We start from the raw sequence: 226157 nt of genomic DNA, 5'->3' as shown, positions 1-226157 counted from the left end.
TGGGGGCCGGTAAGGGACCCCTAAAGGATGCCTGTGAGAGGCCTTGCCGTCACAGCCCCGGAATCCGTCCGTTGCGGAACAGGTCCACGAAGGTCTGGTGGTCGGCACGCGCGCGTGCGCCGTAGGTGTGCGCGAAGTCGACCAGCAGGGGGGCGAAGCCCTCCTCGTCGGCCGCGAGCGCCGCGTCGATGGCCCGCTCCGTGGAGAACGGCACCAGGGACTCACCGGACTGGTCGTCCGCCGCCGAGTGCATCGTAGCCGTCGCCCGGCCGAGGTCGGCCACCACCTGGGCGATCTCCTCCGGGTCGTCGATGTCTCCCCAGTCGAGGTCCACCGCGTACGGCGAGACCTCGGCGACCAGCTGTCCCGCGCCGTCCAGCTCCGTCCAGCCCAGCCATGGGTCGGCGTGCGCCTGCAGGGCACGCTGGGAGATGACCGTGCGGTGCCCCTCGTGCTGGAAGTAGCCGCGGATCTCCGGGTCCGTGATGTGCCGGGAGACGGCCGGGGTCTGGGCCTGCTTGATGTAGATCACGACATCGTTCTCCAGGGCGTCGCTGTGCCCCTCCAGCAGGATGTTGTACGACGGCAGCCCCGCCGAGCCGATGCCGATGCCGCGCCGGCCGACCACGTCCTTCACGCGGTAGGAGTCCGGGCGGGCCAGCGAGCTGTCCGGGAGCGTCTCCAGGTAGCCGTCGAAGGCGGCGAGGACCTTGTAGCGGGTGGCCGCGTCCAGCTCGACGGAGCCGCCTCCGGAGGCGAAGCGGCGCTCGAAGTCGCGGATCTCCGTCATCGAGTCCAGCAGGCCGAAGCGGGTCAGCGAGCGGGCGTCACGCAGCGCGTCCAGCAGCGGGCCCTGCGCGGTGTCCAGCGTGAACGGCGGCACCTCGTCGCTCTTCGCGCCCGTCGCCAGGGCGTGGATCCGCTCGCGGTAGGCGACCGCGTAGATCGTCACCAGCTCGGAGATCTGCTCGTCGCTGAGCGCCTTCGCGTAGCCGATCAGCGCGATGGAGGCGGCGAGGCGCTTGAGGTCCCAGGTGAAGGGGCCGACGTAGGCCTCGTCGAAGTCGTTGACGTTGAAGATCAGGCGGCCGTTGGCGTCCATGTACGTGCCGAAGTTCTCCGCGTGCAGGTCGCCGTGGATCCACACGCGCGAGGTGCGCTCGTCCAGGTACGGGCCGCCCTGCTTCGACCCGAACTGATCAGACACGGTCAGGTCGTGGTAGAAGAGGCCCGCCGTCCCCCGGTAGAAGGCGAAGGCCGAGGCCGCCATCTTGCGGAACTTCACGCGGAACGCGGCCGGGTCGGCGGCCAGGAGCTCGCCGAAGGCGGTGTCGAAGACGGCGAGGATCTCCTCACCGCGGTGCTCGCCGTCGAGCTGCGGGAACGACATCGCTGGGTGCCTCCTGGTGCATGCGTGTCAGGGCGGCAGGTCCGCCCTGGATCCTAACGTGCGGCGGCCCGCGGGAGTGCCCGCGAACCCTCGCATGAAGGTACGCGGGTCGGCCCTCCAGGTGTCAGTGCCGAGGCATAGACTTCGACGCTGCCCCCAGACTGTCCGCAGCCTGCCGGGCCCCATGTGTCGTATGTTTCCTCTGGAGGCCGCAGCCGTGTCAAAGCCGCCGTTCACGCACCTGCACGTCCACACCCAGTACTCGCTGCTGGACGGTGCCGCGCGGCTCAAGGACATGTTCAACGCGTGCAACGAGATGGGCATGACGCACATCGCCATGTCCGACCACGGCAACCTCCACGGCGCCTACGACTTCTTCCACACCGCCCAGAAGTCCGGTGTGACCCCGATCATCGGGATCGAGGCCTATGTCGCGCCCGAGTCCCGGCGCAACAAGCGCAAGATCCAGTGGGGCCAGCCGCACCAGAAGCGGGACGACGTCTCCGGTTCCGGTGGTTACACCCACAAGACGATGTGGGCCGTGAACAGCACCGGCCTGCACAACATCTTCCGGCTGTCCTCCGACGCGTATGCCGAAGGCTGGCTGCAGAAGTGGCCCCGGATGGACAAGGAGACCATCGCCCAGTGGTCCGAGGGGATCGTCGCCTCCACCGGCTGCCCCTCCGGCGAGGTCCAGACCCGGCTGCGCCTCGGCCACTTCGACGAGGCGCTCAAGGCCGCCGCCGACTACCAGGACATCTTCGGCAAGGACCGCTACTTCCTGGAGCTGATGGACCACGGCATCGAGATCGAGCACCGGGTCCGCGACGGCCTCCTGGAGATCGGCAAGAAGCTCGGCATCCCCCCGCTGGTCACCAACGACTCGCACTACACGTACGCGCACGAGGCGAGCGCCCACGACGCCCTGCTGTGCATCCAGACCGGCAAGAACCTCTCCGACCCCGACCGCTTCCGGTTCGACGGCACCGGCTACTACCTGAAGTCCACGGACGAGATGTACGCCATCGACTCCTCGGACGCCTGGCAGGAGGGCTGCGCCAACACCCGCCTGATCGCCGAGATGGTCGACACCACGGGCATGTTCGAGAAGCGCGACCTCATGCCCAAGTTCGACATCCCGGAGGGGTACACGGAGGTCAGCTGGTTCCGCGAGGAGACCCTGCGCGGCATGCACCGCCGCTTCCCGGACGGCATCCCGGACGACCGCATGAAGCAGGTCGAGTACGAGATGGACACCATCATCTCGATGGGCTTCCCGGGCTACTTCCTCGTGGTCGCCGACTTCATCATGTGGGCCAAGAAGCAGGGCATCGCGGTCGGCCCCGGCCGAGGCTCCGCGGCCGGCTCGATCGTCGCCTACGCCCTCGGCATCACCGACCTCGACCCCATCCCGCACGGCCTGATCTTCGAGCGGTTCCTCAACCCCGAGCGCATCTCCATGCCCGATGTCGACATCGACTTCGACGAGCGCCGGCGCGTCGAGGTGATCCGCTACGTGACGGAGAAGTACGGCGCCGACAAGGTCGCCATGATCGGCACGTACGGCACCATCAAGGCCAAGAACGCGATCAAGGACTCCGCGCGCGTGCTGGGCTACCCGTACGCGATGGGCGACCGCCTCACCAAGGCCATGCCCGCCGACGTCCTCGGCAAGGGCATCAACCTCGACGGCATCACCAACCCCGAGCACCCCCGCTACTCGGAGGCGGGCGAGATCCGGGCGATGTACGAGAACGAGCCGGACGTGAAGAAGGTCATCGACACCGCCAAGGGCGTCGAGGGCCTGGTCCGGCAGATGGGCGTGCACGCCGCCGGCGTGATCATGTCCAGCGAGACCATCACCGACCACGTCCCCGTCTGGGTCAGGCACACGGACAAGGTCACCATCACCCAGTGGGACTACCCGAGCTGCGAGTCGCTCGGCCTGCTGAAGATGGACTTCCTCGGCCTGCGCAACCTGACGATCATGGACGACGCCGTCAAGATGGTGAAGTCCAACAAGGGGATCGACATCGATCTCCTGAGCCTCCCGCTCGACGACCCCACGACCTTCGAACTGCTCCAGCGCGGCGACACCCTCGGCGTCTTCCAGTTCGACGGCGGCCCCATGCGCTCCCTGCTCCGGCTGATGAAGCCGGACAACTTCGAAGACATCTCCGCCGTGTCGGCCCTGTACCGCCCGGGCCCCATGGGCATGAACTCCCACACGAACTACGCGCTGCGCAAGAACGGCCAGCAGGACATCACGCCCATCCACCCCGAGCTGGAGGAGCCGCTCAAGGAGGTCCTGGACGTCACCTACGGCCTGATCGTCTACCAGGAGCAGGTGCAGAAGGCCGCCCAGATCATCGCCGGCTACTCGCTCGGCGAGGCCGACATCCTCCGCCGCGTGATGGGCAAGAAGAAGCCCGAGGAGCTGGCGAAGAACTTCGTCCTCTTCCAGGAGGGCGCCCGCAAGAAGGGCTTCAGCGACGAGGCCATCCAGGGCCTCTGGGACGTGCTGGTCCCCTTCGCCGGCTACGCGTTCAACAAGGCGCACTCCGCCGCGTACGGACTCGTCTCGTACTGGACGGCCTACCTCAAGGCGAACCACCCCGCCGAGTACATGGCCGCGCTGCTCACGTCCGTGAAGGACGACAAGGACAAGTCGGCCGTCTACCTCAACGAGTGCCGCCGCATGGGCATCAAGGTGCTCCCGCCGGACGTCAACGAGTCGATGTCCAACTTCGCGGCCCAGGGCGACGACGTGATCCTCTTCGGCCTCTCCGCCGTCCGCAACGTCGGCACGAACGTGGTCGAGTCGATCATCAGGTGCCGCAAGGCCAAGGGGAAGTACGTCTCCTTCCCGGACTACCTCGACAAGGTGGAGGCGGTGGTCTGCAACAAGCGCACCACCGAATCGCTGATCAAGGCCGGCGCCTTCGACGCGATGGGCCACACCCGCAAGGGTCTGACCGCGCACTACGAGCCGATGATCGACAACGTGGTCGCGGTCAAGCGCAAGGAGGCCGAGGGGCAGTTCGACCTCTTCGGCGGCATGGGCGAGGCCGAGACCAGCGAGCCGGGCTTCGGACTCGACGTGGAGTTCTCCCCCGACGAGTGGGACAAGACCTATCTGCTCGCCCAGGAGCGGGAGATGCTCGGTCTGTACGTCTCCGACCACCCGCTGTTCGGCCTGGAGCACATCCTGTCCGACAAGGCCGACGCGGGCATCTCCCAGCTGACCGGAGGTGAGCACTCCGACGGCGCGGTCGTCACCATCGGCGGCATCATCTCCGGCTTGCAGCGCAAGATGACCAAGCAGGGCAACGCCTGGGCCATCGCCACCGTCGAGGACCTCGCCGGCTCCATCGAGTGCATGTTCTTCCCCGCGACCTACCAGCTGGTCTCGACCCAACTCGTCGAGGACGCCGTGGTGTTCGTCAAGGGCCGTCTCGACAAGCGCGAGGACATCCCGCGGCTCGTCGCGATGGAGCTGATGGTGCCGGACCTGTCGAACGCGGGCACCAACGCGCCCGTGGTCCTCACCATCCCGGCCACCCGGGTCACCCCGCCGCTGGTCAGCCGCCTCGGCGAGGTGCTCAGCCACCACAAGGGCGACAGCGAGGTCCGGATCAAGCTCCAGGGACCGACCAAGACGACCGTGCTGCGGCTGGACCGGCACCGGGTGAAGCCGGACCCGGCGCTCTTCGGAGACCTGAAGGTGCTGCTCGGGCCGTCCTGCCTGGCCGGGTGAAGCACGGATCTCGATGCGCTTGAGGGGCGTACCCGCAATCGGGTACGCCCCTCGTGCGTGTGCGTGTGTGTGGGCTCAACAGCCCGTCACGCAGACGTCAGTTGTGGCCGAAGCTGCGCTTTCGCTTGCCGGACGGCGCCATCTCGCCGGGGGTCGCCTCGACCTCGGCCTGGGGCTCCGTCTGCGATGCGGGGCTGCGGTCGGCCCGCTGACCACGCTCGGTCGGACGCTGCTGCTTACGGTCACGGTTCTTGTTCTTGGCCATGGTGATGCCTCCTGTGGGGGACTAGGGGCCAGGGCCGGGACCAGATTCACACAGGCCGACAACGATCGCATGTCGGACAATTACCGTGTGTGACAGGGGTGGTCGGAGCCGCACCTCCCGAAACGCCACGCCGAAGATCGAGTTCCGGCCGTTAACCTCCGCGCCGTCGGGCAGACTCGAAGCAAGCCCGAAGCAAACCTCCTGGGAAGAGGGTGAGTCGCGTGGACCGCTGCATCGTCCTGGTGGACGCTGGGTATCTGCTGGGAGCCGCGGCGAGTCTCCTCGCCGGAGAGCCCTCGCGGTCCCGGATCACCGTCGACCACACCGCCCTCATCCAGGGGCTGCGCGAACGCGCCGAATCCGACACACAGCAGCCGCTGCTACGCATCTACTGGTTCGACGGCGCCCCGGACCGCGTCCCGCAACCCGAGCACCGCAGGCTGCGCGTGATGCCCCGGGTCACCGTCCGGCTCGGCGCACTGACCCGCAGCGACGGCCGCTGGGCCCAGAAGGGCGTGGACGCCGCGATGCACGCCGAGCTGACCGAACTGGCCCGCAACCGAGCCTGTTCCGACGTCGTCCTCGTCACCGGCGACGGCGATCTGCTGCCCGGCATGATGGCCGCCAAGGAGCACGGCGTCGCCGTCCACCTGTGGGCCGTCCAGGCCGCCGACGGCGACTACAACCAGTCCGAGGACCTGGTCGCCGAGGCCGACGAGCGGCGCGTCCTGGACCGCACATGGATCACCAAGGCCGTCCGCGCGAAGGACTACACCGGGGCGTGCGCGCCGCAGCCCGCGCCCCGGCCCGAGATCGCCGCGATCCTCTCCGCGCCGCTGCCCGAGTCCGCGCTCGGTGCCACGTCCGACCGGCCCGCCCCGCAGCCCCGCCACCCGGCGGAGACCGGTCCCGGGCAGAACGGCACCGAGGAGCGGGTGCCCGCCGCCAAAGGGGTCCCCACGCCCAAGGACCTGGCCGCCCTGCGGGCCCCCGGCACCCAGCCCGCCCAGCAGCCCGCCTCCGCCACCCTCCGGTGGTCCTCCGACAAAGGCTGGGTCGACCGGCCCACGGCCGAGCCCCCCGAGGCCGCTTCGATGCCGACGCTCGCCCAGCTGACCACGGCGGAGCAGCGGTGGGCCGACCGCGAGGAGGACATCACCACCGTCGGCGGTGACCCCTTCGAAGTGGGGCAGGTCTTCGCGAGGCGCTGGGTGGAGCGCCTCGGCGACCAGAACCACCTGCAGAAACTGTCCGGGATGTACCCGCGCATCCCGCACCGCGTCGACGGGGAGCTGCTGCGCTACGCCGCCCGGTTCGGCCTGCTCGCCCACAAGGACGACCAGATCGACGAGCGGGACCGCTACGCCATCCGGGCCGGCTTCTGGCGGGAGATCAGCGTGCGCACGGGCGTGGAGCACCCACCCCTCGACGACTGAGGGGCCCCTGAGTCCTTTGCCGACGGATTTCCCGGTATGGACCGACCCGAGAACGGACCAGGGTCGCCGACCCCGTAGTCTCGTCCCTTGTGAGTAAGCGCGCGGCACAGGCATTTCGGCACGATGGTGACGTCGTGTGCGCGGTGCGCGGGCTGACCAAGACCTATCCGGCGGTCCGGGGCCGGCGCGGCACACCCGGAACACCCGAGGTCCGGGCCACGGACGACGTGACGCTGGACATCCGCCGCGGCGAGATCTTCGGCCTGCTCGGTCCCAACGGGGCCGGCAAGTCCACCCTCGTGCGCCAGCTGACCGGGCTGATGCGGCCCGACCGTGGCAGCGTGGAGATCCTCGGGCACGACATCGTCCGCCACCCCGAGCGGGCCGCGCGGATCCTCGCCTACCTCGGGCAGGAGTCGACCGCCCTCGACGAGCTGACCGTCTCGCTCGCCGCCGAGACCACCGGGCGGCTGCGCGGCCTGGACGTACGGCAGGCGCGGGCCGAGCGGGACGCCGTCCTCGACGAGCTGGGGCTCGCGCCGCTCGCCGGGCGGCCGCTGAAGAAGCTCTCCGGGGGCCAGCGGCGCCTGGCGTGCTTCGCGGCGGCCCTGGTGGGGGAGCGGCCGCTGCTCGTGCTCGACGAGCCGACCACCGGCATGGACCCGGTGGCGCGGCGGGCCGTGTGGTCCGCTGTCGACCGGCGCCGGGCCGAGCACGGGACGACCGTGCTGCTCGTCACCCACAACGTCATCGAGGCCGAGACGGTGCTGGACCGGGTGGCCGTCCTCGACCGGGGGCGGGTGATCGCCTGCGACACCCCCGCCGGGCTCAAGGAGCAGGTCGCCGGTGAGGTGCGCGTCGACCTGGTGTGGCGGGACGCGGCTCCGCTGCACGTGCCCGAGGTGGCCGCGCTGAAGGACCGCGTCGTGGAGTCGGGCCGCCGCTGGACGCTGCGGCTCGGGCCCGAGGAGGCCCGGGCGGTCGTCGCGACCGTCACCGGCGGGGCCGCCTTCGCCGCCCTGGACGACTTCACCCTGGCCACGCCGAGCCTGGAGGACGTGTACCTCGCCCTCGGCGGTGCCGTCCAGCAGGGGCTGGTGAAGGTGTGAGCGCGAGGACACCGGGCGCGCGGGCCGTGAGCAGACCGGCCGCCGCATACGTACCGAACAGGCGACTGCCGCAGTGGACCCGAGCGAAGGGAAGCAGCGCGACGTGAGTGTCGTACCCGCCGATGTCCTGCCGGGCAGTGCCCTGGCCGTGGAGGAGCCCGCCGCGTGCGCGGCCGAGCTCGGACCTCGGGCGCGGCTGTGGCCGTCGCTGGCGGCCGTGTACCGGGCCCAGCTGTCCCGGGCGCGGGTGGCGCGGATCCCGCTGCTGTTCGTGGCGACCTTCCAGTCGGTCGGGATCATGATCCTGATGCGCGGGGTCGTGGACGACGGGGCGGAGGCGCAGGCCGTCGTCGCCGGGTCGTCGGTCCTGGTGGTGGCCTTCGTCGCGCTGAACCTGCTCGCGCAGTACTTCGGGCAGCTGCGGGCCAGTGGCGGGCTCGACCACTACGCGACGCTGCCGGTGCCGCCGGCGGCCGTGGTGCTGGGCGCGGCGGGCGCGTACGCCTCGTTCACCGTGCCCGGGACCGTCGTGACCGCGGTGTTCGGCTGTGTGCTGTTCGGGCTGCCGATGGCCCATCTGTGGGTCCTCATGGCGGTGATCCCGCTCGCGGGCGCCGCGCTGGCCGGGCTCGGTGCGGCGCTGGGACTGCTCGCGCCCCGGCCTGAACTGGCCACGCTGCTCGGACAGCTGGGCATGTCGGCGGCGCTGCTGCTGGGCGTGCTGCCCGCGGACCGGATGCCGGAGGTCGTGCGCTTCACGCGGGACCTGCTGCCGTCGACGTACGGCGTGGAGGCCTTCGCGCGGACCTTCGGACCGCATCCCGACTGGGCCTTCGTGCTCGGTGACCTCGCCGTGTGCGGGGTGGTGGGCGTCGTCTCGCTGGCCGTGGCGACCTGGGCCTACCGCCGGGCGGCCGTCCGGTGAGCGAGGAGGGATCCTCCGGTGACGCGGCACACAAGCGGACCTGGCACGATGGCAGGGTGACCGCACCACTGACTCCGCCACCGCCGCCGCACGAACACTCCGCACAGGGGCCGTGGCAGCCGCCGGCCGCCGGGCCGCAGGCTCCCGGGTCGCAGCACGCCGAGTACGCCGGGCACGGCTGGTACGGACAGGACGGCCCCGGCATGAAGACGGAACTGCGGGAGGCCGCCGTGATCGCGGTGGCCGTGGCGCTCGGCGGGGTGCTGCTCGGAGTGCTGTGGTGGTGGCTCGCGCCGCACGTGCCGCTCGTCGGCGACGTGGTGGAGAAGAGCTGGGTCGTCTACCTCAAGGACACCGAGGGGGAGCAGGCCATCGGGGTCGACGGCACGTTCACGCTCCTCGGGCTGGGCTTCGGCGCCGTCAGCGCCCTGGTCGTCTTCCTGCTGCGACGGCGCGGAGGCGTGCCGCTGGTGATGGGGCTGGCCCTCGGAGGGCTGCTCGGCTCGCTGCTCGCCTGGCGCGTCGGGGTGTGGCTCGGGCCCGCCCAGGACGTGATCGCGCAGGCTCAGGCCGTCGGGCGGGGCGTGACGTTCGACGCGCCCCTGAAACTGGGCGCGAAGGGGGCGCTGCTGGCCTGGCCGCTCGCCGCACTGGTGCTGCACCTCGGGCTCATGGCGCTGTTCGGACCCCGGGATCCGGAGCCGGAGTTCGCGGCCGGGCCGTACCAGGAGCCCTCCACCCGCGGTTAGGGCCCTTCTGGTGGGTCTCCGCGGCGTCGCGATGCCCGGCACGCCGAGAGCACGCACCGAACACCGCTCCTTCCTCCACGGAGATCCATCAGAAGGGCCCTAACGGCCGACAGGCGCGAGGACCGCCTCCGTCAGCTTCTGGAGGTCCTCCGGAGCGAGCTCGACCTCCAGGCCCCTCCTGCCCGCCGACACGCAGATCGTCGCGTGCGCCGCGGCCGAGGCGTCGAGGACCGTCGGCAGCGTCTTGCGCTGGCCCAGGGGCGAGATGCCGCCCCGGACATAGCCCGTCGTGCGCTCCGCCAGGGCCGGGTCGGCCATCGCCGCGCGCTTGCCGCCCACGGCCGCCGCCAGGGCCTTCAGGTCGAGTTGGCCGGCCACCGGGACCACCGCGACCGTCAGCGTGCCGTCGACGTCCGCGACGAGGGTCTTGAAGACGCGGTCGGGCGAGACGCCCATCGCCTCGGCGGCCTCCTCGCCGTAGGAGGGGTGCGCGGGGTCGTGGTCGTAGGCGTGGACGGTGTAGCTGACGCCCGCCGCCGTCAGGGCCACGGTCGCGGGTGTGCCGCCGGACTGCTGCTTCTTCGACTTCTTCGCCATGGAGCGGCATCCTTCCAGACGGTGGAACGCGGACCGCCCCGCCCGGAGAGGTCCCGGACGGGGCGGCACACGAGGTTCTGCTGAGCCTGGGTCAGCAGGTCGCCCACGGGGTCTCGAAGGTTCCCTGGCCCTCGACCTTGATCAGGCCCTTCCAGTCAATGTCACAGCGGTAGCTCATGGTCCAGGTCTGGACTTCCCGGTCGCCCGTCGAGATGGTCTCCGTCGGGCCGAACGTGCTGCCGCCATTGGTGGTGCGGTAGCCCAGCTTCGCCCGGATCTGCCCGCCGGACTTCTTCGTGTAGAAGACCTCGACGCGGCTGGGGCTCGTGTTCAGCGATATGCACAGCTGCCCGTTGGTCATTCGGGTGCACTCGACGCGGTCCTGGGCCCCGGCGGGCGCCGAGGGCGCCGCGTGCGCGGGCGCGACCAGGAGCGTGGAACCGATTGCGACACCGGCGGCGACGCTGAGAATGCGCGCACGACTCATGTGTGTATCCCCCTTGATGCGGTCATGGCCATGATCATGGCCGGTCGGCTTGATCATAGGCAGGTCGATCACGGGGGCCCCACAGGTTTTCAGTCGTCCCGGTGGCCGGATCCGTCCCTTGCGTTCCGGCGGGAAACCGTCCTCCTCGTTTCCGTCGAGACGTGTCTTTCCCTCAGTTGAGGCTCATCGGTCCGCGCGTCAGCTCCGACGCCGGCAACGACGGCAGGCTACGGATGATCGCCGTCTCGGAGCGGAGCAGTCTCAGCTCGTCGCGCAGGCGGGACGCCGTGTCGGGGGCCTGGAGCAGACGCTGCTTCGCCGGGGTGTCCAGCATCATCGCGGCCGCCACGAGGTACGACACCACGCCCGGCTCGTCCGGCAGTTCGGCACCCGTCGCCAGGGACCGCTCCCGCGCCCCGGCCAGCCGCTTCTGGTACTGGCGGAAGGACCGCAGCACGCCCTCGGCCAACGGCGCGGCCTCGTCGCCCGGTTCCTCCTCCAGCGGCTCCAGTTCGGCCGTCAGGAAGGGCCCGGACGCCTCGACCGACAGCAGCTTCACCCGGGTGGTGCCGGTCGCCAGCACCTCGAAGGAGCCGTCGGTGCGCTCCCGGATCGTCGCCGCGTCCGCGATGCAGCCCACCTTGTGGAACGCCTTGACCGGGTCCGGGCCGAAGCCGGCCGCCGGGCCCCGCTCGGGCAGGGCCGTCGGGTCGGGCATGCCGGGCGCGGTCGAGGCCACCTCGTGGCCGTCGCGGATCGCCACGACGGCGAACCGGCGCGGCTCGTCCTCGGGCGTCTTCAGCAGCTCGCGCATCATGGCGCGATACCGCTCCTCGAAGACGTTGAGCGGGAGCACGAGCCCCGGGAACAGCACCGAGTTCAGGGGGAAGAGGGGGAGCCGGACGGTGGTCACGACGTAAAAGCCTAATGGTCGCCGGGACGGACTCGCCCGCCCCGTTCATTCCGTGGATGCCCGGACGGGTTCCCGGCCGCCCCGACCCGGATGTCCTCGCGCACCCGCAGGAAGTGCCCGAGGGGGTCGTCCGACATCCGGTCCCAGGGGAAGGAGGTGGCGTACGGGCCGTTCAGGCGCAGTTGCTCGACGGCGTCGGGCCAGCGCTCCAGGCGCACCAGGACGAAGATCAGCAGGTTGCGCATCCGGGCCGGCCAGGGGTCGGCCGCCGGCAGCCGCGGGGACAGCGCGATCGCCCGGTCGGCCGCGGTGTCCAGCCGCTCACGCGGGATCTCGGGCCCGCAGTCGTCCGTGAGGTAGCCGAAGGCCGCCCGCAGCGGCAGGGCCTGGACGAGCGCGCCGGCGGGAGCGTCCTGGGCGGCCCGGTCGGCGAAGTCGAAGCACTCGTGGTGCGATCCGTGCCAGTAGGTGGCCAGGTAGCGCAGGGCCGCCACATGGCACCCGTAGTGGTGCGGGGCACGGCGGACGGCCGCCGCCCACAGTTCCTCGAAGTAGGTGTGCCCGGCCTGTGCGCCCCGGGCGTGGTCGAGCGCGATCCGCCACGGCACGGGGTCCCGCTGGTCGCCCCGGGCCGCTGCCGTGATCAGCGGGCTCACCTCGCGCAGCAGCTCGGCCCGGGCCGGTGACTGCCAGGCGCGGTCCACCGCCAGCTGGGCCCCGACCAGGAGCGCGTCGGGGTCCTGCGGGGCGGTGGCGAGCCAGGCGTCCAGCCACTCGGGCCGCGAGCGCGCGAAGGCGGCCAGCCGGGTCACGTACCGGTCGCGCCGCTCCCACTCCGAGGCCACGCGGGTGGCCAGGAGCAGCGAGGCGGCCGGGACGTGGTCACCCCGGGCGGCGGCGACCAGCGCCGGGCTCAGCCGGGCGTCGGGCGCGTCGAGCAGCACCTCGTCGTCGGCGCACGGCTCGCCGACGAGGTGGGGGGAGGTCCTTGCCATCCGGCTCGCACGGATGAACGGGAGCTGCATTGCCATGGTGCCGACCATTGAAAGTCCGCTGCTCATGACGGCGCCAGACTGTTCATGGAACCTACGGAAAGTTGTACATCCAATGGTCAAGAGAACGTAAAACCGTGACAGTTCGATAACTGTGGTCACACCAGCACCATCAGTTGCGGCGCAACAGCCGTGTCGCGCCCGCCGCCACCGTCGTCGCCAGGATCCAGCCCAGCAGGATCATCGCCGTCGCCAGCCACTGCCAGCCCCCGCGCAGCTGCCAGAAGCCCACCTGGCCCAGGTCGATGACCGGCAGCAGCAGATCGAGGGTGAAGAGCGTGGGGTTCCACTCCGGGTGCTCGCCCCGCTTCATCGGCGGATGCCCGGCCCGCGCGAAGGCGAAGGAGCCCGCCGCCCACAGCAGAGCCATCCACACCGCGGCCCGGCCCGGACGGTATCCGTAGGCCACCGTCCAGTCCTGCGCGTACCCCCACAGCTTGGCCGCCATCGGCAGGCTCTCGCGATGCCGGCGCTGCTTGGCGAGCAGCACCTCCCGGGCGTCCTCGTCCTCCCCGCCGGCCCGCAGTACGGCCGCGAGCCGCTCGTACGGCTCCGGGTTGTATTCGGCGGTCGCCGCGGCCACCCAGTCCAGCCGCTCGACCAGCGGGAACGGTCCGCGCGGCACGAGGTTCTCGTAGGCGAAGCCGCCCATGTGCAGCCGCCCGGGGCCCGGCCAGGCGTCCGCCCGGTCCATCAGGTTGATGACCTTCGCCCCGGACAGCACCACCCGGCCGCGCGCCGGCTGCTCCCCGAGGAACCGCAGCTCCGGCGTCTGCACCCGGCGCAGCGACAGCTCCTGGTCGTCCGTGAGGGTGAACCTGGCCCGCTCGAAGTCGACGGCGTCACCGAACCGGCCGTCGTCCAGCCGGATCCCGCCCTCGCACGCGAAGCGCTGGATCCGCGTCCCCTGCGCCGGGGTCATCCCGCTCATCGCCTGGGCGCCGACCCCCGCCGGCGTCAGATACAGACTGCGCTCCACGGTCAGCTGCGGGGCGTTCAGCGCGAGCCGCTCGTACGGGTTGGACAGACGCGCACCGCGCAGGCTCAGGGAGACGCCGACGGTGGCGGCGCGCAGGCTCAGCTCACCGTGCGACTCCAGCAGCTCGGCCTGTAAGTCCTGGCCGACGGTCAGGCCGTCCGCGGCGATCGACCGGCCGCTGTGATCCCGGTGCGCGATCGCCTGGTTGAGCATCAGGTCCGTGCCGATCTGCGCGTCCGTGAGCCGGATGCCGTGGTGGAAGCGGCAGCGCGGCAGATGGAGATCGCCCTCCGTGTGCACCCGGGCCGCCTCCAGCCGGGGCACCGAGCAGTCCACCATCCGCAGGGTGGTGAAGCGGGCCTCCGGCAGCAGCACGTCCTGCTCGAACCGGCACCGGCGCATCTCGACGTACGGCACCACCGTGCCGCCCGCGAGGTCCAGGGACCCGCTGACCTGCACCCCGGTCAGCTTCAGCGACGACACACGGCCGGCCAGGGCGGGCGGGCCGTCGAGGAGCAGCCAGCACACGATCCGGGCCCGGACGGTCCGCTCCTCGCCCCACGGGTGCCCGCCGTGCGGATCGTCGGCCACGGCATCGCCGCAGCTCAGGTCGTACACGGTGCCGTTGCGGAAGGCCTGCCACATGCCGGCCTCGGTCGCGGTCAGGTCGTCGGGCACATCCCCGGCACGGACGCCGGCCCCCTCGGTCACAGCTCTTCCATCCTCCCCAGGTACTCGCGGGTCACTTCCCTCGTACACCTGTTTTGCCCGCTGTGTGACCCACCGAACACACCACGTGAAGGTGATCTCCCGGCGTCCTGCGGCGTTCTGTATCAGCCATTGATACGCGCGAACGACGCCTCACCCGGGTCTGAGAGAATTGAGCACGTGATCTCCCGAATCGATCTGCGCGGCGACGCCCTCGTCGAAGGCCCCGCCCTGCGCGACCTGCTGCCCCGAGCCGACTTCGATGTTGCGGCCGCCCTGGAGAAGGTGCGTCCGATCTGCGAGGACGTGCATCATCGGGGCGACGCGGCGCTGATCGACGCAGCCGAGCGGTTCGACGGGGTCAGGCTCGACCAGGTACGGGTGCCGGCCGCCGCGCTCACGCGCGCGCTGGAGGAGCTCGACCCGGCCGTGCGCGCGGCCCTGGAGGAGTCCATCCGCCGCGCCAGGATCGTCCACCGCGAGCAGCGCCGCGAGACGCGCACCACCCAGGTCGTGCCCGGTGGCAGCGTCACCGAGAAGTGGGTGCCGGTCGATCGCGTCGGGCTCTACGCGCCCGGCGGCCGGTCCGTGTACCCGTCCTCCGTGATCATGAACGTGGTGCCCGCGCAGGAGGCCGGCGTCGAGTCCGTCGCGCTCGCCTCTCCCGCCCAGGCCGACTTCGGCGGCCTGCCGCACCCGACGATCCTCGCCGCCTGCGCGCTGCTCGGCGTCGACGAGGTGTACGCCGCCGGCGGCGCCACGGCCGTCGCGATGTTCGCCTACGGCACCGAGTCCTGCGCGCCCGCGAACATGGTCACCGGCCCCGGCAACATCTGGGTCGCCGCCGCCAAGCGCTACTTCACCGGCCGGATCGGCATCGACGCCGAGGCCGGCCCGACCGAGATCGCCGTCCTCGCCGACGACACGGCCGACCCGGTGCACGTCGCCTCCGACCTGATCAGCCAGGCCGAGCACGACCCGCTGGCCGCCGCCGTCCTGGTCACCGACTCCGTCGAACTCGCCGACGCGGTCGAGAAGGAACTGGAACCGCAGGTCGCGGCCACCAAGCACGTCGACGACCGGATCGTCCCGGCCCTGTCCGGCAGGCAGTCCGCGATCGTGCTGGTCGACGGCGTCGAGGAGGGCCTCAAGGTGGTCGACGCGTACGGCGCCGAGCACCTGGAGATCCAGACGGCCGACGCCACCGCCGTCGCCGACCGGGTCCGCAACGCCGGCGCGATCTTCATCGGCCCCTGGGCGCCCGTGTCGCTGGGCGACTACGCGGCCGGCTCCAACCACGTCCTGCCCACCGGCGGCTGCGCCTGCCACTCCTCGGGCCTGTCCGTCCAGTCCTTCCTGCGCGGCATCCACATCGTCGACTACACGCGGGACGCGCTGGCCGAGGTGGCCCCCCACGTGGTGACGCTGGCGGAGGCGGAGGACCTGCCGGCCCACGGCGCGGCGATCAAGGCGAGGTTCGACTGGAAGGTTCCCCCGGGCAAGTGAACGACGTACGCATCGACGATCTCCCCGTGCGGGACGAGCTGCGCGGCAAGTCCCCCTATGGCGCGCCCCAGCTGGACGTCCCCGTACGGCTGAACACCAACGAGAACCCCTACCCGCTGCCCGAGCCGCTGGTCGAACGGATCGCCGAGCGGGTCCGCGAGGCGGCCCGGAACCTCAACCGCTACCCGGACCGGGACGCGGTCGAGCTGCGCACCCGCCTGGCGGAGTACCTGACGGACACGTCCGGCCATGAAGTCGGCGTCGCCAACGTCTGGGCGGCCAACGGCTCCAACGAGGTCATCCAGCAGCTGTTGCAGACCTTCGGCGGACCGGGCCGCACCGCCATCGGCTTCGAGCCGTCGTACTCGATGCACGGCCTCATCTCGCGCGGCACGGGCACCGGCTGGATCTCCGGCCCGCGCAACGAGGACTTCACGATCGACCTCGCCGCCGCCGAGAAGGCCATCGCCGAGAACCAGCCGGACGTCGTCTTCGTCACCACCCCCAACAACCCCACGGGCACCGCCGTCCCGCCCGAGACGGTCCTCGCGCTGTACGAGGCCGCACAGGCGGCCAAGCCGTCGATGGTGGTGGTCGACGAGGCGTACATCGAGTTCAGCCACGGCGACTCGCTGCTGCCGCTGATCGAGGGCCGCCCGAACCTCGTCGTCTCCCGCACCATGTCGAAGGCGTTCGGCGCGGCGGGCCTGCGCCTCGGCTACCTCGCGGCACACCCGGCCGTCGTCGACGCCGTCCAGCTGGTCCGGCTGCCCTACCACCTGTCGGCCGTCACCCAGGCGACCGCCCTGGCCGCCCTGGAGCACACCGGCACCCTGCTGGGCTACGTCGAGCAGCTCAAGGCCGAACGGGACCGCCTGGTCACCGAACTGCGCGCGATCGGCTACGAGGTGACCGCGTCGGACGCGAACTTCGTACAGTTCGGCCGGTTCGAGGACTCCCACGAGACCTGGCAGAAGATCCTCGACCGGGGCGTCCTGGTCCGGGACAACGGCGTGCCCGGCCGGCTCCGGGTCACCGCCGGAACCCCCGAAGAGAACGACGCGTTCCTCGACGCGGTACGTGCACTGAAGAAGGAGCAGAGTTCATGAGCCGCACCGGACGCGTGGAGCGGACGACCAAGGAGACCTCGGTCCTCGTCGAGATCGACCTCGACGGCACCGGCAAGACGGAGATCTCCACCGGCGTCGGCTTCTACGACCACATGCTCGACCAGCTCGGCCGCCACGGTCTGTTCGACCTCACCGTGAAGACCGAGGGTGACCTGCACATCGACTCGCACCACACCATCGAGGACACCGCCCTCGCCCTCGGCGCCGCCTTCAAGCAGGCCCTCGGCGACAAGGTCGGCATCTACCGCTTCGGCAACTGCACGGTCCCGCTGGACGAGTCCCTCGCCCAGGTCACCGTCGACCTGTCCGGCCGCCCCTACCTCGTGCACACCGAGCCCGAGAAGATGGCGCCGATGATCGGCGAGTACGACACCACCATGACCCGGCACATCCTGGAGTCCTTCGTGGCCCAGGCGCAGATCGCGCTGCACGTGCACGTGCCCTACGGGCGCAACGCGCACCACATCGTGGAGTGCCAGTTCAAGGCGCTCGCCCGGGCCCTGCGCTACGCCTCCGAGCGCGACCCGCGCGCGGCCGGCATCCTCCCGTCCACGAAGGGCGCCCTGTGAACGGCATCTCCACCCTGCTGATCGTCGTAGGGCTGTTCCTCGTCGGCGGCATCTACTCCTTCATCAAGCAGAAGATGCCCAAGGGCCTGATCGTGCTGCTGTCGATCGGCGCCGCGATGTGCCTGGTGGCCGGCGTCGTGAGGCTGGAGGTGTGGAATTGAGCAGCCCCCAGAAGCAGAAGAAGGTCGTCGTCTTCGACTACGGCTTCGGCAACGTCCGTTCCGCCGAGCGCGCCCTCGCCCGCGCGGGAGCCGACGTGGAGATCACCCGGGACTACGACAAGGCCCTGAACGCCGACGGCCTGCTCGTCCCCGGCGTCGGTGCCTTCGCCTCCTGCATGACCGGCCTGCGCGAGGCCCGCGGCGACTGGATCGTCGACCGCCGGCTGTCCGGCGGCCGCCCGGTCATGGGCATCTGCGTCGGCATGCAGATCCTCTTCGCACGCGGCATCGAGCACGGCGTGGAGAGCGAGGGCCTCGACGAGTGGCCCGGCTCCGTGGAGCCGCTCCAGGCCGACATCGTGCCCCACATGGGATGGAACACCGTCGAGGCGGCCCCCGGCTCGCAGCTGTTCGCCGGCCTCGACCCGGACGCCCGCTTCTACTTCGTGCACTCCTACGCCGTGCACGACTGGTCGCTGGAGACGCTCAACCCGGCGATCGCGGCCCCCAAGGTCACCTGGTCCACCCACGGCAAGCCGTTCGTCGCCGCCGTCGAGAACGGCGCCCTGTGGGCCACGCAGTTCCACCCCGAGAAGTCCGGCGACGCCGGAGCCCAGCTCCTCACCAACTGGATCGGAACCCTGTGAGCAAGCTCGAACTCCTCCCCGCCGTCGACGTCCGCGACGGCCAGGCCGTCCGCCTGGTGCACGGCGAGTCCGGCTCGGAGACCTCCTACGGCTCCCCGCTGGAGGCCGCCCTCGCCTGGCAGCGCTCCGGAGCCGAATGGCTGCACCTGGTCGACCTCGACGCCGCCTTCGGCACCGGGAACAACCGCGAGCTGATCGCCGAGGTCGCCGGCGCCATGGACATCAAGGTGGAGCTGTCCGGCGGCATCCGCGACGACGACACCCTCGCCGCCGCCCTCGCCACCGGCTGCAAGCGCGTCAACCTGGGCACGGCCGCCCTGGAGACCCCGGAGTGGGTCGCCAAGGTCATCGCCGAGCACGGCGACCAGATCGCCGTCGGTCTCGACGTCCGCGGCACCACCCTGCGCGGGCGGGGCTGGACCCGCGACGGCGGCGACCTCTACGAGACACTGGCGCGCCTCGACAAGGAGGGCTGCGCCCGGTACGTCGTCACCGACATCGCCAAGGACGGCACGCTCCAGGGCCCCAACCTGGAACTGCTGCGCAACGTGTGCGCCGCCACCGACCGCCCGGTCGTGGCCTCCGGCGGGGTTTCCTCGCTCGACGACCTGCGCGCCATCGCCGACCTCGTCCCGCTCGGTGTCGAGGGCGCCATCGTAGGGAAAGCGCTGTACGCGAAGGCGTTCACCCTGGAAGAGGCCTTGGAGGCTGTGTCGTCATGACCGTACGGCGTGTGCAGAGCGGAAGTCCCTGGGAAGAGTCCTTCGGTTTTGCACGCGCCGTCGCGGCGGGCGACCGCGTGCTGGTAGCGGGCACGACCGCCTTCAAGGGCGACGTGCTCTACGGCGAGGGCGACCCCTACGAGCAGACCAAGGTGGCCTTCACCACCGCCCTGGAGGCGATCGCCGAGTTCGGGCTCACCCCCGAGTCCGTGATCCGCACCCGGGTGTGCCTGGCACACGCCCGGGACGTCGACGCGGTGGGCAGGGCCCACAAGGAGCTGTTCGACGCCGTACGCCCGGTCACGACCCTGCTGGTCGTGCAGGGCTTCATCGACTCCCGGGTCCTGGTGTCGGTGGAAGTGGAAGCATTCAGAGGGACACCCTCAGAGGAACACTAGAGGAGCACGATTCATGACCCTGGCGGTCCGAGTCATCCCCTGCCTGGACGTGGACAACGGCCGGGTCGTCAAGGGCGTCAACTTCCAGAACCTGCGCGACGCGGGCGACCCCGTCGAGATGGCCAAGGTGTACGACGCCGAGGGCGCCGACGAGCTGACGTTCCTGGACATCACCGCCTCGTCGGGCAACCGCGAGACCACCTACGACGTCGTGCGCCGCACGGCCGAGCAGGTGTTCATCCCGCTCACGGTCGGCGGCGGCGTGCGCACCCCCGAGGACGTGGACAAGCTGCTGCGCGCCGGTGCGGACAAGGTCGGCGTCAACACCGCCGCCATCGCCCGCCCCGACCTGATCCGCGAGATCGCCGAGCGCTTCGGCCGCCAGGTCCTGGTCCTGTCGGTCGACGCCCGCCGCACCGAGTCGGGCTCCTTCGAGGTCACCACCCACGGCGGCCGCAAGGGCACCGGCATCGACGCCGTCGAATGGGCGCACCGGGCCGCCGAACTGGGCGCCGGCGAGATCCTGCTCAACTCGATGGACGCCGACGGCACCAAGGACGGCTACGACCTGGAGATGATCCGGGCCGTCCGCAAGCACGTCACGGTCCCGGTCATCGCCTCCGGCGGCGCCGGCCGGCTCACCGACTTCCCCCCGGCCGTCGAGGCCGGCGCGGACGCGGTGCTGGCCGCGTCGGTGTTCCACTTCGGGGACCTGCGGATCGGCCAGGTCAAGGAGACGCTGCGGGGAGCGGGCCACCCGGTGCGGTGACGCCCCCGTCTGCCGGGAGCCCCGGCCGCGTGGTGCGGCCGGGGCTTTCTCAGATCCCGAGCTGCTTGGACTCGTGGAGCTTCGCGATCGCGTTCTCGTCGCCGTCCAGGTCGACCTTGGCCGCGCTCTGACGGCCGTAGGAGAACAGGACCAGCTCGGACGGCTCGCCGGTCACGGTGACCACCGGGGTGCCGCGGTGCGCGACCGCCGTCTGGCCGTCCGGGCGGCGCAGGACCAGGCCCGTCGGGACCCCGCGGCCCATCAGACGGGCGGTGCGCTCCAGACGGGACCACAGGGCGTCCTGGAACACCGGGTCGAGATCGCGCGGCGACCAGTCGGGCTGGGCGCGGCGCACGTCCTCGGTGTGGACGTAGAACTCGATGATGTTCGACGCCTCGTCGACCGGCTTCAGGGAGAAGGGCGAGAAACGCGGCGGGCCCGTACGGATCAGCTGGATCAGCTCCTCGTACGGCTTGTCGGTGTACTCCGCCATCACCTTGTCCAGACGCGGCGCGAGCTGCTTGATCAGCATCCCGCCGGCGGCGTCCGGACGGCGCTCGCGCACCACCACGTGCGCGGCGAGGTCCCGGGTGGTCCACCCCTCGCACAGGGTGGGCGCGTCCGGGCCCGCGGTCTCCAACAGATCGGCGAGGAGAAGTCGTTCACGCTTGGCATGGGTCGACATGCGGCCCAGCCTACGACCGCCCGTCTGGTCCGCACAGCGGACACTCCACCCGGCCTGTCAGTGGCGCGCGGCACAATGGTCGGCATGACCAGCACGCCCGCCCGTCGCCCGGCCACCGCCCCTCAAGGAGGCGCTGCGCGCCACGGTGATCCGTCCAGTCGCCTCGACCCGGAGATCGCCGCGCGCCTCAAGCGCAGCCCCGACGGCCTCCTGCCCGCCATCGCCCAGCAGTACGACACCGGAGAGGTGCTCATGCTCGGCTGGATGGACGACGAGGCGCTGCACCGCACCCTGACCACCGGCCGCTGCACCTACTGGTCGCGCAGCCGCCGGGAGTACTGGGTCAAGGGCGACACCTCCGGCCACTTCCAGTGGGTGAAGTCCGTCGCCCTGGACTGCGACGCCGACACCGTGCTCGTCAAGGTCGACCAGGTCGGCGCCGCCTGCCACACCGGCGCGCGCACCTGCTTCGACACCGACGTGCTGCTCAAGGACGGCGGTCCCGACGGCTCCGCCACGGATCAGTAAGGTCAGCCGCCATGGACCTCGAGACCTTCCGCAAGCTCGCCACCGACCGGCGGGTCATCCCCGTCACCCGCAAGCTCCTCGCCGACGGCGACACCCCGGTCGCGCTCTACCGCAAGCTCGCCGCCGAGCGCCCCGGCACCTTCCTGCTGGAATCCGCGGAGAACGGCCGCTCCTGGTCCCGGTACTCCTTCGTGGGTGTGCGGTCCGCCGCGACGCTGACCGCACGCGACGGGCAGGCCCACTGGCTCGGCGCCCCGCCCGTCGGCGTCCCCACCGACGGCGACCCCCTCGCCGCCCTGCGCGCCACCATCGAGGCCCTGCACACACCCCACCAGGAGGGCATGCCGCCCTTCACCGGCGGCATGGTCGGCTACCTCGGCTACGACATCGTCCGCCGCCTGGAGAAGATCGGCCCCGGCGAGCGCGACGACCTGAAGCTGCCCGAGCTGACCATGCTCCTCACCAGCGACCTGGCCGTCATGGACCACTGGGAGGGCTCGGTCCTGCTGATCGCCAACGCGATCAACCACAACGACCTGGACACCGGCGTCGACGAGGCCCACGCCGACGCCGTCGCCCGCCTCGACGCCATGGAGGCCGACCTCTCCCGCCCGGTCGCCCAGCCCCCGGCCGTCCTGCCGCCCTCCGAGCTCCCCGAGTACACCGCGCTGTGGGGCGGCCCCGACTTCCAGGTGGCCGTCGAGGACATCAAGGAGCGCATCCGGGCCGGCGAGGCCTTCCAGGTGGTCCCCTCCCAGCGCTTCGAGACGCCGTGCACGGCGAGCGCGCTGGACGTCTACCGGGTCCTGAGGGCCACCAACCCGTCCCCGTACATGTACCTCTTCCGCTTCGACGGCTTCGACGTCGTCGGCTCCTCCCCGGAGGCCCTGGTCAAGGTCGAGGACGGCCGGGCCATGGTCCACCCCATCGCCGGCACCCGCTGGCGCGGCGCCACGCCCCAGGAGGACCAGGCCCTCGCGGAGGAGCTGCTCGCCGACCCCAAGGAGCGAGCCGAGCACCTCATGCTCGTCGACCTCGGCCGCAACGACCTGGGGCGGGTCTGCGAGCCCGGCTCGGTCGAGGTGGTGGACTTCATGTCCGTCGAGCGGTACTCGCACGTGATGCACATCGTCTCGACGGTGACGGGCCGCGTGGCCCCCGGGCGCACCGCCTTCGACGTCCTCACCGCCTGCTTCCCGGCCGGCACCCTCTCCGGCGCCCCCAAGCCCCGCGCCATGCAGATCATCGACGCACTCGAACCGTCCCGGCGCGGGCTGTACGGGGGCTGCGTCGGCTACCTCGACTTCGCCGGCGACTCCGACACCGCCATCGCCATCCGCACCGCCCTCCTGCGGGACGGCACCGCCTACGTCCAGGCCGGGGCGGGCATCGTCGCCGACTCCGACCCCGTCGCCGAGGACACCGAGTGCCGCAACAAGGCGGCCGCGGTGCTGCGGGCCGTCCACACGGCGAACCGGCTCGGAAAGGCCTGAGATGAACCCCGGGTGACGGTTCGCCCGGGGTTCAGGCGATAGTGGGGTACGTGACTGCTGTACCTCACCCCCGTTCCGAAGCCCCCGGATCCGCCCGGGCCGGCCGCCTGAGCCTCGCCGTCGCCCTGCTGAGCGGCGCGCTCGGCGCCGCCGTGGCGCTGCTCGCCACCCGGCAGCAGTGGTCGCAGGGCACGGCGACGGTGGCCGGTGGCGCCTTCCCCCTGACCGCCACGGGCAGCGACGTCACGGGCGTGCCCGCGGCGCTCGCCATCGTGGGCCTCGCCGCGCTCGTCGCCGTCTTCGCCGTGCGCCGCGCCGGCCGCTTCGCCGTCGCCGCGCTGCTGGCCCTCTCCGGCGCCGGCATCATCACCGCGGCCCTGCTCGGCGCCTCCGACAGCTCCGCGCTCGACGAGCAGGCCGCCCAGGCCTCCGGCGACACCTCGGCCTCCGTCGACACCCTCAGCCACACCGCCTGGCCGTACGTCGCGGTCGTCGGCGGTGTCCTGATCCTCCTGGCCGGGCTGCTCGCCCTGCGCTACGGCCGGCTGTGGCCCGCCATGTCCGGCCGCTACGAGCGGGGCGGCACGCCCCAGCCGCGCCGCAAGGCCCCCGCCGTCGACCCCGACCGGCCCGAGGACCTGTGGAAGGCGCTCGACCGCGGCGAGGACCCGACCGGGGCCTGAGCCCGCACGGGGGACCGGGCCGGCCGGGGGAGTACCCCCGCTCACCGCGCGGGCGTGGGTGCGGGACAATGGGCCCGAGCGTCCTGCTCAGACACGCACACAGCAACGAGGAGCAAGCAATGGCGGGCAGCAGCCACGGTCACACCCCGGCCGCCTGGACCGGTGTCACGATCGCCTTCATCGGTTTCTGCGTCTCGGGCGCGTTCATGGTGCTGGACCAGCCGGTGGGCTTCTGGGCGGGCATGGTGGTCGTGCTGCTCGGCGGTGTCGTCGGCGGCATCATGCGGATGATGGGCCTCGGCCAGCCGAAGGAGGCGCACCAGCCGCACCGGATGACCGGCGACCGCGAGCCGGCCGGCGCCGGGAGCTGACCCCGCGCCACAGCACGTCCTCGCGTGAGGGGCGGCCGGCACGGTGGTGCCGGAACCGCCCCTCACGCGTGTGCGGGGCACAATGCATACCGTGAACGCCGAGAGCCGAAGGGTGACACCGAGCGTGCCGAGCCGCCTGGCGGTCCCCGCCGGGGTGCTCGCGGCCGTCGCCGCCGCCTTCGCCTACGTGGGCACCGTGGACCCCAACGAACCCGGCCACTACCCCGCCTGCCCGCTGCTGCGCTACACCGGCCTCTACTGCCCCGGCTGCGGCGGCCTGCGCAGCGCCCACGCCTTCGTCCACGGGGACCTCCTGGCGGCGCTGCACGCCAACGCGCTCGCGACCCTCGGCTATCTGGGCTTCGCCGTGCTGTGGACCGTCTGGGTGGTGCACGCGGTCCGCGGGCAGCCGCTGCGGATCGCCCCCCCTCCGGGACTGATGTGGAGCCTCGGAGCGTTGCTGCTGGTCTTCACGGTTGTCCGGAACCTGCCCTTCGGTGGCTGGCTCCATCCTTGATCAACGGGCTGATGTCCAGGTAGTGGGACCGGCGTCAACCGGATGTGAGGCCTACGCCCCGCTGCGGATACCATCGCAGTGACCATCGGTTTCCGATCGGTCGCTGGAACTGTCAAGAGTCTGGAAGGGGGCCGCTCGCGTGAGTGTGCTCGACGAGATCATCGACGGAGTCCGTGCCGACCTCGCGGAGCGGCAGGCGCGCGTCAGCCTCGACGAGCTCAAGGAGCGCGCGGCGAAGGCACCCGCGGCCAAGGACGGCGCGGCCGCTCTGCGCGGCGACGGCGTCAAGGTCATCTGCGAGGTCAAGCGCTCCAGCCCCTCCAAGGGCGCGCTGGCCGCGATCGCCGACCCGGCCGGACTCGCCGCGGACTACGAGGCGGGCGGCGCGGCCGTCATCTCCGTCCTCACCGAGGAGCGCCGCTTCGGCGGCTCGCTCGCCGACCTGGAGGCGGTCCGCGCCCGGGTGGACATCCCGGTCCTGCGCAAGGACTTCATCGTCACGTCGTACCAGCTGTGGGAGGCCCGCGCCTACGGTGCCGACGTGGTGCTGCTGATCGTCGCCGCCCTCGACCAGCCCGCCCTGGAGTCCCTCATCGAGCGCGCCGAGTCCATCGGGCTCACGCCGCTCGTCGAGGTGCACGACGAGGACGAGGTCGAGCGCGCGGTGGACGCCGGCGCCCGCGTGATCGGTGTCAACGCGCGCAACCTCAAGACCCTGGAGGTCGACCGCGGCACCTTCGAGCGGGTGGCGCCGGAGATCCCCGACCACATCATCAAGATCGCCGAGTCCGGCGTCCGCGGCCCGCACGACCTCATCGCGTACGCCAACGCCGGCGCCGACGCGGTGCTGGTCGGCGAGTCCCTCGTCACCGGCAAGGACCCGAGGACGGCGGTCTCGGACCTGGTGGCGGCCGGTGAGCACCCCGCACTCCGGCACGGCCGGAGCTGATCACCCGCTAGGCTTGCCCCGATGACTCCCACCCTGACGACCGTGGACCGGTACGCCCGCCTCGCGCGCGGCTGCCGCCCCCGCGGCTGCCGCGCCCCGGCCCGCCGGGTCCACGGCCGCCGCGTCCGGTACGTCATCGGTGACGAGCCCGGCCAGGTGAACGGCATGCGATGGCAGCGCCCCTCCAGGGGCGCGGGGCTCTGTTTGATGTGCGGCTACCGCCGCGCGGGCGCGACAAGCCACTGACGGCCCGCGGCCGACAACAGGTCCCCGCTCCCACGGCGATTAGTGCATTCCACACACACTCACCGTGAGGTATTCGCATGCCCAGTCAGTTCTTCATCCCCGACCCCGAGGGTCAAACGCCCAACCCCGAAGGCTACTTCGGGGCCTTCGGCGGCAAGTTCATCCCCGAGGCCCTCGTCGCCGCGGTCGACGAGGTCGCCGTCGAGTACGACAAGGCCAAGCACGACCCCGAGTTCGCCAAGGAACTCGACGACCTCCTGGTCAACTACACCGGCCGCCCCTCGGCGCTGACGGAAGTACCCCGTTTCGCCGAACACGCCGGAGGCGCCCGCGTCTTCCTCAAGCGCGAGGACCTCAACCACACCGGCTCCCACAAGATCAACAACGTCCTCGGCCAGGCCCTGCTCACCCAGCGCATGGGCAAGACCCGGGTCATCGCCGAGACGGGCGCCGGCCAGCACGGCGTGGCCACCGCCACCGCCTGTGCGCTGTTCGGCCTCGACTGCACGATCTACATGGGCGAGATCGACACGCAGCGCCAGGCCCTCAACGTGGCCCGCATGCGCATGCTCGGCGCCGAGGTCATCGCCGTGAAGTCCGGCAGCCGCACGCTGAAGGACGCCATCAACGAGGCCTTCCGCGACTGGGTCGCCAACGTCGACCACACCCACTACCTCTTCGGCACCGTCGCCGGGCCGCACCCGTTCCCGGCGATGGTCCGCGACTTCCACCGGGTCATCGGCGTCGAGGCCCGCCGCCAGCTCCTGGAGCGCGCCGGACGCCTGCCGGACGCGGCCGTCGCCTGTGTCGGCGGCGGCTCCAACGCCATCGGTCTCTTCCACGCCTTCATCCCCGACCCGGACGTCCGCCTCATCGGCTGCGAACCGGCCGGGCACGGCGTCGAGACCGGCGAGCACGCCGCGACCCTCACCGCCGGCGAGCCCGGCATCCTGCACGGCTCCCGCTCGTACGTCCTCCAGGACGAGGAGGGCCAGATCACCGAGCCGTACTCGATCTCGGCCGGTCTGGACTACCCGGGCATCGGCCCGGAGCACTCCTACCTGAAGGACTCCGGCCGCGGCGAGTACCGCGCGGTCACCGACGACGCCGCGATGCAGGCCCTTCGCCTGCTGTCGCGCACCGAGGGCATCATCCCGGCCATCGAGAGCGCCCACGCGCTGGCCGGGGCCCTGGAGGTCGGCAAGGAGCTGGGCAAGGACGGGCTGATCGTGGTCAACCTGTCCGGCCGCGGCGACAAGGACATGGACACCGCCGCGCGCTACTTCGGCCTGTACGACACCGACGCCGAGGTCGCCGAGGACGCCTCCGGCACCGCCGAGATCGAGGGGGACGCCAAGTGAGCGGCGCTGCTTTGAACAGTCAGAGGGGCCGGCTGTTGGGTGACACCCTCGCCGCGGCCAAGTCCGAAGGGCGCTCCGCCCTCATCGCCTACCTCCCGGCTGGGTTCCCGACCGTGGACGGCGGCATCGAGGCGATCAAGGCCGTCATCGACGGCGGCGCCGACGTCGTCGAGGTGGGCCTGCCGCACAGCGACCCCGTCCTCGACGGCCCGGTCATCCAGACCGCCGACGACATCGCCCTGCGCGGCGGCGTCAAGATCGCCGACGTGATGCGTACGGTCCGTGAGGCGCACGCCGCCACCGGCAAGCCCATCCTCGTCATGACGTACTGGAACCCCATCGACCGCTACGGCGTCGAGCGGTTCACCGCCGAACTCGCCGAGGCGGGCGGCGCCGGGTGCATCCTGCCCGACCTGCCCGTGCAGGAGTCGGCCCTGTGGAGGGAGCACGCGGAGAAGCACGGTCTGGCCACCGTGTTCGTCGTCGCGCCCAGCAGCAAGGACCAGCGGCTCGCGCAGATCACCGCGGCGGGCAGCGGCTTCGTCTACGCCGCCTCCCTCATGGGCGTCACCGGCACCCGCACCAGCGTCAGCAATCAGGCCCAGGACCTGGTAGAACGCACCCGGGCCACGGGGACGGACCTGCCGGTCTGCGTCGGGCTCGGCGTCTCCAACCCCGCCCAGGCCGCCGAGGTCGCGCGCTTCGCCGACGGCGTGATCGTCGGCTCGGCCTTCGTCAAGGCGATGCTGGACGCACCGGACGAAGCGGCCGGTGTGGAGGCCGTGCGGGTCCTCGCCGGCGACCTCGCCAAGGGCGTGCGCGGACAGGCGTAAGAAGCCGGGACGTCATACAGGTCCCCCGTACGGGTGGACCTGGGGCCGGGGAGGCGCGCTGCGCCTCCCCGGTTCGTTTCCGGGATGTGAGCGAGAAGAACCGTGAGGGAAAGCGCACCGCCCGGGAGAAGCTGGCGGTCGAGCGCGAGAAGCAGAGGTCCGCGGACAAGCGCCGCCGCGCGCTGATCGTGGGCGGCGCCGTCGTGGCCGTCCTGGGACTCGCGGCGGTGATCGGCGTCGTCGCGGCCAACGCCGGCAAGGACGACGACAGCGAGGCCTCGGGCCCGGTCGTGGCCCCCTCGGGAGCGCAGGGCAAGGACGGCCTCGCGATCCCGGTCGGCAAGGACAGCGCCAAGTCCACGCTCACGGTGTGGGAGGACTTCCGCTGCCCCGCGTGCAAGTCCTTCGAGACGGCGTACCGGCCGGTGATCCACGAGCTGACGAACGCCGGTCAGCTGAAGGTCGAGTACCACCTGGTCACCCTCATCGACGGCAACATGGGCGGCACCGGCTCCCGCAACGCCGCCAACGCCGCGGCCTGCGCCCAGGACGCCGGGAAGTTCCCCGCGTACCACGACGTGCTGTTCGACAACCAGCCCCCGGAGGTCGACGACGCCTACGCGGACGACGGCAAGCTGATCGAGCTGGCCGGCAAGGTCGACGGCCTGGACACCCCGGCCTTCCGCGCGTGCGTCGAGGACGGCAAGCACAACGGCTGGGTCGCCAAGTCCCACCAGGCCTTCGACAAGGCCGACTTCTCGGGCACGCCCACCGTGCTGTTCGACGGCAAGAACATCTACCAGGACCGGACGATGACCCCGGCCAAGCTGAAGCAGATGGTGCAGGAGGCCAACCAGGGGTGAGGGACCTTCTCTCGCCCCCGTTATGTACCCGTAGCCGGGCCGCCCGCCCCCGGCCCGGTGCGGCACGGTAGCGTCGACCTTGCCATGGAACTTGCCTTCATTCCCAGCCCGTCGCGCGGGGTGCTGTACCTCGGCCCCATTCCGCTGCGCGGCTACGCGTTCTGCATCATCATCGGCGTCTTCGTCGCGGTCTGGCTCGGCAACAAGCGCTGGATCGCCCGGGGCGGGCGGGCCGGCACGGTGGCCGACATCGCTGTCTGGGCCGTGCCCTTCGGCCTCGTCGGCGGCCGCCTCTACCACGTGATCACGGACTACGAGCTGTACTTCAGCGAGGGCCGCGACTGGGTGGACGCCTTCAAGATCTGGGAGGGCGGCCTCGGCATCTGGGGTGCGATCGCACTCGGCGCGGTGGGCGCGTGGATCGGCTGCCGCCGCCGTGGCATCCCGCTGCCCGCGTACGCCGACGCCATCGCCCCCGGCATCGCCTTCGCCCAGGCGATCGGCCGCTGGGGCAACTGGTTCAACCAGGAGCTGTACGGCAAGCCCACCGATCTGCCCTGGGCCCTGGAGATCACCTCCTCGGCGGACGGGCGGGTGCCGGGCACCTACCACCCGACGTTCCTGTACGAGTCGCTGTGGTGCATCGGCGTGGCGTTCCTGGTCATCTGGGCGGACCGCCGCTTCCGGCTCGGACACGGCCGGGCGTTCGCGCTGTACGTCGCCGCGTACTGCACGGGCCGGGCGTGGATCGAGTACATGCGGGTCGACGACGCCCACCACATCCTGGGCCTCCGGCTGAACGTGTGGACCGCGATCCTGGTGTTCCTGCTCGCGGTGACGTACCTGGTGCTGTCGTCGAAGAAGCGGCCCGGGCGGGAGGACGTCGTGGAGCCGGGCGCCGCGGCCTCCGGTGAGGACGCCGACAGCGATGAGAAGTCCGGGGACGCCGGCAAGGACGACGAGATCGCGGACGAGTCCGGGACGGACCCGGCGAGGAACGAGGCCGGGTCCGGGAAGAAGACCTGACGGCCCGCGCCCCCTAAGACATGCCGAGAGCGCCCGGGAGTCGTCCCGGGCGCTCTCGGCATGTCAGCGGCGGCGGGCCAGGGACAAGGTGCGCCGGGCGGCCGTCACCACCGCCGCGTCGACGAAGCGGCCGTCCGGGAGGGCCTGGGCGCCCTGCTCCGCGGCGGCCGCCTTGAGGACCGTCTCCGCCCGCTCGATGTCCGCCTCGGTGGGCAGGAAGGCGCGTTCGATCACCGGGAGCTGGCGGGGGTGGATCGCGGCGCGGCCGAGGAAGCCCAGGGCACGGCCGTGGGCACAGGAGGCGGCCAGCCCGTCCAGATCGCGGGTGTCCGGGTGGACGGACTGGGGCGGCGGGGGCAGACCGGCGGCCCGGGCCGCCACGACCACCCGGGAGCGGGGCCAGTCGAGGCCCGTGTCGTCGCGCATGCCGAGGTCGGCCCGCAGGTCGGCCTCGCCGAGGGCGACACCGCGCAGGTTCGGATGGGCGGACGCGATGGCGTACGCCCGCTCCACGGCGAGGGCCGTCTCCAGGAGGACGTACAGGTCGGCCGAGGCGGCCCGGCGTGCGACGTGGGTGACCTCGGAAGGTGCGGTGATCTTGGGGAGGCGGAGGCCGCAGAGCCCGGGAGCCGAGGCCAGGGCCGCGATGTCCTGCTCGCCCCAGGGGCCGTCCAGGGCGTTGACGCGCACGTGGACCGGAACGGCCGGCGGGCCGGCGAGCAGCTCGGCGGTGGCCGCGCGGGCGTAGGCCTTGCGGTCGGGGGCGACCGCGTCCTCCAGGTCGATCACGACGACGTCGGCGCCGGAGGTGAGGGCCTTCGCCACCACGTGGGGGCGGTCGCCCGGGGCGTAGAGCCAGGTGAGCGGGAACGCCGTCACAGGGCGCCCTCCGCGCGCAGCGCCGTGACGTCGTCCGGGGTGAGGCCCAGTTCGGTCAGGATCGCGTCGGTGTCGGCGCCGTGCGGGCGGCCGGCCCAGCGGATCGCGCCGGGCGTGGCGGAGAGCCGGAAGAGGACGTTCTGCATGCGCAGCGGGCCGAGCTCGGGGTCGTCGACGGTGGTGATGGTGTCCAGGGCCTGGTACTGCGGGTCCGCCATCACGTCCCGGACGTCCTGGACCGGGGCCACCGCCGCCTCGGCCTTCTCGAAGGCGGCCAGGACGTCGGTGCGGGTGCGCGCGGCGATCCAGCCGCCGACCGCATCGTCCAGGACGTCGGCGTGCCGGGCGCGGTCGGCGCCGGAGGCGAACCAGGGCTCGTCGATCAGTTCCGGGCGGCCGACCAGGTGCATCACGCGTTCCGCGACCGACTGGGCCGAGGTGGAGACGGCGACCCAGGTGCCGTCCGCGGTGCGGTAGACGCCGCGCGGGGCGTTGTTGGGGGAGCGGTTGCCGGTGCGGGGCTGGACGTGCCCGAGTTGGTCGAACCAGAGGGGCTGGGGGCCGAGGGCGGCCAGGATCGGCTCGATCAGGGCCATGTCGACGACCTGGCCTTCGCCGGTGTGCCCGCGGGCGGCGAGGGCCGTCATCACCGCGTACGCCGTGGTCAGGCCCGCGATGGAGTCGGCCAGGCCGAACGGCGGGAGGGTCGGGGGTGCGTCCGGTTCGCCGGTGATCGCGGCGAAGCCGCTCATCGCCTCGGCGAGGGTGCCGAAGCCGGGGCGATGAGCGTAGGGGCCGAACTGGCCGAAGCCGGTGACGCGGGCCAGGACCAGGCGCGGGTTGACGGCCGACAGCTCCGGCCAGCCCAGGTCCCACTTCTCCAGGGTGCCGGGGCGGAAGTTCTCGATGATCACGTCGGCGGTCTCGGCCAGGCGCAGGAGGGTGGCGCGGCCGCCGGGCTTCGACAGGTCGAGGGTCATGGTGCGCTTGTTGCGGCCGAGCATCTTCCACCACAGGCCCACCCCGTCCTTCGAGGGGCCGTGGCCGCGGGAGGGGTCCGGCTTCGTCGGGTGCTCGATCTTGACGACCTCGGCGCCGAAGTCGCCGAGCAGGGTGGCGGCCATCGGGCCGGCGAAGAGGGTGGCGAGGTCGAGGACGCGCAGGCCGGTGAGGGGCGCTGTCGTGGGCGCGGTCATGGGCGGAGCATCTCCCGGTGCGTGAGGTGGGCGAGGGTGTCGAAGCCGATGCCGTTGAAGTCGCCGACGGACGTCGACAGCCGGTTCTTCAGGGGTGCCGTCCAGCGGCCCGGGAGCGCCGCGGGGTGTCCGGCCAGCAGCCCGGCGACCGAGCCGGCCGTCGCACCGTTGGAGTCGGTGTCCCAGCCGCCGCTGACGGCACGGCAGACGGAGCCGGCGAAGTCGCCGTCCGCGTGGGTGAGGGCGGCGGCGATGAGGGCGGTGTTGGGGACGGCGTGGACCCAGTGGTGGGTGCCGGCGTACATGGCGTGGAGTGCGTCGACGACCGTGTCGAAGTCCCTGTGCTCGTGGGCGAGTTGAACGGCCTGGCGGACGGCGCGGGCCAGGCGGGAGCGTGGGGGGACGACGGTGAGGCCGGTGCGCAGGCAGGTGTGGACGTCGTGGTCGCCGGTCGCCGCCGTGGCGATGACGGCCGCCGTGAACATCGCCGCGTAGACGCCGTTGGCGGTGTGCGTGAGGGTCGCGTCCCGGTGGGCCTGCCCGGCTGCCGCGGCCGGCCGGCCGGGGTTGGTCCAGCCGTGGACGTCGGCGCGGATCAGGGCGCCGATCCACTCGCGGAACGGGTTGCGGTGGCGGGCTGTGTGCGGGGGTTCCAGGCCCTTGAGCAGGTTGCGGTAGGCGAGGCGTTCCGCGGTGAAGGTGCGGCCGGCGGGGAGTTCGTCGAGCCAGGTGCGGGCCACGTCCGTGGTGGTGAAGCTCCTGCCGTGGCGCCGGAGGAGGACGAGGTTGAGGAGGGGGTAGTCGAGGTCGTCGTCCTCGGGCATGCCGTCGATGTTCTCGGCGAGGGAGGTGGATGCCGAGCGGCGGTTCCAGGGGTGCTCTTCGAGGAGGTCCGCCGGGACGCCCCGGGCGGTGAAGTAGGCGGTGAGGGGCCAGTTGCCGGTGGCCCGGGCGAGTCGGCGGATGGCGTCGAGGGGGAGCTTCTCGACCGGTTTGCCCAGGAGGCAGCCGGTGGCGCGGCCGAGCCAGGCGGCTTCGAGGCGGTGCGGGGTGGTGCCGGCCGGGGTGTCCACGGGCTCCGGCCAGTCGGGGCAGGCGGCTCTGATCCGGTCCAGGTCCGTCGGTTCGTCGTCCGCCAGCGTGCTCGGCAGGTCGGCCAGTTCGTCCAGGAGGTCTTCCGCCAGCCGGCGCAGGTAGCGGGAGGCCGGGGTGGGGGACGTGCCCGCGGTGGCCGGGGCCTCGGGGCCGCCCGCCGCTCGCCAGCGGGCCGCGACGGCCTTCGGTTCGCGGCCGTCCTGGGCCGCCTGGCGGAGTTCGTGGCCGATCAGGTCCTCCGGCTGGACCCAGGTCAGTCGGAGCATTCCTGGCCTCCGAGGGACGCGAAGGCCTGCTCGTGGGTGCGCCGGCGGGCCACGTCCTGGGCGAAGATCTCGCGGGCCACGGCGGTGAGGGCGGTCGCCGGTTCCCAGAGGTCCAGGCGGCTGGCCTCCGCGACCGTCTTGGCCCAGTCCTCCGGGACCGGTGAGCCCAGGGCGCCCGCCAGGGCGCCGGCCATGGTGGCGATGGAGTCGCAGTCGCGGCCGTAGTTCACCGCGCCGAGGACCGCGTGCCGGTAGTCGCCCCGCGCCACCAGCACCATGCCCAGCGCGACCGGGAGTTCTTCGATCGCGTGCAGGCGGGAGGGGCGGCGGGCGCCGAGCGAAGGGGTGCGGTAGTCGGGACCCACCGTGTCGTAGGGGGCGACCGCCTCGCGCAACGGGCGCAGGGCCGACTCGAAGTCGGTGTGGCGGGACGCCTCCTCGCAGACCCGCTCGATCGCGGCCCGGGTGCCGTCCTTCGCGAGGGAGAGGCACGCCGAGACGACCGAGTCGGGGGTCGCGCCCGGCGTGCACGCCGCCGCCACCGCCGCCGCCAGGACGCCCGCCGCCTCACGGCCGTACGACGACTGGTGCGCGCCCGCGATGTCGAGGGCCTCGGCGTACGCCGCCCGCGGGTCCGCCGCGTTGACCAGGCCGACCGGGGCCATGTACATCGCCGCCCCGCAGTTGACGATGTTGCCGGTGCCTGCCTCGCGCGGGTCGGCATGGCCGTAGTGGATCCTCGTCACCAGCCACTTCTCCGCCAGGAAGATCCGCTGGAGGGGGAGGGCCTCACCCTCCAGGTCCGGGATCCAGCGCGGCTCGGTCATCAGGTCCGGGACCAGGTGGTCGGCGATGGCGTAGGCGTCGAGGTGGTCGCGGACCCGGGTGTAGACGCGGACCAGGGCGTGTGTCATCAACGTGTCGTCGGTGACGTGGCCGTCGCCCTTGTGGTACGGGGCGAGAGGGCGGGCCGTGCGCCAGTCGTCGCCGTGCCAGGGGCCGACGATGCCGTGGACGCGGCCGCCGTGACGTTCGAGGATCTGCTCGGGCGAGTAGCCCTCGACCGGGCCGCCGAGCGCGTCACCGACGGCGGCCCCGACCAGCGCGCCGCTGATCCGCTCGTCCAGGAGGATGTTTTGGTGTGGTTTGGGCTGCATGGCCGCATCATCCACCCGGACGGGCCGGTTGTACGGCTTCCAGGAGTCCGGCGAGTTCCACGAGGTCCGTGCCGGTGAGGCGGGGCAGGACACAGCCGGAGAGGGTGCGGCAGGTCTCCCGCCAGGCGGCGGGGATCGACGCGGCGCCGCCCAGGGCGCCGGTGAGGGCGCCCGCCAGGGCCGGGGCGGAGTCGGCGACGCGGGACAGGCAGGCCGCCGCGGGGATCGCCTCCGCGATGCGGCCGCGGGCCGCGGTGGCCAGGGCGAGGGCGACCGGGACGGTTTCGGCGGCGGCGATGCCGTAGCTGTAGACGTGGTCGACGATCTGGTGCTCCAGGGGCGGGACGAGGGCGAAGGCGCTGTCCGCGTCGGCGGCGAGCCGCAGGGCGTGCCGGGCGTTGCGGCCGATCTCCGTCTCCTGGGGGAGTTCGGCGAGCGCGGCGGTGACACAGGCGTCGATGTGCGCGCCGGCCAGGGCGAGGGCGAGGGCCGCCGCCATGGCGCGGGCGCCGTGCACGCCGTCGCCGTCCTGGGTGTAGCGGGCGTCGAACTCGGCGAGGCCGGCGGCGCTGCGGGGGTCTCCGGGGTGGGCCACGGCCAGGACGCAGGCGCGTACGCAGGCGGCGTCGTCGAAGTAGTGCGGGTTGTCGTGGCCGGTGGCGGGCGGGCGCAGGCCGGTGGCGAGGTTGCCGAGGCCGGCACGGACGGAGATGCGGGCGCGCAGGGGAAGGACGGCGGACTCGATCTCGGGGGCGCGGTCCGCCGCGGCGGCGACCTCGGCGGCCAGGGCGTTCCAGGTGAGGTCGATCGCGGCGCGGGTGCGGCGTTCGCGGCTGAGGTCGTTCAGGACGGTGTCGTCGCCCGCGCGCAGGAGGGCTTCCGCTGCGAAGGCCGCCCACTCGGCGTCGTCGGAGGGGCCGAGGCGGAGGGGCTCGGGGGGCTGGTTCAGGGCGATGGGGACGGGGAGCGTGGTCGTGGCGTTGTGCTCGGCGAAGGTGTCGAGTTCGCGGGTGAGGCGGCGGGTCCAGTCGGGCATGCGGGCGGCTCTGTGGCGGGCGGCGGGCCAGCCGGCGGCGTCGCCGGCGGCGAGTCCCAGCAGGAGTCCTTCGGGCCGTCTCGGGGCCTCGGCTTCGCCTTCGGCCCGTTTGTCTCCCGCCCGCGCACCGCCCGTGACCGTCACCCGTAGGGCCCTGGTCTCCCGTGGGGCGGCTTCGCCGTCGGCGGCTTCCGCTTCGTACGTCGTCATGAGGGAACCTCCGCCGATGTCAGCAGGTCCGCCACGTCCAGGACGTGGTAGCCCGCCATCGCCGGGAGGCATCTGCCGTGGACCGGGCCGATGGGGGTCGTCCAGGCCTGCGGGATCGCCGACACTCCCCGGGTCGCGCCCGCGAGCGCCCCCGCCACCGCCGCCGTCGTGTCCGCGTCGCGGCCCATGTTCACCGCCGTCAGCACGGACTGCTCGAAGTCGCCGTCGGCCGCCGCGTACGCGCCGAAGGCGAGGGCGACCGCCTCGGGGGCCAGGTCGGTCCAGGGGTAGCCGCCGATGACGACCGCGGAGCGCACCGCGCGTTCCCCGTGGTGCGCCACGACCACCGCGCGGCGCAGGCTGCGGGCCGTCCAGGAGTCGTCGGGTACGACCGCGAGGGCCGCGGCGACGACGGCGGTCGGCGGGGCTCCCGCCATCGCCGCCGCGACACCCGCCGCCACCGCCTGGCCGCCGTAGATGCCCTCGCCGTCGTGGCTCACCGAGCCGTCGATCGCGACCAGCCGGGCCGCCTCCGCCGGGCGGCCCGCCGCGAACACCCCGAAGGGGGCCGCGCGCATGGCCAGACCGTCGCTCCAGGCGTGCCGGTGCTGGGCGGAGATCGGGGCGGCCAGGCCGCGGCGCAGGTTCTCCAGGGTGCCGCGTTCGCTGAAACCGGCACCCCGGAAGGGCCCCTCGTCGCGGTCGGCGATCCACTCGTGCCAGGCCGCTTCCACATGGGCCGGGGTCAGCGCGGAGCCGTGCCGGGCCAGCAGGAGGCCGGAGAAGATCGCGTACTCGGTGTCGTCCGTGCCGGCCGGCTTCTCGGCGACGTAACCGGTGATCCGGCCCCACCGCGCGCGGATCTCGGAGGGCTTCATGTTCTCGGCCGGCGCGCCGAGGGCGTCACCGACGGCCAGGCCCAGCAGTGCGCCGCGGGCCCGTTCGCGAAGTGCGGCGGCGTCACCGGGCGCCGGCACGGAGGGGATGCAGGCGATCGATGCCATACGGCATGTGTCCCACTCCGGTGACTCCGCCGAGCCTCAGGAGCCCCAGCATCACCCGGTCGACATCTGCGCACGGTAATGATCAAGTGAGCGCGAAACGGCAAAACCGCAGGTTAGCGCAGCCTTTCCTTGCTGGCGACGATGGAATTCGAGGCGTAGTTTTGGCGCTGTAAAACTCTGGAACGTGTCCAAAGAACGGGGAGTGGGGATCTTCCATGGCCATCATCGAGACCGAGGCGACGCTGCACGAGGCGCACCGGGACAATCACACGCACCGGGACGTGAACGGCGGCTGGCTGCGTCCCGCGGTGTTCGGTGCGATGGACGGCCTCGTCTCCAACCTCGCCCTGATGACCGGTGTGGCCGGCGGGGCGGCCGGACAGCACACCGTCGTCCTCAGCGGACTCGCGGGTCTGGCCGCCGGCGCCTTCTCCATGGCCGCCGGCGAGTACACCTCCGTCGCCTCGCAGCGCGAGCTCGTCCAGGCGGAGCTGGACGTGGAGCGGCGCCAGCTGCGCAAGCACCCCAAGGACGAGGAGGCCGAACTCGCCGCCCTCTACGAATCGCGGGGCGTCGAGCCGCGACTGGCCCGCGAGGTTGCCCGGCAGCTGTCGAAGGACCCCGAGCAGGCGCTGGAGATCCATGCCCGCGAGGAGCTGGGCATCGACCCCGGCGATCTGCCCTCGCCGACCGTGGCCGCGGTGTCGAGTTTCGGGTCCTTCGCGCTGGGCGCGCTGATCCCCGTCCTGCCCTATCTGCTGGGAGCGAGCAGCATGTGGCCCGCGGTGATGCTGGCGCTGCTGGGGCTCTTCCTGTGCGGTGCGGTGGTGGCCAGGGTGACGGCACGCACCTGGTGGTACAGCGGGCTGCGGCAGCTGTTCCTGGGAGGCGCGGCGGCCGGTGTGACGTACGCCCTGGGCACCTTGTTCGGAACGGCCGTAGGATAGCGCGGCTCGGACTTATGCATGGGACCGCATAGGTAGCCGTTACTCACTGGTTTCGAGTGTGCAATCACCGGGCATGAGCCGTAAGCGCTGCGGGCAATGACGCTCGCCGCGCACCTCAGCGGGTCGGGCGAAGACGCCTGTCCCGCTCCCCGGGCCGATGGAAACCGATCTGACCGATCGCTTCGTGCGGCCCCTCCATAGCTTCCACCGCTGGCGCGGTACCCCCGCCGCGCACCCGCGGTGTCCGCATGCTGGAACGGATTATCCCGGTTCCCGAGAACCGCTCCATCATGTAACCTGCACGAAATTTTGCGATCACGCGAGGGCCAACGTCGTCCCTCGGCACTTGCACATGCCACATGACGACGACGGGAGAGCCGATGCGTACGCCGCGCCAGCCGTCCCAGCATTCCGCGAATGGCCAGAACTGGTCGTTCATGGATGCTCGCCCTGCTGCGCAGGGTATGTACGACCCCCGCAACGAGCACGACGCCTGTGGCGTCGGCTTCGTCGCCACCCTCACCGGCGAGGCGTCCCACACCCTGGTGGAACAGGCTCTGACCGTCCTGCGCAACCTCGAACACCGCGGCGCCACCGGTTCCGAGCCCGACTCCGGTGACGGCGCCGGCATCCTGTCGCAGGTCCCGGACGCCTTCTTCCGCGACGTGGCCGGATTCGAACTGCCCGCCGCCGGTTCCTACGCCGTCGGCATCGCCTTCCTGCCGGAGGACGCCACCGCCGACGCCGTCTCGCAGATCGAGACGATCGCCGCCGACGAGGGCCTCACCGTCCTCGGCTGGCGCGAGGTGCCGGTCGCCCCCCAGCTGCTGGGTGCCACCGCCCGGTCGACCATGCCGGTCTTCCGCCAGATCTTCGTCAGCGACGGCGCCGCGGTGCCCGTCACGGGTATCGCCCTCGACCGCAAGGCCTTCGTGCTGCGCAAGCGCGCCGAGCGCGAGGCCGGCGTCTACTTCCCGTCGCTGTCCGCGCGGACGATCGTCTACAAGGGCATGCTGACCACCGGCCAGCTGGAGCCCTTCTTCCCGGACCTGTCCGACCGCCGCTTCGCCTCCGCGATCGCGCTCGTGCACTCCCGGTTCTCGACGAACACGTTCCCGTCGTGGCCGCTGGCCCACCCCTACCGCTTCGTCGCGCACAACGGTGAGATCAACACCGTCAAGGGCAACCGCAACTGGATGGTCGCCCGCGAGTCGCAGCTCGTCTCGGACCTCTTCGGATCCGACGACAAGGCCATCGACCGGATCTTCCCGGTCTGCACGCCGGACGCCTCCGACTCCGCCTCCTTCGACGAGGTCCTCGAACTCCTGCACCTGGGCGGCCGTTCCCTGCCGCACTCCGTGCTGATGATGATCCCGGAGGCGTGGGAGAACCACGACTCCATGGACCCGGCCCGGCGCGCCTTCTACCAGTTCCACTCCACGATGATGGAGCCCTGGGACGGCCCGGCCTGTGTCACCTTCACCGACGGCACCCAGGTCGGCGCGGTCCTCGACCGCAACGGCCTGCGCCCCGGCCGCTACTGGGTCACCGACGACGGCCTCGTCGTCCTCGGCTCCGAGGTCGGCGTCCTGGACATCGACCCGGCCAAGGTCGTCCGCAAGGGCCGCCTCCAGCCCGGCCGCATGTTCCTCGTCGACACCGCCGAGCACCGCATCATCGAGGACGACGAGATCAAGGCCGAGCTCGCCGCCGAGAACCCCTACGCGGAGTGGCTGGAGGCCGGCGAGATCGAGCTGGAGGACCTGCCCGAGCGTGAGCACATCGTGCACACGCACGCCTCGGTCACCCGCCGCCAGCAGACCTTCGGCTACACCGAGGAGGAGCTGCGCGTCCTGCTCGCGCCGATGGCCAAGGCCGGCGCCGAGCCGATCGGCTCGATGGGCACCGACTCGCCGATCGCCGCGCTGTCGGACCGCCCGCGCCTGCTCTTCGACTACTTCACCCAGCTGTTCGCGCAGGTCACCAACCCGCCGCTGGACGCCATCCGTGAGGAACTGGTCACCTCCCTGCGCTCCTCGCTGGGCCCGCAGGGCAACCTGCTCGACCCGAGCGCGGCCTCCTGCCGCAGCGTCCTGCTGCCCTTCCCGGTGATCGACAACGACGAGCTGGCCAAGCTCATCCACATCAACGCCGACGGCGACATGCCCGGCTTCAAGGCCGCGACGCTGTCCGGCCTGTACCGGGTGCACGGCGGCGGTGACGCGCTGGCCGCACGGATCGACGAGATCTGCACCGAGGCCGACGCCGCCATCGAGAACGGCGCCCGCCTGATCGTCCTGTCGGACCGGCACTCGGACGCCGAGCACGCGCCGATCCCGTCGCTGCTGCTCACCGCGGCCGTCCACCACCACCTCATCCGCACCAAGCAGCGCACCCAGGTGGGCCTGCTGGTCGAGGCCGGTGACGTCCGCGAGGTCCACCACGTCGCCCTGCTCATCGGCTACGGCGCCGCCGCGGTCAACCCGTACCTGGCGATGGAGTCCGTCGAGGACCTGGTCCGCGCAGGGACGTTCCTGCCCGGCATCGAGCCCGAGAAGGCCATCCGTAACCTGATCTACGCCCTCGGCAAGGGCGTGCTGAAGGTCATGTCGAAGATGGGCATCTCGACCGTCGCCTCCTACCGCGGCGCCCAGGTCTTCGAGGCCGTCGGTCTCGACGAGACCTTCGTCGAGAAGTACTTCAACGGCACGGCCACCAAGATCGGCGGTGTCGGCATCGACGTCGTCGCCAAGGAGGTCGCCGCCCGGCACGCCAAGGCCTACCCGGCCTCCGGCATCGCCCCGGCGCACCGCGCCCTGGAGATAGGCGGCGAGTACCAGTGGCGCCGCGAGGGCGAGCCGCACCTGTTCGACCCGGAGACGGTCTTCCGCCTCCAGCACTCCACGCGCTCCGGCAAGTACGACATCTTCAAGAAGTACACCGAGCGCGTGAACGAGCAGTCCGAGCGGCTCATGACCCTGCGGGGCCTGTTCGGCTTCAAGTCGGACCGGCAGCCGATCTCCATCGACGAGGTCGAGCCGGTCTCCGAGATCGTCAAGCGCTTCTCCACGGGCGCCATGTCGTACGGCTCCATCTCCCAGGAGGCGCACGAGACCCTCGCCATCGCCATGAACCAGCTGGGCGGCAAGTCCAACACCGGTGAGGGCGGCGAGGACCCGGAGCGCCTGTACGACCCGGCCCGTCGGTCGTCCATCAAGCAGGTCGCCTCCGGCCGCTTCGGTGTGACCTCCGAGTACCTGGTCAACTCCGACGACATCCAGATCAAGATGGCCCAGGGCGCCAAGCCCGGCGAGGGCGGCCAGCTGCCCGGCCACAAGGTCTACCCGTGGGTCGCCAAGACCCGGCACTCGACGCCGGGCGTGGGGCTCATCTCCCCGCCGCCGCACCACGACATCTACTCCATCGAGGACCTGGCCCAGCTGATCCACGACCTGAAGAACGCGAACCCGCAGGCGCGGATTCACGTGAAGCTGGTCTCCGAGGTCGGCGTCGGCACGGTCGCCGCGGGTGTCTCCAAGGCACACGCGGACGTCGTCCTGATCTCCGGCCACGACGGCGGCACGGGCGCCTCGCCGCTCACCTCGCTGAAGCACGCCGGCGGCCCCTGGGAGCTCGGCCTGGCCGAGACCCAGCAGACGCTGCTGCTCAACGGCCTGCGTGACCGCATCGTCGTGCAGACCGACGGCCAGCTGAAGACCGGCCGTGACGTCGTCATCGCCGCGCTGCTCGGCGCCGAGGAGTTCGGTTTCGCGACCGCGCCGCTCGTCGTCTCCGGCTGCGTCATGATGCGCGTCTGCCACCTCGACACCTGCCCGGTCGGTATCGCCACGCAGAACCCGGTCCTGCGCGAGCGCTACTCCGGCAAGGCCGAGTACGTCGTGAACTTCTTCCAGTTCATCGCCGAAGAGGTCCGCGAGATCCTCGCCGAGCTCGGCTTCCGCTCCATCGAGGAGGCCGTCGGCCACGCCGAGACCCTCGACGTCACGCGGGCCGTCGACCACTGGAAGGCACAGGGCCTGAACCTGGAGCCGCTGTTCCACGTGCCCGAGCTGCCCGAGGGCTCGGTGCGCCACCAGGTCATCGCGCAGGACCACGGCCTGGAGAAGGCGCTCGACAACGAGCTGATCAAGCTGGCCGCCGACGCGCTCGCCGCGTCCGGAGCCACCGATGCCCAGCCGGTGCGCGCCCAGGTGCAGATCCGCAACATCAACCGCACGGTCGGCACCATGCTCGGCCACGAGGTGACGAAGAAGTTCGGTGGCGCGGGACTGCCCGACGACACCATCGACATCACCTTCACCGGCTCCGCCGGCCAGTCCTTCGGCGCCTTCGTCCCGCGCGGTGTCACGCTGCGCCTGGAGGGCGACGCCAACGACTACGTCGGCAAGGGCCTCTCGGGCGGCCGGATCGTCGTCCGCCCGGACCGCGCGGCCGACCACCTCGCCGAGTACAGCGTCATCGCCGGCAACACCATCGGCTACGGCGCCACCGGCGGCGAGATGTTCCTGCGCGGCAAGACCGGTGAGCGGTTCTGCGTCCGCAACTCCGGCGCGACGGTCGTCTCCGAGGGCGTGGGCGACCACGGCTGCGAGTACATGACCGGCGGTCACGCGGTGGTGCTCGGCGAGACGGGCCGCAACTTCGCGGCCGGCATGTCCGGCGGTATCGCGTACGTGATCGACCTGGACCGCGACAACGTCAACGTCGGCAACCTGGACGCCGTCGAGCCGCTCGACGACACCGACAAGCAGTGGCTGCACGACGTGGTCCGCCGCCACCAGGAGGAGACGGGCTCGACCGTCGCCGAGAAGCTCCTGGCCGAGTGGGACACCGCCGTCGAGCGCTTCAGCAGGATCATCCCCAGCACCTACAAGGCAGTGCTCGCCGCCAAGGACGCCGCCGAGCGAGCCGGTCTCTCCGAGACCGAGACCCACGAGAAGATGATGGAGGCGGCGATCAATGGCTGACCCGAAGGGCTTCCTGAACCACGGGCGCGAACTCGCCAGGTCCCGCCCCGTCGAGGAGCGCGTCCGGGACTGGAACGAGGTCTACGTCCCCGGCTCCCTGCTGCCGATCATCAGCAAGCAGGCCAGCCGCTGCATGGACTGCGGCATCCCGTTCTGCCACAACGGCTGCCCGCTCGGGAACCTGATCCCCGAGTGGAACGACTACGCCTACCGCGAGGACTGGGCGGCGGCTTCCGAGCGTCTGCACGCGACGAACAACTTCCCGGAGTTCACGGGCCGCCTGTGCCCCGCCCCCTGCGAGTCGGCGTGTGTGCTCGGCATCAACCAGCCGCCGGTCACCATCAAGAACGTCGAGGTCTCGATCATCGACAAGGCGTGGGAGACCGGGGACGTCGCCCCGCAGATCCCCGAGCGCCTGTCTGGCAAGACCGTCGCCGTCATCGGCTCCGGCCCGGCGGGTCTCGCCGCCGCCCAGCAGCTGACCCGCGCCGGCCACACCGTCGCCGTCTACGAGCGCGCGGACCGCATCGGAGGCCTCCTCCGCTACGGCATCCCCGAGTTCAAGATGGAGAAGCGGCACATCAACCGCCGCATCGAGCAGATGCGCGCGGAGGGCACCCGCTTCCGCACCGGCATCGAGATCGGCCGCGACCTCAAGGCCACGGACCTGAAGAAGCGCTACGACGCGGTCGTCCTGGCCGTCGGCGCCACCACGGCCCGCGACCTGCCGGTGCCCGGCCGCGAGCTCAAGGGCATCTACCAGGCCATGGAGTACCTGCCGCTGGCCAACAAGGTCCAGGAGGGCGACTACGTCACCACTCCGATCTCGGCCGAGGGCAAGCACGTCGTGGTCATCGGCGGCGGCGACACCGGCGCGGACTGCGTCGGCACCGCCCACCGCCAGGGCGCGGCCTCCGTCACGCAGCTGGAGATCATGCCCCGCCCGGGCGAGGAGCGGAACGAGGCTTCCCAGCCGTGGCCGACCTTCCCCATGCTGTACAAGGTCACCTCCGCGCACGAGGAGGGCGGCGAGCGGGTCTACTCGGTCTCGACGACCCACTTCGAGGGCGACGAGGACGGCAACGTCCAGTGGCTGCACCTCACCGAGGTGGAGTTCATCGACGGCAAGCTGACCCCGAAGCCCGGCTCCGAGCGCAAGATCCCCGCGCAGCTGGTCACCCTCGCCATGGGCTTCACCGGCACCGACCGGGAGAACGGCCTGGTCGAGCAGTTCGGCCTGGAGCTCGACGAGCGCGGCAACATCGCCCGCGACGCCGACTTCCGGACCAACGTGCCGGGTGTGTTCGTCGCCGGTGACGCCGGCCGCGGCCAGTCGCTCATCGTCTGGGCCATCGCGGAGGGCCGCTCGGCGGCGCGCGGGGTGGACCGTGCCCTCACGGGTGCGAGCGAGCTGCCGGCGCCGATCCGTCCGACGGACCGCGCGCTGATGGTCTGACAGCACCTCACCAGACGTCCCGTACAACGGCGTGCGGAACACAGACGGCGCCTGCCCAACAGTCCCCGACCGGACGACCGGGCAGGCGCCGTCGCTTTCCCCGGGCGGGCACGACGCCCCTTACGGGCCCTGGTCACGGCACCTTGTACGTGTCCCCGTAGACGGCCCACTCCAGCGGCGTCTCGAGACGCAGGTTGCCCTCGTTCAGGAAACGGCGCTGGGCGGTGTCGAGGCGGCTCGTGTCCATGCGCTCGGTGGCCATGGCGGTACGGCGGATGTCGAGGAAGGCGTCCAGGTACGCCTTCTCACTGCCGCCCTCGGCCGGCGTGTCCGCCACGCGCAGCGCGCGTTCGCGCAGGCCGTAGAAGCCCTCGGGGCCGGCGTCGGGGCCGTGGAAGATCAGGGCGTCGTAGTAGACGAACTGGCCGAGCGTGCCCAGGCCGTCCAGCTTGGCGAGGCGGACCGCCGGGTCGAAGGAGACACGGTCACGGTGCTCGTCCTGGGCCCTGCGGAAGGCCGGGAGCTTCGCCTCCCTCTTCCAGGCCGCGGTGAAGCCGGGGTCCAGGCCCGCGTGGGAATCCGTGCCGTCGACCTCGCGCAGGGCCGGCAGGTAGCGGGCCAGGCCGTTGTCCGGGTGGGTTTCGGTGTAGCGCTCGACAAGGGCGAGCAGATCGTGGGTGCCGGTGCAGAAGCCGACGATCCCGGCGGTGTATCCCCGCCCGTCCTCCAGGTCCTCGATGGAGCCGTAGAGGGCGCGCCAGTTCAGCGTCGACTGGTGGGCGCTCGCCACGATCCGCAGAGCCAGTTCCTTCTTCTCCGGGGCGGCCAGGCCCGCGGGCAGCCCGGCGATCACCTTGTCGTCCTCCGCCCGCTCCTCCTCGGCCCGGTCCTTGGCCTCTTCCCGGGCCGCCTGGGCGGCGGACACGGAGGGTTTCACCACGGGCTCGGCGGAGTCCGCGGGTACGAGGAAGTAGGCCGCCGTGGCGACCAGGGGAACGGCGACGAAGAACGCCACACCGGTACGCTTCACTGGGGTCACCCTGCCTGTCAGCTCCGTCACGTTCCCCGCCGTCCCGGCCGCCTGGAGCACCAGCGGCCCGACCCACGCCCCCACCCGCACCGGCGCGGCGCCAGGTCCAGGGGCGCGTAAGCGTACGCCGGCGTCCGCGCGCGTCCACCGGCAGGTCGTAGGCGCCAGAGGCCGCTCCCGCGCTGGCCGACCTCTGCAAGCGCGCCGGGGCGTCCCCTCGCGCAGCACGGCCTGGACAGGCTGCGAGCCGCGGTCCACCTCGTGGCCGACTACTCCGGCTCGATGAGGCCGTACCGCAAGGACGGCAGTGTGCAGGCGCTGTCCGTCCACCAGGGGCGGACCGACCGGCCCGTGGCGGGGCTCGGGCACATGGGAAGACCGGCTACCACCGGGCGACGGACGCCCGGTCGGATGTCCTCAGCCGTTCCCGCCCCGGCTTCCGTTCCTGTCCGGCCACACCTGGATGTGGTCCTCCTCCAGTTCCAGCAGCACCCGGTCCGCCATGCCCAGGGCCGCCGTGTACTCGGCCGGCAGCTGGAGGCGGCCCGCCCGGTCGAGCATCGCGTACTCCCGGGCCACCAGGGACTCCCGGCCCGTCTCGTCGACCTCCGTACGGCGCAGCACCTCCGTCGAGGTGCGGCCGTCACGGATCGCGACCGTGCGGCGGACCTCACCGGCGACCGCCTGGTCGTGCGTGACGATCACGATCGTCGTGCCCAGCTCCTCGTTGGCCCGGCGGAACGCCGCGAAGACCTGCTGCCCGGTCGCCGAGTCCAGCTCGCCGGTCGGCTCGTCGGCGAGCAGGACGGCGGGGGAGTTGGCGAGGGCGACGGCGATCGCGACGCGCTGCTGCTGACCACCGGACATCGCCTGCGGCCGCCGGTCCCGGCAGTCCGCGACGCCGAGCAGGGACAGCAGCTCGTCCGCCCGCCCGGCCCGCTTCCGCCGGGAGACGCCCGCCAGCTGCATGGGCAGGTCGACGTTCTGAGCGGCCGTCAGATACGGCAGCAGGTTGCGTGCCGTCTGCTGCCAGACGAAGCCCACCACCTCACGCCGGTACCGCAAGCGCGCCTTCGCGTCCATCGCCAGCAGATCGCGGCCCGCGACCTTCGCGGCCCCCGCGGTCGGGACGTCCAGACCCGCGAGGATGTTCATCAACGTCGACTTGCCGCTGCCGGACGCTCCCACCAGGGCCATCAACTCGCCCTCCCGCACCAGGAGATCGAGTCCCTGGAGGGCCTGCACCTCCACCGCGTCCCCGCCGCCGCGCCGGGCGAAGATCCGCACCAGCCGGTCGCAGGCGATCAGGGCGTCGTGCCCGTACGCCGGCCCTTCGCGGCGCCGCGCCACCCGCCGCTCCAGTTCCTCCAGCGACTCCGTCGTACCGCTCATCGCATGTCTCCCGCCCTGAGGTGGCTGATCGGTGTCCGGCGCCCCGCCCACCAGGCCTGCGCGACGGCCACCGCCCCCGCCAGCAGCATCGCGCCCGCGGCCGGCAGGGCCAGCGACCACAGGTCGGTCCGCAGCACGGCATCCGGCGGCGTGACGCCGGACGTGTCCGCCAGGGCGAGCCGGTCCAGGTCGATGCCCGGGGCGAGGAGCCCCACCGTCGCCCAGCCGACGGCCATGCCCCCGCCGGCGGCGAGCAGCGTCTGGGGCAGCGCCTCCAGGCCGAGCAGGTGACGCCCCTGGCGGGTCGTCATACCGAGGGTGCGCAGCCGGGCCAGCAGCGCGGCCCGTTCCGGCGCGGACCGCACCAGGCCGAGCACCAGGGCGAGCACGGCATAACCCGCGCCCGCGGCGACGGCCCAGAGGTAGATCCGTTCGGCACCGGCCTGCAACGGCGCGTCGGACAGCGCCGCCCGTGCCTCGCTCCGCAGGGTCACCGAGAGGCCGGAACCGGCGCCGCGCACGGCCGCCCGGAGCGCCTTCGTGTCGAGCCCGGCACCGGCCGCGAGCAGCGTCGACGGGCCGGCCGAGTCCTTCAGTCCCGCCGCGTCGACCAGGAGGAACTCGCCGTCGGGGACGGCCGGGGTGCGGGGACGCACCGCGGTGATCCGCACCGTGAGAGGCCCGGCGTCGGTGACGATCCGGTGCGGTGCCCGCCCGAGCCGCTCGGCGACCTCCGGGGAGGCGACCGCGTCCAGCACCCCGTCCCGTATCCGCAGCCGGCCGGCCTCGAAGCCGCCGAGCCCCATCCGCCCGGCCAGCTCCCCGTACGCGTCCGGCTCGACCCCGGCCACGGTCAGCGACCGCGCCTCGTCGGACGCGCTCTCCGAGGCGAACACGGTGCCCACGGCGGTCACCTGCCGCACGCCCGCCACCTCCCTGACCGCCGGCGCCAGTCCCGCAGGGAGCGGGGAGCCGTCGGCGGTGGTGACCAGGGCGTCCGCGCCCGTCTCCAGCAGCGCGGCCCGGTCCCGGGCGTCCGCCACGCCGGCCAGCACGGACCCCCCGAACGCGGCCGTCGTCAGGGCCGTCAGCAGGGCGAGCAGCGGCAGCGTGGCGACCGCCGCCGGTGAGCGGCCCGCACGGGCCAGCGACAGGAACCCCACCACCCCGCGCAGCCGCCCGGCCGGGCCCGCGGCCCACCGCAGGGGCAGCGGATACAGCCGGACGAGGACCAGCGCCGCCACCAGGGCGACGAGCACCGGGGCGGCGCTCACCAGCAGATCACCGTCCCCGGCCGGGCCGCGGCGGCGCAGCGTCAGCACCGAGCCGGCGGCCAGTACCAGCAGGGTCAGTTCGGCGACCGTACGGCGCCCGCCGGGCCGGGCCCGGGCCAGGTCGTCGCGCCCCTGATGCGCCCGGGGCCTGCGATGCGCCACCGCCGCACGCACCGGCAGCGCGGCACAGGCGAGCACCGCCACGGCACCCGCCCCGAGCACGGCGGGCAGCAGCCGGGCCTCGTCCACGACGAGTACGGCGAGCAGCAGACCGCACGCCGCCGCGGGCACCGCCGGCACCGCGTTCTCGGCCAGCAGCCGCCCGGCGATGCCGCGCAGGGAGCCGCCCCTGGCCCGCAGCAGGGCGAGTTCCCCCTCGCGGCGGGCGGCGGCCAGGCCACCGCTCATCACCAGGACGACGAAGGCGACCGCGGCGATCCCGAAGGCCGCCACGGCGACCACCGGCGCGACGGCGTCACGCGTCTCGGCGTAGGCGCCCACGACCTGCTCCAAGCCGGTGGACAGCTGCGCTGTCGGACCGGCGACGCCGCGCATCCGCACCAGGGCGGGCCCGTCCTCCAAGGACGCGATCCCGTCGGCCAGGGCCGCGGTGTCCGCCCCGGTCAGCCGCCCGGTCGCGGGCGCGAACCGCCAGTACCGCTCCGGCTCTCCCTGACCGCCCAGCAGGGCCGGGGCGGCACCCGGCGCCAGCAGGACGCCCGCCTCCCAGTAGAACTGCGGCGGACGGCCGCCGTCGCTCGCCATGGCCGGTGTCCGCAGGACCGGCTCCGCGGACCAGTAGCTCCGCTCCGGATGCCGGGGCTGGAGGACGCCGGTGACGCGGACGGTCAGGGGTCCGTCCGTGAAGCCGTCCAGCGTGAGGGTGGAACCGGTCCGCAGCCGCAGCGTGCGGGCCGTCTCGGCGGTCACGGCCCCTTCCACCGACCGGGTGTCCACGCTCACCGAACCGTCGGCGGTGGGCAGCCGGCCCTCCCGCACGGTGGCGTGAGCGGCGGCTCCCGACTGCGCGAGCAGGGTGAAGCGGGGCAGCAGCCCGTCGGGCCGGGGCAGCCACGCGTCCAGCGCCTGAAGGCTCTTGCCGGTGCGCACCCCGTACGCCGACTCGGCCGGGTCCACCCGCAGCGGCTCGGGCAGCAGCGCCCGCGCCCGGCCGTAGACCGCCGCGAGCGCATCCGGCCGGACCTCGTCGGCCCGGGCCTCCTCCGGACGGTTGAGTCCGGGCTGCTCCGTCTTCAGCTCCAGCACGGTCGACTCGGGGGCGGCGGTCGCGACGGCCTCGCGCAGCCCGTCCGTCTCGTACGCCTCCACGGCCCGGGGCAGGACGGCCGCGAGGAACGCCGTGACCAGCACCAGCACACCGAAGACGACGGCGGGCCAGGGCGCGGCCCGAAGCCGGGTCCGTACCCAGGAGGCTCCCTGTGCGTTCGGCGGCATCTCAGTCCTCCCCCTGGTGGCGCAGCGCGACGGCCGGCTCGGCACGGCGCAGCGCCGACGCGACGGTGATCAGCAGCAGCGGGGCGGCCACCCCCGCGAGGAGCAGCGCCACCTGAAGCACCGGGAGTTCGACGAGGACCGGCGGGAGAGGCCGGGCGGCACCGGAGGTCAGCACGATCAGCGGGACGACGGCCCGGGTCAGGACCGTGCCGAGGCCGAGTCCGGCGAGCAGACCGGCACCGATGAGCAGGCTCTGCTCCGTCGCGACCAGCCGGGCGAGATCCCGGCGGGGCGCGCCCAGGGCGCGCAGCACCGCGAACTCCGCGGACCGCTCCCGCCGCGCCCCGGCGGCACTCACCGCGAACCCCCCGGCGGCGAGGGCCGCGGCCGCCACCGCCACCGCCGTCAGCGCCGAACGCGGCCCGGCGCCGAGCGGATCCCGCAGCAGCTCGGCCGCGGCCTCGTCCCGCACCAGCACCTGCCCGGGTTCGAGGTCGGGGCGCTCCCTGAGCGCCGCTGCGACCTCGGCCTCCTTGCCCGGGGCGGTGCTCACCCACCACTCGGTGGGGGTGAGCGGCGTGCTGGCCCGCTGCGCCAGCACGGCGTCGACGACCCGCAGATCGAGCAGCAGCGCCCCACCGGACAGGGTCTCCCCGGCCAGGTCGGTGGCGGTGGTCGGCAGCTCCTGGACCGACCGCACGATCCGCACGCGCAGCTGTTCCCCGGACAGCGGTACGTCGATGGTGTCGCCGGGCCGGGCTCCCGCCGCCCGCAGGAAGTCCCGGCTCGCGACGGCGGAGAGGCTGCGCGGCACCTCGGCGCCGGCGGTGTCGACGCGGACGGTGAAGACCGGCTGGGCGCCCCAGCCGTCGCCGCGGTCGGCGCCGGTGCCGTACGACACGGCCAGCGGCGCGCTTCCCGCCGCGGCGGGCCTGGTGGCCGCACGGGAGACGACCTCGCCGTTCTGCGTCACGACCCGGCTGCCCTGCCACCGCGTCCCGGCAGCGAGGGCGACGGTCCGCGCGGCGCCGTCGCCGCCGGTGGCGAGCAGCCGCTCGACGGTGAACCGGTGCCGCTCGGCGCGGCCGACGGGAGAGGTGTCGTCGAGCTGCAACCCGGTCAGCCGCAGCGGCCCGGCCGGGGCCGCGCGGCGGCCCGCCGCGGTTCCGTCCAGGTCGAGCGCCACCCGGTGGACCCGGCCGTCTACCGGGACGGTGCCGCCGCCCAGCCGGTACGCGATGCCGTACCGGTCCTCCACGACCACCGTGAGCAGCGGTGCGCGATCGGAGGGGGAGCGCTTCGTCCGGGCCCGCTCGTCGGTGATCCGCACGTCGAGGGCGATCCGCCGGGTGCCGTCGGGAAGCCGCACGGCCCGGTCCCCCTCCGGGGCGGGCGGGGCCAGGGCCCGCAGCAGCCGAGCCGGGGGCTGTCCGGCGAGGTCGCCGCGCATGAGCATCCCGTCCCGGGCGCGGGACGTGTCCAGGGCGAGGACCGTCGCCCGGCGGTCCCCGGAGAGGCTCAGGGTGGCGCGGTGCGCGGGAGCGGCGTCCACCGCGCCGGGCAGCGAGGCGTACAGACCCGTCTGCCCGGGGCTGCCCGGCCGGTAGTCGAGCACCCGTACGGAGGCCCCCGTCCGGAAGTCGGCCTGGTCCTCCTGCGACCGGTCCCAGGACGCACCGTGCCCGATCGCCAGCATGCCCGTCGCCACCGCGATGACCAGCAGCAGCACCGGTCCCGCCCCGCGCAGCGGACGCCGGCTGAACTGCCAGCCCGCCAACGCCGCCGGCAGTCCACGCCCGCTCGCCGACCGCCGCTCCGCGAGCCGGGCCACGAACGGCAGCAGACGCAGCGTCAGGACCGTGCCCGCCAGCAGCGCCAGCGCGGGCGCCGCGACCAGCAGCGGATCGATGCCCAGCTCCCCGGCCCGGTCCCGGCTGAGCACGCCGCCGCCGGTCGCGTCGGTCTGCCGGTCGAGCTGCCAGTACGCCACACCCGCGATCAGCAGCAGCCCCACATCGGCTCCGGCCCGCACGGGCGCGGCCGACGTCGCGGCCCGGACCCGCCGCAGCCGTACCGGAGTTCCCGTCGTCGCCGCCAGCGCGGGCGCCACCACCGCCACCGCGCAGGCCGCCGCCACCCCGCCCGCGACCAGCCACACCCCGCCCGCCGGGGTGGCGCTGAGCCGCAGCCCGATCCCGTCGAGCGAGGACCACCGCGCGAGCAGCCGGGCCAGCGGGCCCGACAGCAGCGCGGCACAGACGGCGGCCGGGACCGCCAGCAGCAGCGCCTCCAGCGCGGCGAGCCCGGCGATCCGGCCGCGCGATCCGCCCCTGGCCCGCAGCAGCTCGGTCTCACCCGCCCGTTCGCTGCCCAGCAGCCTCGCCACCAGCAGCAGCCCGTACCCGGCGAGCAGCACCAGCTGCACCGAGACGATCATCAGCGTCGACCGGGACACCAGCAGGCCCCGTTCGGTCCGGTCGAGCACCTCGGGCAGCCCCGTGCGCACGTCCGCGTCGCCCCCGAGCGCCGGGTCGTCGCGCAGCGCCCCGGCCGCGCGGACCGCCGCCGAGCGCAGCGCGCCGATGCCGTCGGTCGTCAGGGTGCCGAAGCCGGCCGTCGCCACCCAGCCGGTGGCGTCCTCGGAGGCGCGGCCGGAGGCGAGCACCGACCCGTGCGTCAGCAGCGGCCCGTACGTGGTGAAGGCGACCGTGCGGATGCCCCGGCCGCCCAGGGTGTCGGCCTGCCAGTAGGGATCGGAACCGTCGGCCGCCCGGTACACGCCGGTCACCCGGACCCGGAGCGGATCGCCGCCCAGCCGGTCGGTGAGCGTGACCCGCGCTCCGGGCCGCAGCTCCAGCCGGTCGGCGGCCGCCTCGGGCAGGGCCACGGGCACCGCGGCCGCGCGGGACGCCGGGGCCGGGCCCGGCAGGGTGCCCGAGAGCAGTCTGATCCGTGACACGTCGAGGGCGGCGAGGTGCGTGAGGTCGGGCTCCCCGGCGCGGGCCTCGGCGCTCTGCAGGGACCGGGGCAGCGCGTACGGCCCGGACCGCTCCAGCCTGCGCACGGTCACCGGCAGCCCGCCGAAGGCGTCCCGCGCCCCGCGCACCACCGCCCGCTGCGCCGCGTCCCGCCGCTCCCGGGGCACGTCCGCCTCGACGACGAGGGAGGCGGAGGCCGCGGCCCGGCCGCCCAGGGCGCCGCGCAGCGCCGCATTCCCCACGGAGCCGGAGTAGGCCGTCAGGGCGGCGAGCACCGAGGTGGTCAGCAGGACGGCGAGCAGGGCGGCCGTGAGCAGCAGCCGGTGCGCGCGCAGGCGCAGCAGCAGTAAGCCCGTCACTCTTCCCCCACCCGATGCGCGAGCCTCAGATCCCCCAACCCGGCATGCATATCACGGAGTTCGCTGCACGGCACATGAGTTCGAACGCGGGTCGTCCGGCTCTTGACCATGCGGACCGCTTCCGTATGGGATGCGGTGATGACCGAGAACACCAGTCCGGGAACCGGCGCCGCCCTCGCCGACGACGCGTCCGGTGGGCCGATGCTGCGGGTGGAGGACCTGCACCACTCCTACGGCACGGGGGCCGCCGCCGTACACGCGCTGCGCGGCGCCTCCTTCACCGTCCGCAGCGGGGAACTGGTCGCGCTCAAGGGCCGTTCGGGCTCCGGCAAGTCGACGCTGCTCCATCTGATCGGCGGCCTCGACACCCCGCAGAGCGGCCGGGTCGTCGTGGGCGGCACCGACCTGTCGGCGCTCGGCGAGAGCGAGCTGCTGGCACTGCGCCGCGACCGGATCGGTTTCGTCTTCCAGTCCTTCGGGCTCATCCCCATCCTCACCGCCGCCGAGAACGTGGGCGTGCCGCTGCGGCTGCGCCGGGCCGAGCCGCGCGAACGCGAGGAACGGGTGGCGCTGCTGCTGGCCCTGGTGGGACTGGCCGGCCATGAGACGCAGCGGCCCGCCGAGCTGTCCGGCGGACAGCAGCAGCGGGTCGCCATCGCCCGGGCCCTCGCCAACCGGCCGGCCCTGCTGCTCGCCGACGAGCCGACCGGCCAGCTCGACGCCGCCACCGGCCTGGCGGTGATGGAGCTGCTGCGGGCCGTGGTCCGCAGCGAGCGCGTCACGGCCCTCGTCGCCACCCACGACCCCCAACTCCTCGGCCTGGCCGACCGGGTGCTGGAGCTGAGCGACGGGGTGGTCGTCGAAGAGTGAGAGGATGCGGGCCATGGTCGCGATCAGTCTGAGCAAGGTCCAGGAGACCGCTCCCGCGCTGGTGAACCTCTACAAGAGCGCCGGGGTGTCCCTCACCCAGCACGGCCTCGACGGACTGCGGGCCGCGGTCTACCTCGTCGTCGACTACTCCGGCTCCATGAAGCCCTACTACAAGGACGGCAGCGTCCAGGCGCTGGCCGACCGGGTGCTCGGCCTGTCCGCGCACCTGGACGACGACGGCACCGTGCCCGTGGTGTTCTTCTCCACGGACGTCGACGCCGTCACCGACATCGCGCTCGCCGGCCACCAGGGCAGGATCGAGCGGATCGTGTCCGGGCTCGGCCACATGGGCAAGACCGCCTACCACCTGGCCATGGACGCCGTGATCGACCACTACCTCGACAGCGGGACGGCCGAGCCCGCCCTGGTCGTGTTCCAGACCGACGGCGGGCCGATCAACAAGCTCGCCGCGGAGCGGTACCTGTGCAAGGCCGCGAGACTGCCGCTGTTCTGGCAGTTCATCGGGTTCGGCGACCCGGGCAGCAAGCAGTTCGACTTCCTGCGCAAGCTCGACGAGCTGGCCGTACCGGGCAAGCGGACCGTCGACAACGCCGGGTTCTTCCACGCGGGGGAGGACCCGCGGAAGGTGTCGGACGCCGAGCTGTACGACCGGCTGGTCGGCGAGTTCCCGAAGTGGCTCGTGGCCGCACGGGCACAGGGGATCGTGCGGGAGCCCACCGCTCGCTGAGCCGGCCGCTGGTCCCCTTGGCCGAACCCTCCCCTCGCCCCGTTTGCACGACCACGACGCCGTGCCACGCTGGGAAGGATCCGACGGGGAGGCGACGACGCATGGGCGACGACGGCGCACGACGGGTGTACGGGACGGACTCCGCCCACCGGAGGCCGCCCGCGGGCAAGGGCGAGCAGCTCGCCGACTGGGCGGACGGGCGGCTCGGGCTCTACGCCCTGGCCAAGGCCAACATGCGCAAGGTCTTCCCGGACCACTGGTCCTTCATGCTGGGCGAGGTCACCCTCTACAGCTTCGTCGTGCTGATCCTCACCGGCGTCTACCTCACCCTGTTCTTCGAGCCCAGCATGCAGGAGGTCGTCTACAACGGCTCCTACACGGAACTCAACGGCGTCCTGATGAGCAGGGCGTTCGAGTCCACGCTGGACATCAGCTTCGACGTGCGCGGCGGGCTGCTCATCCGGCAGATCCACCACTGGGCGGCGCTGGTCTTCATCACCGGCATGCTGGTGCACATGATGCGGGTGTTCTTCACGGGCGCCTTCCGCAAGCCGCGCGAGCTGAACTGGCTCTTCGGCTGGACCCTGCTGATGCTCGGCATCATCACCGGCCTGACCGGCTACTCCCTCCCCGACGACCTGCTGTCCGGCACCGGCATCCGCTTCGCGCAGGGCGCCATCCTGTCGATCCCGATCGTCGGGACGTACCTGTCGTTCTTCCTGTTCGGCGGGGAGTTCCCGGGCGAGGACATCATCTCGCGGCTGTACCCCGTCCACATCCTGCTGCTGCCGGGGATCATGCTGGGCCTGGTCACCGCCCACCTGATCCTGGTCTTCTACCACAAGCACACCCAGTTCCCGGGCCCCGGACGCAAGGAGCGGTCGGTCGTGGGGATGCCCTTCCTGCCGGTCTACATGGCCAAGGCCGGCGGCTTCTTCTTCCTCGTCTTCGGCGTCCTGACGGTGATGGGCGCGATCGCCCAGATCAACCCCGTGTGGGCCTTCGGCCCCTACCGCCCCGACCTGGTCACCACCGGCGCCCAGCCCGACTGGTACCTCGGCTTCTCCGAAGGCCTGATCCGGGTGATGCCGGGATGGGAGATCAACCTCTGGGGCCACACCCTCGCCCTCGGCGTGTTCATTCCCTTCTCCCTCTTCCCCCTGATCCTGCTCGCGCTCGGCCTCTACCCCTTCATCGAGGCTTGGATCACCGGCGACAAACGCGAGCACCACATCCTCGACCGGCCGCGCAACGCACCCGTGCGCACCGGCCTCGGCGTGGCCTGGCTGACCCTGTACGGGGTGCTGCTGATCGGCGGCGGCAACGACATCGTCGCCACCCATCTGCATCTGTCCATCAACGTGATCACCTGGTTCGTGCGGATCGGCGTGTTCGTGCTGCCGGTCGCCGCGTTCATCGTCACGAAGAAGATCTGTATGGGCCTGCAGCGCCGCGACCGCGCCAAAGTCCTGCACGGCCGGGAGACCGGCACCATCAAACGGCTGCCGACCGGCGAGTACATCGAGGTCCACGAGCCCCTCGCGCAGGCCGAGCTGCACACGCTCACCCAGCACGAGCAGAACCCGCCGTACGAGGTCGGGCGCGAGGTCGACGCGGGAGGCGTCCGCCGCAAGGTCAAGCGCTCCGAGCGACTGCGAGCCCGCCTCGCCAAGGCCATGTTCGGGCCCGACGCGCGGATCGAGAAGCCGACGGTGGAGGAGTACCGGCAGATCACCAGCGGCGATCACCGGCACTGACGACCGGGACCGGGCGCGTGAACTCCCACCCGGCCCGCCCTACGTGTCGCACTCCAGCACGCTGCGGCACAGCGCGCACCGGGCCCGGACCCGGCCCCGTACCGGCACCCTGATCCGCTGGTGGCACGTGGGGCAGGGGAACGACACCCGCAACCGCCCGCCCCCGTCAGGGGAGAACGCGTACCGCACGCCCGGCTGCGGCGGACCCGACGACCCGTGCCGCCGGTCCCGGGCGTACCGCCGGCGCCCCGCCCAACCCGCCGCCGTCAGCGGCGGCTGCCGCTCGTCGAGGCGGGCCAGCTCCATCCCCTTCACGTACGCCGTGTACGCCTGCGCACTGGTGAACCACACCGACGGGTCCTCACCGAAGGCCAGCGCCCGCTTGGCCAGCACGTACCCGAACTCCTCCGGCGTGAGATACCCCAGCTTCTGCGACGACGCCCCGTCCTCCCGGTACGCGTCCAGCAGCAGCCACCCCGCGCCCAGATACGTCGTCGCCGTGTCCGTGAGGATCTCGTTGTCCCGGACGCCCGGGAAGGACAGGTCCAGACGATGCAGGTACACGTGCATCACCTCGTGCGCGAGGGCCGCCCCGATGTCCCGCCGATGCGTACGGAACCGGTCGTTCAGCTCCACGAAGTACTCCGGCCCCGCCGCCAGCTCCACGTTCGCCGCGTGCCGCATCTCCCGGAAACTCACGATCAGCCGGGCATCCGGCAGCCGGTAGTGCCGCACCAGCTCGTGCGCCACCCGCTGCGCCCCCAGATACAGGTCGTCGGTGTCGCAGAACGCCACGTCGACGGGGAGCACGCTGGTCTCGAACGTCCGGACGGTGTCGTACGACAGCCGCTTGTACAGCGCCGTGATGGCGGCCCGCACCGTCTCCAGATGCGGGTAACCGTGCTCGACCGGCCCGTCGCTCGCCACGCCTCACCCCCAAGGACGCCCCGGAACCCGGTTCCACTGTACGAGGACGAGCCCCCTCGCGGACCGGCGCGCAGACGGCGAAAGCCGGTCGCCGCCCCCTCGCGGCGGACGGGCGCACGGACGGCGAAAACCAGTCGTCACCCCCCGGCACCTCCGGCAGAATCCGCGCCGTGACCAGCGAACAGCACACCGTCGCCGCCTCGCTCCGGGTGGGCGGCCAGGACGACGACCTCGAAAAACGGCTCGACGAGGAGCTGACCGCCCTCAACACCGCCGCAGCCGGCGGCGCCGTCACCGAACCCCTCTCCGTCCGCGTCACCGACGACACCGGCGACCTCGTCGGCGGGCTCACCGCCTGGACCTGGGGCACCCTGTGCTCCGTGGACATGCTCTGGATCCGGGAGGGCCGGCGCCACTCCGGCTGGGGAAGCCGGCTGATGCGCGCGGCGGAGGCCGAGGCGGCCCGGCGCGGCTGCACCGACATGATCGTCTCCACGTACAGCTTCCAGGCACCCGCCTTCTACCCGACGCTCGGCTTCAAGGAACGGGCCCGCATCCGGGGCGTCCCCGGCGGCCACGAGGACATCTACTTCCACAAACGACTCTCACCGCCGAAGGATGAGACGGCCGGCGGCCACCCCGCGTGATCCCCGTAGGCTGACGCCCCATGACCACCAGCAACACCGGTTCCCCCGACGCCGACCCCGCCGTCCGCGAAGAGCTCGCCCGGCTGCGCGACAGCATCGACAACATCGACGCGGCCGTCGTCCACATGCTCGCCGAGCGCTTCAAGGCCACCCAGCAGGTCGGCCACCTCAAGGCCCGGCACCAGCTGCCGCCCGCCGACCCGGCCCGCGAGGCCCGCCAGATCGCCCGGCTGCGCTCCCTGGCCGAAAACGCCAAGCTCGACCCGGCCTTCGCCGAGAAGTTCCTCAACTTCATCGTCGCCGAGGTCATCCGCCACCACGAGCGCATCGCGGACGAGACGCTCAACGGCTCCGCCACCGGCGCCAACTGACCTCACGCACGCCCCGGGGGGAGTGACACGGCGGCCCGCACGCGGCATGCTGCGCTGTGCACAGCATGTCAGCTGACGAGCACACCCCGTCAGCGTCCCGGACTTACTCTGGTCCTCCACGAGGGAGGGGCGTCGGGCCATGCCGTCGGATACCAGGATCCTCATCGTCGACGACCACGAGGACACGCTGTACGCGCTGGAGAGCGCCCTGGCCCCGCTGGGCTATCAGCTCGGCCGGGCCACCAGCGGCGACGAGGCACTCAAACAGGTGCTGCGCGGCCAGGTCGGCCTGCTCCTGCTCGACGTCCGCATGCCCGGCGTCAGCGGACTGGAGGTCGTGCGCTACATGCGGCGCGTGGAACAGACCCAGCACATCCCCGTCATCCTGCTCACCGGCTTCGGCGCCGACCACGAACTGACCACCACCGCCTTCGGCCTCGGCGTCGCCGACCTCGTCCTGAAACCCGTCGACCCCTGGGCCCTGCGCACCAAGGTCCGCTACCTCTACGACGCCCACCGGCGCCACCTCGCCCTCGAACGGGAAGTGCGCCGCCTGCGCGCCCTCACCGGGGAGCACACCGAGACCGCCGCACACCCCCGCCCCGGCCTGCCGCACCCCGACGCGCGCGTACCGACACAGCGACCCATGGGGGCGCACGCCGGGGAACTCGAAAAGGACCGCACGTAGACCGGACATTGGGCACGTACCGATCCGCCTCTGTGCGTCGCCGACGCCATCAGGCAGCATGTCTCGCATGTCCGTACTGACGCGCGACGAAGCGCAGACCCGAGCAGAGCTCCTCGACGTCCACCGCTACACCATCGAACTCGACCTGACCGGCGGAGACGAGACCTTCGACTCCCGCACCCTGATCAGGTTCGCTGCCCGTGCGGACGGCACCACCTTCGTCGAGCTCAAGCCCGCCGAGCTGCGCTCCGTCACCCTCGACGGACACCCCCTGGACCCGGAAACCCTGGACGGCAACCGGCTCGCCCTGCCCCGCCTCACCGCAGGCGAGCACGAACTGCGCGTGGACGCCCGGATGCGCTACTCCCGTACCGGCGAGGGCATGCACCGCTTCACCGACCCCACCGACGGCGAGACCTACGTCTACACCCAGCTGTTCATGGACGACGTCCAGCGGGTCTTCGCCGCCTTCGACCAGCCCGACCTGAAAGCCGTCTTCGAACTGTCGGTGAAAGCCCCGCAGGACTGGACCGTCCTCGCCAACGGCATCACCGAACAGGCCGACGGCGTATGGAAAGCGGCCCCCACACCGCTCATCTCCACCTACCTCGTCGCCGTCGCCGCCGGCCCCTGGCACTCCGTGCGTACCGAACACCGCGGCCTGCCCTTCGGCCTGCACTGCCGCCGCTCCCTCGCCCCCTACCTGGACGCCGACGCCGACGAACTCCTCGACGTCACCCGCGCGTGCTACGACCGCTACCACGAGAAGTTCGACGAGCCCTACCCGTTCGACTCCTACGACCAGGCATTCGTCCCCGAGTTCAACGCCGGCGCCATGGAGAACCCCGGCCTCGTCACCTTCCGCGACGAGTTCGTCTACCGCTCCGCCGTCACCGACACCGAACGCCAGACCCGCGCCATGGTCATCGCCCACGAGATGGCCCACATGTGGTTCGGCGACCTCGTCACCCTCAAGTGGTGGGACGACATCTGGCTGAACGAGTCCTTCGCCGAGTACATGGGCTACCAGACCCTCACCGAAGCCACCCGCTTCACCGACACCTGGACCGACTTCGGCGTCACCCGCAAGTCCTGGGGCTACGACGCCGACCAGCGCCCCTCCACCCACCCCGTCGCCCCCGAGGCCGTCGACGACACCGCCTCCGCCCTGCTCAACTTCGACGGCATCTCCTACGCCAAGGGCGCCAGCGCACTGCGGCAACTGGTCACCTGGCTCGGCGAGAAGGACTTCCTCGCCGGCATCAACACCCACTTCGCCCGGCACAAGTTCGCCAACGCCACCCTCGCCGACTTCATCGACAACCTCGCGAGCGCCACCGACCGCGACGTCCACGCCTGGGCCGACGCCTGGCTGCGCACCACCGGCGTCGACACCCTCACCCCGCGGATCACCCCCGGCGAGCACGGCACCTGCGCCCTCACCGTCGACCGGGCCGGCAGCCGCCCGCACCGCATCGCCGCCGGCCTCTACGACCGGGACCTCGGCGACGACGGCGGGCAGCTCGTCCTGCGCGAAAGCCTCCACCTGGACCTCCCGCAGACCGACGCCCACCCCATCGGGAAGCGCCCCGCCCTGCTCCTCCTCAACGACGGCGACCTCACCTACGCCAAGGTCCGCTTCGACCCCGAATCCTTCGAGACCGTCCGCAAGGACCTGTCCGGCCTGCCCCGCCCGCTCACCCGCGCGGTCGTCTGGAACGCCCTGCGGGACGCCGTCCGCGACGGCGAACTCGCCCCCGGCGCCTACCTGGAGACCGCCCGCGCCCACCTCCCGCTGGAGACGGACCTCGCCATCGTCCAAGGCGTCCTCGCCTTCGCCTCCACCTACATCGCCGACCGCTACCTCGCCCCCGACGAGCGGCCCGCCGCCCTCGCCACCCTCTCCGAACTGTGCCGCGACCTCATCCGCCGCACCGAGGACGGCGACAACCCCGGCCTGCGCCTGATCGCCGTACGCCACCGCATCGACGTGGCCGCCCACCCCGACACCATCGCCGCCTGGCTCGCCGACGGCACCGTCCCCGGCGGCCCGGAACTCGACCCCGAGCTGCGCTGGCGCGTACTCGCCCGGCTCGCCGTCCTCGGCGCGACCGACGAGGCCGCCATCGCCGCCGAACTGGAACGCGACCCCAGCGCAACCGGCCAGGAGGGCGCCGCCCGCTGCCGCGCCGCCCTGCCCGACCCGGAGGCCAAGGCTCGCGCCTGGGAGGCCATGTTCGGCTCCGACGACCTGTCCAACTACCTCTTCACCGCCACCGCCCGCGGCTTCTGGCAGCCCGAACAGGCCGACCTGGTACGCGAGTACGTCGCGCGCTACTACCCGGACGCGGTCGCCGTCGCCGACCGCCGTGGCCCCGCCATGGCGGAGGCGGCGGGCCGCTGGGCCTTCCCCGCACACGCCGTCGACACGGACAACCTCCACCTCGGCGAGACCTGCCTGCACGACGGCACCCCGACCCCCGCACTGCGCCGCAAACTCGTCGACCAGCTGGACGACTTGAAGCGGGCGCTCCGCGTCCAGGGAGCCCGGCAGGCCTGACGACGGGCACGGGGGCGGCCACCGTTCCCGCCCCGGGCCAGGGACCGCGACCGACCCTGGCTCGGGAGCCCATACGGCTGCCGGTTCGAGAACCGACCCTCGCGCCGCGCACCTGGGCGACTTGAGGGGGGTGCTCCGGGTCCAAGGGGCCCGGGATGCCCGACGACGTGCACGGGACGGGCAGCGCCCCGCCCCCGCTCGGCCGGCCGCCCTTCCGCCGTCGAGGCGTCCCAGCCGTCCTTCCCGCCCCGGGCCATGGGGCCGCGACCGGCCCGGGTCCGGGGGACACATCGCCGGCTTCGAGTACTGATCCTCGCGCTGCGCCGCAACTCGTCGACCAACGGGACGACTGAAGGGGGGCGTTGCGGGTCCCGGGAGCCCGGGCGGCCTGACGGCGCGCTCGGCGCGGGGAGTGGCCTTCGCCGGACTGCGGGCGGACGCCCTTCCGCTGTCGCAGTGTTCCGGTCGTCCTTCCCGTCCCGGGGCTGCGCCCGGGCCCGGGCCCGGCCATACGGCCGGGTTCGAGACCCGCCGCCAGCGCCCGGTAGTCGGCCCGGCTCCGCTGGGTGTGGTCGCATTCCGCCGTCGCGGCGTCTCCGGCCGTCCTTCCTGCCCGGGCGGTGGGGGCCGCGACTGGCTGGGGCTCGGGGGCCCATCGGCCGGGTTCGAGAGCCGCCGCCAGCGCCCGGTAGTCGGCCCGGCCCCGCTCGGTGCGGCCGTCCTTCCGCTGTCACGGCGGCCCGGCCGCCCCCTCCCGCCCCGGGCCATGGGGCTGCGATCGGCCCGGGCCCGAGGCCTCCACAGTCGTTATCGACAAACCGACACCCGTCGACAGAGATCGACCGCGCCCCGAGGACCATGCGGCCGGATTCCAGGACCGACACCCGCGGACAGAAGTCGCCCAGTGCCCGAACCCATATGGCCGGGTTCAAGAACCAACTCCGTGCCCAGAAGCCGTCCCGGCTCCGAGGGCCCAAGCCCAGAAGCCGTCCCGGCCCCGAGGCCCCCGCGGCCGGTTTCGAGAACTGGCACCCGTGCGCAGAAGTACCTCCACCCGGGTTGGATCGTTGGGCTCTCCGGGCGTGCCGCCACCCGCGCCCCGGAGGTCAGTCCATGAGCACGCCGCCCCTCGCATCGGGCCCCGACGGCCCGCACGCCCTGCGGCCCTTGCTTCACACCGTGCTCGACGCGCTGGACACCGGCGCCCGGGCCCGCGGCGGGCCGCTGCCCGCGGGCGGCCCGGAGCAGGTCGCGGCGCGGCTGCGGGACGCCGTGGGAGACGTCCTCCCCGACCGGGGCGACCCGCACGCCCTCCGCACCCTGGTCCACGCCTTCGCCCGGACCGCCGCCGACCCCGCCCACCCCCTGTGCGCCGCCCACCTCCACTGCCCCCCGCTCGCCGCGGCCACCGCAGCCGACCTCGCGGCCTCCGCCCTCAACCCCTCCCTGGACTCCTGGGACCAGGCCCCGGGAGCGTCGGAACTGGAGAGGCTGATCACGGCGGCACTGGCCCGCGAGATCCACGGAACCGGCACACCGGCAACCCCCGACTCCCTCATCACCACCGGCGGCACCGAAGCCAACCAGCTCGCCCTGCTCCTCGCCCGAGAATCCCAGGGGGCAACCGTCCGGCTCGTCTACGGGGCCAACGCCCACCACTCCCTGCCCCGCGCCGCCTGGCTGCTCGGCCTGCCCCAGCCCGTCGTCGTACCCACCCCGCACGGCACCCTCGACCCCGACGCGCTCGACCGGGCCCTCACCGGCCTGAACGGGCCCCTGCTCGTCGCCGCCACCGCCGGCACCACCGACGCCGGCCTCATCGACCCGCTGCCCGAGATCGCCGCCCACTGCGGGGCCCACAACGCCCGGCTGCACGTGGACGCCGCCTACGGCGGAGGCCTCCTCTTCAGCGACCGGCACCGCACCCGGCTCACCGGCCTCGACACCGCCGACACCGTCACCCTCGACCTGCACAAACTCGGCTGGCAGCCCGTCGCCGCCGGCCTCCTCGCCGTCCGCGACGCCCGCGACCTCACCGCCCTGCGGCAACGCGCCGACTACCTGAACGCCGACGACGACACCGAGGCCGGCCTGCCCGACCTGCTCGGCCGGTCCCTCAGGACCACCCGCCGCCCCGACGTCCTCAAACTCGCCGTCACCCTCAAAACCCTCGGACGCAGCGGCCTCGGCGCGCTCGTCGACCAGGTCTGCGCCCACGCCCGCGAGTTCGCCGCCCTCGTCGACGCACACCCCGGCTTCGACCTGCACGCCCCGCCCGTCATCAGCACCGTGCTGTTCCGGCCCACCGGCGCCACCGACACCACCGTCGCCGCCGTACGCCGCGCGCTGCTCACCGACGGCTCCGCCGTCCTCGGCCGGGCCCGCCTCGACGGCCGGCTCTGGCTCAAGGCCACCCTCCTCAACCCCGCAACCGGGCCCGACGACCTGGCCGCCCTGCTGCACCTCGCGGCAGCGAGCCGAGCCACCCTCGTGGAAGGACACACGCCCCGATGAACCCCGCTCCGGCCCCCGAACCCGACGCCCCCCGCGACCTCGTCGGCATCGGCATCGGCCCCGCCAACCTCTCCCTCGCCGCCCTCGCCCACCCTCTCGGCGGCCTCGACACCGTCTTCTACGACCAGCGCCCCGCCTTCGGCTGGCACCCCGGCCTGCTCATCGAAGGCGCCACCATCCAGGTCCCGTTCCTCGCCGACCTGGTGTCCCTCACCGACCCCACCAGCCCCTGGACCTTCCTCAACTACCTCAGGTCCCGCGAACGGCTCTTCCCCTTCTACTTCGCCGAGCGCTTCCACATCCAGCGCGCCGAATACGACGCCTACTGCCGCTGGGTCAGCGAGAGCCTCCCCGGCCTGCACTTCGGCCACCAGGTCGACGCCGTCCGCTGGAACCCCGAACGCGACGTCTTCGAAGTCGACTACACCCAGCTCGACACCGACGGAGAAGCCGAGGCCCTCGGCCGCACCTACACCCGCAACGTCGTCCTCGGCATCGGTACCGAGCCCCACGTCCCCGACCCCCTCAAACCCCTCGTCGAGGCCCCCGGCGTACCCGTCCTGCACGCCGCCGACTACCTCGACCACCGCGCCACCCTGCTCGCCGCCGAGCACGTCACCGTCGTCGGCATCGGACAGTCCGGCGCCGAGATCTTCCTCGACCTGCTCCGCAACAGGCCCGCCGGACGCGAGAAACTGCACTGGCTGGGCCGCACCGAGGCCTTCGCCCCCATGGAGTACTCCAAGCTCGGCCTGGAGCACTTCACGCCCGACCACACCCGCTACTTCCACGCCCTGCCCGAATCCACCCGCGACCGGCTCGTCGACGGCCAGTGGCAGCTGCACAAGGGCATCGACGCCGCCACCATCGCAGCCGTCCACGACGAGCTCTACCGTCGCACCCTGCACGGCGGCTGGCCCGACGCCGTCCTCACCCCCGGCGTCCGCGTCCGCACCGCAGGCCGGATCGCCACGACCAAAGTGGAACTGCACCTGGAGCACGACCTGCAGAACAGCCGCTCCCGCTGCACCACCGACGCCGTCGTCCTCGCCACCGGCTACCGCGAACGCCCCCTCGACCGGATCCTCGCCGGCCTCGACCCCTACATGCGCCGCGACAACCAGGAACGCCCCCGCATCGACGAGGACCACCGGCTCGTCCTCGACCCGTCCGTCACCGGCACGGTGTACGTCCAGAACGCCGAAACCCACACCCACGGCGTCGGCGCCCCCGACCTCGGACTCGCCGCCTGGCGCAGCGCGATCATCCTCAACGCACTGACGGGCGGGGAAGCTTACGCACTCCCCGCCCGCACCGCCTTCACCACCTTCGGCCTCACCCAGCGGGCCCACGTCCCGCCGCCCCGCGAGGCACCCGCACTGACCCCGCTCGTCGACGACCGAAGGTGACGAAGCACCCGCCTCAGAGGCACCCGCCTCAGAGGCACCCGCCTCAGAAGACGGGCGTGCCCTCCCGCGTGAGCTTCCAGTCCACCGCCGCGAACGCCGCCGGGTCGATCGACCCCTTCGCCTTCACCCAGGCGATCATGGTGTTGCGGATCTCGTCCGAGTTCGACCACAGCAACCGGGCCGCGGCGACATGCGGGAAGTTCCCGCCGCCGTTGGCCCGGTAGTTGTTCACCGCGAACACGAACTGCGCGTCGTCCGCGAGCGGCTGCCCCTCGAACCGCACATTCGTCACCCGCGAACCGGCCGGCTTCGCGATGTCGATCTCGTACGACAGTCCGCTCACCACGTCGTAGTTGTAGTCCGGCGTGCCGTTCGCGTTCGTCAGCTTCGCCGGATCCACCGCGGCGCCCGGCGCGGTCTGCGCGAAGTAGTTCGCCGAGTACTCCAGATACGCCTTCATCTGCGCGCCCGTCATCAGACGCGCCTCCAGCGTGTTCTCGAAGACGTACAGACCCGCCACGTCCCGGATCGTCACCTGGCCCGCCGGGATCCGCGCACTGCGCGAGAAGCACGCCGCCTGCGACAGCACAGGCAACGCGGCGTGCTCCGTGCCCGCCAGCGCCTGCTTCACCGTGTCGGCCTGGATGTGGTTGATCAGATCGATGATCGGCACGTCCTTGTACGGCGCCTCGGCCGACGTCATCTCCGCCGCGTTCGTGCCGATGACCTGGTTGACGTACGCCACGACCTTCTCGTGCTCGTCGGAGAGCAGCTTCGTGATCTTCGGGTCCTCCTCCACGGTGTTGGAGTTCAGGACCTTCGCGCCCACCTTCTCGACCTTCCAGCAGCCCTTCTCCCAGACCAGCTCGAAGTCGAACAGCGTCAGCCGCTGACCCCACTTCAGCGGCTCCGACAGCACGACCTTCTTGCCGGTCTTCTTGTTCGTGACGAAGTACTCCGGGATCTCCGTGTGCGCGTGCCCGACCAGGATCGCGTCGATCCCCGGCACCTGCTCCGCCACCAGGCCCGCCGCGTTCTCGATGTACGGCAGCTGGTCACCGTAGGACGACGTCCCCGACGAACCGCTGTGCGCCGACACGATGACCACGTCCGCACCCAGCGACCGCAGCTTCGGCACCCACTTCGCCGCCTGCTCCTCCAGACCCGGGAACGTCATCTTCCCCTGCACGTTCGCCTTGTCCCAGATGGCGATGCCCGGGTTGGTCAGCCCCAGCACCGCCACCTTCACGTCCCGCCCGTGCGGCGTGCGCAGCCGGTGCATGCTGTACGGCGCGAACGCCGGCCGCAGCGTCTTCGCGTCCAGCGCGTTCGCCCCCAGCAGCGGGAAACGGCACTGCTGCTCGAACTTCCGCAGCACCGGAATGCCGTAGTTGAACTCGTGGTTGCCGAGCGCCGCCGCGTCGTACTCCATGGCGTTCATCGCCTGCGCCATCGGGTGCACCGGGCCGCCCACGGCCGTGATCGGGTCGACCTTGGCGTAGTAGTACGACAGCTGCGTGCCCTGGATGGTGTCGCCCGCGTCGATCAGCAGCGTGTTGCGGCGGCCCTTCTCCGCACGGACCCGGTTCACGAGCGTCGAGACCTTCGCGAGGCCGACGTCGTTGTGGTCCTTGTCGTCGAACTCCTTGTCCGTGAAGTAGTCCCAGTTGAAGACGTTGCCGTGCAGGTCCGTCGTCCCCAGCACGGTGAACGCGTACCGCTTGGCGCCCCGCTTCGCCTCGGCCGCCTGCGCACCCGGCGCCGAGACCGCACCGGCCAGCGCCACCCCCGCCCCGGTCACGGCGGACTTCTCCAGGAACTTCCGGCGGTTCAACGGCATGTCTGGCTCCCCTGCGGAATCTGTGAACGACGCGCGTAGATGACGCGCGTAGATTCTGACCCGTCCATGACCGGCCGCAACAGACCCGGCAGGTTGCGATCTGATGACTCGGCCCCGAGCTTCCCGGCCCCCAACCAGCCCAGACATGACAGAGTGGGGCGTATGACCGCGGCCACGCCAGACGCCTCCCAGCCCGCCGTCCCCTACGGCACACCCGAGGCCCCCCGCATCGCCGTCCGCGGCGAAGCCCGCCTCGAAGTCGACCCCGAGATCGCCCGCATCGGCATCACCGTCGCCGCCCGCGGCCGCGACCGGCGCTCCGCCCTCGACGACCTCACCCGCCGCAACGCCGGCGTCCTCGACCTCGTCAAGTCCTACGGCGACGCCGTCGAACGCCTGGAGACCGGCGCCTTCTCCATCACGCCGGAACTCACCAAACACGGCCGCGGCGAACGCGTCCGCACCTACCACGGCAGCGTCCGCGTCACCGCCGAACTCACCGACTTCACCGCCCTCGGCGAACTCACCACCCGCCTCGCCGACCTCGACCTCACCCGCGTGGACGGCCCCTGGTGGGCCCTGCGCCCCGACTCACCCGCCCACCGCGAGGCCAGGAAGAAGGCCGTCCACGAAGCCGTCCAACGCGCCCGTGAGTACGCCGACGCCCTCGGCACCACCCTCTCCGCCCTCGTCGAACTCGCCGACATCGGCGCCGAGAGCACCCCGCCGGCCTACCCCCAGGCCCCCGGCCGCATGCGCTCAGCCGCCTACGCCGGCACCCCCGAGGAAACCCCGGCCCCCCTCGACCTCGAACCCCAGCGCCAACGCGTCCACGCCCAGATCAACGCCCGCTTCACCATGGTGCCGCCGCAGCTGTAAGCCGCCCCGGGCGGATATCCGAAAACCCGAACGAATTCCTCCCGGTTGCTCATCGGAGCGCCCCACCGCACAATTCAACACTTGTCAATAACGCTTAACGCAAAGTCTGTTGGGTGGCCACGCCCGCCCCATTCTCTACCAGTCGGTAACTCATAAGCTCGTCCCATGCGCCGAGCCAAAATCGTCTGCACCCTGGGACCCGCCACCGACTCGTACGACCAGATCAAAGCCCTGGTCGACGCCGGAATGGACGTAGCCCGCTTCAACCTCAGCCACGGCAGCCACGCCGAACACGAGGAGCGCTACCACCGGGTCCGCAAAGCCGCAGACGAAACCGGCCGCAGCGTCGGCCTCCTCGCCGACCTTCAAGGCCCGAAAATCAGGCTCGGCCGCTTCACGGAAGGTCCCGTACTCCTCGAACGCGGCGACACCTTCACCATCACCGTCGAAGACGGCGTCGAAGGCGACGGCCAGACCTGCGGCACCACCTACGCCGGCCTCGCCACCGACGTCACCACCGGCGAACGCATCCTCGTCGACGACGGCAAGGTCTGCCTCAAGGTGACCTCGGTAGACGGTCCCAAGGTCCACACCACCGTCCTCGAAGGCGGCGTGATCTCCGACCACAAAGGCCTCAACCTCCCCGGCGTCGCCGTCTCCGTCCCCGCCCTCTCCAAAAAGGACGAAGACGACCTCCGCTGGGCCCTGCGCACCGGCTTCGACGTCATCGCCCTCTCCTTCGTCCGCAGCGGCCGCGACATCCAGGACGTCCACCGCATCATGGACGAAGAAGGCCGCCGCCTCCCCGTCATCGCCAAAGTCGAAAAACCCCAAGCCGTCGACAACATCGACGACATCGTCGCCGCCTTCGACGGCATCATGGTCGCCCGCGGAGACCTCGGCGTCGAAATGCCCCTGGAACAGGTGCCGATCGTCCAGAAGCGCGCCGTCAAACTGGCCAAGCGCAATGCCAAACCGGTCATCGTCGCCACCCAGATGCTCGACTCGATGATCGACAATGCCCGCCCCACCCGCGCCGAAGCCTCCGACGTAGCCAACGCCGTCATCGACGGCACCGACGCCGTGATGCTCTCCGGCGAGACCAGCGTCGGCAAACACCCGATCGACACCGTCCGCACGATGGCCCGCATCGTCGAAGCAGCGGAGGAAGACATCCTGGCGAAGGGCCTCCCGCCCCTGACCGAACGCAACAAGCCCCGCACCCAGGGCGGCGCGGTAGCCCGAGCGGCGGCGGAGACCGGCGACTTCCTAGGCGCGAAGTTCCTCGTCGCCTTCACCCAGTCCGGCGACACCGCCCGCCGCCTCTCCCGCTACCGCTCCCCGATCCCCCTCCTCGCCTTCACCCCCGACCAGGCCACGCGCTCACAACTCGCCCTCACCTGGGGCGTGGAGACCTATCTCGGCCCCTGCGTCGACTCCACCGACGCGATGGTCGACCAGGTCGACGAACTACTGCTGCGCTCCGGCCGCTGTGAGAAGGGCGACATGGTCGTCATCACGGCAGGCTCCCCTCCCGGCGTCTCCGGCTCGACGAACATGGTCCGCGTCCACCACATCGCGGAGTAGCCACGTCAGTACTTGGGGCCGACGTAAGCGTCCATGAGAGCGACGGAGGCTTTGCGGGCGACGGAGATGTTGAACGGGTTGCTGTTACGGGTGCAGTGCGTCCACTCGACGCCGAGCTTGTCCAAGGTGTCGGTGTAGAGCCGCCGGATGTCATCGGAGACGTTGGCGAAGAAGTACCGGGGATACTCATAGCGCTTGCGCTCGCCGGCGACCATCCGGGTCGTCCAGTTGGTAATCCGACAGCCGTCGGAGTGGATGAGCCCGCCGATGAATTCCCAGGGGTGGTCGTCGACGATGGCTTGCTGCCAGGGTTCGAGGGCGATCCGGCGTTCGTGCTTCTTGCCGGGGCCGTGCTGGGGGAACAGGCAGTGCAGGTGCTTCGAGTAAACCTTCACGTTGCTGCAGCCGGTTCTGCGGACACGGCAGGTCGAGTTCGCGGGGAAGACCGCCCGCATGGCCGCTTCGCAGGCGTCCATGAGACCGGGCCATGACTCCGTGCAGGCGATCATGAGGTTGGGTACGCGGTGCTCGGAGTAGTGACTGATGTGTCCGTCCCCGAGATACAGACCCAGCAGATAGGAATAGGCGGGCTCGTCCAGATCCCGACCGTCGCACCGGGGGCATTTCGGATCGTGGCGCCCGGGACACTCGCCGCGCTTCGCCCGGTCCAGGTGCTTCCAGTAGCCGATCGTCCCCAGCGGCACGTTGAGGCTCCGGGCTACCTCTGCGTTCCTCGCGCCCCCGCGCAGAAGAGTGATGGCTTTCTGTCGCACGTCAGTGCCATGGAAGTTCATGCGACCACTGTGGGTCACTGACGGTGACAATGGGCAGCAAAAAGCGGAGAACCACGCGAACGTGATCCTCCGCTTCTGATCTTGTGCCCGGTGTGGGATTCGAACCCACATGCCCAAAGGGCACGGCATTTTGAGTGCCGCGAGTCTGACCAGTTCCTCCAACCGGGCAAGTCAGGGGACCGATGAGCAGTGTACCGGTTCACTGTGGGGCCTTGCCGCTAGGTACGCTCTTGGGAGCAGTACCGGCCTGCCCCTACCAAGGAGCCCACGTGAGTGCCCCCGAGTCGCCCCAGCCTGTTGACGTGCCTGAAGAGGACAAGTCGCACGTGCCTCCCATGACGACGCGGGTCGTCATCGCCGAGGACGAGGCGCTGATCCGGCTCGATCTCAAAGAGATGCTGGAGGAGGAGGGGTACACGGTCGTCGGTGAGGCCGGGGACGGTGAGCAGGCGGTGGAGCTGGCCCGTGAGCACCGGCCGGACCTCGTCATTCTGGACGTGAAGATGCCGAAGATGGACGGTATCTCCGCGGCGGAGAAGATCGCGGAGGAGAGCATCGCGCCGGTGCTGATGCTGACCGCGTTCTCGCAGCGCGATCTCGTCGAGCGGGCCCGGGATGCCGGTGCGATGGCGTATCTGGTGAAGCCGTTCAGCAAGACGGACGTCGTGCCCGCGATCGAGATGGCGGTCTCGCGGTTCACGGAGCTGAAGGAGCTGGAGAAGGAGGTCGCCGACCTCACGCTCCGGCTGGAGACGCGCAAGCTGGTGGACCGGGCGAAGTCGATTCTGCAGACGGAGTACGGACTGTCGGAGCCGGCGGCTTTCCGGTGGATCCAGAAGACGTCGATGGATCGTCGGATGTCGATGCAGCAGGTGGCGGAGGCGGTCATTCAGGACGCCGACGAGAAGAAGGCCAACAAGGGCTGAGAACGCTACGCGAGAGGCCCGTGCTCCTTCCCGGAAAAGGAAGGGGCACGGGCCTCTCGGCGTTCGGCGGCGTAGGACGTCAGTCCTCGCCCAGGTACGCCTTGCGTACCGATTCGTCGTGGAGCAGGTCCTGCCCGGTGCCGGAGAGGACGATGTTGCCGACCTCCATGACGTGGCCCTGGTCCGCCAGGGACAGTGCGGCCTGGGCGTTCTGCTCGACGAGCAGGATCGTCGTGCCCTGGGACTTCAGCTCCGAGATCGTCGCCATGATCTTCTGCATCATGATCGGGGAGAGTCCCATGGAGGGCTCGTCGAGCATGAGGAGCTTGGGCTGGGACATGAGGGCCCTGCCCATGGCGAGCATCTGCTGCTCACCACCGGACAACGTGCCCGCCGCCTGCTTGCGGCGTTCCCCGAGGATGGGGAAGAGGTCGTAGGCGCGCTGGATGTCCTTTTCGATGCCTTCCTTGTCCTTGCGGAGGAACGCTCCGAGCTGGAGGTTCTCCGCGATGGTGAGGCGCGGGAAGATGTGCCGGCCTTCGGGGGAGTGGGCCAGGCCCAGGGCGACGATCTTGTGGGCGGGGACCCCGCTGAGGGGCTTGCCGTCGAAGAGGATCTTCCCGGACGTCGGCTTCAGCAGGCCCGACAGGGTGCGCAGGGTGGTGGTCTTGCCGGCGCCGTTGGTGCCGATGAGGGTGACGACCTGCCCGGCGTCGACGCTGAAGGAGATGCCCTTGACGGCTTCGATCTTGCCGTAGGAGACCCGGAGGTCCTCGACTTCGAGGAGTGCGGTCACTTGGCTTCTCCCTTGGTGCTGCTGGTGGTGCTGGTCGCGTCGGCGGCGGCTTCGGCGGCCTCGACCTCGGCGGCTTCGGCTTCGCCGGGGTCGCCTTCGAAGGGTTCGCCGAGGTAGGCGGCGATGACGCGTTCGTCGGCCTGGACGATGTCGGAGGTGCCTTCGACGAGTTTTTCGCCCTGGACGAGGACGGCGACGCGGTCGGAGAGGTTGAAGACGAAGCGCATGTCGTGCTCGATGAGGAGGACGGCGATGCCCTTGTCGCGGATGGCGAAGACGAGTTCTTCGGTGGCCCGCGTCTCCTGGGGGTTCATGCCGGCGGTGGGCTCGTCGAGGAGGAGCAGGCCGGGCTCGGAGGCCATGGCGCGTGCGATCTCCAGCTTGCGCTGTTCGCCGTACGGCAGATTCCGTGCCAGGTGGTCGCGCTTGTGGGCGAGACCGATGAACTCCAGGAGTTCCATGGCGCGTTCTTCGCTGTGGCGTTCGGCCTTCTTGAAGCCGGGGCCGCGCAGGAGGGCGGACCAGAGGCCTTCCTTGGTGCGAGTGTGGCGTCCGACGAGGACGTTTTCCAGGACCGTCATGTTGGCGAACAGGCGGATGTTCTGGAAGGTGCGGGCGATGCCGGCCTGGGTGACCAGGTGGGGCTTGGGCGGGAGCACGGTTCCCTTGTAGGAGACGGTGCCCTCGGTGGGGACGTAGAGGCCGGTCAGGCAGTTGAAGAAGGTGGTCTTTCCGGCGCCGTTGGGGCCGATGAGTCCGACGATCTCGCCGGCGTTGACCGTGAAGTCGACGGAGCGTACGGCGGTGAGGCCGCCGAAGCGCATCGTGACGCCGCGTGCTTCGAGTACAGGTGTGGGCTGAGTGGTCATCGTGGTTACGCCCCCGCCTTGGTGACGGCCGGTTCGTCGGTCAGCGTGGTCTGTTTGGGTACGTCGAGTTGGCCGGTCTCGTGGAATTCGAGCTGGCGCCGGCGGTTGGCGATGATGCCTTCGGGGCGGAAGCGCATCAGCAGGATGAGCGCGACGCCGAAGGCGAGGAGTGACTTCTCCTGGAGGAAGACGAGCTTCTCCGGGAGGAGGTAGAGCAGGGCCGCGCCGAGGAGGGGTCCTGCGACCGTGCCCATGCCGCCGAGGACGACCGCGGCCAGGAGGAACGCGGAGTTGGGCGGGGTGGAGCCGGCGAACTGGTACGGCGTGGGGACGACGCTGTAGGTGACGTGGGCGCTGACGGTGCCGGCGAGGCCGGCGAGGGCGGCGCCGAGGGCGAAGGCGACGAGTTTGACGCGGAAGCCGTTGATGCCCATGGCGGTGGCGGCGGTCTCGTCCTCGCGGATGGCGATCCAGGAGCGGCCGATGCGGGAGTCCGCCGCACGCGTGTAGACCAGGACCACGATGGCCATGATGAGGACCATCAGGAGGTAGTAGTTGGCGAAGCGGCCCAGGGTGAATCCGCCGATGTCGTGGGCTTCTCCGAAGTTGAATCCGAGGAGCTTCAGGTCGGGGATGGAGGGGATGCCGTTGGGGCCGTTGGTGACGTCGGGTCCGGACTGGCCGTCCATGTTGTTGACGGCGATGCGGAAGATCTCACCGAAGCCCAGCGTCACGATCGCCAGGTAGTCGCCGCGCAGGCGCAGGGTCGGGGCGCCGATGAGGACGCCGAAGATCAGCGAGGCGGCGGCGCCGGCCAGGGCGGAGGCCCAGAAGGGCAGGTGGACGCCGGAGATGGTGGAGAACTCGGAGCCGGAGACGAGGGCGGCGGTGTAGGCGCCGACGCCGAGGAAGGCGACGTATCCGAGGTCGAGGAGTCCGGCGAGGCCGACGACGATGTTGAGGCCGAGGGCGACGGTCCCGAAGATCAGGATGTTGACGCCGATGTTGGCGTAGTGGTCGTCGGTCTGGGTGAAGGGGAAGGCGATGGCCGCGGCGAAGCCCATGGCGAGGGTGAAGCTGCGGTTGCCGGCGACGAGTGCGGAGAAGCGGTCGAGGAGGCCCGCGGTGTGCAGGGCCCAGACCGCGAAGGTGACGACGAAGAGGTAGCCGACGAAGAGTTCGCCGTACTCGGTGTCGATGCCGTAGGTGAAGACGCCGAGGCCGATGATGGTGACCACGGTGATGACGGCCCGCTGGATCCAGGGCGCGGTGGCCTGGGGGGCGGGGATGCGCTCGGGCTTGGCGAGGTAGGCCTTGACGGCTTCCTTGGTGCCGTCGGCGGTGGTGCGCTCCTGGGGGAGGGCGAAGGCGCCGATGACGGGCAGCAGGGAGGCTACGGCCGCGACCCAGCCGCCGGGTTCGAGGTTGACGACGCCGCCGAGTTTGGTGCTGATGGCGATGACGGTGAACCAGGTGACGGCGAAGCCGCCGAGTGCGGTGAGGGCGAGCGGCGCGTTGTTGCGGGCGGGCAGCAGCCAGCCGAGGCCGCGGACGCCGTAGGAGGCGAGCGCGAACAGGGCGGTGAGGACGCCGGCGGTGAAGGTCAGCCACTGCAGGCCACCGGGGTAGCCGTAGTAGGTGAGGTCGCCGGGGAATTCGGCGGTCCAGGTCCAGGCGAGGAACGCGGAGGCGGCGGTGGCGATGCCGCCGGCGAGCAGCAGGCCGCGGGCGGCCGCGGTGGGCAGCGGGATGAGACCGCGCAGTGCGGGCGTCGGGGTGGGGACGGCGTCCGGCGTCGGGGTCTTGGTCGTCTCGGTCATGTGATCACGCCCTGTCCGCGACGCGCTCGCCGAGCAGGCCCTGTGGCCTGAAGAGGAGCACGAGGATGAGGAGGCAGAAGGCCCAGACGTTGGCCCAGCTCTGGCCGCCGAGCTGCTGCATGCCCGGGATCTCGTCGATGTAGGCGGAGGCGAGGGTCTCGGCGACGCCGAGGACGACGCCGCCGAGCATGGCGCCGTAGATGTTGCCGATGCCGCCGAGGACGGCCGCGGTGAAGGCCTTGAGGCCCATCAGGAAGCCCATGCGGTAGTCGACGTTGCCGTACTTGAGTCCGTAGGCGACGGCGGCGACGGCGGCGAAGAAGCCGCCGATGGCGAAGGCGATGACGATGATGCGGTTGGTGTCGATGCCCATCAGCTGCGCCGTGTCGGGGTCCTGCGCGGTGGCCTGCATGGCGCGGCCGGTGCGGCTGCGGCGCACGAAGAAGGCGAGGGCGGCCATGCAGAGGACGGCGGCGAGGATGAGGAAGATGTCGGCGTCCTTGATGGTGACGGAGCCGATGTCGTGGGTGGAGTCGAGGCCGGGGAAGGCGCGGGCGCGGTCGGCGCCGGGGTAGAAGTTGCGCACGACCTCCTGGAGGGCCAGGGAGAGGCCGATGGCGGTGATGAGCGGTGCCAGGCGTGGTGCTCCGCGCAGTGGTCGGTAGGCGAACCGTTCCGCTCCGACGGCTATGAGGATGGCGACGAGGGCTCCGCCGAGAAGCATGAGGGGTACCGCGAGGGCCATCGAGGTGCCGTCGGGGAGGATGTAGAAGTAGACCGTGAGGGCGCCGAAGGCCCCGGTCATGAAGATCTCGCCGTGCGCGAAGTTGATGAGCTGGACGATGCCGTACACCATCGTGTAGCCGATGGCGATCAGCCCGTACATCGAGCCTAGAAGCAGCCCGTTGGCCAGCTGCTGCGGCAGGGTGTTCACCGCGTGGCCTCCATGTCGCTGGTGGTCGTGTGCACTGGATGCGTGCGTGGTCGTGTGGGGGTGTGAAAACGGGCCGCGCGGTCGGGGTCCTCCTTCCGCGCGGCCCGGGGTGAGGCTTGCTGGGGGGCCGGTACTACTGCAGGTCGGCGGTGCCGGTCTCGACGGCCTTCCAGGCGCCCTTCTCGACCTGGTACACCGTCAGCTGCTTGTTGGTGGTGTCGCCGTACTCGTCGAAGGCGATCTTGCCGGTGAGGCCTTCGAAGTCGGACTTCTGGACACCGTCGACGACCTTGGAGCGCAGGTCGTTGATGTCGGTGGGCACCTTGCCGCCGTTGGCGTCGGCCGCGGCCTTGACGGCCTTGATGATGGCGGTGGTGGCGTCGTAGGCGTAGGCACCGTAGGCGCCGTAGTCACCCTTGTAGCCCTTGTCCTTGTACGTCTGGATGAACGTCTTGGCGGCGGGCAGGGTGTCGGCGGGGACGCCGATGGCGGTGGCGAGGTCGCCCTCGGAGGACTTGCCGGCGGCCTCGATGTAGGTGGTGGCGAACATGCCGTCACCGCCGAACAGCGGGATCTTGACGCCGGCGTCCTTGAGCTGCTTGGTGATCAGCGCGGACTCGTCGTACTGGCCGCCGTAGTAGAGCAGGTCGGCGCCGGAGTTCTTGATCTTGGTGACGAGGGATCCGAAGTCCTTGTCGCCGGTGTTGACGTGGTCGGTGCCGACGACCTTGCCGCCGAGCTTCTTGTACTGCTCGTTGAAGATCTTCGCGAGACCGGCGCCGTAGGTCTGCTTGTCGTCGACGACGAAGGCCTTCTTTTTCTTGAGGCCGTTGTAGGCGTAGCCGGCCGCGAAGCTGCCCTGCAGTTCGTCGGTGGTGGCGGTGCGGAAGTACGTCTTGAACGGGCGCTTCTTGTCCGACTGCCAGTTCTTGCCCTGGGTCAGCTCGGGGGCCGTGTTCGCGGGGGAGATCTGGACCATGTTGGCCGAGGCGAACACCTGCTGCATCGTCTGGGCGACGCCGGAGTTCAGCGGGCCGACCGCGCCGACGGCGGTCTTGTCGCCGACGATGTTGGTGGCGTTGGTCTGGCCGGTGGCGGGCTGCGCCTTGTCGTCCAGGGCCTTGAGCTTGAACTTCACGCCCGGGACCCAGTTGTTCTTGTTGGCGTCGTCGATGGCGATCTGGGCGCCGTACTGGATGCCGAGGCCGGTGGTGGAGTTCTCACCGGAGAGGGGGGCGTCGACGCCGATGGTCAGCGTGGTGCCGCTCCCGTTGTCTCCGCCCTTGTCACCGCTGTCGTCTCGGGAGCCGCAGGCGGTGAGAGTCAGAGCTCCGGTCGTGAGCACGGAGGTAAGAATCACCATGGAACGCTGTCGCACAATCAGTCCTTTCACAGGCAGGCCCCGCCCTGGTCGGGGGGTGAGTGCCGCGCTGGTACCGAACTCCCGATGGAGGCGGTGACTGGCCGTGACTCTAAGCCCGGGGTAAGGGCAGGGTCAGCGGCGCGGGCTGGCTTGTGACTTTCTTGTTATGACGTGGTGGATGCCCGGTCTCGGCGGCGGGCCCTCTCGACGGGTTTGGTGGATTTTCGCCGAGGTCCGCATTCTGAGAACCCGCACTTCCGGTTGGCCATGGCTGAGATCGTGCGGTAGTGGGGCCGCATGCGGCCGGGAAGAGATCAGAAAGGCCCCGGGCCGTGGGTGCGGCCGGGGATGAATCCGTGGCGTCGTATTGCGTGCGCGTTACGGAGCGTTACGCCGAGAAAAGAGCGGTCGGCGGCCCCGGGGGAGTGCCGGGAATGGGAGTCGGTGATTTCCGGGTGGTGCCGCGGGGGTGTGGCGGCCGGTGCGGGCGGTGATCCCGGCGGCGGCGGGTCCGGTGGTCTTCAGCGGTCGCGGTGAACCGGAAGGTGCCCGTGTTTCCAGGGCAGTTGAGGGGGCCGGCGAGGCCGGGGGCGGTGGCGGCCGGTGACGTGAGCGGGCGTGGGGTGCGGGCCTGTGCCGTGCCGCGGCCCCGGGCGGGAGCCGCGCGCCAACTCTGCTGCACGGCAACCGGGTTGGCCCGTTCGGCGCCCCGCCGCTCCCGCGGGTCGCGGGATACGGCGAGGCCGTCGGCCGTGCCGTGCGGCCGGTGGTGCGGACCCCGGCGTCACGGATGACCGCCGTATGGGTGACGGCGTCATGGATGACGCCGTCACGGATCACTGGCTCACGGCAGCTTCACGAACGGTGAGAGGAAGGCGCGGGCGCCGGGTGTGTCCAGGCGGTACGTCACGTTGGTCGCGTAGCAGGGTGTGTCGCCCGTGATGGTGGTGGCGGCGAGGATGCTCTTGCCGCCTATGGTCGCGAAGTTGGGGCCGCCTGAGTCGCCGTAGCAGGCGCCGCCGTTGCCCTGGGGCGCGGTCATCGCGAGCCGGGCCCAGGAGGCGTTGAGGGCGTCGAAGGTGACGGGTGCCTTCATGCGGACGCCGCCGCCGGGGTGGGTCTGGCCGCCGGGGCCGTTCACGGCCTCCTGGGTGCCGTATCCGGCGACGAGCCAGTCGGTGTCGTTCAGGCCCTGCGGACCGAGCTTGCCGAGCTGATCGGCGGTGGGCAGGGTCGCCGGGGTGAAGCTCCAGCGGGCCTTGATCTGGGCGGCGGACAGCTGGACCACCGAGATGTCATGGGTGTCGGAGGCGGGTCCCGGGTAGTCCGGGTGCGAGTGGGCCGTGCCCGGGACGGCGACGGCGGCGGCCTGTGCGGCCGGGTCGCCGGGGTACTTCTTCGCGGCCGCGTCGAGCCCGGCCTGCACGTCCTGGTCGAGGGACACGTAGAACCGCACGTTGTCCGGCCAGTCGGTGGTGCAGTGCGCGGCGGTCAGGAAGGTGTCCGCGTCGATCATGGTGCCGGAGCAGACCCAGTCGACGCGGTCGGGGGTCGCGGGGTCGCCGTCGGCGTCCCAGGTGGCCACGAGCGCGCCGACCTCGGTGCGTTCGGGGGCGGGGGCGGCGTTGTAGGAGTTGATGGCGGAGGACGGCAGCGCGGTGGCGAGCACGGTGGCGCAGGCCGCCGTGGTGACGGCGATGACGCGTACGGAGGTCAAGAGAAACCCTTCTGCGGTGGGACGGGTCTTCTCCTGTGGGGGGAGCGCCAGTGAAATGCCCGCGGGGCGGTCGCGACAAGAGCGCGCCCGCCCCTCCAGGGTTTTCCCTACGTCCGGATCAGACCGGATCAGCCCGCGGAGCGGATGAGCTCCTCGTCGCCCGGCCGTACGTCGCGCAGCATGCAGGTCAGCCGGGCGGTGCAGACCCGCTTGTCGTTCTCGTCGGTGATCACGATCTCGTACGTGGCCGTCGAGCGCCCCCGGTGCACGGGCGTGGCCACGCCTGTGACCAGCCCGGAGCGCGCCCCGCGGTGGTGGGTGCAGTTCAGGTCGACGCCCACGGCGATCTTGGAGCTGCCGCCGTGCAGCATCGAGCCGATCGAGCCGAGGGTCTCGGCCAGCACCGCGGAGGCCCCGCCGTGCAGCAGTCCGTAGGGCTGGGTGTTGCCCTCCACCGGCATCGTGCCGACGACCCGGTCCGCCGACGCCTCGGAGATCTGGACGCCCATCCGGTTGCCGAGGTGGCCCGCGGAGAACAGGGCCAGGAGGTCCACGCCGAGTGCTGCGTACTCGTCGATGACCTCTTGCGGGAACTTCACATGCTGCTGCTCACCCATCGGGCCCGGCTCCGTTCGTCCTCGTCACTCGGCTGTCTGCGTCACTGAGCGAACGCTCAGTCGGTCGCCGATTGTTCCAGACGCACCACGACGGACTTACTGGCCGGGGTGTTACTGGTGTCCGCGGTGGCGTCGAGCGGCACCAGCACGTTGGTCTCCGGGTAGTACGCGGCGGCACAGCCCCGGGCCGTCGGGTAGTGCACGACCCGGAAGCCGGGGGCCCTGCGCTCCACGCCGTCCTTCCACTCGCCGACCAGGTCGACGTACGCGCCGTCCGCCAGCTCCAGGGCCCGCGCGTCCTCGGGGTGGACCAGGACCACCCGGCGGCCGTTGCGGATGCCCCGGTAGCGGTCGTCGAGGCCGTAGATCGTGGTGTTGTACTGGTCGTGCGAGCGCAGCGTCTGCAGCAGCAGGCGGCCCTCGGGCAGCCGCGGGTACTCCACGGGCGCGGCCGTGAAGTTGGCCTTGCCGGTGGCCGTGGGGAAGCGGCGCTCGTCGCGCGGGGCGTGGGGGAGGGCGAAGCCGCCAGGGCGGGCCACGCGCGCGTTGAAGTCCTCGAAGCCGGGGATGACGCGCGCGATGCGGTCCCGGATCGTCGCGTAGTCCTTCTCGAACTCCTCCCACGGCGTGCGGCTGTTCTCGCCCAGCACGCGGCGGGCCAGGCGGCTGACGATGGCCGGTTCCGACAGCAGGTGCCGGCTCGCGGGCTCCAGGCGGCCCCGGGAGGCGTGCACCATGCCCATCGAGTCCTCGACGGTCACGAACTGCTCGCCGCCGCCCTGCAGATCGCGCTCGGTACGCCCCAGCGTCGGGAGGATCAGGGCACGCGCGCCCGTGACCGCGTGCGAGCGGTTCAGCTTCGTCGACACGTGCACGGTCAGCCGGGCGCGGCGCATGGCCGCCTCGGTGACGTCCGTGTCGGGGGACGCCGAGACGAAGTTGCCGCCCATGGCGAAGAAGACCTTCGCCTCGCCGTCGCGCAGGGCGCGGATGGCGCGCACGACGTCATAGCCGTGCTCGCGCGGGGGCGCGAAGCCGAACTCCTTCTCCAGGGCGTCCAGGAACGCCGGGGCGGGCCGCTCGAAGATGCCCATCGTGCGGTCGCCCTGCACGTTCGAATGCCCGCGCACGGGGCACACACCCGCACCCGGCCGGCCGATGTTGCCGCGCAGCAAAAGGAAGTTGACGACTTCCCTGATCGTGGGGACCGAGTGCTTGTGCTGGGTGAGGCCCATCGCCCAACACACGATGGTGCGTTTCGAGGCCAGGACCATGCGGAGGGCCTTGTCGATGTCCTGCGGGGTCAGGCCCGTCGCCGTGAGCGTCTCGTCGCGGTCGGCGGCGCGGGCGGCCTCGGCGAACTCCTCGTAGCCGTGCGTGTGCTCGCGCACGAACGCCTCGTCGACCGCGCCGTCCGTTTCCAGGATCAGCTTGTTCAGCAGGCGGAACAGGGCCTGGTCGCCGCCGATGCGGATCTGCAGGAACAGGTCCGTGAGCGCGGCGCCCTTGACCATGCCCTGCGGGGTCTGCGGGTTCTTGAAGCGCTCCAGGCCCGCCTCGGGCAGCGGGTTGACGCTGATGATCTTCGCGCCGTTGTCCTTGGCCTTCTCCAGGGCGGACAGCATGCGCGGGTGGTTCGTCCCCGGGTTCTGCCCGGCGACGATGATCAGGTCGGCCTGGTAGAGGTCCTCCAGCAGGACACTGCCCTTGCCGATGCCGATCGTCTCCGACAGGGCCGAGCCGGACGACTCGTGGCACATGTTCGAGCAGTCGGGGAGGTTGTTCGTGCCGAACTCGCGGGCGAACAGCTGGTATAGGAACGCGGCCTCGTTGCTCGTACGGCCGGACGTGTAGAAGACGGCCTCGTCCGGGGAGGCGAGCGCGGCGATCTCCTCACCGATGATGTCGAAGGCGCGCTCCCAGGTGACCGGCTCGTAGTGCGAGCCGCCCTCGGGCAGGTACATGGGGTGGGTGAGCCGGCCCTGCTGGCCCAGCCAGTAGCCGCTGCGGCCGGCCAGGTCGGCGACCGGGTGCGCGGCGAAGAACTCGGGCGTGACCCGGCGCAGGGTGGCCTCCTCGGCCACGGCCTTCGCGCCGTTCTCGCAGAACTCCGCCTTGTGCCGGTGCTCCGGCTCGGGCCAGGCACAGCCGGGGCAGTCGAAGCCGTCCTTCTGGTTCACGCTCAGCAGCGTCAGCGCGGTGCGCTTCACACCCATCTGCTGCTGGGCGATCCGCAGCGTGTGCCCGATGGCCGGGAGCCCCGCAGCCGCGCGCTTCGGCCCGGCGACCTGCGGCGCGTCCTGAACCGGATCGCTCTTGGGCGGCTTCGACGCCATCGCACACTCCCCTTCGACTGCGCTGTGAGGTACGTCTCCGATCCTCGCACGCGAGGGTGACAGCGGTCGCGGTCGGGCCGGGAGGCTCCGAGGGCGGGGTGCGTGAGCGGGGCCCCCGTGGGATGCGCCCGGGCCCGGCACCCGCGGGGGCGGGACCGACTGTCAGTGGGGCGTGGCAGGATCGGGGGCGTGGCAGAGACAGCATCGAAGACGACCGACCAGACCTCCGGCGGCAGCCGGCCGCGACTGATGCTCATGGACGGGCACTCGCTGGCCTACCGCGCGTTCTTCGCGCTGCCCGCGGAGAACTTCACCACCGCGACGGGCCAGCCGACGAACGCGATCTACGGCTTCGCGTCGATGCTCGCCAACACGCTGCGCGACGAGGCGCCCACGCACTTCGCGGTCGCCTTCGACGTCTCCCGCAAGACCTGGCGCTCCCAGGAGTTCACGGAGTACAAGGCGAACCGCTCCAAGACCCCCGACGAGTTCAAGGGCCAGGTCGAGCTGATCGGCGAGCTGCTGGACGCGATGGGCGTCTCCCGCTTCGCGGTGGACGGCTTCGAGGCGGACGACGTCATCGCCACGCTCGCCACCCAGGCCGAGGCCGAGGGCTTCGAGGTCCTGATCGTCACCGGCGACCGCGACTCGTTCCAGCTGGTCAGCGAGCACACCACGGTGCTGTACCCGACCAAGGGCGTCTCCGAGCTGACCCGCTTCACCCCGGAGAAGGTATTCGAGAAGTACGCGTTGACCCCCGCGCAGTACCCCGACTTCGCGGCCCTGCGCGGTGACCCCTCCGACAACCTCCCCGGCATCCCCGGCGTCGGCGAGAAGACCGCCGCGAAGTGGATCAACCAGTTCGGCTCCTTCGCCGAGCTCGTCGAGCGCGTCGACGAGGTCAAGGGCAAGGCCGGCCAGAACCTCCGCGACCACCTGGAATCCGTCAAGCTCAACCGCCGGCTCACCGAGCTGGAGCGCCGGGTCGAGCTCCCCAAGGGCGTCACCGAACTGGAGCGCGCGGCCTACGACCGCAAGGCCGTCGCGATGATCCTGGACACCCTGGAGATCAGGAACCCCTCGCTGCGCGAGCGGCTCTTCGCCGTCGACCCCGGCGCCGAGGAGGCCGAGACCACCCCGGTCAGCACCGAAGGCGTGGAGCTGGACGGCACCGTGCTCTCCACCGGCGAGCTGCCCGCCTGGCTCACCGAGCACGGCACCCAGCCCCTCGGCATCGCCACGGTCGGCACCTGGGCGCTCGGCACCGGCTCGGTCGCCGAGGTCGCCCTCGCCGCCCCCGGCGGACCCGCCGCCTGGTTCGACCCCTCCCAGCTGGACGAGGCCGACGAGCGGGCCTTCGCTGCCTGGCTCGCCGACGCCGCCCGGCCCAAGATCCTCCACAACGCCAAGGGCGCCATGCGCGTCTTCGCCGAGCACGGCTGGAGCGTCGGGGGCGTCACCATGGACACCGCGCTCGCCGCCTACCTGGTCAAGCCGGGCCGCCGCTCCTTCGACCTGGACGCGCTGTCCCTGGAGTATCTGCACCGCGAGCTGACCCCGGCCGCCGCGGCCGACGGCCAGCTCGCCTTCGGGGCCGACGACGGCGCCGAGGCCGAGGCCCTGATGATCCAGGCCCGGGCCGTCCTCGACCTGGGCCAGGCCTTCGAGAGCCGGCTGGAGGAGGTCGGCGCCGCCGACCTGCTGCGCGACATGGAGCTGCCCACGTCCGCGCTGCTCGCCCGCATGGAGCGGCACGGCATCGCGGCCGACCGGCCCCACCTGGAGGCCATGGAGCAGATGTTCGCCGCCGCGGTCCAGCAGGCGGTCAAGGAGGCCCACGCGGCGGCCGGGCACGAGTTCAACCTGGGCTCGCCCAAGCAGCTCCAGGAGGTCCTCTTCGGCGAACTGGCCCTGCCCAAGACCAAGCGGACCAAGACCGGCTACACCACGGACGCCGACGCCCTGGCCTGGCTCGCCGCGCAGACGGACAACGAACTGCCGGTGATCATGCTCCGCCACCGCGAGCAGGCCAAGCTCCGCGTGACCGTCGAGGGCCTGATCAAGACCATCGCAGCGGACGGCCGCATCCACACCACCTTCAACCAGACGGTCGCCGCCACCGGCCGCCTGTCCTCGACCGACCCGAACCTCCAGAACATCCCGGTCCGCACCGACGAGGGCCGGGCGATCCGCCGCGGCTTCGTCGTCGGCGAGGGCTTCGAGTCGCTGATGACGGCCGACTACAGCCAGATCGAGCTGCGTGTGATGGCGCACCTCTCCGAGGACGAGGGCCTGATCGAGGCGTTCACCTCCGGCGAGGACCTGCACACCACGGCCGCCTCCCAGGTCTTCGCGGTCGAGCCGACCGCGGTCGACGCCGAGATGCGCCGCAAGATCAAGGCCATGTCGTACGGCCTGGCCTACGGGCTCTCGGCCTTCGGCCTGTCCCAGCAGCTGAACATCGAGGCGGCGGAGGCCCGCGCCCTGATGGACGCGTACTTCGAGCGGTTCGGCGGCGTACGGGACTATCTGCGCAGGGCGGTCGACGAGGCCCGGGCCACGGGCTACACGGCGACGCTCTTCGGGCGCCGCCGCTACCTCCCCGACCTCAACAGCGACAACCGCCAGCGCCGTGAGGCCGCCGAGCGGATGGCCCTGAACGCGCCCATCCAGGGCACCGCGGCCGACATCGTCAAGATCGCCATGCTCAAGGTCGACGACGCCCTGAAGGACGCCGGCCTCGCCTCCCGCATGCTCCTCCAGGTCCACGACGAAATCGTGCTGGAGATCGCCCCCGGGGAGCGGGCCGCAGCCGAGGAGCTGGTCCGCCGGGAGATGGCGAGCGCTGTCGATCTCCGCGTCCCTCTGGGTGTCTCGGTGGGCGCGGGCCCGGACTGGGAGTCGGCGGCGCACTAGTCGGCCGGCCGGTAGGCCGGCTGGGCGGGTGGCCGCCGGGCGGATCGGAGCGGTGGCCCGGGTGCGCGGGGGGTTTCCCGCGGCCCGGGTCCCGCGTCCGCCGGAGGGGCCGAGGTCCCGCATGTCCGCGGTTCCGCATGTCCGAGGCGCCGGAGTCTCGCGTGAGCCGGGCCTTGGGGGCACGCCTCACCCGGGGCACCGGCTCGCCCTGGTCACCCGCCCCGCCCCGGCCCCCACTGAACCGTCACTCGCGTGGCCCCCGAGAAGGCGCCTCCGCCCACGGTGCTCGCAAAGATGCGGGGCATGGGTATACGCACGTTCCTCAGCCGCACGGCATCAGGCGGGGCACCGCCGCCGGTCCCCGCGTTCGAGGCCGCCGCGAGTACGGTTCGCGTCCCCGTCACCTTCGCCTTCACCTCGGCCCTGCGCCTGGCGACGGCGGAACTCCGGCAGCGCCTGTCCCCCCACCGACGGCGGCCCACCGGCTCCACCGACACCGGCGCCCTGACCGCAGCCACGGTTCTTCCCGGCGCAGACGACCTGCCCGCCGCTCCCGCGCTCGTCGGCACCGACGGTCTGGCCGCGCTGACCGCTCTCGCCGACGCGGATGCTCTGACGGGCCTCACCGGCACCGATGTTCTGTCCGCCCTGAACGGTCTCACCGACACGGATGCTCTCGCTGCGCTCACCGGCCTATCCGGCGCCGACGCTCTGGCCGCGCTCACCGGCCTCACCGACAGGGACGCTCTGGCCGCGCTCACCGGCCTCACCGACAGGGACGCTCTGGCCGCGCTCACCGGCCTATCCGGCGCCGACGCTCTGGCTGCCCTCGTCGGTGTCATCGGCGCGGACAACACGCTGACCGTCGCCGGTCCGTCCGGCGTCACCGGCACCGTACCCGCCGGGGCCCGACCCCCCTGCGCCCCCAAAACCCCGGGCAAACCCTCCCGCCCCTGGGCCCGAGTGGCCCGTGACTACCTGACCCTGGTCCTCACCCTGCTCCCACGCCCCCGCCCCGCGCACACCACCATCACCGTGTACATCACGACGGACAGCACGCTCAGCGGGCGGCCGGGCGGCTCGGCTGCGTCTCGGCGGCAGGGGCAGGACCGGTGGGGACCGGAACCGGACGCCGCGCCCTGACCCCCACGGCGTAGAGCAGCAGCGCCGGGACGAGCCCCGCGCCCGCGCCGAAGCACACCGTCGGAATGATCTCCCACGGCTTCGCGGCCGAGCCCCAGTAGGCCCACCACCGCGATGCCCGCTGCACCGCCCCCACCAGCGCGAAGCCGCCGATCAGGGCAGCGGCCGCCCACCGGTCCCGTACCGCGAGGAGGGGGACCCCCACCGGTTCGCGTACGGGCGTCCGCCGCAGCGCACGCGCCACGAACACGGCGATCACGACCGCGGCCACCGCCGAACCGCCGTACTGCAAATACCAGTACAGCGGCGAGCCCGCCACCTCCCGGCCCAGCACCGGAAACAGCCGCATGCCCCACCGGTCGAGATGCGTGAACGCGTCCCACACCACATGGGTCAGCGCACCGAGCACCGCGGACACGTACCACCGCGCCACCAGCGACGACCGCACCCGCTCGCGCGGCGCCCCGCACCGCAGCAGGGCCGCCACCCGCCCCTGCCGGGCCCGCGGCAGCAGCGCGACGAGCGGCTCGCGCATCAGCAGCCACAGCCCCACCAGCGCCCAGGCGATGAGCACATCGACCGTGAAGACCCCCGGGAGAGCGTGCGTGACGTCACCGAACTCCATCGCCCCGGACAGCACACTCGCCGCGTAGTAGGTCATGTCGGGCGCGAAGGAACCCGCCACGAGCACGGCGGGCACCAGCCGGCCCCGGCCGGTGCCGTCGGTGCGTACGGCGGGCAGCACGGCTGCCGCATGGCTCAGCGTGAACGGCAACTCGGCTCCTCGCGACGGTCGTTGCACCTGGCCGGGACGCCCGGCGGTCAGTGGCCCAGTATGCGGGATGCCGCTCCGTCGGCGACGTCAAGAGGCGCACATGACCAACTGGTGAAAAACGGTCACGAACGGGTGCCCGAGCAAAGGAAGTTGTCGTAGGGTCGCCAGAGTCGCCGCGCGGGGAGTGCGTCGATCACGTGAACGCGGTAAAGAGCAGAGCACGCAAGAGAACAGAGTTGTGGCCGTCGGAGGGCAACCCCTCGGGCGGTTGGATCGTCACAACAGGGCGAACACTGCAGACGTAGACCGGGCGCTCGGGCGTCCACGGGAGGGGTTCACTCTATGGCGGCGCAATTCGGCAGGAGGCTGCGCAAGGGGGCGGCGACCACCGCCGTGGCCGCGGTGGCGGTCGCGGCCCTGTCCGCCTCCCAGGCTCCGGGTGTCAACGACCACGGCAGACAGACCGCCGCCGACGCCACCCCCTCACCCGAAGCGAGTGCCTCCGACGGCAGCGCCACCGGCAACTCGCCGTACTACACGGATCTGCCTCCGCTCAAGAGCCCGAACCCGTCACCCTCCACGGGCCCCGGCCCGGGCGGCACGGGCGCCACGGAAGCCGGCATCCCCGCGACCGTCCTCGACGCCTACAAGAAGGCCGAGACCACGCTGCGCGAGGCCAAGCCCGGCTGCAACCTGCCCTGGCAACTCCTCGCGGCCATAGGCCGGGTGGAGTCGGGACAGGCCCGCGGCGGCCAGGTCAGGGCCGACGGCACCACCATCAAGCCGATCCTGGGCCCGCAGCTCGACGGCAACGGCTTCGCCCTCATCAAGGACACCGACGACGGCGCGTACGACGGCAACAGCTCCTACGACCAGGCCGTCGGTCCCATGCAGTTCATCCCCTCCACCTGGGCCTGGGCCGGCCGCGACGGCAACGGCGACGGCAAGAAGGACCCCAACAACATCTACGACGCCGCGCTCGCCGCCGGCCACTACCTGTGCCGCAACAACTGGGACCTGTCCCAGCAGGACGACCTCGACCGGGCGATCCTCAGCTACAACCAGTCGCGGGAATACCTGAACCTCGTCATGAGGTGGCTGGAGTACTACCGCAAGGGCACCCATGAGGTCCCGGACGGCACCGGCACACTGCCCGGCAACCGCAGCGACGACGGCGCGGGTGCGAGCCCCACGCCCACCACACCGGGCAGCACACCGGGCACCACCCCGCCCGGCAGCCCGACGCCCGGGCCCGACCGCCCCAAGCCGGGCAAGCCCGGGAAGCCCGGCGGCGGTACGCCGGCCCCGAAGCCGCCCACCACCCCGCCCACCACCCCGCCCGGCACGCCGTCCACGCCGCCCACGACGACTCCCACCCCCACCGACACGGTGGACCACCTGGAGGACGCCGGAACCGCGAAGCTCACCGCCATGGCCGGCGACACGTTCGGCAAGCGGATCAGCACCCGCGCCGAGACGGAGGCCGGCAAGGCCGTCGCCAAGGTCAGGGTCCGCTTCACCATCGTCGGCGACACGGACACCACCTTCACCGGCGGTGAGAGCGTGGCCACGGTCGCCACCAACAGCTCCGGTGTGGCCGTGGCGCCCGCCCTCCAGGCGGGGGAGAAGACCGGCGCCGTCACCGTCCGCGCCACCGTGGTGGGCCGTACCGTCCCGGGCCTGGACTACAAGGCCACCGTCACCGAGCGCGCCGCGGACACCCTCGCCCGCACCGATGACGCCGCACTGACCTGCGCCCCGGGCGGCGAGTTCGCGACCCAGGTCGAGGTGAAGGCCACGTACAACGGCGCCGTCGCCGACGGTGTCGCGGCCACCGCCACACTGATCACCTCGGCGGACGACGCTACCGCCAACGACAAGGGCCCCTACTTCAAGGACGCCGACGGCAAGACCGTCCGCACCCTCACGGGCCTGAAGACGGACGCGAAGGGCCTGCTGAAACTGCCGAAGCTGTACGCGGACGACACGACCGGCAACTTCCTGCTCCGCATCACCACGGCCGGCGGAGCGACGCTCACCGTCGAACTGGCCGTGGCGGCGGCCGAGACGTCCTCGCCGAGCGCTTCGGCGAGTCCGAGCGCGTAGCTCTCAGGTACGACAGACGACGCCCCTCTTCCAAGGAGGGGCGTCGTTGTGTGTGCAACGTGTTCTCATCTCCGCCGCCCGTTGCTACGGTGCCGAGAACCTGACGGAGTATCAGTTCCGTCCGTCACGACACCCGTGGGGAGGCTCCGCATGCGCGCCCTCATCGCCGCCGCCACCGGTCTCGCCGTCGCGTTCGCCGTGGTCCTGACGCTGACCGCCCTCGGCACCCCCTCGGGCGGGACGTCCCCGAAGCCACTGCTGACGACCGTGCCCGCACACCCCTGACCGCCCGCCCGGGAGGGAGGCCGAGATGCGCCGCAAGGCCGGCCTGGTCCTGCTCGCCCTCGCCGTGTTCTTCGCGGCCCTGTCCCCGCTGCTGCGCTGGTACGCCTTCCCGCGCCTCGCCAAGGTCCCCGCGAACCAGTACCAGGACATGGTCCTGGAGGCGAAGGACGCCACCCTCCTCGACTACGGCACCATGCGGGCGAAGAAGGTCCCCAAGGTCACCATCGTCCAGACCCTCAAGGGCAACGTTGAAGCCTCCGAGCGGATCGAGGAGTCGGCCGGGCGGGACGTCGTCGTCTGGGACGGCCTGTCCTACGTCGTCGGCCCCGACGGCAAGATGGTCTCCAAGATCCCCGAGCGCTACATCTTCGACGCCCACACCCAGGAACCCGTCCACGCCACCGGCGAAATGGTCGACGGCGACCCGGTGCGCCGCACGGGCATCGAGTTCAAGTGGCCCTTCCTGACGGAGAAGCGGGCCTACGAGTACTTCGACGCCCAGGCCCGCGTCACCGCCCCCATCACCTACGAGGGCACCCGGGACTTCCGCGGTCTGGAGGTCTACTACTTCGAGCAGACCATCCCCTGGACCAAGGTGAAGATCCCGAAGACCCTGCCCGTCGAGGGCCTCGCCCCCGAGGCGGTGGCACAGACCGGCACGACCCGCTGGTACACCACGGTCCGCAAGTTCTGGGTCGAACCCCTCACCGGAGCCCCCGTGTACGGAGAGGAGATCCACAAGGAGGAACTGCGCGGCGGCACCCTCCTCGGCGACCGCGACAAGGTGACCGCGTTCGCCGGCCACGTGAAGATGCGCGAGGACTACATCACGCACACCGTCGACCTGGTGAAGTCCCAGCGCCTGCTCGTCCTGCTGATGACGTCCTACCTGCCCTGGGGCTTCCTGACCCTCGGAGTCCTCCTGCTGGCCCTCGCGCTGTACCTGGAGGCGCGCAGCCGCCGCCCCTCGGGCCCGGCACCCACGGCGGCCGAGGAACCGTCGTCGGTCAGCGCCTGAGCCGCGCGTTGGTGTGCCGGGTCGGCTCGGCACCCGCCGGGTCCTCGGGCCACGGATGCTTCGGATACCGCCCCCGCAGCTCCGCCCGTACGCCTCTGTAGCCGTCACGCCAGAACGACGCGAGATCGGCGGTGACGGCGGCCGGGCGCCCGGCCGGGGACAGCAGGTGCACGAGCAGCGGCACCCCGGCTACCCGCGGCGACTCCTGGAGCCCGAACATCTCCTGCAGCTTCACCGCCAGCACGGGCTGCTCGGGCCGGGAGTAGTCGATCCGGATCCTCGAACCGCTCGGCACCGTCATCCGCTCCGGGGCCAGCTCGTCGAGCCGCCCCGCCTCACCGGAGGCCCAGGGCAGCAGCCGGGCGAGCGCCTGCCCGGCGTCGATCCGCGCCAGATCGGCCCGCCGCCGCGCCCGGCCGAGCTCCGGCTCCAGCCACTCCTCCACGCGCGCGTGCAGCGCGTCGTCGGACACGTCCGGCCAGGGCGCACCGACATGGAGCCGCAGGAACGCCAGCCGCTGCCGCAGGGCATCGGCCTCCGCCGACCACCGCAACAGCCCGAACCCCTCCCGCCGCAGCCCGTCGAGCAACGCGTCGCGCACCAGCGTGGGGTCGGCGTCCTTCAGCGCCCGCACCGTCAGCTCCACGGCTCCCAGCCGCTCCACCCTCCGCGCGACCACATCGCCGCCGTCCCACCGGACCTCGTCCCGCTCGTCGAGCAGCGCGCCCGCGGCGAGCCGGGCCACGTCCTCGTCCACGACCGCCCCCGACTGCACGCGCGCGTGCCCCTTGCCCACGGGCCGGTCCGCCACGGCGACGGCCACCCACTCCGCCCCGCGCAGCGCACTCCCCGCGCCGGCCTCCGCCCGCGTCCCGGACACCATGAGATACGACCCGCCGTCGGCCCTGGCGACCCGCTCGGGAAAGGCGAGAGCGGCGACGAGGCCGGCCTGCTGCTCCTCGGAGAGACCCGCCGGCGTCTCCGGTTCTGCCGCCGCCTTGTCGGACACACCGGAAACGGCGGCCCGCAGCCGCCGAACCTCCGTCCGCCACCGTGAGGAATAGGCGTCACCCCCACGCCGAGCACGACGCAGCGCACCGGCCAGATCATCGCCGTACTCCCGCGGAGCCTCCTCGCTCAACAGCGCCACGACCTCGGCAGCCCTCTCGGCCCCCGTGAACGGGACGGAGTCGAGCAGTGCCCGCCCCAGCCGGGGGTGCACGCCCACCCGGCTCAGCCGGACTCCCCGCTCAGTGGCCCGCCCGTCGGAGTCCACCGCCCCCACCGCCGCCAAGACCTCCCGCGCCGCCGCCATCGCCCCACTCGGCGGCCCGTCCAGCAGCGCCAGACCCGACGCGTCCGGATCCCCCCAGCACGCCACCTGGAGCGCGAACGCCGTCAGGTCGGCCACCTTGATCTCCGGCGACGGAAACCGCGGCAGACGGGCATCCTCGGCCTCCGCCCAGCAGCGGTACACCGCCCCCGGCGCCTCACGCCCGGCCCGCCCCGCCCGCTGCCGCCCGGCCGCCTGCGACGCCCGCACCGTCGTCAGCGCGCTCAGCCCGCGCGCGTGGTCCACCCGCGGCTCGCGCGCCAGCCCGGAATCCACGACGACCCGGACCCCCGGGACCGTCAGCGACGACTCCGCGACGGACGTGGCCAGCACGACCCGCCGCCGCTCCCCGGGCGCCAGCACCGCGTCCTGCACGGCCGCCGGCGCCCGCCCGTGCACCTGGAGCACCTCGACGTCACCGAGCCCGCCGAGCTGCCCGGCGACCCGGGCGATCTCGCCCACACCCGGAAGAAAACACAGCACGTCCCCCTCCCGCTCGGCCAGCGCCCGCCGCACCACGGACGCCACGTGCGCCAGCAGCGCCGGATCGACCCGCATGCCGTGCGGCGGGCGTACGGGCCGCACCGGCGGCGCCCACACGGCCTCCACCGGATACGCCGTGCCCTGCGCCTCGACCACCGGGGCCCCGCCCAGCAGCCGCGCCCACCCCTGTGCGTCGGTCGTCGCCGAGGCGGCCACCAGCCGCAGCTCCGGCCGCAGGGCCTGCCGTACGTCCCAGAGGAAGGCCGCCGCCGTGTCCGCGTCCAGGTGCCGCTCGTGGCACTCGTCCAGCACCACCACGTCCGCGCCGGCCAGCTCCTGGTCCCGCTGCAGCCGCTGGACGAGCACACCGGTCGTCACGACCTCAACGCGCGTGTGCCGCCCGACGACCCGTTCCCCGCGCACGGTGTAGCCGACGCTCTCGCCGGGCTTCTCGCCCAGCAGCCACGCCATCCGCCTTGCCGCGGCCCGGGCCGCGATCCGCCGCGGCTCGGCCACGATCACCCGCCGCTCGGGCCCCTCCCCGAGCAGCCCCGCCAGCGCCAGAGGCACCAGGGTCGTCTTGCCGGTGCCGGGCGGCGCCACGAGGACGGCGGTGCCGTGCCCGTCGAGGGCTTCGCGCAGGGCGGGCAGGGCACCGCGTACGGGCAGGGAGGCCAGGGCGTCGTCACGGATCACGCCATCAGTGTCGTACGCCCGGGGAGAGGTCCCGCCCGCGCGGGGGTCGGTCCCTCCCTCAGCCTTCGGCCGGGGGTGCCCCCGTCTCACTTCGCTCGCACACGAAGATCGCCGTGCCCGGGATCAGGTTCCCGCGCAACGGCGACCAGCCGCCCCACTCGGACGTGTTCCACACGGGCCACTCCGGCTCCACCAGGTCGACCAGACGGAAGCCCGACGCCACGACGTCCCGGACGCGGTCGCCCAGCGTGCGGTGGTGCTCGACGTAGACCGCCCGGCCCTCGTCGTCCTGCTCGACATAGGGAGTGCGGTCGAAGTACGAGCCCGACACCGACAGCCCCTCAGGGCCCGGCTCGTCCGGGAAGGCCCAGCGGATCGGATGCGTCACCGAGAACACGAGCCGGCCCCCGGGCCGCAGCACCCGGCGCACCTCCCGCAGGACCTGGCGCGGATCGGCGACGAAGGGCAGCGCCCCGTACGCCGAGCAGGCCAGGTCGAAGGAGCCGTCCGCGAACGGCAGCGCACCGGCGTCGGCGCACACCAAGGGGAAGGAACCGCCGATGCGCAGGGCGTGCTGGAGCTGCCGGTGCGAGATGTCCAGGGCGACCGGACGCGCACCCTGGGCGGTCAGCCAGCGCGAGCACTGGGCGGCGCCGGCGCCGATCTCCAGCACGTCGCGGCCCTTCAGTCCTTCCGGCGGGCCGAGCAGTTCGGCCTCCACCTCGTCCAGGCCCTCGGGCCCCCAGACGAAGCGGTCGTCGCCGAGGAACGTGCCGTGCTCGATCTGGTACTCGTCCGCGTTGCGGTCCCACCAGCCGCGATTGGCCCGGGAGCTTTCCGCGACATCGGCATCACGCCGGGTGGCCTCGGGTTCGGACGCTTCGGACTCTTGGATGATCGGCTCCCTCGTCGTACTCTTCCGTCCAGCCGGCCCCGGCGGTGTCACAAAGGGGACGTCGTACGGCCCGCGTGGCCTCGGACGACACGACTTGTGCCGGGAATGCGGCGATCCGCCCCGCGTGGGCGGCTTCGCGCATTGACCCTGCCCGGCTGCCCCCGTATGCTACAAGTTGCGCTGCGGGCCTGCGCACCTCAGACGTAGCAGGTCGCGCTCGCATCTGTTGTATGTCCCCTCGGTTGTCGAGGCGCCACCAGTGGTTTTGTGTGGCGCTTCCTTGGCTGTCCGGCTTCTTCAGAGCGAAACGGGCTCCCGGCGTAAGCAGTACCTACGACTCACTGTCCGTACCGGAGCCCTTTCCCACATGACGAGCAGCACCGAGACCACCTCTACCACTCCGCAGGTAGCGGTCAACGACATCGGTAACGAGGAAGCCTTCCTCGCCGCGATCGACGAGACGATCAAGTACTTCAACGACGGCGACATCGTCGACGGCGTCATCGTGAAGGTCGACCGGGACGAGGTCCTGCTCGACATCGGTTACAAGACCGAAGGTGTCATCCCGAGCCGCGAGCTCTCGATCAAGCACGACGTCGACCCCAACGAGGTCGTCGCCGTCGGTGACGAGATCGAAGCCCTTGTTCTCCAGAAGGAGGACAAGGAAGGCCGCCTGATCCTCTCGAAGAAGCGCGCCCAGTACGAGCGCGCCTGGGGCACCATCGAGAAGATCAAGGAAGAGGACGGCATCGTCACCGGTACCGTCATCGAGGTCGTCAAGGGTGGTCTCATCCTCGACATCGGCCTCCGTGGCTTCCTGCCGGCTTCCCTCGTCGAGATGCGCCGTGTCCGCGACCTCCAGCCCTACGTGGGCAAGGAGCTCGAGGCCAAGATCATCGAGCTGGACAAGAACCGCAACAACGTGGTCCTGTCCCGCCGTGCCTGGCTGGAGCAGACCCAGTCCGAGGTCCGCCAGACGTTCCTCACGACCCTCCAGAAGGGTCAGGTCCGTTCCGGCGTCGTCTCCTCGATCGTCAACTTCGGTGCCTTCGTGGACCTGGGTGGCGTCGACGGCCTGGTGCACGTCTCGGAGCTCTCCTGGAAGCACATCGACCACCCCTCCGAGGTTGTCGAGGTCGGCCAGGAAGTCACCGTCGAGGTCCTCGACGTCGACATGGACCGCGAGCGTGTCTCCCTGTCGCTGAAGGCGACCCAGGAAGACCCGTGGCAGCAGTTCGCCCGCACCCACCAGATCGGCCAGGTCGTGCCCGGCAAGGTCACGAAGCTGGTTCCGTTCGGTGCATTCGTCCGCGTGGACGAGGGCATCGAGGGTCTGGTCCACATCTCCGAGCTGGCCGAGCGCCACGTGGAGATCCCGGAGCAGGTCGTCCAGGTCAACGACGAGATCTTCGTCAAGGTCATCGACATCGACCTCGAGCGCCGTCGCATCAGCCTCTCGCTGAAGCAGGCCAACGAGTCCTTCGGTTCGGACCCGGCCTCGGTCGAGTTCGACCCGACGCTCTACGGCATGGCCGCGTCGTACGACGACCAGGGCAACTACATCTACCCCGAGGGCTTCGACCCCGAGACCAACGACTGGCTCGAGGGCTACGAGACCCAGCGCGAGGCGTGGGAGACCCAGTACGCCGAGGCGCAGCAGCGCTTCGAGCAGCACCAGGCGCAGGTCATCAAGTCCCGCGAGGCGGACGAGAAGGCCGCTGCCGAGGGTGGCGAGGCTGCCGCTCCGGCCGCGTCCGGTGGTGGCGGTTCGTACTCCTCCGAGGGCCCGGACAACTCCGGCGCGCTGGCCTCGGACGAGGCGCTGGCCGCTCTGCGCGAGAAGCTGGCCGGTGGGCAGAGCTGAACGCCCACTGAGCTGTAGCTCCTGATCGAGGGGCCGTACCTTTCGGGGTGCGGCCCCTCAGTCGTGTCGTCCCTCGTGCGGCTGCGGGTGGTCGGTGGCTGATCGCGCAGTTCCCCGAGCCCCTGACGGGGCGTTTCCCTCGCTGTCAAGATCATGAATCTCCTCCTGCGGGAATGCCCATGCCCGCAACGGCGTTGTGGAGTGTGAACACGAGGAGGAGCGGTCACTGTGCTTGATCCGCAGGATTTGTACGCCTGGGAGCCGAAGGGGCTGGCCGTCGTCGACATGGCGCTCGCCCAGGAGTCGGCCGGACTTGTCATGCTCTACCACTTCGACGGATACATCGACGCCGGCGAGACGGGCGACCAGATCGTCGACCGGGTGCTCGACTCGCTGCCCCACCAGGTGGTCGCCCGCTTCGACCACGACCGGCTCGTCGACTACCGCGCCCGCCGCCCGCTGCTGACGTTCAAGCGCGACCGCTGGAGCGACTACGAGGACCCCGCCCTTGAGGTGCGGCTCGTCCAGGACGCCACCGGCGCGCCCTTCCTGCTGCTGTCCGGCCCCGAGCCGGACGTGGAGTGGGAGCGCTTCGCCGCCGCCGTGAAGCAGATCGTGGAGCGGCTCGGTGTCCGCCTCTCCGTGAACTTCCACGGCATCCCCATGGGCGTCCCGCACACCCGGCCCGTCGGCCTGACCCCGCACGGCAACCGCACCGATCTCGTCCCGGGCCACGTCAGCCCCTTCGACGAGGCGCAGGTGCCCGGCAGCGCCGAGTCCCTCATCGAGTACCGTCTGCTCCAGGCCGGACACGACGTCCTGGGCGTCGCCGCCCACGTCCCGCACTACATCGCCCGCTCCCCTTATCCGGACGCGGCCCTGACGGTCCTGGAGGCCATCACGGCGGCGACCGGACTGGTCCTGCCGGGTATCGCCCACGCCCTGCGCTCGGACGCCCACCGCACCCAGACGGAGATCGACCGGCAGATCCGCGAGGGCGACGAGGACCTCACCGCGCTCATCGACGGCCTGGAGCACCAGTACGACGCCGTCGCGGGCGCCGAAACCCGGGGCAACATGCTCGCTGAACCGGTGGACATCCCGTCGGCCGACGAGATCGGCCAGGAGTTCGAGAAGTTCCTGGCGGAACGAGAAGGCGACAACTGACCCCGGTGCGGCCCGGCGGCGGCCCTGTCAGCGGCAGGGCCTAAGCTGCGGGACATGCTGAAGGTGGGCCTGACCGGCGGCATCGGCGCCGGCAAGAGTGAGGTGTCACGGCTGCTCGTCGCGTGCGGGGCCGTGCTGATCGACGCGGACCGCATCGCGCGGGAGGTCGTCGCACCGGGGACGCCGGGGCTCGCCTCGGTCGTCGAGGCCTTCGGGGAGGAGATCCTCGCCGCCGACGGCAGCCTGGACCGGCCCCGCCTCGGCGCCATCGTCTTCGCCGACGCGGACAGACTCGCCACCCTGAACTCGATCGTGCACCCCCTGGTGGGCGCCCGTTCCCGCGAGCTGGAGGAGGCCGCCGCCGAGGACGCGGTCGTCATCCACGACGTCCCGCTCCTCACGGAGAACGGCCTGGCGCCGCTGTACGACCTGGTGATCGTCGTCGACACGGCTCCCGAGACCCAGCTCGACCGGCTCGTCCGGCTGCGTGGCATGACCGAGGAGGACGCCCGCGCGCGGATGGCCGCCCAGGCGACGCGCGAGCAGCGCCGGGAGATCGCGGACATCGTGATCGACAACGACGTCCCGCTGGAGGACCTGGAGCGGCGCGTGAAGGACGTGTGGGCCGAGCTGGTGCGCAGGTCACAGGCGCCCGGGCCGTCCCCCGCGGAATAGCGGCACCCCCTGGGGGCGTTGAACCCGTCCAGTGAGGGAAGGACTCTGCCGTGCCCGAGACCAGTGGTTCGACCGGACGTACCCCGGAGACGCATGTCATCGACTTCCGCGCCGCCGAGCACCTGCTCGCGGCGCGAGACCCGCGGGGCGCGGTGAAGCTGCTCGACGGGGTCATCGCCACGCACCCGGAGAACACCGCGGCGCGGCTGCTGCGAGCGCGTGCCTTCTTCGCCGCGGCGCAGCTGAGGCCGGCGGAGCTGGAGTTCCAGATCGTTTTGGAGCGGGAGCCGGACAACGCGTTCGCGCATTTCGCGCTCGCCCGTACCTATGAGCGTCAGGGCCGTCCCGACCAGGCGAAACGCCACTTCCGCCTCGCGGCCGCGCTCGACCCGAACCCGGAGTTCCTGAAGGCGGCGAACTTCGACTCGTGAGCCGTCCCCGTCTGCTTCAGGGGCGTCGGTCCGGCGGCTGATAGGGCGGGATGCCGGGGCCCGGCTGGTAGTGCGGGCCCTGCCGGATGTGCCGCAGGACGACGGCCAGGTCGATCGTGACGATCAGCAGCAGCACACCGCAGGCGATGGCCCACCCGTTCCGCCCGGCGAGCGCGAACGCCACCGTCCCGAAGAGCGCCCAGATAAGCCCCCATACGCTCAGCCAGAAGCGCGCCCGCAGGGCACTGCGCGCGGTCCGCGGTTCATTGCCTGTACGCATCCTCGATCACCACTCCTGCTTGCAACGTACTCTTCGTGGCGAGGGTTCACCAAGGCCGACAGGGGAGCCGCCCATGCTGCCGGACGCCGACACACTGCCCGAGACCCTGCTCGACCTGGCGGTGCCGCACGAGGACATCAACGACCTGGTCGCCCTGCGACGGACGCTCACCGCGGACGCCGGGGCCATGAGGCTCGTGCAGGAGTGCGTCGAGGAGCTGGTACGGGACATCGGAGAGGCCGGGGTCGAGGTGCCGCTCGCCGAGCGCGTCGCCGAAGCCCCGGCCGCGCTGGCTCCGTACTTCGCCGTGTACGTGTTCGTCGCGGCGTTGCCGTACACGCGCTCCTACCACCGGGAGCGGGGTGTCACGGCCGATGTCAGCCGCCGCACCCTCGCCGACCTCGGACGGAACATGGCGTTCCACCGGCGTCGGCACGGCAGGGGAGGGGTGGAGGTCCCGCAGTGGCTCACCCGTCACTTCCGCGGTGAGCTGTACCAGCTGGGGCGGCTCCAGTTCGAGCGGGCCCGCCTCGGGCAGCGGACGGGGCGGGCGGTGGCGAGGTCCGGTTTGGACGTGGTGCCGGGGGAGCCCTGCCTGAACCTGCACATCCCCGACTTCCACGGGCCGCTGTCACCGGCGGCCTGCGACCGGTCCCTCGAACTGGCGCGAAAGTTCTTCGCCCGCCATTTTCCACGGGAACGGTATCGGGTGGCGGTGTGCCATTCCTGGCTGCTCGACCCGCAGTTGAAGCACCATCTGGCCCCGGACTCCAACATCGTCCGCTTCCAGGAACGCTTCGAGCCCGGCCGTGACCCCGGTGAGGAGCCGGAACCGGCGGACACCGAGCCCGTCCGCTTCGTCTTCGGGGACCCGGACCTGCCGGTGGCCGGTCTGCCGAGGCGCACGTCGGTGGAGCGGGCGGTGGGGGACCACCTGCGGGCGGGCGGTCACTGGTACGTGCGGCACGGCTGGTTCCGGCTGTAGCCGTCAGCTCTCAACTCCCCGCCCACGCCCTTCCCTTCGCTCGGTCGGGTGAAGACGGCCGTCACGGGAACGGGCGTGCGGATGCGGCCCGTTGGACGGGCATGGAGATGAAAATGCGTGAGGGGTACGAGGGGACGGGACCCGGGGCCATCACCCCGGACGGCTGCGCGGTGGAGCTCTACTCCCGGTTGCCCGTCGGGGACGAACCGGATGTCATCGCCGCCGCCGTCCCCGAGGGCGCGAGCATCCTGGAGCTCGGCAGCGGGGTCGGACGCATCACCCACGCCCTGCTGGAGCGCGGATTCACGGTCACGGCGGTGGACGAGTCCGCCCCGATGCTGGAGCACGTGCACGGTGCGCGCACGATATGCAGCCCGATCGAGGAACTGGACCTGGGCGAGACGTTCGACCTGGTGCTGCTCTCGTCGTTCCTCGTGCACACGGGAGACGCCGAGGTGCGGCGCGGCATGCTCCGCACCTGCGCACGCCATGTCGCGCGGGGCGGCTGCGTGCTGATCCAGCGGGAGGGCGAGGACTACCACGAGAACGTGCCGCGCGAGCGCAGGGACCCCAGCGGTTTCACCGTGCGGATCGCATCCTCGGAGCCGGTCGGCGACGGGGTCAACTCGGTGCGCGCGGAGTACGAGTTCCCGGACGCGGTCTGGACCCAGACGTTCCGGGCCCGGCCCCTGACCGAGGAGCAGTTCGAGGAGGCCCTCCAGGAGGCGGGCCTGAAGGTGGACCGCACTCTGACAGAGGATCGGATGTGGGTGCGGGCGGTGCCGGCGGTGCCCGCGGAGTTGGGGGGCTAGGCGGTGGTGGTGTGTGAGGGGCTGCCCGGGGGAGGGGATCCGGGGCGGCTGAGCGACTACGACACGGTCGCCACCTCCCTGGCGCTCCTAGGCGACGCGGAGCTGCGGGAACTGGTGGACAGAGCGACACCGTTGGGCACCGGCATCGGCGGATCATCGGCCCGGCTGCACGTGTCCGGCACGCCGGTGCGATGAGTTCCGGGGCGATGGCCGGTCTGTCTCTCCGGCACCGTGACACCACATGCACCGCTTCGCCCAGGAGGGCTTCATGTCCGAGACCACCGCTGCCGTCACCGCCGACTCCACCCCGGCCGGCGTCGTCATCGCCGAGTCCGCGACCGCTCGGGGGCGGCGTGCCCGGATCGCCCTGCGCGCACTGCAGGTTGCGCTCGCCCTCTTCTACGCGATCGCCAGTGCCCTGCCCAAGCTGATCGGGCACGCGTCGGCCGCCGAGTCGTTCGAGCGGCTCGGCTGGGGGAGCGCGGGGATGTACACCATCGGCGCGCTCGAACTGGCCGGGGCGATCGCCCTGTTGATCCCGGTGCTCCAGTCGGTGGCGGCGATGGCGCTGGGGGCGTTGATGGTGGGCGCGTTCGTCGTGCAGATATCCGTCTTCGACGGGCAGTATGCGGCGACGCCGGTGATCCTGATCGTGCCGCTCACCCTCATAGCGTGGGCACGACGGGAGCACAATGCGGATCTGCTTCGGCTGCTGCTGCGCCGGCGGCGGGCGTGACCGGATGGAGGCGTGGCGCACGCGGCTCCGGTGGTGTCGGGGAGGGGTGAAGACCCGTCACCCGGCGCCGCGCCGTGGGGTGGCGCCGGTTCCTCGGCCCGCTCACGGCCTCCGTTCGCGTGAGCCGCTGCCGAAGCCCGCGCCGGGGCCGCCGCCCGGACCAGGGCCGAGACCGGGCACGCTGCCGGGGGCCGTCACGCCGCGGAGGCGTTCCATGTCGCGGCGGTCGCGCTTCGTCGGCCGGCCCGCGCCGCGGTCGCGGATACCGGCGGGGGCGACGGCCTCGCGGGGCGGGGGCGGCGGGGAGTTGTCGACGTAGCACTGGGTGGCCACGGGCGCCCCGACCCGCTTGCGGATCAGCCGCGTGACGATGACGACCCGCTCGCGGCCCTCGTGCCGCAGACGCACTTCGTCACCGACGCGGACGCCGTGTGCGGGCTTCACGCGCTCGCCGTTGACGCGCACGTGGCCGCCCCGGCAGGCGGAGGCTCCCATGGAACGGGTCTTGACGAGCCGTACGGACCAGATCCAGCTGTCGACGCGGACGGTCGTGCCGGCCTGCGGGCCCGCGGCCTCGGCAGCGGCGATCGCCGCGGCGACCTTCGGGTCAAGAGACTGGGGCTCGCTGCCCGCTGAGCCGCCGGCCGGCTCGGGGGACTCGGCCGCCGGGTCTGCGGTCCCGTCCGTCCTGTCGTGCTGCGCACCCTCAGAAGCCATGCCTCGACCTTAGCCCTCCGAGGCGCTCAACCGGACGAAATTTCGCCCCCGAACCCGACTCTGCCAAACAATTTTTGCAAAAACTCTTTTGCTAAGTTGCTCGTCCGCCTAACCTCCCGGCATGGACAGCGACGAGCACAAGCGCGTACTCGATCCCGAGCGCGACACCGCCGCCCTCAAGGCGCTCACCCACCCTCTGCGTATCCAGCTGCTCGGACTGCTGCGGCAGCACGGGCCCGCCACGGCGAGTGAGCTGGCCGCGCGGACGGGGGAGTCGTCGGCGTCGACCAGCTACCACCTGCGGGTGCTGGCGAAGTACGCGTTCATCGCCGAGGCCGAGCACCGCGACGGGCGGGAGCGGCGGTGGCGGGCGCTGCACACCCTCACGTCCTGGAGCAACGAGTCGATGGAGGCCACCGAGGCGGGCCGGGCCTTCGTCGGCCTGGCGCGTCGGCGGCAGATCGAGCACCTGGAGAGGTCCCTCGCCCGGTACGAGGCGGACCTGGCCGCCGGGCGGCTCGGCCAGGAGTGGGTGGAGCCGTCCGGGATCACCGACCTCATGCCCCGGCTGACGGCCGCGTCGCTCACCGAGCTCTTCGACACCGTCGCCGGGAAGCTGGAGGAGCTGACCGCGCGGGACGCGGACGATCCGCGCGCCGAACACGTCGTGTTCGTCGCAGCCGGACTCCCGCTCGCCGCCCCCGAACACGCCGCCCCCGAACACGCCGCCCCCGAACACGCGGACCGCGAGCCGGAAGACCACGAGGCCGAGGACCGGCACCCCGCGGACCTCGACCCCGCAGACCCCGCCCCCGCGGACCGCGAGACCGCAGGCCGTGACCCGGAAGACCGCGCCGTCACAGCCCACGACGCCGAAGATCTCAACCCGTGACGCCGCCCGTGACGCCGCCCTTGATGCCGCTCATGACCGACCCGCCCGGGGAGCGGGCCGCTCGTCGTCGGTACGTCGCCGTCTGCGCGCTCCTCTGGCTGCCGACAGGACTGGGCATGGCCACGATGGTCCTGCTGTTCACCGAGCGCGGCATGTCCCTCGCCGCGGTCGCGGGGCTCTTCGCCGCGCACTCGCTGACCGTCGCCGCACTGGAGCTGCCCACGGGAGGCCTCTCGGACGTCCTCGGGCGCCGGCCGGTCCTGGCCGTGGCCGGAGGACTCGGCGTCGTCGCCTTCGCGCTGACAGGCCTCGGCACTTCCGCCTGGCTGCTCACCGCCGGCATGGTGCTCATGGGCGTGGCCCGGGCCCTGGCCAGCGGAACCGCCGAGGCCTGGTACGTCGACACCGTCCAGGCCTGCTCCGGCCCGGACGCCGAGCTGCGCACGGGCCTGGCCCGGGGCGGCTCCGCGACCTCCGTCGCACTCGCGGCCGGCATCCTGCTCGGCGGCGCCCTGCCCTGGCTGCTCGGTCTGGGGCCCGACCTCGGCGCCCGGCTGAGCGAGGCGACGTCCGGGTCGGTGCTGCCCCTGTCCGTTCCCCTGCTGCTGGGGGCCGGACTGAGGGTCGTGTTCGTCGCGTATGTGCTCACCGCCCTGCGGGAACCCCCGAGGCCGCCGGCCACCCTGCGTTCGGTGCTGCGCGGCGTCCCGGTCACGGTGGTCGACGGGCTCCGGCTGGGCGGACGGGACGCGCTGGTCCGCCGGATCCTGCTCGGTGCCGCGGCCGCCGGAAGCGCCCTGGCCGCCGTCGAACTGCTCGTACCGGGCCGCACGACGGCGCTGACCGGCTCGAACGGCTCCGGAGCGATGGTCTACGCCGCCCTGTCCTGCGCGGGCTTCCTCTGCTCCGGCCTCGGCAGCCACCTCGCGCCGCTCACCGCCCGGCTTGCGGGCAGTGGCGAACGTGCCGTGCTGGTCAGCCTCGCGGCCGGGGCGGGCGGCCTGCTGCTGCTCGGGGTCACCGCCTCCTCCGTCCACCCGGCAGCCACGGCCCTCGCGGCGGCCGGCTTCGGACTGGTGTACCTCGGACTCGGCGCGGCGGCCCCGAACGAGAACGACCTGCTGCACCGCCGGGTCGACGGTGCGGGCCGTGCCACCGCCCTGTCCGTCCAGTCCCTCGCCCAGCAACTGGTCGGCGCGCTCACCGGCCTGGCCGTCGGCGTGCTGCGGCCGGGCCCCCTGCCCTGGCTCCTGACGGGCGCCGCGCTGCTGGCCGGGGCCCTGCTCTGGCTGCGCCGGAGCGACGAGCGGGCCGTGCAGGTCTCCGCAGTCTGAGCCCCGCGGAGGGCGGGTCGGTACCGGTCCGCGTGGACCTCGCCCTCGTGACGACTACGACCCCGCCTGCGCCTACGGTGGAGTGATGGACGCCAGCGGACTCACCCTCCTCGACCGGCGCATCGCCGACTGCCGGGCCTGCCCGCGACTGGTCTCCTGGCGCGAGGAGGCGGCCCGTGTCAAGCGAGCCGCCTACGCCGACTGGACGTACTGGGGCCGTCCGGTGCCCGGCTTCGGGCCCGCGGACGCCCGGCTGCTGATCGTGGGGCTCGCCCCCGCCGCCCACGGCGGCAACCGCACCGGCCGGATGTTCACCGGCGACCGCTCCGGAGACGTCCTCTACAAGGCGCTGCACGACGTGGGCCTCGCCTCCCGGCCGACCGCCGAGCACGCCCACGACGGCCTGGAACTGTACGGCGTGCGCGTCACCTCGCCCGTGCACTGCGCCCCGCCCGCCAACAAGCCCACCCCCGAGGAGCGGGACACCTGCCGCCCCTGGCTCGTGCAGGAACTGCGGCTGCTGCGCCCGACGCTGCGGGCCGTGGTCGTGCTCGGTGCCTTCGGATGGCAGGCGGCGCTGCCGGCGTTCGCCGCGGCCGGCTGGTCCGTGCCCCGGCCGCGCCCCGCCTTCACCCACGGCGCCCGGTACCCCCTGGACGGCCTGGAACTCTTCGGCTGCTTCCACGTCAGCCAGCGCAACACCTTCACCGGCCGGCTCACCCCCACGATGCTGCGCGAGGTCCTGAGCACGGCCGGGCGGGCGGCGGGCCTGCCCACCGGCACTCCCTAGGGAGCCTCCTCGCCGAACAGGTGCCGGACCGTGGAGCGGTAGTTGGTCCGCACGTGCGTCAGCGCGTGCGCGCGGGCCCGTTCCGGGTCGCCCGAGGCGATGGCCTCGTACAGCTCGCGGTGCTCCACGAGGAGCTGCGGCCACTCCTCGTTGCGCCGGGTCATCCAGCGCAGGCGGCCGGCGACCGGTTCCAGGGCCTCGGTCAGCAGGCTGTTGCCCGCCATCGCCATGATGCGGTCGTGCAGACGGCTGTTGACGTCGGTGATCACCTCGGCGTCCCCGGCCTCGGTCGCGGTGGCCGCGCGGTCGACCAGTTCCTGGACCTCCGCCAGGTCCTCCGGCGTCGCCCGGGAGGCGGCGAGTCCGGCGGCGTAGACCTCCAGGGCTTCTCGCAGTTCGAACAGTTCCTTGACGTCGGTCGGGGTGAGACGGCGTACTACCGTGCGGCGGGGTGTCTCGAAATGGACGAAGCCCTCGGCCACGAGGGCCCGGATCGCCTCCCGGACGGGCACGCGCGAGACACCGAAACGTTCCGCCAGCTCGCGTTCGACCAGGCGGTCCCCGGGACGGAGGCTGCCCGCGATGATCTCCTGGCGCAGATCGGCCGTGACGCGTTCGCGTACCGCTCCGAGGGGTTCGATCTTCGTCATGCAGCCCATCTTCGTCGACGCGAGGTGTCTTTTACGCGGCGTTAACAAGAGCGACATCGGTCAGAACGGTTGACGGGGAGACCATGACCGCAGTTTGGTATACCAAACACTCGCAGGGTGCCCCCCCCACCGTCCTGCGGAGCAGTCCTCCGTCGTCCCCTTGCTCATGGAGGCCCCGTGTCACTCGCCGACCGTGCCGCAGACACCGGCACCCCAGCGTTCGTCCCCGATCCCCGGCTCACCAACGAAGACCTCGCGCCCGCCAAGAAGCGCAACTGGAAGGTCTTCGACCTCTTCGCCATGTGGATGTCCGACGTCCACAACCTCGGCAACTACACCTTCGCCGCCGGACTGCTCTTCCTCGGCATGAACGTCTGGCAGATCTTCACGTCCCTGCTCGTCGGGTTCGTGATCATCTACATCGGCATGAACTGGATGGGGAAGATCGGCCAGCGCCACGGCGTGCCCTTCCCGGTGGTCAGCCGGATCGCCTTCGGCATCTGGGGCGCCAACATCCCAGCGCTGATCAGGGCCGTGATCGCCATCATGTGGTACGGCATCCAGACCTACCTCGCCTCGGTCGCCGTCAACGTGATGCTGCTGGCGGCCTGGCCGGGCCTGGAGTCGTGGACGCACAACTCCTTCCTCGGCCTGGACGCGCTCGGCTGGGTCTCCTTCATCGCACTGTGGCTGGTGCAGGCGGCGATCATCAGCCGGGGCATGGAGTCGGTCCGCAAGTTCCAGGACTTCTGCGGCCCGGCGATCTGGTTCGTGATGATCGCGCTGGCCGTGTGGGTCCTCTACAAGGCCGACTGGACGATCTCGCTCACCTCCACCCCGCACCCGGTCTCCGTCGGCGAGCAGTGGCGCCAGTGGTTCGGCGCGATCGGCCTGGTCCTCGCCACCTACGGCACCCTGATGCTCAACTTCTGCGACTTCTCCCGCTTCGCCCCCGACTACAAGTCCGTCAAGCGCGGCAACTTCTGGGGCCTGCCGGTCAACTCCACGGCCTTCGTGATCGTGTCGGTCATCGTCACCGCGGGCGCCTTCGAGGTCTTCGGCAAGGAGATCACCGACCCCGCCTACCTGGTCGCCGAGATCGGCAACACCTGGGTACTGGTGCTGGGCGCGCTGACCTTCGCCATCGCCACCATGGGCGTCAACATCGTCGCCAACTTCGTCTCACCGGCCTACGACCTGGCCAATGTGTGGCCGCAGAAGATCACCTTCAAGATCGGCGGCATGATCAGCACGGTCGCGGCCCTGCTCGTCACCCCCTGGAACCTCTTCTCCAACCCGACCGTCGTGAACTACTTCCTCGGCGGCCTCGGTGCCTTCCTCGGCCCGCTGTTCGGCGTGATCATGGTCGACTACTACTGGGTCAAGCGCGGCCGGGTGAACGTGGACGAGCTGTTCGACGCCTCTCCCGGGGCCCGCTACCACTACCGCAGGGGCTTCAACCCCAAGGCGCTGTGGGCGTTCCTGCCGGCGGCGGGTGTCGCGGCGGTGCTCGCGCTGGTGAAGACCTTCAGCGACGTGGCCCCGTACTCCTGGTTCATCGGCACGGCGCTCGCCGCCGGCCTGTACGCGGCCCTGTGCCGTCCCGAGCGCGCCACCGCGGAGGTCTGAGAGACGTGCGAATCGTCGTCACCAACTGCAACACCACGCAGGAGATGACCGAGGAGATCGTACGAGGTGCCCGGGCCGCCGCAGGTCCGGGCACCACCGTGACCGGACTGACTCCCGCCTGGGGGCCGGCGTCGGCGGAGGGCTGGCTCGACAGCTACCTGTCCGCCGCGGCCGTCCTGGACACGCTGCGGACCTATGACGGAGCGCCGTACGACGCCGTGGTCATGGCCGGATTCGGGGAACACGGCAGGGAGGGCGTGCGGGAACTGGTGGACGTACCGGTCGTCGACATCACCGAGGCCGCCGCACACCTCGCCTGCCTGCTGGGCCGCCGCTACGGCGTCGTGACCACGCTGGAGCGCTCGTGCGGCCAGATCGAGGACAGTCTGGAGACGGCGGGCGTGGCACGGAACTGCGCGGCTGTCGTCGGAACGGGCCTGAACGTGCTCGACCTCGGCGACGACGAACGCACCGAGACGGCGTTCCTGGCCGCCGCCGAACGGGCCTGCGCGGCCGGGGCGGAGGCCCTCGTCCTCGGCTGCGCCGGCATGACGGGGCTGCAACGGGTCGTCGGGGAGAAGCTGGGCCTGCCGGTCGTCGACGGGGTCGCGGCGGCGGTCAAACTGGCGGAGTCCCTGGTGGCACTGGGGCTGACCACGAGCCGGGTGGGGAGCTACGCCGAGCCGCTCCCGAAACGGAGGGCATGGGGCAGGCCCGCGGGGCGGTAGCTCATGCCGGGCCGTCGAGGGTGACGTCGTCGTGATGGGCTCCGTAGAACCCCACCTGCCGGGCCATCACCTCCCGCATCGGCGTGCCCCGCGGGATGCCGTACACCGTGCCGGGGAAGTCCAGCGCCTCCTGGATCTGCCAGAGTTCGTCGTGCTCCCCGGGGGCGAAGAGCCGGGCCCGGGGCGCGCCCGCCGCGATCCAGCCGATGGGCAGGACGGTGCCGGGCGGCAGCACGGAGTTGACGTGCAGCACGCTGTGGATGCGCAGCTCCGAACCGGCACCCGCTACGGCCCCCGGGAAGACGCAGGCGCCCGTGGCCACGAAGACCTCGTCCTCCAGGGTCGCCCCGTTGACATGGGCGTGCGGGCCGATCAGCACCGCGTCACCGATTACGGCGGGGTGCGCGGACCGACCCCGCACCAGCGCGTTCTCCATCACGACGACGTCCGACCCGGTCCGCACCTCGCCGTCCTCCGCGGTGAGCACGGCCCCGTGCAGCACCCGGCTGCGCTCACCGAGGACGACGGCCCCGCACAGGACGGCCGTCGGGGCGACGTACGCGGACTCGGGGACGACGGGACGCCGCCCGCGGTGCTCGATCAACATGGCGGTCCTCGCCTACTCGGGAACGACGGCTGTCGCCGTAATCTCCACCAGCTGCCCCGTGTACCCGAGGCACGCCACGCCGATCAGCGTCGAGGAGTGCGGGCCCGTACTGAGGCCGGACGCCTCGACCACACTCCAGACGGCCGACAGTACGGCCGGTTCACCGCTCACCACGTAGACGTCGGTCGCCACGACGTGCGCCAGATCGCTGCCGACGGCGTCCAGTTGCTCCCGCAGGTTGGCGATGACCTGCTCGGCCTGCCGCACCGGATCCCCCGGCCCGACCAGCGCGCCGTCGGGGCCCAGCGGAACGGAACCGGCGAGGAACGCCAGCCGCGTGCCGGCCTCGACGACGGACACATGGGAGTAGGCGGGAGGCGGGAAGAGGGCCGGGACGGTGACGCGGCGGATCACGTGGGGTCTCCGATCTGCGGGCGGCGACAGGACAACCCGTCGATCATGGGCGCCCCGGCACGCACACGCACCCGTATTTCGGTTCCCGGCGACCGGACCGTCCCCCTACGCTTCCCCGGACCCGTGTGCCCAGCCCTCCGCGCATCCCGACCGCCCGACCCGCCCGCCCAGCCTCCTACGCATCCCGACCGCCCGCCCGCCCAGGAGCCCGCCGTGCCGACCGTCCCGGACCACGCCTTCCTCGCCACCACCGCCGACTGCCTCGCCGCCCTGCCCGCAGTGGAGGCCGTCGCCCTCGGCGGCTCCCGGGCCCTGGGCACCGAACGGCCCGACAGCGACTGGGATCTGGCGGTCTACTACCGCGGCGCCTTCGACCCGGCCGAGATCCGTGCGGTCGGCTGGGAGGGCGAGGTCTGCGAGCTCGGCGCCTGGGGCGGCGGCGTGTTCAACTCAGGCGCCTGGCTGACGATCGAGGGCAGGAGGGTGGACGTCCACTACCGCGATCTGGCCGTCGTCGAACACGAACGGGCCGAGGCGGAACAGGGCCGCTTCCGCGTCGAGCCCCTCATGTTCCACCTGGCCGGCATCCCGACCTACCTCCTTCTCGCCGAACTCGCGATCAACCAGGTGCTGCGGGGCGAACTGCCGCGTCCGGGCGCCTATCCGCCGCCACTGCGCGTCAGCGCCCCGGCGCACTGGCACGGCATGGCCGCGGCCGGCCTCGCCTACGCCAGGGCCGGCCACGCCCCGAAGAACGCCGTCACCCAGGTCGCGGGCGCGATCGCCCTCGCCGCGACCCAGACCGCACACGCGGTGCTGGCGGCGCGCGGGGAGTGGGTCACGAACGACAAGGGGCTGGTGGCGCGGGCGGGACTACAGGAGGTGGACACGCTCGTGCGGAACCTCCCGGACGGCCCGGCCGCGCTCACCCGGGCCGTCACCGACGTGGAGACGCTCCTCGCCCGGGCCGTTCGCGCCGTCACCGCCGGCTGAACTGCACGCGGGTCGGCTGGACGGTGTCCGGGCGGATCGCGAGGCCGTCGACGGTGAGCTGTTCACCGTAGATGTCGGTGAGCCTGAGGGAGCCGCCGCAGCCGGTGCCGTCGGGGGAGAGGAAGTAGTTGTACTCGGTGCGCGTCAGCCGGCTCCAGCCGCCGCCGGACCTGACCTCCAGTCGGGCCAGCGGGTTGCGGTGGCCGAGTGCCTGGATGCCGCACCAGTGGCGGCTGGAGCCGGTCTTGTAGCGGATGGCGACCGAGTCGGACGTGCCGGGGCTCAGCAGGCTCCAGGTGATCGGTATGCGTCCCGCGGACAGGCCGGCGAGCTTCGCGAAGGCCTCCTTGCTGAGGTCGAGTTGCCCGGGGGCGCACGGCAGCGGGCACTCGTTGGTGACCCGGACGGTGACGGAGGCGCCGCTTGCCGCGCGGACCAGGATGTACGCCCCGCACGCCTTTGACGTCTCGTAGTCGGCGTGGTTCATCGCCGCGACCATGAGATCGGGGCTCGGGCCGTACAGGCAGGCGCCGTCACCGTCCTTCGCGTCGTAGTGGGTGGCGACGCCGGTGTAGGCGGTTCCGGGCTTGATCCGTCCCGCCAGGGGTGCGGTGCCGGACGCCGGACGCGGCGCGGACGGCCGGGTGGCGGCGGGCGAGGGCCGCGCCGGCGGAGTGGTCGCGGAGGCCGCGGCGCCCGGGGTGCGCCTCGGCGCCGGGGAGGTCTTCGAGGGCTTCGGTGCCGGTGCGGGCTTGTGTGTCGTCGGCGAGGCGCTCGGGCGGGTGGCGGCCGTCCCGGCAGCCGTCCGTACCGTGTCCGGTTCGCCGCCCGGGCGCAGGGCGATCACGAGCGAGACCAGGAGTCCCACGGCCGCCACGGCGACGGTCCAGACGAGGGCCGTGCGCCGCTTGCGGAGGGGACGGCGATGGGATGCGGATGCCACGGATGAGTCCTTCGAGTCCTTGCGTGGTTCAGGAGAACGCGCGCTCACGACTCACCAGTGGTCGCCGGGTCCGGAAAGGTTGCCGGGGCTCGCTTCCGGGATTGCGTACATTCCGGATTGCGTACATAAAGAACGCCGGTTCCGAGCGGTCCGACACGTTCCGGAAACCTATCCTCCAGGAACCCCGCCTACCGTGGGCAGCCACACACCGCCCCGGCCGCCGTCGCCCGAAGGCTCTCCCCTGCCCTCGTCGAGACGTCAGGAGCCCCGTGTCCCGCCGCATCGCCCCGCATCTGCCGCCCTGGCTCGCGCACGCCCTGAGCGCACAGCGGGGGCCGGTGCCCTGGAGCGCGGTGACGCGGGGGGCCCTGTCCGCCGGGCCGTTGCTGCTCGTGGCCGTGCAGACCGGTCTGACCTCCCTCGGCGTCGTCGCCGCCGTCGCCGCCATGCTGGCCGGGATCAACGACCGGCCCGGGAGCCGGCGCGTCTCGGTCAAGCGGATCGGAGTGCCCGCCCTGGGCGGTGCGCTGGGCCTCGTGATCGGGACCTACACCGGGCAGGAGACCGGGTCGGTCGTGCTCACCGTGGTCCTCACGGCCGTCGGGCTCGTCGCCGGAGGGATGAGCGCCGTCGGTCCCGTCGCCTCCGCCGTCGGGACGCAGCTGCTGGTCGGCTCGGCGATCGGCGCCGGGATGCCCCTGCCCGAGCCGGGCTGGGAGCGGGCGCTCGCCTATCTCGCCGGGGCGGGATGGCTGCTCGTGCTGCGGCTCGTCCTGCCCACGCCCGGCTCCCTCGCCGGTGACTTCCGCTTCGACGGGGAGCGCGCGGCCGTGGCCGGTGTGTACGAGGCCGTCGCCGAACTGCTCGACGCCGTCGGCGGGCCGGACGCCATCCGCCGCCGGGCCGCCCTGACCGCCGCCCTCGACCACGCCCAGGACGCCCTCGCCGGGCCCCGGCTGCGGAGGTACGCCTCCTCCTCCACCGAGCGGCGGCTGCACGCGCAGTACGCCGCCGCCCTGCCCCTCGCCGAGGCCGCCACCGCGCTGGCCTGGGCCGAGGAGCCCATAGCCGAACGGGCCTCCGAAGGCCCCCGGCGGCTCGCCGCCGCCGTGCGCGGGAACACCCACACCGGGCCGCTGCCCGCCCCGTCCCGGTCGGCACCCGCCCTGCGCGCCCTCGACGACGCCCTCCTGCACGCCGCCGAGGTGTTCGACCAGGGCCGGGGCGGTGATCTGCACACCCGTCCCCGCAGTGCAGGGGACCGGCTGCGCGCCGCCTTCGGCAGTGCCGGACGCGAGTACGGACTGCGCGTAGCCCTCTGCTTCGGCGCCAGCTCCGCGGTCGCCCAGGCGCTGCACCAGAGCCAGTGGTACGGGCAGCACGAGCACTGGTACTGGCTGCCCGCCACCGCCGTGTTCCTGGTCAAGCCCGACCTGGGGCCGCTGGCCTCGCGGGTGCTGAACCGGGCCGCCGGGACCGTCCTCGGGGCGCTGCTCTTCGCGGGGCTCGCCGCGGTCCTGCCCCGCCCGGAAGGGCTCATCGCGCTCGTCGCCCTCAGCGGCGCGCTCATACCCGTGGCCACCCGCCACTTCGCCGCCCAGACCGCCGTCGTCACCGTCCTGGTCCTCGCACTCGTCATGGTCGGCGGCGAGCCCCAGGCCTCCGCCGGCCGGATCGGCGAGACGCTGCTGGCCTGCGCGATCGTGCTGATCGTCGGACACCTGCCGATGCCCGGACAGCGCGGCGGGGGAGTGCGCGCCCGGCTCGCGGCGGCGAGCGACGCCGCGCACGCCTACCTCACGCACGTCCTCGACGAGGCCGACGCCCCCCGCATCGGGACCTCGGGCACGCCCTCCGACCACCGCACCACCCGCTGGACCCTGCGCCGCGAGGCCTACCGCACCCTGGCCGAGGCCCGGTCGGCCATCTCCCTCTCCGCACACGAACTGCCCGCCCTCGCCCGGCACACCGAGGGCGCGGACGAGGTGGCCGGCCTCCTCGAACGCCTCGTCGACACCACGACCGCCTGCGCCGTGCACCTCGACGACAGGGGCCGGCTCGGGCCCCGCCACGAGGAGCGCCTCGCGGCCGTCCTCGCCGAACTCTCCCGCCGGGGTGAGCGGGTGGGACTACGGCCACCGCCCCGGACACCCCTCGCCGGCTAGTCCCGGCGGGCCATCGCCGTCGGGGCCGGCCCGCCGTTCCTGAGCGTCCTCGCCCGTAGCGGGCGTCCCGGCACCGTCACTCCGCTCAGCCGCCGACCCGTACCCACACCGGAGCGTGGTCCGACCCGGGTTCGCCGCGGCGCTCCGCCGGATCGGGGCCGACCGACGGCAGGCCGGGCGGGCCCTCGCCCGGCAGGCCCGTGCCCGCCGCCGTCGTCCGGTGCACCAGGCGGTGGCTCAGCAGCACGTGGTCGATCAGCTCGCGCCGCCCGGAGTTCACCCGGGACCAGCGCTGCCCGGGCGGGATGAGCGGGGCCACGTCCCACAGCCGCGTCGCGTCGCCCCGGTCGGGCCGGTCGTAGCCCGGGGTGCCGATCTCCGAGCCGGGCGGGCCGAGCAGGATCTGCGTGGTCGCCGCCTGCACCTCGTCGTTCAGGTCGCCCAGTATCGCCACGTCCCGCCCCTGCCCGTCACCGGCCAGCAGCTCGTCCGCGAGCGCGCGCAGCGCCGTCGCCTCGGCCGCCCGGCGGTACAGGGCGTAGGCGCCGTAGCGGGCCCGTTCGCCCTCGTCGCGCGGCTGGAACCGGCCGTCCGGGTACGACAGCAGCTTCGACTTCAGATGGCAGACGGCCACCCGCAGCGGCCCGTCCCCGCCGTCGATCTCCACGGCCAGGACGCCCCGCCCCGCCTGCCCCGCCGTCAGCCCCGCATCGTCCGCCTGGACGGGACGCAGCTGTGCCGGGAACGCCCGCGTGTCGGCCACCACCGTCAGCGGCGTACGGCTCAGGAACCCGACCCGTATGCCCCGGCTGTCCGGATGCTCGGACACGGCGACGTGCCAGTCGTCGTCGAGCATCCCGGCCAGGTCCTTCAGGGCCTCGGGGTCGCCGACCTCCTGCACGCCGAGCAGGGCCGGATCGAGTTCCGTGATCACGGCGGCGAGCGCGGCGAGCTTCGCCTCGTACCCGGCCTCGTCCGGCGGGCCGTACGGGCCGCCGGGCCGGTAGAGGTTCTCCAGATTCCAGGTGCCGAGGAGCATGCCGGGCTCCTTTCAGAAGCCGACAGACGGGGTGGTGAGGCCAGGGTGCGCGCCCGGCCCGCCCCGCGACAGAGCCGTGACGGGATGTGCGGTTCGGCTCATGCCGCCCTACGACGCCGTCGTACGTTGGCGTGGTGACGCCTTCTGCCGCGGACGATCCCGCCGAGCTCATCATCAGCGCATGTACGGTCCTCGTGCACGACGATCAAGAGCGGATCGGGTTCGTGCAGGACGCCTCGATCGTCGTGCGGGGCGGGATCGTCGAGGCCGTCACGACCACCGCGGAGGCCGCGGACCTGCCCGCCGCCGAGCGGATCGACGCCGCCGGCCAGGTCGCCCTGCCCGGCTTGATCAACTGTCACACGCACGCGCCGATGGTCGCGCTGCGCGGACTCGCCGAGGACCTCCCCACCGAGGAGTGGTTCAACGACGTCGTCTGGCCCGTCGAGTCCAACCTCACGGCGACGGACGTCGAGCTGGGGGCGCAGCTCGCCTGCGCCGAGATGATCCGGGCGGGCGTCACCTGCTTCGCCGACCACTACTTCGCCATGGACGCGGTGGCCCGGGTCGTCGCTGAATCCGGCATGCGGGCGCTGCTCGGCGAGGCCTTCTTCTCCTCGCAGGGGCCCGAAGGCCGGGAGCGGTCGCTGGAGTTCGCGCTGCGCCACCGCGGAGCGGCCGACGGCCGGATCACGACCGCGCTCGCGCCGCACGCCCCCTACACGGTCGACGACGCCGACCTTGCCACGACCGCCGAGCTCGCCCGCACGCACGGCCTGCCCGTGCACCTGCACGCCGCCGAGAACCGCGACCAGACCGAGACCAGCCTGGCCCGCCACGGCGTCACCCCGATCGAGGTCCTGGAACGCACCACGCTCCTCCACACGGACCTGCTCCTCGCCCACGGCACCGGCATCGTCGACAGCGACCTCCCCCTTCTGGAGCGGGCCGACGGCCGCACGGCCGTCGCCACCGCGCCCCGCGGCTACCTCAAGTTCGCCTGGCCGGACACCACACCGGTCCGCGCCCTGCGCGACATCGGCATCGACGTCGGACTCGCCACCGACGGCGCCGCCTCCAACAACAGCCTCGACGTGTGGGAGTCGATGGCCCTCACCTCGCTGGTCCAGAAGTCGTCCGAGGGCGACCCCCGCCGGCTGACCTCCCGCCAGGCGCTGCACCACGCCACGTTGCAGAGCGCCCGTGCCGTGGGCCTCGGCGACAGCGCCGGCAGCATCGCGCCCGGCCGGCGGGCCGACATCGTCCTGGTCGACCTCACCGGGCCGCACACCCAGCCCGTCCACGACCTCGCCGCCACCCTCGTGCACAGCGCCCGCTCCGCCGACGTCCGCACCACGATCGTCGACGGACGGATCCTGATGCGCGACCGGGAGCTGCTGACGATCGACGTGCCGGCGGTGGTGCGGGAGCTGGGGGAGCGCCTGCCCGCACTCGTCGACCGCAGCCACGGCCGGCGCGTCCAGCGGTACGACACCTGACGGCACGGGCTCCGGGGATTGCGGCCGTTCCGGGAGATTCCGCCGGGTGGCGATGAGTTCCTTCCCTCCCGCCGGTCACCACACCCAACGGACCGTTGTCACTGCCACTTCATGTTCGCGTCCGAGTGGGACGCGGGCTGCCGCAGCTGCTCCGCATTCCTGGACTAAATAGGGCATCTTGCTCATCTTCGGGCCCGTGGCAGGTCGTTCGCGGTCGTGTCGCGCGCGCCCTACCCGGGGATCCTGCCGTTCGGACCGCGACCGGGTCTTCCACTGGACCTCACCGCGCTGGGCCGCCAGGAGGAGTGGGGGGGCTCAAGGGGCGTGCGCCGGCCTTTGGGGCGCCTGCGAGAAGTGAGCGCATCCGGTGTCACGACGAGTACGACGACTGATACGGAAAGTGAACACATAGGCCAAGAGGCTGAGAAGTTGGTCACACTTGGCGGTGAACGCGTGTCAACTACGTCTCAGTACCGTCACTTCGCGAGCCGTTCACCCCATGGTTGGCGTTTAACTCTACGAGTACAGCGCTACATGGAGGTGCAGGGTGAACGGGCGAACGGTGCTCGAACGCTTTCCCGCCGGTGGGCCGCGTGGCTCCTGGCCTGCGGAGGAATTCGCGCAGGCGCGGCGCAGCGAAGGCCTGCCCGCCGAGGTCGTCATGGATCTCGCCACGGACATGTTCCTGGTGATCGTGCGCAGCGGGGACGTGGCCGACGCCACCGCCTGACGTGTGCCGTCAGCCCGCCTTCGGCGCCGGCACCTTCCTGACCGGCGCGGGTGACGAGGCGAACTGCTCCGCCTGGAGCGCGTACAGCTCGGCGTAGACGCCACCGTTGGCCAGCAGCTCCTCCGGCGTCCCGGACTCCACGAGCCGGCCCTGGTCCAGGACGTGCACCAGATCCGCGTGCCGTACGGACGCCAGCCGGTGCGTGATCAGTACGACCGTCTGGCCGCTGTCGGCCAGGGCGCGGATCCGCTCGAAGACCTCCAGCTCGGCCCGGGCGTCCAGGGCCGCCGTCGGCTCGTCCACGATCAGGATGCGGCCCCTACGGTAGGCCGCCCGGGCGATGCCCAGCCGCTGCCACTGGCCGCCCGACAGTTCGTGACCGCCGCTGAAGTTGCGGGCGAGCAGGGTGTCCAGTCCGCGCGGCAGGTCCGCGATCACCGTCTCCGCCCCCGCGTCGGCGACCGCCGCGCCCAGCCGGTCCTCGCACACGGGCACCGAGGAACGCCCCAGGGCGACGTTCACCCGGGCCGTGAACGGCCACCGCTTGAAGTCCTGCGCCACCATCGCGATCCGCTCGGCCAGCCGGTGCCGGTCCGCGGTCGCCGCGTCCACGCCGTCCCACAGGATCCGCCCCTGCTCCGGCCTGTAGAGCCCGGCGAGCAGCTTGACCAGGGTCGTCTTGCCGGAGCCGTTCTCGCCGACCAGAGCCACGATCCGGCCCAGCGGCAGGCTCAGCGTCACGTCGTCGAGAGCGGGGCGGGCCGAGTCGCCCGGGTAGCGGAACGTGACGTTCTCGAAGCGGATCTCCCGCGGATCCTCCGGCAGCTCTGCACCGCCCGGCGGAATCGCCCACTGGTCCGCCTCGGTGTACAGCCGGTGCAGGTCCCCGACGAAGAGCGCCTCCTCGTGCAGCGCGTTGACCTCCACCACGAGCGTGTCGAGGCTCTGCGAGCCGGTCCGGATCGCGATCACGGCCGTCCCCGCGACCGACAGGGCCATCGCCCCCGCCAGCAGCAGCCCGCCCAGCGTCGCGTACGTCGCCACCGTCGCCAGGCCCGTCCACGCCGCCGCGATCAGGCCCGTACGGGCGGCGAGCTTCGCCAGGCGGGCCTGCTCCGCCTCCGCCGTCTCCGACATCGCGCGGAAGTGCCGCAGCAGGAAGGCGCCGACCCCGTGCACCCGGATCTCGGGGGCCGCCTCGGGCTCGATCAGCAGGCTGCCGAGCAGCCGGCCCGCCCGGGCGTGCTGCACCCAGGCGTGGAAGGACTCGTAGCGCCGCCGGGCGACGGTCAGCGCGCTCCAGGCGCTCGGCAAAGTCATCGTCACCAGCAGCGGCAGCAGGGCGGGGTGCAGCACGGTCAGCACGCCCGCCGCCGCGATCAGCGAGATCATCGCGTTGATCACGCGGGTCCCGTAGGAGATCATCCGGCGCGCGGAGGCGGCGCCGTACTGCGCGGTGTCCAGCAGCTTGTGGAAGGCGTGGTCCTCGATCGCGGCCAGCTCGACGGCCGCGGCCCGCTCCAGGTACCGCTCGGTCGCCACCCGCTCGACCTTGGGCTCCAGCCGGCCGGTGGCGTAGGTGCTCGCGGCGCGCAGCAGGGCCGCGAGGAACATCACGGCGGCCACCGTGACCAGGGCGGGGACGGCTCCGCGCAGCCGTTCGTCGATCGGGCCGCCGCCCATCAGCCGGGCCAGCACCGTGTTCACCGCGAGCAGGCTCACCGCCTGCGCCACACCCCGGCCCGCCTCGGCGGCCAGCACGATCCGCGCGGCGCCCCGGTCGGCCTGCCGGGCGAGCCGGAGACTGGCCGAGAGCAGGGACGGCAGCCGGGTGATCATGGCGCGGAAGTTCAGTTCCAGGAACGCGTCCGAGTGGCTGTTCCAGCCCATGTCGTAGCGCAGCGGCCCGCCGAAGAGCAGCCGCTCAGACTCGGACACCTCCGGCGCGGTCCGCTTCTTCCCCACTGTCGACCGACCTCCCCGGCTCGTGCCCAGCCCGTGAGCGGCCCACTATTGCGGGGCGGAACCCGCCCCGGGCAGGGCGCAGCGCGGGGCGCCGGATGCGCGCGGGCGCACGACCTGGCCGGGTGGAGGTGCGGGGCGGCGCGGGGGTGTGGGGTGGTGCGGGGTGGTGGTGTGCGGGCCGGTGTGTGGAGAGCGGTCGTTCGCCGGTGCAAGGGGTGTCGGAGATGGGGCGTCGCCGGGGCCGGGGCCGAGTCAGGGGTGCCGGAGACGGGTCGTTCGCCGGGGCCGGGGCCCGGTGTGCGCTGGCCGGTCGTTCGCGGGGGCCGGGAGCCGGGGGAGCCGGGAACCGGGGAGCCGGGACAGTCAGGAGCCGGGGGAGCCGTGATCGGGCAGGCGCTGCCTGCGCTACGCGCTGACCGGACGCGACCAGGCCGGGGCCGTCCCCGTCGCGCGGCACAGCGCGAGGTAGAGGGGGATCGGGGGGGTGTACGGAAGCGTGCCGTCCGGGCGGTGGATCAGGTCGGGGACCTCCAGCAGGTCCGGGACGACCGCGCCGGTGACGTACCGCGCCGGGGCGGGCCACTCCAGGGCGTGGTCGGAATCGGACGGCACCAGCCACCACCAGTGCGACCCGTCCGCGTAGAGGCAGCCCACGCGGGGCAGCCGGGGCATGATCAGCGGGCCGACGTGGGCGGGGATCGCGACCGCGTCGCAGCCGAGCGGGGCGGTCATGCCGTCGGGCACCGGCAGCCGCAGGGCCGGGCCGGACGTCCGCAGCCCGCGCCGGACGCGCACCAGCGTGTCCAGGTTCAGCACGCCGCCTGCCCGCGAGGGACTCATGCGGGCCCCCGCTCTCGGCGGCGCTGCTGCTGGGGAACCTCTGGGGCGCCCCGCGTGTGGCGTGCCTGGTGGGCCCCGTCCCCGTCGTCCGGGTCGTCGGACGGGCCGCGCTTGGGGCGGGTGCCCCAGCCCAGGTCGCCCCGAGGTCCGTCCGGCTCGTGCGAGGTGTCCGCCGTGCGCGGCAGCTCCGCCCAGACCAGCAGCCCGGGGCCGTTCTCCTGGGCACCCCAGGAGCGGCAGAGGGCGTCGACGAGAAGCAGTCCCCTCCCGTGCTCCTCCTCGGGCCGGGTCCGGCTCGCGGCGTGCGGCTGGCCGGGGGCGCAGCCCTCGTCGCGCACGGCTATGCGCACCAGGTCGTCACCATCGTGCAGCTCGCACACTATGTGGGTGCTCGCCGTGTGCACGATGGCGTTGGTGACCAGTTCGGAAACGACCAGAGCAGCGCTGTCGCACGTGTCCTCGCACACCGACCAGCCGGTCAGCCGGGCTCGCGTCAGGCGTCTGGCCTGGGCGGGAGAACCCGGATGTGCGGCCAGCTCGAAACGGAACCGGCGCCCGGCAGCGGCCCCGAAGGAGGCCTCTTCCGTGGCGGCCCCAAGCCCGGGAGGGCCTGCGGCGGCGTCTGTTCCTAAGGGCGCGGACGGAATCACGCTTGCCACTATCGCCCCGCCGTGAACACTTGGCAAGTGTCACTCTGAAAATTGCAGAGTGCTGTGTGACGGTCTGGAAGGCCGTGGCACACTGCTCGCAACAGCACCCCGCGCGGCGCCAGTTGAGATCGTCGAAGATTCGTTCGGAACGTTTGTTCGGATCAGTTCTTCGAAAGGTCCTCGAATGGCGCCGCCGGGCTGTCAGCGTTCCTTTGTGGCCGGCTCGTCAGAACTCTTCGTGGAGGTGGAGCGTGAGTGAACCGCGGTCCGCACCGACGGTCGGTCAGGTCGTGCTCGGCCGACGCCTGTTGGACCTGCGGGAACGCGCGGGCATGAAGCGCGAGGAGGCCGCGCGCATCCTCCGCGTCGCCCCCGCCACGGTCCGGCGTATGGAGATGGCCGAGGTCGCGCTCAAAATCCCCTATCTGCAACTACTCCTCAAGGCCTACGGAATTTCCGACGACGAGGCCGAGGCCTTCGTCCGACTGGCCGAGGAAGCCAACCGGCCCGGCTGGTGGCAGCGTTTCCACGACATCCTGCCCGGCTGGTTCTCGATGTACGTGAGCCTGGAGGGCGCGGCGAGCGTCATCCGCAGCTACGAGCCCCACTTCGTCCCCGGTCTGCTGCAGACCGAGGACTACGCGCGCGGGGTGCTCCGGTCGGGCGCCATCGGCCAGACCCGCCCCGAGGACATCGAGCGCCATGTCGCCCTGCGCATGCAGCGCCAGGACCTGCTCACCCGCGAGGACGCGCCCAGGCTGTGGGTCGTGATGGACGAGACCGCGCTGCGTCGCCCGGCCGGCGGCCCGGAGGTGATGCGCGCCCAGATCGACAAGCTGCTCGACGCCACGAAGCTGCCCAACGTGACGTTGCAGATCGCCCCGTTCGCAGCCGGGCCGCACCCGGGCACGTACGGGCCGTTCGTGCTGTTCCGATTCGCCATGCCCGAACTGCCGGACATGGTCTACAGCGAGTACCTGACCGGCGCGGTCTATCTCGACGCGCGCACCGAGGTGGCGACCCACCTGGAGGTCATGGACCGCATGGCGGCGCAGGCCGCTACGGCACATCGCACGAAGGAGATCCTCCGGGACCTCCGCAAGGAGCTGTAAATGGATCGCATCAAGCCGCGCAAACACGTCTACAACGGCATGCCCGCGCGTGACTTGGGCAGCGAAGGCTGGCACAAGCCGTGGAGCGGCGGAAACGGAGGCAACTGCCTGGAGGCGATGAAACTCGCCGACGGCCGGATCGCCCTCCGCCAGTCCACCGACCCCGACGGCCCCGCGCTGATCTACACCACCGACGAGATGACGGCCTTCATCGAGGGGGCGAAGTCGGGGGAGGCGGACTTCCTGCTGTCCTGACCTCACCGCCTCTGCCGCCGCTCGATTTCCTTTTCCTACGCCGCTCTTGAACGGCTGGTGCCGAATTGACCACCCTCTGTGCCTTACGGAGTGCCTCATGACCGGGCTGGACCCCACGTCGGCCGTCCGCATCGACACGACCAGACCCCATCCCGCGCGGATGTACGACTGGTATCTCGGAGGCAAGGACAACTACCCGGTCGACGAGGAGATGGGCCGGCAGATGCTCACCCTCGACCCGCGGGTGCCGGTGATGGCCCGGGTCAACCGCGCGTTCATGCACCGGGCCACGCGCTGGCTGGCCGGCAGCGGCGTACGGCAGTTCCTGGACATCGGCACCGGCATCCCGACCGAGCCCAACCTGCACCAGATCGCCCAGCAGACCGCGCCCGGCGCCCGGGTCGTCTACTGCGACAACGACCCCATCGTCCTGGCCCACGCGGCGGCCCTGCTGCGCGGCACGGACGAGGGCGCGACCGAATACCTCCAGGCCGACGTGCGTGACCCGGACGCCATCCTGGAGGGCGCGAGGAAGGTCCTGGACTTCACCCGGCCCGTCGCGCTGTCGCTCGTCGCGCTGCTCCACTTCGTCTCCGACGAGGACGGCGCCCACGACCTGGTCCGCCGGCTGCTCGCCGAACTCCCCTCCGGCAGCCACCTGGTGATGACCCACGCGACCGCCGACTTCACCCCGCAGGAGTCGAAGGCGGCCACCGAGAAGCTGCGCGCCGCCGGCGTCACCCTGGCCCTGCGCTCCCGCGAGGAGTTCACCCGCTTCTTCGACGGCCTCGACCTCGTCGAGCCCGGCGTCGAGGTGCCCCACCGCTGGCACCCCGAGCTGGGCGAGCCCGTGCCCGGGCAGGACGACGGGGTGATCCCGGGATACGGGGCGGTCGGGCGCAAGCCGTAGCGCGCACGGAGGCACCCGGGCCGGTCACGGCGGCGGCAGCGCACCGCACAGCGCCTCCAGGGCCGGCCCGTAGGCGTGCTCGGAGGGGGTCGCGTACCCCACGACGAGCCCGTCGCCGGCCGGCATGTCCGTCTCCGGGTGCCGGAACGCGGCGAGGCCGTCCAAAGCGATGCCCTGCCAGGCGGCGGCCTTGACCGCGGACGCCTCGGTGCCGGGCGGCAGCCGCAGCACGGCGTGCAGCCCGGCCGCGATGCCGGTGGCCTCGATGTGCGGCGCGTGCTCGGCGAGCGCTGCGACGAGCCGGTCCCGGCGGCCGCGGTAGCGCTGCCGCATCCGGCGTACGTGCCGGTCGTACGACCCCGAAGCGATGAAGTCCGCGAGGCTCAGCTGGTCGAGGACGCTCGCCCACGCTTCGCGCTCGCCCTTGGCGGCCAAGGCGGCCTCGACGTACCGCTCCGGGAGCACCATCCAGCCCAGCCGCACCGCCGGCGACAGGCTCTTGCTGACCGAACCGATGTGGATCACGCGCTCGGGGTCGAGCCCCTGGACGGCGCCGACCGGCTTGCGGTCGTAGCGGAACTCCCCGTCGTAGTCGTCCTCCAGGACCAGTCCGTCCCGCGCGCGTGCCCAGTCGATCACGGCGGCCCGGCGCGTGGGGTGCAGCGGGCCGCCGGTCGGGAACTGGTGCGCCGGCGTGAGCAGCACGGCCCGCTCGCGCCCCAACCGGTCGATCCGCGCGCCGTGTTCGTCGAGCGGGAGCGGTACCGTCCGGACCCCGGCCGCGGCCAGGACCTGCCGGTGGAACCCGAGCCCGTACGCCTCCACCGCCAGGGGACCGCGCAGGACGCCACCGCCGAACAGCAGCCGCAGCGCGTGCGCGAAGCCGGAGCAGATCACGATCCGGCCCGGCTCGGTCCGCACGCCACGCGCGCGTGCCAGGTACTCGGTGAGCGCCTGCCGCAGTTCCGGGCGGCCGGCGGGGTCGCCCGGCCCGAACACCTCGTTGGGCGCCTGCTGGAGGGCCCGCCGGTAGGAGGCCAGCCAGGCGGTGCGCGGGAACGCCGAGACGTCCGGCGTGCCCTGCGTCAGATCGTGCCGGGGGCCATGCGCGCGTGGTGGTGCCTTCTTGGGCACGCGAGCGGCGGGCCGCAGCGGCTCGGCGCGCTCCGCGACCCGGGTGCCTGAGCCCTGCCGGGCGGTGAGCCAGCCCTCCGCGACGAGTTCCGCGTACGCGTCCGCCACCGTGTTGCGGGCGACGCCGAGGTCCGCCGCGAGCGAGCGGTACGGCGGCAGCCGCGTGCCCGGGGCGAGCCGCCCGCTGCGCACGGCCTCGCGCAGGCCCCGGATCAGCGCCGCCCGCCGGCCGCCCGGCCCGGTCAGCTCCAGATGCAGGTCGGACCCGATCCGCTCCGCGGAATTGACCCACGATTCCACCATGGAAGTGCACCCTACAACGGGTCTTTCCGGCGCGTAGGTTGAAGGGCATGACGACGACCACGCACACGAGCAGCACCCACCCGACGTCCGCCCGGCTGGAGTTCGGCGCATCGGCCCCGAAGGCCTTCCGGGCCCTCATCGCCTTCGACGCCGCCGCCCGCGAGGGCATCGACCCGGCCCTGGTCGAGCTGATCCAGATCCGCTCCTCGCACCTCAACCACTGCGCGTACTGCCTGCACATGCACACCAACGACGCCCGCAAGGCCGGCGAGAGCGAGGACCGGCTGCACATGGTCGCCGTGTGGCGCGAGGCCCGTCACTTCTTCACCGAGCGGGAGCAGGCGGCCCTCGCCCTCACCGACGCGGTGACCCTCATCGCCGGCTCCGGCGTCCCGGACGACGTGTACGCGCGGGCCGCCGCACTGTTCGACGAGCGGGAACTGGCCCAGGTGATCGCCCTGATCTGCTCGATCAACACCTGGAACCGGGTGGCGCTGTCGACGGGGAAGGTCGCCGGGACCGACGAGCGGTGACGTCCAGGGGCACCCGGTGGCAGAGCGCTACACCGCCATGGGCCGGTCGTACGGCCCGATCGGTGCCGGCAGCCTCGCACTGCCCGTCAGATGACGGTCGACGGCCGCTGCCACCGCCCGCCCCTCGGCGATCGCCCACACGATGAGCGACTGCCCCCGGGCCGCGTCCCCCGCGGCGAACACCCCGGGCACGTTCGTGGCGAACCCGGAGTCCCGCCTGATCGTCCCGCGCGGCTCCATCTCCAGCCCCAGCTGGTCGACGAGACCGTCTTCCCGGTCGGGCCCGGAGAAACCGAGGGCGAGCAGCACGAGGTCGGCGGGGAGCGTCCGCCCGGTGCCCTCCACCGGATGGCGCCGTGCGTCCACCTCGACCAGGTGCAGCGAGCACACCCGTCCCTGGGCGTCGCCGTCGAAGCGCAGCGTGGACGCCGCGAACAGCCGCGCATCCGCGTGCGCGACCGGTGCGGTCCGCAGGTCACGGGCCTCTTCATGGGCGGCGGACAGCCGGTAGATCCGCATCGGGTACGTAGGCCAGGGCTCGGTGTCCTCGTCGCGCTCCGCCTCCGGCAGCGCGTAGATGTCCAGCTGGGTGACGGACGCCGCGCCCTCCCGGACGGCCGTGCCCAGACAGTCCGCCCCCGTGTCGCCGCCGCCGACGATGACGACGTGCTTCCCGGCTGCCGACAGCGGGGACGTCTCCAGATCACCCTCGCGCACCCGGTTGGCCAGCGGCAGGTACTCCATCGCCTGGTGAATACCCGTCAGTTCCCGCCCCGGTACCGGGAGTTCACGCCAGGCGGTCGCGCCCGTGGCCAGCACCACGGCGTCGTAGCGGGTCCGCAGCTCATCGGCCCCGATGTCCCGCCCGACCGCCGTCGACGTCCGGAACTTCGTCCCCTCGGCCCGCATCTGCTCCAGCCGCCGCTCCAGATGGTGCTTCTCCATCTTGAACGCCGGAATGCCGTACCGCATCAGCCCGCCGGGGCGGTCGTCCCTCTCGTACACGGCGACCGTGTGCCCGGCCCGCGTCAGCTGCTGCGCCGCGGCAAGCCCCGTCGGGCCCGAACCGATCACCGCGACCGTCTTGCCGGACAGCCGCTCCGGCGGCTTCGGCGGCGCGAACCCCTCCTCCCAGGCCCGGTCGGCGATCGCGCACTCGACGTTCTTGATGGTGACGGCCGGCTGGTTGATCGCCAGCACACACCCCGCCTCGCACGGCGCGGGGCACAGCCGGCCGGTGAACTCCGGGAAGTTGTTCGTGGCGTGCAGCCGGTCGGCGGCCGCCCGCCAGTCCTCCCTGGACACCAGGTCGTTCCACTCGGGGATCAGGTTGCCCAGCGGGCAGGCGTCGTGGCAGAAGGGGATGCCGCAGTCCATGCAACGGTCGGCCTGCTTGCTGATGATCGGCAGCAGCGCCCCGGGGACGTAGACCTCGTCCCAGTCTCGCGCCCGTTCCTCGACCGGCCGGCGCGGCCATTCCTGGCGGGGCGTGGTCAGGAAACCCTTGGGATCGGCCATGGCCGTCATCCTTGCGTGCGCGGGGGACAGGCCGTGCGGCGTCGGGCGGAGCTCTTCTCACTCGCCGGCGGCACTCTTTTCGCCACGATACGTCCGCCGCCCGGCCGGTGCCTGTCCGCCGCGTGACACGGGGGTCAGGTGAGCGCCGGCACGTACGCCGGCACCGCCCTGCCCGAGGCCGGAGTGGTACGGGCGTCAGGTGAGCGCCAGCATGTAGGCCAGCGCCGCCCCGGCCGAGGCCGCCGTACGGACGTGGTTCCACAGTGTCCACTCGCGCAGGTACACCGGCCAGTACGCCGCCGCCTCCGGAGTGCCCGGCTCCAGCTCGGCCAGGGCGTCGTTGCGCGGCACGTTCGCGACCATGGTCAGCCCGAATGACCCGAACAGGTACAGCGCGCTGCCCACCAGCAGCTCCACCGTCCCCTCGTCCGGCCACAGCACGAACGTCACCACGGCGATCACCGCGCACAGCACCGCCGACCCGAGGAACACGATCATGAAGGGCGGAGTCACAGCCGCCACGTTGACCGCCTTCATCGCGGCGACCCCCTGCGCCGGTGGCAGCATGCCCAGGCCCCGCATCACGAAGGTCGAGAACCCGCAGAACACCCCGGCCACCAGGCCGGTCCCGAGCACGCCCAGCACCGTCAACACGAAGTACGGTCCGTCGATCATGTCCCTCTCCCGCAGTCCAGCCGGGATCCCGCCCGGCACCCTTCCTCGCCACCAGTGAATTCCCGTACGAGCACCGTGACCATGGCCGAACGGCGCGGCGCCATAAGCGAACGTCCACGGGCCCTCGAACGGCCGTGCCGACGGCAGGACGGCACGCCCCCGGGGCCTCCCGTCCGTCACCCCGTGGAACCGAGCCCGGCCTCGGTCCACCCCCGCAGCACCGTCGCCACCGCCGCCGCGATCCGCCGCCGCGCCTCATGTCTGGGCACTCCGCTCATCAGCAGCCGGTCGTACGGTGTGTCCAGATGCCGCACCGATGCCACGACCGCCGAGGTCACCGCGCCCTCGCCCAGCGCGCGCCCCGCCGCGCTGCGGCCCACCCGCCCGCTGCCCCGCTCCGAGGCGTGGAGTGCGATGGCCCGCGCCCGTGCGGCCGGGCATCCGGGGAACAGCCGGTGTATCTCCGCCGCGAACGCCTGCGCGAACAGGGCGTCCTGAGCCGCCCGTCGCCGTGCGTCCCGCACCCGGCGCCGCCGTCGCGCCTCGGCGTCCGCGAGGCACCGCTGTTCGGCCCGCGCGAGCGCCGCCTCCTCGACCAGGACTCCCTGCCGTTCGTACCGGCTCTTGCGCCGGTTGAACCGCACGACCACCGCCGACAGCGTGCTCTCCTCCCGCGATCTTCGCGTCAGCGCGGTGTCGCCGCTCGGCAGGAACACCAGATGTCCGAGGTCGGCGCAGTCGAGGCAGCGCGGGGCGCCGTCCTCGAGGGCGAGCAGCGGCAGCGGTCCGCGGCGGCACTCGGCGCAGTACCGCCGCTTGAGGGGCTGGAAGACGAGAAGTCCGGTCAGGGGCGGGAGCGTCGCGCGGGGGACCATAGAGGGTTCATTCCCCCTCACGGCGCCGCGAACTGTGCATGCCGCCGCAGACTCTGGCGATCCGGTCACCCGCTCCCGTGCGCCGGTCCCGCCGAGATCCGGTCCCTGCGCCGCCCGGTGCGCGGGCCGGACGCCTCCTGCCCGGCCTGACGCATCATGGGCCGTGTGCGACTCGAAGCGATCACCTGGGAACGGCTCGGCGACCTGCTCGCCGAGCGCCTGCTCGACCTGAAGCCCGCCGACGGCAGTCCCTGGCCGCGCATCGCCATCGACGGGGCCCCCGCCGCCCGCCCGGGAGACCTCGCCCAGCGGGTCGGTGAGGCGCTGCGCATAGGCGGCCGCTCCTCGCTCGTCGTGGGCACGGAGGGCTTTCTGCGCCCCGCCTCTGTACGGCTCGAATACGGCCACCAAGACGTCGAGGCCTACTACGACGGCTGGTACGACACCGGCGCCCTGTGGCGCGAGGTGTTCGGCCCGCTCGAAGCCGACGGCGAGGGCCGCGTCCTGCCCGACCTGTGGGACCCGGCCGCCGACCGCGCCACCCGCAGCCCCTACGTCGAACTCCCGCCCGGCGGCGTGCTGTTGCTGCACGGGTCCTTCCTCCTTCGGCACTGGTTCCCCTTCGATCTGAGCGTTCACGTCCTCCTCTCCCCGGGCGCCCTGCGCCGCCGCACCCCCGAGGCCGAGCACTGGACCCTTCCGGCCTTCGAGCGCTACGAGCACGAGACGGACCCGGTGGGGACGGCGGACGTCCTGGTGCGGGCCGACGATCCGCACCGCCCCGCGTGGAGCGGCTGAGCCCGGGGCCCGGTGTCCGGGCCGGGCGGGTGCCATGTCCGGAGGGTGGGCCTGGGAGTCTGGGGGCCTGGGGCTGCCGGGCGGATGCCGGGCCGGCGGCTGGGCCTGTGCGGACCTTCCCTGCGACTCCCGTGCGGATTTCCCTGCGCGGACCTCCTCTGCGCACTCCCGTGCGGGTTTCCCTGCGCGGACTCCCGTGTGGGCTCCTCGTGTGGGCTTCCGTGTGCGGGCATCCGGCGGCCCGACGAGAATGAGGGGCGCCGGGACTCGCGGTGCGTTCTGCGCCGCGCCGGCCGTCCGGCACCGGGAGGTACGCCATGACCACCGCCGGAGACATCATGCACCGCGGCGCCCAGTGGATCCCCGCCCACGAAACCCTCGACCGCGCCGCCCAGCTCATGCGTGAACTGAACGTCGGCGCCCTGCCCATCAGCGATGAGAACGAGCGGCTCTGCGGCATCCTCACCGACCGCGACATCGTCGTCGGCTGCGTCGCCATGGGCCACGACCCCGCCCGGGTCACCGCGGGCGACATGGCCAAGGGGACGCCCCGCTGGATCGAGGCGGACGCCGATGTCGGTGAGGTGCTGCGCGAGATGCGGGAGCACCGGATCCGCAGGCTGCCCGTGATCCAGGACAAGCGGCTGGTCGGCATGATCAGCGAAGCCGACCTGGCCCGGCATCTTGCGAAGGACCAGATCGCGTCCTGGGCGCAGAGCGTCTACGCCACGACCACCATGCACTGACCTCGCGGATCACCCCAGCGCCGCTAGGAAGCCCCTTCGCGGGTCACTCCCAGCCTCAGAGCCAGCCGCTGCGCCGGAACCCCCGGTACAGGGCAAAACACGCCACGGATATCACGCCGATCACCATGCCGTAGCCGTACCGCCAGTGCAGCTCCGGCATGTGGTCGAAGTTCATGCCGTAGACCCCGCAGACCATCGTCGGGACGGCGACGATCGCGGCCCACGCCGTGATCTTCCGCATGTCCTCGTTCTGTGCGACCGTGACCTGCGCGAGGTGCGCCTGCAGGATGGAGTTGAGCAGTTCGTCGAAGGCGGCGATCTGCTCCTTCGCCCGCAGCAGATGGTCCGAGACGTCACGGAAGTACGCCTGTATCTCCGGGTCGACCGCCCGGATCGGCCGGGTGGCGAGATCCTCCAGCGGCCGGCTGAGCGGCACCACGGCCCGCTTCAGCTCCAGCAGTTCACGCTTGAGCTGGTAGATGCGCCCCGGGTCCGTCCGTGCGCCGGACTCCGAGAAAACGTCCGACTCGACCTGGTCGATGTCCCCGTGCACCGAGTCCGTGACGGTCAGGTAGTCGTCGACCACGTGGTCCGCGATCGCGTGCAGCACCGCCGAGGGGCCCTTGGCGAGCTGGCCGGGATCGGACTCCAGCTCCTCGCGCAGCGGGCCGAGCGAGCCGTGCCGGCCGTGCCGCACCGTGATCACGAAGTCCGCGCCGACGAACAGCATGATCTCGCCGGTGTTGACCACCTCGCTGGTGGCCGTCAGTTCCTCGTGCTCGACGTAGCAGACCGTCTTGAACACCGCGAAGAGCGTCTCGCCGTAGCGCTCCAGCTTGGGGCGCTGGTGCGCTTCGATCGCGTCCTCGACGGCCAGCGGGTGCAGGTCGAAGAGTTCGGCGATGCCCGCGAACTCCTGGTCGGTGGGCTCGTGCAGACCGAGCCAGACGAAGCCCTCCCGGCTCTTGCGCACCCGCTGCACGGTGTCCACCAGATCGCCGCGCGCGGGGGTGCGGACGCCATCCCGGTACGTCACGCAGTTCACCACCGAGGAGCCCAGCGGGGACCGGGCCGGGTGGCTCAGGTCGACGCGCGGGCGCCGCCGGGCCAGCCGAGCCACCTTGCGAAGGCCGCCGACGCCGCCGAGGCTCGTGACCTTCCGCAGATTCCCTGCCATGGACATCCGGATCTCCTTGCGTGGAACCATTCGCGCCGTTCCTGCGCCTTGCCGCGCCAGTCTGCCAGGCCTGCGTGAGCTGCGGGTAAGCCTGTGGAAACGACTCATTCCGCTTGGTTCCCGGCTGTGGACGGACGACGCTCCCGGGCCCGTGGCCCTGCTGCATCGACGCATTCGCGTACCGACCGGTTCTCGGCAGGGAGGCGTCCGAAGCGGGGTTCCGTGCGGAAGCGAGGCTCCGTGCCGGAGCGTCGACGGGTACGGATAAGTCGGACAACTGGGATGATCTAGGCATGACGCGAATCGACGGGTACCTCCTCGACAACCGGCAGACCGAGGAGACAGAGCACTTCAGCGCCTTCGCCGCTCTCTTCGATCCCACGACGTTCCGGCACCTCGATGCGCTCGGCGTCGGATCCGGCTGGCGGTGCTGGGAGGTCGGCGCCGGTACCACCGTGGTGTCCTGGCTGGCGAAGAAGGTCGGCCCGACCGGACGCGTCGTCGCGACCGACACCGACACCTCACGGCTCGCCTCCGCGGCCCGGCCACCCGTCGAGGTGCGGGCCCACGAGCTCGGCGCCCAGGAGCCGCCGCGGGAGGGCTTCGACCTGGTGCACGCCCGCCTGGCCCTCGTCCATGTGACCGACAGGGAACGGGCGTTGCGGTCCATGGTCAAGGCGCTGCGCCCCGGTGGCCGCCTGCTCGTCGAGGACGCCGACCCTGCCCTTCAGCCCCTGCTCTGCCCCGACGAGTACGGCCCCGAACAGCAGCTCGCGAACCGGCTGCGGCAGGGCTTCCGCAGACTGCTCGCCGATCGCGGGACCGACCTGCCGTGCGGCCGCACCCTGCCGCGGCTGCTCCGGGACGCCGGACTGGCCCGGGTCCAGGCCGACGCCTACTTCCCCCTCACTTCGCCGGACTGTGCGGCCCTGGAGTCCGTCACGATCCGGCAGATCCGCGACCAGCTCGTCACGGCGGGCCTCGCCACCGACCAGGAGATCGACCGGCACCTCGGGAACGTCACGTCCGGTGCGCTCGATCTGACGACGGCGCCGATGATCTCGGCGTGGGGGCGGAAGCCGTAACGAGGGAGCGGCAGGGGTGGTTAGCCGGGCAGGGGCGGTCTGCCGCCCACCCGTTCCACCGCTCGCGCGCCCGCCCGGCAGCCCTCCGCCGCGGCATCCTCCGGGCCGGCACCAGCGAGCAGGGCGGCGAGGAACGCGCCGGTGAAGGCATCACCGGCGCCCGTCGTGTCCCGTGGCGTCGCCGGTGCGGCCGGAACGCGTGCGCGTACCTTCCCCTTGCGGGCCACGACCGCTCCCTCGTGCCCCTGCTTGGCGACGACCAGCGGCACCCGCAGGCTCAGCTCGGCTGCCGCCTCGGCCGCGTCCGCCAGCCCGGTCAGCAGGCACGCCTCGTCCCGGCTGGGCAGCAGTACGTCCACGCCCTCGACGAGCGCCAGGAACCGCTCGGCGCCCAGCCCCGCGAGGAACCCGGCCGAAGCCGGGTCGAGACTCACCGGCACTCCACGCGAGCGGGCGGCTTCCAGGGCCACGGTCACGAGAGCCCGGCTCGACTCGGAGAACAGGAGGTAGCCCGACAGGTGCAGCCGGGCCACGCCGTCGAGCAGCGCGTCCGACCAGTCGGAGGGCCCGAGCCGCCCTGAAGCGCCGCTGTCGGTGAGGAACGTCCGCTCCGCCGCAGAGCCCCCGTCGACCATGCAGATCACCGTGCCGGTCGGCGCCAGTGGGTCGACGACGAGCTGCGGCCGCACCCCCTGGATGACCAGCTCCCGCTCGTGCCAGGCAGCCGCATCCGTCCCGACCCGCCCGAGCAGCCGTACGTCCGCCGCTCCCCGGTGGGCTGCCCAGCACGCCACGTTGGCGCCCGCACCGCCCGCCACCGTCCGGATCGACGCAGTCGTGTCCGTGCCGGCCGCGAGCGGCCCCGCGTGCCGCGCGACGACATCCGTGATGACGTCCCCGACAACCAGCAACCCCCGGGCCACCGACGCGCCCGTACCTACAGAACCCGTATCCCCGGAGCCTGTATCCCCGGTGCCCGTACCCCCGGGTCCCGTACCCCCGGTGCCCCTGGCCGCGGAGTCCGTTCCCCCTGAGCCCCTTCCCCCTCCCTGCCCGGTCCCGCCGTCCGCCGTCATCCCCGGGCCCAGGCCGCCGCGATCCGCGCGGCCAGGCGCACGTTGCCGCGGACCGCCGCCAGGTTGGCGCTGAGGGAGGCGCCGTCCGTGTGCCGGACCAGATAGTCGAGCAGGAAGGGTGTGACCGCCTGGCCGGTGATCCCCTGCTCCTCACAGGCGTGCAGTGCGTCCGCGAGCACGCGTGCGTGCAGGTCCGGATCGAGCTGCTCCTCCTCGGGGACGGGGTTGGCGACGATCAGCGCCGACTCCGGCCCGCCGAGCGCGTCCTGGGCCACCATGACGTCCGCCACCTGCTCCGGCCTCCCCAGCGTCCAGTCCACCGGATGCCCCGAGTCGGAGAGGTAGAAGCCGGGGAAGCGGTCCGTGCCGTAGCCGGCCACCGCGACACCCAGCGTCTCCAGCCGCTGCAGGGTCGCCGGCACGTCCAGGATCGACTTCACCCCGGCGCACACCACCGTGATGCGCGTGCGCGCCAGCAGCCCCAGGTCGGCGGACTCGTCCTGCGTCACCGTCCACTCCCGGTGTACCCCGCCGAGCCCACCGGTCGCGAAGACCCGCACGCCCGCCAGCGCCGCCAGCAGCGCGGTCGCCGACACCGTGGTCGCCCCGCTCGCCCCCGACGCCACCGCGAGGGGCAGGTCACGGTGGCCCAGCTTGCGGATTCCGTCCTCGTTCGCGACGCGTTCCAGCTGCTCCTTGTCCAGGCCCACATGAGGACGTCCGTCCAGCACGGCGATCGTGGCGGGCACCGCGCCCTCCTGCCGCACGGCCGTCTCCAGCTCCAGCGCGACCTGGAGATTGCGCGGCCGCGGCAGCCCATGGGCGATGATCGTGGACTCCAGGGCCACGACAGGCCGACGCGCGTCGATCGCTTCCCGCACTTCCTCGGACACCACCAGCACCACGCGCCTGCCTCCTGTCGGTCGGTCAGTCGTTCCCCTCCCTCATCTCTGGCGGGCGGCGCGCCGGGCCAAACCCTTGCGGGCCGACGGTGTCGTCACGAGCCTGGAGTGCATGACGGATCACATACCGCGTCTCGACCACGTCGTCCTCTGGGTGCGCGACCCGCTCGCCGCCGTCGACTTCTATGAGAAGGCCGTCGGCATGGAGGCCGTCAGGCTCGCGGAGTTCGCTGCGGGTGAAGTGCCGTTCCCGTCCGTGCGGGTCAACGACGAGACCATCCTGGACCTCATGCCGCTGAGCTTCGCGGAGCGCATGAGGATGCTGCCCGGCTCCGTCGACAGCGCGGGGCATCCGGTCAATCACGTCTGCCTGTCGCTGCCTCGCGGCGACTTCGACGCCCTCCTGGGCCGGCTGACGGACCACTCCGTACCGATGTCCGAGCTCGCGCACGGCTCCTTCGGGGCCCGGGGCAAGGCCACGCGCAGCTTCTACTTCCGCGATCCGGACGGCAACGTCTTCGAAGCCAGGCACTACGACTGACCAGACCCGGCACCACGACTGACCGGACCAGCACGATGACGGCCCCGGCCCGGCAGCACGACCGACCAGGCCAGGCACGATGACGGCCCCGGCCCGGCACAGCGACCGACCGGGCCGTGGGTCGCCGCATCAGAAGAGCGGCTCGGGGAGCACCCCTTCCAGGGCGAGCAGCCTCCGCTTGGTCTCCAGGCCGCCGCCGAAGCCGCCGATGCCGCCGCCGCTCTCGACGACCCGGTGACAGGGCACCACCACCGGCAGCGGATTGGCGCCCATAGCCATGCCCACGGCCTGGGCGGCGCCCGGCTGGCCGACCCGCCCGGCCAGGTCGCCGTACCCGACGACCTGGCCGTACGGCACACCAGAGGCCAGCTCGCGCAGGACCTCCCGGTTGAAGCCGGAGATCAGCGACCAGTCGAGCGGCAGGTCGAAGTCGCGTCGCTCACCCGCGAAGTACGCCTTGAACTGGCGTATCGCCTCGGCCAGCAGCGGGGAGCCGGGCGCCTCGACGGGCTCGGTGCCCAGCCGCGCCGCCAGCCGCTCGACGGCCTTGTCCCGCACTGCGTCCGTGGCGTGGAACACGACGTTGACCAGGCCTTCCCGGCTCGCGGCCAGCAGCAACGGCCCGATCCCGCTCTCGACGACCGCCCACACCACCGGCGGCTCGGCCTGCCCTTGGCTGTCCATGCGCCCCACAGTAGGACCCGCCACTGACAACGCCGCCACGCCCGGCGCGCGGGATCAGCCGCCCACGGCCTTCCGCACCACATCCGGCCTGTTCGTGATGATCCCGTCGACCCCGTACCCGGCGATCCGTCGGGCCGTCCTCGCGTCGTCGACCGTCCAGGCGAAGACCTCCAGACGGCGGCCGTGCGGTCCGTCGAACGCCTGCACCAAGGACACGTACGCCCGGGAGAGCGAGCCGTGCGAGGGGTTGATCTGGTCGGCGAACTCGGCGACGTCGAGCAGGTCCGACCCGCGCGGAGCCCCCAGGAGGCCCGTCTTCACACCGGGCTTCAGCTCGTGCACGGTCCGCACGCTGTCCGCGCTGAAGCTCTGCACGATCAGCCGGCCCGCCACATGCGACCGGTCGAGCCAGCCCTCGTTGCTGAGGACCTTCAGCGTCTGCCGCTCGATGCCGGGGTACAGCTTGGGGTTCTTGATCTCCAGGAGAAGCTTCTGGTGATGCCGCTCCAATCGGTGCACGAACTGCTCCAGCGTCGGCACGCGCGCGCCCGCGTACGCGGGTCCGAACCAGCTGCCCGCGTCCAGCCGGGCGATCTCCGCAGCGGTGAAGTCCTTCACCTTCCAGGGAGCCCGGCCGGGGAAGACCTCCTCGGCGTCGGTGGTGCGCCGCAGGTTGTCGTCGTGGAGGACGACCAGCTCGCCGTCCCTGGTCCGCTGCACATCGTTCTCCACCCAGCGGATGCCCAGTTCCGCCGCTCTGTCCACGGCTGCCAGGGTGTTCTCGGGCGCGTATGCGGAGGCGCCCCGGTGTGCGATGACCAGCGGCGACGTGCTGGTTCCCGCAGCACGCGCGGGGGAGGCGGGGAACAACAGTGCGGCGGTCCCCAGGAATGCGGTGGTGGAGGCGGCAACAGCGCGCGCGTGCATGCGTACTCCTCGCGACGAGCGATCGGCGACATCACAGACAGCACAACTGTGACAGCAGAGGGTCAACGCGAGAGGGGTACAGGATGACCACACGTTGAACGGAGATCTCCCAACTCCGCTCACTGGTACCGCACAACTGCGGCAGGGGCGTGTTTCTTTGCCGGAAAGTCGTTCGACCATTCCGGTGGGGGTCATACTCTCTGCGTCAACCCTGACCGCTCGTGCGGTCCTGGGAGGGGGCGCACATCAGGAATTCCGGGACGTACACGGGCGGGAAGGGCAGCCGCGCATGCAGGGCACGATCGACGGATTCAGCTATGGCCTGGTCACACCCCTCGTGGCCTACTTCATGGCCTGCCTCGGCGGCGCTCTGGGCCTGCGCTGCACCACGAGATCGATGCTCGTCTCCCATTCCTGGCGCCCCGGCTGGCTCGCGCTCGGCTCCGCCGCCATCGGCTCCGGCATATGGACCATGCACTTCGTCGCGATGATGGGATTCACGGTCCGCGGGACCCCGATCCACTACGACAAGGCGATGACCTTCGCGAGCCTGGCCGTTGCGATCGTCATGGTGGGTGTCGGGATCTTCAGCGTCGGCTACAAGGGAGCCCGCGGTACGGCCCTGTTCACCGGCGGCACCATCACAGGCCTCGGCATCGCGTCGATGCACTACCTGGGCATGGCCAGCATGAGCCTGGACGGAAAGCTGGAGTACAACACCGTCACCGTCGGCATCTCCGTCGCCATCGCCATGGGCGCGGCCACCGCCGCCCTGTGGGCCGCCGGGCAGGTCCGGGGCTTCCTGTGGAGCGTGGGCGCCAGTCTCGTCATGGGCCTCGCCGTCAGCGGCATGCACTACACCGGCATGGCCGCCCTCAGCGTCCACCTGCACGGCACGGCCGAACCCGCTTCGGGAGAGTCGCCCGCGGCCCTGCTCGCACCCATGCTGATCGGCCCGCTCGCGTTCCTGCTCCTCGCGGGCGTCGTGGTGATGTTCGACCCGCTGATGGTCATGGGGAAACCCGCCGTCGCCCCCGTCGAGCAGAAGCCCGGCATCCCCGCCCACACCCACGTCCGCCACTCCGCCCACCGCCTGAGGTTCCGTCCCCGCCGCACCGTGGAGCACCGAGGGTCCCGCACCCCGCAGAACCGCTGATCAGAGCCCGCTGTCAGTGCGGGGTCGTACGGTGGAACCCATGCGGCCCGTTTCAAAGATCGAACGCACGGTGGCGCCCTTCGAGGTCGTCAGCCCCTACCAGCCGAACGGCGACCAGCCGACGGCCATCGCCGACCTCGCCCGGCGCATCCAGGCGGGCGAGAAGGACGTCGTGCTGCTCGGCGCGACCGGCACCGGCAAGTCCGCCACCACTGCGTGGATGATCGAGAAGCTCCAGCGCCCCACGCTCGTGATGGCGCCGAACAAGACGCTGGCCGCCCAGCTGGCGAACGAATTCCGCGAGCTGCTCCCGAACAACGCCGTCGAGTACTTCGTCTCGTACTACGACTACTACCAGCCCGAGGCGTACGTCCCGCAGTCGGACACCTACATCGAGAAGGACTCCTCGATCAACGAGGAGGTCGAGCGCCTGCGCCACTCCGCGACGAACTCGCTGCTCACCCGCCGCGACGTCGTCGTGGTCGCCTCGGTCTCCTGCATCTACGGCCTCGGCACCCCGCAGGAGTACGTGGACCGCATGGTCCCCCTCCGCGTCGGCGAGGAGATCGACCGCGACGAGCTGCTGCGCCGTTTCGTGGACATCCAGTACACCCGCAATGACATGGCCTTCACCCGCGGCACCTTCCGCGTCCGCGGCGACACCATCGAGATCTTCCCGGTCTACGAGGAGCTGGCCGTCCGCATCGAGATGTTCGGCGACGAGATCGAGGCGCTGTCCACGCTGCACCCGCTCACCGGCGAGATCATCAGCGACGACGAGCACCTCTACGTCTTCCCGGCCTCCCACTACGTCGCGGGTCCCGAGCGCCTGGAGCGGGCCGTCAACGACATCGAGAAGGAGCTGGCCGAGCGCCTGACGGAGCTGGAGAAGCAGGGCAAGCTGCTGGAGGCCCAGCGCCTGCGCATGCGGACCACGTACGACATCGAGATGCTCCGCCAGATCGGCAGCTGCTCCGGCGTCGAGAACTACTCGATGCACTTCGACGGCCGCTCGCCCGGCTCCCCGCCCAACACCCTGCTGGACTACTTCCCGGACGACTTCCTCCTCGTCATCGACGAGTCCCACGTCACGGTCCCGCAGATCGGCGCCATGTACGAGGGCGACGCCTCCCGCAAGCGCACCCTCGTCGACCACGGCTTCCGGCTGCCCTCCGCCCTGGACAACCGCCCCCTGAAGTGGGAGGAGTTCCAGGAGCGCATCGGCCAGACGGTCTATCTGTCGGCCACCCCGGGCAACTACGAGATGTCCCGCTCGGACGGCTTCGTCGAGCAGATCATCCGCCCCACCGGCCTCGTCGACCCGGAGGTCGTCGTCAAGCCCACCGAGGGCCAGATCGACGACCTGGTGCACGAGATCCGGCAGCGCACCGAGAAGGACGAGCGCGTCCTGGTCACCACACTCACCAAGAAGATGGCCGAGGACCTCACGGACTACTTCCTGGAGCTGGGCATCCAGGTGCGCTACCTGCACAGCGACGTCGACACCCTGCGCCGCGTCGAACTGCTGCGTGAGCTGCGCGCCGGCGAGTACGACGTACTGGTCGGCATCAACCTCCTGCGCGAGGGCCTCGACCTGCCCGAGGTGTCCCTGGTGGCGATCCTGGACGCCGACAAGGAGGGCTTCCTCCGCTCCGGCACGTCCCTGATCCAGACCATCGGCCGCGCCGCGCGCAACGTGTCCGGCCAGGTCCACATGTACGCCGACAAGATCACCCCGGCGATGGAGAAGGCCATCGACGAGACCAACCGTCGCCGCGAGAAGCAGATCGCGTACAACACGGAGCGGGGCATCGACCCCCAGCCGCTCCGCAAGAAGATCAACGACATCGTCGCCCAGATCGCCCGTGAGGACATCGACACCGAGCAGCTGCTCGGTTCGGGCTACCGCAAGGCGAAGAAGGACGGCGGGGGTACCAAGGCACCCGTGCCCTCCCTTGGCAAGGCGGCCGGGGCGGCCAAGTCCGCCAAGGGCAAGGGCAAGGCCGAGGAGACGGTGCCGACCGACCGCCCCGCGGCCGAACTGGCCGGGCAGATCGAGGAGCTCACCGCGCGGATGAGGGCGGCAGCCGCGGAGCTCCAGTTCGAGATCGCGGCCCGGCTGCGCGACGAGGTCTCCGAGATGAAGAAGGAACTGCGTCAGATGAAGGAGGCGGGTCTGGCCTGACAGCGTGCCGCGTACGGGCAGTGTTGCAAGACCGACACAAAGTGCGGACCGGGGTACGTCGCTGTCAGTGCCCCTGCGTAGGGTTCTGGTCAACCGCGACTACGCGGCAACAGGGGACGTTCGAGAGGGGAATCAGCGCGTGACCGTCAACATGACCAAGGGTCAGGCCATCAGTCTGCAGAAGAACGACGGCGGCAGCCTGACTGCGGTTCGTATGGGTCTCGGCTGGCAGGCGGCTCCCCGGCGCGGCCTGTTCGGCTCGCGCACGCGAGAGATCGACCTCGACGCCTCCGCCGTCCTGTTCGCGGACAAGCAGCCGGTCGACGTCGTCTTCTTCCGCCACCTGGTGAGCGACGACGGCTCGGTCCGCCACACCGGTGACAACCTCGTCGGCGGTGTCGGCCAGGGCGGCGACGACGAGGCGATCCTCGTCGACCTCGCGCGGGTCCCGGTCCACATCGACCAGATCGTCTTCACCGTGAACTCCTTCACGGGCCAGACCTTCCAGGAGGTGCAGAACGCGTTCTGCCGCCTGGTCGACGAGACCAACGGCCAGGAGCTCGCCCGCTACACGCTCGCCGGCGGTGGCCAGTACACGGCCCAGATCATGGCCAAGGTCCACCGCACGGGCCAGGGCTGGTCGATGACGGCCCTGGGCAACCCGGCCAACGGCCGCACCTTCCAGGACCTGATGCCGGCGATCCTGCCGGTGCTCTGACGCACCCCGGGCCCCGGACCGGCGGGCCCGGCGAGCAGCACACGACTTCACACAACGACACAGGGGGACGAAGGCGATGACGGCCGAGCTGGTGCGGGGGCAGAACCACCCGCTCTCCCAGGCCCGTCTCGAGATCCGGATCTCGGCCGGTACGCCGATCGTGGCCGTGGCCGCGCTCGGTGACGAGAACGGCCGGATCCACGGCGCGGAGTGGGTGGCCCACCCGGGCGCGCCCACCCAGCCGGGTCTCGAGGTCCCCCGGCAGGCCGCCGCCGATCATCGCCTCGCGGTGGACCTGGACGCCGTGCCGGAGGCCGTCCACCGGGTGAGCGTGCTGCTCGCCCTGCCCGTCGGGGGGACGGGGCCGGTCCGTTTCGGCGCGGTCGCGGCCCCCTTCGTCGCCGTCACCGGCCTCGACGGCGGCGAGGTCGCCAGCTACACCATCACCGGCCTGGAGGCCGAGTCGGCCGTCGTCGCCCTGGAGCTCTACCGCCGGCAGGGCGCCTGGAAGGTGCGCGCCGTCGGCCAGGGCTACGCGGGAGGCCTCGCCGAACTCCTCACCGACCAGCAGCTGCCGCAGGCCCACCAGCTCGCCGGCAGCATCAACGACGCGGTGTCCCAGGGGCTGGCCCGCTCGGTGCAGGCGCCCCCGCCGCGCACGGCGGACGGCGACCGCTCCCGGCAGGCGGCGGCTCCCGCGCTCGGCCCGGACCAGGGCGGCACCGCGCCTCAGCCGGGCCCCGTGCCACCGGTGTCGCCGTACGGCGGCCTGACGCCCGGCGGTCCCGGGCAGCCCGCTCCGCAGCAGCCGTCGTATCCCGGATCCGCCCCGGATCCTGACGCCGTCACCCAGCCGTCCGCTCCCACGGCCGGCGGCCCCATCGACTACAGCCACCCGCGCCGCCAGAACGCCGCTCCGCCCCCGCCTCCGCCGACCGCGCCCCCGGCCGCACCCGGGCAGCCCGCACAGCCCGTCGCGGGCGACGCGACCGGCTGGTCCATGGAGGAGCGGCTCTACAACCAGGTGTGGGGCATGTTCGAGGACCTGGCCCGCACCACCGCCGCCTACCGCAGCGCCGTCGACTTCGCCGAGTCGCGCATGGACAAGGAGCTGGAGCAGGTCCTCTCCGACCCGCGCAGCCGGATCGGCGGGCAGGGCGACGCCGCCCGCGAGGCGGCCCGGGCCCGGCACACCCAGCTCGTCGCCCAGGCGCGGGAGGCCCTCGACCGGGACCTCGCCCAGCTCGCTGCCGAGGCCGACGTCGTCGAACCGGCACTGCCACCGGCGTACGCCCGCTGGGACAACCCGGCCTGGCACGCCTACCGGGTGCCGATGGAGATCCCCATGGCCCTGCGCCTGGGCGACCTCCACCTCCCCGAGGCCGACCGGATCCGCATCCCGATGCTGGTCCGGCTGCCGCTGGAGCGGGGCCTGTGGATCGACAGCGGAGCGGCCGGATCGTCCGACGGTTCCTTCACCGATTCCCCCACCATGAGCCGTCTCGCGATGGAGACGGCGGTCGCGCACGCGGCCCGGCTGCTCGCCGTCTACCCGGCGGGCGAGTTCACCGTCCACGTCATCGACCCGGCCGGCTCGGGGGCACAGCCGCTGGCGCCCCTCGTGCAGACCGGGGTGCTCGCGGCCCCGCCCGTGCCCGGCGCCGCCGGGGTGGCGGACGTACTGGGCCGGCTCACTCAGCGGGTCGACCTGGTGCAGATGGCGGTCCGGGGCGGCGCCGCCGACTCCCTCCCGCCCGGTTTCGACACCTCCCAGCAGCTCCTCATCGTCAACGACTTCCCGCACGGCTTCGACGACCGGGCCGTGAATCAGCTGCGCTACCTCGCCGACGAGGGCCCCGCCTTCGGTGTCCACCTGATGATGGTGGCCGACCGTGAGCAGTCCTCCGGATACGGGCCTTTGCTCGATCCGCTGTGGCGTTCGCTGCTGCGACTGACGCCGGTGGCCGACGATCACCTCGCCGACCCGTGGGTCGGTCATGCCTGGACGTACGAGCCGTCGCTCGTGCCGCCCGGCAGCCAGGTCCTCCAGCAGGTGCTCTCCCAGGTGGCCACCGCCCGCACCAAGTTCACGTAAAGCTCCCTGACCAGGGGTTTTGGCCTGTCTTTTGCCAAGCGCTTTACCTGTTCTTGGTGATTGGGGTACTGTTGACGGCACGGAGGGGAGTACTCCCTGTCTGCTGCGGCGTACCCGTCAATACGGATCAGGCCAGATCCCGGGGCGTCGGCCCATCCTTGGGTGGAAGAGACCTCCGGCAGCGACGACGCTGACATTTGCCGTTACGACTGCCGGAGGCGCAGTGGATGTTTCCATGACCCTATGGGTCCTGACGATCGTGGGCCTCGCCGCCCTCATCGCGGTCGACTTCTTCATCGGCCGCAAGCCGCACGACGTTTCGATCAAGGAAGCCGGGATCTGGACGGTCGTCTGGATCGTCCTGGCCGCGCTCTTCGGCTTCGGCCTGCTCCTGTTCGCCGGCGGCCAGCCCGCCGGTGAGTTCTTCGCCGGCTTCATCACCGAGAAGTCACTGAGCGTCGACAACCTGTTCGTCTTCGTCCTGATCATGGCGAAGTTCGCGGTTCCGTCGCAGTACCAGCAGCGTGTGCTGCTGATCGGTGTCCTCATAGCCCTGGTCCTGCGAGCGATCTTCATCGCCGCCGGTGCGGCGATCCTCGCCAGCTTCGCCTGGGTGTTCTACATCTTCGGCGCGTTCCTCATCTACACGGCCTGGAAGCTCATCCAGGAGGCCCGAGCCGACGAGGAGGACGAGGAGTTCGAGGAGAACAAGCTCCTCAAGGCCGCCGAGCGCCGCTTCGGCGTGGCGGACCGGTACCACGGCACCAAGCTGTGGATCGAGGAGAACGGCAAGCGGGTCATGACCCCGATGCTGGTCGTGATGCTGGCCATCGGCACCACCGATGTCCTCTTCGCCCTCGACTCCATCCCCGCGATCTTCGGCCTGACGCAGGACCCGTACATCGTCTTCACGGCCAACGCGTTCGCCCTGATGGGTCTGCGCCAGCTGTACTTCCTCATCGGCGGCCTGCTCAAGAAGCTGGTCCACCTCAGCTACGGGCTGTCGATCATCCTGGGCTTCATCGGCGTGAAGCTGGTGCTGCACGCGCTGCACGAGTCCGGGGTGCACGTCCCCGAGATCAGCATTCCGGTCTCGCTCGGCGTGATCTGCGCCGTCCTGATCGTCACCACGATCACCAGCCTGCGCGCTTCCAAGAAGCAGGCGGCGGCCGAGATGGCGCAGGGCAAGAGCGACGGCGCCAGCAAGGACAGCATCGACGCCTGACCTCGTCCGGTCGCATCGGATCAAGGGGAAACCTGCACGGGAGCGGTGCTCGGCGAATTGCCGGCCACCGCTCCTGGTGCTTGCGACCTCGTGGACGCCCGTGACCTCGAGTAGCCCCGCAGCACAGGCCCACAGGCCGCCCGCGACCGCAGTGCGGGGCCCCTTCACGTCTGCGACGATCACGGCATGACCGCTCGGCGCAGGCCGCTCACGGCACAGTGGACGACTCTGGTTCCCCTGCTCGCGGCCGTGCTGCTGGTCTTCACCTGGGGGCGTGATCTGCCGGCGGGAGTCGTCGTGCTGGTGACGCTGGTCCTCGCGGGCGCCGTCCTGGCCGCAGTGCATCACGCCGAAGTGGTGGCCCACCGGGTCGGTGAACCGTTCGGCTCACTCGTGCTCGCCGTCGCCGTCACGATCATCGAGGTCGCCCTCATCGTGACCTTGATGATCGACGGCGGGGACAAGAGCGCGACACTGGCCCGGGACACGGTCTTCGCAGCCGTGATGATCACATGCAACGGCATCGTCGGCCTGTGCCTGCTGGTCGCCTCACTGCGGCACGGCACCGCCGTCTTCAACCCGGAAGGCACCGGCGCCGCACTCGCGACCGTCGCGACCCTCGCCACCCTCAGCCTGGTCCTGCCGACCTTCACCACCAGCAAGCCGGGGCCGGAGTTCTCCACCGTCCAGCTGACCTTCGCGGCCCTCTCCTCGCTCATCCTGTACGGACTGTTCGTCACCACACAGACCCGGCGGCACCGGGACTACTTCCTGCCGATCACCCGGCACGGCGAAGTGATCACCGACGAGGAGCACGCCGAGGCACCGAGTGCCCGTACCGCCCTGACCAGCCTGGGACTGCTCGGCCTCGCCCTGGTCGGCGTGGTCGGTCTGGCCAAGGGGGTCTCGCCGACCATCGAGTCCGGGGTGGAGGCGGCCGGACTGCCCCAGGCCGTGGTCGGCGTGATCATCGCGCTGCTGGTACTGCTCCCGGAGACCATCGCCGCGCTGCGTTCCGCCCGGCGCGACCGCGTGCAGACCAGCCTCAACCTCGCCCTCGGCTCGGCCATGGCGAGCATCGGCCTGACCATCCCCGCCGTCGCCCTCGCCTCGGTATGGCTCTCCGGCCCCCTGGTCCTCGGCCTGGGCGCCACCCACATGGTGCTGCTCGCCCTGACCGTGGTGGTCGCCTCGCTGACCGTGGTGCCGGGCCGGGCCACACCGCTCCAGGGCGGGGTCCACCTGGTGCTGTTCGCGGCGTACCTGGAGCTGGCGATCAATCCGTAGGCGAGCAGACGCCCACGGGAAGCGCTGCGCGCAGCCGCCACGACACCAGCACCCCGGCTCACCCCGCTGGGGCCTCCGCAGCCGCACCCACCCGCACCGGGCGCGTCTCCGGCAGCAACGCGAAGCACCCGAGGCTCAGCAGCGCGATCGCCGTCAGATACGCGGCAACGCCCCATGGCACCCGCCCGCCCTGCTCGGCCAGTGCCGTCGCCACGATCGGTGTGAGCGCGCCCCCCACGACCCCGCCGAGGTTGTACCCGACGGCGGCACCGGTACAGCGCACCCGCGGCTCGTACAGCTCAGGCAGATACGCGGCGATCACGGCGAACATGGTGATGAACGCGAGCATCGCCCCCAGGAAGCCGAGGAACATCGGCAGCGGTGCCCCCGTGGCGAGCAGTGCGACCATGGGGAACATCCACAGCGCGGCGGCCGCGCACCCGGCCAGACACAGCGGCCGCCGGCCGTAGCGGTCGCCGAGCAGCGCCGCCAGCGGGGTGAGCGCACCCTTCACGAGCACCGCGCCCATGATGCAGGTCAGCATGACGCTGCGGCTCACGCCGAGCTGCTCCGTCCCGTAGGCGAGGGACCAGGTCGTCACGGCGTAGAAGATCGCGTAGCCGATCGCGAGCCCTCCGCCGGTCAGCAGGAGGAGCCGCCAGTGGTTGCGGACGACCTCGGCGAGCGGCACGCGCGCGTGGTCGTCGATCTGGAGGAAGGAGGGGCTCTCCGTGAGCGACGACCGCAGCCACAGCCCTGCGACGGCCAGCACCCCCGCCGCCCAGAACGGCACCCGCCACCCCCACGCGGCGAACTGCGCCTCCGTCAGCGTCGAGGACAGCCCCAGCACCACCCCGTTGGCGAGCAGGAACCCCAGTGCGGGGCCGACCTGCGGGAAGCTCGACCACAGGGCGCGCCGTTCGGCAGGCGCGTGCTCCACGGCCAGCAGCACCGCCCCGCCCCACTCCCCGCCGAGCCCCAGCCCCTGGAGGAAGCGCAGCACCAGGAGCAGCAGCGGAGCGGCCACGCCGATCGAGTCGTACGTCGGTACGCAGCCGACCGCGACCGTGGAGGCCCCGGTCAGCAGCAGGGAGGCGACGAGGACCGGCCGCCGCCCGCGCCGGTCCCCGATGTGCCCGAACAGCACCGACCCGAGCGGCCGGGCCACGAAACCCACACCGAAGGTGGCGAAGGCGGCCAGTGTCCCGGCCACCGGAGAGAAGGTCGGGAAGAACAGCGGCCCCAGGATCAGGGCCGCCGCGGTGCCGTAGACGAAGAAGTCGTAGAACTCGATGGCCGTCCCCGCGAGCGAGGCGGCCGCGAGGCGCGGCATGGAGGGTGTTCTTACGGTGCGTACGTCGTGCATGCCGCGTCAACTACCCACCGTGATCGCCGGTTACGGGGGCGCACGGAGGGCTTGCGGGCCCTCAGTACGTGACCGTGATGCGCCGGGCCGGTCCGTCCACGCGCACGGTTCCCCCGTACGGGATCACCAGCTGCGGATCGGTGTGCCCGAAGTCCACGTCGAAGACGATCGTGGTGTCGGGGGCGTAGGCCCGCATGGCACGCAGGACGGCATCGCGTTGGTCGGCCGCGTAACGAGCTGCCTCCTCCGGGCTGTTGGGCTGCTCGAAGGACCATGTCTTCGGCCGGCCCATGAGCAGGGCCGGGAAGCGCTCCAGCAGCCCGCGTTCGCCCATGTTCCGCAGGGTGGAGAAGACCTCCGTGGCGCTCGGCATGTCCTCGGAGGTCTCCAGGAGCAGCACGCCGCCGTCGTACTCGGACAGGTCACGCGCGACCTCCCGGTCGGCCATCAGCAGCCAGCCGAGGATCTCCAGGCAGCCGCCCCAACTACGGCCCTCGACCACCCGGTCCGGGTTCACCCAGGTCCAGCCGGACCCGGGACGGGTCTCCGGCTCCTCGTCGAACGTCGCCGGGTCCGCCCAGTCCCGGTCGATGTCACGCCACCGCTCGGCGGGCCTCAACTCGTACGGTCCAGAAGTGAACAGGGCCGCCCGCAGGGACTCGGCGGTCTGCGGGTGCATGGCTCCGGGACGGCCCAGTTCGCACATCACACTCCCGCCGTGGAAGCCGACGATGCCGCAGGTGCGCAGGAACGCGAGCAGGTTCGTGTTGTCGCTCATCCCGAAGAACGGCTTCGGGTTGGCGCGGATCAACTCCCGATCCAGGTACGGCAGCACGGTGATCTGGTCGTCACCGCCGATCGACGCGATGACGGCTTTGATCCCCGGGTCGGCGAAGGCGGCGTGGATGTCGTCGGCCCGCTCCTGGGGCGTGGAGTCCATCGTGCGGGTCGCCGGATACTCGACCGGCTCCAGCCCGTACTCCTTGCGCAGCCGCTCCAGGCCCAGCTCGTAGGGGAGCGGGAAGAGCCCCGGCAGACCGGAGGAGGGCGAGATCACGGCGATGCGGTCGCCGGCGGACGGCTTGGGAGGATAGGCCGGGCTGGTAGGGCTCGTCATACCGGGAGGCTACGGTCCGGCGGACTGCCGGCGCACCGTGATAAACCGGCCTGCGGGACGGTCTGCCGTCCCCCACACAGGGGCGAGATCGGCCCGCACCCCGTGATAGACCGGCTGTGAGCGGCGGTCCGCCATGGGCCGCGCGACCCTGAACGGACCGGAGGAACCGTGCCCCGCACCCTGGCCCACGCCCCTATCATGATCCTCAACGGGCCCAACCTGAACCTCCTCGGCCAGCGCCAGCCGGAGATCTACGGCTCCGACACTCTCGCGGACGTCGAGGCTCTGTGCGCCAAGGCGGCGGCCGCCCACGGCGGAACCGTCGACTTCCGCCAGTCCAACCACGAGGGCGAGCTGGTCGACTGGATTCACGAGGCGCGGCTGAACCACTGCGGCATCGTGATCAACCCCGGTGCCTACTCGCACACCTCCGTCGCCATCCTTGACGCCCTCAACACCTGTGACGGTCTGCCGGTGCTGGAGGTCCACATTTCCAACATCCACCAGCGTGAGGCGTTCCGGCACCACTCGTACGTGTCGCTGCGTGCCGACGGGGTCATCGCGGGCTGCGGCGTGCAGGGGTACGTGTTCGGTGTGGAGCGCGTCGCGGCGCTGGCGGGGTCGGGCACGGCGGAGGCGTGAGCCATTGCGGGTAAGGACCGCCGACCATGGCGGGCGCCTCTTACCGCCCGGCTTCCTACAGCCTCCCCGCCTCCACGATCCGCCGCAGGAAGCGCCGCGTGCGCTCCTGCCGCGGATCCCCGAAGACCTGCTCGGCGGTGCCGCGCTCCAGCACCACGCCGCCCTCCAGGAAGCACACCTGGTCGGCGACCTCCCGGGCGAAGCCCATCTCGTGGGTGGCCAGCACCATGGTCATGCCCTCGTCCTTCAGGTCGCGGACTACGGTGAGGACCTCGCCCACCAACTCGGGATCGAGGGCGGCCGTGATCTCGTCGAGCAGCAGCAGCCGGGGGCGTACGGCCAGGGCCCGCACGATCGCCGCACGCTGCTGCTGGCCGCCGCTCAGCCGGTCCGGATACTCGCCCGCCTTCCCGCCCAGCCCCAGCCGCTCCAGCAGCTCACGCGCGCGTGCCTCGGCCTCGGCGCGGGCGACACCGTGCACGCGCCGTGGGGCGAGCGTGATGTTCTCCAGAACGGTCATGTGCGGGAACAGGTTGTACGCCTGGAACACCACGCCGATCCGGCGCCGCACGGCGTCCTGGTCGACCCGCGGGTCGGTGACCTCCTCGTCGTCCAGCCAGATCGCCCCGTCGTCGATCTCCTCCAGCAGGTTGGCGCAGCGCAGCAGTGTGGACTTGCCGGAGCCGGAGGCGCCGATCAGCGCGGTGACGGTGTGCGGGGCGACCTCCAGGTCGACGTCCCGCAGGACGACCGAGCCGCCGAAGGTCTTGCGGACGGACTCCATGCGCAGCACGAGGGTCCCGCTCATATGGCTCCTCCCTGGGCCTGCCGGCGGTCCATCCGTGCCGTCACCCAGTCCGTGAAACGGGTCATGGGGATGGTCAGCGCGACGAAGACCAGCCCCGCGACGATGTACGGCGTGTAGTTGAGGCTGCGGCCGACGATGATGTCGGCGGCCCGTACGGCGTCCACCGCACCGCCGATCGAGACGAGCCCGGTGTCCTTCTGCAGCGACACCAGGTCGTTCAGCAGCGGCGGCACCTGACGGCGCACCGCCTGCGGCAGCACCACGTACCGCAGCGCCTGCCGGTTGCTCAGCCCCAGCGAGCGGGCCGCGGCGCGCTGCGAGGGGTGCACGGACTCGATGCCGGCGCGGAACACCTCGGCGACGTACGCCGAGTACGTCAGGGTGAGCGCTGTGCCGCCGAGCAGCACCGGGTCGACGGTCACCCCCTGGAGCCGCAGCGCCGGGACGCCGAGGACCACGATCATCAGGTTGATGATGAGCGGCAGCCCCCGGAAGAAGTCCGTGTACGCCGCGGCCAGGAACCGCAGGGGGAAGAACACCGGGCCGCGCAGGGTGCGGGCGACGGCGATCAGTATGCCGAGGACGAGCACGGCGGCACCGCAGATCAGCAGCAGCCGGACGTTCAGCCACAGCCCTTCCAGGACCTTCGGGAGCGCCTCACGCGCGTACTCCCGGTCGAAGAAGGTCTCCTTGGTGCGCGGCCAGCCCGGGGCGCTGACGACGACCAGGTAGAGGACGACCGCGGTGACGAGGGTCGAGAGCGCGCCGATCGCCGTCGCGCGCCGGGCGCGAGCGCGCCTGTACCGCTCCCGGTCCCGGCGCCGCTGCGAGGGCTTGTAGTCGTCTGCCGCGTCGCGCTCGCCGGAGCCCAGCTCCTCCTTGTCGAGCGTCACTTGAGCACCGGCGCGTCGACGGCGTCCGACAGCCACTGCTGCTCGATCTTCGCGAGCGTGCCGTCCTCGCGCAGGGTGTCCACGGCCCGCGAGACGCAGGAGGTGAGCGCGCTGCCCTTGTCGAGCACGAGGCCGAACTGCTCCGGCGTACCGCCCTGTTGCTCGAACTGGCCGACGATCGTCGCGTCGGTGACCTCGGCCCCGGTGATGTAGAACGCGGTCGGCAGATCGACGACGATCGCGTCGACCTGGCCGTTCTTCAGAGCGGACTTGGCCTGGTCGTTCTTTCCGTAGACGGCCGCCGGCTGCGCGGGCCGCACCACGTCGTCGATGTAGTCGAGGCTGGTGGTGCCGACCTGCGCGCCCAGCTTCACGCCCTTCAGCTCCGCGATGCTCTTCGCCCTCGCGGCCTTGGAGCCCTTCAGCGCGACGACGGCCTGGCGTACGTCGTAGTAGCCGGAGGAGAAGTCCACGGCCTTCTTGCGCTCCTCGCTGATGGACACCTGGTTGATGTCGAAGTCGAAGGTCTTCTCACCGGGTGCGAAAGCCTTGTTGAAGGGGACGGTCTGCCAGGCGACCTTGTCCTTGGCGTAACCGAGCCGGTCGGCGACGGCGTAGGCGACCGCCGACTCGAATCCCTTGCCGTTGGCGGGCTTGCCGTCCTTGAACCACGGCTCGTAGGCGGGCTCGTCGGTGGCGATCGTCAGCTTGCCCGAGGTCCGGGTGGCCAACTCGCCCTTCTCGCACGTGCTCCCGGCGGACGACGACGGCTCGCCCGGCTCCTCCGGCTGCGGAGCGCAGCTCACGGCGGCGGCAAGGAGGACGACGGCGACGGCGGCGCGGCGCAGGGCGCGCGGGGCAGGATGCATGGCGGGAGATTGACAGCCGACGGTCCCGTCTGTCGAGGTCACGACGCCACATGTCCGGATAGTGGGAACGGGCGTTGCAATCTCGTGAACGCGCCTCGGATGCGGCCGTGTTGGCATGTGCCGGGGCCGCCGGCCGAGGGCGGGGAACGACAGGCCGGCGGCCCATCCGCCCAGGAGCCGTCATCCTGCGCGGGGCTGCTATCAGTTGACTGCGCAACTAGCTTCGAGGGGAGCGCGCGTACGACACCGGCGTGTGCAAACGATTCACACGGGGCGCGTGCGCGGCTCACGGCTCAACGCGACGGCGCCCACAGCTCAACGCGACGGCGCCCACGGCTCAACGCGACGGCGCCCACGGCTCAACGCGACGGCGCTCACCGCTCAAGGTGACGGCGTCCCGCGCACTACGCGACGTCGCTCCGGGCACCACGCGACAGCCCCCCCGCACCACCCGACGCCCCGCGCAGCCCTTCACCACCCACGCACCCCTTCGGCACCGGCGCAGCCACCACCCGCTCACCGCGCCGCGCGCATGCTCACCACCCGCGCGCGTGCCACTCCGGCAGGTGCGGGCGCTCCGCGCCCAGGCTCGTGTCGTTGCCGTGCCCCGGGTAGACCCAGGTCTCGTCCGGGAGGGCGTCGAAAATCTTGGTCTCGACGTCGTGCAGGAGGCTGGCGAACGCCTTCGGGTCATCGTGGGTGTTGCCCACGCCGCCCGGGAACAGGCAGTCCCCGGTGAACACATGCGGATGCCCGTGCGGGTCGTCGTAGACGAGGGCGATCGACCCCGGCGTGTGCCCGACGAGGTGGCGCGCGGTGAGTTCCACGCGCCCTACTCGGATGGTGTCGCCGTCGTCGACCGGCACGTCGGTCCGGACGGGGATGCCCTCGGCGTCCTCCCGGCCCGCGTAGGTGCGGGCGCCGGTGGCCGCCGCCACCTCGGCGAGCGCCTGCCAGTGGTCGCCGTGCCGGTGGGTGGTCACGACGGACGCGATGCCGTCGCCGCCGATCATGCCGAGCAGTGTGTCCGCCTCGTTGGCGGCGTCGATCAGCAACTGCTCGTCCGTGGCCCGGCAGCGCAGCAGATAGGCGTTGTTGTTCATCGGACCCACCGCGATCTTGGTGATCATCAGGTCCTTGAGCTCGTGCACATCGGCCGGTCCGCCGACCGTCACCTCTCCGCTGTACGTCATGTCCGCCAGCCTATAGCGGCGGCAGCGCCGGAAGCGGGCCGCCGGCCGAGGTCAGCGCGGATCCGTCGCGGCGGCCGGCGAGCCAGCCCAGCAGGTCGGCCGGGGGACCCGTGACCGTCACCTCGGGCCCCTGCCCGCCCGGCTTCCGTCCGGTGCTCCACGCGCGCGTGCCGTCCGTGACGCGGGTGGCCGGTACGTCGGGGTGTCCGGCGAACCGGTCGGCCAGGAAGTCGATCTCCCGCTCGGTGAACTCCGCCGGCAGGTCCTCCAGCTCGTAACCGATGCCCAGGTCCACGTGGTGCAGCTCCACCTCCACCCACCTCCGGAACGGCACCCGGGACGCGGAGTCCGTGACCCCGTTGCGCAGCTCCACCGTGCGAGACCAGTCCGCGGGAGCGGCCCCGGACTCCTGGAAGCGGGCCGCGCTCTCACGAAGGTCGGCGAGCTGGACGTCGAGGGCGCGGGGGGCGTCCCGCTCGATGTCGGTGTCCCGGGCCTCGCCGGAGACGTACATGGGACGCCCTTCGAGCACGTTCACCAGGGCGTCCGCATTGCGCGCCAGGTGGGCCAGGACATGGCCACGGCTCCAGCCGGGCAGCCGTGACGGGTGGGTCACAGAGGCGTTGTCCAGTTTGCCGACTGCGGTCAGCAGCCGTTCCGTCGCGTCACGTACAGACGCCAGGTCATGAGCGTGATCAATCATGGTGCTGACCTTAGCTCCGCCACTCCTTCGGGTGAAGGTGGTGAAGCAGTGCCGTAAATCGAAAGCACGTGCTATATGGTCGGACGTGGCGTCGGGCATGCTGGAGAGCCGGGGTTTGTTGGCAACCCGTGAATCCGACCGGCGTTGTCAGTGGCTCCCCCTAGTCTGAGAAAGACGGGGGCCCCGCCCCTGTCACTTCTCTCAAGAAAGGTGCGGACCGGCGTGGCCGACCGTCTCATCGTTCGTGGAGCGCGCGAGCACAACCTCAAGAACGTCTCGCTCGACCTCCCGCGCGACTCGCTCATCGTCTTCACGGGCCTGTCGGGGTCGGGCAAGTCCTCGCTGGCCTTCGACACCATCTTCGCGGAGGGGCAGCGGCGCTACGTGGAGTCCCTCTCCTCGTACGCCCGGCAGTTCCTCGGCCAGATGGACAAGCCGGACGTCGACTTCATCGAGGGCCTCTCCCCGGCCGTCTCCATCGACCAGAAGTCGACCTCGCGCAACCCGCGCTCCACGGTCGGCACCATCACCGAGGTCTACGACTACCTGCGTCTGCTCTTCGCGCGCATCGGCAAGCCGCACTGCCCCGAGTGCAGCCGCCCGATCTCGCGCCAGTCGCCGCAGGCCATCGTCGACAGGGTCCTGGAGCTGCCGGAGGGCAGCCGCTTCCAGGTGCTGTCGCCGCTGGTGCGCGAGCGCAAGGGCGAGTTCGTCGATCTCTTCTCCGACCTCCAGACCAAGGGCTACTCCCGCGCGCGCGTGGACGGCGAGACGATCCAGCTGTCGAACCCGCCCACGCTGAAGAAGCAGGAGAAGCACACCATCGAGGTGGTCGTCGACCGCCTCACGGTCAAGGACGGCGCCAAGCGCCGCCTCACCGACTCCGTCGAGACCGCCCTCGGCCTGTCCGGCGGCATGGTCGTGCTCGACTTCGTCGACCTCCCCGAGGACGACCCCGAGCGCGAGCGCATGTACTCGGAGCATCTGTACTGCCCGTACGACGACCTGTCCTTCGAGGAGCTGGAGCCCCGCTCCTTCTCCTTCAACTCGCCCTTCGGCGCCTGCCCGGACTGCACCGGCATCGGCACGCGCATGGAGGTCGACCCGGAGCTGATCGTCCCGGACCCGGACAAGAGCCTCGACGAGGGTGCCATCCACCCCTGGTCGCACGGCCACACCAAGGACTACTTCGGCCGTCTGATCGGCGCCCTCGCCGACGCGCTGGGCTTCCGTACGGACATCCCCTTCGGCGGCCTGCCGCAGCGCGCCAAGAAGGCCCTGCTCCACGGCCACAAGACCCAGGTCGAGGTCCGCTACCGCAACCGCTACGGCCGTGAGCGCCGCTACACCACGGCCTTCGAGGGCGCCGTCCCCTTCGTCAAGCGCCGGCACAGCGAAGCCGAGAGCGACTCCAGCCGTGAGCGCTTCGAGGGCTACATGCGCGAGGTGCCCTGCCCGACCTGCTCGGGTACGCGCCTGAAGCCGATCGTCCTCGCGGTCACGATCATGGACAAGTCCATCGCCGAGGTCTCCGCGATGTCGATCAGCGACTGCGCGGACTTCCTGGGCGAGCTGAAGCTCACCGCTCGCGACAAGAAGATCGCCGAGCGCGTGCTCAAGGAGGTCAACGAGCGGCTGCGGTTCCTGGTCGACGTCGGCCTGGACTACCTCTCGCTGAACCGCGCGGCCGGGACCCTGTCCGGTGGCGAGGCCCAGCGCATCCGTCTGGCCACCCAGATCGGCTCCGGCCTCGTCGGCGTCCTGTACGTCCTCGACGAGCCGTCCATCGGTCTGCACCAGCGCGACAACCACCGGCTGATCGAGACCCTGGTCCGGCTGCGCGACATGGGCAACACGCTCATCGTCGTCGAGCACGACGAGGACACGATCAAGATGGCCGACTGGGTCGTCGACATCGGGCCCGGCGCCGGTGAGCACGGCGGCAAGGTCGTGCACAGCGGCTCCCTGAAGGAGCTGCTCGCCAACGCCGAGTCGCAGACCGGTCAGTACCTGTCCGGCAAGAAGGCCATCCCGCTGCCCGAGATCCGCCGCCCGCTGGACCCCTCCCGGCAGCTCACGGTGCACGGCGCCCGGGAGAACAACCTCCAGGACATCGACGTCTCGTTCCCCCTGGGTGTGTTCACCGCCGTCACCGGCGTCTCCGGCTCCGGCAAGTCGACGCTGGTCAACGACATCCTCTACACGCACCTGGCCCGCGAGCTGAACGGCGCCCGGAGCGTGCCCGGGCGGCACACGCGCGTGGACGGCGACGACCTCGTCGACAAGGTCGTGCACGTGGACCAGTCGCCCATCGGCCGCACCCCACGTTCCAACCCGGCCACGTACACCGGCGTCTTCGACCACATCCGCAAGCTGTTCGCCGAGACCACCGAGGCGAAGGTCCGCGGCTACCTGCCCGGCCGCTTCTCCTTCAACGTCAAGGGCGGCCGCTGCGAGAACTGCTCGGGCGACGGCACGATCAAGATCGAGATGAACTTCCTCCCGGACGTCTACGTCCCGTGCGAGGTCTGCCACGGCGCCCGGTACAACCGGGAGACCCTGGAGGTCCACTACAAGGGCAAGTCCATCGCCGAGGTCCTGAACATGCCGATCGAGGAGGCCACGGCGTTCTTCGAGGCGGTCCCCGCGATCGCCCGGCACCTCAACACGCTGAAGGACGTCGGCCTCGGCTACGTCCGCCTCGGCCAGGCCGCGACCACCCTCTCCGGCGGCGAGGCGCAGCGCGTCAAGCTCGCCAGCGAACTGCAGAAGCGCTCCACCGGCCGCACCGTCTACGTCTTGGACGAGCCGACCACCGGTCTGCACTTCGAGGACATCAGCAAGCTGCTGACGGTCCTGTCCGGACTGGTCGACAAGGGCAACACGGTCATCGTCATCGAGCACAACCTCGACGTGATCAAGACCGCCGACTGGGTCGTCGACATGGGCCCCGAGGGCGGCGCCGGCGGTGGCCTGGTCGTCGCCGAGGGCACACCCGAGCAGGTGGCCGGGGTCCCGGCCAGCCACACCGGCAAGTTCCTGCGGGAGATCCTCGGCGCCGACCGCATCAGTGACGCGTCCTCGGTGAAGGCGCCACGCAAGACGGCGGCCCGCAAGACGACCGCCCGCAAGACGGCGGCGGCCAAGACGGTCGCTGCCCATACGGCATCGACCCGCACGACCGCCACCAAGACGGTCAACAGCACGGCCGCCAAGAAGACGGCGGCCAAGACCACCAAGGCCGCTGCGAAGAAGACGACCCGGACCAGCAAGGGCTGAGGTCTCCCGCTCCACGCGCCGTGCCCCACAGGCAACGTCCTGTGGGGCACGGCGCGTTCGGTGTGCGGTCAGGCGCTCTTCGGCTCCACGAACTGCATGTCGAGCTGGATCTTGACCACTTCGCCGAGCAGGCCAGGGGCGAAGTCCAGCCCGAATTCACCGCGCCGGATCTCGCCCGTCGCCTCGAACCCGGCGTGCCGGCTGCCGTCCATGGGCACGTCGACCAGCCCGCCGAACTCCACGGCGAGCGACACCGGGCGGGTCACGTCGCCGATGGTCAGCTCGCCCTCCATGGTCCAGTCCTCACCCGCGCCCGACACCCTCGTCGAGCGGTACGTCATCGTGGGGCGCTTCTCCACGTTCAGCAGGTCGGAGGCCCGCACATGCGCGTCCCGGTCGGCGTTGCCGGTGTTGACCGAGGCCAGGTCGACGGTCGCGGAGACACGCACGTCCTCGATCCGCTCACCGACGAACAGTTCGGCCTCCAGCCGCTCGAAGCGCCCCCGCACCTTGGCGATGCCCAGGTGCCGGATGGTGAAGTTCACGGAGGAGTGGAACGGGTCGAGGGCCCACTGACCGGAGGCCAGCGGCAGGGCGGTGATGGCGGTGTCATTCGTCATGCCCTCCACCCTGAGGGCCGCGCGGCCCAGAAGGGAGACCGGCCGGAGCCTGGTAGTGACGGGGCCACCCTCCGTGCCCCCAGGCGCTGTACGTTCGTTCGGGTGAGCGACAACGAGTTGGGCACGTTCCTGCGCACCTGGCGCGAAGCCGTCACCCCGGCCGAGGCGGGCCTGCCCACAGGCCCCCGGCGCCGCACCCCGGGCCTGAGACGTGCCGAACTGGCCACGCTCGCCGGTGTCAGCGTCGAGTACCTCACCCGGCTGGAACAGGGCCGCGACCGCAATCCGTCCGCCCAGGTGCTCGGCGCCCTGGCCGACGCCCTGAACCTCTCCCTCACCGACCGGATGCTGCTGCGCCGCCTGACCAAGGAGGCGGACGGCGGCGACCCCCTGGTCTGCGCGGCGGCCCCGTCACTCAGCCGCGCGGCGCGCCCCACCGTACGGGCCGTGCTGGACCGCCTGGAGCCGGCTCCCGCACTGGTGATCAACTGGATCGGTGACGTCCTCGCCCACACCGCCGGGTACGAACGGCTGGCCCGCCCCCTCGGCATGCTGGACGACGAGCGGCCCAATCTGCTCCGGTACCTGTTCACCGACGAGCGGGCGCGCAGCGCCTACCGCGACTGGGACCGGGTGGCCGACGACCTCGTCGCCCGGCTCCGGCACGGCGTCCCCCTGAGGGATCCGTACCTCGCCGAGCTGGCCGACGAGCTGACCGTGACGGCGGGCGCGGACTTCACCGACCGGTTCGCCGATCTGACCGTGACACCCCGGCGGACGGGCTCCCAGCACATCGAGCACCCGGAGGCCGGTTCCCTGCGGCTGCTGCAGGAGACGCTCGCGCTTCCCGACGAGGGGCAGCGGCTCGTCATCCACCTGCCCGCGGACGACGCCACGGCCGCCGCCCTGGACCGGCTCAACGGCCGCCGCCCCGGCGCCCTGCGCGCGGTGGCGATGGGGGAGACCGGCTGAAAGCAACCCGCCCGTCCGCAGCCGCCCGGAAGGGCAGCCCGGCGTCAGCCCTCCAGCTCGTGGGCGTACGGCGGCTCCGCCCCGGCCCGCGAGCAGGTGATCGCCGCCGCGCGGGCCGCGAAGCCCAGCAGTTCCGTCCAGCCGCCGGGGCCCAGTTCGGCCAGCGCCCGGGCGCTGAGGGCGTCGCGTACGGCGAGCCCGTGCAGCAGGGCCGCGTTGACCGTGTCGCCCGCGCCGATCGTGTCCACGACCTCCACGCGCTCGCCTGGTACCGCGTACTCGCCGCCGTCGGCGGTGTAGGCGGTCAGCCCCTCGCCGCCCCGGGTGATCACCACCGCCGCCGGACCGGCCGTCAGCCACTCCCGGGGCGTTCCCCCGAGCCACTCGGCGTCCTCGGCGGACAGCTTCAGCAGCGACACCGACGGCAGCCAGCTCTTGAACCGCGCCCGGTAGGCGTCCGCGTCGGGGATCAGCCCCGCTCTGATGTTCGGGTCCAGCGCCGTGAACACGCCCTGCGCGGCCGCCCTCCGCATCAGCTCCTCGTACGCGCTCGCCCCCGGCTCCAGCACCAGCGAGCAGGTGCCGAAAGACACCGCGCGGGTGCCGGAGGGCAGCGCGGCGGGCGCTTCGAACAGCCGGTCCGCAGTGCCGTCGACGTAGAAGGAGTACGCCGCCGAGCCGTCCGCGCCGACCGTGGCGACGGCGAGGGTCGTCGGCTCGGTGCCCCGCTGCACCGAGGACACGCCGACCCCGGTTTCGCGCAGCCGGTCCAGCAGTGCCTCTCCGAAGGCGTCGGACGACACCCGGGAGCAGAAGGCGGCCGGGGAGCCGAGGCGGCCCAGCGCCACGGCCGTGTTGTACGGGCCGCCGCCGAGCGCCGGCTGCAGGGCCGCCAGGGCACCCGTGCCCTGCGGTACCAGGTCGATCAGGGCTTCACCGGCGACGACGATCACGACGGGGTTCCTTCCTCGGACGGGCTGGGACAGCCGCACGACGTGCGGTGGACGAAGGCACAGGGCAGGCGCACGGTCCGGGCGGGCCGGTCCGGCTCGGCGAGCCGCTCCAGGAGCACGTGGACGGCCCGGGCGCCGATGTCCCTGCCGGGCTGCGCGATCGCGGTGAGACGGGGCGAGAACAGGTCCGCCCAGGCGAAATCGTCGAAGCAGCACAGGGCGATGTCGTCCGGCACGGACAGGCCGTGCGCGCCCAGGGCACGCAGCACCCCGATGGTCATGGCGTTGTTGCCGGTGACCAGCGCGGTGGGCGGCTCGCCCAGGGACAGCAGGGCCTCGGTGGCCTGCTCGGCACCGGCGGACTCCGAATCGCCGTGCACCAGCAGCCGCCCGTCGTACGCCAGCCCCGCGAACGCGAGACCGCTGCGGTAGCCGGAGATCCGCTCGCTCGTGGTGCTGAGCCCCGGCCGCCCCGCCACCAGTCCGATCCGGCGGTGCCCGAGCCCGGCGAGATGGGTGACCAGCCGGGACGTCGGATCGGCGTTGTCGGCGCACACCTGGTCGAAGCGCGGACCGCCGTCGGTCCCGGCCCCGTCCACCAGCCGGTCCAGGAACACGGCCGGTACGTCGTGCCGCCCCAGATAGGCGAGCAGCCCGTGCGGATCGGCCGAGGGCGCGACGATCACGCCGTCCACCCGGCGTTCGTGCAGCAGCTGGACGACCTTGCGCTCGTGCTCCGGGTCGTCGTGCGGATCGGCGATCAGCAGGCTGTAGCCGGCCTCCAGCGCGGCGGCCTCGACGCCCTGGAGGATCTCCGTGAAGTACGGGTTGCTGATCGCCGAGACCGCCAGTCCGATGGACCGGGTGCGGGCCGTCACCAGGGAACGGGCCAGTGTGTTCGTGGTGTAGCCGAGCTCCTCCACGGCGTCCAGGACCGCCTGGCGGGTGTGCGGCAGCACCGGCCGGGTGCCGTTGAGCACGTGCGAGACCGTCGCCACGGAGACACCGGCGCTCCGCGCGACGTCGGCCATGGTCGCCATGGGCGTTCCCTCCTCCGCTTACGGCGGGGAAGGTATCGCATAAAGCGCCGGACGTAAACGTTTGCGCAATCGCTTACGTGCTACCGAGCGGCAAGGACGGAGGTCCCTGCGGGCCCGTTCTTCCGCTACTCCCAGTCCCACCCGATTCCCAGGAACCCCGCCCGCACCCGCGGCTCGACCAGATGGACCGACCGGTGCCGGCCGCTCAGCGCCAGGTCCTGGCAGCCGCTGCGGGGCGCCGCCGCCGAATGCTGGGCGAAGCGGTGGCAGCGCGCCGGCAGGGCCGCCGCGTCGAAGCACACCTGGAGGGCGTACTGGCCGCCGGGGGAGTCGAAGCCGCGCACGTACTCGTGGGACGCCTCCGCCGTGCCGTCCTCGACGCCGTAGCGGAACAGGAAGGTGTCCCCGGCCCGCAGCCGGGTGTCGAAGAGCAGCTCGGCCGCGAGCACTCCCGTGTCGCGGTGCCAACGGACTCGTCCGGTACGGCAGTTCTCCAGCGCGTGCACCCGCATGCGCTCGGGCACGGCTCCCCGGTCGCCGTGGTGCACGGCCACGAAGCGGTCGATGCCGTCCCGGTGGGCGCGCACGATGTGGTGCGACTCGCGCTCCGCCAGCTCGCGCCGCGCCCCGATCCGGAGCCGTTCGTGGTGGCCGAGAGAGTGCAGACCGCCGTCCGGCGGGCAGTCCAGCTCGGCCAGCAACTGGTCCAGCACACCGGAGGCCTCGACGAGGGAGCGGTAGGAGCGGGCGGCGGGCCGCAGCCCGGACGGTCCCTCTCCGGAGTCGGCGAGCAGCCGGATCAGGGACTCCTCGGGAAGCTCCAGGATCTCCTCCAGCGCGCGGACGGCCCGCAGCGACTCGGGGCGCTGCGGACGCCTGGCTCCCTGCTGCCAGTAGCTCAGGCTCGTGACGCCGACCTTCACCCCGCGGCGGGACAGATGGTGCTGAACGCGCTGCAGCGGCAGCCCGCGGGCGGCGATCGCGGCCCGCAGGGCGACGTGGAAGGGGCCGCCCCGCAGGGCCGAGTCCAGTTCCGCGGTGGCGACGTCCGCGTGCTGTGGGGCGTACGGCATGCAGGGGCCTCTCTGTGAGTCGGCGACGGCTGGTCAGACCGTCCGCGCGGGCCGCCCGGGTGCCGTCCCGCCGGCGCGGGGCAGGTCTTCACATGCGTACGCCGTCGTTCAGGCCCCGAGTTCCCCCGCATTGAAGCGTGTTGACCTGGTCCCGACAACACCTGATGCCGGACAGTGACGTGCGCGCACCCGCCGACGCCGTCCGGACATGCGGACGCCCGGGGCGTGCGCCCCGGGCGTCCGCATTCGAGGCGTGCTTCTAGGAGCGGTCGCTTCCGCCCTGTTCCCGGAGGGCCAGGCGCTTCGCGCGCGTGATGTCGGGATCGCGCGGGTCCAGGGCGTCGCGCAGTGCCAACGGCTCGTCCGTGTACCGGCGGGCACGGACCGTCCGCCGGGTTTTCTCGATCCGCATCTGCTTCATGTGCGCAGCCCTCCGACCCGTGGCCCGCCCGCTCCGCACCGGGAACGACGGTCCGCACCGACAACCTGTGCCTGCACCGGGACGGACTCCGTCCGCCGGACGTCGCCGTGTCCCGTGGGTGAGCCCCATTCCCGCTCCCGGGGGGCCGTAACCCCGGGGCGGGACATGCCGTTGGAAACTGCCCTGCCGCCGAGGCCCTGATCGTGTCCCTCGGCCGCGCCGGACTGTCGGTGCTCGCCAGTAGGGTGTGAGACATGGCCGACCCCTCCAGCTACCGCCCCAAACCGGGTGAGATCCCCGACTCGCCGGGGGTCTACAGGTTCCGTGACGAGCACCGCCGGGTGATCTACGTCGGAAAGGCGAAAAGCCTGCGCCAGCGCCTGGCGAACTACTTCCAGGACCTGGCGGGCCTGCACCCGCGCACCCGCTCCATGGTCACCACGGCAGCGTCCGTGGAGTGGACGGTCGTGTCCACGGAGGTCGAGGCGCTCCAGCTGGAGTACTCGTGGATCAAGGAGTACGATCCCCGGTTCAACGTCAAGTACCGCGACGACAAGAGCTACCCGTACCTCGCGGTGACGATGAACGAGGAGTACCCGCGCGTGCAGGTGATGCGCGGTCACAAGAAGAAGGGCGTCCGCTACTTCGGGCCGTACGCGCACGCGTGGGCGATCCGTGACACGGTCGACCTGCTGCTGCGCGTCTTCCCCGTGCGCACGTGCTCGGCCGGCGTCTTCAAGAACGCCGCCCGCACCGGCCGCCCCTGTCTCCTCGGCTACATCGGCAAGTGCTCGGCGCCCTGCGTCGACCGGGTCTCCGCAGAGGAGCACCGCGAACTGGCCGAGGAGTTCTGCGACTTCATGACCGGCCGGACGAACACCTACATCCGCCGCCTGGAGAAGCAGATGGCGGAAGCGGCCGACGACATGGAGTACGAGCGGGCGGCCCGGCTGCGCGACGACATCGGCGCCCTGAAGAAGGCCATGGAGAAGAGCGCGGTCGTGCTCGCCGACGCGACCGACGCCGACCTGATCGCGGTCGCCGAGGACGAGCTGGAGGCGGCCGTCCAGATCTTCCACGTGCGCGGCGGACGCGTGCGCGGCCAGCGCGGCTGGGTCACCGACAAAGTGGAGGAGATCACCACCGGCGCCCTCGTCGAGCACGCCCTGCAGCAGCTGTACGGGGAGGAGACGGGCGATGCCGTCCCCAAGGAGGTCCTGGTCCCGGCCCTGCCCGACCCCGTCGAGCCGGTCCAGGAGTGGCTGGCCGGGCGGCGCGGCTCCGGCGTCTCCTTGCGCATCCCGCAGCGCGGCGACAAGAAGGCCCTCATGGAGACCGTGCAGCGCAACGCCCAGCAGGCGCTCGTGCTGCACAAGACCAAGCGCGCCTCCGACCTGACCACGCGCTCGCGTGCCCTGGAGGAGATCGCCGACGCGCTCGACCTGGACAGCGCCCCGCTCCGGATCGAGTGCTATGACATCTCCCACCTCCAGGGCGACGACGTCGTGGCCTCCATGGTCGTCTTCGAGGACGGGCTCGCCCGCAAGAGCGAGTACCGCCGCTTCCAGATCAAGGGCTTCGCCGGGCAGGACGACGTCCGCTCGATGCACGAGGTGATCACCCGCCGCTTCCGGCGCTATCTCGCCGAGAAGGAGAAGACGGGCGAGTGGACCGACGGGGAGAGCGCCGAGGCCCTTGAGATCGACAGGCACGGCGAGATCGTCGGGACCGGCCCCACCGAGGACGACGGCCGCCCGAAGAAGTTCGCCTACCCGCCCCAGCTCGTGGTCGTCGACGGCGGCGCCCCGCAGGTCGCGGCCGCCCGGCGCGCCATGGACGAGCTCGGCATCGACGACATCGCCGTGTGCGGCCTCGCCAAGCGCCTGGAGGAGGTCTGGCTGCCCGGCGACGACGACCCGGTGGTCCTGCCCCGCACCAGCGAAGGGCTGTACCTGCTCCAGCGCGTCCGTGACGAGGCCCACAGGTTCGCGATCAGCTACCAGCGCACCAAGCGGTCCAAGCGCTTCCGCTCCAGCCCCCTGGACGACGTCCCCGGCCTCGGGGACACCCGCAAGCAGGCACTTCTGAAGCACTTCGGTTCGTTGAAGAAACTGCGGTCCGCCACCATCGACCAGATCTGCGAAGTTCCCGGCATAGGCCGCAAGACGGCCGAGACGATCGCCGTGGCCCTCGCCGGCTCGGCCCCGGCCGCACCCGCCGTCAACACGGCGACTGGAGAGATCATGGAGGAGGAACCCGGCACCATGGGTTCCAGTGGGGAACCCGTGACGACGGGAGCCCCGGACGAACGACGGGGGCAGGAGACATGAATGTGAACGAGCACGACAGCCGCACAGAGCACGCCGGAGACGGAGCACAGGTGAGTACGGGCACACCCAACGAGAAGACCCCGGTCCCGGACGCGGCCATCCCCGAGCTGGTGATCATCTCCGGCATGTCCGGAGCCGGGCGCTCCACGGCGGCGAAGTGCCTGGAGGACCTCGGCTGGTTCGTCGTCGACAACCTGCCGCCCGCGCTGATCCCCACCATGGTGGAGCTCGGCGCCCGCTCCCAGGGCAACGTGGCGCGGATCGCCGTCGTCGTCGACGTCCGCGGCCGCCGCTTCTTCGACAACCTCCGCGAGTCCCTCGCCGACCTGGAGGCGAAGAACGTCACGCGGCGGATCGTCTTCCTGGAGTCCTCCGACGAGGCCCTGGTCCGCCGCTTCGAGTCGGTGCGCCGCCCGCATCCTCTGCAGGGCGACGGCCGCATCGTCGACGGCATCGCCGCTGAACGCGAGCTGCTGCGCGAGCTGCGCGGCGACGCCGACCTGGTGATCGACACCTCCAGCCTCAACGTGCACGAGCTGCGCGCCAAGATGGACGCCCAGTTCGCCGGCGAGGAGGAGCCGGAGCTGCGGGCCACGGTCATGTCGTTCGGCTACAAGTACGGCCTGCCGGTCGACGCCGACCTCGTCGTCGACTGCCGCTTCCTGCCGAACCCGCACTGGGTCCCGGAGCTGCGCCCGTACACCGGCCTCAACGACGAGGTCTCCGGGTACGTCTTCAACCAGCCCGGCGCCAAGGAGTTCCTGGACCGCTACACGGAGCTCCTCCAGCTCGTCGCCACCGGCTACCGCCGCGAGGGCAAGCGCTACGTGACCATCGCCGTGGGCTGCACGGGCGGCAAGCACCGCTCGGTCGCCATGTCCGAGAAGCTCGCCGCCCGGCTCGCCGCCGAGGGCGTGGAGACGGTGGTCGTACACCGGGACATGGGACGCGAATGACACCACGTACACCGCGGCTGAGCCGGCTGCGCCGGGTGGTGCCCGAGGGCAACGGCGGAAAGGGCGGCCGGCCCGCCGAGGCCCGGGGCGGCAGAGCGCGCCGCCGCGGCACCCAGCCCAAGGTCGTCGCCCTCGGCGGCGGCATGGGCCTGTCCGCCTCGCTCGCCGCGCTGCGCCGGATCACCGGCGACCTCACCGCCGTCGTCACCGTGGCCGACGACGGCGGCTCCAGCGGGCGCCTGCGCGACGAGCTCGGCGTGCTGCCGCCCGGCGACCTGCGCAAGGCGCTGGCCGCGCTGTGCGGTGACGACGACTGGGGCCAGACCTGGGCCCGGGTCATCCAGCACCGCTTCCAGTCCCAGGGCGACCTGCACGAGCACGCGGTCGGCAACCTGCTGATCGTCGCCCTGTGGGAGCAGCTCGGCGACCACGTGCAGGCCCTCGACCTGGTCGGACGGCTGCTGGGCGCCCAGGGGCGCGTGCTGCCGATGTCCGCCGTGCCGCTGGAGCTTCAGGCCCTGGTCAAGGGCCACGACCCGGCGCGCCCGGAGGAGGTCGACACGGTCCGCGGCCAGGCGACCGTCGCCCTCACCCCGGGCGAGGTGCAGTCCGTGCACCTCGTGCCGAACGACCCGCCGGCGGTGCCCGAGGCGGTCGAGGCCGTCCTGGACGCGGACTGGGTGGTGCTCGGCCCCGGCTCCTGGTTCTCCTCGGTCATCCCGCACCTGCTCGTGCCCGAGCTGCTGGACGCGCTCAGCCAGACGAAGGCCCGCCGGGTACTCTCCCTGAACCTCGCGCCGCAGCCCGGAGAAACCGACGGCTTCTCCCCGCAGCGTCATTTGGAGGTTTTGGGACGACACGCCCCTAAACTCGCCCTGGACGTGGTGCTGGCCGACGAGGCCGCCGTGCCCGACCGCGACTTGCTGACCGATGCCGCCAAGCGGTTCGGGGCCGCGGTCGAGCTGGCGCCGGTGGCCAGACCCGACGGAACCCCGAGGCACGACCCGGAGCTGTTGGCCGCCGCGTACGACCGTATTTTTCGGATGCATGGAAGGATCGGCCCATGGCGATGACGGCAGCGGTGAAGGACGAGATCTCCCGGCTCCCCGTCACCCGGACCTGCTGCAGAAAGGCGGAGGTTTCCGCCATCCTGCGGTTCGCCGGCGGCCTCCACCTGGTGAGCGGTCGGATCGTGATCGAGGCGGAGCTGGACACGGCGATGGCGGCCCGCCGCCTCAAGCGGGACATCTTGGAGATCTTCGGCCACAGCTCCGAACTGATCGTGATGGCTCCGGGCGGGCTGCGCCGCGGCTCGCGCTACGTCGTGCGGGTGGTGGCGGGCGGCGACCAGCTCGCGCGCCAGACCGGCCTGGTCGACGGGCGGGGCCGCCCGATCCGCGGCCTGCCGCCGCAGGTGGTCTCGGGGGCCACCTGCGACGCCGAGGCCGCCTGGCGTGGCGCGTTCCTGGCGCACGGCTCGCTCACCGAGCCCGGCCGCTCCTCCTCCCTGGAGGTGACCTGCCCGGGTCCCGAGGCCGCGCTCGCCCTGGTCGGCGCCGCCCGGCGCCTCCAGATCCCTGCGAAGGCCCGCGAGGTACGCGGCGTGGACCGGGTCGTCGTCCGGGACGGTGACGCGATCGGCGCCCTGCTGACCCGCCTCGGCGCGCACGAGTCGGTGCTGGCCTGGGAGGAGCGCCGGATGCGCCGCGAGGTGCGTGCCACGGCGAACCGGCTCGCCAATTTCGACGACGCCAACCTGCGCCGCTCGGCCCGCGCGGCCGTCGCCGCCGGGGCCCGGGTGCAGCGCGCCCTGGAGATCCTCGCCGACGACGTGCCCGAGCACCTCGCCGCGGCCGGTCGGCTGCGTATGGAGCACAAGCAGGCCTCCCTGGAGGAGCTGGGCGCGCTCGCCGACCCGCCGCTGACCAAGGACGCGGTCGCCGGCCGGATCCGCCGCCTGCTGGCCATGGCCGACAAGCGCGCCTCCGACCTCGGCATCCCGGGCACGGAGGCCAACCTCAGCGAGGAGCTGGCCGACAACCTGGTGGGCTGATCCCACACGACGTCAAGAAGCCGGTGCCGGCGCCCATTTGGGTGACAGGCACCGGCTTTCGCGTGTCGCTGAGGCACCCTTGACTCGATCATGGTCTGTCATGAGCCTGGCATCTGTTCGCTGCTGTGGCGGACCCACGCTAGGGGGGTTCATGAGACGAAGAGCGAGATCGATCCTCGCTGTCGGCGCGCTCCTGATCGGCGGAGCGAGCTTCGCACCCATCGCCCAGGCACAACCGGAAAGCCCGACCTCGTCCGACCCGGACGAGGTCAAGGTGTACCGCGCCGAGGTCACCCAGAAGCAGGTACCCCTGCTGCTGGCCGCCGGGCAGGACGGCCACGAACTGAGCGAGCGGGTGCCCGAGAAGGGCACCGCGACCGTCGAGGCCTATCTGACGGACCGGCAGGCGAAGAAGCTGGAGAAGCAGGGCGTCGACCTCACCGAGCACAAGGTCTCCGCCCGGGCCGAGGCCCGCGTCGAGGACGCCGCCGAGGGCGTTTTCCGCCCGTACAGCGGCAAGGGCGGCCTGCGGGAGGAACTCCTGCGGACCGCGCAGGAGAACCCGGACCTCACCAAGGTCGTCTCCATCGGCAAGACGGTCAAGGGCCAGGACATCCTCGCGCTCAAGCTCACCAAGGGCGCGAAGAGGACGAAGGACGGCTCCAGGCCCTCCGTCCTCTACATGTCCAACCAGCACGCGCGCGAGTGGATCACGCCGGAGATGACCCGGCGCCTGATGCACCACTACCTGGACAACTACAAGAAGGACCGGCGCGTCAAGAAGATCGTCGACTCCACCGAACTGTGGTTCCTGCTGTCGGCCAACCCCGACGGCTACGACTACACCTTCGCCGACCCCGCCAACCGCCAGTGGCGCAAGAACCTGCGGGACGTCAACGGCGACGGCACCATCACCACCGGCGACGGCGTCGACCTCAACCGCAACTTCGCCTACAAGTGGGGCTACGACGACGAGGGCTCGTCCCCCAACCCCACCAGCCAGACCTACCGCGGCGCGGGCCCGAACTCCGAGCCGGAGACCAAGGCCCTGGACGCCTTCCAGAAGCGGATCGGCTTCACGTACGGCATCAACTACCACTCCGCCGCCGAACTCATCCTCTACGGAGTCGGCTGGCAGGTGGCCACGCACACCCCGGACGACGTCGTGTACGAGGCGCTGGCCGGTACGCCCGACAACTCCGCGATCCCGGGCTACCACCCGCAGCTCTCCTCCGAGCTGTACACCACCAACGGTGAGGCCGACGGCCACGCGGCGAACGTCAACGGCCTGGCGATGTTCACCCCCGAGATGTCGACCTGCCAGACCGCCTCGGACCTCGACCCCAACGACCAGTGGAAGGCGTCCGACTGCCAGTCGGTCTTCACCTTCCCGGACGACGAGAAGCTGATCCAGCAGGAGTACGCCAAGAACGTCCCGTTCGCGCTCTCCGTCGCCGAGTCCGCCGCGCGTCCCGACCGGCCGTCCTCGTCGGTCGGCCTGAACGCCGCCGACTTCACCCCGGCCGCGTTCGGCACGTCGTACTCCCGCGGCGCCGACCAGGAGGTCTCCGTCGTCGTACGGAAGTCCGTGCGCGACAAGGAACTCAAGTACCGCGTCAACGGCGGCCGCACCGAGGACATGGCGCTCAAGCCCTGGAAGGGCGGCGAGACCTACGGCGGTGAGGACAACCTCTACTTCGACGAGTACCGGGCGAAGGTCAAGGACGGCGAGCCGGGCGACAAGGTCGAGGTGTGGTTCACCGGCGAGGCGAAGAACGGCAAGAAGCTCTCCAGCGAGCGCTTCACCTACACCGTCGCCGAGCGGCCCCGGGCGAACACCCTCGTCGTCGCCGAGGAGGGCGCTGCCGCCACGCAGGCACAGACGTACGTGGACGCGCTCAGGGCGAGCGGCCGCAAGGCGGTCGTCTGGGACGTCGCCAAGCAGGGCGCGCCGGACGCGCTGGGCGTGCTGAGCCACTTCGACACCGTCGTCCACTACACGGGCGCGAGTGTCCCGGGCGTCGCCACCCAGCTCCAGCTGCGGGCGTTCCTCAACGAGGGCGGCCGGCTGATCGAGGCCGGCGAGCAGGCCGGCGGCAACGTCGATCTCGGTGGCGCGCTGTCGAACGACTTCAGCCAGTACTACCTGGGCGCCTACACCCGCACCGCCACCCCGGGGGCCACCGGCTTCACCGGCTCTGGCGAGCTGGGCGGCGTCACCAGCCCGCTGGGCGCGGCCCCCGGCAACCCGCTGGACAAGGCCGGCACCTACAGCGTCACCTCCGACGAACTGGGGACCGACGCGTTCCCGCAGTTCGCGAGCAAGGGCGCCGGGCAGTTCGCCGGCACGGTCAATCCGTACGGTCCGTACGCGGGCTCGTCGATGGCCGCCGCCGTCCACACCGACGACGCCTACAAGCGCCTCACCCGCACCGTGGACCTCACCGGCACCGCCGCGTCCGAGAAGCCGACCCTGCGCACCCAGCTCCTGTGGGACACCGAGTCCGGCTACGACCACGCCATCGTCGAGGCCCGCACCACGGGCGGCGACGACTGGACGACCCTCCCCGAGGCGGGCGGCGCCACCAGAACGGCCGTTCCGGCGGAGTGCCAGGCCGGGTTCTACGTCAACGAGCACCCCTGGCTGAAGCACTACCTCACCGTGGCGGACGACGGCTGCACCGCGACCGGCACCACCGGCGCCTGGAACAGCCTCACCGGCGCCTCCAACGGCTGGCAGCAGGTCGGCTTCGACCTGAGCGCCTACGCCGGCAAGACGGTCGAGGTCTCGATCAGCTACGTCACCGACCCGGGCAGCGGCGGACACGGCGTCCTCGCCGACGACGCCTCGCTCGTCGTCGACGGCACGGCCAAGGAGACCGAGGGCTTCGAGACCTCGCTCGGCGCCTGGAAGGTCACCGGACCGCCCGAGGGCAGCCCGGCCGTCCTCAAGGACTGGGCACGCACCGGCGCCCTGTTCCAGACCTACGGCGCGGTCACCACGGACGACACCGTGCTGCTGGGCTTCGGCCTGGAGCACGTCACCGCGGCGGCCGACCGGACGGCACTGATGAGGAAGGCGCTCGCTTCCCTGGACGGGTGACATCCCTGGTCAACGGGGAACTCGTGCGGTAGCGAAATCGAGTGATTCTGCTCTCGGCCGTGGGCGGTCCGTACCCCTACTGGCGGGTACGGACCGCCCTGCCGTGTATGGGGCATCTGGATGTCACCACCGCGGCTTCAGGGAGGTAGGGTCGTAGGCGGTCGGGGACATCCCAAACAGAGCTCGCCGGCATCGCATGGCCGGCGTACCAACGAGGAGATCGGTTCGTGACGATCCGCGTAGGCATCAACGGCTTCGGTCGTATCGGTCGCAACTACTTCCGCGCGCTGCTGGAGCAGGGTGCAGACATCGAGATCGTGGCTGTCAACGACCTGGGTGACACCGCCACCACCGCCCACCTGCTGAAGTACGACACCATCCTGGGCCGTCTCAAGCAGGAGGTCACACACACCGCCGACACGATCACGGTCGACGGCAAGACCATCAAGGTGCTCGCCGAGCGCAACCCCGCCGACATCCCGTGGGGCGAGCTGGGCGTCGACATCGTCATCGAGTCGACGGGCATCTTCACCAAGAAGGCCGACGCCGAGAAGCACATCGCCGGTGGCGCGAAGAAGGTCCTCATCTCGGCTCCGGCCAAGGACGAGGACGTCACTATCGTGATGGGCGTCAACCAGGACAAGTACGACCCGGCGAACCACCACGTCATCTCCAACGCCTCCTGCACCACCAACTGTGTGGCGCCGATGGCGAAGGTCCTCGACGAGAACTTCGGCATCGTCAAGGGCCTGATGACGACGGTACACGCGTACACCAACGACCAGCGCATCCTGGACTTCCCGCACAAGGACCTGCGTCGCGCGCGTGCCGCCGCCGAGAACATCATTCCGACCACCACGGGTGCCGCCAAGGCCACCGCGCTGGTCCTGCCGCAGCTCAAGGGCAAGCTGGACGGCATCGCCATGCGCGTCCCGGTCCCGACCGGCTCGGTCACCGACCTGGTCCTGGAGCTGTCCCGCGAGGTCACCAAGGAAGAGGTCAACGCCGCCTTCCAGAAGGCCGCGGAGGGCGAGCTCAAGGGCATCCTCGAGTACACCGAGGACCCGATCGTCTCCTCCGACATCGTGAACGCCCCGGCGTCCTGCACCTTCGACTCCTCCCTGACCATGGTCCAGGAAGGCAAGAACGTGAAGGTCATCGGCTGGTACGACAACGAGTGGGGCTACTCCAACCGCCTCGTGGACCTTACGGTCTTCGTCGGCAACCAGCTCTGATCGACAAAGCAGGCACGTCCATGTGAGAGCAGGGCTCGGGCGGCGCGAGGACGCGCCGTCCGAGCCCTGACTCACGTACAGATCAGAGCTGTTCGATCACGAGCGCTTCCGAGCGATCACGAGCTCTTTCAGGAGTCCCCTTCATGAAGACGATCGACGAACTCCTCTCCGAGGGAGTCGCGGGCAAGCGGGTCTTCGTCCGCGCCGACCTGAACGTGCCGCTGGACGGCACGCGCATCACCGACGACGGCCGCATCCGCGCCGTGCTGCCCACGGTCAAGGCCCTGGCCGACGCGGGCGCCCGGGTCGTCGTCGCCTCCCACCTGGGCCGCCCCAAGGGCGCCCCGGACCCGGCCTTCTCCCTCGCCCCCGCCGCCGCGCGCCTCGGTGAGCTCCTCGGTTCGGACGTGCCCTTCGCGACCGACACGGTCGGCGAGTCCGCCCGGACCACCGTCGCCGGCCTCTCCGACGGCCAGGTCGCCGTCGTCGAGAACCTGCGCTTCAACGCCGGTGAGACGAGCAAGGACGACGCCGAGCGCGGCGCCTTCGCCGACCGGCTCGCCGCCCTCGCGGACGTCTACGTCGGGGACGGCTTCGGCGCGGTGCACCGAAAGCACGCCTCGGTCTTCGACCTCCCGGCCCGCCTGCCGCACTACGCCGGTCACCTCATCGCCACCGAGGTCGGCGTCCTGAGGAAGCTCACCGACGACGTCAAGCGGCCCTACGCCGTGGTCCTGGGCGGCGCCAAGGTGTCCGACAAGCTCGCGGTCATCGACCAGCTGCTCGGCAAGGCCGACCGCCTGCTCATCGGCGGCGGCATGGTCTTCACCTTCCTCAAGGCCAAGGGCCACGAGATCGGCTCGTCCCTGGTCCAGGAGGACCAGCTCCCGGTCGTCCGGGAGTACATCGAGCGCGCCGAGAAGAGCGGCGTCGAGCTGGTCCTGCCCGTCGACGTCGTGGTCGCGCCGGAGTTCCCGGACCTCAAGACCAAGGCCCCGGGCCGGCCCAGCACGGTCGCCGCGGACGCCATGCCGGCCGGCCAGATGGGCCTGGACATCGGCCCTGAGTCCCGCAAGCTGTACGCATCGAAGATCGCCGACGCCGCCACCGTCTTCTGGAACGGCCCCATGGGCGTCTTCGAGCACCCTGATTTCGCCGAGGGCACCAAGGCGGTCGCCCAGGCCCTCCTCGACTCCCAGGCCTTCACGGTGGTCGGTGGTGGCGACTCCGCCGCCGCCGTCCGCATCCTGGGCTTCGACGAGAACGCATTCGGCCACATTTCGACCGGTGGCGGCGCCTCCCTCGAATACCTCGAGGGCAAGACGCTCCCCGGCCTCGCCGCACTGGAGGACTGACCCCATATGAGCACGCGCACGCCGCTGATGGCGGGCAACTGGAAGATGAACCTCAACCACCTCGAGGCCATCGCGCACGTCCAGAAGCTCGCCTTCGCCCTGGCCGACAAGGACTACGAGGCCGTCGAGGTCGCCGTCCTGCCGCCCTTCACCGACCTGCGCTCCGTGCAGACCCTGGTCGACGGCGACAAGCTCAAGATCAAGTACGGCGCCCAGGACATCTCGGCGCACGACAGCGGTGCCTTCACCGGCGAGATCTCCGGCCCCATGCTGGCCAAGCTGAAGTGCACGTACGTCGCCATCGGCCACAGCGAGCGCCGGCAGTACCACGCCGAGACCGACGAGCTGGTCAACGCCAAGGTCAAGGCCGCCTACAAGCACGGTCTGACCCCGATCCTGTGCGTCGGTGAGGAGCTGGAGGTCCGCGAGGCGGGCAACCACGTCTCCCACACCCTCGCCCAGGTCGAGGGCGGTCTGAAGGACCTCCCCGCCGAGCAGGCCGAGACCGTCGTGATCGCCTACGAGCCCGTCTGGGCCATCGGCACCGGCAAGGTCTGCGGAGCCGAGGACGCCCAGGAGGTCTGCGCGGCGATCCGCGGCAAGATCGCCGAGCTGTACTCGCAGGACCTGGCCGACAAGGTCCGCATCCAGTACGGCGGCTCGGTCAAGGCGGGCAACGTCGCGGAGATCATGGCCCAGGCCGACATCGACGGTGCCCTGGTCGGCGGCGCCTCGCTGGACGCCGACGAGTTCGTCAAGATCGTGCGCTTCCGCGACCAGTGAGTAGGCCCTAGCGGCGATCCGTCGTACCCTTGCGGGGTCCAGCGCTGTGCTGGGCCCCGCGTCGTCATCCGAATCCGAGGAAGTTGGTCCAGCCGTGGTTTTGGGGTTCTCGATCGCCCTGATCGTCTTCAGCCTGCTGCTGATGCTGCTGGTGCTGATGCACAAGGGGAAGGGCGGCGGCCTCTCCGACATGTTCGGCGGTGGCATGCAGTCCTCCGTCGGCGGCTCCTCGGTCGCCGAGCGCAACCTCGACCGGATCACCGTCGTGATCGGTCTGCTGTGGTTCGCGTGCATTGTCGTGCTCGGCATCCTGATGAAGGTGAACAACTGACCGAGCCGCAGTCCGCACGGAACTTGCACGTAAGGCCCCATGTCCGGTACGCGCAGCAGAGCGCGGCCTATCATGGGGCTTGCGTCTAGGTGTGAGGGTTGTAACTCCAATCACTGGACGCGCGTTGGGCCTTACGTAGACTGAGGCGCTCGCGGCGAAGCGGAACGCCGACTCGCTTCGCGGCACCATCACGCAGGGAGTTACGACCGTGGCAAGTGGCAACGCGATCCGTGGAAGCCGGGTCGGGGCGGGGCCGATGGGCGAGGCCGAGCGCGGCGAGTCCGCGCCGCGGCTGCGCATCTCCTTCTGGTGCTCCAACGGACACGAGACCCAGCCGAGCTTCGCCAGCGACGCGCAGGTGCCCGATACCTGGGACTGTCCCCGCTGCGGCTTTCCGGCAGGCCAGGACCGGGACAACCCCCCGGACCCGCCGCGCACCGAGCCTTACAAGACGCACCTGGCGTATGTGCGTGAGCGGCGCAGCGACGCCGACGGCGAGGCCATCCTCGCCGAGGCGCTCGCCAAACTGCGGGGCGAGATCTAGACGTCGAGACCGGCCGGGCACCAGTGGTGCCCGGCCGGAGCTGCCTCCCCGCCTTCACCGCCGACCGATTGTCAGTGGTGCCCTCTACGGTTTGTGCATCGGACGAACCATGAGGGGGAGCGGTGGCGACGGTCGAGGTGGGGAGCATCGCTCCGCCCGCGTGGCGCGGAGGTTTCGGACGGCTGTGGAGTGCCGCCGTGCTGTCCAGCTTCGGCGACGCGCTGCGGACGGCCGCACTGCCCCTGCTGGCCGTCACCCTGACCGACGATCCGCTGCTCATCGCCTCCGTCACGGCCTGCGGCTATCTGCCCTGGATCCTCTTCGGCCTGCTCGGCGGGGCCGTCGCCGACCGGGTGGACCGGCGGCGGGCCATGTGGATGGTCGACGCGTTACGCGGGCTGCTGGTCGCCGCCTTCGCGGTCGCCGTCGCCCTCGGCCATGCCTCGATCGCCCTGCTGATCGTGCTGGCCTTCGCCTTGACCACCCTCCAGACCCTCTTCGACAACGCCGCGACCGCGCTGCTGCCCGCCCTGGTCGACCGGGACGCGCTGGGCAGCGCCAACACCCGGCTGATGACCGGCCAGCGCATCGCCGGCGGCCTCCTCGGCGGGCCCGTCGTGCCGCTGCTGCTGGCGGCCGGGACGGCCGTGCCGTTCGCGGCGGACGCGGTGACCTTCCTGGTGGCCGCCGCGCTGATCGCCACGCTCCCGGCCGCCGCGCCGGACCGTGAGCCGAGGCCGACGGGCAGCACACTGCGACGGGAGATCGCCGAGGGACTGCGCGTCCTGACCCGCGACAGGGCCCTGCGCGGACTGTGCACCGCCACCGCCCTGTGCAACATCGGCATGGGCGCCCTCATCGCCACCCTCGTGATCCTGGTGACCGGCTGGCTCGACGCGGGCAACGCCGGATACGCGGTGGCGACGACCGCCTACACGGTCGGCAGCCTGGCCGGGGGAGCGGCCGGCGGCCGGCTCGTCGCCCGCTTCGGACGGATGCGCCTGGTGCTCGTCGCCGGGACGGCGCAGACCGCCGCCCTGCTCGTCATGGGCTCGGTGCGCAGCATGGCCGCACTGGTGGCCGCCCTGGCCGTCTTCGGGTTCATGGGGATGGTGTGGAACGTCAACACCACGACGCTGATGCAGCAGCGCAGCCCCGCCGAGCTGCTGGGCCGGGTGAGCTCCGCCTTCCGGACGCTCGCGGTCGCGGGCACTCCTGTGGGCGCGCTGCTGGGCGGAGCCGTCGCCGCCGCCTGGGGGGAGAACACCCCGGCGTTGCTCGCGGCCGCCTTCTTCGTCCTGTCCGTCACCGCGCTGATACCCGCGCGCCGGTCGGACGTACCTGTTGTTGCGCCGGACGACGGCGCCACGACAGGCCACGGCAACCGCTGATCAATTAGGTTGGACCGGCAGCGGGGCAGGTACGCAGCAGCACAGGCAGGCAAGGAAGAAGGCTGAAGTCCGAGATGAACGCAGACGGCCGTACCAGGCTCAACCAGACGCCCGAGTGGACGGCACTGGCCAAGCACCGCGAGGAGCTGGGCGACATCCGGCTGCGCGAGCTGTTCGCCGCCGACCCCGGCCGCGGCAGCGCGTACACCCTCCGGGTGGGAGACCTGTACGTCGACTACTCCAAGCACCTCGTCACCGACGACACCCTGCGGCTGCTGCGCGAACTGGCCGCCGCCACCGACGTCTTCGGGCTCCGGGACGCCATGTTCCGCGGCGAGAAGATCAACACCACCGAGGACCGGGCCGTGCTGCACTCCGCGCTGCGCGCCCCGCGGGACGCCGTGGTCGAGGTCGACGGCGAGAACGTCGTGCCCGACGTGCACGCCGTGCTCGACAAGATGGCGGACTTCGCGAACCGGGTGCGTTCGGGCGAGTGGACCGGCCACACCGGCAAGCGGATCCGGAACGTCGTCAACGTCGGAATCGGCGGCTCCGACCTCGGTCCGGCGATGGCCTACGAGGTGCTGCGGGCCTTCACCGACCGCTCGCTGACGGTGCGTTTCGTGTCGAACGTGGACGGCGCCGACCTGCACGAGGCGGTACGGGACCTGGACCCGGCGGAGACGCTGTTCGTCATCGCGTCCAAGACCTTCACCACCATCGAGACGGTCACCAACGCCACGTCGGCGCGCTCCTGGCTGCTGGACGCGCTCGCTGGGGGCACCTCCCGCTCGAGCGAAGTCGAGAGTGGGGGAGAATCCGCCGTCGCCAAGCACTTCGTCGCGCTGTCGACGAACGCCGAGAAGGTCGCCGAGTTCGGCATCGACACGGCCAACATGTTCGAGTTCTGGGACTGGGTGGGCGGCCGCTACTCGTACGACTCCGCGATCGGCCTGGCCCTGATGATCGCCATCGGCCCGGACCGCTTCCGGGAGATGCTCGACGGCTTCCGCATCGTCGACGAGCACTTCCGGACCGCGCCCGCCGAGTCCAACGTGCCCCTGCTGCTGGGCCTGCTGGGCATCTGGTACGGCAACTTCCACGACGCCCAGTCGCACGCCGTGCTGCCCTACAGCCACTACCTGTCGAAGTTCACCGCCTACCTCCAGCAGCTCGACATGGAGTCCAACGGCAAGTCGGTGGACCGCGACGGGAACCCGGTGGACTGGCAGACCGGGCCGGTGGTGTGGGGTACGCCGGGCACCAACGGGCAGCACGCCTACTACCAGCTCATCCACCAGGGCACGAAGCTGATCCCCGCGGACTTCATCGGCTTCGCCCGGCCGGTCGCCGAGCTGAGTGGCGAACTCAAGGCGCAGCACGACCTGCTGATGGCCAATTTCTTCGCCCAGACGCAGGCACTGGCCTTCGGGAAGACGCCCGAGGAGGTGCGGGCGGAGGGGGTGCCGCAGGAACTGGTGCCCCACAAGACGTTCCAGGGCAACCACCCGACGACCACGATCCTCGCGCCCGAGCTGACCTCGTCGGTCCTCGGCCAGCTGGTCGCCCTATACGAGCACAAGGTGTTCGTGCAGGGCGCGGTGTGGAACATCGACTCCTTCGACCAGTGGGGCGTGGAGCTCGGCAAGGTCCTCGCCAAGCGCGTCGAGCCCGCCCTGACGGAGGGCGCCGAGGTCGAGGGCCTGGACGCCTCCACCACGGCGCTGGTCGCCACCTACCGGGAGCTGCGCGGCCGGCAGTGACGAGAGCCGGACGAGGAGGCGGGCGGCAGCGCGCTGTCCGCTTCCCGTAGACTCCCGGCGATCATCACAGCGAGTGCTCGGGGGAGCGCGAAGTGGCACGCACACGCGGAAGTTGGACCGGTGGCACCCTGACGGCCCGGTCCCTGCTCAAGCCCCAGGACGTGGCGCGGGCGGTGTTCCACCCCGCGTGGATTCCGCAGCCGCTCGATCCCTCGGTGGAGCGGCTCAAGAGGTTCCGCGTCATCGCCGGGGCGGTGGCGTCCCTCGGGGTCTTCACCTTCATCGAGGGCGGCTTCGACTTCACGGAGCTGCTGGAGAACGCGATGACGGCCTCCGTCGTCCTGCTCTTCCTCACACCGCTGACGGTCGGCGCGATGCTCTGGGTCTGGCGGCGCGGCGGCACCGTACGGCAGTTGCGGGTGCCCCTGGTCAACTCCCTGCTGCTGCTCCTGCTGTTCGTCGGATGCGTGGCCGCCGTGCTGGTGCTGGTGCAGACCGTGAACGGGTCGGCGAACCCCGCCGTGATCATCGGCGTCGGCCTGACGATGATGTGGATGCTCGTCTTCACGGCCTACGGAGCGGTGCGGGTCTCCGGCAACTTCTTCGGCACGGCCGCCGTGCACCGCTGTCTGCCACCGCTGCTCGCCGTGGTGACCAGCTGGCTGATGGCCGTCCCGGACCTCGTCACCGGTGATCTGCACGGGCTCAGCCTCACCCTGGGCGTCATCTTCATCCTGGGCGCGCCGGTGACGGTCACCGCCATCGCGCTCCTGGAGATGCGGCGTCTGAAGCGGCGGTACGGGATCCGGCTGCAGGCCCATCCCGCGACGCAGGCCCCGGCACCCGGGCCGGTCCCGCCGATGCCCGCGGGGATGCCCCCGGCGGGTGCGCCGTACCTGCCGCCGCAAGGGAACCCGTACGGCCGCCCCCACGTACCGGGCGGACAGCACCCGTACGCCCCGCACCCGCAGCCGCCGTACACCCCGCGACACCCGTACGGCGGCTGACCGGCAAAGAGGTCAGGCCACCGCGCTCAGCGTGTCCGCGAGCCGCCGGCGGGCGGCCCGGGCGGCGGGCACGGCTGCCAGCGCGGCGGCGGAGAGGACCGCTGCCGCCCCGAGCGGCACCACGAGGACGGCGGAGGGGCCCTGGGCGATGCCCGCGCCGATGCCGCTGGAGCGGCCCTGGGCATCGATCAGCCAGTGGGCGAGCGGCAGGCCCAGGGCGGTGGCGGCGAGGACGGCAGCCAGTGCCGTGAGGCCGGTGGCCGTGACGGTGATCGCCGTGATCTGCCGGGGGGACAGCCCGATGGCCTTCAGGGCCAGCAGGTCCCGCTCGCTCTCGCGAACGGTCCCGCCGATCGCGGTCAGCAGCTCGATGAGCCCGATGAGGGCGAGCACGGCGATCAGCCCGGCCACGACCGCGCGCAGCGGTGACAGCCCGTCCGCCGGGTTGGCCACCGCGTGCACGTCCAGGTGGCCGTCCCCGGCGGCGGCGAGCCGGTCGGCGACCTCCCGCGGGTCGGCGCCGGGGTCCAGGCGGAGTTCGTAGAGGGTCGGGCGGAGCCCCGGGTCGTTCTCGCGGAGGGTGTCGAGGGACGTGGAGATGACACGGCCGGCGTTCTCAGGCTCGATGCTGCGGCCCACGATGTGCAGGATCAGCGGCTGGTCGCCGACGGTCATCCGGACCCAGTCGCCGACCCGCGCGTCCAGCAGATCGAGCAGCCCCTGCCCGGCCACGGCCTCGTCGGAGCCGCGGGCGGGGCGGCCCTCGGCGAGGGTGTGCGGGTAGGGGTCCCGGTGGGTGCCGAGGCCGCGCAGCGCGATGGTCGCCGTCTGGCTCGGACCCAGGGCGGCCGTCTCGACGCCCGGGTAGGCGGCGGCCACCCCCGGGTCGCGTTCCAGCAGCGAGCGGATCTGCTGCTCGCTGCGCCCGGCGTCGGCGCGGACGCTGAGCGCGGTGGGCAGGCCGACTCGCTCGGGATCACTGTGGAAGCGGTCGATGGTGGTCCAGGCACTCATCGCGACGACGATCAGCAGCAGCGGCAGCGTGAGACGGGCGACGGTCGCGAGGGAGCGGGGGCGGCGGGTGAACGCCGTGTGCCAGCCCAGCACCAGCGCGGGCGGAATCCGCACGCCCAGGGCCCGTCGCGCCACGCCGGACAGCCGTCCGCCCGAGGTCGCGGCGGGCCGCGGCAGCGGTACCGGCGGCACCCGTCCGGCCCGCCAGGCGGCGAGGCCGGTGGTCGCGCCGATGAACAGCACCGCGCCGACCGGCACCACGATCAGCGCCACGGTGTGCCCGGGCAGCCCCTGCCACACGCCGACCGCGTCCCCGAGCCGGCCGGGGATCCGGCTGCCCAGGGCCTCGGCGAGCCCGGCGGCGGCCAGGGCGCCGAGCAGGGCGTAGGCGAGGTGCTGGAGCAGGAAGATCCGGACGACCTGGCCGGGAGTGAAGCCGATGGCCTTCAGGACGGAGAGGTCGCGCAGGTGTCCGCGGATACGGGTGCCGATCGCCCCGTGCACGGCGAACCCGGCCGCGACCAGCGCGCCCAGCCCGAACAGCCCCAGCACCTGCCCGAGCAGCCGGTTGTCGCCCTGCGCCTCGGCACGCGCCTGCTGCCAGGTGGACACCTCGCCGATCGCACCGGAACCCAGCACCGTCACGGCGCGCTGGACGATGTAGGACGTGTCACCCGGGTCCGTCAGCCGCAGCCCGATCACCTGGCCGCCGGGGTCCGGTACGGCCGACGGCAGTGCCCACACCAGACCGGGCTGCTCACCGGGCCGGTAGCGCGGCTCGGCGCTGTCGGCGAGGCCCACCACGGTCAGCTCGCGGGCGGTGCCCGGCACGGTGAGGGTGTCGCCGGGCTCGGCCAGCAGGGCCCGGGCGAGACGGCTCTCCAGGACCACGCCGTTCGGGGCCGAGGGGTCGAGCCAGTGGCCGGAGACGATCGGCGGGCGGCCGACCGAGGGCCGCTCCGGGGTGCCGCGCAGTTCGACGGAGGCGCGGCTGCCGCGCGAGGAGACGGTGACGGCGGCGGTCGGGTAGGGACCGGCGACGGTGTCCACGCCGTCCAGGCCGGCCAGCTTCCCGGTGTCGGCCGCCTTGTCGGTGTGCAGCCACACATGGGCGCCGTGCGACTGCGTGAAGACCCGCTGCCACGGGTTGGTCGCGTAGCCGAACAGGGCCGTGGCCAGCAGCAGGGAGGCGACGATGCCCGCGGTGGCGAGGACGAGGAACAGCGCCTCGCCGCGGTGCGTGCGCAGATCGGAGTGGGCCCAGCGCAGGGTGGCTCGCACGGGCCTCAGCCCCTCGGCTCGTGGGCGGCGCGACCGTCGTGGACGTGCTGGGCCGCGCGGCGGTGGTGGACGTGCAGGGCCGCACGGCTGTCGTCTACGTGCAGGGCCGCGCCGCCGTCGTGAACGCGCAGGGCCGCACGGCCGTGGTGGACGTGCAGGGCCGTACGGCCGTGGTGGACGTGCAGGGCCGTACCACCGTCGTGGACGGGCAGGTCCGCACCGTCGTCGTGGACGTCGCGCATGTCAGTCCTTGAGCTCCAGCACACCGGATATCCCGGAGCGGCGCGGCGGGGTGGTGCCGCCGTCGAGTTCCGCGTCGTCGGCGATGCGGCCGTCGAAGAAGCTGATCACCCGGTCCGCGGCGCTCGCCAGCCGGGCGTCATGGGTGACCAGCACGATCGTCTGGCCGCGCTGGTGGAAGCGGGACAGCAGCCGCATCACCTCGCGGGTGCCCTTGCTGTCGAGGCTGCCCGCCGGCTCGTCGGCCAGCAGCAGCGGCGGATGGTTGACCAGGGCCCGGGCCAGGGCGACGCGCTGCTGCTCACCGCCGGACAGCTCGCCCGGCATGCTGCGCTCCTTGCCCGTCAGGCCCAGCTCGGCCAGCAGCGCCTCGCGCTCGGCGCGCGCCTGCTTCGGCGAGGTGCCCGCGAGCAGGGCGGGCAGTTCCACGTTGTCGGCGACGGACAGGTTCGAGACGAGGTTGAAGAACTGGAAGACGATCCCGATCCGCTTGCGGCGCTCCACCGCCCAGCGGGCCTCGCCGTAGGTGTCGGTGGACTCGCCGTCGAGCCAGATGCTGCCCGCGTCCGGCCGCTGGAGGCCGCCGAGCAGATGCAGCAGCGTCGACTTGCCGGCGCCGGACGGGCCGGTGATCGCCACGAACTCGCCGGGGCGGACGCACAGGTCGACCCCGCGCACGGCACGGGCGGGCGCGCCCTCGCCGTGGTGGGTCTTCACCAGCCCCTCGGCACGCAGCACAGGAGCGGGACGGTCGTCGCTCACTCCAGCTCCTCCAGCTCTTCCTGGCACCGTTCCAACCAGTCGAGGTCGGCCTGCAGGTGCAGCATCGCGCCCTCGATCAGCAGATGGGCGATGCGGTTGTCGCGGTTCTCTGCGGCGGCCAGCTTCGACAGCTGCCGCATGGTGTTCAGGTACTGGCGGCGCTGCTGGTTGATCAGGGTGATCTGCTCGGCGAGGCCGGTCTGCGGAGCGAGCGCCAGTTTCATGAAGAACTCGTCCCGCACCCGGGGCTCGTCCTCGGGCTCCTCGAACCAGGCGCGCAGCGCCTCCCGCCCGGCGTCGGTGAGGTGGTAGACCTTTTTGTTGGGCCGGCTGGACTGCGTTACGTCCTCGCCCTCGATCAATCCCGACTTCTCGAGGCGGCCGAGGGTCACATAGATCTGGCCGACGTTCGGCTGAGGGTACGCGGAGCCCAGCAGTTGCTCAAGGTCCTGCTTGAGCTCGTAGCCGTGGGCGGGTCCGCGGGCGAGGAGGGCCAGGAGGGGCAGGCGCACGCGTGCAGTCCTCCTGTCCGGTCCAATGTGCTCCAGGCCCTAGTATCGCCCATACCTAACAGGTATACATGGCCTCTGTTCCGGGCAAGGGTGCCCAGCGCCGGTGTACAGGGAGGAACCTATGCGGTGGATCCATGCCGCGGGTAGGGGCCTTCTCGTTCTCGTCGTGGTCCTGACAGGCTACGTTGCCGCCGGAGCGCAGGCGGGCGAGCCCCCCGAGGGCGGTCGCGGCCCCCTCACCCTGGCCACCGCCGGAGACCTCACCGGCTACCTCGGCCCCCTGCTGGAGGGCTGGAATCGTACCCACCCCGGCGAGAAGGTCACCCTCGTCGAACTGCCGGACTCGGCCGACGAGACCCAGGCCCAGATGGTCACCGACCTGCGCGACGGCGACCGCAGCCGGTTCGACGTGCTCAACATCGACGTCAACTGGACCCCTGAGTTCGCCGCGGCGGGCTGGATCAGGCCCCTCCCGCGGGACCGCTTCCCTTTGAAGACCTTCCTCCAGCCGGTCGTGGACACGGCGACCTACGACGGACAGCTCTACGCCGTCCCGTACGTCACCAACGCCGGCCTGCTCCTGTACCGCAAGGACGTCCTCGCCGAGGAGGGCGTCGCGCCACCGCGCACCTGGGCGGAGCTGGAGCGGTACGCGAAGACCATCGCCCCGAAGCACGGCCTCGACGGCTACGCCGGACAGTTCCTGCCCTACGAGGGCCTCACCGTGAACGCGGCCGAGGCCGTCTACTCGGCGGGCGGGTCGATCCTCGGCGACGAGGGCGAGCGCGTCACCGTCGACTCGGCGGCCGCCCGTGAGGGCATCGGGTTCCTGGCGCGCGGGGTGCGCGAGGGGTGGATCCCCAGGGAGGCGCTGACCTACAAGGAGGAGGAGTCCAAACAGGCCTTCCAGGACGGCCGGCTGCTCTTCCTGCGCAACTGGCCGTACGCCTACGTCGGCGCCTCCGCCCCCGGTTCGAAGGTCGCCGGGAAGATCGGCGCCGTCCCCCTGCCCGGACCCGACGGGCCGGGAACCAGCGTCCTGGGCGGCTCCAACCTGGCCGTCAGCGCCCACGCGCGGCACCCCGACTCGGCGGCCCGCCTGATCGCGTACCTCACCAGTGAGCGCGTCCAGCGTCAGGTCCTCACCCGTGGCGCACTGCCGCCCGTCCGGGCCGATCTCTACCAGGACCCGGCTCTCATCCGCAGGTTCCCGTACCTGCCGACCCTGCGGACGAGTGTGCTCGCGGCCGAGCCGCGCCCCAAGAGCCCGCGGTACGACCAGGTCAGCCTCGTCGTGCAGGCGGTCGTGCACGACGCCATGGCCGGGCAGCAGGCGCCCGCGGCGGCGGTGCGGCGGCTGGCGCGAGAGCTCGCGGCCGTCTCGCACCGCTGACTTCACTCGGGCGATCTTCCTAGTTACTTGTTAGGTAACGCGGGGGTCTCATCTTGTTTCATTGCGCCCGATAAGTCCTGATTCAGGCATCCCAACCCGTCAGTTGCTTCTGCCTTTTCATTGACACCCTCTCGACACGCCTACTTAACATGCATGCATAACCGCTGCCCTTCTCAGAGACAGGTCGATGGGTTGAACAGGCACCATTGGTGGCGTGACGCAGTGATCTATCAGGTCTACGTCCGCAGCTTCCTCGACAGCACCGGCGACGGCATCGGCGATCTCGCCGGCGTCCGGGCCGGACTGCCGTACCTCAAGAAGCTCGGCGTCGACGGGATCTGGCTGAGCCCCTTCTATCCCTCGCCGCAGCACGACCACGGCTACGACGTTGCCGACTACTGCGACGTCGACCCGCTCTTCGGCGACCTCGGCGAGTTCGACCAGCTGGTGGGGGCCGCACGGCGGCTCGGCGTCAAGGTGCTGCTCGACATCGTCCCGAACCACTGCTCCAGCGAGCACCCCTGGTTCCGTGAGGCGCTCGCAGCGGCTCCCGGGAGCCCGGCCCGGGCCCGTTTCCACTTCGCCGACGGCCGCGGCCCCGACGGGTCCGAGCCGCCCAACAACTGGCACTCCATGTTCGGCGGCCCCGCCTGGAGCCGGGTGACCGAGCCGGACGGGACGCCCGGCCAGTGGTACCTGCACATGTTCGCGCCCGAGCAGCCCGACTGGAACTGGCGCAATCCCGAGATCGGCGCCGAGTTCGACCGGGTCCTGCGGTTCTGGCTGGACCGGGGCATCGACGGCTTCCGCATCGACGTCGCCGCCGGCCTCTACAAGCACCCGGAGCTGCCCGACTCGGACGACCCCGAGGCCGACGCCCGCACCCGCGACTCGGTCAACCCGCTCGCCTGGAACCAGCCCGAGGTGCACGACGTGTGGCGGCGCTGGCGCTCCATATGCGAGGAGTACACCGAGCGCGACGGCTGCGAACGCCTCCTCGTCGGTGAGGTGTCCGTCCCGACCGCCCGCGAGCACGCGCAGTACGTCCGCCCCGACGAGCTGCACCAGGCCTTCTTCTTCGACCTGCTCAGCGCCTCCTGGGACGCCGACGCCTTCCAGAAGGTCATCTCCGAGGCCATGGACGACATCGCCGGCACCGGCTCGACGGTCACCTGGGTCCTCAACAACCACGACCAGGTCCGCACCGTCACCCGCTACGGCGAACCCGCCACCGAGGGCAGCGGCCTCGGCGCCGCCCGTGCCCGCGCCGCCGCGCTGCTCATGCTGGCCCTGCCCGGCGCCGCGTACATCTACCAGGGCGAGGAGCTGGGGCTGCCGGAGGTCGTGGACCTGCCCGACGACGTGCTCACCGACCCGATCTTCCGCCGCACCGGCAGCAGGGCCCGTATCCGCGACGGCTGCCGGGTCCCGCTGCCCTGGTCGGGTCAGGCCTCGCCGTTCGGCTTCACCCCGGGCGTCGAGAGCGCCAAGCCGTGGCTGCCGCAGCCTGAGTACTTCGCCGAGTACGCCACCGACCGCGCCCTCGCCGACACCCGCTCCTTCTGGCACCTGTACCGGGACGGCCTCCAACTGCGCGCCGCTCTGCCCCAGTTGGGCGAGGGCACGCTGCGCTGGCTGGACACCCAGCCCGGCGTCCTGGCCTTCGAACGCGGCGACCTGGTGTGCGCCGTCAACTTCGGCACGGCCCCCACCCCCGCGCCGGTCCCCGGCACCCCTCTGCTCGCCAGCGGCCCCTGCCCGTCCGGAGTGCTCTCCGGCTCGACGGCCGCCTGGTGGATCCGTTCCTGACCGCCCGCAAGCGACATTCCGAAAGCCACATCCGCGCAAGCGACATCCGCGTAAGCGACATCCGCGCGAGCGGACTCCCCGCAAGCGAACCCTCCGAAGGGACATCAACGATGATGCGACGACGTACCACCCTGCTCACCGGCTGCACCGCCCTCGTCCTGGCGCTCGGCGCGACCGCCTGCGGCGGCGGACCCGTCTCGGCCGGCGGCGGCGACAAGGCGCTCAGCGGCCAGTCGGTCACCGTGGCCGGCGTCTGGTCCGGCACCGAGCAGAAGAACTTCCAGAAGGTGCTCGACGCCTTCACCGAGAAGACCGGCGCCAAGACGCAGTTCACGTCCACCGGCGACAACGTCTCCACCGTCGTCGGCAGCAAGATCGAGGGCGGCAACGCCCCCGACGTCGTGATGGTCCCGCAGGTCGGCGTGCTCAAGCAGTTCGCGCAGAAGGGCTGGCTCAAGCCGCTGTCGAAGAAGACCGAGCAGGCCGTGGACGCCGGGTACGCCCCCGTGTGGAAGACGTACGGCAGCGTCGACGGCACCCTCTACGGCCTGTACTTCAAGGCCGCCCACAAGTCGACCGTCTGGTACAGCCCCGAGGCCCTCGAACAGGCCGGCGTGAAGCCCCCGAAGACCTACGACGACATGCTGAAGGCCGGGCAGACCGTGTCCGACTCCGGCCTCGCCGCGTTCTCCGTCGCCGGACAGGACGGCTGGACCCTCACCGACTGGTTCGAGAACGTCTACCTCTCCCAGGCCGGACCCGAGAAGTACGACGCCCTCGCCGCCCACAAGTTGAAGTGGACCGACGCGTCCGTCGTCAACGCCCTCACCACCCTCGGCAAGCTCTTCAAGGACAAGCAGCTCATCGCCGGCGGCCAGAAGGGCGCCCTGAACACCGACTTCCCCGGCTCGGTGGAGAAGGTGTTCGGCCCCGAGCCCGAGGCCGGCATGGTCTACGAGGGCGACTTCGTCGCCGGTGTCGCCAAGGACCAGTTCGGCAAGAAGGTCGGCCAGGACGCGAACTTCTTCCCGTTCCCGGCGGTCGGCGGCGGTGAGGCACCGGTCGTCAGCGGCGGAGACGCCGCCGTCGTCCTCAAGGACGGCAAGAACCAGAAGGCAGCCCAGGCCCTCCTGGAGTACCTCTCGACGCCCGAGGCCTCCGCGGTGTGGGCCGAGGCCGGCGGCTTCCTCTCCCCGAACAAGAAGGTCGACCTCGCCTCCTACGGCGACGACGTCACCCGCGCCACCGCCAAGTCCCTCGTCCAGGCCGGGGACTCGGTCCGCTTCGACATGTCCGACCAGGCCCCGGCCGCGTTCGGCGGCACGAAGGGCACCGGCGAGTGGAAGCTCCTCCAGGACTTCCTGCGCGACCCGTCCGACCCGAAGGGCACCGCGGCGAAGCTGGAGGCCGCGGCGGCCAAGGCGTACCAGGACTGATACGCCATGACAGCGACCCTCGTGCAAGAGACGAGCCCCCCACCGCCCGGCCCGGTCGCCGACCGCACCCGGCGACTGCGCCGGCGCGGGAAGATCATCGCCCTGCTGTTCGTGCTGCCCGCGCTGCTGCTGCTCGGCGCGCTCGTCGTCTACCCCGTGCTGTTCAGCATCGGCCGCAGCTTCTTCGACGCCTCCGGGACGAGCTTCGTCGGCGGCGACAACTACGCCGAGATGTTCCGCGACCCGGCGACCCTCAAGGCCGTCCGCAACACGGCCATCTGGGTCGTCATCGCCCCGGCCCTGCTCACCGGCCTCGGGCTGATCCTCGCCGTACTGGTGGAGAAGGTCCGCTGGGCCACGGCCTTCAAGCTGCTCCTCTTCATGCCGATGGCGGTCTCCTTCCTCGCCGCCGGCATCATCTTCCGCCTCGCCTACGACGAGGACCCCGACAAGGGCGTGCTCAACGCGGCGGTGGTCTCCGTCCACGACGCCTTCAAGGGGGAGTCCTCCTATCCGACGGCCCGGGCGCGGGACGCCCACGGCCTGACGAAGGACAAGGACGGCTCGTACCGCACGAGTACGAGCGTGGCGCCCGGGGACGCCGTGGCGCTGGGCCTGGTCGGTGTGCAGCCCGGCGACCTGCCGGGCGGGGCCGAGCCGGCGTACGCGGCGGCGGGGCGCAAGGCCGCCGCCGACGAACTGCGCGGTGTCGTCTACCTGGACTTCACGCCCGGCGGGGGAGGGGAGCAGGGCAAGGTCGACCGGCGGGAGAGCGGGCTGCCGGAGATGAAGGTCGAGGCGGTCCGCGACGGCGAGGCGATCGCCGCGACCACCACGGCCGCCGACGGTTCCTTCCGCTTCGAGGGCCTCGCATCGGGCTCCTACGAGGTGAGACTGCCGTCGTCGAACTTCGCCCAGCCCTACGAGGGCGTCTCCTGGCTCGGCCCGGCGCTGGTCACCCCGGCGATCATCGGCGCGTACCTGTGGATCTGGACCGGCTTCGCCATGGTGCTGATCGGGGCGGGTCTGTCGACGCTGCCGCGGGACGCCCTGGAGGCGGCACGGATGGACGGCGCGAACGAGTGGCAGATCTTCCGCCGGATCACGGTGCCCCTGCTGGCACCCGTCCTGTCGGTCGTCTTCATCACTCTCGTCATCAACGTGATGAAGGTCTTCGACCTCGTCTACATCATCGCGCCCGGGCCCGTGCAGGAGGACGCGACCGTGCTCGCGACGCAGATGTGGCTGGTGTCGTTCGGCGGCGGCAACAACCAGGGACTCGGCAGTGCGCTGGGCGTGCTGCTCCTGCTGCTGGTCGTCCCGGCGATGGTGTTCAACGTCCGCCGTTTCCGAAGGAGTCAGCGATGAACGCGGTTCGGCGCGGGCTGGGCAACGGAGTCGTCCAGGCCTTTCTCGTGGTGGTCGGCCTGGTGTGGATGACGCCGCTGGCCGGGCTGTTCCTGTCCTCGCTGCGGTCCGCCGAGGACACGGCGAAGGGCGGCTGGTGGACGGTGTTCTCCAGCCCCGGGCAGCTGTCCTTCGACAACTACTCGTCGCTGCTGGGGAACGCCGGGATCACGCAGGCGTTCTGGAACACGGTGCTGATATCGGTGCCGACGACCGTGCTGGTCGTGGTCGTCGCGGCGCTCGCGGGGTACGCCTTCGCGTGGCTGGACTTCCCCGGCCGGGAGGCGATCTTCCTGGTCGTGGTCGCGCTGCTGGTGGTGCCGGTGCAGATCGGTCTGCTGCCGGTCGCCAAACTCTTCGGGCAGCTGGGCCTGTTCGGCACGATCCCCGGTGTCGTGCTCTTCCATGTGGCCTACGGCCTGCCCTTCGCGGTGTTCCTGCTGCGGAACTACTTCGCCGAGATGCCGAAGGAGATGCTGGAGGCGGCCCGCATGGACGGGGGCAGCGAGTGGCGTATCTTCACGCGGCTCGTCCTGCCCGTGGGGCGGCCCGCGATCGCCTCGCTGGCCATCTTCCAGTTCCTGTGGGTATGGAACGACATGCTGGTGGCGCTGCTGTTCGCGGACAGTGCGTCGCAGCCGCTCACGGTGGAACTCCAGTCGCAGATACGCCAGTTCGGCAGCAACATCGATGTCCTGGCGCCCGGGGCGTTCGTGTCCCTGGTGGTTCCGGTGGTCGTGTTCTTCGCGTTCCAGCGGCACTTCGTGCAGGGCGTGATGGCGGGGTCGGTCAAGTAGCCGTTGTACCAGGGGGCTCCGCCCCCTGGACCCCCGGACCTATGCCCATCCACCGCCCGAAACTGCCCTGGCAAGGGGCACCTGCGGGTGGTGGATGGGCACAGGCCTGGTGGCCTAAGCCGAAGCCGGCGGATACAAGGAACGCGGCAGTTGGGAAGCCGCCGCCCCGTCCAGGAGCCACAGGGTCCGGCTCCTGCCGTACGCCCCCGCCGCCGGCGCCTGGATCTCGCCCGCGCCCGAGAGGGCGATCGCCGCCGCCTGGGCCTTGTCCTCCCCGGCCGCGAGAAGCCACACCTCACGGGCCGCGCGGATCGCCGGCAGCGTCAGCGTCACCCGGGTCGGCGGCGGCTTGGGCGCGCCGTGGACCCCGACCACCGTGCGGTCGGTCTCCCTGACCGCCGGCAACTCCGGGAACAGCGACGCCACATGCGTGTCCGGTCCGACGCCCAGCATCAGCACGTCGAACGTGGGCACGGGACCGTGGTTCTCCGGGCCCGCCGCCCGCGCCAGTTCCTCCGCGTACGCGGCGGCCGCCGCGTCCACGTCGGTGCCGTGCGGCCCGTCCGACGCGGGCATCGCGTGCACCCGCTTCGGATCGACCGGCACCGAGTCGAGGAGGGCCTCCCTCGCCTGGGTGACGTTGCGCTCCGGGTCACCCTCGGGCAGGAACCGCTCGTCGCCCCACCAGAGGTCGAGCCGGCTCCAGTCGATCGCGTCCCGGGCGGGGGCCGCGGCCAGGGCGGCCAGCAGGCCGTTGCCGTTGCGGCCGCCCGTCAGGACCACGGACGCCGAGCCCCGGGAGGCCTGCGCGTCCACGATCTTGGTGATCAGCCGGGCCGCCGCGGCCTGCGCCATCAGCTGCTTGTCGCGGTGCACGACCAGCTGCGGTGCCGTACTCACTTGGTCGTCGCCTTCCGTACCGGCTCCAGCTCGGGCGGTTCCCGCCTCACCGGTGCCTGCGCCGTCGCTTCCGCAGCGGGTGCTTTCGCAGCCCTTTCAACGGGAGCGGGGAGGGCGAGTCCTGCTCGCCCTTCACTTTTGGGCACCGACGGCGTCGACTGCACCGGCGACGCGGACTTCAGCCGGTCCACCCCGTACCGCAGCGCCGACGCGTACGTGTCGTCCGGGTCCAGCCGCCGCAGTTCCTCCGCCATCAGCTCGGCGGTCTCCCGGCGCTTGAGCGCCACGGCCCGGTCCGGCTGGCCCTCGATGGAGAGCGTCGCCAGGGAGCCGTCGGCACGGTCCAGCTTGATCGGGCCGCAGTTGGTGTCCATCCGGACCGCCGTCAGACCGGGGCCGCCGGACAGCGAGCGCTTCACGGGGACGTCCAGCCGGTCCGCGAGCCACATCGCCAGCAGCTCACAGCTCGGGTTGAACTCCTCGCCCTCCACCTCGACGGCCCGGACCTCGCAGGTGACCTGGTCGAGGGCCGCCGCCAGCATGGAACGCCAGGGCGTGATGCGCGTCCAGGACAGGTCCGTGTCGCCGGGGGTGTAAGCCCGGGACCGGGTCGCCAGGTCCCGTACCGGCTGCTCGGAGGCGTACGTGTCGGTGACGCGGCGCTGCGCGAGGGCACCCAGGGGGTCCTTCGCCGGGTCGAGCGGCGCGTTCACCGGCCACCACACCACCACCGGGGCGTCCGGCAGCAGCAGCGGCAGCACCACCGACTGGGCGTGGTCCGCGACTTCGCCGTACAGCCGGAGCACCACCGTCTCACCGGATCCGGCGTCGGCACCGACGCGCACCTCCGCGTCCAGGCGGGACTGCGTACGGTCGCGGGGCGAGCGGGAGACGCGCCTGATGACCACGAGCGTGCGCGAGGGATGCTCGTGCGCGGCGTCGCTCGCGGCCTTCAGCGCGTCGTAGGCGTTCTCCTCGTCCGTCACGATGACCAGCGTGAGCACCATGCCGACCGCCGGGGTGCCGATCGCCCTGCGCCCCTGCACCAACGCCTTGTTGACCTTGCTGGCGGTGGTGTCCGTGAGGTCTATCTTCATGGCCGGCGCCAGCTCCGTCCGTGTCGCTCGAGCATTTCGTCCGCCTCGACGGGCCCCCAGGTACCGGCCTGGTACTGGGCGGGCTTGCCGTTCTTGTCCCAGTACTCCTCGATCGGGTCGAGGATCTTCCAGGACAGCTCGACCTCCTCGGTGCGCGGGAAGAGGTTCGAGTCACCGAGCAGAACGTCCAGGATCAGACGCTCGTAGGCCTCCGGGCTCGACTCCGTGAAGGACTCGCCGTACGCGAAGTCCATCGACACGTCCCGGATCTCCATCGACGTGCCCGGCACCTTCGAGCCGAAGCGGACCGTGACGCCCTCGTCCGGCTGGACGCGGATGACGATCGCGTTGGAGCCGAGTTCCTCGGTCGCGGTGGAGTCGAAGGGGGAGTGCGGGGCCCGCTGGAACACGACGGCGATCTCCGTCACCCGGCGGCCCAGCCGCTTGCCGGTGCGCAGGTAGAAGGGGACGCCCGCCCAGCGGCGGTTGTCGATCTCCAGCTTGATCGCGGCGTAGGTGTCGGTCTTCGAGGAGGCGTCGATGCCGTCCTCGTCGAGATAGCCGATCACCTTCGCGCCGCCCTGCCAGCCCGCGGAGTACTGCCCGCGCACGGTGTCCCGGCCCAGGTCCTGCGGCAGCCTCACGGCGCCGAGGACCTTGGTCTTCTCGGCGGCCAGCGCGTCCGCGTCGAAGGAGGCCGGCTCCTCCATGGCCGTCAGGGCCATGAGCTGGAGCAGGTGGTTCTGGATGACGTCACGGGCGGCGCCGATGCCGTCGTAGTACCCGGCCCGGCCGCCGATGCCGATGTCCTCGGCCATGGTGATCTGCACGTGGTCCACGAAGGACCGGTTCCAGATCGGTTCGAACATCGTGTTGGCGAAGCGCAGCGCCAGGATGTTCTGGACGGTCTCCTTGCCCAGGTAGTGGTCGATGCGGAAGACCTGGTCCGGGGCGAAGACCTCGTGGACGACCTTGTTGAGCTCCTCGGCCGACTCCAGGTTGTGGCCGAACGGCTTCTCGATGACCGCGCGCCGCCAGGAACCGCCCGTCTGGTCGGCCAGCTGGTGCTTCTTCAGCTGCTGGATGACCACCGGGAACGCCGACGGCGGCACGGACAGGTAGAAGGCGAAGTTGCCGCCCGTGCCCTGTGCCTTGTCCAGCTCGTCGATCGTGGAGCGCAGCCGCTCGAAGGCGTCGTCGTCGTCGAACGTGCCCTGCACGAAGCGCATGCCCTGGATGAGCTGCTGCCAGACCTCCTCGCGGAAGGGTGTGCGGGCGTGCTCCTTGACCGCGTCGTGCACTTCCTGCGCGAAGTCCTCATGAGCCCACTCGCGGCGGGCGAAGCCCACCAGCGAGAAGCCCGGCGGCAGCAGACCCCGGTTGGCGAGGTCGTACACGGCGGGCATGAGCTTCTTCCGGGACAGGTCGCCCGTGACGCCGAAGATGACCAGGCCCGACGGCCCCGCGATACGCGGGAGCCGTCGGTCCGCGGGGTCACGCAGCGGGTTGCTGCTCGACACCTGTTCAGCCCTCCGAGGGGGCGAGGCGCTTGAGCTCGGCCTCGGTCGACTTCAGCAGGTCGGTCCAGGAGGCCTCGAACTTCTCGACGCCCTCCTCCTCCAGCAGCTGGACCACGTCGTCGTACTTGATCCCGAGCTTCTCGACCGCGTCGAGGTCGGCGCGGGCCTGCTCGTACGTGCCGGCGACGGCGTTGCCGCGGATCTCGCCCTGCTCCTCCGTGGCGAACAGGGTCGCCTCCGGCATGGTGTTCACCGTGTTCGGCGCGACCAGCTCGTCGACGTACAGGGTGGGCTTGTACGCCTTGTCCTTCACGCCGGTGGACGCCCACAGCGGACGCTGCTTGTTGGCGCCCGCCTTCTCCAGGGCGCTCCAGCGGTCCGAGGAGAAGACCTCCTCGTACGCCTGGTAGGCCAGCCGGGCGTTGGCGACGCCGGCCTTGCCGCGCGCGGCCTTGGCCTCGTCGGTGCCCAGCGCGTCGATCCGCTTGTCGATCTCGGTGTCCACGCGGGACACGAAGAACGAGGCCACGGAGTGGATCTGCGACAGGTCCAGTCCGCGCTCCTTGGCCTTCTCCAGGCCCTCCAGGAACGCGTCCATGACCAGGCGGTAGCGCTCCAGCGAGAAGATCAGCGTGACGTTGACGCTGATGCCCAGGCCGATGGTCTCGGCGATGGCCGGGATGCCCGCCTCGGTCGCCGGGATCTTGATGAGCGTGTTGGGCCGGTCCACCAGCCACGCGAGCTGCTTGGCCTCGGCGACCGTCGCCCGCGTGTTGTGCGCCAGGCGCGGGTCGACCTCGATCGAGACCCGGCCGTCCTTGCCGCCGGTGGCGTCGAAGACCGGGCGCAGGATGTCGGCGGCGTCACGGACGTCCGCCGTCGTGATCATGCGGATGGCCTCTTCGACGGTGACCTTGCGGGCGGCGAGGTCGGTCAGCTGCGTGTCGTAGCCGTCGCCCTGCGAGATCGCCTTCTGGAAGATCGACGGGTTGGTGGTGACGCCCACGACGTGCTGCTGGTCGATCAGCTCGGCGAGGTTGCCGGACGTGATCCGCTTGCGCGACAGGTCGTCCAGCCAGATCGCCACGCCTTCCTCGGAGAGGCGCTTGAGTGCGTCTGTCATGGAAATTCCATCTCCTACGTGTCGTGTATAAGCGTCAGCGCTGAGCTGCGGCGATCGATTCCCGCGCGGCGGCGGCCACGTTCTCGGGAGTGAAGCCGAACTCGCGGAAGAGGACCTTGCCGTCGGCCGAAGCACCGAAGTGCTCCAGGGAAACGATGCGGCCGGCGTCCCCCACGTACTTGTGCCACGTGAGACCGATACCGGCCTCCACCGCGACACGGGCCCGGACGGACGGCGGCAGGACGCTGTCCCGGTACCCCTGGTCCTGCTGCTCGAACCACTCCACCGACGGCATGGACACCACACGCGTGGGCACGCCGGCGCCCTGGAGCTGCTCGCGCGCCTCGACGGCGACGTGCACCTCCGAGCCGGTGGCGATCAGGATGACCTCGGGCTCGCCGCCGTCGGCCTCGAACAGGACGTAACCGCCCTTGGCGGCATCGTCGTTGGGCTCGTACGTCGGGACGCCCTGACGGGTCAGCGCCAGACCGTGCGGCTGGCCCTTGCCGAACTCCTTCGTCCAGCGCCTGAGGATCTCGCGCCAGGCGACCGCGGTCTCGTTGGCGTCCGCCGGGCGCACGACGTTCAGGCCCGGGATCGCGCGCAGCGACGCCAGGTGCTCGACGGGCTGGTGCGTCGGGCCGTCCTCACCGAGACCGATGGAGTCGTGCGTCCACACGTACGTCACCGGCAGGTGCATCAGCGCCGACAGCCGCACCGCGTTGCGCATGTAGTCGGAGAAGACCAGGAAGGTGCCGCCGTAGATCCGGGTGTTGCCGTGCAGCGCGATGCCGTTCATCTCGGCGGCCATCGCGTGCTCGCGGATACCGAAGTGGATCGTGCGCCCGTACGGGTCCGCCTCCGGCAGCGGGTTGTCCGCCGGGAGGAAGGAGCTGGTCTTGTCGATCGTGGTGTTGTTCGAGCCGGCCAGGTCGGCCGAGCCGCCCCACAGCTCGGGGACGACCGCGCCGAGCGCCTGGAGGATCTTGCCGGAGGCGGCACGCGTGGCCACGCCCTTGCCGACCTCGAAGACCGGGATCTTCTCCTCCCAGCCGGTGGGCAGCTCACCCTTGGCGACGCGGTCGTACTCCGCGGCGCGCTCGGGGTTGTTGTCCCGCCACTGCTGGTAGGCCTTCTCCCACACCGCGCGGGCCGCCTGGCCCCGCTCCAGCGCCTTGCGGGTGTGCGTGATGACCTCGTCGGAGACCTCGAAGGACTGCTCCGGATCGAAGCCCAGCACCCGCTTGGTCGCCGCGACCTCGTCGTCGCCGAGCGCCGAGCCGTGCGCGGCCTCGGTGTTCTGCGCGTTCGGGGCCGGCCAGGCGATGATCGAGCGCATCGCGATGAACGACGGCCGGTCCGTGACGGCCTTGGCCTTCTGGACCGCCTCGAAGATCGCGGCCGGGTCCAGGTCGCCGTCGGCCTTCGGCTCCACGCGCTGCACGTGCCAGCCGTAGGCCTCGTAGCGCTTGGCGGTGTCCTCGGAGACGGCCGTCTCGGTGTCGCCCTCGATCGAGATGTGGTTGTCGTCCCACAGCAGGATCAGGTTGCCGAGCTTCTGGTGGCCCGCGAGGGAGGACGCCTCGGCGGAGATGCCCTCCTGGAGGCAGCCGTCACCGGCGATGCAGTAGATGAAGTGGTCGAACGGCGATTCGCCCTCGGCGGCCTCCGGGTCGAACAGACCGCGCTCGTAGCGGGCGGCCATCGCCATGCCCACCGCGTTGGCGACACCCTGGCCGAGCGGCCCGGTCGTCGTCTCCACACCGGTCGTGTGCCCGTACTCGGGGTGGCCGGGGGTCTTCGAACCCCAGGTGCGGAAGGACTTCAGGTCGTCCAGCTCCAGGCCGAAGCCGGCCAGGTACAGCTGGGTGTAGAGGGTCAGGGACGAGTGGCCGGCGGACAGCACGAAGCGGTCCCGCCCGACCCAGTCGGCGTCCGCCGGGTCGTGCCGCATCACCTTCTGGAAGAGGGTGTAGGCGGCAGGCGCCAGGCTCATCGCCGTACCCGGATGGCCGTTACCGACCTTCTGTACGGCATCGGCGGCCAGGACACGCGCGGTGTCGACGGACCGCTGGTCCAACTCGGTCCACTCGAGGTCTGTGGTGGTCGGCTTGGTGCTCACCCTGGGTCAGGGCTCCTCTCCACATGTCGGATGCCGGTGTATCGGGGCGCCCACCGGCCGCAGTCGAGCCTACCCCCGTGGGACGTGCGTTTTTTCGAGTCACTCCAGAGTGCCGGGACCGATCCCGATCCGCCTCCTGACTGGGCCGTACCGCATTCGACAGGTGAATACGGAGCCGCTCATCCGGGTGCTCAATCGAGCTTCGGCGCGCCCTTCGGAAGCCCCCTCCCAACACGAGCCGACCCCCGCGAATGTCCGAGTCTGGGCAACGTCTAAAGTGGCGTGGTACGCGCGAGCCTTTACCGGGACTTCACAGCGGTGAGGCTTGCTGGGATGTCTCTGTAGGGGTGTGCGTGACGGCCGTTGAATCCCGTCCAGCGGGGATGACCGGGACGGACCAGAGCCCGGCCCACCGGCCGCTCGGGGCCCGTGTCATGGCATTCGTGGCTCTCACCAAGCCGCGGATCATCGAGCTGCTGCTGATCACCACCGTGCCGGTGATGTTCCTGGCGCAGCAGGGCGTGCCCGACCTGACGCTGGTGCTGCTGACGTGCCTCGGCGGCTACATGTCCGCGGGCGGCGCCAACGCGCTCAACATGTACATCGACCGCGACATCGACGCGCTGATGGACCGCACCTCGCAGCGGCCGCTGGTCACCGGCATGGTCAGCCCGCGCGAGTGCCTCGCCTTCGGCATCACGCTGGCCGTCGCCTCGACGCTGCTGTTCGGCCTCACGGTGAACTGGCTGAGCGCCTGGCTCGCCCTCGGCGCGCTCCTCTTCTACGTGGTCGTCTACACGATGATCCTCAAGCGCCGGACCTCGCAGAACATCGTGTGGGGCGGCATCGCCGGCTGCCTGCCGGTGCTGATCGGCTGGTCCTCGGTCACGAACTCGATGTCGTGGGCGCCCGTCATCCTCTTCATGGTCATGTTCTTCTGGACGCCGCCGCACTACTGGCCGCTGTCCATGAAGGTCAAGGAGGACTACGCGCGCGTGGGCGTGCCGATGCTGCCGGTGGTCGCCTCCAACAAGGTCGTCGCCAAGCAGATCGTGATCTACAGCTGGGTCATGGTCGGCGTCTCGCTCCTGCTCACCCCCCTCGGCTACACCGGCTGGTTCTACACCTCGGTGGCCCTGCTGGCGGGCGGCTTCTGGCTCTGGGAGGCGCACGGCCTGCAGAACCGCGCGAAGGCGGAGGTGACGGGCGCGAAGCTGAAGGAGATGCGCCTGTTCCACTGGTCGATCACCTACGTCTCGCTGCTGTTCGTGGCGGTCGCGGTCGACCCGTTCCTGCGCTGACGTACATCACACCGCCCTGCCCTCGCGAGACGATCTACCCGTGAGTAGCATCCTGACCATGGCAGACACGCAGCAGGTTGACCCGAAGGCCGAGCGCAAGGCGGCCCGGCTGGCCAAGCAGATCTCCTCCTTCTCCAAGGCCCACGGCGGCGCCGAGGGCCAGGTCGCCTACCTCGGCGAGCGCGGTGCCCGCATCGTGCTGGTCGGCGAGGACGGCAACTGGGGCGACCTGGTCGCCCCCTCCTACGAGATCGCCGAGAAGGCCGTGGAGAAGTCGGGCATCACGACCCACGAGTCCTTCGACGGCGAATTCGCGGCCAAGGTCAAGACGGGCCGCTACGAGTGGAGCCGGATGGCCGGCATCCAAGTAGGCGGCCCCAAGAACACCTGACCCTCTCGGGGGCGCGGGGCTGTATCGATCTGCGGCTCCGCCGCGGGGGCGCGACCAGCCACAACCGGTCCGCAGCCGTCCCGTGACCCGGACCCCCACCCCGGGACCGCCACCTCGAACCCGGTTCACCCGTTAGGACCCTTGAGAGCAACAGGGTCCACACCGGGAGGCCCGGATGATCGAAACGCCGTCACTGGTGGACCAGTACTGCCACGGAGTGCTCCGCACGGAGCTGGGCCTCGGCACCTTCGAGGCCCACCTCAGCCGCACCGAGGGCCCACCCGCCCCCGGCACCACCCTCTTCGACACCCAGACCGGCTTCGCCGTGCGGCGCTGGTGCCCACCCCTGCTCGGCCTGGAACCGCACTGCGCGCCCGCCCGCTACCTGGCCCGCCGCCGGGAACTGGGCGTCCTGGAATCCGGCCGCCGGCTCCTGCGCGGCAGCGGCATCACCACGTACCTGGTCGACACCGGCCTGCCCGGCGATCTGACGGAACCCGGCGAGCTGGCCTGTGCCGGAGCCGCCGAGGCCCGCGAGATCGTCCGCCTGGAACTCCTCGCCGAGCAGGTCGCCGACACCTCCGGAACCGTCGAGTCCTTCCTCGCCAACCTCGCTGAGTCGGTGCACGCGGCCGCCGCGAACGCCGTCGCCTTCACCTCGGTCGCGGGCGCACGGCACGGCCTCGCGCTCGCGCCGGAGCCGCCCGGGCCGGGGGAGGTGCGCGGGGCGGCCGGCCGCTGGCTCGCCGGGCGGGGGGTCGGCGGGGAGCTGAGCGACCCGGTGCTGCTGCGGCATCTGCTGTGGAGCGCGGTCGCCTCGGGCCTGCCGCTCCAGCTGCACGCGGGGCTGGGGGCGCCGGGGCTGCGGACCGACCGTACGGACCCGGTGCTGCTGACGGACTTCGTGCGCGCCACGGCCGGGCTCGGCACGGACCTGGTCCTGCTGCACGGCTACCCGTACCACCGCAATGCGGCCCATCTCGCCGGTGTCTTCCCGCACGTCCACGTCGACTGCGGCGCCGCCCTGGTCCGCGCGGGCGCCCAGGCCGCGACCGTCCTCGCCGAGATCCTGGAACTGGCGCCCTTCGGAAAGATCCTCTTCTCCACCGGGGCGCAGGGCCTGCCCGAACTGCACGTGGTGGGCGCCCGCCTGTTCCGCGAGGCCCTCGGGCGGGTGCTCGGCACCTGGGTCGCCGAGGGGGCGTGGTCCCTGGCCGACGCGCAGCGGGTGGCGGGCATGCTGGCGTCGGAGAACGCGCGGCGGGTGTACGGGCTCGACTAAGCCTTCGTCAGGCTGGCCTCGGCCGTGGGACCGGGCAGGTCCACGGCAGCCTCCGGCCGTTCCCGGAGCGACAGCACCACCCGCAGCACCCAGATCCACATCACGGCCGAGCCCAGCATGTGCAGGCCGACCAGGACCTCGGGCAGGTCCGTGAAGTACTGGACGTAGCCGATGACGCCCTGCGCGAGCAGGATCAGGAACAGCTCGCGGGTGCGGTTCAGCGGGTTCCTCGGCGCGTCGACCGCCTTGAGGACGAACCACAGGGCGAACGTCAGCGTCACCACGATCCACGCCAGGACGGCGTGCAGCTTGCTCACCGTCTCCCAGTCGACCGGCATCCGCTCGACCTCGCTGGAGTCGCCCGCGTGCGGGCCCGCGCCGGTCACGACCGTGCCGACCAGGATGAGCAGAACGGCCGCTGCGGTCAGGAACCACACCAGCTGCTGCACGGCCTTGCCGACCAGCGGGCTGGGCGCCCCGTCACCCTCACGGGTGCGCTGCCACATCACTGTGGCCACCGCGATGAGCGCGGACGTCGCCACGAAGTGCGCCGCCACCGTGTACGGGTTGAGACCGACCAGCACCACGATGCCGCCGAGCACCGCGTTGCTCATCACGATCCAGAACTGCGCCCAGCCCAGCCGGACCAGACCGCGCCGGTACGGCTTCTGCGAGCGCGCCGCGATGATCGCCCAGCCGACGGCGGCGCACAGCACGTACGTCAGCATGCGGTTGCCGAACTCGATGGCGCCGTGGAAGCCCATCTCGCTGGTGGCGGTGAGCGAATCGTCGGTGCACTTGGGCCAGGTCGGGCAGCCCAGGCCCGAGCCGGTCAGCCGTACGGCGCCCCCGGTGACGACGATGAGCACCGACATCAGGAGCGCGGAGAGGGCCGCGCGCCGGACCGTCCGGGGTTCCGGGGTCCAGCGCTCGGCGATGAAGGCGAGCGGGTTGCGCAGGGCGGCCTGAGCGTCGGCGCGGGTCACGTTTGGCACGCGGACCATCGTAGGCCGCCGCTTGTGCACGCTTTCACGAGGGTCCGTCACAGGGCACCTGCCCTACTCCCAGCGGAAGAACTTCCCGGCCGCGGCAAGCCCCGCGACCGCCCAGACGGCCAGGATCCCCAGATTGCCCCAGGGCATCCCGGCACCGTGCTGGAGCACGTCCCGCAGCCCGTCGGACAGGGCCGAGATCGGCAGCAGACCGAGCACGTCCTGGGCGCCCGCGGGGAACTTGTCCAGCGGCACGATGACCCCGCCGCCGACGAGCAGCAGCAGGAACACCAGGTTGGCCGCGGCCAGCGTCGCCTCGGCCTTCAGCGTCCCGGCCATCAGCAGCCCCAGGCCCGAGAAGGCCGCCGTGCCGAGGACCAGGAGCAGCAGGACGGCGACCGGATTGCCCTGCGGCGACCAGCCGAGCGCGAAGGCGATCGCCGTGAGCAGGATCACCTGGAGCACCTCGGTGACCAGGACCGACAGCGTCTTCGCCGTCATCAGGCCCCAGCGGGGCAGGGGCGAGGAGGCCAGCCGCTTCAGCACGCCGTAGCGGCGTTCGAAGCCGGTGGCGATGGCCTGGCCGGTGAACGCCGTCGACATCACCGCGAGCGCGAGGACGCCGGGGGTGAGGAAGTCGACGGCCTCGCCGGCGCCGGTGTCGACGATGTCCACGGTGCTGAAGAGCACCAGGAGCAGGGCCGGGATGACGACGGTCAGCAGCAGCTGCTCGCCGTTTCGCAGCAGCATCTTCGTTTCGAGCAGGGCCTGGGCCGCGATCATGCGGGGGAGCGGGGCCGCGCCGGGCTTCGGCGTGTACATCCCGGTGCCGGTGGCGGTCATGAGCGCAGCTCCTTGCCGGTGAGCTCCAGGAAGACGTCTTCAAGGGTGTGGCGCTCGACCGAGATCTTCTCCGGCATCACGCCGTGCTGGGCGCACCAGGAGGTGACCGTCGCGAGCAGCTGCGGGTCGACCTTGCCGACGACCCGGTAGGAACCCGGCGTCAGCTCGGCGGCCGAGCAGTCGGCGGGCAGGGCCTTCAGCAGCGAGCCCACGTCCAGGCCCGGCCGGCCCGAGAAGCGGAGCGTGTTCTCCGCGCCGCCCCGGCACAGCTCCTCCGGGGAGCCCTGGGCGATGACCCGGCCCGCGTCGATGATCGCCACGTCGTCGGCGAGCTGCTCGGCCTCGTCCATGTAGTGCGTGGTGAGGATCACGGAGACGCCGTCGGCGCGCAGGTCCCGGACGAGGTCCCAGGTGGCGCGGCGGGCCTGCGGGTCGAGCCCGGCGGTCGGCTCGTCGAGGAAGACCAGCTCCGGGCGCCCGACCACGGCCATGGCCAGCGCGAGCCGCTGCTGCTGCCCGCCGGACAGCCGCCGGTACGTCGTACGGCCGCAGGAGCCGAGGCCCAGGCGCTCGATCAGCGCGTCCACGTCCAGCGGGTGCGCGTGCAGTCTGGCGATGTGGCGGAGCATCTCGTCGGCCCGGGAGCCGGAGTAGACGCCGCCGGACTGGAGCATCACACCGATGCGGGGCCGCAGGCCGGCGGACTGTCTCACCGGGTCGAGGCCCAGGACGCGCACCGTGCCGGAGTCCGGCTTCCGGTACCCCTCGCAGGTCTCGACCGTGGTCGTCTTGCCCGCCCCGTTGGGGCCGAGCACGGCGGTCACCCCCGCCCGGGCCACCAGGTCGAGCCCGTCCACCGCGGTCTTCGGGCCGTACCGCTTCACCAGGGCCTGGACCTGGACCACGGGCTCACTTCGCATGGGTCCAGAGTCTAGGTACGCCCGTGCGGGCTCAGACCGGCGGGTGGAGGAACTCCTCCTCGCGCGGCCGGTGGACCGCCAGCCACCGCTCGGCGTAGGCCACCGCGTCCGCCACCGGGAACAGCCGCGCCTCGGCTGCTCCCACCTTGCCGCGGATGACGGGACGGTCCCGTTCGAAGTCGTAGCCCAGCTCGTCGAAACGGTCCGAGCTGATCGACACCTCGGTGACGGTCTCCCAGCCCTCGGGACCGGGCCGGCCCACGGCGACGCGCGGGGACGGGATCCGGTACTCGGCCAGGTGGAAACTCGTGCAGGAGACGTAGCCGGCACCGAGCAGCAGCACCCGGGCGCCCATCGCCTCCAGTTTCGCCAGCGGGCTCCGCTCGCCTAGCCGGCAGTCGGACGCGTGCCCGTCGAGCACCTCCGCCGCACGCGGGCCGAGCGCCGCGAACGAGGTCTGCGGATGCGCGCTGCGCTGCGCGCCGGGCCAGGTCCGCACGGTCTCCGGGACGACGCCGACCCCGCGGGCGGGCGTGATCCGCGGGTCGTAGGCGGGCATGGTGGCCCGGATGGCCGCCCACCATTCCGGGGGCACGGGCGGATTGCTCCACAGGGCCGGGTCGGACAGGTCGCCGGTCTGGGTGGGGACCACGAGCGTGCCCTGCGGGCCGAGCGCGTCGAGCAGTCCGCGCACCACCGCGACGGCACCGCCGTTCACCCAGCCGAGGGCGCTGAGCGAGGAGTGCGCGAGGAGGGTCTCACCGGGGCGTACACCGAGTTCGGCGAGCTGGGTCCGGAGCGTCTCGCGGGTGACAAGAGGGCCGGTCGGAGGGGGTGTCGGCATGGTTCCGGAGTGTCCCCGAAGCGGCTGCCGCATGCCAGCGCTTTGATCGATCAGAGATCGTTTCCGCAGGTCAGATTAGGTTTACCTAAGTGACGCAGGGCACCGTGGTCCGCGGCACACGCGGCTTGCCCGGTCCGGAAGAATTACGCAACAATGGCGTTGTGAAAAACGTCGGCGAGGCACCCCACGAGGAGCTGGCGACCGGGGAGCGGTCCACCCGCAACCGGGTCGCGCGGTCCATCCTGGACCACGGGCCCTCGACCGTCGCCGAGCTCGCCGAGCGCCTTGGCCTCACCCAGGCGGCCGTACGCCGGCACCTCGACGCCCTCACGGGCGACGGTGTCGTCGAGGCGCGCGAGCAGCGGGTGTACGGCGCGCGGACCCGCGGCCGCCCGGCCAAGGTGTTCGCCCTGACGGACTGCGGCCGGGACGCCTTCGACCAGTCCTACGACAAGCTCGCGGCGGACGCCCTGCGCTGGATCGCCGACCGCGAGGGCGGCAACGAGGCGATCGCCGCGTTCGCCCGCGCCAGGATCGCCGCACAGGCGGGCGCCTACCGCCGGGCGGTCGAGACCGCCCCGCCCGAGAAGCGGACCGAAGCACTGGCCAAGGCTCTGAGTGCCGACGGGTACGCTGCTACGGCGCGCAACGCGCCCCACCCGCAGCAGGGTGAGCAGCTCTGCCAGCACCACTGCCCGGTCGCCCATGTCGCCGAGCAGTTCCCGCAGCTGTGCGAGGCGGAGACGGAATTTTTCGCCGAGCTGCTCGGTACGCACGTACAGCGGCTCGCCACCATCGCGCACGGCGACGGCGTCTGCACGACGTTCATCCCCAAGATTTCCCACAACGCATCTGCAAGCACGGCCGGGAGGAACCCCGCATGACTCTCCCCACGGAGACTGCCCACCCCGAGCTGGAGGGCCTGGGCAAGTACGAGTACGGCTGGGCCGACTCCGACACGGCCGGCGCCTCTGCCAAGCGCGGCATCAACGAGGACGTCGTCCGGGACATCTCCTCCAAGAAGAGCGAGCCGGAGTGGATGACCAAGCTCCGCCTCAAGGGCCTGCGCCTGTTCGAGAAGAAGCCCATGCCGAACTGGGGCTCCGACCTCTCCGGCATCGACTTCGACAACATCAAGTACTTCGTGCGCTCCACGGAGAAGCAGGCGGAGTCCTGGGAGGACCTGCCCGAGGACATCAAGGCCACGTACGACAAGCTCGGCATCCCCGAGGCGGAGAAGCAGCGCCTCGTCGCCGGTGTCGCCGCGCAGTACGAGTCGGAGGTCGTCTACCACCAGATCCGCGAGGACCTGGAGGAGCAGGGCGTCATCTTCCTCGACACCGACACGGCCCTGAAGGAGCACCCGGAGCTCTTCAAGGAGTACTTCGGGACCGTCATCCCCGTCGGTGACAACAAGTTCGCGTCGCTGAACTCCGCCGTGTGGTCGGGCGGCTCCTTCATCTACGTGCCGCCGGGCGTCCACGTGGAGATCCCGCTCCAGGCCTACTTCCGCATCAACACCGAGAACATGGGCCAGTTCGAGCGGACCCTGATCATCGTCGACGAGGGTGCCTACGTGCACTACGTCGAGGGCTGCACCGCCCCGATCTACAAGTCGGACTCGCTGCACTCCGCGGTCGTCGAAATCATCGTCAAGAAGAACGCCCGCTGCCGCTACACGACCATCCAGAACTGGTCGAACAACGTCTACAACCTGGTCACCAAGCGCGCCGTCGCCTACGAGGGCGCGACCATGGAGTGGATCGACGGCAACATCGGCTCCAAGGTGACGATGAAGTACCCGGCCGTCTACCTGATGGGTGAGCACGCCAAGGGCGAGACCCTGTCCATCGCCTTCGCCGGCGAGGGCCAGCACCAGGACGCCGGCTCCAAGATGGTCCACATGGCGCCGAACACGTCCTCCAACATCGTCTCGAAGTCCGTGGCGCGTGGTGGCGGCCGTACGTCCTACCGTGGCCTCGTCGAGATCGGCGAGGGTGCCCACGGCTCCAAGTCGAACGTGCTCTGCGACGCGCTGCTCGTCGACACCATCTCCCGCTCGGACACCTACCCCTACGTGGACGTCCGCGAGGACGACGTGTCCATGGGCCACGAGGCGACCGTCTCCAAGGTCTCCGAGGACCAGCTCTTCTACCTGATGAGCCGCGGCCTGAGCGAGTTCGAGGCCATGGCGATGATCGTGCGCGGCTTCGTCGAGCCCATCGCCAAGGAGCTCCCCATGGAGTACGCGCTGGAGCTCAACCGGCTGATCGAGCTGCAGATGGAGGGCGCGGTCGGCTGACCCGCCCCCTCGACAGCAGACGTCCCCCTCAGGAAAGAGAGCACTACGACAGCCATGGCTGAGGCCCAGAACATCCCCGTGGGATCCACCACCGCGGGCTCGATTGCGGTCGCCGCGGAGTCGACCGTCGCCACGCGCATGAGCGCGCCCCCCTCCTTCGACGTCGCGGATTTCCCCGTACCGCACGGCCGTGAGGAGGAGTGGCGGTTCACCCCGCTGGAGCGCCTGCGCGGCCTGCACGACGGCACCGCCGTCGCGAACGGCAACGGCGTGAAGGTCGAGGTCCAGGCCCCCGAGGGCGTCACCGTCGAGGCCGTCGGCCGCGACGACGCGCGGCTCGGCAAGGCCGGCACCCCGGCGGACCGCGTCGCCGCTCAGGCCTACTCGGCGTTCGAGAAGGCCGGAGTCGTGACCGTCCCCAAGGAAACCGTCCTCACCGAGCCCATCCGCATCGCGGTGCACGGCGAGGGCGGCACCGCCTTCGGCCACCAGGTGATCGAACTGGGTGCCTTCGCCGAGGCCGTCGTGGTCATCGACCACACCGGTGACGCGGTGCTCGCCGCCAACGTCGACTACCTCCTGGGCGACGGCGCCAAGCTCACCGTCGTCTCCGTCCAGGACTGGGACGAAAAGGCCGTCCACGTCGCTCAGCACAACGCGCTGATCGGCCGCGACGCCTCCTTCAAGTCCGTCGTCGTCACCTTCGGCGGCGACGTCGTCCGGCTGCACCCGCGCGTGCAGTACGCCGGCCCCGGCGGAGAGGCCGAGCTGTTCGGCCTGTACTTCACCGACCAGGGCCAGCACCAGGAGCACCGCCTCCTGGTCGACCACAACGTCCCGCACTGCAAGTCCAACGTCGTCTACAAGGGCGCGCTCCAGGGCGACGACGCGCACGCGGTGTGGATCGGCGACGTGCTCATCGAGGCCAAGGCCGAGGGCACGGACACGTACGAGATGAACCGCAACCTGGTCCTCACGGACGGGGCGCGCGTGGACTCCGTACCGAACCTCGAGATCGAGACCGGCGAGATCGTCGGCGCCGGCCACGCCTCGGCGACCGGCCGCTTCGACGACGAGCAGCTCTTCTACCTCATGGCCCGCGGCATCCCGGAGCACGAGGCCCGGCGCCTGGTGGTCCGCGGCTTCTTCGCCGAGCTGGTCCAGCAGATCGGCCTCCCCGACATCGAGGAGCGCCTGATCGCCAAGATCGAGGAGGAGCTGGAGGCGGCGGTCGCATGACCTTCGTACGCGTCTGTGGACTGGGCGAGCTGGAGGAGGACACCCCGAAGCGGGTGGAACTCGACGGCACGCCCGTGTCCATCGTGCAGACCGAGGGCGAGGTGTTCGCGATCCACGACATCTGCTCGCACGCGAACGTCTCCCTGTCGGAGGGCGAGGTCGACGACTGCCACATCGAGTGCTGGCTGCACGGCTCGCGCTTCGACCTCCGCTCCGGCAAGCCCGACGCCCTCCCGGCGACGCGCCCCGTCCCCGTTTACCCCGTACAGATCGATGGGGACGACGTGCTCGTCTCCCTCACCCAGGAGTCCTGAGGCATCCATGGCAACGCTTGAAATCCGAGACCTGCACGTCACCGTCGAGGCCGACAACGCCACGAAGGAGATCCTCAAGGGCGTCGACCTCACCGTGAAGCAGGGCGAGACGCACGCCATCATGGGCCCCAACGGCTCCGGCAAGTCGACCCTCGCCTACTCCCTCGCGGGTCACCCGAAGTACACGATCACCGGCGGCACCGTCACCCTCGACGGCGAGGACGTCCTGGAGATGTCCGTCGACGAGCGTGCCCGCGCCGGCCTGTTCCTCGCGATGCAGTACCCGGTCGAGGTGCCGGGTGTCTCCGTGTCGAACTTCCTGCGCACCTCCGCCACCGCCGTCCGCGGCGAGGCCCCCAAGCTGCGCACCTGGGTGAAGGAGGTCAAGGAGGCCATGGAGCGCCTCAACATGGACCCCGCCTTCGCCGAGCGCAACGTCAACGAGGGCTTCTCCGGCGGTGAGAAGAAGCGCCACGAGATCCTCCAGCTGGAGCTCCTTAGGCCGAAGATGGCGATCCTCGACGAGACCGACTCCGGTCTGGACGTCGACGCCCTGCGCGTCGTGTCCGAGGGCGTGAACCGCGTCCGCGAGACGGGCGAGGTCGGCACCCTGCTGATCACGCACTACACGCGCATCCTGCGCTACATCAAGCCCGACTTCGTCCACGTGTTCTCCGCCGGCCGGATCGTCGAGTCCGGCGGCGCCGAGCTCGCCGACAAGCTGGAGAACGAGGGCTACGAGGCATACACGAAGGGTGGCGTATCCGCGTGACACTGCTGCCGGGCCTCCTCGACACCGAGGCGATCCGCAAGGACTTCCCCATCCTGGACCGCCAGGTCCACGAAGGCCGGAAGCTCGTGTACCTGGACAACGCGGCGACCAGCCAGAAGCCGCGCCAGGTGCTGGACGCCCTGAGCGAGTACTACGAGCGCTACAACGCCAACGTCCACCGCGGTGTGCATGTGCTCGCCGAGGAGGCCACGGCGCTGTACGAGGGCGCGCGCGACAAGGTCGCGGCGTTCATCAACGCGCCCTCGCGCGACGAGGTGATCTTCACCAAGAACGCCTCGGAGTCGCTCAACCTCGTGGCGAACATGCTGGGCTGGGCCGACGAGCCCTACCGCGTGGACTCCGAGACCGAGATCGTCATCACGGAGATGGAGCACCACTCCAACATCGTTCCGTGGCAGCTGCTCGCGCAGCGCACGGGCGCGAAGCTGAAGTGGTTCGGCCTGACCGACGACGGCCGCCTCGACCTGTCGAACATCGACCAGGTCATTACGGAGAAGACGAAGATCGTCTCCTTCGTGCTGGTCTCCAACATCCTCGGCACCCAGAACCCCGTCGAGGCGATCGTGCGCCGCGCCCAGGAAGTCGGTGCGCTGGTGTGCATCGACGCCTCCCAGGCCGCGCCGCACATGCCGCTGGACGTACAGGCCCTGCAGGCCGACTTCGTGGCTTTCACCGGCCACAAGATGTGCGGCCCGACCGGCATCGGCGTCCTCTGGGGCCGCCAGGAGCTGCTGGAGGACCTGCCTCCGTTCCTCGGCGGCGGCGAGATGATCGAGACGGTGTCGATGCACTCCTCGACCTACGCCCCGGCGCCCCACAAGTTCGAGGCGGGCACGCCCCCGATCGCCCAGGCGGTCGGACTCGGTGCCGCGATCGACTACCTCGACTCGATCGGCATGGACAAGATCCTCGCCCACGAGCACGCGCTCACCGAGTACGCGGTCAAGCGGCTGCTGGAGGTCCCCGACCTGCGGATCATCGGCCCGACCACGGCCGAGGAGCGGGGCGCGGCGATCAGCTTCACCCTCGGGGACATCCACCCGCACGACGTGGGCCAGGTCCTCGACGAGCAGGGCATCGCGGTCCGGGTCGGCCACCACTGCGCACGGCCGGTCTGCCTGCGCTACGGAATTCCTGCGACCACGCGAGCGTCGTTCTATCTGTACTCCACGCCGGCCGAGATCGACGCGCTGGTCGACGGCCTGGAGCACGTACGGAACTTCTTCGGCTGAGGGGCGTGCTAGACGGTGAAACTGGACTCCATGTACCAGGAAGTCATCCTGGACCACTACAAGAACCCGCACGGGCGGGGCTTGCGGGATGGCGACGCCGAGGTGCACCACGTCAACCCGACGTGCGGTGACGAGATCACACTGCGCGTGAAGTACGACGGCACCACGATCGAGGACGTCTCGTACGAAGGCCAGGGCTGTTCGATCAGCCAGGCGAGCGCGTCCGTACTGAACGAACTCCTCGTCGGCAAGGACCTCTCCGACGCGCGGAAGATCCAGGAGACCTTCCTGGAGCTGATGCAGTCCAAGGGGAAGCTCGAACCCGACGACGCGATGGAGGAGATCCTGGAGGACGCGGTCGCGTTCGCCGGGGTGTCCAAGTACCCGGCCCGGGTGAAGTGCGCCCTGCTGAGCTGGATGGCCTGGAAGGACGCGACGGCCCAGGTACTGGGCGGAGCCGACGCCGAGAAGGAGACGACGGCATGAGCGAGACCGTTGAGATGAAGCCGGCCTCGGAGGAAGAGGTCCGTGAGGCGCTGTACGACGTGGTCGACCCCGAGCTGGGCATCGACGTCGTCAACCTCGGCCTGATCTACGGCATCCACATCGACGACGCGAACATCGCGACGCTCGACATGACCCTGACGTCGGCGGCCTGCCCGCTGACGGACGTCATCGAGGACCAGGCGAAGTCCGCCACGGACGGTCTCGTGAGCGAGCTGCGCATCAACTGGGTCTGGATGCCGCCGTGGGGCCCCGACAAGATCACGGACGACGGGCGCGAGCAGCTTCGGGCTCTCGGCTTCAACGTCTGAGATCCGCTGAAGCGGCTGAGGGCGGCACCCCGTACGGGGTGCCGCCCTCACGCATGCTCAGTCCAGCCCGGACACGATCTGGAACGACGCGTCCCCGTAGTACTGGTGACTGTTCTCGAAGGGGTCCAGGCGGAGCTGGAAGTTGCGGTGGCGCAGGAAGCGGCCCGGGTAGTTGACCGACTCCAGAGTGAGCGTTCCCGAGCGGGGCCAGACGCGGGGGCAGAACGTGGCGTCCTGGCGGAAGAGGGACGATCCGTCGTTGCTGTTCGCGACCAGGACGAAGCTGCGGTGGCGGAGGTAGCGGCCGTCCGCGGTGGTGAAGGAGTAGCAGGAGGAGTCGGAGAGGCCGGCGACGCGCTGGAAGGTGGCGTCCTCGCGCTGCTCGGGGCCCGATCCGATCCGGTCGAGGCGCACATAGCCGTCGCGCACCCGCCAGTAGCGGTCGGAGAAGTTGACCGAGCGTATGGATATGCCGTGGGAGGACGGGGGCTTCGGGCTCTTCGTCGGGGAAGGGGACGTCTTCGGCGGCTTCGGGGCCTTCTTTGTGGGCTTCGGACTCGGGGAGGTGGTGGGAGCGCTGCTGGTGGGGGTGGGGGACGGGCCGGGGCGGTCCGCGCCGGCCTTCTCGGCGCCGCCCTCGGACGGGGTCGCGAAGGAGATCAGGCCGCCCGGGGCCGAGCTGCTGAGGGTGGTCGGCTCCGCCGCCCGGTTCTCCTGCTCGCCGGACTCCTGGTCCATCACGGTGACGGCCGTGACGCACGCGGTGATCGTGGCCAGGGCCAGCGCGCCCGCCAGCCAGAGCCGTCGCGTGCCCGGTGCCCGGGTGGTGTCCGGGGCCCAGCCGCTCTCCCAGGGGCGGTCCTGCGGCGGCCGGGACTTCTGTTCTGACATGCGCTGTTCCTCCGGCGGGGCACCCTTGACGGCGGCGCAGTTGTGGTGGCCCGGTGTGTGATCGGTGGACACCGTAGTGGACTGGTGGGGCGCCTGTGGCGCATTTGGTGAGAGCGGTTTCTCACCGATATCCAGGCCGCCGTTATGTACAGGTGTACAGGTGTTGTGTACGCTCGTACACATGGGTTATCTGCTGCTGGGCGGGGCCATAGCCGCCGAAGTGGGCGCGACCACCGCCATGAAGTACAGCGACGGGTTCAGCAGGCTCGGGCCGTCGCTGCTCACGCTCGTCGGCTACGTCCTCTCCTTCGGGCTGCTCGCGCAGACCCTGAAGACCGTGTCGGTCGGCACGGCCTACGCGATCTGGGCCGGGGTCGGCACCGCCGCCATCGCCACCATCGGGATCGTCTTCATGGGTGAGGGCATGACCGTCGCCAAGGCCGCCGGGATCGCGCTGATCATCGTCGGGGTCGTGGTGCTGAACCTGGGAGGTGCGCACTGATGCCCCGGCGCCACGACCCCGAGCGGCGGCAGCGGATCATCGACGCGGCGATCCGGGTCGTCGGCTCCAAGGGCATCGCCGGACTGAGCCACCGCAGCGTCGCCGCCGAGGCGGACGTGCCGCTCGGCTCCACGACGTACCACTTCCGGACCCTCGACGAGCTGATGGTCGCCGCGCTGCGGCAGACCAACGAGGGTTTCGCCAAGATGGTCGCCTCGTGCGGCGGTCTGGAGGACCCCCGGACCGATCTGGCCGCCGAACTCGCCGGATGGATCGGGGAGTGGCTCTCCGGTGACCGTACGGGTGTGGAGCTGGAGTACGAGCTGTACCTGGCCGCCCTGCGCCGGCCCGCCCTGCGACCCGTCGCCGCGGAGTGGGCCGAGGGGGTAGCCGACTTGCTGTCCCCGCGTACGGATCCCGTCACCGCACGGGCGCTGGTGGCGGTCGTCGACGGCATCTGCCTGCAGGTGCTGCTGACGGGCGTGCCGTACGACGAGGGGTACGCACGGGAGGTGCTGGCGCGGGTGCTCGCGGGGGCGGCTGGGTGATGCCGGGGGCTTCAGCGAGCGGGCGTGCGGGACGGGGCTCCCTGGCCGGGGTCTGCGCGGCGGGGCGTCTGTCAGGGAGTCGTCCTGGGCGGGGCGGTGGGGAGAAGCGTCCGTGGGACGGGATCTGTCCGGCGGGTGTCATGAGGACGCTGTCCGCGGGGCCTGTATGGCCGGTCCTGGCCGGCGATGGCGGCGGCCGAGGCCCTGGCCCGGTGCGTCGGTCCGGCCCGCCGGGCGGAGCGCGCGGATCGGCCCGGCCGAGGCGGTGCAGCCGGGTCGGGGAGCGGTCCGGCCGGGCAGTTGGACGGGCGCGGCGCGTTCGGGGGAGCGTTCGTAGGGAGTCGTCCGTACGCGGGTGTCCGTGCTGCTGAGGGGCGTCATGGGGGAGTGGATACCGCCCGTCCCGTGAGACGGCCCCGCACGGGTTCGCATCCATCGGCGTCCGCCGGTTAGGTTGCCCTCATGACCGACACGACTGCTCCTCGCACCACCGGCGCCGTGGCCGCCGGCCTCGCCACGATCGCCGCCGACGGCACCGTTCTCGACACCTGGTTCCCCGCGCCCGAGCTGGCCGACCAGCCCGGCCCGTCCGGCACCGAGCGGCTGTCCGCCGAGCGTGCCGCGGAGCTGCTCGGCGGTGGCGCGACCGCGGCGATCGGCCCGGACGCCCGCCGGGGCGTCGAGGTGGTCGCGGTCCGCACGGTCATCGCCTCGCTCGACGAGAAGCCGATCGACGCGCACGACGCCTACCTGCGCCTGCACCTGCTCTCCCACCGCCTGGTCAAGCCGCACGGCCAGAGCCTGGACGGCATCTTCGGCTTCCTCGCCAACGTCGCCTGGACCTCGCTCGGCCCGGTCGCCGTCGACGACCTGGAGAAGGTGCGGCTCAACGCCCGCGCCGAGGGCCTGCACCTCCAGGTGACCTCCGTGGACAAGTTCCCGCGCATGACGGACTACGTGGCTCCCAAGGGCGTCCGGATCGCCGACGCCGACCGGGTCCGCCTCGGCGCCCACCTCGCCGAGGGCACCACCGTCATGCACGAGGGCTTCGTCAACTTCAACGCCGGCACGCTCGGCACCTCGATGGTCGAGGGCCGCATCTCCGCCGGTGTCGTGATCGGCGACGGCTCGGACATCGGCGGCGGCGCCTCCACGATGGGCACCCTCTCCGGCGGCGGCAACGTCATCATCTCCGTCGGCGAGCGCTGCCTGATCGGCGCCGAGGCGGGCGTCGGCATCGCCCTGGGCGACGAGTGCGTCGTCGAGGCCGGCCTCTACGTCACCGCCGGCACCCGTGTCACCATGCCCGACGGGCAGATCATCAAGGCACGCGAGCTGTCCGGCGCCTCCAACATCCTCTTCCGCCGCAACTCGGTCAGCGGCACGGTCGAGGCCCGGCCGAACAACGCGGTGTGGGGCGGGCTGAACGAGATCCTCCACAGCCACAACTGACGGTCCCGCGCCGGGCCCGTACGGTCCGCACGTCACGGCCTGTGCGTCCCGTGCGTCACGGCCCGTGTGTCCCGTACGGATGACCCGGCGTGACCTCGTGGTGGTTTTGGCAGATGAACGGGTGGACGCAGTGTCCGATCAGACGCCGAACCGACGAAACGAGGACCGGGACATGAGGAACGAGCGGGGGCGGACCGCCGCGCGCAGGGTGGCCGGGGTGGCCGCGACGCTGGCGGTGTGCTGGCTGCCGGCGGGCGCCGCGCACGCCGACGAGACCAACACGGACTCCCACAACGGCCACCGGGTCGGTCTGATCAACGTCAACGTCGGTCAGGTCGACGACCCCGCGGAGGACGTGCTGGAGCACACGCTGCTCTTCGGTGACGGGTACGCCTGGAACTGAACCGGCAGAGAAGACGGGACGGCCCGCACCGCAGGTGACTGCGGTGCGGGCCGTCCCGTCTTCTCGTTGCCGGTGAGAAGTTCTACGACGTCACCGGCACGGAGTCGCCGCGCCGGAGCCGGAAGTGGTGATCAGGCCTCGGAGAGGTCCGCGTGGAGCGACAGCAGGGTGTCGGCCGTGGCCGGGTCGGCGGCCCGGAGCGGCGCGCGGACCGGGCCTGCGGGGAGGGCCAGGGCGTTCAGGAGCGCCTTGACCGTGACGGTGCCCGGCAGGTCCGCCGACATGACCGCCTCGATCAGCGGGGTGGCCCGCTGCTGGAGGCGGGCCGCCCGGGCGGTGTCGCCCGCGTCGAACGCGTCCAGGACGGCTCGCAGCCGCTCCGGGACCACGTTGGCGACCGTGCTGACGTAGCCGGAGCCGCCTACGGCGTACAGCGCGAGGTTGTGCTCGTCGCAGCCCGCGTAGTACGCCAGGTCCGTGCGGGCCAGCACCTTCTGGGCAGCCAGGAAGTCGTTCGAGCAGTCCTTGACCGCGACGATGCCGGGGTGGTCGGCGAGACGCAGAATCGTCTCCGGGGCGATGCGCGTGCCGGTGCGGGCCGGGACGTCGTAGACCATGAGGGGGAGCCCGGTGGCGTCCGCGACCTCACGGAAGTGGGCCTCGATCGCGTCCTGCGGGGGGCGGCTGTAGTACGGCGACACCACCAACAGGCCGTCCGCGCCCGCCTTTTCCGCCTCTCGGGCCAGTTCGGTGGTGTGGCGGGTGTCGGGGGTGCCGATGCCCGCGACGATCCGTGCCCGGCCGCCCACGGCCTCGCGGACGGCTGCGATGAGGGCCGACTTCTCGGCGTCCGTGGTGGTGGGGGACTCGCCCGTCGTGCCGGACAGGACGAGGCCGTCGCAGCCGTGGCCGACCAGGTGGGCGGCGAGGAGCTGGGCGCCGTCGAGGTCGAGGGTTCCGGAGGCGGTGAACGGGGTGATCATCGCGCAGAGGGTGCGGCCGAAGGGTGTGGTCATGAAGGTAGTGTCGGCCTGACATCTGTGTAGCTCCACTTAATTCCTCTACCCGATGTCGTTAAGTGTTGCTACGGAGTCCGGTGGAGCGGCCGACCACCGGGCCCCGCCGTCCCGCACGGCGTAGCCGGTGTGCGGGCGGGTACTCGGGGGTTCCTACTTCGAGAGGAGGCGGAACACCGTGACCGGAACCATGGATCATCGGGTCGTGCACGACGAGCACCACTCCGTGGGCGAGCTCGTCAATCAGGCCGCCGAGCAGGCCTCCCGGCTCGTGCGGCAGGAAGTGGCGCTCGCGAAGGAAGAGCTGGCCGAGAAGGGGCGGCGGGCGGGGCGGGGCGGCGGGCTGCTCGGGGCGGCGGGAGCCGTCGCGTACGCCGGGTTCCTCGCGCTGGCCGGTACGGGTGCCGCCGCGCTCTCGCTGGTGCTGCCCGTGTGGGCCGCCGCGCTGATCGTGACGGGGGTGCTGTTCGTGATCGCGGCCGTGCTGGCGGCCGTCGGGCGGGGGCAGCTGCGACGGGCCGCGCCCCCCACGCCTGAGGAGGCCATCGGCAGCGTCAAGGCGGACGTCGAGGAGATCAAGGGAAGGGCGCATCGATGACGAAGCCGACGGGTGGGGCCAAGGGGCCCGACGAGCTGCGGCGGCAGATCGAGCAGACGCGGAGCGAACTCGGGAACACGGTGGAGGAGTTGGCCGGGAAGGCCGATGTGAAGGGGCGTGCGCTGGCCCGGGCCGCCGATCTCCGGGACAAGGCCGGAGCGGTGACGGTGCAGTTGCGCAGCAGTGCGGCACAGGCGGGGCAGGCCGTCCAGGACCGGGCGGCGCACGCGGGGCCCGGTCCGGTACGGACGGTCGTGCAGGCCGGGATGCGCCATCCGCGGCCGGTGCTCATGGCCGGGGCGGCCGCGGGCGTGGTGGCCGTCGGCGTGCTGCGGTGGAGGCACGTGCACGGGCATCACTGAGCGGCGGGACGTGTGAACGCCCGGGGGTGCCGGGCTGCCGAACCCCCTTGACCTCATGTTTGGTCGAGGTTGAACAGTGGGGTGTGCAGGCAGTCGGCACCCACCATTGGAGCGTTCCATGAGCCGTCGGACCGAACAGCACCCCGACCCCACCGACCCCCGGATCGGTGCTCCCTTCTTCAGCACCTGGCGCCTGGGAACCCCCGAGCGGCAGCGGCAGGCCGTGGAGGCGATCGGGCGGACGTGGGAGGGGCGGCCCTGGCCGACCGCCGAACTGCTGGGCTACCACGTGTACGCCGGGCAGGACGGATCCACGCTGATGCACTACTCGCAGTGGAGCAGCGGGCAGGCCTTCGACGCGTTCGTGAAGGTCCACCGGCAGGAGCGCGTCGACGAGATCGACACCGCCGTGCCGGGGATCGAGCGGGTCGAACTCACGCGCTACCGGCGGTACCGCAGCCGGGAGCGGGCCGTGGGGGACACGCGGGTCCCCGGGCTCGTCGTCACCGTGCGGGTCGATTTCGAGGCGGGAGCCGAGGGGCGCCGCGAGGAGTGGGCCGACCTGGTGCTGAAGGCCGTCGAGGACGACCCTGAGGGGCATGTGGGGTTGCTGTCCGCTCACTTCCACATGAGCGCGGACGGCGGGCACGTGCTGAACTACGCCGAGTGGGAGAGCGCCGAGGCGTACGACCGGGCGCTGGCCGCACCGCAGACCGACGCGTGGGAGCGGGTGCGGACGTACCCGGGGATGTCGGGGGCCACCGGCAGCCGGTACGTGCACGCTCTGGGGCTGCACCCCGGGTGAGGGGGAGTAAGGGACCGTGGGGCCGGCCGGACGCAAGGTCCGGCCGGCCCCGGCCGCTTACGGGCGGAACCGCAGGATCTGCGGGTCGTGGTCGCTGATCTGGTCGTGGAACTCCGCGTTGACGTGCACGCTGTCGTACTCGAAGTCGCAGTCGCGGCGGATCGACGGGCTGATCAGGATCTGGTCGAGGACCTGGCTGTTGCCCTGGTAGACGTACGAGTAACGCTCGCTGCGCGGGAGCGACTTGATCGCCGACCACAGCTCGCCGCGGCCCTCCAGGAGCTTCGTGGTCTGCGAGAACTCGAAGTCGTTGATGTCGCCCAGCGTGATGACGTCCGCGTTCTTCTGGGTGTCGAGGATGTCCTTGACGAAGGCGTTCACCAGGGTGGCCTGCTGGTGGCGCTGCGTCTCGGAGCTGCGCGACGGCGGCTGGTACTGGGCGGTCAGACCCTGGTCGCCGCCCTTGGAGTTGAAGTGGTTGGCGATCACGAACACCGAGCGGCCACGGAAGACGAACTCGCCGGCCAGCGGCTTGCGGCTGTTCTTCCAGGCCTCGTCGGCGGGGGCGATACGGCCCGGGCTGAGTGTCAGGTGCGCCTTGCCGCGGATCTTCGTCACGTCGGTGGCCGTCGTGGCGTCGCCGCCCGCACGGTCCGCGAAGGAGACCCGCTCCGGGTTGAACAGGAACGCCTGGCGGATGTTGCCGCCCGGCTCGCCGCCGTCGCTGCCGTCGGCCGGGTCGATCGCGCGCCAGTCGTACTTCGGGCCGCCGGCCGCGACGATCGCGTCGACCAGCTTGGTCAGCGTCTGGTCGGCGGCGACCGTGCCGTCGTTCTTCGCGCCGTTGTTGTCCTGGATCTCCTCCAGGGACACGATGTCAGGCGACTTCAGGTTGTTCACGATCGCCGCGGCGTGGGCGGCGAACGTGCCGTCGGACGGGTCGAGGTTCTCGACGTTGTAGGTGGCGACCGCCAGTTCGGAGGAGCGCTGCTTCCGGGTCGTCTCCCGCTCCAGGCCCGCGCTCTTCAGCGTGCCCAGTTCGCTCGCGACCAGGGTGTAGCCGCCGAACTGGTTGTAGTCCAGGGGGCCCGCGGTGCTGCCCGTGAGGGTGTCGCCCACATTCGCCTTCGGGAAGTCCGCCGTCGCGCCGAGGGACTGGATCTGGAGGCGGCCCGAGTTCTGGTCGTCGTAGGCGCCGTAGACCGTGCCGCCGTGGCGGTTGCGGTTCTCGTGCGGCTTCACCGTCACCCACAGCTCGGTGTACGGGTCGGTGGCGCCGACGACGCGGGTGTCGGTGACCCGGACGGACATGCCCTCCAGCGCCTCGTAGTGGTCCAGGGCGTACTTCGAGGGCTTCAGGGGGAGCGCGTTGACCGAGCCGCCCGCGGCGGTGTCGCCGGCGGGTGCGTAGGCGGCGGGGACCGAGCGGGAGGTGATCGCCGTGGCGGCGGGAAGCGTGTTGCCGCTGGAGACGACCGTGGTCGTCGGCTTGGTGATCTCCGTCACCGACTGGTTGCCGGAGGTCGCTCCGCCGGGGACGTACTCCGTGACGGTGCCGCTGACCGTGACGGCGTCACCTACGGCGACCCCCTTCGGCGCGGAGCTGGTGAAGACGAAGACGCCCTCGCTGGTCGCCGGGTCGGCGTCCGCGTTCGGGTCTTGGATCCAGAAGCCGCGGGACGAGCCGTAGGTCCGGATGCCGGTGACGATTCCGGCCACGTCCGTGACCTGCTTGCCTGCGTAAGGGGATATCCGGGTGCTGCCCTGGATGTCGTGGATGCGCACCGACTCCGCGTGCGCGGGGCTGGTGAGGACGATCGTGGATGCCGCGGAGCACGCGGCGGCGACGGTGAGCGCGGCGAGACGCGCGGACGACTTGCTCGGCAACGGGGTTCCCTCCGGGGACGTGACAGGGCGCCGGGACGAGGGCGGAAAGGTTGAATGGCTGACTGCCGCTACCTGTGGGGTGGATGCGGTGACGCGCGTAGAGCGCGGTGGACGGGTGGACCTGGTGGGGCCGGCCCGGTGAACAAGTGTCCGCCGACTTCTACGCGCGTCAATCTCCAGCCTGCTCACGCCACTTGTCAAGGTTTCGGCCATGTACGGCAGCCGACGGGGAGATGAAGTGGGCGGCATGGGTGGAAATCCGTCTAGGCTGAGCGGTTGAGTCACCTGAGGCGCGCTAGGAGAAACAGCCGATGTCAGACAGCTCCCCCCTGCCGCCGGTGCGGCTGCACACCGAAGCGGAGCTGGCGCGCGACGCGCTGTCCACACCGTTGCTGTCCCGGGCCGCCCGGCTCGCCCGCTGGGCCGGGCCGGACACCCGAGTCGACGCCGGAGGGGGGCTCGTCGACGACCAGCTGCCCGCGGCCGTCGAGGCACTCGGGCTGAGCGGGGACGACGCCGCCGCCGACGCGAGCGAGGCGTGGCGGGTCGCCGTGGACGCCGGGCTCGTCGAGGTCGTCGACGAGGACGAGGGCACCGTGACGGCCGGAGCGGACCTGGCCCTGCTCACCGGTGGCTCGCCGCAGGACGTGCTCGCCGTGTGGCTCTCCGCCGTGGAGACCGTCCTCGCCGACGCGAGCGTGCCCGACCTGGACGGCCTCGTGGACGAGGAGGGCGAGGTCGACCTCTCCGCTCTCGACTGGGACCCCGCGGGCGAGGCCGAGTTCCTCGACGGCGTGCTCGGCAACCTCTATCTGCTGACCGCCGGTGAGGACACGCCCGGCGCCCCGGTGCCGCTGCCGGCGCTGGCCGCCTCGGTGATCGTGCCCAGCGACATGAGCGAGCCCACCAACGACGTCCTGGAGCAGGTCTCCGACGCGATGATGCGGCTGGACGACCAGTTCCGGATGCTGGAGCCGGTGGGATTCGTCGCGTACCAGCCCGTCGACGAGGCGCTCATGGCCGACGCCGACGAGGAACCCGCCGCACCCGTCGACGACACGGACGTCTCCCGCTACGGCATGGTCCGGCTCACCCCGCTCGGGCTGTACGGCATGCGCGCGCGGCTGATGGAGGCAGGCTACGAGGCGCCCGCCGTCGGCGACCTCGCGGACAAGGGGGCCGACGCACTGCTCGACGGCACGGCGGAGTTCCCGCCGGGCGCGGCCCAGGCCGAGACCGAGCAGTGGCTCCAGCGGCGCGAATCACTCGCGGCGGCCCGGGAGTTGCTCGCGGCGGCCCGGGGCTCGGATGCCGGGGCGCCGCTGCGGCGGCTGCGGTGCCAGCAGGCCCTGTCGCTCGTCGGCGCCTCGGCCGAACCCGCCTTGCGGGAGGTGCTCGACGACGCCGAGCTGGGCGGGCTCGCCCGCGTCTGGCTGACCGAGCACGGGGCCGCGGACGTGCCCGCGCCGTCCGAGGCGATGGTGTACTGGCTGACCATCGACACGGTCGCCGCCCAGCTCTCGGCGGAGGGGAACTCCGAGGAGCTGCGGGCGCTGGTGGAGGGGCTCGCGCGGCAGCACGGCGGCTTCTTCGACGCCGTGTGGCGCGTCGATCACCCGGCCACGGCCGATGTGCTGGAGGCCATGGGGCGGTTGCATCCCGACAAGAAGGTGGCGAAGGAAGCGCGGAAGGCGGCGTTCAAGGCGCGATCCCAACAGGGGGGATGATCCCGGTTCGCGGGCGCGGCGCCGTCTCGGCTTGTCGCGCAGTTCCCCGCGCCTCCAGGGTGTTGTTCAACCGGCGTTCACGGATGAGCGGGACGGTTTCGCCGAACGAGGTCCGCCACCTCCCACGGCACTCTCACCGTCACAGGAGACACCATGTCGCTCACCCGCAGGGACTTCGCCAGAACCTCCGCGATCACCGGTGCCGGTGTCGCGCTGGCGGGCAGTGTCGGCGCCCTCGCCACCGCGCCGAACGCCCTCGCGTCCTACGACACCGACAGCGCGGGCGACGAGGCGGCGGACGCCCGGCACGGAGTCGGCTACGGCCCGCTGGTCCCCGACCCCAAGGGCATCCTCGCCCTGCCCGCCGGCTTCACGTACAGGATCATCACCTACAGCGGCAGGACGAAGCTGGAGTCCGGTGAGTTCACGCCGTCCAACCACGACGGCACCGCCACCTTCGACGGCCCCCGCGGCACCACCCTGCTCGTCAACAACCACGAGCTGAAGGGCCCGCGCGCCAACTGGACGTACCCGGTACCCCTCATCGAGGGCCTCGTCTACGACCCGGCCGCGGCCGGCGGCTGCACGGTCGTGGAGATACGCCCCGACGGACGGGTCGCGGAGTGGGTGGGCATCGCCGGCACCTCCACCAACTGCGCCGGCGGCAGCACGCCCTGGGGCACCTGGCTGACCTGCGAGGAGAACTCCGACAAGGCCGGCGTCAACGGCATGACCAAGGACCACGGCTACGTCTTCGAGGTCGACCCCTGCGACCGGCGCGCCAACCGCGCCCCCAAGCCGCTGAAGTTCTTCGGCCGCTACGACCACGAGGCCGTCGTCATCGACCCCCGGCGCGGCCACGCCTACCTCACCGAGGACGCCTCCGGCCCCAACGGCCTCTTCTTCCGCTGGACCCCGCCCAAGGGCTTCGAGTACGGCCCCGGGAAGTTCCGCAAGCTCGCCGACGACGCCGGTGTCCTCCAGGCCCCCAAGTGCTTCGACTCCGGCGGCACGTTCGTCGACGACCTGTCCCGTGCCACGAAGACCGGCACCGTCTACGGCGTCGACTGGGTGGACGTCCCCGACCGCGACGCCCGCACCACCCCCGTGCGCAAGCAGTTCACCGACGGCGAGGTCACCCGCGCCCGCAAGCTGGAGGGCATGTGGTGGGGCGACGGCGGCGCCTACATCGTCTCCTCCTACGCCCGTGCCGAGAGCCCCGTCCAGCACGACGGCCAGGTCTGGTTCTACGACCCCAAGCGGCGCACGCTGACCCTCAAGGTCCTGCTCGGTGTGAACCCCGACCCGTCGAAGGACGGCGCGTTCGACGGCCCCGACAACATCACCGTCTCCCCGTACGGCGGCATCGTGCTGGCCGAGGACGGCGAGGGCGTCTCGCACCTCTTCGGCGCCACCGAGAGCGGCCGTACGTACCCGATCGCCCGGAACGACCTGAACGTCGGCACCGAAGAGGAGCCGGAGTACAGCGAGTTCGCCGGGGTCACCTTCTCGCCCGACGGCAAGACCCTCTACGCCAACATCCAGGACCCGGGCATCCTGCTCGCCATCACCGGTCCCTGGAAGCGGCAGAAGCGGTCATAAATTCGCTCGCAGTTCCGGAGTTGCGCCTCCTACAGTGAGATCACAACGTCACGCACCTCCCGGTGCGATGGCAGCGGCTACTTCTCTTCCAAAGAATCCGACGCCGCCGCCGACTTGATCTCGGGAGGCGCAGCATGTGGTGGGTGCCCGGTGCGAAGGCAACGGTTACTTCCTGGATCGGACGGTTGCGGGTTCGAGTCCCGTCAGCGACTTCGGGTCGCTGTAGCTCAATGGGTAGAGCATCTGAATTAGTCCGTCGCCGACTTCTGTCCTCGGGCACCCACCTCTTTTCCCGCATGCAGCGTCTCCCCCGGAAACACGAACGAATTCGGGGGAATTCACCATGGCGCGATTCAATTCCAAGGCAGCCCGCGCACGTCCCGTCTCGCGCGTGACGTCCACCGGGCGTGTGCTGCGCACCTACGAGGGCGGCCGGGGCCGTGAGCGGGACGCCCGCTCCGAACTTTTCCTGCTCTCCGTCTCCAACTTCGTCTCCCAGCAGACCTTCTACGAGACCGGCGCCGACCGCGACGACCGGTTCCAGCGGCTCGTGCGCGAACTCGCCGTCAGCGACCCGGAGTGGACGGCCGGCCTGCTCGGCTGGCTGCGCGGCGCGGGCAACCTGCGCACGGCCTCCGTCGTCGGCGCCGCGGAGTACGTCAAGGCCCGGCTGGATGCGGGCGCGGCCGACGGCCCGTCCAACCGGCAGGTCGTCGCCTCCGTCCTGCAGCGACCCGACGAGCCCGGCGAACTGCTCGCGTACTGGACCGCGATGTACGGGCGGAACGTCCCGAAGCCGGTCAAGCGCGGCATCGCCGACGCCGTGCGCCGCCTGTACCACGGCAAGGCGCTGCTGAAGTACGACACCGCCTCCAAGGGCTACCGCTTCGGCGACATCCTCAACCTCGTGCACGCGGCCCCGGACCCGGACAAGCCGTGGCAGGGCGAGCTGTTCCGGTACGCCCTCGACCGCCGGCACCACCCGGACACCGCCGTGCCGCCCGCGTCCGACCACGTCCTCAGCGCGCACCGCGAGCTGATGGCGCTGCCCGTGGAGGACCGGCGTGCGGTCGTGACCGCCGAGGGCGGTGCCGAGCGGCTGGCCGCGGCCGGGATGACGTGGGAGGCGCTGGCGGGCTGGCTCCAGGGCCCGATGGACAAGGCGGCCTGGGAGGCCGTGATCCCCTCCATGGGGGCCATGGCGCTCGTGCGCAACCTGCGGAACTTCGACGAGGCCGGGGTCTCGGACGAGGTGGCCGAGCGGGTCGCCGCGCGGATCAGCGACCCGGCCGAAGTCGCCCGTTCGCGGCAGTTCCCCTTCCGGTACCTCGCCGCGTACCAGCACGCGCCGTCGCTGCGCTGGTCGTACGCCCTGGAGCGGGCGCTCGGCCACTCGCTGGCCAACGTGCCGGCGCTGCCCGGCCGGACGTTGGTGCTCGTGGACCGCTCGGGGTCGATGTTCTGGTCGCGGCTGTCCGACCGCTCGGAACTGACCCGTGCCGACGCGGCGGCGATCTTCGGCACGGCGCTCGCGCTGCGGGCGCAGAGCGCGGACCTGGTCGAGTTCGGCTCGACGAGCGACCGCGTGACTTTCCGCCGGGGCGAGTCGGTGCTGAAGATCCTCGACCGCTTCGGCGACCTGGGGGGCACCGACACCACGGAGGCGGTGCGCCGGCACTACAAGAAGCACGACCGGGTGCTGATCGTCACCGACGAGCAGTACACGCACCACCACCGGGGCGACCCGACCGAGCAGGTCCCGGCCGGCGTGCCGGTCTACACCTGGAACCTCGCCGGATACCGGGCGGGCCACGGCCCGTCGGGCACGGGTGACCGGCACACGTTCGGAGGGCTCTCGGACGCCGCTTTCCGGATGGTTCCGCTGATCGAGGCCTCCCGGGACGCCGACTGGCCCTGGGTGGCCTGAGGGGCGACAGGCCGTGGCCCGCACCGCGTGGGGAGTGCGGGCCACGGTTCTGTGCGTTCTGTGCACGGTCCTTGTTGAAGGACGTACTGACATCTAACATTTCAGTTTATGGAGGCCATCCGGCCCGTGCCGCGGACCTTGCTCAGGGACCGTGCGTACGAGGCGATCAGGGACGCCATCGTGGCCGGAGAGATCGAACCCGGCGCGGTGGTGCGGGACGCCGAGCTCGCGGAGCGGCTCGGGCTGTCCCGGGCACCGGTGCGCGACGCGTTCTCCCGGCTGGTGGACGACGGGCTGCTGGAGAGCAAGCCGCAGAGCTACACCCGGGTCACCCCGCTCGTGGCCGCCGACGTCCGGGACGCCGCCGCGGTGGTCGGTGCCCTGCACGAACTCGTGACGAGGGTCGCCGTGCCACGGCTGGCTGCCGCGCACCTCACCGCGATGCGCGCCGCCAACGAGCGGTTCGCCGACGCCGTGCGTGCCGGAGACGTGGAGGCGGCGCTGCGGGCCGACGACGAACTGCACGACGTCCTCGTCCGGGTGAGCGGCAACCGAGCCGCCGCCGCGACCGTCGCCCGCTACACCCCGCTCGTCCGCCGCCTGGAGCGACAGCGCTTCGGAGAGGGCGGCAACTGCCGTTCGGCCGGGTTGCACGAGCGGCTGATCGAGGCGTGCGCGGCCGGTGACGTGGACGGGGCGGTCCTCGTCACGGCGGAGATCTGGCGGGGCCTGGAGGAGCTCGCCGACTGAGACGACCCCCGACCAGGGAGGATCCATGTCCCTTTCCTCGTACGAGCGTTACCCCCTGCTCTTCGGGCCCTCGCCCGTCCACCCCCTGGAGCGGCTCACCGCGCACCTCGGTGGTGCGTCCCTCTGGGCCAAGCGCGAGGACTGCAACTCCGGTGTCGCGTACGGCGGCAACAAGACCCGCAAGCTGGAGTACCTGGTCGCCGACGCGCTCGCCCAGGGCTGCGACACGCTCGTGTCGATCGGGGGCGTGCAGTCCAACCACACCCGCCAGGTCGCGGCCGTCGCCGCCCGGGCCGGACTCAAGTGCGTGCTCGTCCAGGAGAGTTGGGTTGACTGGCCCGACGCCGTGTACGACAAGGTCGGCAACATCCTGATCAGCCGGCTGGCCGGGGCCGACGTGCGGCTGGTGAGGGCCGGGTTCGGCATCGGCTTCAAGGAGAGCTGGGAGCAGGCGCTCAGGGAGGTCGAGCAGGGCGGTGGGAGGCCGTACGCCATCCCGGCCGGTGCCTCCGACCATCCGCTCGGCGGACTCGGCTTCGCCGGGTGGGCTTACGAGGTCGCCCAGCAGGAGCGGGAGCTGGGCGTCTTCTTCGACACCGTGGTGGTGTGCTCGGTGACCGGGTCGACCCAGGCCGGCATGGTCGCCGGGTTCGCCGCGCTGGAGGAGACGGGCGGGCGGGCCCGGCGCGTGCTCGGCATCGACGCCTCCGCCAAGCCGGCCGCGACCCGCGGGCAGATCGCCCGTATCGCCGACCGCACGGGGCAGCTCATCGGCGTGAAGCGCGAGCTGACCGAGTCCGATGTCGAACTCGACGAGCGGTACCACGCGGGTGTCTACGGCGTCCCCGACGAGACCACGCTGGCGGCGATGCGGCTTGCCGCCCGGACGGAGGGGATGGTCACCGATCCCGTCTACGAGGGCAAGTCCATGGCCGGGATGATCGACCTGGTGTCGAGGGGCGAGATCGGCTCCGACGCCACGGTGCTCTACGCCCATTTGGGTGGGCAGCCGGCGCTGAACGCTTACAGCGCGTTGTTCTGATCGGCCGGGCGGGCGGCTGGGCGTCAATGTCGGGGAATCATCCGGCTGGCCCTCGGGTTGTGGCGGTCAGTCGACGTTCTGGAGGAGCCGTCATGTCCGATCAGCCCGCCGTCCGCGAACTCCGCCTGGTCGTGACCGCCGAGGACTACGACGCCGCGCTGCACTTCTACCGGGACGTGCTCGGCCTGACCGAGCAGGGCGCGTTCGCCTCGGAGGACGGGCGGGTCACGATCCTCGACGCCGGGCGGGCCACCCTGGAGCTGACCGACCCGAACCACGCCGCGTTCATCGACGAGGTCGAAGTGGGCCGGCGGGTGGCCGGGCACATCCGGGTCGCCTTCCAGGTGGACGACTCCGTCGCCACGACGGCGAAACTGGCCGCCGCGGGAGCCGAGGTCGTGGCCGAGCCGACACGCACACCCTGGAATTCGCTGAACTCGCGGCTCGAAGCGCCGGGGGCGCTTCAGCTGACGCTGTTCACGGAACTCGGCGACTGACGGAGCCGGTGGGTGCCGTGCCGGGGTGATCGGCCTGCTGCGGCCGCGTTGGTTTCGCCTTCGCGGTGGGGGTGGGGCGGGGCTGCGCCGGGGTGTCCGTCCTCGGAACGGCGCGATGGGGTCTCACGCCGACTGACTCTCCGTCGACGCGCCAACCGCTGCGGGCGGACACCCCCCGACACGGCCCCTTCTCGCCGTACGCGAGTGCGGGCGCGCGGTGGCGTCCGTGGCGGAGGGCGTCCGTCCGGCTTCCCCTGCCGGGCAGGGTTCGGGGGCGGATACAGTGCTAAACGTGTGGACGGACAATCAGCGTGCAGAGCGGTCCGACGGTGCCCGGCGCAGGGCCACGATCCACGACGTCGCACGGCTCGCCGGGGTGTCGCGTCAGACGGTCTCGCGGGCGGTCAACGACAAGGGTGAGATCGACCCCGGCACCAAGGAGCGGGTCCTGGAGGCGGCGCGGCTCCTGGACTACCGGCCGAGCCGGTTCGCGCGCGGACTCGTCCAGAAGGGCGCGGTGACGGCCGGTCTGGTCATCCCGGACCTGCGCAATCCGTTCTTCCCCGAGGTGGCCGCCGGAGTGCTGGAGGCGGCCGAGCAGCGGGGCTGGCAGGTCGTGGTGTGGGACTCCCGGATCGACGAGGCCAGGGAGCGGGAGGCGCTCGACGTGCTCTCCCACCAGGCTGACGCGGTCGTCGGCTACTTCAAGGATCCGGACGACGTGCTCGCCCGGCACCTCGGCGGTGTGCCGCTGGTGCTGCTGGAGCGTGGTCCGCGGCAGACCCGGTTCGCGGCCGTGGGCATCGACGCCGCGTCCGGTGTCGAGCAGGGCATGGACCATCTGTTCCGTGCCGGGCATCGCAGGATCGGCATGCTGGACGGCGTGCACGGTCCCGGCCCGCGTCGGCGGGCCTTCGTGGAGCAGGCGCGGCGGCTCGGTCTGCCGGTCGACGAGGACTGGGTCGTGGTGTGCCCGGAGCACAGCGTGGCCGGTGGCGAGGCCGGCATGGAGCGGCTGCTGGCCCAGCGGCCCGAGGTCACAGCGGTCTTCGGCTTCAACGACCTGATCGCCGTCGGGGCGATGCGCACCGCCCGTCGGCGTGGCCGGAGCGTTCCGGGCGACCTGGCCGTGCTGGGCTTCGACGGTCTCTCGCTGGGCGAGTTGGTCGAACCCGCCCTGACCACCCTGCACATCGACAAGCGGCAGTTGGGACGGCTTGCCGTGGAGCAGGTGGCCCGGCTGCGCGCGGGCGAGGAGCCGTTGCGCGGCGCGGACGCATGGGTGACACCCGAACTCGTGGTGCGCGACTCCGCCTGACGTTCCGGTCGCCCGGCCTGAGGCAGATCGGCCGCGCCGTTCCCTTGACACCGGATTTCGAGCCCACCGATACTCGACGGCACCGCTCACGTGAACGTTCACGACCCCTCGGAATCCCCCACCCACAGCCGCCCGTCGAGGACTACGCCCTGGTGATGGCCGGAGCGCTGATGAGCGTCATCCCGTTGATCGTGGTGTTCCTGTTCGGGGCGCGGCACTTCCTGCGGGACCTGGCGGCGGGGGCGATGAAGTTGTAGGGGCCGGGTGCCGGTGCGCCGTCTCGGTAGAGTGCGGAGAAAGTCCCCGGTTCGTGAGGAGAGGTCGCGTGGCGCAGGTCAGGCCCATGCGGGCGGATGCCCGGCGCAACCACGAGCGGTTGCTGACGGTCGCCGCGGAGGCCTTCGCCGAGCACGGGGAGGGCGCCTCGCTGGACGACATCGCCAAGCGTGCCGGGGTCGGCTCCGGCACGCTGTACCGGCACTTCCCGACCCGGCAGGCGTTGCTGGAGGCCGCGTATCTGGAGCGTGTCGAGGCGATCGCAGCCCGGGCCGGTGTGCTGGCGGAGGAACTGCCGCCGGGTGAGGCGCTGGGAGAGTGGCTGTACGAGCTCGGCGCCGGACTGATCCGGATGCGCGGCCTGAAGACCCTGCTGGGACCGGCCGTCACCGGGAGCGGCACGGCCGTGGCCACGGCCTGCGGCGACTCGGTGAAGGGCGCGGCCGGACGGCTGGTCCGGGCGGCGCAGGCGGAGGGCACGCTGCGGGCGGACGTCGAGCCGAGCGACGTGCTGCGGCTGGCTCACGGGATGGCGACGGCGTCGGAACTGGCCGACGGGGAGGACCGGCACCTCCGGCGGTATCTGACACTGCTGATGGAGGGGCTGGGCGCGGAGCGCCGCTGACGCGGTGAGCCGGACGCCCCCTGGGTGAGGGGGCGTCCCCGGACGCCGGTCCGGTGGCCGCTCAGAGCGCCTGCGCCGCCGGCTTCACCATGCCCCTCACCGTGCGGGACTTCACGAAGTCGCCCATGGCCGTCATCTCCCACTCGCCGGAGAACTGGCGGATCAGCTTGGCCATCAGGACGCCGGTCTGGGGTTCGGCGCCGGTGAGGTCGAAGCGGACCAGCTCCTCGCCGGTCGTGCCGTCCAGGAGGCGGCAGTAGGCCTTGGCGACCTCGGTGAACTTCTGGCCGGAGAAGGAGTTCACCGTGAAGACCAGGCCCGTGACCTCCTGGGGGAGGCGGCCGAGGTCGACCATGATGGTCTCGTCGTCCCCGCCGCCCTCACCCGTGAGGTTGTCGCCGGAGTGCCGGATGGCGCCGCCGACGATCTGGAGCTTGCCGAAGTAGCAGCTGTCGATGTGGTTGCGCTGCGGCCCGTAGGCGATGACCGAGGCGTCCAGGTCGATGTCCTTGCCGCGGTAGGCCGGCTCCCAGCCGAGACCCATCCGGACCTGGGAGAGCAGGGGCTGGCCGCCCTTCATCAGGGAGACCGTCTGGTTCTTCTGGAGGCTGACGCGGCCCTTGTCGAGGTTGATCTTCCCGGCGCCGGGCGGGGGCGGCGGAGGCGTGGCCGGGGCGGCCGGGGGCGCGGCGGGGGCGGTGACGGGCGGGGTGGGCGGCTGCACCGGGGCCGGCGGCGGGGTCACCGGCTGCGGAGGGGCGGCGGCCGGTTCCTCCACCGTGACCCCGAAGTCCGTGGCGATGCCCGCCAGGCCGTTGGCGTATCCCTGGCCGACGGCGCGGGCCTTCCACTGCCCGTTGCGCTGGTATACCTCCACGATGACCAGGGCCGTCTCGTCGCCGAGCTGCGGGGGTGTGAAGGAGGCCAGGACGGAGTCGTCGTCCGCGCTGCGGATCGTGGCCGTCGGCTCGATGCCGCGGAAGGTCTGGCCCGCGGCGTCCGGGCTCGCCGTGACGACGATCTTCTCGATGCCGGGGGGAAGGGCCGTGGTGTCGACCACGATCGCGTCGGGCGCGGTGCCACCGCCCGAGCGGTACGTCACGCCGGGGCCCGACGGCTGGTTGTAGAAGATGAAGTCGTCGTCGGAGCGCACCTTGCCGTCGGCGGTGAGCAGCAGGCCCGATACGTCGAGCCGCACCGGGGCGGCGACGTCCACCGTCACGCGGGCGGCGGACAGGGGGATGTTCGAGCCGGGGGTCATAGCTGTCATGCCGGGTGAACGAGCGAAGCGGTTTTGCCGTTCCCTTACCTTGCCGCCAATCGGGTCACCGGCGATTGCGGGGGCTTCAGCGGCGATTGCGGGGGTGGTCGCGGGCGGTGCGTTCGTTGCCCCGCTTGTAGTTGCCGGTCCAGCGGGCCATGACGAGCTGGGGGTCGGAGGCCTCGATCTCGGCGAGGAACTGCGTGGCGCGGGGGCCGTTCAGAGTGGTGGCGGGGCGGCCGTGGTGGCTGATGCGGACGGTGCCGCCCGCGTGCTGCTCGTAGGTGAATCCATGAGGTCTCGGCATGCCGTGAGAGTACGAGGCGGGGAGCAGGCGCCCCAGCGAATTTCGCCTGCCCCCGCCCCGCCTCCGGTGATCCCTGCCCTACGGCACGACGACGATCTTGCGGCCGACGCCCGCCGCGAACTGCTCCAGCGCCTGGGGGTAGCGCTCCAGCGGGATGCGGTCGCTGATGAAGACGTCCGGGTCGAGGACGCCGTTCGCGAAGAGTTCCGCGGCCCGCTCGAAGCTGTGCAGGACCGCCATCGAGCCGGTGATGGTGATCTCCT

General features: G+C 71.5%; 205 protein-coding genes, 1 tRNA gene and 2 pseudogenes (1 of these 208 running past the window's edge). 125 read left to right on the top strand and 83 right to left on the bottom strand.

Going from position 1 to position 226157, the window contains the following annotated elements; translation table 11 throughout:
- Positions 1-49: 49 nt before the first annotated feature.
- Positions 50-1390, bottom strand: coding sequence for a DUF2252 domain-containing protein (locus tag RFN52_RS10305; RefSeq protein WP_184845310.1), 1341 nt, complete (start codon positions 1388-1390; stop codon positions 50-52).
- Positions 1391-1607: 217 nt separating this feature from the next.
- On the opposite strand from RFN52_RS10305, the gene dnaE reads away from it, so the two are divergent.
- Complete coding sequence (gene dnaE / locus RFN52_RS10300; protein WP_184845309.1) at positions 1608-5147, top strand: DNA polymerase III subunit alpha; 3540 nt, start codon at positions 1608-1610, stop codon at positions 5145-5147.
- Between the two features lie 97 nt (positions 5148-5244).
- On the opposite strand, the gene RFN52_RS10295 is transcribed toward dnaE, so the two are convergent.
- Positions 5245-5412 carry a hypothetical protein gene (locus RFN52_RS10295; RefSeq protein ID WP_184845308.1) on the bottom strand — a complete coding sequence of 56 codons (168 nt, stop codon included), beginning with the start codon at positions 5410-5412 and terminating at the stop codon, positions 5245-5247.
- 221 nt (positions 5413-5633) lie between these two features.
- Between RFN52_RS10295 and RFN52_RS10290 the strand changes: the two genes are divergently transcribed.
- The 4 genes from RFN52_RS10290 (at position 5634) to RFN52_RS10275 (ending at position 9631) form a co-directional block, all read left to right on the top strand.
- A complete protein-coding gene (locus tag RFN52_RS10290; protein WP_184845307.1) occupies positions 5634-6848 on the top strand; it encodes an NYN domain-containing protein in 1215 nt (404 codons plus the stop codon).
- Between the two features lie 134 nt (positions 6849-6982).
- Positions 6983-7957, top strand: a complete 975-nt coding sequence (locus RFN52_RS10285; protein WP_184853844.1) for an ABC transporter ATP-binding protein — start codon at positions 6983-6985, stop codon at positions 7955-7957.
- Between the two features lie 103 nt (positions 7958-8060).
- Positions 8061-8882, top strand: coding sequence for an ABC transporter permease (locus tag RFN52_RS10280; RefSeq protein ID WP_062926321.1), 822 nt, complete (start codon positions 8061-8063; stop codon positions 8880-8882).
- Between the two features lie 56 nt (positions 8883-8938).
- The gene (locus RFN52_RS10275; protein WP_184845305.1) at positions 8939-9631 is read left to right on the top strand and encodes an AAA family ATPase; all 693 of its coding nucleotides are present in this window, start codon (positions 8939-8941) and stop codon (positions 9629-9631) included.
- A gap of 99 nt (positions 9632-9730) precedes the next feature.
- Here the strand turns inward: RFN52_RS10275 and ybaK are convergent, their stop codons facing one another.
- The 5 genes from ybaK to RFN52_RS10250 all read right to left on the bottom strand — a co-directional run bounded on the left by ybaK (position 9731) and on the right by RFN52_RS10250 (position 14370).
- Positions 9731-10228 carry a Cys-tRNA(Pro) deacylase gene (gene ybaK / locus RFN52_RS10270; RefSeq protein ID WP_184845302.1) on the bottom strand — a complete coding sequence of 166 codons (498 nt, stop codon included), beginning with the start codon at positions 10226-10228 and terminating at the stop codon, positions 9731-9733.
- Positions 10229-10319: 91 nt separating this feature from the next.
- Positions 10320-10787, bottom strand: coding sequence for a hypothetical protein (locus RFN52_RS10265; RefSeq protein WP_311240926.1), 468 nt, complete (start codon positions 10785-10787; stop codon positions 10320-10322).
- Positions 10788-10887: 100 nt separating this feature from the next.
- The gene (locus RFN52_RS10260) at positions 10888-11628 is read right to left on the bottom strand and encodes an LON peptidase substrate-binding domain-containing protein (RefSeq protein ID WP_184845301.1); all 741 of its coding nucleotides are present in this window, start codon (positions 11626-11628) and stop codon (positions 10888-10890) included.
- Positions 11629-11639: 11 nt separating this feature from the next.
- Positions 11640-12671 carry a hypothetical protein gene (locus RFN52_RS10255; RefSeq protein WP_184853842.1) on the bottom strand — a complete coding sequence of 344 codons (1032 nt, stop codon included), beginning with the start codon at positions 12669-12671 and terminating at the stop codon, positions 11640-11642.
- Positions 12672-12792: 121 nt separating this feature from the next.
- The gene (locus RFN52_RS10250) at positions 12793-14370 is read right to left on the bottom strand and encodes an oxidoreductase (RefSeq protein ID WP_184845299.1); all 1578 of its coding nucleotides are present in this window, start codon (positions 14368-14370) and stop codon (positions 12793-12795) included.
- A gap of 177 nt (positions 14371-14547) precedes the next feature.
- Between RFN52_RS10250 and hisD the strand changes: the two genes are divergently transcribed.
- The 8 genes from hisD to hisF are packed head-to-tail and all read left to right on the top strand — an operon-like array spanning position 14548 to position 20269.
- The gene (gene hisD / locus RFN52_RS10245) at positions 14548-15873 is read left to right on the top strand and encodes a histidinol dehydrogenase (RefSeq protein ID WP_184845297.1); all 1326 of its coding nucleotides are present in this window, start codon (positions 14548-14550) and stop codon (positions 15871-15873) included.
- Positions 15870-16982 (top strand): histidinol-phosphate transaminase, encoded by a 1113-nt coding sequence (locus RFN52_RS10240; protein WP_184845295.1) that lies wholly within the window; start codon positions 15870-15872, stop codon positions 16980-16982. The genes hisD and RFN52_RS10240 overlap by 4 nt, the downstream gene beginning before the upstream one ends.
- Positions 16979-17572: an imidazoleglycerol-phosphate dehydratase HisB gene (gene hisB, locus RFN52_RS10235; protein WP_003989586.1), complete on the top strand. Its 594-nt coding sequence runs from the start codon at positions 16979-16981 to the stop codon at positions 17570-17572. Before RFN52_RS10240 ends, hisB begins: the two co-directional genes overlap by 4 nt.
- Entirely contained in the window at positions 17569-17733 is a 165-nt protein-coding gene (locus RFN52_RS10230; protein WP_033310524.1) for a CG2302 family histidine operon protein, read from the top strand. The genes hisB and RFN52_RS10230 overlap by 4 nt, the downstream gene beginning before the upstream one ends.
- On the top strand, positions 17730-18380 hold the full coding sequence (gene hisH / locus RFN52_RS10225; protein WP_184845293.1) for an imidazole glycerol phosphate synthase subunit HisH: 651 nt from the start codon (positions 17730-17732) through the stop codon (positions 18378-18380). Before RFN52_RS10230 ends, hisH begins: the two co-directional genes overlap by 4 nt.
- The gene (gene priA, locus RFN52_RS10220) at positions 18377-19102 is read left to right on the top strand and encodes a bifunctional 1-(5-phosphoribosyl)-5-((5-phosphoribosylamino)methylideneamino)imidazole-4-carboxamide isomerase/phosphoribosylanthranilate isomerase PriA (RefSeq protein ID WP_033310528.1); all 726 of its coding nucleotides are present in this window, start codon (positions 18377-18379) and stop codon (positions 19100-19102) included. Before hisH ends, priA begins: the two co-directional genes overlap by 4 nt.
- The gene (locus tag RFN52_RS10215) at positions 19099-19500 is read left to right on the top strand and encodes a RidA family protein (RefSeq protein ID WP_184845291.1); all 402 of its coding nucleotides are present in this window, start codon (positions 19099-19101) and stop codon (positions 19498-19500) included. The genes priA and RFN52_RS10215 overlap by 4 nt, the downstream gene beginning before the upstream one ends.
- Before the next feature lie 13 nt (positions 19501-19513).
- Positions 19514-20269 (top strand): imidazole glycerol phosphate synthase subunit HisF, encoded by a 756-nt coding sequence (gene hisF / locus RFN52_RS10210; RefSeq protein WP_062926310.1) that lies wholly within the window; start codon positions 19514-19516, stop codon positions 20267-20269.
- Positions 20270-20318: 49 nt separating this feature from the next.
- On the opposite strand, the gene RFN52_RS10205 is transcribed toward hisF, so the two are convergent.
- Positions 20319-20954 carry a TIGR03085 family metal-binding protein gene (locus RFN52_RS10205; protein WP_184845289.1) on the bottom strand — a complete coding sequence of 212 codons (636 nt, stop codon included), beginning with the start codon at positions 20952-20954 and terminating at the stop codon, positions 20319-20321.
- 84 nt (positions 20955-21038) lie between these two features.
- Here RFN52_RS10205 and hisI point away from each other — a divergent pair, with 84 nt between their 5' ends.
- The 11 genes from hisI (at position 21039) to lgt (ending at position 29824) form a co-directional block, all read left to right on the top strand.
- Positions 21039-21482, top strand: a complete 444-nt coding sequence (gene hisI / locus RFN52_RS10200; RefSeq protein WP_373308463.1) for a phosphoribosyl-AMP cyclohydrolase — start codon at positions 21039-21041, stop codon at positions 21480-21482.
- Positions 21483-21493: 11 nt separating this feature from the next.
- A complete protein-coding gene (locus tag RFN52_RS10195; protein ID WP_184845287.1) occupies positions 21494-22975 on the top strand; it encodes an anthranilate synthase component I in 1482 nt (493 codons plus the stop codon).
- Positions 22976-23016: 41 nt separating this feature from the next.
- Positions 23017-23658, top strand: a complete 642-nt coding sequence (locus tag RFN52_RS10190) for a TIGR02234 family membrane protein (RefSeq protein ID WP_184845285.1) — start codon at positions 23017-23019, stop codon at positions 23656-23658.
- Positions 23659-23777: 119 nt separating this feature from the next.
- Positions 23778-24029, top strand: coding sequence for an HGxxPAAW family protein (locus RFN52_RS10185; RefSeq protein ID WP_062926306.1), 252 nt, complete (start codon positions 23778-23780; stop codon positions 24027-24029).
- An 82-nt stretch (positions 24030-24111) separates the two neighbouring features.
- Positions 24112-24546: a DUF2752 domain-containing protein gene (locus tag RFN52_RS10180; RefSeq protein WP_184845283.1), complete on the top strand. Its 435-nt coding sequence runs from the start codon at positions 24112-24114 to the stop codon at positions 24544-24546.
- 139 nt (positions 24547-24685) lie between these two features.
- The gene (trpC, locus tag RFN52_RS10175) at positions 24686-25495 is read left to right on the top strand and encodes an indole-3-glycerol phosphate synthase TrpC (RefSeq protein WP_030848367.1); all 810 of its coding nucleotides are present in this window, start codon (positions 24686-24688) and stop codon (positions 25493-25495) included.
- A 21-nt stretch (positions 25496-25516) separates the two neighbouring features.
- On the top strand, positions 25517-25741 hold the full coding sequence (gene trpM, locus RFN52_RS10170; protein WP_184845281.1) for a tryptophan biosynthesis modulator TrpM: 225 nt from the start codon (positions 25517-25519) through the stop codon (positions 25739-25741).
- Between the two features lie 77 nt (positions 25742-25818).
- Entirely contained in the window at positions 25819-27102 is a 1284-nt protein-coding gene (gene trpB / locus RFN52_RS10165; RefSeq protein WP_184845279.1) for a tryptophan synthase subunit beta, read from the top strand.
- Positions 27099-27935, top strand: a complete 837-nt coding sequence (gene trpA, locus RFN52_RS10160; RefSeq protein ID WP_184845277.1) for a tryptophan synthase subunit alpha — start codon at positions 27099-27101, stop codon at positions 27933-27935. The genes trpB and trpA overlap by 4 nt, the downstream gene beginning before the upstream one ends.
- Positions 27936-28021: 86 nt before the next feature.
- Positions 28022-28798, top strand: a complete 777-nt coding sequence (locus RFN52_RS10155) for a DsbA family protein (protein ID WP_184845275.1) — start codon at positions 28022-28024, stop codon at positions 28796-28798.
- Between the two features lie 84 nt (positions 28799-28882).
- The gene (gene lgt, locus RFN52_RS10150) at positions 28883-29824 is read left to right on the top strand and encodes a prolipoprotein diacylglyceryl transferase (RefSeq protein WP_184845273.1); all 942 of its coding nucleotides are present in this window, start codon (positions 28883-28885) and stop codon (positions 29822-29824) included.
- A 63-nt stretch (positions 29825-29887) separates the two neighbouring features.
- Here the strand turns inward: lgt and RFN52_RS10145 are convergent, their stop codons facing one another.
- The 6 genes from RFN52_RS10145 to RFN52_RS10120 are packed head-to-tail and all read right to left on the bottom strand — an operon-like array spanning position 29888 to position 36667.
- Entirely contained in the window at positions 29888-30703 is an 816-nt protein-coding gene (locus tag RFN52_RS10145; protein ID WP_184845271.1) for an HpcH/HpaI aldolase/citrate lyase family protein, read from the bottom strand.
- Positions 30700-31899, bottom strand: coding sequence for a CaiB/BaiF CoA transferase family protein (locus RFN52_RS10140; protein WP_184845269.1), 1200 nt, complete (start codon positions 31897-31899; stop codon positions 30700-30702). The genes RFN52_RS10145 and RFN52_RS10140 overlap by 4 nt, the downstream gene beginning before the upstream one ends.
- Positions 31896-33260: an ADP-ribosylglycohydrolase family protein gene (locus tag RFN52_RS10135; RefSeq protein WP_184845267.1), complete on the bottom strand. Its 1365-nt coding sequence runs from the start codon at positions 33258-33260 to the stop codon at positions 31896-31898. Before RFN52_RS10135 ends, RFN52_RS10140 begins: the two co-directional genes overlap by 4 nt.
- The gene (locus RFN52_RS10130; RefSeq protein ID WP_184845265.1) at positions 33248-34417 is read right to left on the bottom strand and encodes an ADP-ribosylglycohydrolase family protein; all 1170 of its coding nucleotides are present in this window, start codon (positions 34415-34417) and stop codon (positions 33248-33250) included. Before RFN52_RS10130 ends, RFN52_RS10135 begins: the two co-directional genes overlap by 13 nt.
- A gap of 7 nt (positions 34418-34424) precedes the next feature.
- The gene (locus RFN52_RS10125) at positions 34425-35663 is read right to left on the bottom strand and encodes an ADP-ribosylglycohydrolase family protein (RefSeq protein WP_311240925.1); all 1239 of its coding nucleotides are present in this window, start codon (positions 35661-35663) and stop codon (positions 34425-34427) included.
- On the bottom strand, positions 35660-36667 hold the full coding sequence (locus RFN52_RS10120; protein ID WP_184845263.1) for an ADP-ribosylglycohydrolase family protein: 1008 nt from the start codon (positions 36665-36667) through the stop codon (positions 35660-35662). The genes RFN52_RS10125 and RFN52_RS10120 overlap by 4 nt, the downstream gene beginning before the upstream one ends.
- A 215-nt stretch (positions 36668-36882) precedes the next feature.
- Between RFN52_RS10120 and RFN52_RS10115 the strand changes: the two genes are divergently transcribed.
- The 3 genes from RFN52_RS10115 (at position 36883) to RFN52_RS10105 (ending at position 44058) form a co-directional block, all read left to right on the top strand.
- Complete coding sequence (locus RFN52_RS10115) at positions 36883-37614, top strand: VIT1/CCC1 transporter family protein (protein WP_184845261.1); 732 nt, start codon at positions 36883-36885, stop codon at positions 37612-37614.
- A 380-nt stretch (positions 37615-37994) separates the two neighbouring features.
- Positions 37995-42602, top strand: coding sequence for a glutamate synthase large subunit (gene gltB, locus RFN52_RS10110; protein WP_184845260.1), 4608 nt, complete (start codon positions 37995-37997; stop codon positions 42600-42602).
- Positions 42595-44058: a glutamate synthase subunit beta gene (locus RFN52_RS10105; RefSeq protein ID WP_184845258.1), complete on the top strand. Its 1464-nt coding sequence runs from the start codon at positions 42595-42597 to the stop codon at positions 44056-44058. Before gltB ends, RFN52_RS10105 begins: the two co-directional genes overlap by 8 nt.
- A gap of 133 nt (positions 44059-44191) precedes the next feature.
- Here RFN52_RS10105 and RFN52_RS10100 read toward each other — a convergent pair whose 3' ends face one another.
- Positions 44192-45088: a chitosanase gene (locus RFN52_RS10100; protein ID WP_184845257.1), complete on the bottom strand. Its 897-nt coding sequence runs from the start codon at positions 45086-45088 to the stop codon at positions 44192-44194.
- Between the two features lie 182 nt (positions 45089-45270).
- Between RFN52_RS10100 and RFN52_RS10095 the strand changes: the two are divergent.
- Positions 45271-45501: pseudogene (locus RFN52_RS10095) on the top strand (toxic cation resistance protein); the annotation flags it as partial.
- 4 nt (positions 45502-45505) lie between these two features.
- On the opposite strand, the gene RFN52_RS10090 reads toward RFN52_RS10095, so the two are convergent.
- Genes RFN52_RS10090 through RFN52_RS10080 form a run of 3 tightly spaced genes read right to left on the bottom strand, consistent with a single transcriptional unit; the run spans position 45506 to position 52546 of the window.
- Positions 45506-46480 carry an ABC transporter ATP-binding protein gene (locus RFN52_RS10090; protein ID WP_184845254.1) on the bottom strand — a complete coding sequence of 325 codons (975 nt, stop codon included), beginning with the start codon at positions 46478-46480 and terminating at the stop codon, positions 45506-45508.
- On the bottom strand, positions 46477-49209 hold the full coding sequence (locus RFN52_RS10085) for a thioesterase domain-containing protein (protein WP_184845252.1): 2733 nt from the start codon (positions 49207-49209) through the stop codon (positions 46477-46479). Before RFN52_RS10085 ends, RFN52_RS10090 begins: the two co-directional genes overlap by 4 nt.
- Position 49210: 1 nt before the next feature.
- Positions 49211-52546 (bottom strand): FtsX-like permease family protein, encoded by a 3336-nt coding sequence (locus tag RFN52_RS10080; RefSeq protein WP_184845250.1) that lies wholly within the window; start codon positions 52544-52546, stop codon positions 49211-49213.
- Between the two features lie 138 nt (positions 52547-52684).
- Between RFN52_RS10080 and RFN52_RS10075 the strand changes: the two genes are divergently transcribed.
- The 3 genes from RFN52_RS10075 to qcrB all read left to right on the top strand — a co-directional run bounded on the left by RFN52_RS10075 (position 52685) and on the right by qcrB (position 55921).
- A complete protein-coding gene (locus tag RFN52_RS10075) occupies positions 52685-53416 on the top strand; it encodes an ABC transporter ATP-binding protein (RefSeq protein WP_184845248.1) in 732 nt (243 codons plus the stop codon).
- A 13-nt stretch (positions 53417-53429) separates the two neighbouring features.
- Positions 53430-54164 (top strand): vWA domain-containing protein, encoded by a 735-nt coding sequence (locus RFN52_RS10070; protein WP_184845246.1) that lies wholly within the window; start codon positions 53430-53432, stop codon positions 54162-54164.
- A 101-nt stretch (positions 54165-54265) separates the two neighbouring features.
- Positions 54266-55921, top strand: coding sequence for a cytochrome bc1 complex cytochrome b subunit (qcrB, locus tag RFN52_RS10065; RefSeq protein ID WP_184845244.1), 1656 nt, complete (start codon positions 54266-54268; stop codon positions 55919-55921).
- A gap of 39 nt (positions 55922-55960) precedes the next feature.
- Here qcrB and RFN52_RS10060 read toward each other — a convergent pair whose 3' ends face one another.
- Positions 55961-56848 carry a hypothetical protein gene (locus RFN52_RS10060; protein WP_184845242.1) on the bottom strand — a complete coding sequence of 296 codons (888 nt, stop codon included), beginning with the start codon at positions 56846-56848 and terminating at the stop codon, positions 55961-55963.
- A 170-nt stretch (positions 56849-57018) separates the two neighbouring features.
- On the opposite strand from RFN52_RS10060, the gene RFN52_RS10055 reads away from it, so the two are divergent.
- The 6 genes from RFN52_RS10055 to RFN52_RS10030 all read left to right on the top strand — a co-directional run bounded on the left by RFN52_RS10055 (position 57019) and on the right by RFN52_RS10030 (position 65037).
- On the top strand, positions 57019-57495 hold the full coding sequence (locus RFN52_RS10055; protein ID WP_229856210.1) for a GNAT family N-acetyltransferase: 477 nt from the start codon (positions 57019-57021) through the stop codon (positions 57493-57495).
- Positions 57496-57515: 20 nt separating this feature from the next.
- Positions 57516-57866, top strand: a complete 351-nt coding sequence (locus RFN52_RS10050) for a chorismate mutase (RefSeq protein ID WP_184845240.1) — start codon at positions 57516-57518, stop codon at positions 57864-57866.
- Positions 57867-58005: 139 nt separating this feature from the next.
- Positions 58006-58554, top strand: a complete 549-nt coding sequence (locus RFN52_RS10045) for a response regulator (protein WP_184845238.1) — start codon at positions 58006-58008, stop codon at positions 58552-58554.
- Between the two features lie 67 nt (positions 58555-58621).
- A complete protein-coding gene (gene pepN / locus RFN52_RS10040; RefSeq protein WP_184845236.1) occupies positions 58622-61114 on the top strand; it encodes an aminopeptidase N in 2493 nt (830 codons plus the stop codon).
- 1113 nt (positions 61115-62227) lie between these two features.
- Positions 62228-63628, top strand: a complete 1401-nt coding sequence (locus RFN52_RS10035; RefSeq protein WP_184845234.1) for a pyridoxal phosphate-dependent decarboxylase family protein — start codon at positions 62228-62230, stop codon at positions 63626-63628.
- The gene (locus RFN52_RS10030) at positions 63625-65037 is read left to right on the top strand and encodes a lysine N(6)-hydroxylase/L-ornithine N(5)-oxygenase family protein (protein WP_184845232.1); all 1413 of its coding nucleotides are present in this window, start codon (positions 63625-63627) and stop codon (positions 65035-65037) included. Before RFN52_RS10035 ends, RFN52_RS10030 begins: the two co-directional genes overlap by 4 nt.
- 43 nt (positions 65038-65080) lie before the next feature.
- On the opposite strand, the gene RFN52_RS10025 is transcribed toward RFN52_RS10030, so the two are convergent.
- Positions 65081-66877, bottom strand: coding sequence for a bifunctional metallophosphatase/5'-nucleotidase (locus RFN52_RS10025; RefSeq protein ID WP_184845230.1), 1797 nt, complete (start codon positions 66875-66877; stop codon positions 65081-65083).
- Between the two features lie 162 nt (positions 66878-67039).
- On the opposite strand from RFN52_RS10025, the gene RFN52_RS10020 reads away from it, so the two are divergent.
- Together RFN52_RS10020 and pyk are read left to right on the top strand one after the other, a co-directional pair.
- Entirely contained in the window at positions 67040-67756 is a 717-nt protein-coding gene (locus RFN52_RS10020) for an SIMPL domain-containing protein (protein ID WP_184845228.1), read from the top strand.
- Between the two features lie 165 nt (positions 67757-67921).
- Positions 67922-69343 carry a pyruvate kinase gene (gene pyk / locus RFN52_RS10015; RefSeq protein ID WP_184845226.1) on the top strand — a complete coding sequence of 474 codons (1422 nt, stop codon included), beginning with the start codon at positions 67922-67924 and terminating at the stop codon, positions 69341-69343.
- Between the two features lie 5 nt (positions 69344-69348).
- Here pyk and RFN52_RS10010 read toward each other — a convergent pair whose 3' ends face one another.
- Positions 69349-70137: a helix-turn-helix domain-containing protein gene (locus RFN52_RS10010; protein WP_184845224.1), complete on the bottom strand. Its 789-nt coding sequence runs from the start codon at positions 70135-70137 to the stop codon at positions 69349-69351.
- An 84-nt stretch (positions 70138-70221) separates the two neighbouring features.
- A tRNA-Leu gene (locus RFN52_RS10005) sits at positions 70222-70305 on the bottom strand.
- A 101-nt stretch (positions 70306-70406) separates the two neighbouring features.
- Between RFN52_RS10005 and RFN52_RS10000 the strand changes: the two genes are divergently transcribed.
- Complete coding sequence (locus RFN52_RS10000; protein WP_184845222.1) at positions 70407-71063, top strand: ANTAR domain-containing response regulator; 657 nt, start codon at positions 70407-70409, stop codon at positions 71061-71063.
- 79 nt (positions 71064-71142) lie between these two features.
- Here the strand turns inward: RFN52_RS10000 and RFN52_RS09995 are convergent, their stop codons facing one another.
- The 8 genes from RFN52_RS09995 to RFN52_RS09960 all read right to left on the bottom strand — a co-directional run bounded on the left by RFN52_RS09995 (position 71143) and on the right by RFN52_RS09960 (position 81515).
- The gene (locus RFN52_RS09995; RefSeq protein WP_161366577.1) at positions 71143-71859 is read right to left on the bottom strand and encodes an ABC transporter ATP-binding protein; all 717 of its coding nucleotides are present in this window, start codon (positions 71857-71859) and stop codon (positions 71143-71145) included.
- A complete protein-coding gene (locus RFN52_RS09990; protein WP_033310609.1) occupies positions 71856-72728 on the bottom strand; it encodes an ABC transporter ATP-binding protein in 873 nt (290 codons plus the stop codon). Before RFN52_RS09990 ends, RFN52_RS09995 begins: the two co-directional genes overlap by 4 nt.
- Before the next feature lie 5 nt (positions 72729-72733).
- A complete protein-coding gene (locus RFN52_RS09985) occupies positions 72734-74548 on the bottom strand; it encodes a branched-chain amino acid ABC transporter permease (RefSeq protein WP_184845220.1) in 1815 nt (604 codons plus the stop codon).
- A 4-nt stretch (positions 74549-74552) separates the two neighbouring features.
- Positions 74553-75482, bottom strand: coding sequence for a branched-chain amino acid ABC transporter permease (locus RFN52_RS09980; protein WP_184845218.1), 930 nt, complete (start codon positions 75480-75482; stop codon positions 74553-74555).
- A gap of 133 nt (positions 75483-75615) precedes the next feature.
- Complete coding sequence (locus tag RFN52_RS09975; protein ID WP_033310615.1) at positions 75616-76845, bottom strand: branched-chain amino acid ABC transporter substrate-binding protein; 1230 nt, start codon at positions 76843-76845, stop codon at positions 75616-75618.
- An 844-nt stretch (positions 76846-77689) separates the two neighbouring features.
- Positions 77690-78562: a trypsin-like serine protease gene (locus RFN52_RS09970; RefSeq protein WP_184845216.1), complete on the bottom strand. Its 873-nt coding sequence runs from the start codon at positions 78560-78562 to the stop codon at positions 77690-77692.
- Between the two features lie 128 nt (positions 78563-78690).
- On the bottom strand, positions 78691-79179 hold the full coding sequence (locus RFN52_RS09965; RefSeq protein ID WP_033310619.1) for a PaaI family thioesterase: 489 nt from the start codon (positions 79177-79179) through the stop codon (positions 78691-78693).
- Positions 79180-79235: 56 nt separating this feature from the next.
- The gene (locus RFN52_RS09960; RefSeq protein ID WP_184845214.1) at positions 79236-81515 is read right to left on the bottom strand and encodes an FdhF/YdeP family oxidoreductase; all 2280 of its coding nucleotides are present in this window, start codon (positions 81513-81515) and stop codon (positions 79236-79238) included.
- A 189-nt stretch (positions 81516-81704) separates the two neighbouring features.
- Here RFN52_RS09960 and polA point away from each other — a divergent pair, with 189 nt between their 5' ends.
- Positions 81705-84431 (top strand): DNA polymerase I, encoded by a 2727-nt coding sequence (gene polA, locus RFN52_RS09955; protein ID WP_184845212.1) that lies wholly within the window; start codon positions 81705-81707, stop codon positions 84429-84431.
- A gap of 303 nt (positions 84432-84734) precedes the next feature.
- Complete coding sequence (locus tag RFN52_RS09950) at positions 84735-85574, top strand: hypothetical protein (protein ID WP_184845210.1); 840 nt, start codon at positions 84735-84737, stop codon at positions 85572-85574.
- On the opposite strand, the gene RFN52_RS09945 is transcribed toward RFN52_RS09950, so the two are convergent.
- Positions 85492-86349, bottom strand: a complete 858-nt coding sequence (locus RFN52_RS09945) for a DUF4184 family protein (RefSeq protein ID WP_184845208.1) — start codon at positions 86347-86349, stop codon at positions 85492-85494. The genes RFN52_RS09950 and RFN52_RS09945 overlap by 83 nt on opposite strands.
- Positions 86350-86691: 342 nt before the next feature.
- Between RFN52_RS09945 and RFN52_RS09940 the strand changes: the two genes are divergently transcribed.
- The 3 genes from RFN52_RS09940 (at position 86692) to pgfA (ending at position 89758) form a co-directional block, all read left to right on the top strand.
- Entirely contained in the window at positions 86692-88455 is a 1764-nt protein-coding gene (locus tag RFN52_RS09940) for a lytic transglycosylase domain-containing protein (protein WP_184845206.1), read from the top strand.
- A gap of 150 nt (positions 88456-88605) precedes the next feature.
- A complete protein-coding gene (locus tag RFN52_RS09935) occupies positions 88606-88740 on the top strand; it encodes an SPW_0924 family protein (RefSeq protein WP_107308296.1) in 135 nt (44 codons plus the stop codon).
- 25 nt (positions 88741-88765) lie between these two features.
- Entirely contained in the window at positions 88766-89758 is a 993-nt protein-coding gene (gene pgfA, locus RFN52_RS09930; protein WP_184845204.1) for a cell envelope lipid trafficking protein PgfA, read from the top strand.
- Here the strand turns inward: pgfA and hrpB are convergent.
- Together hrpB and RFN52_RS09920 are read right to left on the bottom strand one after the other, a co-directional pair.
- Entirely contained in the window at positions 89748-92270 is a 2523-nt protein-coding gene (gene hrpB / locus RFN52_RS09925; protein WP_184845202.1) for an ATP-dependent helicase HrpB, read from the bottom strand. The genes pgfA and hrpB overlap by 11 nt on opposite strands.
- Positions 92271-92328: 58 nt before the next feature.
- On the bottom strand, positions 92329-93216 hold the full coding sequence (locus RFN52_RS09920; protein ID WP_373308460.1) for a class I SAM-dependent methyltransferase: 888 nt from the start codon (positions 93214-93216) through the stop codon (positions 92329-92331).
- A 316-nt stretch (positions 93217-93532) separates the two neighbouring features.
- On the opposite strand from RFN52_RS09920, the gene rpsA reads away from it, so the two are divergent.
- The 4 genes from rpsA to RFN52_RS09900 all read left to right on the top strand — a co-directional run bounded on the left by rpsA (position 93533) and on the right by RFN52_RS09900 (position 97302).
- Positions 93533-95029, top strand: coding sequence for a 30S ribosomal protein S1 (gene rpsA / locus RFN52_RS09915; RefSeq protein WP_142164567.1), 1497 nt, complete (start codon positions 93533-93535; stop codon positions 95027-95029).
- Positions 95030-95257: 228 nt separating this feature from the next.
- The gene (locus RFN52_RS09910; RefSeq protein ID WP_184845200.1) at positions 95258-96196 is read left to right on the top strand and encodes a PAC2 family protein; all 939 of its coding nucleotides are present in this window, start codon (positions 95258-95260) and stop codon (positions 96194-96196) included.
- 54 nt (positions 96197-96250) lie between these two features.
- Positions 96251-96871: a dephospho-CoA kinase gene (gene coaE, locus RFN52_RS09905; protein WP_184845198.1), complete on the top strand. Its 621-nt coding sequence runs from the start codon at positions 96251-96253 to the stop codon at positions 96869-96871.
- Positions 96872-96921: 50 nt separating this feature from the next.
- Positions 96922-97302 carry a tetratricopeptide repeat protein gene (locus RFN52_RS09900; RefSeq protein WP_184845195.1) on the top strand — a complete coding sequence of 127 codons (381 nt, stop codon included), beginning with the start codon at positions 96922-96924 and terminating at the stop codon, positions 97300-97302.
- A gap of 16 nt (positions 97303-97318) precedes the next feature.
- Here the strand turns inward: RFN52_RS09900 and RFN52_RS09895 are convergent, their stop codons facing one another.
- Positions 97319-97582, bottom strand: coding sequence for a DUF6343 family protein (locus RFN52_RS09895; protein ID WP_184845193.1), 264 nt, complete (start codon positions 97580-97582; stop codon positions 97319-97321).
- A 73-nt stretch (positions 97583-97655) separates the two neighbouring features.
- Here RFN52_RS09895 and RFN52_RS09890 point away from each other — a divergent pair, with 73 nt between their 5' ends.
- The 4 genes from RFN52_RS09890 to RFN52_RS09875 all read left to right on the top strand — a co-directional run bounded on the left by RFN52_RS09890 (position 97656) and on the right by RFN52_RS09875 (position 100115).
- Positions 97656-98567, top strand: coding sequence for an acyltransferase domain-containing protein (locus RFN52_RS09890; RefSeq protein WP_184845191.1), 912 nt, complete (start codon positions 97656-97658; stop codon positions 98565-98567).
- A gap of 113 nt (positions 98568-98680) precedes the next feature.
- A complete protein-coding gene (locus tag RFN52_RS09885) occupies positions 98681-99379 on the top strand; it encodes a class I SAM-dependent methyltransferase (protein ID WP_184845189.1) in 699 nt (232 codons plus the stop codon).
- Between the two features lie 3 nt (positions 99380-99382).
- The gene (locus RFN52_RS09880) at positions 99383-99574 is read left to right on the top strand and encodes a hypothetical protein (RefSeq protein ID WP_184845187.1); all 192 of its coding nucleotides are present in this window, start codon (positions 99383-99385) and stop codon (positions 99572-99574) included.
- Positions 99575-99647: 73 nt separating this feature from the next.
- A complete protein-coding gene (locus RFN52_RS09875) occupies positions 99648-100115 on the top strand; it encodes a DoxX family protein (RefSeq protein WP_184845185.1) in 468 nt (155 codons plus the stop codon).
- A gap of 102 nt (positions 100116-100217) precedes the next feature.
- On the opposite strand, the gene RFN52_RS09870 is transcribed toward RFN52_RS09875, so the two are convergent.
- A complete protein-coding gene (locus RFN52_RS09870; RefSeq protein ID WP_184845182.1) occupies positions 100218-100832 on the bottom strand; it encodes an RNA-binding S4 domain-containing protein in 615 nt (204 codons plus the stop codon).
- 121 nt (positions 100833-100953) lie between these two features.
- Between RFN52_RS09870 and RFN52_RS09865 the strand changes: the two genes are divergently transcribed.
- Positions 100954-101724, top strand: coding sequence for a helix-turn-helix domain-containing protein (locus RFN52_RS09865; RefSeq protein WP_184845180.1), 771 nt, complete (start codon positions 100954-100956; stop codon positions 101722-101724).
- Here the strand turns inward: RFN52_RS09865 and RFN52_RS09860 are convergent.
- Positions 101714-101842 carry a hypothetical protein gene (locus tag RFN52_RS09860; RefSeq protein WP_268254241.1) on the bottom strand — a complete coding sequence of 43 codons (129 nt, stop codon included), beginning with the start codon at positions 101840-101842 and terminating at the stop codon, positions 101714-101716. The two genes, RFN52_RS09865 and RFN52_RS09860, sit on opposite strands and share 11 nt — an antisense overlap.
- On the opposite strand from RFN52_RS09860, the gene RFN52_RS09855 reads away from it, so the two are divergent.
- Entirely contained in the window at positions 101841-103058 is a 1218-nt protein-coding gene (locus RFN52_RS09855; protein WP_373308459.1) for an MFS transporter, read from the top strand. The genes RFN52_RS09860 and RFN52_RS09855 overlap by 2 nt on opposite strands.
- A gap of 85 nt (positions 103059-103143) precedes the next feature.
- Positions 103144-103848 carry a uracil-DNA glycosylase gene (locus tag RFN52_RS09850; RefSeq protein WP_184845178.1) on the top strand — a complete coding sequence of 235 codons (705 nt, stop codon included), beginning with the start codon at positions 103144-103146 and terminating at the stop codon, positions 103846-103848.
- On the opposite strand, the gene RFN52_RS09845 is transcribed toward RFN52_RS09850, so the two are convergent.
- Positions 103845-104498, bottom strand: a complete 654-nt coding sequence (locus RFN52_RS09845) for a GntR family transcriptional regulator (protein WP_107458578.1) — start codon at positions 104496-104498, stop codon at positions 103845-103847. The two genes, RFN52_RS09850 and RFN52_RS09845, sit on opposite strands and share 4 nt — an antisense overlap.
- Positions 104499-104675: 177 nt before the next feature.
- Between RFN52_RS09845 and RFN52_RS09840 the strand changes: the two genes are divergently transcribed.
- Positions 104676-106127 carry an NCS1 family nucleobase:cation symporter-1 gene (locus RFN52_RS09840; protein ID WP_184845176.1) on the top strand — a complete coding sequence of 484 codons (1452 nt, stop codon included), beginning with the start codon at positions 104676-104678 and terminating at the stop codon, positions 106125-106127.
- A 5-nt stretch (positions 106128-106132) separates the two neighbouring features.
- Positions 106133-106855, top strand: coding sequence for an aspartate/glutamate racemase family protein (locus RFN52_RS09835; RefSeq protein ID WP_184845174.1), 723 nt, complete (start codon positions 106133-106135; stop codon positions 106853-106855).
- 1 nt (position 106856) lies between these two features.
- Here RFN52_RS09835 and RFN52_RS09830 read toward each other — a convergent pair whose 3' ends face one another.
- Entirely contained in the window at positions 106857-107462 is a 606-nt protein-coding gene (locus tag RFN52_RS09830; RefSeq protein ID WP_184845172.1) for a gamma carbonic anhydrase family protein, read from the bottom strand.
- 12 nt (positions 107463-107474) lie between these two features.
- On the bottom strand, positions 107475-107876 hold the full coding sequence (locus tag RFN52_RS09825) for a RidA family protein (RefSeq protein ID WP_184845170.1): 402 nt from the start codon (positions 107874-107876) through the stop codon (positions 107475-107477).
- A gap of 213 nt (positions 107877-108089) precedes the next feature.
- Between RFN52_RS09825 and RFN52_RS09820 the strand changes: the two genes are divergently transcribed.
- Positions 108090-108869 (top strand): nucleotidyltransferase domain-containing protein, encoded by a 780-nt coding sequence (locus RFN52_RS09820; protein ID WP_184845168.1) that lies wholly within the window; start codon positions 108090-108092, stop codon positions 108867-108869.
- Here RFN52_RS09820 and RFN52_RS09815 read toward each other — a convergent pair.
- A complete protein-coding gene (locus RFN52_RS09815; protein ID WP_184845166.1) occupies positions 108856-109812 on the bottom strand; it encodes an expansin EXLX1 family cellulose-binding protein in 957 nt (318 codons plus the stop codon). The genes RFN52_RS09820 and RFN52_RS09815 overlap by 14 nt on opposite strands.
- Before the next feature lie 269 nt (positions 109813-110081).
- On the opposite strand from RFN52_RS09815, the gene RFN52_RS09810 reads away from it, so the two are divergent.
- A complete protein-coding gene (locus RFN52_RS09810; RefSeq protein ID WP_184845164.1) occupies positions 110082-111977 on the top strand; it encodes an FUSC family protein in 1896 nt (631 codons plus the stop codon).
- Between the two features lie 85 nt (positions 111978-112062).
- On the opposite strand, the gene RFN52_RS09805 is transcribed toward RFN52_RS09810, so the two are convergent.
- Positions 112063-113016 (bottom strand): endonuclease/exonuclease/phosphatase family protein, encoded by a 954-nt coding sequence (locus RFN52_RS09805; protein WP_184845162.1) that lies wholly within the window; start codon positions 113014-113016, stop codon positions 112063-112065.
- 134 nt (positions 113017-113150) lie between these two features.
- Between RFN52_RS09805 and RFN52_RS09800 the strand changes: the two genes are divergently transcribed.
- The 3 genes and pseudogenes from RFN52_RS09800 (at position 113151) to RFN52_RS09790 (ending at position 115245) form a co-directional block, all read left to right on the top strand.
- Entirely contained in the window at positions 113151-114515 is a 1365-nt protein-coding gene (locus RFN52_RS09800) for an amidohydrolase (RefSeq protein WP_184845160.1), read from the top strand.
- Between the two features lie 105 nt (positions 114516-114620).
- Positions 114621-114907, top strand: a pseudogene (locus RFN52_RS09795) (DUF899 family protein); the annotation flags it as partial.
- Positions 114908-115062: 155 nt separating this feature from the next.
- Positions 115063-115245, top strand: a complete 183-nt coding sequence (locus tag RFN52_RS09790) for a DUF8839 family protein (RefSeq protein WP_010039591.1) — start codon at positions 115063-115065, stop codon at positions 115243-115245.
- Between the two features lie 9 nt (positions 115246-115254).
- On the opposite strand, the gene RFN52_RS09785 is transcribed toward RFN52_RS09790, so the two are convergent.
- The 3 genes from RFN52_RS09785 to RFN52_RS09775 all read right to left on the bottom strand — a co-directional run bounded on the left by RFN52_RS09785 (position 115255) and on the right by RFN52_RS09775 (position 118709).
- Positions 115255-117210, bottom strand: coding sequence for an ABC transporter ATP-binding protein (locus RFN52_RS09785; RefSeq protein WP_184845157.1), 1956 nt, complete (start codon positions 117208-117210; stop codon positions 115255-115257).
- Between the two features lie 405 nt (positions 117211-117615).
- A complete protein-coding gene (locus RFN52_RS09780; RefSeq protein ID WP_184845154.1) occupies positions 117616-118050 on the bottom strand; it encodes a hypothetical protein in 435 nt (144 codons plus the stop codon).
- The gene (locus RFN52_RS09775) at positions 118047-118709 is read right to left on the bottom strand and encodes an ATP-binding protein (RefSeq protein ID WP_184845151.1); all 663 of its coding nucleotides are present in this window, start codon (positions 118707-118709) and stop codon (positions 118047-118049) included. The genes RFN52_RS09780 and RFN52_RS09775 overlap by 4 nt, the downstream gene beginning before the upstream one ends.
- Positions 118710-118951: 242 nt before the next feature.
- On the opposite strand from RFN52_RS09775, the gene RFN52_RS09770 reads away from it, so the two are divergent.
- From RFN52_RS09770 to RFN52_RS09760, 3 genes are all read left to right on the top strand, one after another.
- Entirely contained in the window at positions 118952-119812 is an 861-nt protein-coding gene (locus RFN52_RS09770; RefSeq protein WP_184845148.1) for a Sco1979 family transcriptional regulator, read from the top strand.
- Positions 119813-120067, top strand: a complete 255-nt coding sequence (locus RFN52_RS09765; RefSeq protein WP_033310663.1) for a DUF397 domain-containing protein — start codon at positions 119813-119815, stop codon at positions 120065-120067.
- Between the two features lie 97 nt (positions 120068-120164).
- Complete coding sequence (locus tag RFN52_RS09760) at positions 120165-120977, top strand: SAM-dependent methyltransferase (protein WP_184845145.1); 813 nt, start codon at positions 120165-120167, stop codon at positions 120975-120977.
- Between the two features lie 24 nt (positions 120978-121001).
- Here RFN52_RS09760 and pdxR read toward each other — a convergent pair whose 3' ends face one another.
- A complete protein-coding gene (gene pdxR / locus RFN52_RS09755; RefSeq protein ID WP_184845142.1) occupies positions 121002-122414 on the bottom strand; it encodes a MocR-like pyridoxine biosynthesis transcription factor PdxR in 1413 nt (470 codons plus the stop codon).
- A 47-nt stretch (positions 122415-122461) separates the two neighbouring features.
- On the opposite strand from pdxR, the gene RFN52_RS09750 reads away from it, so the two are divergent.
- Entirely contained in the window at positions 122462-122947 is a 486-nt protein-coding gene (locus RFN52_RS09750; RefSeq protein ID WP_184845139.1) for a carboxymuconolactone decarboxylase family protein, read from the top strand.
- A gap of 27 nt (positions 122948-122974) precedes the next feature.
- On the opposite strand, the gene RFN52_RS09745 is transcribed toward RFN52_RS09750, so the two are convergent.
- From RFN52_RS09745 to RFN52_RS09735, 3 genes are all read right to left on the bottom strand, one after another.
- On the bottom strand, positions 122975-124465 hold the full coding sequence (locus tag RFN52_RS09745) for a glutamate synthase subunit beta (RefSeq protein WP_184845136.1): 1491 nt from the start codon (positions 124463-124465) through the stop codon (positions 122975-122977).
- A 195-nt stretch (positions 124466-124660) separates the two neighbouring features.
- Positions 124661-125140 carry an anthrone oxygenase family protein gene (locus RFN52_RS09740; protein ID WP_184845133.1) on the bottom strand — a complete coding sequence of 160 codons (480 nt, stop codon included), beginning with the start codon at positions 125138-125140 and terminating at the stop codon, positions 124661-124663.
- Between the two features lie 176 nt (positions 125141-125316).
- The gene (locus RFN52_RS09735; RefSeq protein ID WP_184845130.1) at positions 125317-126015 is read right to left on the bottom strand and encodes a DUF2293 domain-containing protein; all 699 of its coding nucleotides are present in this window, start codon (positions 126013-126015) and stop codon (positions 125317-125319) included.
- A gap of 156 nt (positions 126016-126171) precedes the next feature.
- Here RFN52_RS09735 and RFN52_RS09730 point away from each other — a divergent pair, with 156 nt between their 5' ends.
- Together RFN52_RS09730 and RFN52_RS09725 are read left to right on the top strand one after the other, a co-directional pair.
- Positions 126172-126813, top strand: coding sequence for a nucleoside/nucleotide kinase family protein (locus tag RFN52_RS09730; protein ID WP_184845127.1), 642 nt, complete (start codon positions 126172-126174; stop codon positions 126811-126813).
- Positions 126814-127130: 317 nt separating this feature from the next.
- Positions 127131-127559, top strand: a complete 429-nt coding sequence (locus RFN52_RS09725; protein ID WP_184845124.1) for a CBS domain-containing protein — start codon at positions 127131-127133, stop codon at positions 127557-127559.
- 55 nt (positions 127560-127614) lie between these two features.
- Here the strand turns inward: RFN52_RS09725 and RFN52_RS09720 are convergent, their stop codons facing one another.
- Positions 127615-128742, bottom strand: coding sequence for a magnesium and cobalt transport protein CorA (locus tag RFN52_RS09720; RefSeq protein WP_184845121.1), 1128 nt, complete (start codon positions 128740-128742; stop codon positions 127615-127617).
- 287 nt (positions 128743-129029) lie between these two features.
- On the opposite strand from RFN52_RS09720, the gene RFN52_RS09715 reads away from it, so the two are divergent.
- Complete coding sequence (locus RFN52_RS09715; protein WP_184845118.1) at positions 129030-129821, top strand: methyltransferase; 792 nt, start codon at positions 129030-129032, stop codon at positions 129819-129821.
- Positions 129822-129841: 20 nt separating this feature from the next.
- On the opposite strand, the gene RFN52_RS09710 is transcribed toward RFN52_RS09715, so the two are convergent.
- Entirely contained in the window at positions 129842-130897 is a 1056-nt protein-coding gene (locus RFN52_RS09710; protein WP_184845115.1) for a carbohydrate kinase family protein, read from the bottom strand.
- Complete coding sequence (locus RFN52_RS09705; protein ID WP_184845112.1) at positions 130894-131802, bottom strand: pseudouridine-5'-phosphate glycosidase; 909 nt, start codon at positions 131800-131802, stop codon at positions 130894-130896. The genes RFN52_RS09710 and RFN52_RS09705 overlap by 4 nt, the downstream gene beginning before the upstream one ends.
- A 109-nt stretch (positions 131803-131911) precedes the next feature.
- Here RFN52_RS09705 and RFN52_RS09700 point away from each other — a divergent pair, with 109 nt between their 5' ends.
- Entirely contained in the window at positions 131912-132340 is a 429-nt protein-coding gene (locus RFN52_RS09700) for a VOC family protein (protein WP_184845110.1), read from the top strand.
- 129 nt (positions 132341-132469) lie between these two features.
- On the opposite strand, the gene RFN52_RS09695 is transcribed toward RFN52_RS09700, so the two are convergent.
- Both RFN52_RS09695 and RFN52_RS09690 read right to left on the bottom strand, forming a co-directional pair.
- Positions 132470-133024: a methylated-DNA--[protein]-cysteine S-methyltransferase gene (locus RFN52_RS09695; RefSeq protein WP_184845106.1), complete on the bottom strand. Its 555-nt coding sequence runs from the start codon at positions 133022-133024 to the stop codon at positions 132470-132472.
- A 54-nt stretch (positions 133025-133078) separates the two neighbouring features.
- Entirely contained in the window at positions 133079-133951 is an 873-nt protein-coding gene (locus tag RFN52_RS09690) for a glycerophosphodiester phosphodiesterase (protein WP_184845104.1), read from the bottom strand.
- Positions 133952-134240: 289 nt separating this feature from the next.
- On the opposite strand from RFN52_RS09690, the gene RFN52_RS09685 reads away from it, so the two are divergent.
- The 6 genes from RFN52_RS09685 (at position 134241) to RFN52_RS09660 (ending at position 142617) form a co-directional block, all read left to right on the top strand.
- Positions 134241-135107, top strand: coding sequence for an MHYT domain-containing protein (locus RFN52_RS09685; protein WP_184845101.1), 867 nt, complete (start codon positions 134241-134243; stop codon positions 135105-135107).
- Between the two features lie 40 nt (positions 135108-135147).
- Entirely contained in the window at positions 135148-137292 is a 2145-nt protein-coding gene (gene uvrB / locus RFN52_RS09680) for an excinuclease ABC subunit UvrB (RefSeq protein WP_107458607.1), read from the top strand.
- Positions 137293-137431: 139 nt separating this feature from the next.
- Entirely contained in the window at positions 137432-138010 is a 579-nt protein-coding gene (locus RFN52_RS09675; protein ID WP_107458608.1) for a TerD family protein, read from the top strand.
- 76 nt (positions 138011-138086) lie between these two features.
- Positions 138087-140105: a TerD family protein gene (locus tag RFN52_RS09670; protein WP_184845098.1), complete on the top strand. Its 2019-nt coding sequence runs from the start codon at positions 138087-138089 to the stop codon at positions 140103-140105.
- A 223-nt stretch (positions 140106-140328) separates the two neighbouring features.
- Complete coding sequence (locus tag RFN52_RS09665) at positions 140329-141330, top strand: TerC family protein (RefSeq protein ID WP_184845095.1); 1002 nt, start codon at positions 140329-140331, stop codon at positions 141328-141330.
- A gap of 186 nt (positions 141331-141516) precedes the next feature.
- Positions 141517-142617: a calcium:cation antiporter gene (locus RFN52_RS09660; protein ID WP_184845093.1), complete on the top strand. Its 1101-nt coding sequence runs from the start codon at positions 141517-141519 to the stop codon at positions 142615-142617.
- Positions 142618-142675: 58 nt separating this feature from the next.
- Here the strand turns inward: RFN52_RS09660 and RFN52_RS09655 are convergent, their stop codons facing one another.
- Positions 142676-143950, bottom strand: coding sequence for an MFS transporter (locus tag RFN52_RS09655; RefSeq protein ID WP_184845091.1), 1275 nt, complete (start codon positions 143948-143950; stop codon positions 142676-142678).
- A gap of 94 nt (positions 143951-144044) precedes the next feature.
- On the bottom strand, positions 144045-145100 hold the full coding sequence (locus tag RFN52_RS09650) for a S66 family peptidase (protein ID WP_184845089.1): 1056 nt from the start codon (positions 145098-145100) through the stop codon (positions 144045-144047).
- Between the two features lie 168 nt (positions 145101-145268).
- Between RFN52_RS09650 and aroQ the strand changes: the two genes are divergently transcribed.
- The gene (aroQ, locus tag RFN52_RS09645; RefSeq protein ID WP_184845087.1) at positions 145269-145742 is read left to right on the top strand and encodes a type II 3-dehydroquinate dehydratase; all 474 of its coding nucleotides are present in this window, start codon (positions 145269-145271) and stop codon (positions 145740-145742) included.
- Between the two features lie 55 nt (positions 145743-145797).
- On the opposite strand, the gene RFN52_RS09640 is transcribed toward aroQ, so the two are convergent.
- The 5 genes from RFN52_RS09640 to RFN52_RS09620 all read right to left on the bottom strand — a co-directional run bounded on the left by RFN52_RS09640 (position 145798) and on the right by RFN52_RS09620 (position 150208).
- Positions 145798-146550 (bottom strand): amino acid ABC transporter ATP-binding protein, encoded by a 753-nt coding sequence (locus RFN52_RS09640; RefSeq protein WP_184845085.1) that lies wholly within the window; start codon positions 146548-146550, stop codon positions 145798-145800.
- Positions 146547-147443, bottom strand: coding sequence for an amino acid ABC transporter permease (locus tag RFN52_RS09635; RefSeq protein ID WP_184845082.1), 897 nt, complete (start codon positions 147441-147443; stop codon positions 146547-146549). Before RFN52_RS09635 ends, RFN52_RS09640 begins: the two co-directional genes overlap by 4 nt.
- Positions 147440-148312 carry an ABC transporter substrate-binding protein gene (locus RFN52_RS09630; RefSeq protein WP_184845079.1) on the bottom strand — a complete coding sequence of 291 codons (873 nt, stop codon included), beginning with the start codon at positions 148310-148312 and terminating at the stop codon, positions 147440-147442. Before RFN52_RS09630 ends, RFN52_RS09635 begins: the two co-directional genes overlap by 4 nt.
- Positions 148313-148848: 536 nt before the next feature.
- The gene (locus RFN52_RS09625) at positions 148849-149505 is read right to left on the bottom strand and encodes an MBL fold metallo-hydrolase (RefSeq protein ID WP_184845075.1); all 657 of its coding nucleotides are present in this window, start codon (positions 149503-149505) and stop codon (positions 148849-148851) included.
- 10 nt (positions 149506-149515) lie between these two features.
- Positions 149516-150208 (bottom strand): maleylpyruvate isomerase family mycothiol-dependent enzyme, encoded by a 693-nt coding sequence (locus RFN52_RS09620; protein WP_184845073.1) that lies wholly within the window; start codon positions 150206-150208, stop codon positions 149516-149518.
- A gap of 222 nt (positions 150209-150430) precedes the next feature.
- Between RFN52_RS09620 and uvrA the strand changes: the two genes are divergently transcribed.
- Positions 150431-153487, top strand: a complete 3057-nt coding sequence (gene uvrA, locus RFN52_RS09615) for an excinuclease ABC subunit UvrA (RefSeq protein WP_184845071.1) — start codon at positions 150431-150433, stop codon at positions 153485-153487.
- A 68-nt stretch (positions 153488-153555) separates the two neighbouring features.
- Here uvrA and RFN52_RS09610 read toward each other — a convergent pair whose 3' ends face one another.
- Positions 153556-154107, bottom strand: a complete 552-nt coding sequence (locus RFN52_RS09610) for a YceI family protein (protein WP_184845067.1) — start codon at positions 154105-154107, stop codon at positions 153556-153558.
- Between the two features lie 102 nt (positions 154108-154209).
- Here RFN52_RS09610 and RFN52_RS09605 point away from each other — a divergent pair, with 102 nt between their 5' ends.
- Complete coding sequence (locus RFN52_RS09605; RefSeq protein ID WP_184845064.1) at positions 154210-155079, top strand: helix-turn-helix domain-containing protein; 870 nt, start codon at positions 154210-154212, stop codon at positions 155077-155079.
- A gap of 44 nt (positions 155080-155123) precedes the next feature.
- Here RFN52_RS09605 and RFN52_RS09600 read toward each other — a convergent pair whose 3' ends face one another.
- From RFN52_RS09600 to RFN52_RS09585, 4 genes are all read right to left on the bottom strand, one after another.
- Positions 155124-156032 (bottom strand): carbohydrate kinase family protein, encoded by a 909-nt coding sequence (locus RFN52_RS09600; RefSeq protein WP_184845062.1) that lies wholly within the window; start codon positions 156030-156032, stop codon positions 155124-155126.
- Complete coding sequence (locus RFN52_RS09595; RefSeq protein ID WP_184845059.1) at positions 156029-157072, bottom strand: LacI family DNA-binding transcriptional regulator; 1044 nt, start codon at positions 157070-157072, stop codon at positions 156029-156031. Before RFN52_RS09595 ends, RFN52_RS09600 begins: the two co-directional genes overlap by 4 nt.
- 125 nt (positions 157073-157197) lie before the next feature.
- Positions 157198-158145 carry a hypothetical protein gene (locus tag RFN52_RS09590; RefSeq protein WP_184845057.1) on the bottom strand — a complete coding sequence of 316 codons (948 nt, stop codon included), beginning with the start codon at positions 158143-158145 and terminating at the stop codon, positions 157198-157200.
- 259 nt (positions 158146-158404) lie between these two features.
- The gene (locus RFN52_RS09585) at positions 158405-158566 is read right to left on the bottom strand and encodes a hypothetical protein (protein WP_184845054.1); all 162 of its coding nucleotides are present in this window, start codon (positions 158564-158566) and stop codon (positions 158405-158407) included.
- A gap of 254 nt (positions 158567-158820) precedes the next feature.
- On the opposite strand from RFN52_RS09585, the gene uvrC reads away from it, so the two are divergent.
- The 13 genes from uvrC to RFN52_RS09520 all read left to right on the top strand — a co-directional run bounded on the left by uvrC (position 158821) and on the right by RFN52_RS09520 (position 175417).
- Positions 158821-160896, top strand: coding sequence for an excinuclease ABC subunit UvrC (gene uvrC, locus RFN52_RS09580; protein ID WP_184845051.1), 2076 nt, complete (start codon positions 158821-158823; stop codon positions 160894-160896).
- Positions 160893-161852 carry an RNase adapter RapZ gene (rapZ, locus tag RFN52_RS09575; protein WP_184845048.1) on the top strand — a complete coding sequence of 320 codons (960 nt, stop codon included), beginning with the start codon at positions 160893-160895 and terminating at the stop codon, positions 161850-161852. Before uvrC ends, rapZ begins: the two co-directional genes overlap by 4 nt.
- Entirely contained in the window at positions 161849-162925 is a 1077-nt protein-coding gene (locus RFN52_RS09570; RefSeq protein WP_184845046.1) for a gluconeogenesis factor YvcK family protein, read from the top strand. The genes rapZ and RFN52_RS09570 overlap by 4 nt, the downstream gene beginning before the upstream one ends.
- Positions 162916-163905, top strand: coding sequence for a DNA-binding protein WhiA (gene whiA, locus RFN52_RS09565; protein ID WP_184845043.1), 990 nt, complete (start codon positions 162916-162918; stop codon positions 163903-163905). The genes RFN52_RS09570 and whiA overlap by 10 nt, the downstream gene beginning before the upstream one ends.
- A 151-nt stretch (positions 163906-164056) precedes the next feature.
- Positions 164057-167008: a M14 family metallopeptidase gene (locus RFN52_RS09560; RefSeq protein WP_184845041.1), complete on the top strand. Its 2952-nt coding sequence runs from the start codon at positions 164057-164059 to the stop codon at positions 167006-167008.
- A gap of 227 nt (positions 167009-167235) precedes the next feature.
- Entirely contained in the window at positions 167236-168243 is a 1008-nt protein-coding gene (gene gap, locus RFN52_RS09555) for a type I glyceraldehyde-3-phosphate dehydrogenase (protein WP_184845038.1), read from the top strand.
- 143 nt (positions 168244-168386) lie between these two features.
- Complete coding sequence (locus RFN52_RS09550) at positions 168387-169598, top strand: phosphoglycerate kinase (RefSeq protein ID WP_184845035.1); 1212 nt, start codon at positions 168387-168389, stop codon at positions 169596-169598.
- 6 nt (positions 169599-169604) lie between these two features.
- A complete protein-coding gene (tpiA, locus tag RFN52_RS09545) occupies positions 169605-170381 on the top strand; it encodes a triose-phosphate isomerase (protein WP_033310745.1) in 777 nt (258 codons plus the stop codon).
- A gap of 94 nt (positions 170382-170475) precedes the next feature.
- Positions 170476-170712 carry a preprotein translocase subunit SecG gene (secG, locus tag RFN52_RS09540; RefSeq protein ID WP_094052663.1) on the top strand — a complete coding sequence of 79 codons (237 nt, stop codon included), beginning with the start codon at positions 170476-170478 and terminating at the stop codon, positions 170710-170712.
- Positions 170713-170920: 208 nt separating this feature from the next.
- Positions 170921-171256, top strand: a complete 336-nt coding sequence (locus tag RFN52_RS09535; protein ID WP_003957010.1) for an RNA polymerase-binding protein RbpA — start codon at positions 170921-170923, stop codon at positions 171254-171256.
- A 122-nt stretch (positions 171257-171378) separates the two neighbouring features.
- On the top strand, positions 171379-172647 hold the full coding sequence (locus tag RFN52_RS09530) for an MFS transporter (protein WP_184845032.1): 1269 nt from the start codon (positions 171379-171381) through the stop codon (positions 172645-172647).
- 74 nt (positions 172648-172721) lie between these two features.
- On the top strand, positions 172722-174410 hold the full coding sequence (pgi, locus tag RFN52_RS09525) for a glucose-6-phosphate isomerase (protein ID WP_184845029.1): 1689 nt from the start codon (positions 172722-172724) through the stop codon (positions 174408-174410).
- Positions 174411-174502: 92 nt separating this feature from the next.
- Positions 174503-175417, top strand: a complete 915-nt coding sequence (locus RFN52_RS09520) for a hypothetical protein (protein WP_184845026.1) — start codon at positions 174503-174505, stop codon at positions 175415-175417.
- Between the two features lie 12 nt (positions 175418-175429).
- Here the strand turns inward: RFN52_RS09520 and RFN52_RS09515 are convergent, their stop codons facing one another.
- Complete coding sequence (locus RFN52_RS09515) at positions 175430-177712, bottom strand: FtsX-like permease family protein (protein WP_184845023.1); 2283 nt, start codon at positions 177710-177712, stop codon at positions 175430-175432.
- 20 nt (positions 177713-177732) lie between these two features.
- Between RFN52_RS09515 and RFN52_RS09510 the strand changes: the two genes are divergently transcribed.
- Positions 177733-177966 carry a hypothetical protein gene (locus RFN52_RS09510; RefSeq protein WP_184845020.1) on the top strand — a complete coding sequence of 78 codons (234 nt, stop codon included), beginning with the start codon at positions 177733-177735 and terminating at the stop codon, positions 177964-177966.
- Here the strand turns inward: RFN52_RS09510 and RFN52_RS09505 are convergent.
- Both RFN52_RS09505 and RFN52_RS09500 read right to left on the bottom strand, forming a co-directional pair.
- The gene (locus RFN52_RS09505) at positions 177956-178714 is read right to left on the bottom strand and encodes an ABC transporter ATP-binding protein (protein ID WP_229856204.1); all 759 of its coding nucleotides are present in this window, start codon (positions 178712-178714) and stop codon (positions 177956-177958) included. The genes RFN52_RS09510 and RFN52_RS09505 overlap by 11 nt on opposite strands.
- On the bottom strand, positions 178711-179226 hold the full coding sequence (locus RFN52_RS09500) for a PadR family transcriptional regulator (protein WP_184845017.1): 516 nt from the start codon (positions 179224-179226) through the stop codon (positions 178711-178713). Before RFN52_RS09500 ends, RFN52_RS09505 begins: the two co-directional genes overlap by 4 nt.
- Positions 179227-179347: 121 nt before the next feature.
- Here RFN52_RS09500 and RFN52_RS09495 point away from each other — a divergent pair, with 121 nt between their 5' ends.
- From RFN52_RS09495 to RFN52_RS09475, 5 genes are all read left to right on the top strand, one after another.
- Positions 179348-180619 carry an ABC transporter substrate-binding protein gene (locus RFN52_RS09495; protein ID WP_184845014.1) on the top strand — a complete coding sequence of 424 codons (1272 nt, stop codon included), beginning with the start codon at positions 179348-179350 and terminating at the stop codon, positions 180617-180619.
- A gap of 153 nt (positions 180620-180772) precedes the next feature.
- Positions 180773-182428, top strand: a complete 1656-nt coding sequence (locus tag RFN52_RS09490; protein ID WP_184845010.1) for a glycoside hydrolase family 13 protein — start codon at positions 180773-180775, stop codon at positions 182426-182428.
- 110 nt (positions 182429-182538) lie between these two features.
- Positions 182539-183864 (top strand): ABC transporter substrate-binding protein, encoded by a 1326-nt coding sequence (locus tag RFN52_RS09485; RefSeq protein ID WP_184845007.1) that lies wholly within the window; start codon positions 182539-182541, stop codon positions 183862-183864.
- Between the two features lie 6 nt (positions 183865-183870).
- A complete protein-coding gene (locus RFN52_RS09480; RefSeq protein ID WP_184845004.1) occupies positions 183871-185232 on the top strand; it encodes a carbohydrate ABC transporter permease in 1362 nt (453 codons plus the stop codon).
- Positions 185229-186068: a carbohydrate ABC transporter permease gene (locus RFN52_RS09475; RefSeq protein WP_097215951.1), complete on the top strand. Its 840-nt coding sequence runs from the start codon at positions 185229-185231 to the stop codon at positions 186066-186068. The genes RFN52_RS09480 and RFN52_RS09475 overlap by 4 nt, the downstream gene beginning before the upstream one ends.
- Positions 186069-186182: 114 nt before the next feature.
- Here RFN52_RS09475 and pgl read toward each other — a convergent pair whose 3' ends face one another.
- The 5 genes from pgl to tkt are packed head-to-tail and all read right to left on the bottom strand — an operon-like array spanning position 186183 to position 192830.
- The gene (gene pgl / locus RFN52_RS09470) at positions 186183-186968 is read right to left on the bottom strand and encodes a 6-phosphogluconolactonase (RefSeq protein ID WP_184845001.1); all 786 of its coding nucleotides are present in this window, start codon (positions 186966-186968) and stop codon (positions 186183-186185) included.
- Positions 186965-188065, bottom strand: coding sequence for a glucose-6-phosphate dehydrogenase assembly protein OpcA (gene opcA, locus RFN52_RS09465; RefSeq protein WP_184844998.1), 1101 nt, complete (start codon positions 188063-188065; stop codon positions 186965-186967). The genes pgl and opcA overlap by 4 nt, the downstream gene beginning before the upstream one ends.
- Positions 188062-189585, bottom strand: coding sequence for a glucose-6-phosphate dehydrogenase (gene zwf, locus RFN52_RS09460; RefSeq protein WP_184844995.1), 1524 nt, complete (start codon positions 189583-189585; stop codon positions 188062-188064). The genes opcA and zwf overlap by 4 nt, the downstream gene beginning before the upstream one ends.
- Before the next feature lie 4 nt (positions 189586-189589).
- Entirely contained in the window at positions 189590-190708 is a 1119-nt protein-coding gene (gene tal / locus RFN52_RS09455) for a transaldolase (RefSeq protein ID WP_184844991.1), read from the bottom strand.
- A gap of 34 nt (positions 190709-190742) precedes the next feature.
- Positions 190743-192830: a transketolase gene (tkt, locus tag RFN52_RS09450; RefSeq protein ID WP_184844988.1), complete on the bottom strand. Its 2088-nt coding sequence runs from the start codon at positions 192828-192830 to the stop codon at positions 190743-190745.
- Positions 192831-193213: 383 nt separating this feature from the next.
- Here tkt and RFN52_RS09445 point away from each other — a divergent pair, with 383 nt between their 5' ends.
- The 3 genes from RFN52_RS09445 (at position 193214) to RFN52_RS09435 (ending at position 195804) form a co-directional block, all read left to right on the top strand.
- Entirely contained in the window at positions 193214-194131 is a 918-nt protein-coding gene (locus RFN52_RS09445) for a heme o synthase (protein ID WP_184844985.1), read from the top strand.
- A 58-nt stretch (positions 194132-194189) separates the two neighbouring features.
- Positions 194190-194522, top strand: a complete 333-nt coding sequence (locus tag RFN52_RS09440) for a hypothetical protein (protein ID WP_184844982.1) — start codon at positions 194190-194192, stop codon at positions 194520-194522.
- 175 nt (positions 194523-194697) lie between these two features.
- Positions 194698-195804, top strand: a complete 1107-nt coding sequence (locus RFN52_RS09435) for an amidohydrolase family protein (protein ID WP_184844979.1) — start codon at positions 194698-194700, stop codon at positions 195802-195804.
- On the opposite strand, the gene RFN52_RS09430 is transcribed toward RFN52_RS09435, so the two are convergent.
- The 4 genes from RFN52_RS09430 to RFN52_RS09415 are packed head-to-tail and all read right to left on the bottom strand — an operon-like array spanning position 195801 to position 199403.
- The gene (locus RFN52_RS09430; protein ID WP_184844976.1) at positions 195801-196808 is read right to left on the bottom strand and encodes a COX15/CtaA family protein; all 1008 of its coding nucleotides are present in this window, start codon (positions 196806-196808) and stop codon (positions 195801-195803) included. The genes RFN52_RS09435 and RFN52_RS09430 overlap by 4 nt on opposite strands.
- 54 nt (positions 196809-196862) lie before the next feature.
- Positions 196863-197639 (bottom strand): ABC transporter permease, encoded by a 777-nt coding sequence (locus tag RFN52_RS09425; RefSeq protein ID WP_184844973.1) that lies wholly within the window; start codon positions 197637-197639, stop codon positions 196863-196865.
- Entirely contained in the window at positions 197636-198559 is a 924-nt protein-coding gene (locus RFN52_RS09420) for an ABC transporter ATP-binding protein (RefSeq protein ID WP_184844970.1), read from the bottom strand. The genes RFN52_RS09425 and RFN52_RS09420 overlap by 4 nt, the downstream gene beginning before the upstream one ends.
- A 31-nt stretch (positions 198560-198590) precedes the next feature.
- Positions 198591-199403, bottom strand: coding sequence for an AAC(3) family N-acetyltransferase (locus tag RFN52_RS09415; RefSeq protein ID WP_184844967.1), 813 nt, complete (start codon positions 199401-199403; stop codon positions 198591-198593).
- Between the two features lie 161 nt (positions 199404-199564).
- Here RFN52_RS09415 and RFN52_RS09410 point away from each other — a divergent pair, with 161 nt between their 5' ends.
- The 8 genes from RFN52_RS09410 to RFN52_RS09375 are packed head-to-tail and all read left to right on the top strand — an operon-like array spanning position 199565 to position 206098.
- Positions 199565-200287 carry a helix-turn-helix transcriptional regulator gene (locus tag RFN52_RS09410; RefSeq protein WP_184844965.1) on the top strand — a complete coding sequence of 241 codons (723 nt, stop codon included), beginning with the start codon at positions 199565-199567 and terminating at the stop codon, positions 200285-200287.
- Positions 200284-201705 (top strand): Fe-S cluster assembly protein SufB, encoded by a 1422-nt coding sequence (gene sufB / locus RFN52_RS09405; protein WP_097215940.1) that lies wholly within the window; start codon positions 200284-200286, stop codon positions 201703-201705. Before RFN52_RS09410 ends, sufB begins: the two co-directional genes overlap by 4 nt.
- A gap of 54 nt (positions 201706-201759) precedes the next feature.
- The gene (gene sufD, locus RFN52_RS09400; RefSeq protein ID WP_184844963.1) at positions 201760-202944 is read left to right on the top strand and encodes a Fe-S cluster assembly protein SufD; all 1185 of its coding nucleotides are present in this window, start codon (positions 201760-201762) and stop codon (positions 202942-202944) included.
- Entirely contained in the window at positions 202941-203258 is a 318-nt protein-coding gene (locus tag RFN52_RS09395) for a non-heme iron oxygenase ferredoxin subunit (protein ID WP_184844961.1), read from the top strand. The genes sufD and RFN52_RS09395 overlap by 4 nt, the downstream gene beginning before the upstream one ends.
- A gap of 7 nt (positions 203259-203265) precedes the next feature.
- Entirely contained in the window at positions 203266-204030 is a 765-nt protein-coding gene (sufC, locus tag RFN52_RS09390) for a Fe-S cluster assembly ATPase SufC (RefSeq protein ID WP_184844959.1), read from the top strand.
- Complete coding sequence (locus RFN52_RS09385) at positions 204027-205283, top strand: cysteine desulfurase (RefSeq protein WP_184844957.1); 1257 nt, start codon at positions 204027-204029, stop codon at positions 205281-205283. Before sufC ends, RFN52_RS09385 begins: the two co-directional genes overlap by 4 nt.
- Before the next feature lie 15 nt (positions 205284-205298).
- On the top strand, positions 205299-205769 hold the full coding sequence (gene sufU, locus RFN52_RS09380) for a Fe-S cluster assembly sulfur transfer protein SufU (RefSeq protein WP_184844955.1): 471 nt from the start codon (positions 205299-205301) through the stop codon (positions 205767-205769).
- Positions 205766-206098 (top strand): metal-sulfur cluster assembly factor, encoded by a 333-nt coding sequence (locus RFN52_RS09375; protein WP_028809645.1) that lies wholly within the window; start codon positions 205766-205768, stop codon positions 206096-206098. The genes sufU and RFN52_RS09375 overlap by 4 nt, the downstream gene beginning before the upstream one ends.
- A gap of 57 nt (positions 206099-206155) precedes the next feature.
- Here RFN52_RS09375 and RFN52_RS09370 read toward each other — a convergent pair whose 3' ends face one another.
- Positions 206156-206989, bottom strand: coding sequence for an AbfB domain-containing protein (locus RFN52_RS09370; protein WP_184844953.1), 834 nt, complete (start codon positions 206987-206989; stop codon positions 206156-206158).
- A 181-nt stretch (positions 206990-207170) separates the two neighbouring features.
- Between RFN52_RS09370 and RFN52_RS09365 the strand changes: the two genes are divergently transcribed.
- The 4 genes from RFN52_RS09365 (at position 207171) to RFN52_RS09350 (ending at position 209894) form a co-directional block, all read left to right on the top strand.
- Positions 207171-207491 carry a DMT family transporter gene (locus tag RFN52_RS09365; RefSeq protein ID WP_184844951.1) on the top strand — a complete coding sequence of 107 codons (321 nt, stop codon included), beginning with the start codon at positions 207171-207173 and terminating at the stop codon, positions 207489-207491.
- Positions 207491-208039, top strand: a complete 549-nt coding sequence (locus RFN52_RS09360; protein ID WP_184844949.1) for a TetR/AcrR family transcriptional regulator — start codon at positions 207491-207493, stop codon at positions 208037-208039. The genes RFN52_RS09365 and RFN52_RS09360 overlap by 1 nt, the downstream gene beginning before the upstream one ends.
- A gap of 462 nt (positions 208040-208501) precedes the next feature.
- Positions 208502-209491, top strand: coding sequence for a 2,3,4,5-tetrahydropyridine-2,6-dicarboxylate N-succinyltransferase (dapD, locus tag RFN52_RS09355; RefSeq protein WP_107458664.1), 990 nt, complete (start codon positions 208502-208504; stop codon positions 209489-209491).
- A 172-nt stretch (positions 209492-209663) separates the two neighbouring features.
- Complete coding sequence (locus tag RFN52_RS09350; RefSeq protein WP_184844947.1) at positions 209664-209894, top strand: hypothetical protein; 231 nt, start codon at positions 209664-209666, stop codon at positions 209892-209894.
- Positions 209895-210025: 131 nt separating this feature from the next.
- On the opposite strand, the gene dapA is transcribed toward RFN52_RS09350, so the two are convergent.
- Positions 210026-210910 carry a 4-hydroxy-tetrahydrodipicolinate synthase gene (gene dapA, locus RFN52_RS09345; RefSeq protein ID WP_184844945.1) on the bottom strand — a complete coding sequence of 295 codons (885 nt, stop codon included), beginning with the start codon at positions 210908-210910 and terminating at the stop codon, positions 210026-210028.
- 178 nt (positions 210911-211088) lie between these two features.
- On the opposite strand from dapA, the gene RFN52_RS09340 reads away from it, so the two are divergent.
- The 3 genes from RFN52_RS09340 to RFN52_RS09330 all read left to right on the top strand — a co-directional run bounded on the left by RFN52_RS09340 (position 211089) and on the right by RFN52_RS09330 (position 212675).
- On the top strand, positions 211089-211508 hold the full coding sequence (locus RFN52_RS09340) for a phage holin family protein (protein ID WP_184844943.1): 420 nt from the start codon (positions 211089-211091) through the stop codon (positions 211506-211508).
- A complete protein-coding gene (locus RFN52_RS09335) occupies positions 211505-211870 on the top strand; it encodes a DUF3618 domain-containing protein (RefSeq protein WP_184844941.1) in 366 nt (121 codons plus the stop codon). Before RFN52_RS09340 ends, RFN52_RS09335 begins: the two co-directional genes overlap by 4 nt.
- Positions 211871-211988: 118 nt before the next feature.
- Entirely contained in the window at positions 211989-212675 is a 687-nt protein-coding gene (locus RFN52_RS09330) for an antibiotic biosynthesis monooxygenase (RefSeq protein ID WP_184844939.1), read from the top strand.
- Positions 212676-212732: 57 nt separating this feature from the next.
- Here the strand turns inward: RFN52_RS09330 and RFN52_RS09325 are convergent, their stop codons facing one another.
- Positions 212733-214562: a DUF8508 domain-containing protein gene (locus tag RFN52_RS09325; RefSeq protein ID WP_184844937.1), complete on the bottom strand. Its 1830-nt coding sequence runs from the start codon at positions 214560-214562 to the stop codon at positions 212733-212735.
- A gap of 311 nt (positions 214563-214873) precedes the next feature.
- Here RFN52_RS09325 and RFN52_RS09320 point away from each other — a divergent pair, with 311 nt between their 5' ends.
- The 8 genes from RFN52_RS09320 (at position 214874) to RFN52_RS09285 (ending at position 224326) form a co-directional block, all read left to right on the top strand.
- Positions 214874-216289: a hypothetical protein gene (locus RFN52_RS09320; RefSeq protein ID WP_184844935.1), complete on the top strand. Its 1416-nt coding sequence runs from the start codon at positions 214874-214876 to the stop codon at positions 216287-216289.
- 153 nt (positions 216290-216442) lie between these two features.
- Positions 216443-217891: an alkaline phosphatase PhoX gene (locus RFN52_RS09315; RefSeq protein WP_184844933.1), complete on the top strand. Its 1449-nt coding sequence runs from the start codon at positions 216443-216445 to the stop codon at positions 217889-217891.
- Between the two features lie 343 nt (positions 217892-218234).
- Positions 218235-219818 carry a TROVE domain-containing protein gene (locus RFN52_RS09310; protein WP_184844931.1) on the top strand — a complete coding sequence of 528 codons (1584 nt, stop codon included), beginning with the start codon at positions 218235-218237 and terminating at the stop codon, positions 219816-219818.
- A gap of 108 nt (positions 219819-219926) precedes the next feature.
- A complete protein-coding gene (locus tag RFN52_RS09305) occupies positions 219927-220568 on the top strand; it encodes a GntR family transcriptional regulator (protein WP_184844928.1) in 642 nt (213 codons plus the stop codon).
- 25 nt (positions 220569-220593) lie between these two features.
- Positions 220594-221610, top strand: a complete 1017-nt coding sequence (locus RFN52_RS09300; protein WP_184844925.1) for a 1-aminocyclopropane-1-carboxylate deaminase — start codon at positions 220594-220596, stop codon at positions 221608-221610.
- A gap of 92 nt (positions 221611-221702) precedes the next feature.
- Positions 221703-222107, top strand: coding sequence for a VOC family protein (locus RFN52_RS09295; RefSeq protein ID WP_031110217.1), 405 nt, complete (start codon positions 221703-221705; stop codon positions 222105-222107).
- A gap of 292 nt (positions 222108-222399) precedes the next feature.
- On the top strand, positions 222400-223425 hold the full coding sequence (locus tag RFN52_RS09290; protein ID WP_184844922.1) for a LacI family DNA-binding transcriptional regulator: 1026 nt from the start codon (positions 222400-222402) through the stop codon (positions 223423-223425).
- 325 nt (positions 223426-223750) lie between these two features.
- On the top strand, positions 223751-224326 hold the full coding sequence (locus RFN52_RS09285; RefSeq protein ID WP_184844919.1) for a TetR/AcrR family transcriptional regulator: 576 nt from the start codon (positions 223751-223753) through the stop codon (positions 224324-224326).
- Positions 224327-224387: 61 nt separating this feature from the next.
- On the opposite strand, the gene RFN52_RS09280 is transcribed toward RFN52_RS09285, so the two are convergent.
- The 3 genes from RFN52_RS09280 to RFN52_RS09270 form a co-directional block, all read right to left on the bottom strand.
- Positions 224388-225587 carry a TerD family protein gene (locus tag RFN52_RS09280; RefSeq protein WP_184853835.1) on the bottom strand — a complete coding sequence of 400 codons (1200 nt, stop codon included), beginning with the start codon at positions 225585-225587 and terminating at the stop codon, positions 224388-224390.
- A gap of 85 nt (positions 225588-225672) precedes the next feature.
- Complete coding sequence (locus tag RFN52_RS09275) at positions 225673-225894, bottom strand: hypothetical protein (RefSeq protein ID WP_184844915.1); 222 nt, start codon at positions 225892-225894, stop codon at positions 225673-225675.
- Between the two features lie 78 nt (positions 225895-225972).
- A protein-coding gene (locus tag RFN52_RS09270; protein ID WP_184844912.1) for a zinc-dependent alcohol dehydrogenase family protein crosses the window boundary here: on the bottom strand, positions 225973-226157 show its end. It continues 805 nt past the right edge of the window; the window shows 185 of its 990 coding nt (coding positions 806-990); its start codon lies beyond the right edge, outside the window — the gene reads right to left on this strand; it ends in the stop codon at positions 225973-225975.

This window comes from Streptomyces collinus (genome assembly GCF_031348265.1).
In the GTDB taxonomy this organism is placed as follows: Bacteria; Actinomycetota; Actinomycetes; order Streptomycetales; family Streptomycetaceae; genus Streptomyces; species Streptomyces collinus.
Note: the sequence above shows the minus strand (reverse complement) of the source record. Positions and strands in the feature narration are given on the sequence as shown.

What these genes read in the sequence shown, in the direction of transcription:
- RFN52_RS10305 (WP_184845310.1), bottom strand. Translation starts at nt 1,390, where the DNA reads ATGTCGTTCCCGCAGCTCGACGGCGAGCACCGCGGTGAGGAGATCCTC.
- RFN52_RS10295 (WP_184845308.1), bottom strand. Translation starts at nt 5,412, where the DNA reads ATGGCCAAGAACAAGAACCGTGACCGTAAGCAGCAGCGTCCGACCGAG.
- ybaK (WP_184845302.1), bottom strand. Translation starts at nt 10,228, where the DNA reads ATGGCGAAGAAGTCGAAGAAGCAGCAGTCCGGCGGCACACCCGCGACC.
- RFN52_RS10255 (WP_184853842.1), bottom strand. Translation starts at nt 12,671, where the DNA reads ATGGTCGGCACCATGGCAATGCAGCTCCCGTTCATCCGTGCGAGCCGG.
- hisB (WP_003989586.1), top strand. Translation starts at nt 16,979, where the DNA reads ATGAGCCGCACCGGACGCGTGGAGCGGACGACCAAGGAGACCTCGGTC.
- RFN52_RS10215 (WP_184845291.1), top strand. Translation starts at nt 19,099, where the DNA reads ATGACCGTACGGCGTGTGCAGAGCGGAAGTCCCTGGGAAGAGTCCTTC.
- hisF (WP_062926310.1), top strand. Translation starts at nt 19,514, where the DNA reads ATGACCCTGGCGGTCCGAGTCATCCCCTGCCTGGACGTGGACAACGGC.
- RFN52_RS10205 (WP_184845289.1), bottom strand. Translation starts at nt 20,954, where the DNA reads ATGTCGACCCATGCCAAGCGTGAACGACTTCTCCTCGCCGATCTGTTG.
- hisI (WP_373308463.1), top strand. Translation starts at nt 21,039, where the DNA reads ATGACCAGCACGCCCGCCCGTCGCCCGGCCACCGCCCCTCAAGGAGGC.
- RFN52_RS10195 (WP_184845287.1), top strand. Translation starts at nt 21,494, where the DNA reads ATGGACCTCGAGACCTTCCGCAAGCTCGCCACCGACCGGCGGGTCATC.
- RFN52_RS10185 (WP_062926306.1), top strand. Translation starts at nt 23,778, where the DNA reads ATGGCGGGCAGCAGCCACGGTCACACCCCGGCCGCCTGGACCGGTGTC.
- RFN52_RS10180 (WP_184845283.1), top strand. Translation starts at nt 24,112, where the DNA reads ATGCATACCGTGAACGCCGAGAGCCGAAGGGTGACACCGAGCGTGCCG.
- trpM (WP_184845281.1), top strand. Translation starts at nt 25,517, where the DNA reads ATGACTCCCACCCTGACGACCGTGGACCGGTACGCCCGCCTCGCGCGC.
- trpB (WP_184845279.1), top strand. Translation starts at nt 25,819, where the DNA reads ATGCCCAGTCAGTTCTTCATCCCCGACCCCGAGGGTCAAACGCCCAAC.
- lgt (WP_184845273.1), top strand. Translation starts at nt 28,883, where the DNA reads ATGGAACTTGCCTTCATTCCCAGCCCGTCGCGCGGGGTGCTGTACCTC.
- RFN52_RS10140 (WP_184845269.1), bottom strand. Translation starts at nt 31,899, where the DNA reads ATGACCGCGCCCACGACAGCGCCCCTCACCGGCCTGCGCGTCCTCGAC.
- RFN52_RS10135 (WP_184845267.1), bottom strand. Translation starts at nt 33,260, where the DNA reads ATGCTCCGACTGACCTGGGTCCAGCCGGAGGACCTGATCGGCCACGAA.
- RFN52_RS10130 (WP_184845265.1), bottom strand. Translation starts at nt 34,417, where the DNA reads ATGCAGCCCAAACCACACCAAAACATCCTCCTGGACGAGCGGATCAGC.
- RFN52_RS10125 (WP_311240925.1), bottom strand. Translation starts at nt 35,663, where the DNA reads ATGACGACGTACGAAGCGGAAGCCGCCGACGGCGAAGCCGCCCCACGG.
- RFN52_RS10120 (WP_184845263.1), bottom strand. Translation starts at nt 36,667, where the DNA reads ATGGCATCGATCGCCTGCATCCCCTCCGTGCCGGCGCCCGGTGACGCC.
- RFN52_RS10115 (WP_184845261.1), top strand. Translation starts at nt 36,883, where the DNA reads ATGGCCATCATCGAGACCGAGGCGACGCTGCACGAGGCGCACCGGGAC.
- gltB (WP_184845260.1), top strand. Translation starts at nt 37,995, where the DNA reads ATGCGTACGCCGCGCCAGCCGTCCCAGCATTCCGCGAATGGCCAGAAC.
- RFN52_RS10105 (WP_184845258.1), top strand. Translation starts at nt 42,595, where the DNA reads ATGGCTGACCCGAAGGGCTTCCTGAACCACGGGCGCGAACTCGCCAGG.
- RFN52_RS10090 (WP_184845254.1), bottom strand. Translation starts at nt 46,480, where the DNA reads ATGAGCGGTACGACGGAGTCGCTGGAGGAACTGGAGCGGCGGGTGGCG.
- RFN52_RS10085 (WP_184845252.1), bottom strand. Translation starts at nt 49,209, where the DNA reads ATGCCGCCGAACGCACAGGGAGCCTCCTGGGTACGGACCCGGCTTCGG.
- RFN52_RS10075 (WP_184845248.1), top strand. Translation starts at nt 52,685, where the DNA reads ATGACCGAGAACACCAGTCCGGGAACCGGCGCCGCCCTCGCCGACGAC.
- RFN52_RS10070 (WP_184845246.1), top strand. Translation starts at nt 53,430, where the DNA reads ATGGTCGCGATCAGTCTGAGCAAGGTCCAGGAGACCGCTCCCGCGCTG.
- qcrB (WP_184845244.1), top strand. Translation starts at nt 54,266, where the DNA reads ATGGGCGACGACGGCGCACGACGGGTGTACGGGACGGACTCCGCCCAC.
- RFN52_RS10050 (WP_184845240.1), top strand. Translation starts at nt 57,516, where the DNA reads ATGACCACCAGCAACACCGGTTCCCCCGACGCCGACCCCGCCGTCCGC.
- RFN52_RS10045 (WP_184845238.1), top strand. Translation starts at nt 58,006, where the DNA reads ATGCCGTCGGATACCAGGATCCTCATCGTCGACGACCACGAGGACACG.
- pepN (WP_184845236.1), top strand. Translation starts at nt 58,622, where the DNA reads ATGTCCGTACTGACGCGCGACGAAGCGCAGACCCGAGCAGAGCTCCTC.
- RFN52_RS10035 (WP_184845234.1), top strand. Translation starts at nt 62,228, where the DNA reads ATGAGCACGCCGCCCCTCGCATCGGGCCCCGACGGCCCGCACGCCCTG.
- RFN52_RS10030 (WP_184845232.1), top strand. Translation starts at nt 63,625, where the DNA reads ATGAACCCCGCTCCGGCCCCCGAACCCGACGCCCCCCGCGACCTCGTC.
- RFN52_RS10025 (WP_184845230.1), bottom strand. Translation starts at nt 66,877, where the DNA reads ATGCCGTTGAACCGCCGGAAGTTCCTGGAGAAGTCCGCCGTGACCGGG.
- RFN52_RS10020 (WP_184845228.1), top strand. Translation starts at nt 67,040, where the DNA reads ATGACCGCGGCCACGCCAGACGCCTCCCAGCCCGCCGTCCCCTACGGC.
- pyk (WP_184845226.1), top strand. Translation starts at nt 67,922, where the DNA reads ATGCGCCGAGCCAAAATCGTCTGCACCCTGGGACCCGCCACCGACTCG.
- RFN52_RS10010 (WP_184845224.1), bottom strand. Translation starts at nt 70,137, where the DNA reads ATGAACTTCCATGGCACTGACGTGCGACAGAAAGCCATCACTCTTCTG.
- RFN52_RS09990 (WP_033310609.1), bottom strand. Translation starts at nt 72,728, where the DNA reads ATGACCACTCAGCCCACACCTGTACTCGAAGCACGCGGCGTCACGATG.
- RFN52_RS09985 (WP_184845220.1), bottom strand. Translation starts at nt 74,548, where the DNA reads ATGACCGAGACGACCAAGACCCCGACGCCGGACGCCGTCCCCACCCCG.
- RFN52_RS09975 (WP_033310615.1), bottom strand. Translation starts at nt 76,845, where the DNA reads ATGGTGATTCTTACCTCCGTGCTCACGACCGGAGCTCTGACTCTCACC.
- RFN52_RS09965 (WP_033310619.1), bottom strand. Translation starts at nt 79,179, where the DNA reads ATGGGTGAGCAGCAGCATGTGAAGTTCCCGCAAGAGGTCATCGACGAG.
- RFN52_RS09960 (WP_184845214.1), bottom strand. Translation starts at nt 81,515, where the DNA reads ATGGCGTCGAAGCCGCCCAAGAGCGATCCGGTTCAGGACGCGCCGCAG.
- RFN52_RS09950 (WP_184845210.1), top strand. Translation starts at nt 84,735, where the DNA reads ATGGGTATACGCACGTTCCTCAGCCGCACGGCATCAGGCGGGGCACCG.
- RFN52_RS09940 (WP_184845206.1), top strand. Translation starts at nt 86,692, where the DNA reads ATGGCGGCGCAATTCGGCAGGAGGCTGCGCAAGGGGGCGGCGACCACC.
- RFN52_RS09935 (WP_107308296.1), top strand. Translation starts at nt 88,606, where the DNA reads ATGCGCGCCCTCATCGCCGCCGCCACCGGTCTCGCCGTCGCGTTCGCC.
- pgfA (WP_184845204.1), top strand. Translation starts at nt 88,766, where the DNA reads ATGCGCCGCAAGGCCGGCCTGGTCCTGCTCGCCCTCGCCGTGTTCTTC.
- rpsA (WP_142164567.1), top strand. Translation starts at nt 93,533, where the DNA reads ATGACGAGCAGCACCGAGACCACCTCTACCACTCCGCAGGTAGCGGTC.
- coaE (WP_184845198.1), top strand. Translation starts at nt 96,251, where the DNA reads ATGCTGAAGGTGGGCCTGACCGGCGGCATCGGCGCCGGCAAGAGTGAG.
- RFN52_RS09895 (WP_184845193.1), bottom strand. Translation starts at nt 97,582, where the DNA reads ATGCGTACAGGCAATGAACCGCGGACCGCGCGCAGTGCCCTGCGGGCG.
- RFN52_RS09890 (WP_184845191.1), top strand. Translation starts at nt 97,656, where the DNA reads ATGCTGCCGGACGCCGACACACTGCCCGAGACCCTGCTCGACCTGGCG.
- RFN52_RS09885 (WP_184845189.1), top strand. Translation starts at nt 98,681, where the DNA reads ATGCGTGAGGGGTACGAGGGGACGGGACCCGGGGCCATCACCCCGGAC.
- RFN52_RS09875 (WP_184845185.1), top strand. Translation starts at nt 99,648, where the DNA reads ATGTCCGAGACCACCGCTGCCGTCACCGCCGACTCCACCCCGGCCGGC.
- RFN52_RS09870 (WP_184845182.1), bottom strand. Translation starts at nt 100,832, where the DNA reads ATGGCTTCTGAGGGTGCGCAGCACGACAGGACGGACGGGACCGCAGAC.
- RFN52_RS09865 (WP_184845180.1), top strand. Translation starts at nt 100,954, where the DNA reads ATGGACAGCGACGAGCACAAGCGCGTACTCGATCCCGAGCGCGACACC.
- RFN52_RS09855 (WP_373308459.1), top strand. Translation starts at nt 101,841, where the DNA reads ATGGCCACGATGGTCCTGCTGTTCACCGAGCGCGGCATGTCCCTCGCC.
- RFN52_RS09860 (WP_268254241.1), bottom strand. Translation starts at nt 101,842, where the DNA reads ATGCCCAGTCCTGTCGGCAGCCAGAGGAGCGCGCAGACGGCGACGTAC.
- RFN52_RS09850 (WP_184845178.1), top strand. Translation starts at nt 103,144, where the DNA reads ATGGACGCCAGCGGACTCACCCTCCTCGACCGGCGCATCGCCGACTGC.
- RFN52_RS09845 (WP_107458578.1), bottom strand. Translation starts at nt 104,498, where the DNA reads ATGACGAAGATCGAACCCCTCGGAGCGGTACGCGAACGCGTCACGGCC.
- RFN52_RS09830 (WP_184845172.1), bottom strand. Translation starts at nt 107,462, where the DNA reads ATGTTGATCGAGCACCGCGGGCGGCGTCCCGTCGTCCCCGAGTCCGCG.
- RFN52_RS09805 (WP_184845162.1), bottom strand. Translation starts at nt 113,016, where the DNA reads ATGCTCCTCGGCACCTGGAATCTGGAGAACCTCTACCGGCCCGGCGGC.
- RFN52_RS09780 (WP_184845154.1), bottom strand. Translation starts at nt 118,050, where the DNA reads ATGAGTCCCTCGCGGGCAGGCGGCGTGCTGAACCTGGACACGCTGGTG.
- RFN52_RS09765 (WP_033310663.1), top strand. Translation starts at nt 119,813, where the DNA reads ATGGATCGCATCAAGCCGCGCAAACACGTCTACAACGGCATGCCCGCG.
- RFN52_RS09760 (WP_184845145.1), top strand. Translation starts at nt 120,165, where the DNA reads ATGACCGGGCTGGACCCCACGTCGGCCGTCCGCATCGACACGACCAGA.
- pdxR (WP_184845142.1), bottom strand. Translation starts at nt 122,414, where the DNA reads ATGGTGGAATCGTGGGTCAATTCCGCGGAGCGGATCGGGTCCGACCTG.
- RFN52_RS09750 (WP_184845139.1), top strand. Translation starts at nt 122,462, where the DNA reads ATGACGACGACCACGCACACGAGCAGCACCCACCCGACGTCCGCCCGG.
- RFN52_RS09745 (WP_184845136.1), bottom strand. Translation starts at nt 124,465, where the DNA reads ATGGCCGATCCCAAGGGTTTCCTGACCACGCCCCGCCAGGAATGGCCG.
- RFN52_RS09740 (WP_184845133.1), bottom strand. Translation starts at nt 125,140, where the DNA reads ATGATCGACGGACCGTACTTCGTGTTGACGGTGCTGGGCGTGCTCGGG.
- RFN52_RS09735 (WP_184845130.1), bottom strand. Translation starts at nt 126,015, where the DNA reads ATGGTCCCCCGCGCGACGCTCCCGCCCCTGACCGGACTTCTCGTCTTC.
- RFN52_RS09730 (WP_184845127.1), top strand. Translation starts at nt 126,172, where the DNA reads ATGGGCCGTGTGCGACTCGAAGCGATCACCTGGGAACGGCTCGGCGAC.
- RFN52_RS09725 (WP_184845124.1), top strand. Translation starts at nt 127,131, where the DNA reads ATGACCACCGCCGGAGACATCATGCACCGCGGCGCCCAGTGGATCCCC.
- RFN52_RS09720 (WP_184845121.1), bottom strand. Translation starts at nt 128,742, where the DNA reads ATGTCCATGGCAGGGAATCTGCGGAAGGTCACGAGCCTCGGCGGCGTC.
- RFN52_RS09715 (WP_184845118.1), top strand. Translation starts at nt 129,030, where the DNA reads ATGACGCGAATCGACGGGTACCTCCTCGACAACCGGCAGACCGAGGAG.
- RFN52_RS09710 (WP_184845115.1), bottom strand. Translation starts at nt 130,897, where the DNA reads ATGACGGCGGACGGCGGGACCGGGCAGGGAGGGGGAAGGGGCTCAGGG.
- RFN52_RS09700 (WP_184845110.1), top strand. Translation starts at nt 131,912, where the DNA reads ATGACGGATCACATACCGCGTCTCGACCACGTCGTCCTCTGGGTGCGC.
- RFN52_RS09695 (WP_184845106.1), bottom strand. Translation starts at nt 133,024, where the DNA reads ATGGACAGCCAAGGGCAGGCCGAGCCGCCGGTGGTGTGGGCGGTCGTC.
- RFN52_RS09690 (WP_184845104.1), bottom strand. Translation starts at nt 133,951, where the DNA reads ATGCACGCGCGCGCTGTTGCCGCCTCCACCACCGCATTCCTGGGGACC.
- RFN52_RS09685 (WP_184845101.1), top strand. Translation starts at nt 134,241, where the DNA reads ATGCAGGGCACGATCGACGGATTCAGCTATGGCCTGGTCACACCCCTC.
- uvrB (WP_107458607.1), top strand. Translation starts at nt 135,148, where the DNA reads ATGCGGCCCGTTTCAAAGATCGAACGCACGGTGGCGCCCTTCGAGGTC.
- RFN52_RS09670 (WP_184845098.1), top strand. Translation starts at nt 138,087, where the DNA reads ATGACGGCCGAGCTGGTGCGGGGGCAGAACCACCCGCTCTCCCAGGCC.
- RFN52_RS09660 (WP_184845093.1), top strand. Translation starts at nt 141,517, where the DNA reads ATGACCGCTCGGCGCAGGCCGCTCACGGCACAGTGGACGACTCTGGTT.
- RFN52_RS09655 (WP_184845091.1), bottom strand. Translation starts at nt 143,950, where the DNA reads ATGCCGCGCCTCGCGGCCGCCTCGCTCGCGGGGACGGCCATCGAGTTC.
- RFN52_RS09650 (WP_184845089.1), bottom strand. Translation starts at nt 145,100, where the DNA reads ATGACGAGCCCTACCAGCCCGGCCTATCCTCCCAAGCCGTCCGCCGGC.
- RFN52_RS09640 (WP_184845085.1), bottom strand. Translation starts at nt 146,550, where the DNA reads ATGAGCGGGACCCTCGTGCTGCGCATGGAGTCCGTCCGCAAGACCTTC.
- RFN52_RS09630 (WP_184845079.1), bottom strand. Translation starts at nt 148,312, where the DNA reads ATGCATCCTGCCCCGCGCGCCCTGCGCCGCGCCGCCGTCGCCGTCGTC.
- RFN52_RS09625 (WP_184845075.1), bottom strand. Translation starts at nt 149,505, where the DNA reads ATGACGTACAGCGGAGAGGTGACGGTCGGCGGACCGGCCGATGTGCAC.
- RFN52_RS09620 (WP_184845073.1), bottom strand. Translation starts at nt 150,208, where the DNA reads ATGATTGATCACGCTCATGACCTGGCGTCTGTACGTGACGCGACGGAA.
- RFN52_RS09610 (WP_184845067.1), bottom strand. Translation starts at nt 154,107, where the DNA reads ATGACGAATGACACCGCCATCACCGCCCTGCCGCTGGCCTCCGGTCAG.
- RFN52_RS09595 (WP_184845059.1), bottom strand. Translation starts at nt 157,072, where the DNA reads ATGGCGACCATGGCCGACGTCGCGCGGAGCGCCGGTGTCTCCGTGGCG.
- RFN52_RS09590 (WP_184845057.1), bottom strand. Translation starts at nt 158,145, where the DNA reads ATGCCGTACGCCCCACAGCACGCGGACGTCGCCACCGCGGAACTGGAC.
- RFN52_RS09585 (WP_184845054.1), bottom strand. Translation starts at nt 158,566, where the DNA reads ATGAAGCAGATGCGGATCGAGAAAACCCGGCGGACGGTCCGTGCCCGC.
- uvrC (WP_184845051.1), top strand. Translation starts at nt 158,821, where the DNA reads ATGGCCGACCCCTCCAGCTACCGCCCCAAACCGGGTGAGATCCCCGAC.
- rapZ (WP_184845048.1), top strand. Translation starts at nt 160,893, where the DNA reads ATGAATGTGAACGAGCACGACAGCCGCACAGAGCACGCCGGAGACGGA.
- RFN52_RS09570 (WP_184845046.1), top strand. Translation starts at nt 161,849, where the DNA reads ATGACACCACGTACACCGCGGCTGAGCCGGCTGCGCCGGGTGGTGCCC.
- whiA (WP_184845043.1), top strand. Translation starts at nt 162,916, where the DNA reads ATGGCGATGACGGCAGCGGTGAAGGACGAGATCTCCCGGCTCCCCGTC.
- RFN52_RS09560 (WP_184845041.1), top strand. Translation starts at nt 164,057, where the DNA reads ATGAGACGAAGAGCGAGATCGATCCTCGCTGTCGGCGCGCTCCTGATC.
- RFN52_RS09550 (WP_184845035.1), top strand. Translation starts at nt 168,387, where the DNA reads ATGAAGACGATCGACGAACTCCTCTCCGAGGGAGTCGCGGGCAAGCGG.
- tpiA (WP_033310745.1), top strand. Translation starts at nt 169,605, where the DNA reads ATGAGCACGCGCACGCCGCTGATGGCGGGCAACTGGAAGATGAACCTC.
- pgi (WP_184845029.1), top strand. Translation starts at nt 172,722, where the DNA reads ATGAACGCAGACGGCCGTACCAGGCTCAACCAGACGCCCGAGTGGACG.
- RFN52_RS09495 (WP_184845014.1), top strand. Translation starts at nt 179,348, where the DNA reads ATGCGGTGGATCCATGCCGCGGGTAGGGGCCTTCTCGTTCTCGTCGTG.
- RFN52_RS09490 (WP_184845010.1), top strand. Translation starts at nt 180,773, where the DNA reads ATGCATAACCGCTGCCCTTCTCAGAGACAGGTCGATGGGTTGAACAGG.
- RFN52_RS09485 (WP_184845007.1), top strand. Translation starts at nt 182,539, where the DNA reads ATGATGCGACGACGTACCACCCTGCTCACCGGCTGCACCGCCCTCGTC.
- RFN52_RS09480 (WP_184845004.1), top strand. Translation starts at nt 183,871, where the DNA reads ATGACAGCGACCCTCGTGCAAGAGACGAGCCCCCCACCGCCCGGCCCG.
- RFN52_RS09475 (WP_097215951.1), top strand. Translation starts at nt 185,229, where the DNA reads ATGAACGCGGTTCGGCGCGGGCTGGGCAACGGAGTCGTCCAGGCCTTT.
- opcA (WP_184844998.1), bottom strand. Translation starts at nt 188,065, where the DNA reads ATGAAGATAGACCTCACGGACACCACCGCCAGCAAGGTCAACAAGGCG.
- tal (WP_184844991.1), bottom strand. Translation starts at nt 190,708, where the DNA reads ATGACAGACGCACTCAAGCGCCTCTCCGAGGAAGGCGTGGCGATCTGG.
- RFN52_RS09445 (WP_184844985.1), top strand. Translation starts at nt 193,214, where the DNA reads ATGACCGGGACGGACCAGAGCCCGGCCCACCGGCCGCTCGGGGCCCGT.
- RFN52_RS09440 (WP_184844982.1), top strand. Translation starts at nt 194,190, where the DNA reads ATGGCAGACACGCAGCAGGTTGACCCGAAGGCCGAGCGCAAGGCGGCC.
- RFN52_RS09435 (WP_184844979.1), top strand. Translation starts at nt 194,698, where the DNA reads ATGATCGAAACGCCGTCACTGGTGGACCAGTACTGCCACGGAGTGCTC.
- RFN52_RS09430 (WP_184844976.1), bottom strand. Translation starts at nt 196,808, where the DNA reads ATGGTCCGCGTGCCAAACGTGACCCGCGCCGACGCTCAGGCCGCCCTG.
- RFN52_RS09425 (WP_184844973.1), bottom strand. Translation starts at nt 197,639, where the DNA reads ATGACCGCCACCGGCACCGGGATGTACACGCCGAAGCCCGGCGCGGCC.
- RFN52_RS09420 (WP_184844970.1), bottom strand. Translation starts at nt 198,559, where the DNA reads ATGCGAAGTGAGCCCGTGGTCCAGGTCCAGGCCCTGGTGAAGCGGTAC.
- RFN52_RS09415 (WP_184844967.1), bottom strand. Translation starts at nt 199,403, where the DNA reads ATGCCGACACCCCCTCCGACCGGCCCTCTTGTCACCCGCGAGACGCTC.
- sufB (WP_097215940.1), top strand. Translation starts at nt 200,284, where the DNA reads ATGACTCTCCCCACGGAGACTGCCCACCCCGAGCTGGAGGGCCTGGGC.
- sufD (WP_184844963.1), top strand. Translation starts at nt 201,760, where the DNA reads ATGGCTGAGGCCCAGAACATCCCCGTGGGATCCACCACCGCGGGCTCG.
- RFN52_RS09395 (WP_184844961.1), top strand. Translation starts at nt 202,941, where the DNA reads ATGACCTTCGTACGCGTCTGTGGACTGGGCGAGCTGGAGGAGGACACC.
- sufC (WP_184844959.1), top strand. Translation starts at nt 203,266, where the DNA reads ATGGCAACGCTTGAAATCCGAGACCTGCACGTCACCGTCGAGGCCGAC.
- RFN52_RS09375 (WP_028809645.1), top strand. Translation starts at nt 205,766, where the DNA reads ATGAGCGAGACCGTTGAGATGAAGCCGGCCTCGGAGGAAGAGGTCCGT.
- RFN52_RS09370 (WP_184844953.1), bottom strand. Translation starts at nt 206,989, where the DNA reads ATGTCAGAACAGAAGTCCCGGCCGCCGCAGGACCGCCCCTGGGAGAGC.
- RFN52_RS09365 (WP_184844951.1), top strand. Translation starts at nt 207,171, where the DNA reads ATGGGTTATCTGCTGCTGGGCGGGGCCATAGCCGCCGAAGTGGGCGCG.
- RFN52_RS09360 (WP_184844949.1), top strand. Translation starts at nt 207,491, where the DNA reads ATGCCCCGGCGCCACGACCCCGAGCGGCGGCAGCGGATCATCGACGCG.
- dapD (WP_107458664.1), top strand. Translation starts at nt 208,502, where the DNA reads ATGACCGACACGACTGCTCCTCGCACCACCGGCGCCGTGGCCGCCGGC.
- RFN52_RS09350 (WP_184844947.1), top strand. Translation starts at nt 209,664, where the DNA reads ATGAGGAACGAGCGGGGGCGGACCGCCGCGCGCAGGGTGGCCGGGGTG.
- dapA (WP_184844945.1), bottom strand. Translation starts at nt 210,910, where the DNA reads ATGACCACACCCTTCGGCCGCACCCTCTGCGCGATGATCACCCCGTTC.
- RFN52_RS09335 (WP_184844941.1), top strand. Translation starts at nt 211,505, where the DNA reads ATGACGAAGCCGACGGGTGGGGCCAAGGGGCCCGACGAGCTGCGGCGG.
- RFN52_RS09330 (WP_184844939.1), top strand. Translation starts at nt 211,989, where the DNA reads ATGAGCCGTCGGACCGAACAGCACCCCGACCCCACCGACCCCCGGATC.
- RFN52_RS09320 (WP_184844935.1), top strand. Translation starts at nt 214,874, where the DNA reads ATGTCAGACAGCTCCCCCCTGCCGCCGGTGCGGCTGCACACCGAAGCG.
- RFN52_RS09315 (WP_184844933.1), top strand. Translation starts at nt 216,443, where the DNA reads ATGTCGCTCACCCGCAGGGACTTCGCCAGAACCTCCGCGATCACCGGT.
- RFN52_RS09310 (WP_184844931.1), top strand. Translation starts at nt 218,235, where the DNA reads ATGGCGCGATTCAATTCCAAGGCAGCCCGCGCACGTCCCGTCTCGCGC.
- RFN52_RS09305 (WP_184844928.1), top strand. Translation starts at nt 219,927, where the DNA reads ATGGAGGCCATCCGGCCCGTGCCGCGGACCTTGCTCAGGGACCGTGCG.
- RFN52_RS09300 (WP_184844925.1), top strand. Translation starts at nt 220,594, where the DNA reads ATGTCCCTTTCCTCGTACGAGCGTTACCCCCTGCTCTTCGGGCCCTCG.
- RFN52_RS09295 (WP_031110217.1), top strand. Translation starts at nt 221,703, where the DNA reads ATGTCCGATCAGCCCGCCGTCCGCGAACTCCGCCTGGTCGTGACCGCC.
- RFN52_RS09280 (WP_184853835.1), bottom strand. Translation starts at nt 225,587, where the DNA reads ATGACCCCCGGCTCGAACATCCCCCTGTCCGCCGCCCGCGTGACGGTG.
- RFN52_RS09275 (WP_184844915.1), bottom strand. Translation starts at nt 225,894, where the DNA reads ATGCCGAGACCTCATGGATTCACCTACGAGCAGCACGCGGGCGGCACC.